The sequence below is a fragment of the Kordia antarctica genome, from assembly GCF_009901525.1.
Classification (GTDB): Bacteria; Bacteroidota; Bacteroidia; order Flavobacteriales; family Flavobacteriaceae; genus Kordia; species Kordia antarctica.
In genome coordinates, this window is record NZ_CP019288.1 from 1,942,844 (window position 1) to 2,173,529 (window position 230,686).

The window sequence follows — 230,686 nt, forward strand, 5'->3', positions numbered from 1 at the left end:
TCAAATACAAGAAACGGAAACCGATCTTTTCGTACTTGCGTATTTATATTCGCGGTAGCATATCCAACTAAATTTACAGGAAAAGTATCCGATTGATTTTTCAGTTTTACTTTTGTAGATAAGGCATATGTTTTTCGTAATGATTCCCTACTGATTCCAAATTGCCATCCGTCAAAAAGTCCGTAAACCAATTGAATTTTAGTGTTTGCGTTGTCAAATCCGAAAAAAGTTGATAATCCATCATCTAATGTTCCAAATCTGTGTGAAACATACAAATAAAAATCACCTTTTGATGCTACTTTTGTCGATTGTAAATTTCCAATTTTCATGGCTTTAAACGCAGGAGATACAAACGTTTCTGGCGTTGCTTCGTCTTCTAATTCATTTAATAAATCATCTTGCGCATGCAATCCTATACTGAATAAACAGAGTACTGTGTATATGTAATAGTGCTTCATTTATATTATTTTTTGACAATGATTGCTTTATCGAGTTTTAATTCTTCCATCAAATCATCATATCCAATAATTCTACCTATGATTTTTATTTTTTGATTTTCCGCTAAGTCATCTGTAGCTGTTCCTTCCGCCAATTGAAAATAGATACTTTCGTTTAGTGAAATTCCTTTTTCGTCTTTTGCAGTAATTTTCCCTGTAAGTTCCACTACTTTCTCACCTTGTGTCCACTCTTCTGCGTTTTCTTTTATTTTTTCTAAAAAGTCTTCTGCAGAACCTTTAAATGCAACTTCCATATCAGCAATAGCAGTATGTGGTTGGTATGCATAACTATACCCAATATATGCGCCCATTGCAATAATTAGGACGAATATCATGAGGAATTTACTTCTTTTCGATAAGCTCATAATTCAGTGTTACGTTAATTTCTTTTGCGATTTTGTTTCGTACAATACTTGGAATATCAATATCAAAGTCTTGTGGTTTTACTGTGAATACGGCTTGCACAACAATTTTGTCTCCATCTTTGGAAACCTTAGCCGTTGTTTCAATTTCTTTTGCTTTCCCACGAACCGTTAATGTTCCTGATAAGTTGTATTCTTTTGCTGTGCTTGACAAATCGGACATATCAAAATCTTTCAATTTCCCTCTAAATGTTGCTTTCGGAAACTTATCCGAATCCATATAATTTTCATTGAAATGTTCTTCCATCAATGCCACTTTAAAGTGAAATGATTTCATGAATAATAGCGCAGCCAAATCGCCAGTATCAACTTTTAAAATTGCCGTTGTACTGTTGCTTTTAGCTTCAACAGGTTCAAAAGCATCTACGGAAGCTTTAAAGTCTGTTTCTCCTGTTTTAGTGAAATATTTTTGCGCGGAAATAGTTCCAACTACAAAAAACATACACAATAATAGCATTTTTTTCATATGATATTTTTTAGATTTAATTTTCAAGATAGCCGTCTGCAACCCATTGGTCAATGATTTGGCGTGTTTCTGGTGGCAACAATCCACTTTGCGGCATTGGATTTGTGGCATTATTGATCCGATTTAAAAGGTTGCCTTGTTCCGCAGCTGCTTTTACATTTAAGTAACTTGTGAGTTGCAAACCTGCATTCGCATTGGGTCCACTATGACAGCTTATACAATTTGTTGTAATAATTGCTTCCACATCGTCATCATACGTGATTGTTTCTACAATTGGCGGTAAATCCGCTACATCGCCTTCGTCAATAGTGTTTGTTGTACAATTATAAAAGATGGTCAACACACATATACAAGCGAAGCCTATGTATATTTTTTTCTGCATTTTTTAGATTTTAGTTGGTTATTTTTCTTTTTCAATTTTGCATGAATATAATCTATTTTAAAGACATTTTCAGGTATTCTATCTTTTTGAAGTTATTAAAAATTGCATATTATTTTCAGATTTATCTTTGAAAGATATCAAAAATAAATACAATTATCTGTTTTTCAGTATTTTAACTCTATTTTTAAAATTTCATTATTTTTGTGTGAATATTTAAAAAAGGTATGATTTGTAAAATTGCATTTGGTGGCGGTTGCCATTGGTGTACAGAAGCGGTTTTTCAATCGTTAATTGGTGTTGAAAATGTAGCACAAGGTTGGATTCAATCTACGGAAGAAAATGATACGTTTTCAGAAGCCGTTATTGTACAGTTTGATGCAACACTAATTCCATTGAAGGTTCTCATAGAGATTCATCTGCGGACGCATAAATCAACCGTGCAACATTCCATGCGCACAAAATATCGTTCGGCTATTTATTATTTTGATTCCATTCAAAAAGAAACTATTGAAGAAATTTTGACCAATCTTCAAAAAAGTTTTACAAAAAAAATCATCACGCAAGTGTTACCGTTTAACGGATTTAAACCTTCGCGAGAAGCAATTACCAATTATTATTATTCGAATCCTAGCAAGCCTTTTTGCGAACAGTTTATCAATCCGAAATTGAAATTGTTGTTGACGAAGTTTTCGCAATTTACTGTAAAAGAAAAACTAGACCATTTGGATTTTTAGACTTCTTGGGCTTTGTTAGATTGTTGAAAACTTCAATATTCGTTATTCGTTATTCGTTATTCGTTATTCGAAACAAAAACTTTTACATTTAAAATTTTACATTTAGTATTTGTTATTTCTTTCCACTTTTAACTTGGATATTCCTTATTCGATATTCTATATTCCTTAATAAATATTAAATATTTTCCGCTGCGTCATGCTGAACTTGATTCAGTATCTATTCAGCATCACACAAGCAACTTTATGTGACCTTGAATCAAGTTCAAGGTGACGTAAATTATACTTCAAAAAACCTCTTTATTCAAAATAAGCTAAGTATCAATCCATCACAAACTTAAATCCAGCAGAAATAATATTTGCATCCAATCCGTCACTTCGTGTGTAATAATTGTAACGTATATCTACACTTTTTAATCCAAATTTGAATATTTTAAATTTCGCAAAAATATCATTATACTTAAATCCAGCACCATATTGATGACTTTCAAATTTTGACAAATCGTAATCCGACGTATAAAATTCAGATGTTGACAAGTGTTCTTCAAAAGGCGCAAAATAATCTGCCGCCGTTTGTGTATAATATCGATATGTTGGATACAATGTAAATTTCCCTTCCGCAAATTTAATCGGAACTTCAATACTTGCCGTATGTGCATTAATTCCCCAATCGTCAAAATAATAGCGATAATACGTTCGTAAGGCTACGGATTCGTTTATGTAATAATTGAATCGCGCTCCAATTGGCACTTTAAATCGTGTATCTGGCAATCGTTCCACATCATCACCTAATTGAAAGTTTTGCACAAAAAAATCGGCAACATCTGCAAAATACACACGTTGATGCGGCGTAGAGAGCAATCCATCTTGCTGTACAAGGTCTAAAAATATAGAAGCTTGCGCATTTTTACTCAGAATTTGTGAAAAACTCAACGATAGTGAATACGTATTTCTTCCTTCATTGGCAAATTGTTCAAATGAATTTGAATATACGCCAGTTCCAACAATATCAGGACGTGAAAAGCCATCTCTAAATTCTATCGGATATTGCGGATTCCAAGTGTCCAAGAATATATTTGCTTTTACGCCAATTTCTGTATTTTTTTCATTGAAGAGTTTTGTATAGCTTCCGCCAAAACCAATAGAAAAATAATCATATTCCGAAGCAACATTTACATTTGCGGTCCAAATATCGTTTCTGTCGTCTGATGAATGTGAATAATTTACGTTCAAATTTCCCCAAATATCACTTTGAGAAGCGCCAGAAGATGCCGTAAAAGGATCAGCAGGTTTATCGCCATCAAATGGATTTATATTACTTGACGAAGCCGAAGTGTACGCAGAAATTCCTGCATCAATGGTTAACACATCGTCATCATTTAAGGGAATTGCGATCACAAACGTTGGTGTAATATCCGTGAGTTCTTCGGTTCCTTTTCCGCCTGTAACCGCTGCGTGCGTTCCGTCTTGTGTGTAATAACTCATGATAAAATCGACTTCTGTCGTTTCTAACACACGCTTTTTATACGTTGTCAAAGAATCTTGTTGTTGTTCCTGTGCGTACAATGCCGAGCACGATACGAACAATACTATCAATAGAAAGGTATATTTCATTAAATTTAATCAGTCATTTTGAGATTTATTTGGTATTAGTTACAACCGCAACCGCCGCCAGTTTTTCCACCGTTTGCACCAGAAGCCGCTTCTCGATAGATTTGAAAGTTGGTTTCAAAACGCTCAATGGAACTTGCAGATAATTTCATATCTGGATCGTTCAGGTTTACTTTTTCGTATTCTTTTACTGCAACGCACGAAGTGAGCGAAGCAATGCAAAAACCGATGAATAAGATTTTTTTATAGTTCATATTTGTTGTGATTAATTTTTTAATTTATTTTGAATATCTATATTTTTTGAATGTGCAATTTTTCCTTTATCATCAACGATAATGCATTCAATTCCATTGAGTTGATTAATGAAATTGAGTCCAACATCTTTTCCCATAACAAAGATGGAAGTTGCCAAAGCATCTGCTAATTCTGCGCTTGGCGCAAATACACTCACACTGACAATTCCGCTACTTGGATATCCAGTTCTTGGATCAATAATGTGTGAATAGCGCTTTCCGTTGAGCATGATAAATTTTTCATAATTACCAGAAGTCACGACTGCTTTTCCTGAAATTGGCAACAACGCAAATACATTATTTTTATTTAATGGATTCGTGATTCCGACGTTCCAATCGTCGCCGTTGGTTTGTTTTCCCCACGTATTCATATCGCCCGAAGCATTGATAATTCCTGCTTTTACGCCTTTTGTTTGAAGCAATTGTTTTGCTTTGTCTGCCGCATATCCTTTTCCAATAGCACCAAAGCCAATTTTCATTCCTTCAAGTTTCAAGAAAACAGTTTGATTCTCTTTGTTCAAAACGATATTCTGATAGCCAACTTTTGCGACAGAAGCTTTGATAACGCTTTCTTTTGGCATTTCGGTAACGCTTCCGTCAAATTTCCAAATACGATCCATGGAAGCGTAACTTATGTCAAAAGCGCCATCCGTGAGTTTAGAAATATGAATTGCTCTTTCGATTAAATCATACAATTCTTTGTCAACTTTTACAGGTTTTATGCCCGCATTTCTATTGATTTCGGAAGTTTGCGAGTTTGAATCCCAAGACGAAATGAGGTTTTCAATCCGAGTAATTTCCGCCACAGCGATATCTATATATGTATTTGCTTCCTTTTCCGTTGCTGCAATCACCGTGATATCAAAACGAGAACCCATTAATTTTAGCGTTCGCTTGTGTGTTTTTTGCGCATTTAGAGTGAATGTAAATACGATTGTGATAATGAGTAAAAAGTATTTCAATTTGTTTATTTTTGTTTCTGTGTTTTATGATAATTTAAAACCTATTTATATTCAGAACTTTAAAGAATATTTCATGTTCTTTTCTTTGTTTGTCCAAAGAAAATGAACCAAAAGAAAAGACCCTTTTCTGAGGAGTTTTTAGTTCTTTTTTAATGAAAGAACTAAAACCGTACTACAAACACTAAATTTTTTCCAAGGCTTCAAAAATTTTTAACGTGTTTATATTACTACTCTGCATAAAAGACAAACTCCGAGAATCAATTTGTTATAGTAAAACCTTTTGTACTATTAATAGCACAACTGTTTATCAAATAGTTAACATCAAGTCTTGGTTCTTTGTTCTAAAAGCATAGCGATCTTTCATCTTTTACCGACACTACTAATTCTATTTAGTGAAAGATGCTAATACCGAAATATAATCTTCAGGTGTTGTATTTTTATATCCAGTTTTGCCCAATACTTTTCCTTCCGCATTCAAAACCACTACCAACGGAAAGTAGCCGTTTGGATTGTACATTGCGGCTAATTCATTGTTCTGTTCTTGTTGTGAATCTGATAGTTTATTCTTTTTCCTTTTGGGAAAATCGGCTCTGACCAAAATATAATCAGTCGCCGAAAATGTTTTAAATGCTTCCGATTGAAAGATGGATTGTTCTAGTTTGATGCAAGGTGCGCACCAATCTGAACCCGAAAAAACCAAAATGATATTTTTACTTTCTTTGGCAGCTTTTGCTGTTGCTTCTTGAAAGTTTGTATTCCAATTTTGAGCGTTAACTGTGGTTGTGATCGCCAAAAGAATAAATATGCTTGATAGGGTTTTTTTCATCTGATTATTTTATACTAATTTATATATTAAACGAGATTTTTAACTAAATCTTACATTGATATTTATCAACTTTTGAATGAGCCCTTTTTTTGATCAAGTGAGCTTAATTTAAAAGTAACCTTCGAAAATTTTAATATTCTTTTGGTTAAAAAACTTACTTTTTTAGCTTTTTATTTTCTTTCTCTTTGCTCGCACAAAGAAAAGAAATAAAAGAAAGTGCGCTTTTCCCAGAGGTATTTTTAGCCGAAAAGGCTAAAACCGTATCAGTTTTTCTGAATTTTGGTTCACTAAGCTCTATTCTCTGCAAAGGAGTTTATAATTTATATTTCAACAAAAATTTGAAAATTTTTAACGAAAAACGGCTACTATACTGCGGAAAAAGAAAACAGTGCATCAAACTAACTTTCACACACTATTCGAAACTTTTAATAAACCTTCATAATCTTTGATAAAGATGCTTCTGCCATTGGTTGAAATCAATTTTTCGTCTTTAAAATCTTTTAGCATGCGAACCAACGATTCTTTTGCCGTGCCAACCATATTTGACAAATCATCTCGATTGATTTTTATTTCGACTTCAACTTCGGAAGCTAATCGAAATTTATCTTCCAAAATTAAAAGATTTAAGGCAGAACGTTCTCTCACAGTATATTTTGCCAATAATTTTGTAGCATTTATGAATACACCAAATTCATGACTCAGACTTCTTAACAAGCGTTGCGATAACAAATGTGATGCATCAATTGCTTTCAAAAAGTCTTTTTTTGGAATGTATTCAATTTCACTAGCTGTCAATGCTGTTGCGGTATCTGCGTATAATTCTTCGCTCAAAAGTGCATGATAGCCTAAATATTCGTCTTCTCTACAGATGTAAAATAAATGTTGTGTACCAAAATTAGTCGTCGTAAATTTTTTGACTTTTCCTTTTTTAACTCTAAATATGCCTGTGGGCGATTCTCCTTCTTGAAAGATTGTAGTTCCTGCTAAAAACTGAATCGTTTTCGTATTCGCTTCCAAAATAGTTACGATCGATTTTGGCAATCCTTGAATCAAATCTTGATTGCTAAAGCTGAATTTGTTATGTAACAATGAATGATCTGTCATATTTTCAAAGTTTATTCGCCCAATAAATTAAAAGCACCTTTGGTTAAAAATTGTGTGTTTGAAGTAAAAGCTTCTGAATTTTTAATAATTGAATATCCATTATAACTTGCATCAACAACAACTTCTTTTTGAATGAAATAATAGGTTTTACCTTCTTTCTTATCTAAAACTAACACATACGAAACTTCGTCTACCACCACAATTGCTTCACTCGGAATTGCTTTTGCCAACGTAGTATTTGTAATGATATTTGCATCTATAAACATTCCCGTAAGGAAATTGTGATTTTCATCATCTTCAATATGTCCATGCACTTTTATCGTTCGGTTTTGTTCAATGGAAGTTCCTACCAAATGTACTTCTGCTTTGAATATTTCTTTCGTTGCTTCAGGAATTTTAAAATCGATTTGTTGCCCTTTTTTGACATTCATAATATCTTTTTCAAACACCGAAAGTTCTAAGTGAATATGATCATTATCAATAATTTCTAAAATTGACATTGCCGGAGAAACATACGTTCCTTTCGTCACATTTACTTTGGTAATACTTCCAGAAATTGGTGCGTAAATTGTTGCTACAGAAACCATCGTTCCTTTTTCAACAGTTGCAGGCGAAATGTTCAGCATACGCAATTGTTGTCGCAAACCATTATACGTTGCAACGGCAGTTTTGTAATCACTTTCAGCTTTCAAAAAACTTTTTTGTGAGGTAATTTTTTCTGCAACCATTGTTTTTTGTCGCTCAAATTCTGACTTCAAATACGTCAATTGTGCGTTCACTTCCATGTATTCTTGTTGTAAAGTCACAAACTCAGGATTTTCAATCGTTGCTAACAGTTGTCCTTTTTTAATTTTATCGCCAACAAGCAACGGCATATTTTTAATATATCCGCCCATAGTTGCACTCACAACAGCTTTATTTTCTGGCGGAACATCAATCATTCCGTTGACATTTATAATAGTTGGAAACTGTTTTTCTTCCAGATTTCCTAAAGTCATTTTATTTTGTTCAAATTGTGCCTGAGAAATTTTAATGAAATTATTCGCAGTTTCTTGCACTTCATTTTGAGTAGTTTGACTTTCTTTATTTCCACAATTATACAGTGAAAAAAGAAGGCTTAAAAAGGTAATTTTATATAATATACGTTGCATAACGTTCGGTTTATAAGGTTAAATAATTAATTGCAATTACGGTTTGATTGTATTGATCGAGCTTGTCTAAATAGTCTAATTTTATTTCATATGCGCTTTCCAAACTCTGAATGTATTGATAGAAATCAATTTCGCCATTTTTGAAACTTCCGTTGGCTGTTTTTAGAATTTCGTCAGAAAGTGCCGCGCCTTCTTTTTCATAATACGTCAAGGTTTTTTGTAGTTGTGCAACTTGTATTTGAAGCGCATCAAATTTTGCTTTTAGTTGAATTTCATATTCGTCAGATTCAGCAATTGCAACTTCTTCTGCCATTTTCGCCGCTTTTATCTTTGAAGATTGTCCGCCAAAAAGTATCGGGATTTTTAAACCTATTTGATATCCGTATAAATTTGTATTGAGTTGTGAATTAGATCCTTGAAAATAATTTAGACTAATATCTGGCAATAATTGTTGTTTTTCAAAACGACGTTCCGCTTGAAACAACGCAATTCTTTTTTGATAATAATCAACCTCAGCTGTATTTTTTATCGCTAACGCGCGAATGTTTACTTTGAGTAATGATTTTTTTATGATCAAAAACGTGTCTTTTAGTTGCACAAGATTCAATAATTCATGATGCGCCAAGTTTACATTTTTCTTAGCTTCTTCGTAATTAAGCTGAATCTGTTTTTGTTTGGAAGCGGCTGTTATTTTTTCCAGATAATTGGTTTCGCCCAATTCAAAACGCCTTTTTGCAATGCTGGAAAAATCTGTGTATAAACTATCTAACCGTTTGTAAAGTGTTGCTTTTTCGCTTGCGATTTGATATTCGTAAAAACGAGTCGTTACTTTTCGTTCCATACCTTTTTTCTGAATTTCGAATGTGCTTGAAGCGATTTCATTTTGTGCTTGGTATACTTTTTTCTGAGAAAAATAAACCGTCGGAAAACGAAAATCTTGTTGAATTCCAAATACGCGCAACGGTTCATTATTTACGGCTAAATTATTCTGATCAAACTCATAATAAATCTGTGTTTTATCAAACGAAAAAGCACTGTTGATGGTTTCTGCCGATTGTTCCACTTGTAATTCATTGGCTTTTAATCCTGCATTATTTTCTATCGCCATCGAAATAAGATCATCCAATGTGGCTTCTTTTGATGTTTGCCCAAAAACACTCATCGAACAAAATAATAGCAACACACCGATTATCTTTTTAGAATTTCCACTTTCTGACTTCCTTTGAGTCACTTCCGAACGATTGAAAATAGCGTACAATACTGGCAAAACGATCAATGTTAATAACGTCGCTGTGAACAATCCGCCAATAACAACTGTTGCTAACGGACGTTGTACTTCTGCACCTGCATTCGTGGAAATCGCCATTGGTAAAAATCCTAAAGCTGCCGCAGAAGCTGTCAATAATACGGCTCGTAATCTGTCTTTTGTGCCTTGTTTTATCAATGCTTCCATAGTTTCAAAACCTTCCTTTTTTAATTCTTTAAAATGTTCTATTAATACAATTCCGTTCAATACTGCAATCCCGAAAAGGGCAATAAATCCAACACCTGCCGAAATACTAAACGGTAAATCGCGCATCCAAAGTAATAATACGCCGCCAACTGCCGCTAACGGAATGGCTGAATAGATGATTAATGCTTCTTTTACGGATTTGAAAGCAAAATACAATAGCACAAATATTAAAATAAGTGCAATTGGTACCGCAATCATAAGTCTCGATTTGGCACTTTGTAAGTTTTCAAATTGACCGCCGTACGTTATGGAATAGCCAACAGGTAATTTGATGTTTTCATTGATGAGTTTTTGCACGTCATCTACAACCGATTGTAAATCTCGATTCCGCACATTGATTCCTACTACAATTCTACGCCGCGTATCGTCGCGAGATATTTTCGCAGCACCTTTTTGATAGCTAATTTCAGCCAATTCGCTTAACGGAATTTTTCCGCCAGAAGGCAAATCGACATATAAATTTTTAAGATCGTCAATGTCTTTACGTTTCTGTTTATCCAATCGAACTACTAGATCGAATCGTTTTTCACCTTCAAAAACATTCCCAACCGTTTTTCCTGCAAATCCCATGGAAACCATTTCGTTTAAATCTTGAATATTTAATCCGTAACGTGCAATTTTAGATCGATTGTATTGAATGTTCATTTCGGGCAATCCTGCAATTTTTTCTACCGAAATATCTGCCGCACCAGAAACATTTTGAATCAACTCGCCTATTTCGTTTCCTTTTTTAGTCAACATATCCAAATCTTCACCAAAAATTTTGATGGCAATATCTGCACGAACTCCTGTAATTAATTCGTTGAATCGCATTTCGATAGGTTGTGTAAATTCGACTTCCATTCCTGAAATTACGGTTAATGCTTCTTTAAACTTATCAGCCAATTCATCTTTAGAACTTGCAGATGTCCATTCGCCTTTGGGTTTCAACACAATAATTACATCACTTTCTTCCATCGACATTGGATCTGTTGGAACTTCCGCAGCACCAATTCTTGTGACCACTTGTTTGACTTCTGGAAATTGTTTTAATAGAATTTTCTCGATTTCGGTCGTGATTTCAACCGTTTTACTGAGTGAAGTTCCCGTTTTTAGAATTGGCTGAATTACAAAATCGCCTTCATCTAATGTTGGGACAAATTCGCCGCCCATTGTACTGTATAAATACACGGAAAACGTTAACAATGCAATTGCAATTCCTAAGACTAATTTTTTACTTTGCAATGCCCAATGTATTACAGGTTCATACATTCTGTTAAGCCATTTCATTAAGCGAATCGAAATGTTTTTATCTGTTGCTTTTGATGGTTTTAAGAACATTGAAGCCACTACAGGAACATACGTAAAACAGAGTAACATTGCGCCAATGAGCGCAAAATTAAACGTTAATGCCATTGGTTTGAACATTTTGCCTTCTACGCCGCTTAGTGATAAGATTGGAATGAAAACGATTAGAATAATCAATTGTCCAAAAATGGCTGAATTCATCATTTTGGATGCGCCCATAAACGTAATTTTGTCTTTGAAAGCTTGTTGTTCGTTTTTAGCTAACGCTAGAATTTCATCTTTTTTCTGCGTGATTTGAAACGCAATGAATTCGACAATTATCACAGCGCCATCAATGATAATTCCGAAATCAATAGCGCCTAAACTCATTAAATTCGCGTCTACTCCAAAAATGTACATTAAGGACAATGCAAATAGTAGACATAACGGAATTACAGAAGCAACCACTAATCCTGAACGGAAGTTTCCTAGGAGCAATACGACCACAAAAATAACAATCAGGCAACCTAATATTAAGTTTTCCGTGACTGTAAACGTCGTTTTTGCGATGAGTTCACTTCGATCGAGAAAAGCATTGATATACACTCCTTTTGGCAACGATTTTGAGATGGAAGCGACACGTTCTTTTACCGCATCAATTACTTTTTTGGAATTCGCGTCTTTCAGCATCATGACTTGTCCCATTACTTTTTCGCCTTCGCCATTTCCTGTGATTGCGCCAAAACGCATTGCATTTCCAAAACCTACAGTTGCAACATCTTTTATGTAGATAGGAATTCCATCTTCATTTTTAACCACAATATTTTTGATGTCTTCCATAGAAGCAATCAATCCTTCACCACGAATAAAAAATGCTTGATTGACTTTTTCTATGTAACCGCCGCCAGAAACACTATTGTTCATTTCTAATGCCGTAAAAACATCGCGCGCCGTAATATTCATAGCGTTTAGTTTTTCAGTATTGATAGCGACTTCATATTGTTTTAAAAATCCGCCCCAAGTATTTACTTCTACAACTCCAGGAATTCCAGAAAGTTGTCGTTTTACTATCCAATCTTGAATGGTTCGTAAATCTTGTGCGGTATAGTTGTCTTTGTATTCGGGTTTTACATCGAGAATGTATTGGTAAATCTCACCCAAACCAGTTGTAATCGGCCCCATTTCGGGCGTTCCAAAGCCTTTTGGAATTTTTTCGGAAGCTGATTTTATTTTTTCCGCAATGAGTTGTCGTGGCAAATACGTTCCCATGTTGTCATCAAAGACAATCGTGACGACTGATAAACCAAATTTAGAAACGGAACGTATTTCTTGTACGCCAGGCAAGTTTGCCATTTCTAATTCTACAGGATATGTGATGAATTGCTCCATATCTTGTGTAGAAAGATTCCGAGATGTGGTGATGACTTGTACTTGATTGTTAGTCACATCGGGAACTGCTCCAATAGGAATTTGCGATAGTGAATACAACCCAAATCCGATGATAAAGGTCGTAAATAGTAAAACAATGAATTTGTTCTTTATACTGAAATTGATGATTTGTGATAGCATTTTGTTATAAAATAATCATGGTGAGTGTACCTATACCAGATAAACTTTAAAATAACTGATTAAATTCGTTTCTATTTCCTTTATATATTCAATATAAAACAGAACCGTAACTAAGGCTATGCTTATGTTTTCTATTTCATCTAAAGAAAATATAATTCAAATTTTGTATCAATCATTTTAAAATTCATTTGGTATTATCTCACGAAAGTGAAACAGCACAAAAAAATTTAAAAAGTCTGATTGTTTATGAAAGCCGTGGTGGCTGAAAAAGTCCTTCCGAATGTAGTGAAGAAGAAAGTGCTTTGTAATAAAAGTTAGCTTTGTTGAATTCAGAAAATTCAACGGTACTTTCTATTGTTTCTGTTGTTTGTAATGTGAAAACTAATGAAGTTCCACTATTTGAAACCTGTTGAAAAGGAAGTTGTTCATGTTCTTCTTTTTCTTCTTGATGTTCTTCGTCGTGCGCAGCTTTTAATTCCCCATAATGCTTAGAAATGAATACTAAAACATTGTCTCCATATTGCTCGCTGTGAAATTGCGCATGCTCCATAAACTCATCGAGTTGAATAATATCAACAGAGTCAAATCCAAGACTTTGCAGCAGGACAATGAGTGAGATTAGTATGGAAAATAACTTTTGCATCTAGTGTAAAGATACATAAGTTATTTTTTAGTTTTTAAAATTTTCTTCTGTTGAATCGATATTTAGATTGCATCTAGATTGTAGTCGCTTGAAGTTTTCAGTTGTGAGTTATGAGTTGTCTGTTATCGGTTATCGGTTGTCAGTTATTTCATAATTAAATAAAGTTGCTTGTGTGATGCTTAATCAAGTTCAGCATGACGTGAAAATAGATTCCTGCCTTCACTTCGATAAATTCAGCGACCACGCAGGAATGACAAACTAATATTCAAATGTTCCATACATACTAGAAATCGTCAATTTTTTACTGTCTGAAGCTTCTACTCTACCAACAATTTGTGCGTCTACATTGTACGATTTTGAAATGGAAATGATGTCTTCAGCAATTGCTGGAGAAACGTAAATTTCCATACGATGTCCGCAGTTGAATACTTGATACATTTCTTTCCAATCGGTGTTAGATTGCTCTTGAATTAGCTTGAAAAGCGGCGGAATTTCAAACATATTGTCTTTAATAATATGTAGATTTTCCACGAAGTGTAATATTTTGGTTTGTGCGCCACCACTACAATGCACCATTCCGTGAATGTCTTCTGAAGTATATTTATCTAAAATATTTTTAATGATTGGTGCGTACGTCCGCGTTGGTGATAACACTAACTTTCCAGCATCAATTGGGGCATCTGCAACAGCATCAGTCAACTTCATTTTTCCAGAATATACCAACTCACTCGGAACTGCATTGTCAAAACTTTCAGGGTATTTTTCGGCTAAGTATTTGTCAAAAACATCATGTCGCGCAGACGTTAATCCGTTACTTCCCATTCCACCATTATACGATTTTTCGTAAGTTGCCTGACCAAAAGAAGCCAAACCAACAATGACATCGCCCGCTTTTATGTTTGCATTGTCAATTACGTCTTTTCGTTTCATACGAGCCGTTACCGTAGAATCTACAATAATTGTTCGAACTAAATCGCCAACATCAGCCGTTTCTCCACCTGTGGAATGAATCGTTACGCCAAATCCTTTTAATTCTTTGATGAGTTCTTCACTTCCGTTGATAATTGCCGAAATGACTTCACCTGGAATCGCGTTTTTATTTCTTCCAATCGTAGATGACAACATAATATTATCCGTTGCGCCAACACATAATAAGTCGTCAATATTCATGATTAGTGCATCTTGCGCAATTCCTTTCCAAACCGACAAATCGCCAGTTTCTTTCCAGTACATATACGCTAACGACGATTTTGTTCCTGCGCCATCTGCATGCATGATCAAGCAATAATCTTCATCATTTGTGAGATAATCAGGGACAATTTTACAGAAAGCTTGCGGAAATAAACCTTTATCAATGTTTTTGATCGCGTTGTGTACATCTTCTTTCGATGCCGAAACGCCTCGCATTGCATATCGTTTTGATACTTCTTGACTCATAGTTGTGTTGTTGTGCTGCAAAGATAATTTTTTCGCCTAAACACAAGAATTTATCATCAACTAAAAATACGCAATTTGTCGTATTTGCTAATTCATATTTATTTGATTAATTTGTTATACACTGAAAAACAATCATATGAAACGTTTTCTACTCCTATTCTTTGGCTTTTTAACAATGCATGCTTCTTCACAAGAAGTGAAAACTCAAAAAGAAATTTTAGACATTCCAAATACAGATTTGGTCAAGGATCTTAATTTGAAAGTTGGAAGCGGAAACGTTGTTCCTGTAAGCGTTTCAAAAGCAACTTATAAAGATATTGGCTTTTCTTTTGTTGGACATAAGTTTCAGTATATGAAAGATGATTATAGCCTAGAAACACGCACGTTTAAAGATAAAAAACTGGTTCAAAGCAAAACCAAATATAATTACGGAAACTTCATGAAACCGAAAGGATTTACGTTTAACTATATCTATGATTCTGATGGAAATCTTTCAAAAAGAACAAGTACATCTTCTGATAGTGATTATGTTGATGAAACATTTTATACCTATTCCAACAATAAAATTAAACAAGTAAGAGAAACTGGCACATTTTCCGATGGAAAAAAGTATGATAAAATCAAAGATTATGTTCGTAATGGAACTCGTATTTCCTATGATTTTGAGAATGGAACAAAAGAGTTTGAACTACAAAATGGATTGATTCACACAGAAAAAACATTCAATAAAAGCGCTAATAAAACGTATTTGTATACATATAAATATAATCCGAATGATTTTTTGATCGATCAAGATAGAGAATCATATCAAGCTTCTTATACATTGAATGACAATAATTTGATTGAAAAAGAAGTGAATAAAACGTATACACAAACATTCAAATATGTATATGACAAACATGGAAATTGGGTGATTGCGTATCCGTTATCAACAAGTAACAATAAATTATATGGTTCGCAATTTTCTTATTATATCAGAGAGATAAAATATAGCAATGGCGATGTTACAGGAAGCGTAAACCCTGATAGTGACGTTGTAAAAACCCACGTTATAAAATTTCGTAATGAACTGTATAATAGTTTAGTAGAAGCGAATGTGAGTTTTCAAAAAACGGCAAATTCTAGTTATTTGTTTCAGATAAATAGTCAGCAAGAAGCTAGGAATACTTCTTCTGTTTTTATGGGAAGAAGTTTATTGGTATTTCACAAACCAACTACACAATTATATATTCTTGAAGATTTTGAAGATAAACCAGTAGGAAAAGATTTTAAAGCAAAAAAAGCTTCGATTGATATTAAAAATGGTTATTGGTATAAAACTCAAAAAGGTGGCGTTCATGTGTTTCGAAACGACGGAACGTATATTGATAAAATAGCTGTGTATGAGTTTGCTCCAAATAATATAGATGCTATTTTTCAGGGAGAAAACGAACCTGGGAAAGTCGTATTAGAAGATTACAAAAATGTAAAAATTAATACTCCATATCCTGTAACATTACATCGTGATTATAAACCAAACGGATCAGATACGATGACTGAGAACGCTAAAAAATTAGCCAAAAGTTTGGATGCATATTCCGAAGCTTTGAAAGGCGATTGTGTCAACGGAGATTGTAAAGATGGTTATGGAGAACAAGAATATAAAGATGGAAAGAAGGCAGATGGTTTTTTTAAGGCCGGAAAACCTTATGGTCCAATTCATACTTCGGAGAAAAAAACCGGTAAAAGTTTGCTTACTATTTATAAAGGTTCGTATCGGGATCAAGAAGGTTTCTCGTATGAATATAATGGTTCTAATTTGATGACTTTTACAGATGCATCTAAAAATATTGGTTTTTACAACGATTATAAAACGAAGAAAACCTACAAACTGAATTATAGCAATGGAAAAATAATTTCTAAAAAAGAGCTTCCATATAACAATTCAACTACGTGCGTCGTTGGAAATTGTAGCAACGGTATTGGAATTTATGAATATAGCAATTCTACCTACATGGGAACATTCAAAAACGGCAAAAGAGATGGTTTTGGAATGTTATTTTTTAAAAGTGGCGGCGATTATGTTGGCGAATTTTCTAATGGAAATTATCACGGATTAGGCACGTATACAATTTCTGAATATGATTATTATATGGGTTTTTATGAAAATGGAAAAGCCAACGGACAAGGCGTTCGGTATTATGCAAAAGATAATTACGAAGCTGGAAATTGGATTGATGGAACATTAGAAGGAAAGACGACAACTTCAAATTCATCTTCAAGTTCGAGTTCGAGTTCGAGTTCAACTTCAACTTCAACCTCAACTTCAAGTTCAAGTTCAAGTTCAACTTCAATCATTTTTTCTGATTCGCAAAAAAGCAGAATTTTAGCATGTAAAGATAATACAGAATGTATTTCAAGATATATTACAGAATTATATGTGGAAGAACGTAAAAATATATCTGGAGACGCATTAATTAAAAAAACAACCGATTATTTTCACAGTTTATACATCATGAATCCGAAGTTAGCTTTTGATACATTATTTAAGATGGATATTACGCTGATTGATATTAAAATGTTACCACAAACGGTTCAAACCGATTTAAAAGCGAGAGCACAAAAAGTTTCGGATGGTTATGAAGAGTTTAAGAAATCGAATGGGAATTAATGGATTTTTGTTGATTTGACTTTTTGTTGATTTGTTTGCTCGTTGTTTGTTGATTTGTTTTTTGTCAATTTGTTCCTCACTTCGATAGCTTCATTTACAACCATTTCTCAAAACAAACACTTTCAGCAACACCAATATATTGATCGTAATTTGGAATGCGTTGATAGTTATTTTTTTCGTAGAAACGAATCGCTTCTGGTAACATTGTTCCAGTTTCTAAGATACAACGTGTATTTCCGAGTTCGGTTGCCCAAATTTCTAACGCTTCTAAAATCACAATTCCAAGATTTTTCCCTTGGTATTTTTGACTTATATACATGCGTTTTATCTCAACAGTTTCTGCATCGTATTTTTTAATTGCGCCGCAACCAATTGGTTTTTCTTCCAAATAAATTAGAATGACATTTTCCAAATTTTCCAATCCATTGAATTGACTAAAAAAGTCATCACTTTCTCCGTTTCTAATGGTTAGAAAAGCATCTAGTTGTTTGACCAAGTTTATGAAATCTGGATTGTTGGAATTGGTTCTTTTGGTTTGAATGTTTTTTGCTGATTTGTTGATTTGTTCTTTTGTTTATTTGGTTTTTCGTTTGTTTGTTGATTTGTTCGTTTGTTATTCGTCTTTGCGAGGTGAAACCGAAGCAATCTGTTTCAAAGAGAACACTGAGCTCAATCAGAAGCAGACTACCACTTCGCATACTCCTCGTAGTGACGTATGTTTTTAGTTGAAAGGTTTATGAGTTTATTCCATTGTGTAAATAATTCACATACCAACACTTCGACTCTGCTCAGTGTCCGCATTCTAATTCCAACCCCAAAGTTTCTAAAGTCGAACTTTTTGATAACTGATTTAAAAGCTATCAACTTATTACAAAAGAACATACGGACTTGCACATTATGTCTTAAAATCAAAAAACAGTGTCGATACACAACCTTGAATCATTGAATTTTTAAATCATTGAATTGAGCGAAGCGATACTAAGAGCGACAGCGAGTCTATCTCGTAAATAATAATTCTCTATATTTTACTAATGGCCAAATGTTGTCATCCACCAATAATTCTAGTTTGTCACAGTGGTAGCGAATTTCTTCAAAATACGGTCGCACGTTATTGCAATAGGCTTCTGCTGCTTTTTGACCTTTCAAATGGTTTGCTTTTTTGCGTTCCTCAGTCATCGCATTCACTTTTGAGTTGATTCCTGCAATATGCTCAGAAATTTTCTCGATTAAGTCAATTTGCTCTGCTGCTAATTTTTTGAAATCATCTCCAAAAATATTTTTCAATCCACTTACATTTTCAATTAATGTGTTTTGATAGCGAATTGCCGTTGGAATTACATGATTTCGAGCAATATCGCCTAAAACTCGTCCTTCAATTTGAATCCGCAACATATATTCATCCAATTCAATTTCATGACGCGCTTCTACTTCTACTTTGCTCATTACGTCCATTTCTTCATATAAGTCAAACGCTTTTTTAGAAATTTGAGCTTTTAAAGCTTCTGGCGTATTTTTATTATTACTTAATCCTCTTTTTTTAGCTTCTTTTTCCCAAGCTTCTCCATATCCATTTCCTTCGAAACGAATTTTTTTAGAATCCTTGATATATTCACGTAAGATATTAAAAACGGCTTCGTCTTTCTTTAAATCTTTTTCTGCAATTAAAACATCAACCTCAACTTTAAAATCTTTTAATTGTTTTGCAATGATCGTATTTAAAACCGTCATTGGACCTGCGCAATTTGCTATAGATCCTACTGCGCGTAATTCAAATTTGTTTCCTGTAAAGGCAAATGGCGACGTTCTGTTTCTATCCGTATTGTCTAATAAGATTTCAGGAATTTTACCAACAATGTTTAGTTTTAAGTCTGTTTTTTCTTCTGGAGATAATTTTCCTTTGGTTACGTTTTCTAATTCATCTAAAACTGCAGATAATTGCGATCCGATGAATACCGAAATTATTGCTGGCGGCGCTTCGTTTGCTCCTAAACGGTGATCGTTGCTAGCACTGGCAAAAGCGGCTCTGATCAATTCTTCATTGTCATGAACTGCTTTAATTGTGTTTACGAAGAACGTTAAGAATTGTAAGTTCTTCATCGGAGTTTTTCCAGGACTTAGTAAGTTAACACCTGTATTTGTTGCCAATGACCAGTTGTTATGTTTTCCAGAACCGTTGATTCCTGCAAATGGTTTTTCATGGAATAATACTTTAAATTGGTGACGCTGTGCCACTTTTTCCATCACATCCATTAATAAGGAGTTGTGGTCTACGGCTAAGTTTGCTTCTTCAAAAATTGGTGCTAATTCAAACTGGTTTGGTGCAACTTCATTGTGGCGCGTTTTTACAGGAATTCCCAATAACATACATTCGTTTTCTAAGTCGCGCATGTAACTCATTACTCTGTTTGGAATTGATCCAAAATAATGATCGTCTAATTGTTGTCCTTTTGCAGGAGAATGTCCTAATAAGGTTCTTCCTGTTAAGGTAATATCTGGTCGTGCTGCTGCTAATGCAGAATCAATTAAGAAATATTCTTGTTCCCATCCTAAAGATGCGTTTACTTTTGAAACATTCTTGTCGAAGTATTTACAAACTGCTGTTGCTGCATTGTCTACGGCTTGTAACGCTCTTAATAATGGTGCTTTATTGTCTAACGCTTCTCCTGTATAAGCTACAAAAATAGTTGGAATACATAAGGTTGTTCCGTATACAAATGCTGGCGATGTTGGATCCCAAGCGGTATAACCTCTGGCTTCAAATGTGTTCCGAATTCCTCCGTTTGGAAAACTTGACGCATCAGGCTCTTGTTGCACTAATTGTCCGCCACCAAATTTTTCCATCGCGCGTCCGTTGCCAATCGTTTCAAAAAACGCATCATGCTTTTCTGCAGTTGCGCCTGTTAATGGCTGAAACCAATGTGTGTAATGCGTTGCTCCTTTACTAATTGCCCATGCTTTCATTCCTGTAGAAATATGATCTGCAATTTTTCTATCGATTTTAGATCCAAATTCTATTGCGTTCATTACACTCTTGTATGCATCTTTTGTAAGATGTTGCAACATTGCGTGTTCATTGAATACATTTTTGCCAAATAGTTCCGAACGAAGCCCTTTTTCTTCAATTTCAAGAGGTTTTCTGTTTAATGTTTCTTTTAATGCATTAAATCTCAGCGTAGACATATTTATTATTTTTTACAAATATATCAATTTTAGCATGGTTTTTTTGCATAAAAATAATTATACCCTAAAAAAATAGGGGTTGTTAATAATTATTTGATAATTTACATAAATTTAACCTTCGATTTGAGCGGGTAGATTTAAAATTAATTTATATTTGCCTCCATAATTATTAATATCAATAGCACTATTATGAGTAAAATTAAACTTGAATACATTTGGCTAGACGGTTATAGGCCAACTCAAAATTTGAGAAGTAAAACTAAAGTTGAAGAACATGAAGATTTTCAAGGAACTATAGAAGAGCTTGGTAATTGGTCTTTTGATGGTTCATCTACTCAGCAAGCTTCTGGAGGCGCATCAGATTGTTTATTAAAACCTGTTGCTATTTATCCAGATCCTGCAAGAGTGGACGGATATTTAGTTATGACGGAAGTTTTAAATGCAGATGGAACTGCACATAAATCTAACGGAAGAGCTGCTATTGAAGATGAAGATAACGACTTCTGGTTCGGTTTTGAGCAAGAGTATTTTATTATGGATACAGCAACTCAATTACCACTTGGATTCCCAATTGGTGGATATCCAGGACCACAAGGAATGTATTATTGCTCGGTAGGTGGAAGAAATACACATGGTAGAGATTTTGTGGAAGAACATGCAGATTTATGTATTGATGCAGGATTAAATTTTGAAGGAATTAACCAAGAGGTTGCTTCTGGACAATGGGAATTTCAATTATTTGCACAAGGAGCAAAAAAGGCTGGAGATGAAATTTGGATTGCTCGTTATTTATTAGACCGTTTAACTGAAAAGTACGGATATTATATTGAGTATCATCCAAAACCAGTAAAAGGTGATTGGAATGGTTCAGGAATGCATGCTAATTTCTCAAATACTGTTCTAAGAACTTGTGGTTCTCAAGAAACGTATGAGAAAATTTGTGAAGCATTCAGACCAGTTGTAAAAGAACATATTGCAGTTTATGGTGAGTTTAACGATCAACGTTTAACTGGAGATCATGAAACTGCTTCTATAGATGACTTTAGTTACGGTGTTTCTGATAGAGGTGCTTCTATTCGTATTCCTATTATTACTGTAGAGAAAGGTTGGAAAGGTTGGTTAGAAGATAGAAGACCAGCATCAAATGGTGATCCTTATAAGATTGCTGGAAGAATTATAAAGACTGTAAAATCGGCTAATATTAGCTAGTTTCGATTTTATTAAACATACTAAAAAGAGCTTGCACAAAATGCAAGCTCTTTTTTTATACTATAGTTTTAATAACTAACCGTAATTCACTAGTTATTACAATGAAGTGCGGAATGATCTTGTAAATAACATAGCTGTCTGTGACGTGTTTTTGGATCAGGAAGCGGACTATGAGGTTTCCCTGGAACTCCTCCATTTACTTCTTGATAATTAACGCTTGAAATAGCTTTTTTGTTTAGGGCTAATAACTTAAGATTTCGTTTTTTCATTATGAAAATTTTTATGATTTATATCTATATGGGTTTAAATCAAAAAAACATTACCCAAAAAAAGTCAAATAATAATAAAAAGATATAAGACCGCTATGCTCTTAGAGTCAGGAATAAAGGCTTTATACGCACTATTTGATAAAATAATAATTTTCTTGTTTAAAAAACGAGATAGATAAATAACACATAACTCAAAAATAACAATACACCTTCATAGCGTTCAATTCCAAACTTCTTCGGAATAAACGCCAACGGATATAGTATAAAGGCAAAACCTAACATCCAAAAAATATCTCTGGAAAGAATGGAAACTTCTACTACAGGAATGTCCGTAATAACAGCTGTTATACCTAATACAGAAGCAATATTGAATATGTTAGAACCGATTAAGTTTCCGAGCGAGATTGCTTTTTCATTTTTCATTGCAGCAATGACGGAAGCTGCTAATTCTGGTACACTCGTTCCGATAGCAATCATAGTAATTGCAATAACTCCTTCTTTTACGCCCATTTCTATTGCAAATGCTTTTGCGCCTGCTACCAAAAATTCGGAACCAAAGTATAATGCTACGCCACCAATGGCTAACCAAGTGAATATTTTTAAGTATGATATTGTAGCAGCGACAGCGTCAATTTCTTCAATATCAACATCATCTTTGTTGTTTCTTGCGGAGCGAATGAGTACAACTAAGAATACAATCAAGCAAATTAATAGAATAATTCCTTCTAAACGAGTTAATACATCATCGTTCCATAAAAAATAATAAATTAATAAGGAGAACGCCATTAATACTGGCCAGGTGAGCTTATAAAAAGTATTGTTGACTGCAATAGGTCCAATAATCGCTGTGATTCCTAATACGAGACCAAGATTGGCAATGTTAGAACCAATAACATTATTAATGGCAATTGCAGGCGAATCATTTAACGCAGCATTTACACTCACCAATAATTCGGGCGCAGATGTTGCAAACGAAACTACTGTAAGACCGATGACCATTTTAGATATGTTCAATTTAAAAGACAATCCTACCGAAGCTCTTACTAGAAATTCTCCTCCAGCAACTAACAGAATTAATCCTATAATTACATATGCTATGTTTTCCATTGCTAATTTTTTTTGCGAAGATACTATTTCCTATTAGATGTTAAATAAACTATAAAATTCGTTGTTTAACTATTTTTATAGTTTAATAACTATTTTTTTAGTTATATTTGTGTTGAATTTATTTAAACTATGCAAAAATTAACAAACAAAGAAGAAGAAATAATGCACATCATTTGGCAGCTTGAAAAGGCTTTTGTGAAAGATGTACTAGCAGAAATTACTACGAAGAAGCCTCATTATAATACCTTATCCACAATTGTTCGGAATTTAGAAGAAAAAGGATATGTAAGTCACAATGCATACGGAAATACACATCAATATTATCCTGTGGTGACCAAAGAAGCATATCGTAAAAAGTATATGGATTCTGCAATTCAGCATTATTTTAATGATTCGTATAAGAATGTTGTTTCGTTTTTTGCGAAAGAAGAAAAAATCAGTGTAGACGATTTAAAAGAGATTATTAACCTTATTGAAAAAGAAAAATAATGGACGAACTATTTATATTTTTCGCAAAAAGTGCTGGAATATTGCTACTGTTTCTAGGTGCCTATTTTTTATGGTTACGAAAAGAAACGTTCTTTAGCGGAAATCGTTTTTTCTTGTTAGCCGGAATGATCATTTCCTTAGTATTGCCTTTTTTGGTAATTACGAAATACGTTGAGATTCCAACATTGACAACTGCCGCGAATAACCTATTTGTGAATGCAGAAATTACTGTTGCGCAAGAAACTTCAATTTCTTGGATAGCTATTTTATTATTTGTATATATTACAGGTGTTTTATTTTTCTTTGTCAAATTTTTGATAGAACTCACTTCGTTATGCAAATTACTTTGGACATCTACTATTTCACGAAGAGATGAACAGTTTATATATATTGAAACTACATCCACTTTTTCGCCGTTTTCATTTTTCAATTACATCGTATACAATCCTGCGTTGTATTCTGAAACTGAGTTGGCCGCGATTTTAAAACATGAACAAGCGCACAGTCGACAATTACATTCCGTAGATGTTTTTGTGGCAAAGTTGTATTGCATCTTTATGTGGTTCAATCCGTTAGCGTGGTTTTACAAAAAGTTTATTTTACAAAATTTAGAATTTTTGGCAGATAGTTCAGCCATCAAACAAATACCTTCAAAAAAAGAATATCAACGTACATTATTGAAAGTTTCAGGTCATACGTATTGCCCTGCATTCACCAATAATTTTTATAATTCATTAATCAAAAAACGAATCGTTATGTTACAAAAAACACAATCAAAACATCTGAATCGATGGAAACAACTTCTTATTTTACCGTTGCTTATTGCATTTGTATTTCTGTTTAATACAGAAGTCATCGCAAAAGAAATTAGTTCTACAATTCCAACTGCCGAAAAAGCTACTATTGAAGAAGTTGCTATGGGCGATTTAGTCGTAGTAATTACAAAAAACACTTCTATTGAAGAGTTGAAAGCGTATAAAAAAATGTTCTCTAAACAGGATATTAAAATGACATATAGTGATGTTGATTTTAATTCGAAAGGAGAAATTAGCCAAATTTCGTTAATCTTAACTTCCAAAAACATGGAAGCTGCTAATGGCAAATTTAAAGCTGCCAAAGACAAAGCTATTACTGAAATTCAGTTGGGAAAACGCGGCAATGAATTGTTCATTAAATCAAGTGCATTTGAAAATATGGGCAAAGGAACTTACACATATAAAGTAACTTCTGAATATATTGAAGGTGATGATGAGGATCAAAAAATCATTATAAAATCGTCAGACGGAAGCAATGTAAAAGTAAATACATGGACGCACAAAGGTGACGTAAAAACGATTGATGTAAAGAAAGAAGGCGGAAAAGAAGTTATCATTGTCAATGGAAAAAATATAGCTGCAGACAAAATCATTGAAGAGGAAATTGAGATTAAAAACGGTGATGGAAACAGCTTTATTTTTGTTGGAACTTCAAACGATACAAAAGATAAAGACGTTGAAATAGAAATTATTAAAGAAGAAGATAATAAGATTGTCTTTAACAATTCTAACAATAAAAAGCCTCTAATTATAGTTGACGGAAAAATAGTTGATGAAAGTAAGATGAAGAATTTGGATACTGACAAAATTGAAAGTGTTTCTGTCTTAAAAGGAAAATCTGCTACCGAAAAATACGGAGACAAAGGGAAAGATGGTGTGATTATTATTAAAACGAAGAAAAAGAAATAAATTTTTTCATCACAAGATTCAACAAAGGCAAGTTTTAGTTAACTTGCCTTTTATTTTTTTATCAATTGGTATTTAGTATCTTTAATTTTAAATTAAGATCATTTCGTCATGAAAAAAAAGATGTTCACAATACTAGCGAAGTTGAACAAAATACTATTGCCTTCTTTCTCCAAAAAACAATTGGATTTGGGAAAGGCAACAAAATTTCAATTAGCAATTATTGGCTGGCGTTATTACGTCACAACCAAAGCATTAGGTTAAAAACAACATTTTTTATGCAAATGACTTATTGGACGTAATCAAAAATAAGTTTAAAAAAGATTCACTTTTTACACTTTATTGTTTGTAATTACTATAAAAATAAATATATTTGCACCCACAAAAAAAGGCCTCGTGGCGCAACTGAATAGCGCACTTGATTACGGCTCAAGAGGTTACTGGTTTGAATCCAGTCGAGGTCACAATGAATCAAAAAAAGATTCAATATGAAGCGAGTTTCAAAAATGAAGCTCGCTTCTTTTTTTGGAATGAAGTGTAGTATTGATTTTTTGATTCTCAAAGCGGAGCTTTATCTGAAAAGTGTTGAAAACATCATTCTGAACTTGATTCAGAATCTCATTATATTGATTTTCAATGATTATGGGAAACCGAATCAAGTTCGGTTTGACGAAAATTCGACTTTTTAGACGACCTCTTTTTATTTTAGTAAGTTTTTCGTTTTCAAAGCTGCTCTCTTTATCTGGATCATAAAATAAACCAGTCAAGTTCAGAATGACGTTTTTACTTCTTCCGCAACAACGTCAATATTTCTTTTTCGCCAGATCTACTCATAACAAATTGCAACGTATCTGTATTCAAAGTAGTAATCTCTACTCCTATTTCTAATTTCCCTTTTGGAGTAGAATATAACAATCCGTTTGCTATTTTATAAGTTCCAGACTCTTCTTGTCCTCCTATTTTAGAATCATATGTTTTATCGCCTTTAAAGTTAAAATACACATTATCTCTGCATCTATCTGCTCCCGTAGATTCCGTTATCCATGTTGTACAATTCCATTCTCCAGCAATTTTTTCATATTCCTCAGAATTACTACATGAAATTAATAACAATCCAAAAATTAATCCAAGCGCTTTTTTCATACTATTTTTTGTTTAAAGCTAGTGTTTCTATTTCTAAATTTGGCAAATGAATTGGCTTGTTTAGAAAATTATCTATATTTTTTGAGATGAAATAAGTATTTCGAAGAATTTAGGAAAGATATTCTCAGAAATCTGTTCTTTTCATTAATGAATGAACTAATTCATCTTAATCGTTTCTGTTTTCAGTGTAAAATCCTTGTGTCCTGTTTGCCAAAAAGCGAATGATAAAATATCTTGACGTTCCGCTTTTCGTTTCTCGGCGCTTGCGTCAAAACCGTGTCCACTATTAAAATCGACATTAAATAATATTGGTTTATCGGAAGCATTTGCTTTCAGCATTCGTGCAGCAAACTTTCCAGGTTGCCACGCCGGAACTCTAGTATCATTCATTCCTGCGGTTAGTAAAACTGCTGGATATTTCTCGCCATCTTTTATATGATGATACGCGTCCATTTCTAGCAAATATTCAAATTCGGAAGCATCTTTTACAGTTCCGTATTCTTTAATTCCGTTGAGTCCATTTGGCGTGTTTTCAGAACGTAATGTGTTCAGTTTTCCAACGCGAATAATAGCTGCTGCATACAAATCTGGACGTTCTGTAATAGCGCGACCAAGCAAAATTCCGCCTGCGCTAGAACTCCACGCCGCAATTTTACTCGGATTTGTGTACTTTTTATCAATCAAATATTCGGTACACGCAATAAAATCTTTCCACGTATTGGGTTTTGTCTTTTTAAATCCTGCTTTGTGCCACGTATCACCTTTTTCGCCGCCGCCACGAACGTGTGTTACAGCGTAAATTCCGCCTTTAGCAATCCATTCCATCATCATCGTTTCTAATTCAGGTTTCAAGGAAATACCATACGTTCCATAACCTCTCATCAATACATGATTATTGCCTGTTTTTTGAATGTTTTTATGATAGATTAACGACATAGGAATCAACGTTCCATCATGCGACGCAACTTCTACTTCTTCCACTATAATATCATCATATGTAGCTTTTTTGCTTTTAGGATCTAAACTTTCTTCGGTAAATTTTTTTTGGTTTGAATCATATTTGTAGCGAACTTCATTTGTGGTCCAACCATTAATTTCTATCCATAAATCATCATACGTTGCGCCTTTTGCAATTAAATAGATTGCTCCTGCAGGTTTTGGAATCGGGATTTCTTCAATCAAACCCGATTTTAAACAATATAATTTAGAAGAAACACCATTTTTAGTCTTCACAAAAAAGAGCCCTTCTTTTGTAATCGTAAAATCTGAAATCGTTGCATTTGGATCTTCTGCTACCAAAACTTCCGCGTTTCTCACATCTGGGTTTTTCAACGATGTTTTACAAATCTTAAAGTTTGACGCTTCTCGCGCTGTCACAAAATACATGTCATCGCCATCAATAAAGAAATATGGAATTTTATCTTCTTGTTTAAATAATGGTTTCCAGTGTATTTTCTGATTGTATAAATTTTCATATTCCGTAAAATAATATTCATAATATGGACTTGCGCCAGATACGTTACTGAATATATATTTGTCATGTTGATTCTGTACAATTACTTCTGGAAAATCGCCCGAATTCATTTGTATTTCAGGATTATTTTCTTTGGAAAAAATAACGTTTCTCTTTTTCGGATCGCTTCCTAATGTGTATAAAACGGTTTCTACATTCTTTAAATATTCTTCAGCATCACTATTGGTTTCAGGAATGTATTCGTAAAAAAATCCGCTATCATCCGATAACCAACGAACGCCGCCTAAAGCAGTTGGCCAAGAATTGTAAATAATTTGCGAATATTTTTTTTTGGTTTTCACATCTAAAATGATCATTTCAGATATTTCTTCGTCGTCTTTAGAGAGACTAATTACTATTTTAGTATTATCCCAACTTGGGTTAAAATAGTTAATATAATAGTTGTTTTTTGATTGAATTTTATAAGTTTCAGGGTCAAAAACTAAGATTTCTTCTCCTGCTATTTCATGCCTGCTGTACAGTTTTTTTGATTCCTCTATTGGATTTTTCTTCAAGTAATAATAATGATCGTCGTTTGTAAATGTTAGTTCTGATATTTCTGCGGAAGCATTCGTTGTATTTGTTTGAAACGATTCTCGGCCTGAGATGTTTTGCAATATATTTTGTGCAAATAATGTTTCTTTTTGATACCAATCGAGAATCATAGAATCCTTGATATTTTCGAGCGGTCGGTAGGTATCTATAATCTCTTTACCATGATATAGTTCGGAAGTATTACTTTCTATATGGCTTGGTATTCCTCTTTCAAATTGTTTCTCTTTGGAGCAACTTATAAAAATAATACACAAAATAAACAGCACTTTTTTACACATAATTTTCTGGGATTAATGAAGCGTACAAGCCTTTGGAATGACTTGTACACTTAGCTACTCTAATGTAATTTTATTACTTCACAAATACATCGTGTGCTTGAACCTGCACATGCATTCTAGTGTCTCCTGTTTTTGAGTTACCTTCTCTTGTTCTTCGGCCACCTCCAGAAATCATTTCTCGTTCGTTTACTTTTGCTATTCTAACTTTAGATAATAGCAATTTGTCTAGGTATTTGGTCTTGTTTCTCATATTTAATTGTTTTAATGTTATACTAAATGTATGAGATAATTACTATCAAATCCAAATGAAGTTATGAACTATTTATAAATTTTAAATGACAGATTTGATTCTAAAATACTGAATATCAATTATTTGAATTTTTTATTTTGCTTTTTAGCTGTCGTATAAAGAATGATGGTTTTATGCCCGTTTTCTTGTAAAAAGCTGCCGAAAACGACTGTTGCGTCTTAAATCCGCTATCTTCTGCAATGGCTTTTATGGTATATTCTCGGAATCGGGAATCGGTTGTAATACGCTCAATGGAATATTCAATTCGAAGTTGATTCAAGTAGTTTGCAAAGTTTACTTGTTTGATTTCATTAATTACTTTTGACAAATAAGTGCCGTTCGTATTGAGTTCTCTTGCCAATTGTGGTAAGGTGTATCTTTTCTTGACAAACTTATCGGTAGCTTCAAACTTTTCGAGTTTTGCCAAAATATCATTCACTAAATCTTCGGGTAATTCCTTTAGATTGTTTTCAATAATCGTGACTTCTTCTTTTATCGCGGCTGCCTTTTTAGATTGCTTTTCTTGTTGTGCTGCTAATAATTTATGGAAACGCTTTTTGTGAATGACTTGTTTTCGGAAAAAATAATAAATCGCGCCAGCAAACGTTAATAATAAGGACAGTAATATAATAATTGTAGTATCGGACGTTTTATTTTTTTTATTTAATTCTTTAATAATTTTATCTTTTATTTTAATCAATATTTCATTATCATAATCCTTTAAATTTAGGATTAAGTCTTCATAGCTTGCAGTATAAATGTCATTAAATTTTATTTCTTGCTTCAAATAGTGAAGATGTTTTTCCTCATCTTTAACTAATTCATAATGTTTTCGTAAATATTTATAGGCATCTAAGAATTCTGGCAGCACATCTTTTGTAATCTCTAAGATTGAATCAACACTTCTAAAATGTTTCCTAGCCAACTTAGGATTATTCATTGTCAGGTTATTTTTTCCAAGATATAAATGCGCAAAGGCTAACGAAGGTCTTTCGGTAGTGTCATTCAAAAATAGTTTTTTTGCTTTGGTTAAACTATCAATCGATGTTTCATATTCTTTTTTGAAATACGAGTTAATTCCTGAATTCAATACAAAGTAATTATAAGCATGATGATCTTCTATATCGATAGAACTTTTCATTCCTTTAGCTATGTACTGTGTAGCAGAATCTAATTGTCCCGTATACGTGAGCGAATGTGAAAGTGCATATAATCCTAAATTGTATTTTTCAACTAGTTTTTTATTTTTAGATCCTTCTAAAAAATTGACATATTGCTTAAATACTTTTTTGGCTTCCTCATGTCGCTTCGTTGTATTTTTTATTAAAGCAATATTAAAATTAATGGTTTCATAAAGCAGCGTGTTTTCTTTGGCTAAATGCAATGCGTCTACATAATATTTGAACGCCGTATTGTACTTTCCTTTTCTATAATAATACCTTCCTTTTAGATGATACCCAAGAGCTGGAAATTTCTCATTGTTTTTTAAATTTTTTGTAATAAAGAGAATACTATCACTGTATGCTAAACTGAGTTTGTTTAAAGGTTTAAGGTAAAATTCGGAGTATTCATCGTACGCATTTGCTATCCCTAATGTATCCTTACTTTGTTTTGCTTTTTGCAATGCAATTTCTAATGTATCCTTACTTTGTTTTGCTATTTGCAATTTTTCTTCAAATGTAGTAAGATTTACAGAATCAATTTTAATAGTTTCTGTTTGTAGTTTGGTAGAATCAACACTATGTATTGTAATAGTATTTTGCGCAACCAAAAACGCACTAAAAAGCTGTAAAGCCATTATGAACGCTAGGGTTTTGAAAACTTTTTTTGTATAAATCATGGGATATTAATGTAAGCTATATAAGTCATTTTTAAGGTAAGACTTTTAATACTTTCAAGTTAGTGAATTTTTGTAAGTATTTGTGAAAGATTTATAAATCGTGAATAGCTTCTCTTGTTTTTAGGTAAACTTTCCACTTACATTTACAGCAATGAAAAGTATAACGATTCAAAAAAGATAGAAGTTTTTTTGGTTATTTAAAACTTCTATAAATGATCTAAATTGTTTGCTTCTGCCACTTGAGCTAGAGTTTTAACCGATTTCTTTACGCGACGGCAGCTTGTAAATATTTAAATCGAAAAAATACTTTTTTAAGTATGGTTGTTGATTAACGTGCTACTAGTTGTATTACCAAAACAGCTAGTAGCCATCAACAAAATTGTAAGGTATTAAAGATGATTTCACTTTTTGTTCAATCTTAAACATTCAAAATTTATGAAATTTAATTCGATTATATATGTTTTGATACTGGCGATTTTAATTTTAGCCTTTGGAATTATTTACCAAGTAATTCTATCGCTCACGATTGACGAAAATTCAGAAAAATTTACTAAAAGACATCAACTACGAAAACAATGGTTTTTAAACATTTTGAAACCCGATCATAAAACCATTGGATACAGCTTTATATTAGGATTATGTATTGCAATTTTAGGAATGAGCATTGCGGTGTTTGCACAACAATTAATCGATCAGATATTGCCCTCTAAAAACACCAATATGCTCATTTTTAGTATCGTTATCGTCTCCGTATTATTATTAGTAAAAGTGTTTTTTACGACGCTGCGCGATAATTTTCTGATTTCACAAAGCAAAGATTTAAACAATCGAATTATTGATCGATTTTACACATCATTGTTGCGATTGCCAAAACCGTTTTTTGACACGCGAAAGATTGGCGAATTGGTGGCAAGATTCAACGATACACAACGAATTCAAAATGTGATCAAAGTAATTATAGGAAATGTTGTTATTCATACATTAATTTCTATTGTTTCATTAGCATTTCTATTTTATTATTCATGGAAAATTGGCTTGATTGCAGCTATAAGTTTGCCATTTTATTTTCTATTTATATATGGTTTCAATACAAAAATCATTGTAGCACAAAAGGAAATCATGCGAAGTTCTACAGATAATGAGAGCAATTATATCAACTCGATTCAAAATATTTCAACCATAAAAAACACAAAAAGACTAAGTGTTTTCCAGAAAATGAATCAACGTATGTATGGAAATTTTCAAGATAAGATATTTCAATTAGGGAAAATAAATGTGCGTTTGTCGCTATTTTCAAGTGTATTTGGCGTGTTATTCCTAATGGGCGTTTTAATGTACGCGGCGTTTGAAGTTTATAGCGGATTTATGTTGATTGGCGAACTGACAGCCGTTTTGTGCATTGCAAGTTCGTTGCTTCCTTCTGTGGCAAGTTTGGCTTTAGTCGCAATTCCGATCAATGAAGCGCAAGTTGCTTTTGACAGAATGCACGAATTGATTGCTTTGGAAGAAGAATCCTCAGAAAAAACACTAATTACACAGTTTGAATCATTAACTATTACAGATGTTTCTTTTGCCTTTTCACGCAGAAAACAAATTTTAAATAAGATAAATATTCAGGTTTCTAAAAATCAATGTATTGCCATTGTTGGCGAAAGTGATTGCGGAAAAACTACGCTGAGTCAACTAATTCAAAAAAAATACACACATACCAATGGAGAAATTTTAGTGAATGAAAAAATTCCGTTACAACAAATTTCAACCAAAGATTGGCACACTATGATTGGCGTTATTCCGCAAGAAATTATCATTTTTCCAGGCACTTTATTTGACAATATTGTCTTAGGCAAAAAAGATTCGCTTCAAAATGTGGACGCGTTTATTACGGAATATAGTTTTGAAGATTTTATTCAAAGTTTACCAAAAGGCTACGCAACTTTGTTAGGAAAAGACGGCATAAATTTATCTGACGGACAAAAACAGATATTGGCATTAATTCGAGTTTTATACAAAAAGCCACAAGTGCTCATTTTGGATGAATTCACGGCAACGATGGACAGAAATACTGCAATGTTCGTTTTTAAAGTATTAAAACAATTAAAATCAAAAATTACCATCATTATTATTTCCCATCATTTACAGTATTTAAAGTTAGTTGTCGATGAAATTTATATAATTCAAGAAGGAGAAACAAAAGTACATGGAAGTCATAGAACATTATTAAAGACACAAAATTTTTATAGTGATTTTTGGGAAAAGCTACTAAAAACATCTGAAATAGTTAGTTGGATTTCATAAAAAAGTGATTGCTTTTAGTAGCTCCAAAAATTTATAATGATATAAGAGACCAACACATGAAGCGCAATTTTTTTTTATTAAGTTTTTAAGTTTTTGCGCTTAGTTAACTGGGAATTCTAAGCATCTGCAACATGTGTATTGGTCTCTTTTTTAAGTTGATAAGCCTTTATATTATTTACTTTAGGCAGGCAAAGCGGCTTGGTTTCACAACCGCCGCTTTGCTATTTTTAATACTTTATATCATTAAAATGACACAAGAAAAATTACTCTTTTTAAAAGGTTTTATCATAGGATTTCTATGCGCAATTGCGGGAATTATCGCTTTTGTAATGATTGCTTTGTTTGTGATGGAACGTTAAATACTTAAAGATAATATTGACTGATAAAACTCTCGTATTTCCCTTCTGATTCGTAAAAATAAATACCAATCATCAACGTACTGTTTTCAGGAATTTTATCTTGAATTCCATTGTCAAAACTACTCCAAGAGCTGGTTTTTAAAATTTCTACTAACTTATCGTCAACAGGGTTATTAAAACTATCAATCATTTTTACCAATTTCACTTTTACATCAGATGTAAATGTAAGTTCAAAAAAGGCGTACGTTTTTTTGAGTTTAATGCCTTTAAACTGCACCAATTGTTTGTGTAATTTTCCTTTTTCGCGATAGTGAATTTTATTTGTATGATTAATTTTCTTTTTCTTGAAAAGATCCAAAATAGCAAGTTCCCGACGTTGCTGCTTCATTGCGCGTGCTGTTTTTCGTCGTTTCTTCCGATAAATACCTGAATAGTCTATATATAGCAAACCCGAACACATACCAATTGTATATTTCCCATCTTTAGTACGAGATGCGTAAGCTATTAAAGTTGTGTTTTTTTCGATAAAAATGCTACAAGATGATCCAATACCGCCATTATTTCCTACTACATAAATTGAAGTTATTTTTTCACCTTTATACAAAGTATTCGTTTTAATATCGGCTTTGTATAATTCTTGATCTTTTTCGTTTGGATAAATTTTTACGAGCGTCACATTTGCAACAAAATCAGAATTTATATATTTTTCGGTAATGCTTGGCGGATCACAAGTGCATGCTGAAACGTGTACAACACATAACATGGCTATTATTTGAATTATTTTTTTCATACACTTTATTTATTTCATTTTACTACTTAAACGTTTTCAGTTTTTCTTCAAACTCTGCGATAATTTCGTAAAATACAGGATTTTGATGATTTTTAAATTCGTCAATCATGCGTTGTAAGGTTTCTGGCGATTCTTCTTCCTTCGAAGGAAAAAAGCTTTCTTTTGGTGCCAGCGAGAAAAATAATTCATCCGACCAATCGTTTCTAATACAATCAATTACCAAATGAACGCGATGTGTAGTTCCGTTATTTTCTACGCCATGTGGCAAATTTATATTTGTATACCAAGCTTCACCGGAACGCATTTGCAAACGTTCATCATTCAAAATAAAGAAAACTTCATCATTTGTAATCACTGGAATGTGAACTCTGAAAATTCCATCTTCATAACCGCCATTGTAATCAATATGTGTATTGACAATTTTTCCCGCTGGGAGATTCATCAATCGAACAGCTTCTTTGTCGCATAAAAAAGAATTGATCACTTCGTCAAAATATGGACATTCATCCAATACAACTGTATTTTTGAATCTACTTGCTTGATTTTCAGTAGCAACAGCAGAATCTAAAGTTCCATCAACAGAACGAAGTGGCAAAATATAGTCTTTTCCAGCATAATTAGTTGGCACATAATTTTCCAAAAAGTTAAACTTCATACAGGTTGCTAAATCTACTTGCAAAGCTTTCACATCAAACGTAAAAGGAAATAGCAAATATCCAGTTTTGGGCGTGTTTTGTTCCATGTATTCATACTTTTTGATTAGTTCTTTGCTAAAAGTATACATAATTTTGAAATCTACCATTTTGATATTAATTTATCCGCAAGAAAAGATATTATTAAAATTTATAACCTAGATTCAATCTGTATCCATATTTTTATGCTGAAATTTACATTCTAAATTAATTTACATCATGAAAAATATCCTATTGTCGTGCCTATTTTTAGTTTTCTCTTTTGTAAGTATTGCGCAAGAAAATTTATTACAATCTGGACCAATGGTTGGATATTCAGATTTTAGAGAAGCATTAATTTGGGTTCAAACTACGAAACCAGCAAACGTGAAAATCGGCTATTTTGCTTCTGATGAAAATGAAAAATTCACAAAAAACATTCAAACTACTTTAGAAAATGACTTGATAGCGAAGTTAACGCCAAACGAAGTTGACTACGGAAAAACATATAGATATAAACTGTATATCAATGACATATACGTTCCAAGAGCTTATAAATTAGAGTTTCAGACACAAACTTTATGGCAGTACAGAACTGATCCGCCAGATTTTAAAATTGCGTTAGGTTCGTGTAGTTTTATTAATGAAACTAAAGATGACCGACCGAATCCGTATGGTGGAAAGTATCAAATATTTGATGCTATTCTTGCAAAAAATCCAGATTTAATGTTATGGGTTGGCGATAATATGTATTTGCGAACGCCCGATTTTATGACTGAAACTGGAATTCGCCATCGATTCAGACATACGCGCGCAACTCCAGAATTGCAAGCATTACTAGGAAGTGTACATCATTATGCAACTTGGGACGATCATGATTATGGACCAAATGATGGAGATCGTAGTTATGTGAATAAAAAAATTACGGAGAATACTTTTAATAAATATTGGGGAAATTTGAATACAAATGCTGCCGGAAATGGCGGCGTAACACAACATTTTGCGTGGAATGATGTAGAAGTTTTTATGTTGGATGATCGATATCACAGAGCGCCAAATAGAGATCCGAATGATGACAGAGCGTATTTAGGCAAACAACAATTGGATTGGCTGATTGATGCGTTAACGAATAGCAGCGCGACGTTTAAAATCATCGTAAATGGCGGACAAGTGATCAGTGATGTCGCAAAGTTTGAAAACTACGCAATGTATCCAACGGAGCGCGCAAAGTTGTTACAACGCTTGCATGACTCCAAAATAGAAGGCGTATTTTTTATTAGTGGCGACAGACATCATACAGAGATTTCCAGATTGGAGCGTGAAGACGCATATCCGTTGATTGATATTACGTGTTCTCCGCTTACCGCTGGAACTCATAAAGCAAGAGACGAAGGCAATACGCTTCAAGTGAAAGACAAAACATTTTACAATCGTAACTTTGGAATTATTGACGTTTCTGGCAAACGAAAAGAACGCACGTTGCTTCTAACTATTTATGATTCCGACGGAAAAAAAGCCATTGATTACACGATTAAAGCGCAAGATTTACGGTATCCGAGAAAGTAAAATTTAAAAATCACTTTTTATAAATTATTCAAACCGTCAACTAACAATTGGCGGTTTTCTTTTTTAAATTTTACAGCTTTCGCGATATTTCTCAGATACAATTACAAAAACAGAAGTAGCGTAATTAAAAAACTATTTTTAAACTATAAATCAAATAGTTACAAAAAAGTAATTATTTCTTATTTAAGGCTTCATTAGAAGATTTTCCGTAACTTCCTTTCAGTTTACTTCAAAATAACGTCATAAATCAAGTATTTATACGCTAGTATATGATCTCATTTTTTATGAAATTTGAAGTTACAAATTACACCTTTAAACCAACCAATTAATCTCAAAATAAAATGAAAAACCAATCCTTATTAAAAACTGTGATGTTGCTATGTGTGGCACTATTATTTTTACACTCTTGTGAAGAGAAGAAAAAAGACAAACAAGATGATGATGCCATAACCGATGTGAAAACTGAAAGTAGTTATGACTTAGCAGATGCAGAAACAACAAGTACTTGCAATTGCGAGTCAGATTGGTTTCCGCATACACAAACTAAAGCACCAGCAGAAGGCGCTAACAGTCCTTTTGCGGCAAGCGAAACAGCCAATTGTATTTTTCATCAATGGTCATGGCAAAAGTTTCTGTGGTTAACAGTACCTGATGCTACAGCTAGCAAAACACCATTATTTTTAAGAGATGCTAGTATTACACAAGTCGATCCATATATGAAACCAGTTACCATTCCAAGCGGCGTTTTACTTGCATTATCAACAAAAGATGCAGAACAAGCAGGATCATCCGCTATTTTAGAATCAAATCCTAACTTTAATACCAATGGTGTCGCAGGAACTGTGTTTTATGCAATCTACATGAACAACACAATGAATACTGCCGCAAAAGGATTTGCTAAAGGTTTACATAATGGAACAATAAAACCTTCAAACTCAAAAGCATTTCCAGTAGGATCGTTTGAATTAAAAACGTCTTGGATTCCAACTTCTGTGATTCCAGCAGCAGATTTAGCAAATTATTACACTACAAATGCAAGTATTGATGGTAAAACTGTTGAAGTTGCTATGTTAGGGATGCATGTTGTAGGTGTTGTAGAAAATCATCCTGAATTTATTTGGGCAACATTTGAACACAACAACCTTGCACCTGCTTTTAATTGGACAGAAGGAACTGCTAGTGCCGATACTGAAAAATTATTATTTAAAAAAGGAAGTGTTTCTACTATTGATGGAATTAAATGGACAGGTACCTCTATGAGTGAAGCGTATTCGCTTTTTGAATATGGTGTTCCAAGAGTTAAAGGTGGTACGCCAACAACAAATTTCATGACGACAAGTCAGTCAGAGCCAGAAAATTATAATAATATCAAAAATATTGATGCTAGTGTTGCTGAAAAACTAACAGATGTTTGGAACAACTATGCATATACTGGTTCTATTTGGATTAATACTGATGGTTTAACACCTGCAGAACAAATAGCATTAATAATAAAAGAAGGAAGTTCAATTGGAAGTGCAACACCTGGTTCAGTTGCAAGAGGTTCTTTAAACTCTGCCAATATTACTATGGAAACCTATACACAAACATTCAATTCAAGTTTAGCGAGCATCAATGTTAGCAACTTAACAAACTGCTTTTCATGCCACAGCGCGCAGAGTTTTAGTAGCGGAACTCCAAAATCTCCTATATACATCAGTCACGTATTTGATGGGTATTTACAAAGTCAAAAAGGAGCGTCTGAGACTGAAATTGATATAATGAAAGTAAAAGAGTTTCAACAGATTTTTATAGAAAAGAATAAAAAATAATCACACAATAAAAAACCGCTTAAAAAAAAAGAGAATCCTCAGGGCAAAGGATTCTCTTTTTATTTTTAATACAATTTATCAGATTGTTAACACTTAAAATACTAAATATTTATACTGTAAATATAGTCTAGTATATAATTCACACCTTACAAAGTCGATGAAAATATAATTTTATACAGATAAACGGTCTATTTATATCGATAAACGACCATTAAATTCTATTTTTATATACTTTGAAATTTTCTTAAACAAAAAAAAGAACTTTTTGGGGGCACAAAAAGTTCTTTATTTCTTTACAATTTACCAGATTGTAATTATCGTAATACTAAATAGTATGCAGCAAATATAAGGTTAGAAAGATAATTGATCCGCAAAAGTCGATCAGTTAGTAGTAGTGTATAGACGAATGACAATATATTGACGATTAATGCTATCGTGATCTTTTTACACAGGTACTCAGGCAGTTAATTAAAATATAGCCAATTTTATACAACAAACTATTGACTGTATTTTACAAATAATTCTTTTTCCATTCGATAACAAGTCTATTTTATTAAAATTTTTCGAATGCTTTAAAAGATTGAAAATTTAGGAACTCCAATTTAGAAAACTCTTTTTAAAACACTATAAAGCATAAAAAATCTCATCAAAAAAATAGCTGTATAAAAAGCAAAAGGAGTGTTCCCCAACACTCCTTTCTAATTGTAGAATAATAAACCTCAATAAAAATATTCATTGAAACTTAATCTAAATTAGTAAATGTTGAACTCGTAATTTGGTTTTTTTTGTGAGCGTAGAGAAAAGTTAATAAGCGTTGCGTTTTTAGTAGAAAAATAAAAAAGGAGTGTCCCCCAACACTCCTTTTTTCATAAGAAATATATTCTTCAATTTTCGAACTTAATAATTTAAGTCTGTAAATTTATAGTAAAGAATAAATAACCTAAAAAACCTGAGACAAACTTAGGCAAAGTATAAGCGTCATAAAAGAAACACTACACGTAATTTATAAATTACGTACAAATAAAATTGGTGTTAAAAATTTGATTTACAATGAGTAACCCTACAAGAATTAGCAAACTTTGTAGCTATTAAATAATTGAATTCAAATATGGTTTTTGTATGATTTTTTGAGTTATCAATCCTAAAAACTGCTATTTCGGATCATCGAAATATTGAAAATAAGCAAATCATATAAGCGAATTCTGGATATTTTTAATGGAATCATTACAATTTACAATAATTCGTTTTCTTCCAAACTGTCTTTGATGGTATTGCGAACTATGCGATACGTTTTGCGCTGTACAAACAATCTAAATACAAACGTATAAAAACGATTTTTAGTAAAGCTTTGCACAATTTTACGAATCCGTTTCTGAATTGGCTTTTTATAAGTTTGATCAAACGTTTCCATATCAAAGGTTGGATATTTCGGATACGCTAATTCTGCATCAATTCCATATGTATTTGTATCATATTTTCTTTCTATTGCGCGCAACACACGCATGTCAGGAATGATAGGAAAGTATTTCGGAACTTTATTGAGATCATCTTTATTGCCATAACAAAAACGATCTTGTGATGCTGCAGTTACTTGCTTGCCAAATCGTTTCACTATGTTTCTATTTTCAATAGCAAAATAATACCGTAAAAACGATTGGCAATTTTTTCGCCCTAATTGAAAATCGTGCTCTCGGAACGATTCATCTAAAAAACCGCCAAATCCACTTAATGGCGCTGATGCTAAATCACTTTTGGAACGAACCAATCCTGTTGCCGAATGTTGCTTTCTTTTTGGTTCTACCAGAAATTTTGTACGATTGCTTAACGACAACGCTTCAAAAATTCCATCTTGATTAAACATTACTTGATTTCGCAATGCTTTAAACATTCCTTTGGCAATAGAAATAATATCTCTTTTTGAGTCGTACGCATCTTCACTATTATCTTGATTTGGAAAAGGATCCACCATGATAATGGCGTAATTATCTTTTTCTTTTATCGCTGGATTTTTCTCCAAAAGTACTTTCATTCCAATACCAAACGGTTCATTGTTAATGAGTCCGCCATCGACAGAATTAAACGTATACATATCATCTTTTTGTAAATCGACACGAATACCTTCACTCCTATCAAACAAATATTTTGGATAGCGCGCTACATATTCTTGCGCAATTGTAATCTCTCTCGATTTCAATCCAATCGGAAATGCAGACGTACTCAATGTTGCTTCTTTCAAGTAATTAACGTGTGTTGAATTTTCCAAATCCAATACAAAATATAACGACTCTTCATCTGTTGGAATTCCAGGTTTAAAAGCTTCATTAGAAATTTTATATCGAAAAAAACCACCGTGATTCGTAATTACACTTTCACTATCTTTAAAATCGATATTAAAATTTAATCCGCGTAAATTTGTAGTTGTCAATACCAAATCCAAACTTTTAGAAACATACTTAGGAAACGCCACATTATCATTGGTTTGCAAAGCTTTGTCAGCAATAATATCAATTGCATCCGAATTTAACAACGATTCTGGATATTCGCCATCTTTCAAATCATCAACATTCAATAACTTCAACAACGATTTTTCTGTATCAGTATCTGCCATTTTCACCCAAGATTGGTAAAACACATTGTCTTCGCCTGTTGGATTGTCTCTATTGACAAATTTATGTTCCTTATTTAACAGACTTAAAACAGTCAACGTTCCTGTAATTCCTCCAGCGGAAGCGCCACTTAACACTTCCAACTCCACATCATGCATCGGAATCGAATGATCGTACTCAACATGATTTTCTCCTACTATTTTATTATGTTTTTTTGCCTTTTCCCATAAATGTAACGATTCTAACAAATAATCAATAACGCCAGCTGTGTAAGCTCCGGCAGAAACTGCGCCTGCCATTGTAATGCATATTTTAAACTTTTCTGATGACATATTTTGTGTAAATTTCTGCATAAATATAGTGTTTTATGACGCTGAATATTGCACTTTTAGTATTAATCTAAGTACAATTTTTAACAAACAAATACAATGCGAGCATAACATTTACAATTATAATGTTTGCTATCTTTGTCCTGTAAATTATGAAATTATGAAGATTGAACAAATATACACAGGTTGCCTAGCGCAAGGTGCTTATTATATAGAATCAAACGGTGAAGCGGCAATCATTGATCCGTTACGGGAAACGAAATCATATATTGATAAAGCAAACGCTAATGGCGTGAAAATTAAGTATGTTTTTGAAACGCATTTTCATGCAGATTTTGTTTCTGGTCATTTAGATTTAGCAAAAGCAACTGGCGCTACAATTGTTTTTGGACCAAATGCAACTACTGATTACGAAATATACAGTGCAAAAGATGAAGAAGTATTTACCATCGGAAATATAAAAATAAAAACACTCCACACACCAGGACATACACTTGAATCTACTACGTACTTATTGATCGATGAAGCTGGGAAAGATCATGCTATTTTTTCAGGTGATACGTTGTTTTTGGGCGATGTTGGAAGACCAGATTTGGCAATTAAGTCTGACTTAACAAAAGAAGATTTGGCTGGAATGTTGTTTGATTCATTACGAAACAAAATTATGCCGTTGGCAGATGATGTTATTGTATATCCTGCGCATGGAGCTGGATCGGCATGTGGGAAAAATTTAAGCAAAGAAACGGTTGGATTACTTGGCGAACAGAAAAAGACGAATTATGCGTTGCGCGCAGCTATGACAAAAGATGAATTTGTAAAGGAAGTTTTGGACGGAATTGCGCCGCCACCACAATATTTTTCTAAAAATGCGATGTTGAACAAATCTGGGTATGCAACTTTTGAAACTGTTTTGGAAAAAGGAAATGTTCCGTTAACGCCAACAGCTTTTGAAGTTTTAGCGAATGAAGAAAATGCGTTGGTTTTAGATGTTCGTCCTCAAAAAGATTTCTTAGCAGCACATATTCCAAATAGTATTTTTATTGGACTTAACGGAAGTTTTGCTCCTTGGGTTGGCGCATTGATCACAGATTTGAAGCAACCAATTTTATTAATTGTACCAGAAGGTAAATCTGCGGAAGCTGTAACACGACTTTCCCGTGTTGGATACGATAATACACTTGGCTATTTAGAAGGCGGAATTAACGCATGGAAAATGGCTAAAAAAGACACCGCAAGTATTACTTCTATTTCTGCAGAAGAATTTGCAAATCGTTTTAAAAATAATAAACTGAATGTATTAGATGTTCGTAAAGACGGCGAATACCAAGCGAAACATATAGAAGGCATACAACATTTTGCACTAGATTTTATTGATAAAAACATGAACGAAATTGACGCAAACAAAGCCTATCACATTCATTGTGCTGGCGGATATCGCTCTGTCATTGCGGCTTCTATTTTAAAAGCACGTGGTTTTCATAAAGTAACTGATGTTGCTGGCGGATTTGGTGCAATCAAAAAAACTGACTTACCATTTACAGAATTTGTATGTCCATCTACACTTTCTAAAGAAGAAGAAAAATAATCTCAAACATTTATAAATAGCAAAAAGACGCTGGTTAGGCGTCTTTTCTATGTTAAAAATCACTCGCGGTGTTATTTTATTAATACGATAATTTATCTATTTAATTAGTACATGTATCTTAATGCAGTGACATCATTTCCATTAAATTCTCCATCTTCAGAAGAACTGAAACAAGCATTCATTAATGAAGTTGAATCATATCCTGTTGGTGTTCCTGGAATATGGATTGCTCCAACTCCAGCAGTTCCTTCATTTGAATTTTGACCACAACTTTGTCTGCTGAAGTAATCTGAATGACGGAATCCTATTGAGTGACCTATTTCGTGTCCAATAACATGCTCGTGAACATTGTTACTGTAACCTGCCATTCCTGAGTTAATTTTAACCCACTTGTATGGGTTTCCTCCTGAAGGGAAACCTGCAGATCCACCTGCGCCTCCAGACACTTGGTACACTACCATATCTTTACTTTGATAGTTAGTACCAAATGATAAACTGAAACTAATGTCTAAGTTTAATGCGTTATAGTTATCAACTGCCCAACGAAGTCCTGTTTGCATTGCAGTTGTTAATCCATTAGAGTTATTTCCTGTGTATCCAATGATAGTAATTACTCCATCAGATACTAAATTATTTGTACGATATTGCTTGCTAGTAATGTCTCCACCAAGTTCCATATTCATCAATTGGTCGCGTGTCATTATAATGTCATCTTCAAGTAAATATGCAGGCTCCAATTTTCCATTTGGCTTTTCAAGCATCGTTTCCTGCATGTCAAATGTGTTGAAGTGAAGAGATCTTGCTTTTTCAAGAACGTCTTGTGGAATTCCAATTGCTGAGTCTTCTTGCTCATCTACTACTGAAGTATCTTTACTACAAGATACAACTGTGATTCCTAAAGATAAGGCTAATAATAAGGTTAAGTTTTTAAATTTTTTCATATTTAAAGTTTTACTGGTTAATGTTAATTAAAGTTTGGAGCGATTTTTAACATGTTTCAAATGTAATAATAAGATTGAGAAAATGCTAATGAAATGTTAAAAAAACTGAGAATACTTAAAAAATTAACACTTTATATGCATATTGTTAAATATTTGACAAAAAAATAAGCGCTCTTGTGGAGCGCTTATGTATGCTAATATATTTAAAATCTTCTAGTTACTAAATAATTTCTGCCGAAAGTCCAGCTTCTAACAATTTACTGCATCTTGGTTTTAATTCTTCATATTGTCCAGTTTTAACCGTACATTTTCCTTTGTAATGAACAATTATGGAACATTGTTCGGCTTGTTCAGCACTATGATCACATGCAAAAATTAATGTTTCAATAACATGATCAAACGTGTTTACCTCATCATTATACAATACAATTTCATTGTTTTTTTGTACATCTTCTAAGGTTTCTACTTGTTCCTCAACTTTTTCTTGTGTACTCATCGTCAATATTTTAAGGCAAAATTACAAATTTTAACGCAACCCAATTGTTTTTTTCAAGCTTACGCTCGAATTTTAACTTGTTTTTAGCACATTCATCCGTTATGATCGGAATATCTTCCGTGTAAAATCCGCTTAGAAACAATATTCCATCAGAATTTAAACATGTTGCGTATTGATGAATGTCTTCTAAGAGTATGTTTCTATTAATGTTTGCTATAATGATATCGTACTTTTTACCTTCTAATAGCGAAACATCGCCTTCATATACAGAAATGTGTTTGCAATTGTTGCGTTCAACATTTTCTAATGAATTTAAGTAACACCAATTGTCAATATCAATTGCGTCTAGTGGTTTTGCGCCTTTCATTTCAGCCATAATTGCCAAAACGCCAGTTCCGCAACCCATATCCAACACTTTTTTATCTGTAACATCTGTGTGCAAAATATGTTGCAACATCATATGTGTTGTTTCATGATGTCCAGTTCCAAAGCTCATTTTTGGTTCTATAACAATATCATATTGGGCATTTGTTTTTTCATGAAATGGCGCGCGAACAGCACATTTTCCATCAACTTCAATAGGTTGAAAGTTTTTTTCCCATTCTTCATTCCAATTCACTTGCTCTATGACTTCTTCTTCATAACTAATTTGAAACTCGTCACTGCTTAGTATTTGAATGTCTTCTAAAATGTTTTCATGCCAATCTCCTTTTTGAATGTACGCATTGACACCTTTTTCATTTTCCACAAAACTTTCAAAGCCAGCAAAACCCAATTGTGCAATTAAAATTTCAGTTCCAGTTTGCACAGGAGTTACTTTAAATATGTATCCTATATATGTTGTAGACATTTATAATGCGTTTATGATAGCTACAAAATCTGCCGCTTTTAAAGCCGCGCCACCAATTAATCCTCCGTCAACATCTTCTTTTGCAAATATTTCGGCTGCATTTGCAGGTTTTACGCTTCCTCCATATAAGATAGAAACTTCATTTCCTACTTCACTTCCAAATTTTTCTGAAACCGTTTTTCGAATAAAAGCGTGCATTTCTTGCGCTTGTTCTGGCGAAGCTGTTTCTCCAGTTCCTATTGCCCAAACTGGCTCATACGCTAATACAATACCTTTCCAGTCTTCTGTATTCAGATGAAATAATGCGTTGCTTAATTGACTTTTAACCAAAGAAAAATGATTTCCTGCTTTACGATCTTCCAATTCTTCTCCAAAACAAAATACAATTTCCATATCATTTGCTAAGGCAGTATTTACTTTTTTGGCTAACAATTCGTCTGTTTCGCCAAAATATGCTCTGCGTTCGCTGTGCCCAAGAATAACCGTTTTAACTCCAACACTTTTCAACATTTGCGCTGAAATTTCGCCTGTATACGCACCATTTGCTTCTTGATGCATATTTTGTGCAACAACTTCAATATCGTGTCCTTTTAATACTGTAAACGCTTGAAAAAGGTTTACATATGCTGGCGCAACCATGACACTAACATGTGTATTTGATACTTGTGCTATTAAATCATTTAATAAAGCTTCCGTTTCCGAAAGATCATTGTTCATTTTCCAGTTTCCTGCAACTATTTTACGTCTCATTTTTTTACTTTTTTATTGTTTAATTGCTTCTCGCAATGCTTCATCAGTTGTTTTTACGGCTTCGTATAGTTTGATACTTCCGTCAGGATTGATAATCATGTATCTAGGAATCCAATCGACATCAATGGCTTTTGCAAACGCACTTTTAAAACCTTTCGGTAGAAAATAATGTTCTCCAATTAAGTTGTGCTTTTCGATTCCTACTTTCCAGCTTGATTCTTTTCGATCCAAAGATAAAAATAGGTATGTGAATTGCGGATTATTTTTTTGAATTTCTTTTACGCTTGGAATTCCTTTCAGACAATCGCCACACCAAGAAGCCCAAATGTCAATGAAAATGGTTTCTCCTTTATGTTTGGCTAAAATTTCTTCAACCTTTATCTTTTTTCCATCAATAGTACGCATCGTGTCTTGCAATGCTTCTTTTGGAAATTCTTTTAAGATTTCCTTTTGGCAACTTATTGAAAAGACTGTGATAAAAAGTATGCTTATAATATATTTCATTTTTGAATCGTAATTTGTGTCTGTTTTGTAATATACGGATAGATTTCGTTGACGTCTTTATTCTTCATCGAAATGCAACCCAATGTCCAATTTCGTTTCGCATCAATCATGTTGTCCATTCCGTCAGGAACGCCGTGAATTCCAACTTCGCCGCCAATAGTTTCGCCGTCTTTTATGACTCCTTTTGCTTTTCGCGATTTAAATTTTTTCCAAGATGTTTCATTCGGATAATCAATCCAAATAAATTTTGACCAATTGCGATGCGGATATTTGTCTCGGACACCAAAAACACCTTCTGGCGTACACTTATCGCCTTCTTTGTGTTTATCATCAATAGGATTTCCGCCAAAAACTACGTCGTATTGTTTTACCAACGTATCTGATGTAAATACTGAAAGTGTATAGTCGCTTTTATCTATTAAAACACGAATTTTAGTTTCCTTTGGCAGCAATTGTTTCAGCGTTGCTTCTGGAGTTTCCGAAGTTTTTTTGTTTTTATTGGATGATTTAGTATTGCAAGAAATCATCAAACAACATATCAGAACATAGACGAAATATAATTGTGTATTCTTCATTTATTGTAATCTAATTTTAGGATCGAGCCAACCATAAATGATGTCAACTAGAATATTTATAACGATAAACATGCTCGCAATTATCAATACAGAACCCATTATTATTGGCAAATCCTGACTGTTTAATGCATCAACAATTTCTTTTCCGAGTCCATTCCAACCAAAAATATATTCCACAAAAACAGCTCCAGCTAACATGGAAGCAAACCAACCTGAAATTGCAGTAATTACAGGATTTAACGCGTTTTTTACCGCATGTTTTTTTACGACCTGAAACTCGCTTAATCCTTTAGCTCTTGCCGTTCGAATATAATCTTGATTGAAGACTTCCAACAGCGAATTTCGCATGAGTTGTATGACAACTGCCAACGGACGAATCCCTAAAACAATGGCTGGCAAGATGAGATTTTTCCAGCGAATGCTGACTGATTCACCAAAATCATCAACTTCATATAAACTTCCTGTCATGTTTAAGTTTGTGAATTCATGCAATAGAAATCCAAAAATCCATGCAAATAATATTGCACTAAAAAACGACGGAACGCTCATTCCTAATGTACTTATGATTTGAATTGTTTTGTCGATAAATGTGTCTTTATATAACGCCGAAATGATTCCGAAAATGATTCCGAGTAACATCGCAATACTTATTGCCGCAACTGCTAAAACAATTGTGTTTGGCAAGGTTTCCTTGATGACTTGCGAAACACTTTTTCCAGATTTCTGAAACGATTCACGCAAGTACGGAAATTTTAAAACTGTTGTTGTGTTTCCTATCGTAAATAGTTTGGTGGCGCTGTATTTATTTTTGGATAAATAGGTGTAATCTTCTTCCGTTGTAGAATGAAATGAGAGTGGAAATAAATCGTTTAAATAGTATGCATACTGCGTTAACAGCGGTTTATCAAAACCATATTTCTTTTTTACGATTGCCACTTGTTCTTCCGTTTGATTTTGCCCAAGCATCATTTTTGCAGGATCGCCAGGTAAAATATTAAACAAGAAAAAGATCACCGTAACAACTCCGAAAAGTGTTAGAAATGCATAGCCAATTTTATATATAATGTATTTTCCCAAAGAGAATTTTCTATAGTTTTATATTGTCAAAATCATTGTAATGCGCTTTGTCGATAATTGTTCCTTTTTCTAGTTTTAAGATTCCAGGATTTGATCGGATGATGGTTTTTAAAGCCGTTTCATCCGTTAAATAGAAGTCAAAATTATAGTGCATTATGTCTCCTAAGTCTTTCATATCTTGCGGATCTGAAGATGATACTCCAATTACTTTGTATCCTTTTTCAAGTGCTTTATCTGTAAACGCTTTCACTTTTAAAAGTCCAGCATCTTCCGATTTATCCAAATTATACATCACAACTACGATGAGTTTTTCTTCTTCTAACATCATTTCGGTTACATCGCCATCTTCCATACTTTCTATAGAGAAATCGTGAATTGGTGGTTCGTATCCTTCTTCTAATATTTCACTTTTTACGCTTACGTATGTTCCGCCTTCTACAACTGGATATTCTGTACTTTGCGTGGTTATTTCTTGCATTTTTCCGTTTACATCAAATGTCCAAATGTATTCAAAAACGGGTCTGGGCGCATCTGGCGGAACCGACATTCCGTCTGTAATATTTGCGCCAATTTTATAAGGTCTGAAATCGAATGTTGGCAAATGATTTAATACGTGTCTTCCAAAGAAAATACACGCTAGTAAGCTTACAATTGTAATTCCGATGTTTATTTTTTTAGAAAATATAGATTTGATATTATCCACACCTAAAAATAAAATGATGATAAAGAATAGTAATAAAATATCTTTCTTGAAACTTTCCCAAGGCGTGAGTTTCCAGAAATCTCCAAAACAACCGCAATCGGTTACTTTGTTGAAATATGCGGAGTAAAACGTTAGGAATGTGAAGAAGATAATTAACCCAAGTAAACACCACAAAACAGGCTTTTTGTATAGACTTAAGAGAATCATTACGCCAAGAATTACTTCTAGAATTACGACAAATACGGCAATCCAAAGTGCGTATGGCGATAAAAATTCAAGATTTAGTACATCTTCTGCGAAATAATCTGTCAATTTAAACGAAAAACCAACAGGATCATTTAATTTGATAAATCCTGAAAAGATAAATAATCCTCCAACGAAAAGTTGCGAAAATATCGTTAGAATTCTTCCGGATGTAGAATCGAATTTCTTTTGTAAATAGCGGTACACTGGACTAAAAAAATTCAATATTTTTAATATTATCACTCCAATTCTAGCTATAATTTCCATTGCTTATTTCGTTTTTTGTGTTACTGTTGTCGTAAAATCACTTTTCAATTTTACGTAATGCGTTAGATTTTATGTAAATTTCGTCCAAAATTACCAATTTATAAAAAGAAACGGATATAATACCATTTATATATGCAATTTATAAACTGTAAAGGTCAATTGATTTCGTTGGATTCGCCAAAAGTAATGGGGATTTTGAATGTAACGCCTGATTCTTTTTTTGATGGCGGAAAATATAAAGATGAAATCGCCATTGTAACGCAAGTAGAAAAGATGCTACTCGCTGGCGCAACTTTTATAGATATTGGCGCGTATAGTTCGCGACCAAATGCGCCGCATGTTTCCGAAATTGAAGAGAAACAACGCTTGCTTCCGATTGTAGAATTATTAGTAAAGCAGTTTCCTGAGATTTTAATTTCGGTTGATACTTTCCGGAGTGAAGTTGCGAAAGAAGCGATAAAAATTGGTGCAGCACTTGTGAATGATATTTCTGCTGGAAATTTAGACGCTAAAATGATGGAAACAGTTGGTAAACTTGGCGTTCCATATATGATGATGCATATGCAAGGAACGCCGAAAACGATGCAGCAAAATCCTAGTTATGAAAGTATTGTGAAAGAAATTTTAGAGTATTTTTCGAGTAAAATCGCGAAAGCGAAATCACACAAAATTAATGATATTATTGTGGATCCAGGTTTTGGATTTGGAAAAACGATTGCACATAATTATACGATTTTAAAGCAATTGGAATTGTTCAAAATTCTCGATTATCCAATATTGGCAGGTGTTTCCAGAAAGTCCATGATTTATAACGTGTTGGAAACTTCGGCGCAAGAAGCATTGAATGGAACTTCTGTGTTGCATACAATTGCATTGCAAAATGGTGCCTCTATTTTGCGTGTTCATGATGTGAAAGAGGCGATGGAATGTGTGAAGTTGGTAGGAATGATTTCTGATTAACTTGGACATCTTAAAAGTTTGGTACTGATTTCTTTGTGATTTTTAATATAAGTTGCTTATATTTAGTATCTTAATTTAGTAATATTTTTTACTGATTCTCGGTAAAAGTATTTTATTTAATACCATAAAAATGAAGCCTTTTAAATTATTATTAATTTGTTTGTTCGTTATTCTCTATAGTTGTAATAGTGATGAAGATGTAGGTATTATTCCTTCTAATATAGAGTTTGATATTATTGGTTGTGACGAATTAGCTACTGGCATGGTTGTAGGAACTATTACTTCTAATATTAGCACTCCTATTACTTTTTCTTTAGAATTAGGAGATGATGAAAATACTTTTAATATTGATCCAGTTACGGGAGAAGTTTCGGTGTCAACAACATTAAATGTCTCAATTAGTGACTTAGAAGGAACTTATAATTATACATTTTCTACCTTAGATTCCAATGGTGCACCACTGGAAACTTTCTTAGTTACAATAAATGTTTCAACTGAAGTAAGTGATATTTCTTCTGGATTATTAGGCTATTACCCATTTTCAGGAAATTCGCTGGATGAAAGTGGCAATAACAATGATGGTACTGTATTTGGAGCTACTTTAACTAGTGACGGTTCAGGAGCGGAAAATAATGCTTATCATTTTTCTCAGGGCAATTACATAAGCATAGAAAATGTAGATGCATTTGATGACTTAGCCACTTTTACGCTTTCCGCTTGGGTAAATCCAGATTTTTTAAGCCTTCATAATAGTATAATTTCTAAGGTAACTCCGAATAGGGATTTCAATTTACAACTTACAAATATAGGCGTAGATGCGCAATTTGCATATCTTAATGGAGCTATTTATTATAGAGCATGGTTTGATGATTATGCGCTAGACTTGAATGTTTGGACGCATGTACTTTCTACTTGGGATGGCACAAATTGGAGAATTTATCTGAATGGAGAGTTGGTCAAAATTTCTCCAGACTATGTTGATATCGAACCATTATGGACTGGAGGATATATGACTATTGGGAATTTGAGTCCTCAATTTGCTAGTACCTCAGAGAATTTTTATGGCAAAATAGATGAAGTTAGAATTTACAATCGTGTCTTAACATCTTGCGAAGTAAATTATTTATATGAACAATATCCTATCAACTAAAAACTCAGAAAAATAGCCCCTTTTTAAAAATATACAAACGGAAACATTGATTCCTAATTAGGTTTAATAATTATAGAAAAGCTGCCTGAAAAATGAATTTTAGATATTAAACTTCCCTTTATTAGCTGACGTTTCATGAAAGCCCATGATTTATAACGTGTTGAAAACTTCGGCAAAAGAAGCACTAAATGGAACTTCTGTGTTGCATACAATTGCGTTGCAAAATGGTGTCTCTATTTTGCGTGTTCATGATGTGAAAGAAGCGATGGAATGTGTGAAGTTGGTAGGAATGATTGGTTGTTGAGAGTTTTTTGTTATTCGTTCTTTGTTCTTTGTTCTTTGTTCTTCGTTTAATAAAAAAAGTTACCTAAAATGATTTTCAAGCAACTTTTTTAAATATGTTTTATTACTTTTTATAGAATTACAGACAATAACAGCATTCTGCTTCTGCACAATGATGTCCACAACTTGTACAAGTGCCGCCGTTAAAACATTTTGCGCGTCCGCCGTTGATTTTATGTTGTTGACTTTTTTTGATTTCTGCTACTCCTTGTAAGTTTAAAATTTTTGCTAACATGATTAAATTATTTTTAGGTTAATACTCATGTAAAGTAATCAATCTAATAATCAACCTATTACGGTTTTACCATAGAAATTTTACATTGCTTTGTAATTTTAATATAAAACCTACTTAGAGTTTCTGTTAAAAAAAAACGGCTTTTACTTTAACCTTGTATACTATACCTAATAAACTTTAAAATAACAGTTTAAAATCGTTTCTATTTCCTTTCTGTTTCAATATAAAACAGAATCGTAGCTAAGGCTATGCTTGGGTTTTCTATCTCACATAAAAAAAATATAATTCAATTTTTATCAATCATTTTAAAATTCATTTGGTATAATTTGTTATTTTTACTCCAACCGTATAGCAAAACTCATCTTGGATTTCATTGGCTTTTTAAATTTCGGATTATTAGACTTCATCGAAATCATTCTCGTTGCAGTGCTTTTATATTATGTATATAAGCTTGTAAAAGGAACAGCCGCGATTAATATTTTTATTGGAATCGTTATTATTTTTATTGCTTGGAAAGCTACAGAAGCACTAGAAATGAAAGTGTTGAGTAATATTTTTGGCGGATTTATTAATGTTGGAATTATTGCGTTGTTTATTGTTTTTCAACAAGAAATTAGAAAGTTTTTGCTAATGGTTGGTTCTACCAATTTTGCTACGAAGCGTAGTTTTGTAAAGCACTTTCGATTTTTGAAACAAGATGCCAATACAGAAACTGATATTGAATCAATTGTGGAAGCTTGCGCAAAAATGGCAACGACAAAAACGGGCGCTATTATTGTGATTGAACGCAATAATTCCTTAGATTTTGTAAAAGATTCTGGCGATACTATGGGAATGGATGTGAATATTCCGACCTTAGAAAGTATCTTTTTTAAAAATAGTCCGCTACACGATGGTGCTATTATTATTGAAGGAAATCGGGTGACTGCCACACGCGTTATTTTGCCTGTTTCTAAAGAAACTACCATTCCGCAACGTTTTGGTTTGCGTCACAGAGCTGCCGTAGGAATTACCGAAAAGACAGATGCTTTGGTCTTAGTTGTTTCAGAAGAAACTGGACAGATTTCTTATATCCGCGATGGCGAATTTGTCTTGTATGAAGATCTTACCATACTTCAAGATATGCTTAAAAATGATTTGAATTAAGTATATTTTAGATCGCATTTTTATATAATCGAAGCTTATAGAACCTAAAACAGATTCCTCGTAAATACTAATTATATGCAATGCAAAAACTGTGAATATAAACTAGAAACTTCTACTAAATTCTGTGCAAATTGTGGTGCAAAAGTCATTCATAAACGATTGACATTAAGAAATTTGAGCAGTGAGTTTTCGGAGCGTTTTTTGAATTACGATAATACCTTGCTAAAAACCGTGCGACATATGTTTACACAACCCGAAGTTGTGATTGACGGTTTTATAAATGGAACGCGGAAGAAATATTTGAATCCTTTTAATTTCTTTTTAGTGAGTTTAGCAATTACTGGATTGTACAATTTCTTGTATAAATCATTTTTATTGGAAGAGACAATTGCTTTCTATGAGAATTCATTTATGAGCTTTAATTTAGATGATACTGCTTCTGCCAATAGCATGAATGGTTTTAACTTTTTCTTGGAATACTTTAATTTATTTGCGTTTGCCGCGATACCAATTATTGCGCTAGTTACAAAAATTACGTTTTGGAATTATAAAAAACACAACTTCACCGAGCATATAATTATTAATCTGTATGCTGTTTCTCAGTATCAACTCGTCGTTTATACAGTATCAATTCCATTGTTGTTTTTATCTGTAGAAGCGCAAACAATGATAGGTTTTTTGTTTTTAGTAAGCTTTGTGTTTTATTTTTTCTATCTGTTTGTTAGAATGTATAAACTTACTGGAAAGCAGTTAGTATTTAAGATGATTAGATTTTTTTGTATTGGACTCGTGTTTCTAATTTTATTTTTTATTGTAGCTATACTAATTGGCTTTTTATCTAAAGTATATGGTTGAATCTAGCTGAAAAAAAGTTAAGCCGTTTCCTGCTGAATGAATTGTACTTCGTACAGATTTCTGTAATATCCTTTTTCTATTTGAAGTAATTCGGTATGCGAACCTTGCTCTACAATGTTTCCTGCGTCCATTACGATAATTGTATCTGCTTTTTTGATGGTTGCCAATCTGTGTGCAATGACAATAGAAGTTCGCCCTTTTGTAATGGTATCTGTTGCGTTTTGAATGAGTTGTTCCGAATACGAATCTACCGAAGAAGTTGCTTCATCCAAAATTAAAATTCTAGGATTTGTCACGTATGCACGTAAAAACGAAATTAATTGTCGTTGTCCCGAAGAAAGCATTCCGCCACGTTCTTTTACGTTGTAATCGTAATTATTTGGCAAACTCATGATGAAGTCATGCACACCAATTTGCTTTGCTGCTTTTATGACAGTTTCACGCGTAATCGCAGGATTTTCTAGTGTTATATTGTTGAGAATTGTATCAGCAAACATAAATACATCTTGTAATACGACTGCTATTTTAGCACGCAATGCCGCTAGTTTTACTTCTTCAATATTAATATCATCAATATAAATTGTCCCTGAGTCAATTTCGTAGAAACGATTTAATAAGTTTATAATCGTAGATTTCCCTGCGCCAGTTGCGCCAACAATTGCCACAGTTTGACCTTGTTTTACTTCAAAAGAAATTCCGTGCAATACTTCTTCATCTTCCACATACGAGAAATGCACATCTTTAAATGTTATATTCCCTTTGATATCGATGGACGATAATTTTCCATCGTCTTCAATCTTACTTTCTGTATCCAGAATTGAAAATACGCGTCCTGCAGCAACCATTCCCATTTGCAAGGTGTTGAATTTGTCTGCAATTTGACGTAATGGTCTGAATAACATTCCAATCATCATAATGAATGCTAAAATTTCTCCAACATCTACAGTGTCACTTGTCGCAGCCATTAATCCGCCATACCAAACTACCAAACCAACAGCTACCGCATTTGCCAATTCTGGAATCGGGAAAAATATAGAATTATACCAAACCGTTTTTAACCAACCTTGCTTGTGCTTTTCGTTGATACTTTTGAAGTTCTTATATTCGGTTTCTTCTCTTGAGAATAATTGTACAATTTTCATTCCTGTGACACGTTCTTGCACAAAGGAATTTAGATTTGAAATTTGCGCGCGTACTTCTTCAAACGCAGATTTCATTGCTTTTTGGAATACACGCGTCGCATAGATTATCAACGGAAGTATCGCAAAAACAATTAACGATAATTTCCAACTCATCCACAACATAACGCCCATTACGACGAGCATTTTTAGTAAATCGGCAATGATAACAAATAATCCTTGACTGAAGATACTTGCAATGGTTTCAATGTCACTTACAGCTCTAGTAACCAAACGTCCAACTGAAGATTTATCATAATATGCCATTTTAAAATTTAGCATATGATTGAATAGTTTTTGTCTAATATCTTTGATAATACTTTGCCCAAGCCAGTTTGCATAGAATACAAATAGAAACTGAAATATTACTTCTAAGATTAAAAATCCTAGCATGAATAACACGTAAATTAAGAGTCCGTGTTTGTCTTTGGTTAAGATGTAATCGTCTACTGTGATTTTTAGTAAAATTGGGCGTGCAATTGCAAATACAGACAATAATATTGCTGCAATTGCTACAAAATATAAGGTAAGTTTGTACGGGTTTGTATAGAACAGTAATCTTTTAAAAAGACTGACATCGAATACTTTTCCAGTTACTTTAGCCATGTGTTGTAAATATTTCTGCAGGATAGGTTACAGCCGTTAAATATAACGCTTTTCCTGGCACCGAAGTTCCTGCCTTGTTTCGATCTCTCGATTCTATTATTTGTTTAAATTCTTCTATGGATTTTTTCTTCAATCCTACTTCTAGCAATGTTCCAACGATGGCTCTGACCATATTTCTGAGAAAACGATCGGCTGTAATTGTGAATATTAATACTTCATTTTGTTGTTCCCAAATTGCTTTTTCTATTTGACAGATATATGTTTTGACATCTGTATGCGTTTTGGAGAAACTCTTGAAATCTTCGTATTCAAAGAGTGTTTTTGCCGCAGCATTCATCAAATTGACATCTAGTTTTTTATAGATTAAATGTGCTGATTGATTGTGAAACGGGTTTTTCTCGGTGACAATCCAATATTCGTACGTTCTTCCAGTTGCGTGAAATCGTGCATGTGCGTCTTCTTTTACAGAGTGAATTCCGCAAATAGCGATATCATTCGGCAAAAACGAATTGAGTTTTCCTGTTATTTCTGAAGCATTAAATTGTAATTCTGTGTCAAAATGCGCATACATTTGTTTTGCATGAACGCCAGCATCTGTTCGTCCTGCGCCTAAAACCGATATTTTTGATCGCAATAACGTAGTTAATGCTTTTTCGAGAACTTCTTGTACCGAAATAGCGTTTGGCTGATTTTGCCAACCGTGATATTTTTCGCCATTATAAGAAAGTTCAATGAAGTATCTCAAGGTAATTTTGCTACTTTTGTTTCAGACTGACAAAGATAAGTTATAATTCAGTATTTTACTTGCATACAGCATTATTTAAGAAAGTTTTACTCGATAATCGAGATTTAAATATACTGAAGTTTGGTCCCGAATTTTAAAGGTGAATTTCTTATAAATAGTTCACAGGTTTATCAAAACGATTTTATGAAGAAAATTTTATTACTCTCAGATACACATAGTTATATTGACGATCAGATTTTGAAGCACGTACAAAATGCCGATGAAGTTTGGCATGCAGGCGATATTGGCGATTTGTCTGTGACAGATGCAATTCAGAAATTGAAACCTTTGCGCGGTGTTTATGGAAATATTGATAACGATAAAGCGCGGATGGAATTCCCAGAAAATAATCGGTTTATTTGTGAAGGTGTTGATGTTTGGATCACACATATTGGCGGTTATCCGAATAGATATAATGTGCGAATTCGCGAAGAAATTCGGCAAAATCCACCAAAGTTATTTATTTGCGGACATTCACATATTTTGAAAGTCATGTTTGATAAAAAACTAGATTTACTGCACATGAATCCTGGCGCATGCGGAAAACACGGTTTTCATAAAGTGCGGACGATGTTGCGCTTTGTGATTGATGGCGATAAAATTAAAGAGTTGGAGATTATTGAATTGGCGAATCGGCATTAATGGGTTTTGGGTTTTAAAATTTAGATCAAAAAAAGAAAATATTCCTAACAATTCAGTTAGTTATTAAGTTTATAGATAAAAAACTATCTTTGTTTACTATAAGTTAGGATTATGAATATAGAAGCCACAAAACTAGAATTAATGCATCTTTTACTGCAAACGCAAAAAGAGAGCCTTTTAAAGAAACTTAAATCTGTTTTTGAAGAAGAACATGTTGATTGGTGGAATGAAATGTCTGAAAAGGAGCAAGAAGAAATCAAAACAGGTTTAACACAAGCAGATGAAGGTAATTATATAGTCAATGAAACTGTACTGAAACGTTTTGATAAATGGCATTAAAAATTGTTTGGACGCCACAAGCTGAAAATGGATTAAATAAGGTATTAGATTATTTAGAGGAAGAATGGACATTACAGGAAATTCTAAATTTAGAACAGAATTTAAATGATCTTTTAAATCGAATACGTAAATATCCTCAAATGTGTCCTCAAACTGGAAAATTCCAGCATGTTTACAAAGGTTTGGTAGATAAGAATAATTACATAATATATAGAATTAAACCTAAGAAACAATTGATCGAAATCATTAATTTCAGAGGAACAAAACAAAAACCTGTAGAATAGAGAATTGATATTTGAATTAAATTCAGAAAAGTCAAAAATATTGAGGATTAAACAACCGAATTTTGAAAACGCAAATGAATTTAAAATGGAACCTTTGACTTATAAAATAATATTTGAATAAAAAAGAACAATTGGCAACACCGTATTAAATTAGCTGCTTGTTTTATAGACTACTCACGAAAATTATCACGGGTTTTCTATTCGGTTTATATTCGCTAAATTACGTGCTTCACCACGCAACTAACTATACACAAAAACGTTAGCATGCATTACAAGAATGAGAGAAACTATAAAATATCTAAGTTTAATTAATGTCATAGGACTTTCAATTGTTTCTATCTCTTTGTTTTTATTCATATTGATAAAACCATTTGCCTGGGATGAATTATTAATTGGACTAAATCTCCTGATTAGTATCCCTTTTATAGTATCTGGAATAATAACTCTTAAGAATATTGAAAATCCGAATGAACGGAAAATTCAAAATACTCTAATCGCGGTTTTTCTTATTCTTTGGCTACCTAGTATAGGTCTTCCTTTTACTTATGAAATTGGAGGACTTTTAATCTGTTTAACGATATTTGGATTCGGGTTTTGGGGAATACTAAAAGTAAAGAACGTGATGAATAAGATGATTTTCATAAATATGGTTGGAATGTTCTTTTTAATTATGAACTCTTTAATTGTTTTCGGAATTATTAGTGGAAAAATATAAAAATTACACACCAACAACGTTCTAAATATTAGTAAAAAAAGAACTCATTTAAAAAAATAAAGTTTAAACTCTTTTTTTGTATTTTTGTTTAAAACAGAATATTATGCGCACTATACAGCTAAAAATTAACGATAAGGTTTATGATAAATTTATATGGTTATTAAGCAAATTCAATAAAGAAGAAATTGAAATTGTAAGTGATGCTTCTGATTTTACAGCGACACAAAATTATTTACATAACGAATTAAATGAAATTGAAAGTGGAAAAGCCAATTTCATATCTCAGCAGGATTTTGAAGATAGATTGAATGAAATAGTTTAAGTTTTTCCATGAAAATCATATATAAAGATACTTTTGTTGAAAGATTTGAAAAACAATTAAAATATATTGCAAAGAATAATCCAAAATCTGCAAGAAAGCTAAAGTCTGAGTTACTACAACGAATTAAAAGTATACCTGAAAACCCATATTTATTCCGAAAATCAATCTACTTTGAAAATGATTCAATAAGAGATTTAGTTCATAAAGGATATACAATAGTATTTAGAATACATGAAAATCAAATTGAACTTTTTGGATTCATTAGATTTCAAGAAAAACCAACTGACTAGAAAATTACTATTTTACAACTAAAATTAACGCTACAAAAGTCAATTAAAAGCATCGAGTTCATTTTATAAAACTATTTTAGATTTCTTATGATTAAATTAATTAAGAAAAATCAATTTCCTCCGCCATAATTCGCAAAACATCTGATCGGTTTACCATTGTTAAGACCTTTGTCATACTCGCTTTGAGTTGCTCGTGACTTTTAAACATTTCAAAAATTCCCATGATATACGTATTGAAATCTATATTGGCTTCATAGCGAATCATGCCTGCTTGTTTTGCCAATTGTAATAATTGCGCAACAATTTCTCGTGCTTGTTCTACTTTAAATTCTATAGGCTCTAAAACCGAATGCAACACACTTTGCGCTGGATATAATATGGTAGAAGCTACATATAATTGTTCTTTTCGTTTGGACGAATTTTTCTCAGAGGATAACAAAGGAGTCATGAGTTGACTCCTGAATCCTGCTATCTCTGAACATTGTGCGTAGTTGTATGTTTTTAAGAATTCTTCTGATTCTTGTAACCATTTTGTGAGTTCCGCAATGAAGTGCATATCTTTTTCTCCTAGTTTATCTGCTAATTTTGGAACTTGAAACAAAAGGTTTTTACATTTTTCTACGATATCTACTAAAGATTTGTTCATGGGTATTGTTTTACATTTTTTCTCTGAATGCTACTCTGGTGACAATGTTGATCTGCTTGTACCATCTTCGTTTTCAATAGTATGCCATTCCATACTTTCTTCTAGGACGGTCATTTTAATGAACACCATATTTTCTGTTTTCTGCTCTCTAAGTCTACTTGCTTCTACAATTACATTCGCGTTTTCAATGTTTCGTTGCATTTCTTTTGCTTTGACTTCTGGCTGTAATCGCGTTAAGATTTTCTGACTCATTGCATCTCTTGAAATAGTTGTCGCCTCTTTTGCTGCTTTCGCTTTTTTAGAGGTAGCTCCAGCCAATGTTGATGCTGATGCTGATGCCGATGTGGAAGTTGATGTTGACAGAGAAGGCGTTTTTATTTCAAGTGCTTGACCTGAAACTTTGTCTGAAAATTGTTGTAATGCAACTTGAATATTTTCACCTGCTTTTAAACGTGTTTCCAGTAAATCAGCCTCCATATATAACATTTTTCTTAGTTGAAGAGATGATGTTCTGTCAAAACTTCTTACTTGATATACGTTTGTTAGTTCGTCATACGCTTTCGACACAAAATCTTTATTATCAATTGGTTGATAATCTCTTGGCTCTGTGGTTTCCACGTGATCTATCGCCACAGGAATCGTAAATTCTACATTTTGCATTTTCATTCGAGGAATTGAAAAATGTTTTAATAAACGATGCTGTGCATATTGTTCAGCAATGTTGGCGGATTCAATATCCGCCAATACTCTTGCTTGATTTACACTAGCGACTAATGTCCCTAAATAATCTTGTAAATTTGCCATTGTTTTTTTTCCTATTAAATTAAGCTGCTGGTATTGCAGTTGGAGTTGAAACAATTGCATTTTCTAAAATTCCTAACAGTTTTTCCATTCCTGCCGGCATTTCATCTTGAACAGCTCTTACGTGTACTGCCATAGAATATGTTTTTTCTATGTTGAATCCTTGTTGCGATTTACGCTTATAGGATGCAGATACACTTAATTTTGCTGATCCGCCTGGCCAACGTTGTTTTACTGTTAAATCTCCTTTGATACCAAACTCAGTTTCTACATTTCTAGATTCTACTGAATTAATTTTCGCGTTGAAATCTACTGTAGTTTCATCAATACGAATAAAAGGAATTGGTAACATTGTTAAGATTGGCACTTCAATTCTCATTTCTTGAAATTGTGCTGCTTTTGCTTCTTCTGCTCCTACGGCAACAGTCGCTGTCGCTGTTGTTACACCTGTGTCTGCTGCATTTGGAGTAATCGCAATTGTTGTTCCTGTTGAAGGATAACCACTTCCAGGATTATCTACCTCAATACGATCAATTCCTCCAGAAGGAGTCAAATAAGCCGTTCCTGTAGATCCAGCTCCACCAGTACCAGAAATTGCAACAGTTGGCGCAACAGTATATCCGCTTCCCGCTGCTGTTACATTCACAGCAATAACTTGCCCTTCATTTCCTTCTCGGTACGGAGCTACTTGTTTTGGATATTTAAAAGACACATATATTGGTTCTTTGTCTTCTGTGAATCCTACTTTTTGGATAAAGTCTACGGAACTCATTGATGCTTGCGCTTGCGCGTTCACAACTGAGATTAATGGACCTCCAATCATAGATTCAAAATCGATACTCGCCAGTTCTTGTCCTGGGTTATATTTTGATAAACTCATAAAATTGTTTTTTGTTTCACCTACTCTATTCTAAAGGCTTTTCGGTTATCGCCTGTTCAGTTTCGAAATTGTACAAGACAAATTTGCCATTATTGAAAGAGAAGAATGCAAGGAAGTTAACTAGAATGGTACAGGAAAAACACTATTTAATTTTTAGTGTAAATCTTTAGGAATAAAAAACCTCTGTGTTTAACTGAGATTTGTATCGTTCAATATGTAGTACTTTTTGATTGAAAGATTAAAGAATTAAATGATTGAAATACTGAGTACTTATTTAGATTTTGTAAATGAAAGAAATATGAACCCAAGGAGGCTTGTCTAAAAAAGTTTAAATAAGGTCATTACGAGAAATTTTTAATTTCGAAGTAATCTTGTAAATCAATAACTTAAATCTGACTGATTGCTTCATTTCATTCGCAATGACTGCTTTTTAGACAACCTTTAGTTCGACTTACACTTTTAAATGCGTCTTAGATACTGAATCAAGTTCAGCACAAGCTTTTCAAAATTGAGTTTCACTAAAAACAAAAACTCCAAAGTTTTGACACTTTGAAGTTTTCTACGCACTAAGATGTTAGGTTTATCGTAATCGATCTACAGATTTTACAAGATCTTCATCCTTTTTAATTGCTCGGTTTGCGAGCACTAATAAAACGATAGAAATAATCGGAATAATGATCCCAATACCTTTCTCTGAGACTGCTGTCTCTCCAGATAACGTTAGCATTCGATATACAAAAACTCCTAATAAAATAAGGTTAAATATGATGTTGAACCGATTCAACACAAATTGTAATTTTCTATTTTTGAATAAAAAGATAGTGATGATGGCTAATATTGCTGACGCCATGAATAAACCAATATACAATGAATCGTCTTTTGCAAAAACTTCTACGCCACTTTCTAGTGTATACAAACTGAATATAAATGTTAAACCACCAGCTATTGCCGCGACTAATAACATGTATATACTTTGTATTCTTTGAATCATATCTTTGAATTGGTTGACAAAAATAATAGTTCTTTTCATAAAATACTATTTTGTTTATTAAAATAAATTTGTATTATTGCATAGATAATTCATAATCTATTGTTACTAAGTAGATTTACACACTTCATACGAGTACTTTATCACTCAATTTCTCAAAAAACAATTCTTTATAATCCAATAAATGTTAGAAATTTCAGAATTAAAAAGCAAAAAACTCCCCGAATTACAGGAAATAGCTAAAACTTTAGCTGTCCCGAAGTATAGGACTTTAAAAAAACTAGATTTAATTTATAAGATATTAGATCATCAAGCTATAAATCCTGAATCAGTAGCGCCTATTATAAAAGCTGAACCAAAAGCTACTGAAACTACGGATGCTGATTCAAGCAAAAGAAGGCGAATTAAGAGAGATCCTAATCCAAGAACTGAAAAGAAAGATACGGCTCCAAAGGCTATTCCAGCGAAAGCTGTTGCTCCAAAAGCTGTTGCTCCAAAGGTTGTTCCTTCGGAATCTAAGCCTGAAATAAAGAAGCCAGAAGCAAGAGATCCTGAAAAAGTAACTACTCCAGCTCCTAGAAAACTGAATAAACCAGTTCGTAAAGCTCCAGAAAAGAATTTGAATACACCTGTTCATCCTAAGAAAGAGGATTCAAAGAAGTCTGGAAATGAGCAATCAAACAGTAATAAGCAACAACCAAGTAGTCATAAACCAAAGAAAGATCATCTTCAGCAAAGTAATAAGCATACGAATAAGAAAGATCATTCACAGAAGAATAACGGAAATAAAGATCAGCGTAATCGCTACCGCGAGCCTGATTTTGAGTTTGACGGAATTATTGAAAGTGAAGGCGTTTTGGACATTATGCAAGATGGATATGGCTTTTTGAGATCATCTGATTATAATTATTTGTCATCTCCTGATGATATTTATGTATCTCAATCGCAAATTCGTTTGTTCGGATTGAAAACTGGAGATACTGTTTTAGGTATTGTTAGACCGCCGAAAGAAGGAGAAAAGTATTTTCCACTGATTAAGGTTAGTAAAATTAACGGACAAGATCCGCAAGTGGTAAGAGATCGTGTTGCTTTTGAGCATTTAACGCCATTATTTCCAGATGAGAAATTTAATTTAGCGGAACGCCAAAGCACAATTTCTACACGAATTATGGATTTATTCGCTCCTATTGGAAAAGGACAAAGAGGAATGATTGTATCGCAACCAAAAACTGGTAAAACCATGTTATTGAAAGATGTTGCCAATGCAATTGCTGCGAATCATCCTGAAGTTTATCAAATTGTTTTATTGATTGATGAACGTCCTGAGGAAGTAACCGACATGCAACGTAATGTAAAAGGAGAAGTAATTGCTTCAACTTTTGATAAAGAAGCTACAGATCACGTTAAAGTGGCTAATATTGTATTAGAAAAAGCAAAACGTTTGGTAGAATGTGGTCATGATGTAGTAATCTTGTTAGATTCTATCACAAGACTTGCTAGAGCTTATAACACCGTACAACCTGCTTCTGGAAAAATATTAAGTGGTGGTGTTGATGCAAATGCTTTACATAAACCAAAACGTTTCTTTGGAGCTGCCCGTAATATTGAAGGTGGCGGATCATTATCTATTATTGCAACTGCTTTAACAGAAACTGGTTCTAAGATGGATGAGGTTATTTTTGAAGAGTTTAAAGGAACTGGTAACATGGAACTTCAATTGGATCGTAAGATTTCTAATCGTAGAATTTTCCCTGCTATTGATCTTACTTCTTCAAGTACGCGAAGAGATGATTTATTATTAGATGAAAACACGATTCAACGTATGTGGGTAATGCGTAAGTATTTAGCTGACATGAATCCTGTAGAAGCTATGGAATTTATCAATCAACGAATTAAACAAACAAGAAATAACGAAGAGTTCTTGATTTCTATGAACACATAGAAGAGTTAGAGTTTTTTAAAAATAGTAAAAGCTGCTTACAAATTGTAAGCAGCTTTTTTAGTGTGATTTTTTCAGGTAACTATTAGGTACAAAAAAAACTCCAACCAAGTTGGAGTTATATATCATGAGTAAATTACTTTTTATTATAAAGTACTTACGTGCTTAGCAAGCTTAGATTTTAAGTTAGCAGCTTTATTATCATGGATAATATTACGCTTTGCTAGCTTATCAATCATTGATACTACATTTGAGAATAAAGCTTCAGCTTCTTTCTTATCTGTAATGTCTTTTAATTTCTTAATAGCATTACGCGTAGTTTTGTGCTGATATTTGTTTCTTAGACGCTTCGTCTCGTTACTTCTGATTCTCTTTAATGCTGACTTGTGATTTGCCATCTCTTTTTTTAATTATCTTTTTTTAAACTTAATGTTTAGTAGCCCGTAGGGGATTCGAACCCCTGTTACCAGGATGAAAACCTGGCGTCCTAACCCCTAGACGAACGGGCCATCATTTTTCAATGAGGATGCAAATTTAATTTATTAATTAAGATTTGCAAATAAAACTTACAGAAATATTAGTAGCCCGTAGGGGATTCGAACCCCTGTTACCAGGATGAAAACCTGGCGTCCTAACCCCTAGACGAACGGGCCATTATTTCTGTTAGCGGAGGCAAAAATACAACTATTTTTATACGCTCCAAGGATTTTTAAAAGTTTTTTCAACTTTTTTTAATATGCTTTTGCAAATAACACTCTCTTAGTTGATTTCTGTCCCGAATATACACATTTCCCTTCTTCTTCCAAAGCATCTAGAGGAATACAACGAATAGTTGCTTTTGTTAATTCTTTTATTTTATTTTCTGTTTCCGCTGTACCATCCCAATGTGCTAAAACAAATCCGCCTTTCTTTTCTATTACATTTTTGAATTCTTCAAATGTATCTACTGTTGTAGTATGTTCATCTCTGTAATTTTTTGCTTTGGAGAATAAGTTTTCTTGAATTTTCTCTAAGAGATTTAAAACAGTTTCTACGACTTCGTCTTGTGCTACTGATTGTTTTTCAAATGTATCTCTACGAGCAATTTCTAGCGTACCATTTTCTAGATCACGTGCGCCTATGGCAATTCGTAATGGAACTCCTTTTAATTCCCATTCAGCAAATTTGGCGCCTGGTCGTAGCGTATCTCTTTTATCAAACTTGAAAGAAACTCCTTTTGCTTTTAATTGATCGGTTATTTCTGTTACTTTTTCAGCAATTGCATCAAATTGCTCATCATTTTTATATATCGGTACAAATACAACTTGGATTGGCGCTAGTTTTGGTGGCAATACCAATCCTGCGTCGTCACTGTGTGTCATAATTAATCCGCCTACTAATCGCGTAGAAACTCCCCAAGAGGTTGCCCAAACTAATTCTTGTTTTCCTTCTTTGGTTACATATTTTACATCGAATGCTTCTGCAAAGTTTTGCCCTAAAAAGTGCGATGTTCCAGCTTGTAATGCTTTCCCATCTTGCATTAACGCTTCAATTGTATGGGTATCTACTGCTCCTGCAAAACGTTCGCTTTCAGTTTTTGCTCCTTTTATAACTGGCATTGCCATGAAATCTTCTGCAAATTCAGCATATACTTTTTGCATTAGTAGTGATTCCGTTATGGCTTCTGCTTTTGTTGCGTGTGCTGTGTGTCCTTCTTGCCATAAAAATTCGGCTGTTCTTAAGAATAAACGCGTACGCATTTCCCAACGCACAACATTTGCCCACTGATTGATTAAGATTGGTAAATCTCTGTATGATTGAATCCATTTTTTATAGGTGCTCCAAATAATTGCTTCACTTGTTGGACGCACAATTAGCTCTTCTTCTAGTTTTGCATTTGGGTCAACAATGAGTTTTCCTTCGTTATCTGGATCCGATTTTAATCGATAATGTGTTACGACTGCACACTCTTTTGCGAAGCCTTCTGCGTTTTTTTCTTCTGCTTCAAAGAGACTTTTTGGTACAAATAGTGGAAAATAGGCGTTTTCATGTCCAGTTTCTTTAAACATTTTATCTAATTGTGCCTGCATTTTTTCCCAAATTGCATAGCCATACGGTTTGATTACCATACAACCTCTAACGGCTGAGTTCTCAGCTAAATCAGCCTTTACGACCAATTCGTTATACCATTTTGAGTAATCCTCTGTTCTCTTTGTTAATTTCTTGCTCATCTTTAGTAGTTTGGCACAAATATTGTGAATATGTTAAATATAAAATAGTTTCGACAAAACTAACTATTTTTGTATTGTTCAACAATTAAATCTAGGAGATATGCGAGTAATTTACCATTTAAAAAACAACATAAGCGCTATACACGTTTTAGCCATCACTTTTTTAACGTTAACATCATGTGGTACGTATCAACAAGCTACGTATGATGATGGTATTTATAGTTCTGACCAAGAAAGAACACAAACTACTGAAGTTGTAAATACTGGCAATGACCCATATCAAAATTATTTTGAACAAAAATCACTTGAGGCAGATGATGTCTATGGAGATGTTTTTACAGATGTAGATTCATATTCTAGTCAAGAAAACGGTGACTCTGAAGTTAATGTTGACGCAATTGGATATACCGAAAGTTATTCTGCTTGGGGACAAACTACCGAAGATATTACTATTAATGTTTACAGCGGTGGCTTTGGTTTCTATTCTCCTTACAGATATGGATTATGGAACAGAGGTTTTTGGGGTTGGAACAACGGTTGGAATAACGGCTGGAACAATTGGGGCTGGAATGCAGGACTTTGTGGGTACGGAGGATATTACGGATCGTATGGATATTATGGCGGTTACGGAGGATATTACGGATCAAACTGGGGTAATCCATATTACAGAAATGGTTACAACGGATACGCATATAATAGAGGAAGAAGAAATTACGCAAGTAGAGCTTCAGCAAATAGAAGAGCTAATTACTACTCAAGAACTACAAATAGAAACAGTATTAGTAGATATTCAAATACTCGTTCTTCAATAAGAAATAGTAATAGTACTATTAGATCAACTAGAAATACTCGTAATAACAATAATACCATAAGATCAACTAGAAATACTCGCAATAACAATAATACCGTAAGATCAACTAGAAATACAAGAAACACAAACACTAGAGCTACAAGAAACACGAGAAATACTAATACCAATACGAGAGCTACTAGAAACAATAGTCAAACAAGATCTACGCGGTCTTCTAGCAGTCGTCCATCTGTAAGATCATCATCAAGCAGAAGCTCTTCTTCATCTACAAGATCATCAGGAAGTAGTTCTTCTAGCAGAAGTTCATCAAAAAGAGGTGGAAGAAACTAATCACACACATTAATATATTATCCTAAAGAAATACTAAAAAAATTATGAAAAAAGTATTTATACTATTCATAGGTGTGCTTACTATGTCTGTAAGTAATTCCCAAAATATAAGCGATGTTGTTCGGTATTCTACTGAAAACTTAAACGGAACAGCGCGTTTTAAAGCAATGAGCGGAGCTTTTGGAGCTCTTGGAGGTGATTTCACTGCATTTTCAATAAACCCTGCAGGATCGGCTGTTTTCACCAATAGTGAGGTTGCAGTTTCATTGAGTAATTATAACAATGATAATGATGTTTCTTATTTTGGAACAGTTACTAATAGAAATGAATCCGAATTTGATTTGAATCAGGCCGGAATCGTTTTTGTTTTCAACAATATGGGCGATAGCGATTGGAAAAAAATATCGCTAGGTGTAAATGTTCAAAATAATAACAATTTTTACAATACTATTTTCGCCACTGGACGAAATCAGTCTAGAGGTATTGGAGATTATTTTACATTTTTTGCCAACGGACAAGAGTTAGGCGTAATTGCCCAACAACCTGGCGAAAGTGACACAGATACGTATTTGATACTTGGAGAAGATTATGGTTTTGCAGCACAACAAGCTTTTTTAGGATATGAAGGATTTGCCATTAATCCAAATGTCGATGATGATGCAAATACTTCTTACAGTCCGAATGCAAATTATGCTTCTGGAGCAGATCATGATTACATCTTACAAACTTCTGGTTTCAACAGAAAATATACATTTAATGTAGCCGCGCAATATAGAGATAATTTATATTTAGGATTAAACATAAACTCACACGATGTAGATTACAGAGAACGTAAAGTATTGATTGAAACACCTGTTGATGCTACTTCAGGTTTACAATATGCCGAATTTTCTAACGAATTATACACCTACGGAACAGGTATTTCTTTTCAAGTTGGAGCAATTTTAAAATTGAAAGATGTTCGTTTAGGAGCTTCGTATCAGTCGCCAACTTGGTATAGCTTAAATGATGAATTGATTCAAAGTTTCAGCACTGATTTTAGAGATCCAAACAATCCAAGTGACATTCTGAGAAGAGACATTTTCCCTAATGTTGTAAATGCATATAAACAACACAGAATCGTTACTCCAGGAAATATTACAGGAAGTTTTGCTTACATTTTTGGCAAACAAGGATTGATTAGTTTTGACTATTCTTTGAAAGATTACACACATGCAAAAATCCGTCCTACCAACGATTTCATTACAACTAATAGTAATATTGAAAATCGACTACAAACGGCTTCTACCTATAGAATTGGTGGTGAATACAGAATAAAACAATTCAGTTTACGTGGCGGATATCGCTTTGAGGAAAGTCCATACAAAAACGGAACAACTATTGGTGATTTAGATGGCTACTCTTTAGGATTAGGATATAATTTTGGAAGTATGTCTGTTGATGTTGCTTATGACAGAAGCGAGCAAGCTAAAAACCCACAACTTTTTCAAGCTGGTTTAACTGATGTTGCAAACATTAATAATATAAATTCAAACGTTACTGTATCACTTTCGTTTAAATTATAATATATCATCACAACCGATTGATTTAAAAACCTTTACTAAAACCTCATTTGTAATAAAATGAGGTTTTTTTATGCTTTATTTTTTTAAATTTACTCTGATTCAGTCGGAAATAGTAATTTCAAATTTATGTAATGTATCAAACATATTTTTAAACTCACTTTGGGTTGAATACTATCGTACGATTCTGTAACTAAATGCAATACTTCTTCCAAATTATCAAAAGTGTCATTGTATGAAATTTGAATCAAAAGTTTTTCTGGATTACTACAATATCTATCTAGTTTCCCTTTGTTTAAATAATTTCGTTGCATAATATTTTTTAGACTATCTAATGTATATGGTACAGAAAATTTATAAACACTATCATTATGAATTTTAATTATATTTTTTTGCTTGTGTAAAATTCTTTCAAGACTTTCTGGAGAACTATTATGTAGATTAATAACTTTTTGAATATTCTCTTTTTTGATTGAAATTTGTGGAATACTATCACTATAAGTCAAATTATCAATACGATTCAATAACATTTCATACTGTTTGAAGCTACTCAAAGTTAATAACACTTCCCTATTTTCTTTTCCTGTTTGATAATTCCCGTATTTTTTAACTACTTTTTGTTTTTGATCTCTACCACATGCGACAAAGAAAATCAGCATAATTATTACAATAAAACGTATGACTTGATTGAGTTTCATAATCTAAAATAAGCATAAAAAAACCGAAGAATTTTAGATCCTTCGGTTTTTCTACTATTTTATTTTTCTGTTTAATTTATCTCTTCAGCGTAAAGTGATTGATAAATTCTTTTGGCGATCCGTTAAATGGATCTACATATTCTACTTTGAACCAATAATCAGCCGATGGCATTGGCGTTCCGTTGTACGTTCCGTCCCAACCTTGTCCTGCTGGACTTATTTGTTTTAGCAATTTTCCATATCTGTCAAAAATGTAAATTCTAGCACCTGGCTGATTACGAAGTCCAATAATATTCCATGTCGGATGGTATTCATCTCCGTTTGGAGTGAAGAATTGCATAAAGTCGATTAACTCAAAAGTTCTTACAAGTTCTCCACAACCGTTGGTGTCTCTAACAGTTACGGTATGTTCACCTGGCTGAAGGTCTAAGAATGTTCCATCTACTTGCCAATCTCCATCATCTAATTGATATTCGTAACTACCTGATCCGCCACTTGCTGTTGCAACCACATTGTGCGTATCTGCAAAAGCTGGTGTGGTCACTTGTATGTCTAAAATACTTGGCGACGAAGATGCCTCGTACGTTACACTATCATCAAAAGTACAATTGGTTGCATTGTTTCCGTCGGTTACAATTACGCTGTACGTTCCTGCCATATCAACCGTAACTGTTGCGTTTGTCGATGTTCCGTTTGGTGTTGTCCACTGATACGTATATCCTGCGCCAAAGTCTGAACCAATAGTTCTGATGTCTGTTGCTATTCCTGTATCTGCATTTACACACAGAATATCATCTGCTGGCAAGCTAAATACTGGCAATGGATTTACTTGTAACATCACGATTACTGGATCTGATAAACAACCAGTAATGGTTTGACGAACTCTCGCAAATAATGTTTGCGGATTTGAGGTGTTTGTATAACTCGTTGCATTTGCAATTGCGTTGATATCTGCATCGGCATCTGCCATGTTTTCATAATACGCTACTGCCATGTCCATTTGCCCGTTTATGATAGTTGCATCAAGCGTTGTTAAATCAAATACGGCGGTATTTTGATCTGCCTGATCTGTTGCGCAAAGTTCATACGTTGGTGGCGCAGTTGCTGTTGGAATTGGTTCTACACTGAGTTCCAAACTTGCAATGTTGTTGGTATTTACACATCCTGTTGTATCGTTTACTACTCTAATAAATACCGTTTGTGGATCGGTTGTGTTTTCAAATCCGTTGGCTAATGCGCCTGTTCCAGCTAAAGCATCTGCCACAGTTGGATGATACGTTACTGTAAAGTCTGCTACATCTTGCGGAGTTGTTAATAAATCTAGCGAAGCTGTGACAACATCCCAATCAAATTGACCTACATTGTCATTGTCATATTCACAAAATACATAGGTAAAAGCAATATCTGTTAGCACAGGAAGTGGATTTACCACAACTGGTAATTCTACAATTTTATAACATGGAAGCATGTTGCTATCAATCTGAATGTCGCTTTCTACTCGCACATAGATAATGACTTGTCCGTTTGCATTGGCGTTTGCCATGTCAACGTTATACATCGTTGGATCAATAATTGGATTGATATCATCATCTGCGTCCATTTGTGTAGTATGATAACTTACGCTCACATTACTTTCATTGTCTACAATTTCATCTTCTGATTGAGTTAAATCGAAAATCAGCATTCCGTTAGTTGCATCTCCATCGCTGTCGTCATCACACGCTTCTAAGATTGTTGGCGTTGTGTTTGGTGTTGGAATTGGAAGTACACGAAGTGTCATGGTAATATCTGTAGTACATCCTGCTGGATTAGTTGCTTGAATGTAAATCACTTGCGGATTCGTTACGTTTTGATACGCTGTTGGATCAACAATTGGAGTATCACTGTTTAAGTCTGCTTGATTTGCGTAATAAGTCAATGTTAAACTCGTATTTCCACCTGTGATTTCGATGTATTTTTCAGTAAGATCGAAGGTTGAAATTTCATCACTTTCATCGCCACTTTCGAGGTCATCACAAAGTGAAAATGCTGTTGGTTGCACAAGTACTGGCGGACCAACTACAATGATATCAAAGTCTTCAATTGCGTAACAATCCGTTGCGTTATCTTCTAATCGCACCCAAATTGTTTGTTGATTGATTGTAGTATTTGTATAGTTTGTAAGATTTACAATTGGTGAAACATCATCAATCGCATCTTGTTCAGTTTCGTGATAGCTTAGCGTGAAGTTTCCTGGCGTTTGTGTTCCGTAGATTTCTGTTTGCGTTTCAGTCAAATCAAACATTGCAAAACCATCTAAACTGTTTGCATCATCACATTCTTCTAAGTCTGTAATATTTAATGGCAATACCGGAATTGGAATTACATTTAATTGCAATGGAGTTACCGTGAAACAGCCAGTAACGGTATTTGTAGCAAGCACATAAATCGTTTGACTGTCCATGACAATGTTTGTATATGGACTCGGTAAAACGTTTAAGTTATTGTTCGCGTCAGCTTCTGTTTCATGAAAAGTATATACAACATCTGGCTCGTTGTTGATAATATCACTGATTAGCGCATCTAAATCAAAAGCAGTAAAACCGTCATTGTCATCATCACAGGTTTCTGCGTCAAGCATTCCACTTGGATTTAATGTTGGACTTGGCAGTGGATTTACTCTAAGATCGAAAGTAATTGTGTTTTCACAGCCTGTAGTATCGTTCGTTGCTTTTACAAAAATGGTTTGTACACCAATTTCTGTATTGCTATACATTGTTGGAGTTGCGATTGGTGTATCACTTGTCAAATCAGCCATGTTTGCATAGTATTGCAAGCTGATTCCTGGAACGTTGTTTAGTAATTGTTCTGCTAATGAAGTTAAATCAAAAACTTCAATTCCGTTGTTTAAAGAAATCGCATCACACGTTTCTAATCCTGCAAGTTGCGTCAGTACTGGAAGCTGGTTTACAATCAGTGTTAAGTTCGTAATACTGAAACAATCTGTTGCCATATCTTCCACACGAACCCAAATCACTTGTGGACTTGGCGGAATGTTGCTGTAAGCGTTTGTATTGTTGATTTCTCCTGTGTTTGTTCCCGCAATAGCGTTTGCTTGCGTATTGTAATACCGAACTGTATGCGTTGTTGGATCTTCTCCGTTTAGAATGTCTGTTTCACTTTGCGTGAGATCGAACTGAGCAATATCATCTGCGGAAGCGTCATCACATTCTGCTAAACTTACCGCATCTAACCCAGCAATTTCTGGAGAATCATGCACGATTAAAGCAAGTGGAACTACATTGAAACAACCTGTAATTACATTTTCCACACGAACATAAATTGTTTGATTGTATGCGTTGATATTTGTATATGTATCAGCAAGTGGATTCACATCATTGTCTGCATCTTCTGGAGTTTCGTGGTAAGTAACTGTTACCTGACCTGGAATGACGCCGCCTGTAACTTCACTTTCTGTACTTCGAATGTTAAAGATTCCGAAACCATCGTTGTCTGTGTCGCAGTATTCTAAAGGTGTTGCTGGAAAAACCGCAGGCGTATCATTGATGTTTACGGTAAGTTGTGTGGTATTATGACAACCAGTATTTATATCTTCTACACGAACAAAAACCGTATATGTAGTTGGTGTAGCTGTATTTTCATAAGGCATTACAAGCGCATTGACATCGCCATCTGCATCGCCTTGCGTTAAGTGATAGGATACATTTAAGTCTGGATTAGAAGCTGTAATTTCATCATTTTTAACTGATAAATCTGTTGGTGCTACTCCGTCTGCTGTTTCATCGTCACATACATCTAGCGGCGTTGGAACATCAAAAACAGGAAGTGGTCGTACTAGCAATTGAAAGCTTCCTACTTGCACACATCCAAGTGAGTTTGTTGCACGAACCCAAATAAAATCTTCATGAGTACCATTTACATTGGTAACAGCACCCATATTTGTATCTGCGTCTATTTCTGTCAAATGATACGTAATGGTTAAGCCAACTTGTCCGTTTTCCACAGTAGTGGTATGCATCGTTAAATCAAACATTTCCATCATGTCACCTGGATTGTTAAAATCACACGCAATCATTGGTGGAATGTTATCTAGGTTTGGAAGTGGATCTACAATAAGTGTTACTTCTACAACATCAAAACAACCTGTTATATTATCTTCTACACGTGCATAAATAATTTGTAATGAAGGAGTTGTTGTTGTGTATAAACCTACTATTTCTGTTCCTGCAACGCCAGCTTGCGCTACTGTCTCATCTTCGTAATACGTTACCGTAGCAGTTCCTGCCAAAGCACCTAATATTTCAGCATCTTTGGTTGACAAGTCAAAAGTTCCAAGTCCATTGGTATCATTTCCGTCAGAATCATCACATACGCTATACGGTGTTGGTGTGTTAGCCGTGATACTTGGATTTACTTGTAAATCTAAAGTAGACGTGTTTACACAACCTGTAACTGTATTTACGATACGAATATGCACCGTTTGCATAAACGCAGTTGTATTGGTATACGGAGAAGTAAGTGCTGTTCCGACTCCAGTTTGTGCTTCGCCTGGCGTTTCGTAATAAGTAATTGCCATTGCGTCCGTAGAAGTTTGTCCCGCTAGGATTTCTGCATCAGCATCTGTTAATGTAAAAGGAAAGAAACCATCAGTATCATCATCACATTCTTGCAACATCGTTGGCGTTACTGCAACTGGCAATGGATTGACCGCCAACGTAAAACTTGTCGTGGCGAAACAATCGTTTCCTACTTCTGTGCTTTCAATTCGAACAAAGATTACTTCTGAATCGCTTCCTGCATACGTTGTAGGCAATGGATTCATATCATCGTTAGCATCAGTTTGACTGGAATGAAAAGTAATATTGAAATCGGCAGGATTTTGTGTATCTAATATTGAAGGTTCTTGTAATGTAAAGTCAAAATCTTCAAAAGTATCTCCATTATCATCACAAGCTGCAATGTTTGAAGGCTGATTCGCGATAGGCTGTGTATTGAGTTGAATGTCAAATTGAGTTGTATCATTACAATTTGTATTGTCATTATTTTCTATCCTCACATATATTGTTTGAGGATTTGTAGTGTTTGTAAATGCTATTGGTAATGGACTTACATTGTTCAGCGCATCATCCATTGATGCATGATAGGTTATTGTAAACTGAGTAGGATCTTGTGTCCCCAATACTTGAACATCATAGTCAGTAAGTGTAAAGTTTGCGACATCATCATTCGTATCATCATCACATATAATTACATCTGCAACAGGGTTTGCAACAGCTAACGTGTATACTTCTAAGTCAAAATTTGTAGTTGCAAAACACATTCCTGATGAATCTTCTATTCTCACAAATACAGTTTCAGGATTTCCTGCGTTCGTGTATAGTGTTGGCAATGGATTTATGTCCATTTCTGCATCGTCAAGTGTATTGTAGTATGAGATATTGAACATTGTTGAATCTTGCGTAAGTAACACATCATTATTCACTAACGACAAGTCGAATTCAACATTCGTAACACCATCTGGAGCACATTCTAGCAGGTTATTGGGTTGATTTGCAATAGGCACAGGAGCATATTCTATGACAACACTGTCATCTATACTACAGTTTGTAGAAACTGCAACATTTACCGAATATATAGCTGATGTTGTGATATCTAGTGTTGGCCCTGTTTCTCCTACAAGTTCAACAGTATCCATAAACCATGTATATGTTGCTGTAGTTACAGGCGATTCTGCATTTAAAGTGATTGTTTCTCCTTCACAAACTGGGTTTCCTGCTGTGATTAATCTATCTAAACCTAAATCTAAAGCTCCAATATCAAAACTTCCTCCTTCAAGAAATACTGCGGAGTCAAATGAAGAATCTATATAGTCAGATATTACTAATTTTATGGTGTATGTTTCTCCTGGAATTACCTCAGATTGGGCTACTAAAGAAACGGTTTGCCCATCAAATTCAGTCGATCCATTATTACTTCCAGCTGTATCGTAATATTCTGGAAAGGCAAATTGTCCAAGTCCAGGACCACAAGTAAACGTATGAATGTTTGTTATACTTGCTGGAATATTTGAGTTTGGAAGTAATGCAATATTTTTTCCTCCTAAATCTAAGTTAAGTTCAGCTGTTGCTGGATTTGCATCGTGATCGTAAAGGTTAGAATTTGAAATTCCAGGACCACTTAATATAAACGCAAATGTATCGGCAAAATCACACGGATAATTTGCACTAGTTGTGTATTCTTCTGATGCTAATATATACCTAAAACTAATTCGATCCGATAAAGGAACAAATTCAAATTCAATAGCAGTAGCATTAAAAACATTACTACCACCACCAATAAGTACTTGTAAATCCGGATCACCTGCCCAACTTGTTCCCCCAAAACTTAAGTTTGCACCGCTATTGTCAGCAATAGGAAGTAAACTAGAACTACTTAATATGATTCCTTCTGAGAATGGAAAAGCTGCAGTTCCTGAATTGAAATAACCATAACTCTCAAAACCCAAGTTAGCACCATTTTGTTCGCCTGCTAAATTATCTGCTCCACTATGGTTTGTTACTCTAATATTTCCAGGCTCATTTCCACAAACATCCTGAAATAAAACGCCTACGACTAACTGCTCAGGAGTGTACGTATTGTCTACGGTAATTGACTGCGAGTATGCTTGCAGCCCTATAAATAACAGTAAAATAAGTAGTATTTTAGCCCTCATAAAGTGTGGTTTATGGTTAGTTCTTAGGTATAATTGTGTCAAATATATTAATAAGGATATTAATCTTGTGTTTTTTAACAGAAAACATAAGAGAACTCCTCTTTATTGTTGCTGAATTTTATAATATTTTTACAAAAAACTGAAGAATTTTATATCTTTCGGTTTTTGTATTTCTAAGTTGTTTAATAATTTACCTCTTCAAACTAAAATGATTAATAAATTCTTTTAGCGTTCCACTAAATGGATCTACATATTCTACTTTAAACCAATAATCCGCTGATGGCATTGGCGTTCCGTTGTAGGTTCCGTCCCAACCTTGTCCTGCTGGACTTATTTGTTTGAGAAGTTTTCCATATCTGTCAAAGATGTAAATTCGTGCACCTGGCTGATTACGAAGTCCGATAATATTCCATGTCGGATGGTATTCATCTCCGTTTGGAGTGAAGAATTGCATAAAGTCGATTAACTCAAAAGTTCTTACAAGTTCTCCACAACCGTTGGTGTCTCTAACAGTTACGGTATGTTCACCTGGCTGAAGGTCTAAGAATGTTCCATCTACTTGCCAATCTCCATCATCCAACTGATATTCGTAACTTCCTGAACCGCCACTTGCGGTTGCTACTACATTATGCGTATCTGCAAAAGCTGGTGTTGTAACTTGTATGTCTAAAATACTTGGCGACGATGATGCTTGATAACTTACACTATCATCAAAAGTACAATTGGTTGCATTGTTTCCATCGGTCACAATTACGCTATACGTTCCTGCTTGATCTACGGTAACGGTTGCGTTTGTCGATGTTCCACTTGGTGTTGTCCACTGATAGGTGAATCCTGCGCCAAAGTCTGAACCAATAGTTCTGATGTCTGTTGCGATTCCTGTATCTGCATTGACACACAGAATATCATCTGCTGGCAAGCTAAATACTGGCAATGGATTTACTTGTAACATCACGATTACTGGATCTGATAAACAACCAGTAATGGTTTGACGAACTCTCGCAAATAATGTTTGCGGGTTTGAAGTGTTTGTATAACTCGTTGCATTTGCAATTGCGTTGCTGTCTGCATCGGCATCTGCCATGTTTTCATAATACGCTACTGCCATGTCCATTTGCCCGTTTATGATTGTAGCATCAAGCGAAGTTAAATCAAATACGGCTGTATCTTGATCTGCCTGATCTGTCGCACATAATTCATACGTTGGTGGCGCAGTTGCTGTCGGAATTGGTTCTACACTGAGTTCCAAACTTGCAATGTTATTGGTGTTTACACAACCTGTGGTATCGTTTACTACTCGGATAAATACCGTTTGTGGATCGGTTGTGTTTTCAAATCCGTTGGCTAAAGCCGCTGTTCCAGCTAATGCATCTGTCACAGTTGGATGATAGGTTACTGTAAAATCAGCTACATCTTGTGGAGTTGTTAGTAAATCTAGCGAAGCTGTCACAACATCCCAATCAAATTGACCTACATTATCATTGTCATATTCACAAAATACATAGGTAAAAGCAATATCTGTTAGCACTGGAAGTGGATTTACCACAACTGGTAATTCTACCACTTTATAACATGGAAGCATGTTGCTATCAATCTGAATATCACTTTCTACTCGCACATAGATAATGACTTGTCCGTTTGCATTGGCTGTTGCCATGTCCACATTGTACATCATTGGATTAGCAATTGGATTGATGTCATCATTCGCATCTTCAACCGTTGTGTGGTAACTTACGCTCACATTACTTTCATTGTCTACAATTTCATCTTCTGATTGAGTTAAATCGAAAATAAGCATTCCGTTAGTTGCATCTCCATCGCTGTCGTCATCACACGCTTCTAAGATTGTTGGCGTTGTGTTTGGTGTTGGAATTGGAAGTACACGAAGTGTCATTGTAATATCTGTGGTACATCCTGCGGCGTTTGTTGCACGGATATAAATCACTTGCGGATTCACAACGTTTTGATACGCTGTTGGATCTGTTATTGGCGTATTACTGTTTAAGTCTGCTTGGTTTGCGTAATAGGTAAGTGTTAAACTCGTATTTCCACCTGTGATTTCAATATATTTTTCAGTAAGATCGAAGGTTGAAATTTCATCACTTTCATCGCCGCTTAACTCATCATCACAAAGTGAAAATGCTGTTGGTTGCACAAGTACTGGAGGACCAACTACAATGATATCGAAGTCTTCAATGGCGTAACAATCCGTTGCATTGTCTTCTAATCGTACCCAAATTGTTTGTTGATTGATTGTGGTATTTGTGTAATTGGTAAGATTTACAATTGGCGAAACATCATCAATGGCATCTTGTTCAGTTTCGTGATAGCTTAGCGTGAAGTTCCCTGGCGTTTGTGTTCCGTAGATTTCTGTTTGAGTTTCGGTAAGATCGAACATTGCAAAACCATCTAAATTGTCTGCATCGTCACATTCTTCTAAGTCTGTAATATTTAATGGCAATACTGGAATTGGAATGACATTTAATTGCAATGGAGTTACCGTGAAACAGCCAGTAACGGTATTAGTCGCCAAGACATAAATCGTTTGACTATCCATGACAATGTTTGTATATGGACTCGGTAAAACGTTTAAGTTATTGTTCGCGTCAGCTTCTGTTTCATGAAAAGTGTACACCACATCTGGTTCGTTGTTGATAATGTCATTGATTAATGCATCTAAATCAAAAGCAGTAAAACCATCATTGTCATCATCACACGTTTCTGCGTCTAGCATTCCACTTGGATTTAGTGTTGGACTTGGTAATGGATTCACTCTAAGATCAAAAGTAATTGTGTTTTCACAGCCTGTAGTGTCGTTCGTTGCTTTTACAAAAATGGTTTGTACGCCAATTTCTGTATTGCTATACATTGTTGGGTCGGCTATTGGTGTATCGCTTGTCAAGTCAGCCATGTTTGCATAGTATTGCAAGCTGATTCCTGGAACGTTGTTTAGTAATTGTTCTGCTAATGAAGTTAAATCAAAAACTTCAATTCCGTTGTTTAAAGAAATCGCATCACACGTTTCTAATCCTGCGAGTTGCGTCAGTACAGGAAGTTCGTTTACAATTAAAGTCAAATTCGTAATACTGAAACAATCTGTTGCCATATCTTCCACACGAACCCAAATGATTTGTGGACTTGGTGGAATGTTGCTGTAAGCATTTGTATTGTTAATTTCTCCTGCGACAGTTCCCGCAATAGCGTTTGCTTGGGTATTGTAATAGCGAACTGTATGCGTTGTTGGATCTTCTCCGTTTAGAATGTCTGTTTCACTTTGGGTGAGATCGAACTGCGCAATATCATCTGCGGAAGCGTCATCACATTCTGAAAGACTTACCGCGTCTAACCCAGCAATTTCTGGAGAATCATGCACGATTAAAGCAAGTGGAACTACATTGAAACATCCCGTAAGGACATTCTCTACACGCACATAAATCGTTTGATTGTAAGCGTTGATATTGGTGTACGTATCTGGTAATGAGTTTACATTGTTGTCTGCATCTTCTGGTGTTTCGTGGTAGGTGACAGCAATGTCCATTTGCATTCCGCCAGTAATTTCATTTTCAGAATCTCTAATATTGAAAATTCCGAAGCCGTCGTTGTCTGTGTCGCAGTATTCTAAAGGCGTTGCAGGAAAAACTGTTGGCGCATCTGTAACTGAGAGGTTTAAGGTCGTAGTTTCGTAACAGCCTGAGTTTCCAGTTTCAACGCGCACAAATACCGTTTGCGGATTACTCGTGTTTGTGTATGGAACAGCCAATGGATTCGTGTCATTTTCGGCGTCAGCCAAAGTCAAATAATATTGAACAGAAAATCCAGGTTGATTGTTTACAATTTCAGCACTTCTTACATTTAAATCAATTGCCGTAAAACCATCTGAAGTTTCATCGTCACAGACAATTAAATCACTAGGCATATTTACAACCGGAGGATTATCAAATAATAAATCAAAAGAAGTTGTAGCACTACACGTGTTTCCAGTTTCTGTACTTTCGATTCGAACAAACATTGTTTCTCCATTTGAACCATTATACATAGTAGCCAACGGATTTACATCATTGCTAGCATCCATTTGATTGGCATGAAAAGTAATGTTCAAATCGGCAGGATTTTGTGTATCAAGTATTGTGGATTCTTGCGTAGACAAGTCGAAAATTTCCATTCCGTTATTATCAAAGTCGCATGCAAACATATCATCTGGTTGATTTGCAATTGGCTGATTATTCACACAGATTTCAAAATTTGTAGTGTCGTAACATGTTGTGTTTGAATTGTTTTCAACTCGAACAAATATTTGCTCACATTGCGCTGTGTTTGTATATGGAAAAGTTAATGCGTTTATGTCAGCATCAGCATTTGTTTGACTTACATGATAGGTTACCATAAACATTGTGGGATCTTGCGTTCCTAAAACCGTAGCGTCTAAAGTTGTGAAATCAAACATTTCTATTCCATCATTTGAAGCATCATCACAAACAGAAAAATCAGCAATTGTATTTGCTATTGGTGACGCTTCAAAGAGTATTTGAAAAGACGTAATTGCAAAACAATCATTGTTAGTTAGTGTACTTTCGATTCGAACAAAAATTGTTTCCCCATTATTTCCCGTGTACATTGTTGGCAACGGATTTATATCATTGGTAGCATCTGTATTGCTTGCATGAAATGTGATGTTGAAATCGGCAGCATTTTGTGCTCCAAGTATGTCTGAAAGTTGTGTTGTAAAGTCATATTCTTCCGTTCCATTTCCATCTGAATCGCAAGAATTCATATCATTTGGTTGGTTCGCAATTGGTTGATAGTTTACACAGATTTCAAAATTTGTAGTGTCGTAACATGTTGTGTTTGAATTGTTTTCTATTCGAACAAATATTTGCTCGCATTGCGCGGTATTCGTATACGGAAAAGTTAACGCGTTTATGCCAGCATCAGCATTTGTTTGGCTTAAATGATACGTTACCGTAAACATTGTGGGATCTTGCGTTCCTAAAACCGTTGCATCTAAGGTTGTAAAATCAAACATTTCTGTTCCATCATTTGAAATGTCATCACAGACAGAAAAATCAGCAATTGTATTTGCTATTGGTGACGCTTCAAAGAGTATTTGAAAAGACGTAATTGCAAAACAATCATTGTTAGTTAGTGTACTTTCGATTCGAACAAAAATCGTTTCTCCATTAGTTCCCGTATACATTGTTGGCAACGGATTCATATCATTGGTAGCATCTGTATTATTTGCATGAAAAGTGATGTTGAAATCGGCAGCATTTTGTGTTCCGAGTATGTCTGAAAGTTGTGTTGTAAAGTCGTAATCTTCCGTTCCATTTCCATCTGAATCGCAAGAATTCATGTCATTTGGTTGGTTCGCAATTGGCTGATTGTTTATACATATTTCAAAATTTGTAGTGTCGTAACATGTTGTGTTTGAATTGTTTTCAACTCGAACAAATATTTGCTCACATTGCGCTGTGTTTGTATATGGAAAAGTTAATGCGTTTATGTCAGCATCAGCATTTGTTTGACTTACATGATAGGTTACCGTAAACATTGTGGGATCTTGTGTTCCTAAAACCGTTGCGTCTAAAGTTGTAAAATCAAACATTTCTATTCCATCATTTGAAGCATCATCACAAACAGAAAAATCAGCAATTGTATTTGCCGTAGGTATTGGATTGACTGTAATAGTGAAACTTTCCTGTATGATTTCGGCACAACTATTCGCAATGTTTACTGTGTATGTCGTTGTTGTAGTAGGTGTAAATGTTGGATTTGGAATTATTGGATTACTAACTCCTGTAACTGGAATCCAAGTGTATGACGTAGCGCCTGTAATTGTAGCATCGATTGTGTTAACAGTTTCGCCTTCGCAGATTGATTGATCGTCAAGAGATAATATATTTGCAAAAGAAACATAATCAAAACAAACACGTTGTAAATTTGTTGAGCCGCCAGTAGATCCTGTAAATCCGAAGAATGCATTTGTATTTCCAGAAAAAAGAGTATTTACAATATCTCCTGAATAGGAAAGGCGTAGTGCACAATCAAAATATACATCTATGGTAGTTGTTAAAGCTGTCCATTCTATTCGAATGATATGTTCTGCGCCATCTTCAATATTTCCTGATGTCGCTGAAGCTTGAATTGGTCCTGCTAAGTTTGTTCCTAAATTATGATTATTATTACCGTTGCTTACAATAGCAAGATGATCCAAAAACGGATCGCCTAAATCATTGTTTTGCCAAGTATCAAATTCGACAGCTAATGAGTTATTAATACCTTCGTAGCCCATTCCTCCACCAGGATTCCCAATTTCGGGTGTTGCTGTATTTTTTAGAATGAATGTAATTCCGTCTGCTCCATTTGCATCATTTGTACCGAAAAAACCTCTGAATTCAATGATGAAATCATTCGTCATATCAATTGGTGCACCATACCAAACGGCTCCAGACTGAAAGTTTACATTTTCTGTAATTTCAAAGCAATCACCTCCAATATCATTTGCACTTCCAATCAAAGTTGGCATTAGTTGTGCATTTAGTTGAAAGCAAAATAGGGCAAAGAATATTGATATAAAATTACTTGTCCTATTTATGTTTTTTGTTAAAATCATTGTCTTACGATTATATAAAACAAATATGCTAAATTATCTCTTCAATGTAAAATGATTGATGAATTCTTTTGGCGAACCATCAAACGGATCTACATATTCTACTTTGAACCAATAATCAGCTGATGGCATTGGTGTTCCGTTGTACGTTCCGTCCCAACCTTGTCCTGCTGGACTTATTTGCTTGAGAAGTTTTCCATATCTGTCAAAGATGTAAATCCTCGCACCTGGTTGATTTCTGAGTCCAATTATATTCCATGTCGGATGGTATTCATCTCCGTTTGGTGTAAAGAATTGCATAAAGTCGATTAGCTCGAATGTTCTTACAAGTTCGCCACAACCGTTATTGTCTCTAACTGTTACGGTATGTTCGCCTGGTTGTAAGTCTAGGAATGTTCCATCTAGTTGCCAATCGCCGTCATCTAATTGATATTCGTAACTACCTGATCCGCCACTAGCGGTTGCAACAACATTGTGTGTATCTGCAAAAGCTGGTGTGGTAACTTGTATGTCTAGTATACTTGGTGCTGATGACGCCTGATACGTTACACTATCATCAAAAGTACAATTGGTTGCGTTGTTTCCGTCAGTTACAATTACGCTATACGTTCCTGCTTGATCTACAGTAACTGTTGCGTTTGCGGAAGTCCCACTTGGTGTTGTCCACTGATACGTGAATCCTGCGCCAAAGTCTGAACCTATTGTTCTGATTTCTGTTGCCAATCCTGTAGTTGCATCTACACACAGAATATCATCTGCTGGCAAGCTAAATACTGGTAATGGATTTACTTGTAACATTACTAGTATTGGATCGGATAAACAACCAGTAATCGTTTGTCTCACTCTCGCAAATAGTGTTTGCGGATTTGAAGTGTTTGTATAACTCGTTGCATTTGCAATTGCATTGATATCTGCGTCTGCATCTACCATATTTTCATAATACGCTACTGCCATGTCCATTTGCCCGTTTATGATTGTAGCATCAAGCGAAGTTAAATCAAATACGGCGGTATCTTGATCTGCCTGATCTGTTGCACAAAGTTCATAGGTTGGTGGCGCAGTTGCCGTTGGAATTGGTTCTACACTGAGCTCCAAACTTGCAATGTTATTGGTGTTTACACATCCTGTAGTTGTATTTACTACGCGAATGAAAACCGTTTGTGGATCGGTTGTGTTTTCAAATCCGTTGGCTAATGCGCCTGTTCCAGCTAAAGCATCTGCCACAGTTGGATGATAGGTTACTGTAAAGTCTGCTACATCTTGCGGAGTTGTTAATAAATCTAGCGAAGCTGTAACAACATCCCAATCAAATTGACCTACATTATCATTGTCATATTCACAAAATACATAGGTAAAAGCAATATCTGTTAGCACTGGAAGTGGATTTACCACAACTGGTAATTCTACCACTTTATAACATGGAAGCATGTTGCTATCAATCTGAATATCACTTTCTACTCGCACATAGATAATGACTTGTCCGTTTGCATTGGCTGTTGCCATGTCCACATTGTACATCATTGGATTAGCAATTGGATTGATGTCATCATTCGCATCTTCAACCGTTGTGTGGTAACTTACGCTCACATTACTTTCATTGTCTACAATTTCATCTTCTGATTGAGTTAAATCGAAAATAAGCATTCCGTTAGTTGCATCTCCATCGCTGTCGTCATCACACGCTTCTAAGATTGTTGGCGTTGTGTTTGGCGTTGGAATTGGAAGTACACGAAGTGTCATGGTAATATCTGTGGTACATCCTGCCGAATTGGCTGCTTGAATGTAAATCACTTGCGGATTCGTTACGTTTTGATACGCTGTTGGATCTGCAATTGGTGTATCACTGTTTAAGTCTGCTTGATTTGCATAATAGGTAAGAGTTAAACTCGTATTACCACCTGTGATTTCGATGTATTTTTCAGTAAGATCGAAGGTTGAAATTTCATCACTTTCATCGCCGCTTAATTCATCATCACACAATGAAAAAGCTGTTGGTTGTACAAGTACTGGAGGACCAACTACAATGATATCAAAACTTTCAATTGCGTAACAATCCGTTGCATTGTCTTCTAATCGTACCCAAATGGTTTGTTGATTGACTACTGTGTTTGTATAGTTTGTAAGGTTTACAATTGGTGAAACATCATCAATGGCATCTTGTTCAGTTTCGTGATAGCTTAGCGTGAAGTTTCCTGGCGTTTGTGTTCCGTAGATTTCTGTTTGAGTTTCGGTAAGATCGAACATTGCAAAACCATCTAAACTGTTTGCATCATCACATTCTTCTAAGTCTGTAATATTTAATGGCAATACCGGAATTGGAATTACATTTAATTGCAATGGAGTTACCGTGAAACAGCCAGTAACGGTATTAGTCGCCAAGACATAAATCGTTTGACTATCCATGACAATGTTTGTATATGGACTCGGTAAAACGTTTAAGTTATTGTTCGCGTCAGCTTCTGTTTCATGAAAAGTGTACACCACATCTGGTTCGTTGTTGATAATGTCATTGATTAATGCATCTAAATCAAAAGCAGTAAAACCATCATTGTCATCATCACACGTTTCTGCGTCTAGCATTCCACTTGGATTTAGTGTTGGACTTGGCAGTGGATTTACTCTAAGATCAAAAGTAATTGTGTTTTCACAGCCTGTAGTATCGTTCGTCGCTTTTACAAAAATGGTTTGTACGCCAATTTCTGTATTGCTATACATGGTTGGCGTAGCAATTGGCGCATCGTTGGTTAAATCAGCCATGTTTGCATAGTATTGCAAGCTGATTCCAGGAACGTTGTTGAGTAATTGTTCTGCTAATGAAGTTAAATCAAAAACTTCAATTCCGTTGTTTAAAGAAATCGCATCACACGTTTCTAATCCTGCAAGTTGCGTCAGTACTGGAAGCTCGTTTACAATCAGTGTTAGATTTGTAATACTAAAACAATCTGTCGCCATATCTTCCACACGAACCCAAATGATTTGTGGACTTGGTGGAATGTTGCTGTAAGCGTTTGTGTTGTTAATTTCTCCTGCGACAGTTCCCGCAATAGCGTTTGCTTGGGTATTATAATAGCGAACCGTATGCGTTGTTGGATCTTCTCCATTTAGAATGTCTGTTTCACTTTGGGTGAGGTCGAACTGCGCAATATCATCTGCGGAAGCGTCATCACATTCTGATAAACTTACCGCGTCTAACCCAGCAATTTCTGGAGAATCATGCACGATTAAAGCAAGTGGAACTACATTGAAACAACCTGTAATTACATTTTCTACACGAACATAAATTGTTTGATTGTATGCGTTGATATTTGTATATGTATCAGCAAGTGGATTCACATCATTGTCTGCATCTTCTGGAGTTTCGTGGTAAGTAACTGTTACCTGACCTGGAATGACGCCGCCTGTAACTTCACTTTCTGTACTTCGAATGTTAAAGATTCCGAAACCATCGTTGTCTGTGTCGCAGTATTCTAAAGGTGTTGCTGGAAAAACCGCAGGCGTATCATTGATGTTTACGGTAAGTTGTGTGGTATTATGACAACCAGTATTGATATCTTCTACACGAACAAAAACAGTATATGTAGTTGGTGTAGCTGTATTTTCATAAGGCATTACAAGCGCATTGACATCGCCATCTGCATCGCCTTGCGTTAAGTGATAGGATACATTTAAGTCTGGATTAGAAGCTGTAATTTCATCATTTTTAACCGTCAAATCTGTTGGTGCTATTCCGTCTGCTGTTTCATCGTCACACGCTTCTAACGTAGTAGGTGTTACTACTACTGGCAACGGCGGAACTTGCAATTCAAAGTTTCCTACTTGCACACATCCAAGTGGATTTACCGCGCGAACCCAAATAAGTTGCCCGTCTGTACCATTTACATTGGTAACAGCACCCATATTTGTATCTGCGTCTATTTCTGTCAAATGATACGTAATGGTTAAGCCAACTTGTCCGTTTTCCACAGTAGTGGTATGCATCGTTAAATCAAACATTTCCATCATGTCGCCTGGATTGTTAAAATCACACGCAATCATTGGTGGAATGTTATCTAGGTTTGGAAGTGGATCTACAATAAGTGTTACTTCTACAACATCAAAACAACCTGTTATATTATCTTCTACACGTGCATAAATAATTTGTAATGAAGGTGTTGTTGTTGTGTATAAACCTACTATTTCTGTTCCTGCAACGCCAGCTTGCGCTACTGTCTCATCTTCATAATAGGTTACCGTAGCAGTTCCTGCCAAAGCTCCTAATATTTCAGCATCTTTGGTTGACAAGTCAAAAGTTCCAAGTCCATTGGTATCATTTCCGTCAGAATCATCACATACGCTATACGGTGTTGGTGTGTTAGCCGTGATACTTGGATTTACTTGCAAGTCTAAAGTAGAAGTATTGGCACAACCTGTAACCGTATTTACGATACGAATATGCACCGTTTGCATGTTTATCGTTGTATTGGTATACGGAGAAGCAAGTGCTGTTCCGACTCCAGTTTGTGCTTCGCCTGGCGTTTCGTAATAGGTAATTGCCATTGCATCCGTAGAAGTTTGTCCCGCTAGGATTTCTGCATCAGCATCTGTTAATGTAAAAGGAGCAAATCCGTCGCCATCATCATCACATTCTTGTAACATTGTTGGTATTACCGGAATTGGTAATGGATTGACAGTTATTTGGAAACTCGTTGTTGCAGCACATATATTTGTTGCATCGGAACTTGTAACGCTTACATATATTGTTTCTGTTGGATTCGTATTTGTATACGTTGTTGGTAATGGATTTGTGTTTGTATCTGCATCTGCTTGTGTAGCATGGAAGTTTACATCTATCAGCAAAGGATCTTGTGCTCCACTGATTGCTGGAATTTGCATTGTGAAATCAAATGTTTCAGTTCCGTCATTAGAAGCATCATCACACACAATCATATCTGCGGGTTGCGCAGCAGTTGGTTGATAATCTACACAGATTTCGAAATTCGTAGTATCAAAACATGTAGCATTTGTAGTGTTTGCTATACGTACATAAATTTGTTCACAAGGATTTGTATTTGAGTATGGAACTGCTAAAGGGTTTGCTCCTGAATCAGCATCTGCTTGTGAAGCGTGATATGTAATTGTATATAAGGCAGCATTTTGTGTTCCTAATACTGCAGTTTCTTGTGCTACAAAGTCAAATATTGCTGTTCCGTCATTAGTATCATCATCACAAACGGTAATATCCGCAACCACATTTGCTATTGGCAACACGTCAACTACTACGTTAAATTGCGTTGTAGACACACAACTTGTTGCATTATTTTGTACTCTCACTACAATTAGGTCCGAAGGACTCATATTCGGGTACATTGAAGGTAAAGGATTTGCATTTGCGTTTGCGTCTGCAGTACTTCCGTGATAACTTATGGTAAAGTCAGCAGGATTTTGCGCTCCTAATATAGTGGGAAGTTGTGAATCTAAATCAAATGTTTCTACGCCATCATTAGAAGCATCATCACAAACAACCATATCTGGTGCTGTAGTTAGTGTTGGCTCAGGATTTAAGATTAAGTCAAAAGATGTTACCGCAAAACAGGTAGCACTGTTGTTATCTTGAACTCTGATATAAATATCATCAATTGGTGCTGTTGTATTTGTATGTAAACATGGAAGTGGATTCAGGTTTGCATCTGCATCAGCTTGTGTATCATGATATGAAACCGTATAGTCAGCAGGATCTTGTGTTCCTAATGCTAAAGCAGATTGCGAACATAAGTCAAATTCTTCTAAACCATCATTTCCAATGTCACATGCTACTAAATCTGGCACTACATTCGCCGTTGTATTTCCTATGTTTAATGTGAACGATTCTGTTTGAAAACAATCAACAGCAGTTGTTCCTGTGTAAGATATTCTTATAAAAATAACTTCTCCATTAGTTCCCGAATATGCTTGTGCTTGTGCAAGTGTTAAAGCTCCTGTTCCTGCATCTGCATCCGCTTGCGATAGATGATAGGTAACTTCCATATCAGTAGTATCTGCAATTGGTGCTAATACTTGTGCTGTATTTACAGTTAAATCAAATATTTCTGTAGCATTGTTAGAACATACAGATAAGTTTGAAGCTGGTGCATTGTTAATTTCTAGAGCTACATCAATACAAACTGTTTCTGTGTATGTACATCCTAAATCATCTACTGCTTCATATGTGTAACAGTGTTGCCCTGGCGTTGTTGGTTGCACTGTAATTACGTTTCCTGTTGTATCTGTAATAGATGCATCTGGTAGCCACATTTCTGAATCAATTACAGGTGTAAATGATTCATCTGCTGGTAAAATAGAAGGATCAAAATCTAATCCCCAACTAAAAATATAGCCGTTATCAATACCTATATTATCTGTAACTCTTATTGTCCAACTTCCATTTAATGGACTTCCAATAAGATCATCAAAACCATTTCCATCTATTGGCAAATATGTTCCTGGCTGCCATGAATTTCCTGGAGGATTTGATCCTGCAGTAACTGTAGGTGCGCCTGCGGCAAGTACTTGAGTTCCTGCTAATGAAAAACAATAATCTGCTCCTACTCCTGGAGCTGTACCATTATCATCATTAGCACCACCAAAATAAGTTCCACTACCCGATTGTAAAAATAAATCTGCTTCTTGCCCATTTGGACTTATAATAATAATATCTAAATCTCCAGAGTATGAATGCTCAATGTTTAAACATATTCGAAATAATTCAGCTCCTGCTGTTAACGTTTGTCCTGAATCAAAACAATCTACCACAACTGATGTTTCATACGAAACTCCGTTTCCATCTGGTAAAAAAGTCTGTCCACTTACTGGAGGTGTACATTGTACAATATATGGTGTCGGTGTTACGACTCCTGAAATTGTTGTATTATCACCAAAACAAATAAAATCATCCGTTGCTTGAGTTCCAGCAAAACTTGGTGTTGTCGAAACTCGTACTATTTGATTTATAAGGTTATCATTGGTACAATTGTTTGTATCTGTAATATTTAAGTTTACAATGTATGCTCCTGCATCTGGATATGTGTGTGTTACTACTTGTCCCATTTCAGATGTACCATCGCCAAAATCCCATTGATATTGTGCGCCTGTACCATCTGATGTAAAAGTACCACTTCCGTTAAAAGTAACGGAATCTCCTTGACATAGTTCAATGATATCATTTGTGTCTGCCGCAGGAATTGAAGAATCTATTTGTGAATTAATTGTTTGACAAGGCGTCACACATGAAATATCTGCCGCCCAACCAATGTTTACACCTGCTGCATCCGAAATAAATTCTATAGTAATACAACCTGAAGTGTTTGAATTTGTTGCAATTACAGTTCCCGGACTTACTGTTCCAGTAAATGCTCCAAATTGCGGTGCCGTGGTATCATCGCCGTCGTAGATATTCATGAAGTCACTCATGTCTTGCAATCCAAATGATGTAAATACCAATTGAACCTTATCTCCTGCATTATCAGGACATATGGTCATTACAAAGTTTTCGTCGTTTGAATATTGTCCTGCGCCGCCGCCGCCAGTATCTAAAAATGTACCTTGACATATATTAAAGGTACCATTTTCAATGATGACATTTTGTGCGAAACAAAATAGTGGTGCTATAAGAAGTAAGAGAACTAATTTTTTCATCTCTATGTTTTAGTTTTGAAGTTTAGGTTGTGGTTGTATGATCAAAATATAGTCTGTATTATCAATTTGATAAATTCTAACAGAAGCTATATCAAAAAATGCTAACTTATATTTTAAAGGATTGAAATTGTTAATGTTAAAAGCAGCATCGTGTCGCAATGCACTATTATATGTGTTTAACATTCCTTGATCTGTAATTTTTGGAACTTTTTTTCCTTGAATTTCGGACTGTTTTACGATTTTCATTCGTTGAAGAATTAACTTTTTGAAAGCCTCGTAAAGATTTTTATTGGAAAAGATTACTTTCTGAGCCTGATCGCCATACACTTCGTTGATAAAAGTATCGACTTGCTGCTCTTTAAAATTGTAGTGATCATTCTTAGTTTGTGCATTTATACACAATCCTAAAAATAAGAACGTCATACATACATAGATTTTACGCATAATTGTAATGATTGAATTCTAACGTTATTAATTTAAAATGAAGTGGTTACGATATTGGTAAAAACACTCCATCTTCTTTACATTATATATAACAACAACACCTATGAAAACCCGACATTGTGTTAAAAAATTTATTTTGAGTTGCGGGAAATTAAGAAAATTTTATGATATATATAATTCTTTAACACATTTATTTACGGCACGTTCCGCCAAATCATATTCAATAATTAATTATCTTTGTTGTCTTGTTAAATTTTGAAAAAAAATGTGCAATGAACCTTTCATATTGCAAAGTTTCAAATCTTATATATTATTGATTACTTGTACTACATTTTTTATACGTAAAGAAATACTGAATAGATGAAAATAGATAAAGCGCTTGAAGAAGAAATACAAGCCATAGGAGACGATCATATCATGACTTCTTACGATACTCCATTACGCAAAGACGCTTTTGATTTGAGTGACAAAGAAAAAATAGTGAGCATCAAAAAAGATGTAGCGCATATTATGCAAACACTAGGCTTAGACATGACTGACGACAGCCTCAAAGGAACGCCAAACAGAGTTGCTAAAATGTTTGTAGAAGAAATTTTTGGCGGATTGCGTCCAGATAAAAAACCAAAAGCATCCACTTTTGAGAATAAATATAAGTACAATGAAATGTTGGTGGAGAAAAACATTACCGTCTACTCTACTTGTGAACACCATTTGCTTCCAATTGTAGGAAGAGCACACATTGGATATATTTCAAAAGGTACTGTTGTAGGACTCTCTAAAATGAATCGTGTGGTTGACTATTTCGCAAAACGTCCGCAAGTACAAGAACGTTTAACGATTCAAATAGTAAGAGAATTGCAAAAAGTACTTGGAACAGAAGATGTTGCTTGTGTAATTGATGCAAAACATTTGTGTGTAAACTCACGAGGAATCAGAGATATAGAAAGCAGCACAGTAACTGCTGAATTTGGTGGAAAATTTAAAAATGAGAAAACGCGCTTAGAATTCCTAGATTATATTAAATTAGATACCAAATTTTAATCAACCAAATTTTTCATCAATAACCATGAAATTATATCAAGAACAAGAACTAAAAATATACAATTCCCTCACAAACCAAAAAGAAGTTTTTAAACCTATTAATGAAGGTCATGTCGGAATGTATGTGTGCGGCCCCACAGTTTACAGCAATGTTCACTTAGGAAACGTACGTACGTTTATGTCTTTTGATATGATTTTTAGATATCTAACACATTTAGGCTATAAAGTACGCTATGTACGAAATATTACAGATGTTGGACATTTAGAGAATGATGCAGACGAAGGCGAAGACAGAATTGCTAAAAAAGCACGTTTGGAAGAACTGGAACCTATGGAAATTGTGCAACGCTATACCGTTGACTTTCATGAAATTCTACAAAAATTTAATTTCCACCCGCCAAGTATTGAACCAACTGCAACAGGACACATTATTCAGCAAATCGAAATTGTAAAAACGATTCTTGAAAAAGGATATGCTTACGAAGTAAATGGTTCTGTCTATTTTGACGTATTAAAGTTTAATGAAACTCACGAATACGGTAAACTTAGCAATCGAAAAGTAGAAGACTTAGTTCACAATACAAGAGCTTTAGATGGTCAGAGTGATAAAAAAAATCCACAAGATTTTGCACTCTGGAAAAAAGCAGAAGAAAAACACATCATGCATTGGCCTTCTCCTTGGAGTGAAGGTTTTCCGGGTTGGCACTTGGAATGTACTGCAATGAGTACAAAATATTTAGGCGATAAATTTGATATTCACGGTGGCGGAATGGACTTGAAATTTCCACATCACGAATGTGAAATTGCTCAAAATGAAGCTTCAAAAGGAACTTCGCCTGTAAATTACTGGATGCACGCAAATATGTTGACGCTGAATGGTAAGAAAATGGCGAAATCTACTGGAAATAATATTCTTCCTGGAGAAATTTTCTCTGGAAAGAATAAGAACTTAACCAAAGGATTTGCCGCAAGTGTGGCTCGTTTTTTTATGATGCAAGCCAATTATAGAAGTATTCTTGATTTTAGTAATGATGCTTTATTGGCTTCCGAAAAAGGATTCAACAAGTTAATGGAAGCTATAAAAACGCTATACGGTTTGAAACCTGTTGGCGACAAAACTACTTTTAATTTATCAGTTTGGAAACGTGGTTGCTATGACGCATTAAATGACGATTTTAATACACCGATTTTAATTGCCGATTTGTTTGAAGCAGTACGGTTTATCAATCTGTTGAAAGATGGAAAAGAAACTATTTTAGCAGAAGATTTAGCTTCTCTAAAAGAAAGCATGCATGCGTTTGTGTTTGATATCTTAGGATTAGAGCAACAAAGCGGTTCCGATGATGATGGCGATGCACTTTCTGGCGTTGTAGAATTGTTAATCAATTTGCGAAACGAAGCACGCGCTAACAAAGATTTTGCTACTTCAGACAAAATTCGTGATGAACTATTAGCATTAGGAATTCAACTGAAAGATGGAAAAGATGGCACTTCTTTTTCAGTTGAATAACAACTAATTTAAACACAAAAATACATGAGTGACATTGGTATTGTTGCACTAATTGTTGGTGGAATTATCGTTTTGATAAATATTGTCATTCAATTTTCCAATCTGGTAGGAATTATACAATACGCCTTTGCTACAAATTCATTATCCAATTATTGGAAGTATTTTTTCAAAGGAAATTTTAGTGCTCGCGCGTTGATTTCTTCGTTAATCGGATTGGTAATTGCAATTTTTATTTTCTTCCTCATTGCGCCTTTTGTTTTATACAGAAAGTACATCCTGAAAAGAAACGCATAACACCTCAAACTAAATTATTATTAAAAAGATCCTTATATATCCTTTTCTATTAATCATCCGTTTTTACCAAGCGGCAATTTCTCCGTTTACACCTTCGGTATGTCGGTATACGCCAACATGTTCACATTACACCGCAGAAGCATTACAGAAACACGGGTTATTTCGCGGTGGAAAATTAGCCATAAAACGTATTTTTAGTTGCAATCCTTTCGGCGGAAGCGGATACGATCCTGTGCCAGACAAGCTTCATAAAAAGAAGAATTAAATTTCCAATCAGACACCAAATTCAAAGAATTGATCAAGGGTTATATACTAAATTTGGAATCTCGTTATGCAACGAGATTAGTCCAATCAACAACTTTGAATACGTCTTAGATACTGAATCAAGTTCAGCACAAGCTTTTCAAAATTGAGTTTCACTAAAATAACATTCCTTTACGATTTGCTTTCGTTGATTTTCGTTTCGTTTCCCTATATTTACACCTTATAAACAACTCCATATGCACTTTTTAAGTATCCCTTGGAATCCTAGTGAAGTTTTATTTAGCTTGGGTCCAATTCAAATTAGATATTACAGCTTAATGTTCATCATTGCATTCAGTTTAGGATATTACATCTTGAAAAAAATGTATGAACATGCTAATGTTAAGTTAGAATATTTGGATTCATTGTTCATGTATTCCGTAATTGCAACCTTACTTGGCGCACGTTTAGGCGCTGTTATCTTTTATGATTGGCATTATTACCAAGATCATTTAATAGAAATTTTACTCCCAATAAAAGAAGATCCGAATGCAGCTTTATTTGGGTTTATTAATGGCTATAAATTTACAGGATTTGCAGGTTTGGCAAGTCATGGAGGAGCCATCGGAGTTATTTTCGCCATGTATTTACACAGACGAAAACATCAATATAAAAGCTTATTATGGATTTTAGATAGAATTGTAGTTCCTGTAGCCATTGGCGGCGCTTTTGTACGCTTAGGAAACTTCTTTAATTCTGAAATTGTCGGAACGTATACAAACTCTGATTTTGGTGTAATTTTTAAAGCGAATGGAGATACATTACCTCGTCATCCTGCACAATTATATGAAGCAATTTGCTACGTGATTCTGTTTGTTATTTTATGGTTTTTATATTGGAAAACCGATAAGAAAGAAAAACCAGGCTATCTTTTTGGATTGTTTTTAGTGCTGTTATGGACAATACGTTTCTTTGTAGAGTTTGTGAAGAAAGCGCAAGTTGATACACGTGAAGACTGGTTGTTAAGTACAGGACAATGGTTGAGTATTCCATTTGTAATTGTTGGACTTTACTTTATGCTTAGAAAAACGAACAATACAACTCCAGAAACTGCCAAGTCATGAGAAAATTTTTGATCCTTCTTTGTTTCACAATTGCGTTTGTTTCTTGTGATTCAAATCAAAATAAAAAAATAAAAACGGTTGAAATTACGTTTCAAAAAGAAGGTCGATTGACACTTTCTAAAGCTAGTGGAAAAGATATTATTACACTTGACGTTGAACTTGCAGAAACCGATTATGAACGCGAAACAGGCTTAATGCATCGTGCTTCGATGAAAGATACGCAAGGAATGCTTTTTATATTTCCGACCGAGTTTCCTAGAAGTTTTTTTATGAAGAATACGCTGATTCCTTTAGATATTATTTATTTAGATGCGAAGATGAAGATTGTAAGTTTTCAAGAGAATGCAATACCTTTAGACGAAACCGGATTGCCTTCTGAAATTCCTGCCATGTACGTATTAGAAGTGAATGCAGGTTTGGCTGAGAAATGGTTGCTAGAAATTGGTGATGGCATTACACTTTTAAAAAATTAAACTATACTTCTGAAAGTACTTAATATATTTTTTGGCATTGCGTTAGCACTTGGTATTCCGTTTTTTGGCATGCTGATTACTTCAACATTCAATCATGTTCTGCCAGTAGTAGTTTCTTTAATCGCTGTTCCTATTATTGCCATTTATCTTACCCGAATTCCTAAGTATAAAATTATTGGAACTGGCATGCTCATTGGGCTAATTCCGTTGAGTATTCTCGTAGTTACAATTATTACATTGAGTAGACTTCATTAATAAAAAAATACAAGTTCATTTCTTTTTAACATGAGTTCGACATAAGTTTACTCAAATAAAATTCTGAACACATTTTCGCAATAAGTAATAAGTATGTCATTTTCATATCATTATTTTCGTTTTCTTTGCTCGCACAAAGAATACTGAATCAAGTTCAGCACAGGCTTCAACAAAAGAAAGTGCGCTTTTCCAGAGGTATTTTTAGTTTTTCTTTTAGGGAAAAACTAAAACCGCATGAATTTTTCTAAATTTTCTCCAAGGATTCGAAAATTCTTAACGAAAAACCCCTGCTATACTGCGGAAAAGACAAAAAAACACCCTGAAATTTTAGATCGAACTCAGGTTTTTAGTATATTTAGAAAACTTAAATTCACAATTATATGAGCATTTTCCATTATTTATCTTCGGCAGTATTAAAGAAAATAAAAAAGAATCCAGTTTCTGATTCTTCAAAAATACTCGGAGGCGCAACAAATTCTGAAGCTGAACAAAATCATGTAGATTCATATTACCACTCATAATTTTTGTTCTTATCCGTTTGTATACTCACTAAAAACGAAGCGTCTAATATAAAATCTTGTCTAGATTCTGTAAAAGAAATCGCAGACGAAATTATTATATTGGACTCTTTTTCTACGGATGATACAATAGCTATTGCTGAAAATTACACTTCAAAAATTTATTTTAAAGAATGGATTGATGATTTCTCTTTTTCAAGAAATTTCGCAATATCGAAAGCTAATGGCGATTGGATCTTAATTATTGATGCTGATGAAAGGTTTGTATTTGAAACTAATTTCATAGCTAGATTAAAAGCTACAAAAACCAACGCTTTTTCTATTATTAGAAAAGAGATGTACAGACAGCAACATGACTTGAAACAAGTAAAATATCCTGTTACCATCATCCGATTGTTTAAACGAGAAACGAATGCTACGTTTGAATATCCAATTCATGAAAGATTAGACGATTTTTTTACGAAAGAAGGAATCCAAGTTGCATTAAATCAAGATTGTTATTTAGAACATCACATTAGTTTAGACATTGAACATGTTCACTCAAAACAAGAGAACTATTTAGCATTGATAGCTAATTATCTACAGAAAAATCCAACTGATGATTGGTTAACGTATCAAAAAATTAAAACTTTAAAGTACTTCAAGAAAAACGAACAGGTTTTTGATCTGATTAAAACGTTTAAAACCAAAAATCTAAAAATTAGAACTGCCACAACCATTATATTAAGTCAACTATATATGGAAAGTGGAAAATTAGACGATGCAATCAGCACATTAAGAAGTTTGCCAAAACCTAATAATAGTACGATAGTACATATGCTATTGGGAGATTGTTACTTTAAAAAAAAAAGCCTCTTCACGCTTTAAAATATTATCTCAGATTAAAAACTTCAAGCAAATCTATTGACTTTGAGCAAGCAATGTATATCCTTAGCTACTGCGAAAAAGAGGACAAAGTATACAAAATTGCAAGTGTTTTATACACTCTGAAATCATACTTTTTATGTATTCTTTATTTAGATGTAAACAAAAAATACTTACAAGCAGATTCACTACTATTATATGCTTTGATTTTCTTAAAAAAGGATGATAAAAAGCAAGCTTTGAAGTTTATAAGAAAAGCTAGAGAAAAGGATCAATATTGGAAAAAATTGATTGAATTAGAGAATCTATATACATAAATAGTTTCTGAAAGTATTCAACATCCAAAATTAAAAAGGATAGCCAATTGCAAAATTAAAAATTCCGTTACTAGCATCAAATGTATATTTTGTAGTTTCATTTTGTACAGGCGCATGCACTGGCGCTGCCCAATCTAACCTCACAACAAAACCTTGAATATCTACACGCACACCTAAACCAGCACCAATGGCAAGTTCATTTATAAAGTTTGACGTAAACTTTCCGCCTGGCAATTCTGAATTTTCATTGCGCAACCATACATTACCTGCATCTACAAAAAGTGCGCCTTTGAAATACGCATATAACGGAAAACGATACTCTACATTTGCTTCTAATTTTATATCTCCAGAACGATCAAAGTAAGAATTCGTGTCTGTACTTTCTGGCGCATACGTTCCTGGACCAATAGATCGTGTTCTAAACGCACGAATACTGTATGGACCGCCTGAGAAAAATTGTCTAGAAAATGGCAGCACTTCCGAATTCCCATAGGCATATCCAAAACCTCCAGATAGTCTGGTGACTAAAGTTTGCTCATTCCCTAAGTTAAAGTAAAAACGTGCGTCTGCATCAATTTTTGCATATTGCGCAAACTCTACACCTAAGATGGTTTTTTTGCCTGAATCATTTTTTGAACTGAATAAACTTAAAGAGTTTCCAGCGATATCTATGTTTGAACTAAAGTAAAAAGGATTTTTTTTGTTTACATTACTTAATTCATTATACGTGAAATTATATGTTAATCCAGAAATTAATTGTTGTTCAAAACTGTTTTTTAGAAAAGGGTTATCATTTAAAATAGTTTCAAACTCGGGCGTAGTATTTGTCAATTTTATAAAATTCGTACTAATTGGGTTTATGGTATGATATGTAGAAGCGTTTGCATTCCATTGGTATCCAAAACTCGTATTGAAACTACTTAAACTGTATAGTTTGCTTCGGTTCAAATATTCAATGCCTGCACTAATTCTGGTTTTAGGAATATTATATTTAAACTGACCAGACACATCCATTGGGAATAGTAATCTAGGAAAAACAAGATCTGCCGTTAAACCTAGTTGTGTACTGCTCAAACCTGTATTGTTTGCTTTCCCACCTAATTGCGCTTCATACCCAAATTTCCCTGTTATTTTTAATACTTCTCCACCTTTAAAAAGATTTCTATCGGTATAACTCAATGCTAATGCTGGTCCACTAAAGCCATTAGATTTGGCATTTGCTTGCAATTCTGCACTTAATGCGCGTTTATTTAAAGGTGATAAATACACACTGGTGTTTAAATAGCCAATGGTATCATTTTCTGAAATAGGTTTTTCTTCGAACTGAACATTTACAAACTTGTACGTGCCAATGGAAGATAATCGCCTGCTGGTGGCTTTAAATTTCTTTGGGTCATAGAACTGTCCTTTTTCAAAGAGCACAAATGGACGCAATCGTTCTGGTTTAAAAAACAGCGTATCTTGTATAAAATTTACACCTGCAATAGTTGTCGTATCTGCTTGTTGGTAATTGTTAGTTACAGTTGTATTTGGATATACATTTATGGTATTTAATTTGTACGCTACCAATGCTTTTTTGGGAACATTCTTTTTTAAGCGCAGATATAAATCAAAACGTTTGTTTTTGTATTGATTCGTATCAATTTCAAAAATTAAAAAGTCGGCATTAAAGTTATAATACCCTTGTGATTTAAGATTGAAATCTATTCGTTCACGTTCAATTTTAAACTTTGCCAGATTAAAACGTTCTCCTTTTTTAATGAAAGATTCGGGTAAGGTTTTTTGTATTTCCTTGTGAATAGAAAGCGTATCAGTTTCTAATTGATACGTTTCCATGACATAAGGTTGCTTGAGTTCTATAGTATAAATAACTTCACTTTTTTTGCTTCCCTTTTTAATTTCAGAAGTTACTTTACTGTAGAAGAAACCTAAGTTTTCTAGTCTATTGAGAATAAAATTCTCCGTTTTTTTTATGTCTACATCAGATTGATATACAGGATCTTCTCCTAGTTTTTTATTTATGAATCGGTAGATGAATCCTGGGTTACCGTTTTCCACTTTATAGTGTGCTAATAAACCTAACTTTGAGGTATTTGGTTGCGGTCTCAATATAGCTTGAAGCTCCTCTTCTATGATTTTTTGATCTTTTATTTTTTCTTCGGAATCAATTTTGAAAGTCGCACCTTTGTATAACGTTTCATTTTCTGGTATAAAACGTTTTACACTACAAGAATATAGTATAACTGCAAAAAATAACAGTATAAAATAGTTTAGTTTCATTGTTTCGATGTGTCTTTTTTAGTCTTTTCTGCTTCTTTTGTTTTTGCAACTTCTTCTTTGACTTTTTTCGCAAAAAGCTCTTCAAATTTATTGAATTCTTGATTGAATATTAAAGAAATTCCTGTGAGTATAATTTGTCCATCAATAACATTTTCAAAATCATTTTTACGATACGCTTTCAATCGCCATCTTCCATTATCATCAAAAAGATATTGAATGTTTACAGTTCCAACCAAAGGCGTAGTTTGTCCTGCATTTTGCGAATTTTCTTGAATATCAACGCCACTTCCAACTTCTACAATCAGTTTATCATTGAGCAATCGTTTTCTAGCATTTACATCTAATTGTGTTTTATTAGATGGTGCATTTCCTTGGTAATCTGTATAACTATTTAAACCAAAATCCAGTTCAATTCCTGAATTTCCTAGTAATTTATTTGAAAAATTATTCAGTTGGTTGGAGAGTACATTATTTGCATTGTCTCTCGCAATTGACAATGAGCCACCAGAACTTCCATCGTTTGTAGCAGAAGGAAAAAATTGATTTAATACTAATAACGAAAATACTTGTTTGTTAAGTTCGTCTTCTTGTGTATTGAGTTGTTGAACTTGCGCATAAACTGCGCCACCAAGTTCTCCTTGATTATCTTTTGGAATATCAAGATTAAAGGAAATTTCAGGTTTTAGCAATTGCCCTTTTAAATTAAGATACACTAGAAACGGAAGTTTTTGGCGATATTTACTCGTAATATTAGCACTTTCGCTTGTAAGTTTGGTTGCCATTAGGCCAGATGCAGCAGCTTCTATTTTATAAATAGCTCTAATATCCATGTCAGCTTCTAACGGATTTCCACGCCAAATAATACTACTACCTTGCGCAATATCAAAATGTCTTTTTACTAAATTATAGAGACTTACTTCGTAATGTCCACTATCTACTTCGTATTTTCCAGAGAGTGACATATCGCCATTTTCAGAAATACCAAACTTAAAGTTTCCAGTTCCAGATACTTTTAAATTATCGCCAGAACGCTCATCCACAATAATATTAAAAACAGCTTTTTTTGAAACGGTCAATTGTGCATCTATATCATATCCTCTTAATACTGCCGTTGATGACACATCATCTTTTTGATTTGTTAGAATATCATCTGGATTTTTTTTATTTACAAAAATGACAATGCCTTCTTTCTCAACAAGATTCACTTCATCTTCAGGAATGACATACGTAAAATCTGAAGTTTTATTTACCATTAAACTACCACGTACTTTAGGAAGTTTCAATGTGCCATTTATAGAAACATCTGCATCGAGATTGACTTTTCCGTAGAACAAATCATTAGCTTCTTTTGTGGAGTTTAGTACTTCAATATTTTTAGCTTTTAGCGTTAATGCAAATGATGAATTTGATAGGTTTTTTGTAGAAATTTTTCCATCTAAAACAAAAGGATTTTGATTGATGTCCAACATCGTAAATTTATCAAAATAAATACCTGCTTCATCTAGTTTTATAGATTCTTTTGGAAGTGTAAAAGATGCATTAAACGCATTAATTGTTAAACCAGCGTCATTAAATTTTAAAGCACCTAAAAGTTTTGGTTCATTTGTGGAGCCAGTTAGTTTGACGTTCCCTGAAAGATTCCCAGATGTTTTTGACAAATACTTTCCTGCAAATTGGTCTAATGCTTTTAGTTCGAAATTTTTTAAATCGATATCAAAATTAAGTATTGCATCATCTTCATTCGCTATATAATCACCAATAATGGCTACGTTTAAATTGTCTCCTAAGATTGCTAAATTAAGATCGTATTTAGAAGCATCTACTGATTTCGCATCAAGGTTCAACCTACCGAGTGGCACTTCCACAACTTCCAAATTAGTTATATTGGCATTGGCTGTTATTCCAGTATCTCCAAAAGGATATTCTACTACAATTTCTCCATTTAGTTTCCCTGAAGCTAGTATTTTTTCTTGATTAAATAAACTGGTAATGGTACTTAATTCAAAATTTTTAAAATTAAAACCTACATGTTCAATGGTTTTTCCAGGCAACGTATTGCTAACGGTAATTTGTTGCTCGTTTTGGCTCAACTTAAAATCTTTGAATCCTAAATAATTTGTAGTATACGTAATCTTATTATCTGAAAGAATAGACCAGTTTTGTTTGTTAAGAATGAACCCTTTTGGATTGATATGAAAGCTTATACTATCTTTTTGTTTGGTAATTTCAGAAGCAATTTGAATCAAGGTTTCGTCAGCGTCTTTCGCAATAAAATCCGTGTATACTATTTGATCTTTCACGTTTCCTTTTAGACTTATTTTTTGAATTGCCAGCGCTCCAGTTTTTAACGAACCAAGTTTGAAATCGAAATCTAACGTTTCCTTTTCTGCATTTAGTGAAAAATTAAGACTATCAATAATATTTCCGTTATAGGTTATTTTTGACGCAGTTGCATTCGCGATAAGCGAGTTGTTTTCAGCATTAAAATCTACAGTAATCGCTATCGGATTTAAAGATTCTAATTTGGGTAAGAATAAGTCTTTAAGAATAGGAGCTTGTTTTACCGTAGCATTAAATTTCATAGTAATATTTGATGCAACATCAGTTTCGGTAGTTGTAACATCATCCTTAAAATACGTATTAAATTGCTTTTGTAGTTCCGCAATAAGATTTACCACATCGGTGTTTGAAACCAACGAAGCATTTACAGGATTACTTTCAATCTCAAAAGCAGTCGTTTTGTCTGTAAGTTTTGCATAAACAATAATATCGCCCAATAAATAAGGTCTATTGTTCCGAACAGAAATTGCATCTTTGATAATTCCGCTAAATGCTAGGTTACTTGTTGAATTACCTACAATATCTGCTTCCAGCTTAAATTTTGCACGTACATCTTCTTCGGCAAGTCCAAGTGTTTGAAAGTTGACACCTTTTAAATTTAAAATCGTTTGAATTTTGGAAGCAACCGTATCTAACTGAATCAAGTTTACCATTTCAAAATCTAAATTTTCATCTTTGAAGTTTAGGTTCAGATTTCCATTACCATTCGTAATTTTTCCATCTAGTTGCAGTTTTGAAAAATCGTAGTTATTATAGGATAGTTTTTTAAAATCGGTCTTCAATGTTGCATCTAACGTATTGAGACTGTTTCCTTCGCCATTTATTGTAGTTGTAAATGAATAGACGCCTAGTTTTTCATTTTTAAGAATTTTGCCAAGTGCTAAATTATCAACAGCAACACTTCCATTAAAAGCAATGGCTTTCTTGTTTTTAAAATTCCCTTTTATAACAACAGTTCCATCGGAAGTTTTAAGTGTCGCATTCGTTTTAAAATTGGTTAAATTTCCATTAACACTACCTTTTAACTGAAATGTTTCGGGAACTTCAATAGTCAGTATTTCAGGATCAATAAATGTAAAGGCGTCTTTTTTGTTTGATGTGATATTGAAGTTCTTAAAGTCTAGATGTAATGTATTAATATCTAGTGTATTTTTAACGCTTCCTTGGATATTCATCTTTGTATTCGTTCCCCAATTTAATGTCGTTTTAGGTATATTTAGGTTGCTTAAAGTACCATTTAGCTTTAGCGAACCTATTATTTGCTTCTTTGAAAGTTTCGTTATATAGTTATTATTTTTTAGTTCAGGTAGGAAGAAAAAAGCATCTTTTGGGTTTACACTCAAACTCGGAATCGTTGCAGATAATCGACTTAAATCTGGATCTTTAATAAAAGTATTTATTGAGTTATAATTGACAGAAACATTACCAGAAATACTATTATTATTTGTGCGAACAGAAAGATTTTTTAAGATTGTTGACGTGTTATTTAATGCTAACTGCGCACCAAAATTTTTCAATTGAAATCCACTTCGATCTGTAAACGAAATATTTTCTAAAGATGCGCTTGCGTTTCCTGGTTTGTATTCAAATGAATTGGCTTTGAAGTTGAAATCTTCCAATTGAATATTTTCTGCGTTAAAGACGTTTCTAACGGAAGTTGTATTTCCAGTTTTTGCTGTAATTTCAGTATTCAATAGTTCAATATCGTTAGCCATTATTGTCCAATTTGGCCATTCAAAATTTGCAGGTTTTACAACAGTTGTTCCAACAATAGGATTTGATTGTTCAAATGTGATAATTGAATTTTTTAGATTGAAATTAGTTAGGTTGACCGTTTGTGTTTCCAAATCGAATACAGGTATTTTCGAGATTAATTCATCTATCGAAAGATTCATATCTAGGTATTCAGGAACCGAATTATAGGAGATTTGCGTATTTTTTACATCAAGATTTTGGATAGCTATAAATGGCAACTTGATTACTTCTGCAGTAGGATCGACAGGAAATGGTTTCGTTTGTCGGTATTTTATAACGCCATCTTTCAACTGAACACTATTGATGTCAAAATGCATTTGTTCCAAATCGATCGAATTAGTTTCAAGTTTTGCAGTATTTAATTTTACCGCACTTTCAATTCCTAAAATGGCATCAGTATACGTTAGTTCGATGTTTTTGAAATTTAGCTTTCCTAGTGTAATTTTTAATGCTTCTCCAGATGTTTGAGCAATAGAATCTTTCGTGGTGAACGTATCAATTAGAAAATCATAATTAAATTTTGAAATACTATCTTTTCTGTAAATATTCGCTTTTAATCCGTCCGATTCCAACGATTTTAAATTAAATCCATTGCCTTTTATAAGTGGCATTAAAGCGATGGAAGCTTCTAAGCTTTTAGAATATACGAGCGTATCTCCTTTTTTATCTTCTAAATAGAGATCTTCAATTATTAAGTTACCAGAAAAAGTAAGATAGAGTTTTTTAATTTCTACTTTCGTATTGGTTTTGTTTGATATGTAATTAGTTACTTTAGTTACAATAATGCTTTGTCCCCAAGGACTTCTTATGAATAGTATAAGCGCAATAAAAAGGATAAAAAGAGTTAGAATTGTTCTTTTTACGATTTTCCAAAACAACGCTTTTTTTGTTTTTTTTTGCTGCTCCATTAATATGTTATAAAATAAATAGCATTCGTTTTTTGGTTCGATTTAATTTCATCAAAAACAACTATCTTAAAACTTAATCAGTCCACTATTACAAGTAAAGATAATTCTCTGCAAAAATAACACAAAACATTCTTAAACTTTGGAATCATATGTATCAACATTTCTTTCTAGACTAAAATAAATTCTACGGTTTTACCTTATCAACCTTTAGAGTTTGATTTTTAACTTTAGTACTAACTTAAAATTTACAATAGTATGAAAACTAAAAACTTAAACAATTTATCATTAAACAAAAAATCAATTGCAACCTTTACACTAACTGGCGGAAGAGCGCAACCAATAACAAATGTGACAAATATTACTTGTGTTGGAATTTGCGAAAATTCTAAAATTATATGCGATCAAGAATGATCAATACATAGATTTTATTTTTATTTATGAAATGAAAAAGCGTCACTCAAATAAATGAGTGACGCTTTTTGTATATAATTGAATTTATATAATACCGAGATTATTAATCTTCAACTTCTACTAATCCTTTGTTGATGTCACCTTTTTTGATAGTATCAAACATTACTGGTGTTGCAATGAACATAGATGAATATGTACCTACAATTACACCTACGATTAATGCAAACATGAATCCTCTAATAGATTCTCCACCGAAAATAAAGATTGCTAATAATACAACCAATGTAGTTAATGACGTATTCAACGTTCTACTTAACGTACTGTTTAAGGCTGCATTTACAACTTTACGTAATTTCCAGTCTGGACGTTCGTTCATAAACTCACGAATTCTATCAAATACAACTACGGTATCATTCAGCGAGTATCCAATTACGGTCAGGATGGCGGCAATGAATGCTTGGTTAATTTCCATTGTAAATGGCACATATTTCCACGCAATTGAGAAGATACCTAATACAATTAATACATCATGGAATACCGCAATTACAGCTCCTAATGAGAATTGCCATCTGCGGAAACGTAATAAGATGTACAAGAATACAACTACTAACGAACCTAATACTGCCCAGAATGAATCTCTTTTGATATCATCGGCAATTGTTGGTCCAACTTTTACTGATTGCATGATTCCTATTTGCTTATCTTCTGCTCCATCAACGAATCTGTCGTACGTCATGTCTGCAGGTAAGAATTTATTTAATCCTTTTAATAACATCTTCTTGATTTCATCATCAACTTCAGTTCCTGTTTCATCAACTTTATATTTCGTTGTAATTTTTAACTGATTGTCTCCACCAAATGTTTTTACTTCTGGAGAGTTTTCAGCACCAAATTCAACTGTCAATTCTTTCTTTACATCTTGCGAGCTTACATTTTCTGCAAAACGTACTTGATATGAACGCCCTCCAACAAAGTCAACACCTTGATTTAATCCGCTTCCAAAAGTGATCGATCCTAAACCAATTAAGATAACAATTCCTGAAATAACATATGCAATTTTACGCTTCTTTAAAAATTCAACGGTATTGTTTCTGAATAAGTTTTTCGTTGCTCCTGTAGAGAAATCTAAATTATTTCCTTTAGCAACATACCAATCAACTAATAAACGAGTGATAAAGATTGCAGTAAATAATGAAGTTCCAATACCTATTAATAAGGTAGTTGCGAAACCTTTTATTGGTCCTGTTCCGAATAAGAATAAGATCAATGCTGTTAATCCTGTGGTAATGTTTGCATCAAAAATTGAAGACATTGCACCTTTCCAGCTAAACGCATGCGTAATTGATTCTTGCAGCGTTCTACCTTTGGCTAGTTCTTCTCTAACTCTTTCAAATAAAAGTACGTTTGCATCCACGGACATACCAATGGTTAATACAATACCAGCAATTCCAGGTAACGTTAATACCGCTCCTAAGTTTGCTAATACTCCAAATATTAATAAGATGTTGAATGCTAATGCTACATCTGCAAAAAGACCTGCTTTTCCGTAATAGAATACCATCCAAATTAATACTAATATTAAAGCAATCATGAACGACATTAAACCACTATCAATAGCTTCTTGTCCTAATGATGGACCAACTACTTCCGATTGTAAAATATCTGCCGTTGCTGGTAATTTACCTGCTCTTAGTACGTTTGCTAAATCCTGCGCTTCTTCAACCGTAAAATTACCTGAGATTTCAGAGTTTCCACCAGAAATTTTTCCAGTAGTTACGCTTGGAGCAGAATATACAATGTTGTCTAAAACAATAGCAATATTACCTCGTTCATTGTGTACTTTTTCTGTTAGTTTTTCCCATTGTTTTGCACCAATACCGTTCATTTGCATGTTTACGTTTGGTCTACCATTACTTGCGTATGATTGTGCTGCATCATCAATTACATCACCTTTCATTTGCGGCTCTACACCTTTTCCTTTACGTTCACCTGCTAATGCGTAGATACTAAATCTATTTGTTAACGGATCTGGTTGTTTTCCAATAGCAAATCGTACGTAACGTAATTCTGCTGGTGTTACTTGCTTTAAAATATCGTTTGATAATAATGCCATTACTTCCGCACTATCTTCTTCTTTTACGGTAGCTATGATTCCACCACCATTATTTACAAGTTGAATTTTGTCAAATAATGGGTTTACTACGCTTAATGTATCTTCTGTTGAAGTTAACAACGCTTCTTGCTCGTCACTTTCAGCATCGTCAGTATCTTCATCTCCTTCTTGCGCGTCGTCAGCTTTTTGTACATCTGTTGAAGCATATGCAGGAAGTTCTTTTAACTTCTCGTTTGCCGTAGCTATGAACGATGCAAGCTTTGCATTGTCGTTGTAAGTTGTCCAGAATTCAAGTTGTGCTGTTGTTTGTACTAACTTTTCAATACGAATTACATCTTTCGCACCTGGCAATTCAATTAAAATACGTCCAGAAGTTCCTAAACGCTGAATGTTTGGTTGTGTAACTCCAAATTGGTCAATACGTTTGTTTAATACTTCTTTCGCAGAAATAATTGACTGATCAATTTTCTTTCTAATTACATTTTGCACCACACGGTCGGAGGTTTCCATTCCATCTTCCAAATCTTGCTCTAATGCTTGCGTAAAAAATAAATCTGGATTTGCTAATGTTAATCCTTCTGGCTTCAATTCGTCAAACGCTCTAAAGAAAGACTCTACGTAATCTTCTTGTGCTTCCGCTTGTAATACATCAGCTCTTGCCAACGCTTTAACAAACGTTTCATTTTCTTTATTACTTACCAATCCTGCTAAGATATCTTTTACAGAAATTTGAAGAATTACGTTGATTCCACCTTTAAGGTCTAATCCTTTGTTTAATTCTTTTTCCTTTGCTTCGCTGTATGAAAACGTAGTAAATCCGTAATTGATCGGCTCATTTTGATCAATAGAATCTAAATATCGCTTTTCAATAAGCTCTCTTTTATCTGTGTTCTCTTTAGAGTCTGCCACATCACCTGCTGGTCTTGGCAATTGTGAAACCGCGTAGACTTTTGCGTCGTTTTCAATTTTATTCGTGACAAACGTAAACGATAATTGATAAATACTTACCAATCCGAATAAAATCGCAAATAATTTTACTAATCCTTTATTTTGCATTATTCAATATTTTTTGGTCAAATTTTTAAAACGTGCAAATATATAATTTACCGCTTGATTTGACAATTATTTTTATGTGATTTGATTGTAATATGAATAGCTTTCGTAATCATACCGAAAAGCCATATGTTGCCTGCTTTAAACCGTGATTTTTTTCTCGATTTAAAACATTTTTTCGGGAAGATGCTTTCGTAAATGTATTGTAAACTAAAATTCCAATGATTTATGAATGCATTGCAGCAAAAGGTCCTGCGCGAACATCTGGAATTTCGTATGAAGTGTTTTCTATGTGAATAGCCGTATAACTAGATTCCGTATACGCTAACGCAATAGTGATATTAATTTCTCCTGTGTGGAACGAATTTGCATTGGCAAACGGATTCGGATTTGGAGATTTGTCGGAGTCTTTTTGTAATGATAGAATGTATTTTCCGTGAGTTCCTACATACGGATTGAAATCTGTTTGCAACTCATAAACAGCTATTTTATAGCTATCTGCATTTTCGTACTCGTGAAACTGTAGTGCGTTTTTACTTGGGATTTCTTGCGATTTGCTATTTGAGGCAAATCCTTCTTCGGAAAGAATTTTCTTGATTTCAGTAATCTTTTCAGTACTGAAATAGGCAATTTTAAGTGTTCCGCCTTGTTGTTTAACTTGAATGTTTTCAACACCTAACGCTTCTAATTGCTTTTTGATTGCCAAAATCACTTCTTCAGTTTCCTCAAAAAGAGCTGCTTGGTCTGTAAATTGAAGCTCAATCTGCTGATTTGGCGCAGGTATTTGCTTCTGGTAGAAACCAAGTAACGTGATAAAGATTATTAAAGCACTAAAATACTTTTTTGCAATCATGCGTCAAATATAAAAATAAAGACTACAACTGTGTAGCGTTTCGGGAATTAATTTTGTTTTAAGGTGTTGAATAGTATTGTACTAGTTTTGAATTTATTTCGATTGAGATGTTTCTTTCAAAGCTCCCATTTTGATAATTTTTAGTTTCGGAAGTTCTCCTGAACCAATAATACTTGCCATCATGGTAGCCTCATCTCTTGTGAAATTTCCTGATACTTGAGACCTTCCACCTGAAATTTTCCCATTACTTACACTTGGTGCTGAATATACAACATTATCAATAACAATGGCTATATTTCCTCCTTCTCGATATACTTCATCGGTTAATTGTTCCCAAATAAGAGCGCCTTCCTTATTCATTAGCAAATCAATTACATACCTGTTTTCAGTATAGCCAGTAACTGCTTTTGATTGTGTTATGTAACTTCCATCTAATGGAGCTTCATTCGTTGAACTTACAAATACTGCGTATAGAGGCAATCTACCTTGCTGATATTCATCTGGTTTTCCAAATGAGAATTTTATTTTTCCTCCAAGAGATTTGATAAAAACAGGTTCTTTGTCAATTAATAATTCCTCAACACGTGCTTTATTTTCTTTGGTTACGTATGCCAAATAAAAATCTCCAGAGTTGAAATTGATAATGTCTAAAATATTTTCAATATTCGTTTTTTCAGATATTTCAGAAGTGCTCTCAGCTATTGTATCCATTTTTTGAAAATGATCAATAATGAGGTTTTTCTCTTGACATACTTTAAAAAACTCTAGCTTTCCAGTAGTTTGAAAACTTTGCCAAGTCAGTATTGAATCAGCTCCTTTTTCATAATTTGCAATTATATTTTTCTGCGTTGTTGTAATTTCAATATTTCTAGCACCTAAAGATTGTAATCGTTTTTGAATTACGAGTTTCGCATTTTCTTTTTGATTTTCATCAAAGTTATCTTCCAAAATTTCAAATTGAATTTGCGCTTTTGATCCAGAAAATAATCCATCACAAGCTATTAAACAAAATATTGAAAAAAGCACACAACTTAGTAAGTATCTCTTTTTCATAAGAATATATAGTTTTTTAAACAACAAAGGCTACAATTCTCATTATAGCCTTTGTAAATATAAGATATTTATATGTTATTGTTCTTTCATGTTTTTGTAACCTTCTGGCGGCGTAGTATCAAATAAATCTTTAGAAACTTTTTCTTTTTCAATTTTAGTTACTTCTGTTGTGATCAGCATGTCCATTCCCATTTGGTTCATTTTGATAATCGTATATAAAGGAAATCCTTTCATTTTATCTCCTAACGCAGTAGCTTGCTGTGATACTACCGGAATTGCTTCCGTAGTATAAATTTCCATTTCCATCTTCACTCCGTCTTTATTAATCGTGACCTTATATTGCTTGCACTCGTATCCTAAAACCGTTTTTGTTTTATCGCCTTCAACAACCGTAATATTTTTTAGATCCTCTTCATTTACAAGATTTTTTTGCAATGTGTACATTTTACCAAGCGCAGGATTATCCATCAACATTAACATTTCGTTTTTGTCAGCGTTGATAATCGTTGTAATATCACCTGACATTGGGTTTGTCAATTCTGATCTTGAACTTTTTCCATTAAAGAACGTAATGGTTTCCATTTTCCCCATCATTTCCAATTGAGCCTGCATTTGCTCATTGTCTGTAGTCATGGTTTGCTTTGACGTAATTTTCCCTTCTGTGATTTTTTCTTGAGCAAAAGCCATTACACTGAATGCTAACGTTAGAAATAGAACTATTTTTTTCATGATTTTTGTTTTTAATTTGGTTGTAAAAAAACCTCAAAGCTATATAGCGATGAGGTTTTAAATGTGTTTATTTTGAACTTATAATTTTTATAATTCTAACAATCCGTTTGTTTTCTTTACACCTTCAGCACTTTCTGCCATATGTGCTTTTTCGGCATCGCTTAATTTGATTTCAACAATACTTTCTATTCCGTTTTTCCCTAAAATTACAGGAACTCCGATACATAAATCGTTTAATCCGTATTCTCCTTCTAATAAAACAGAACAAGGAAACATTTTCTTTTGATCGCAAGCAATTGCCTGTACCAATCCAGAAACTGCTGCTCCTGGCGCATACCAAGCTGAAGTTCCTAATAATTTGGTAAGAGTTGCTCCACCAACTTTGGTATCTTCTTTTACTTGGTTTAAACGGTCTTCTGATAAAAATTCAGAAACTTTTACACTGTTACGAGTTGCGTGTGCCGTTAAAGGAACCATTCCTTTGTCGCTGTGTCCACCAATTACCATTCCGTCTACATCAGAAATTGGTGCTTCTAATGCTTCTGCTAATCTGTATTTGAAACGAGCACTATCTAAAGCGCCGCCCATTCCAATAATTCTACTTTTTGGCAATCCTGTAGTTTTGTGTACCAAATATGTCATTGTATCCATTGGATTACTTACTACAATGATAATTGTATTTGGAGAATGCTCAATTAAACTTGAAGAAACTGTTTTTACAATTCCTGCGTTGATTCCGATTAATTCTTCACGTGTCATTCCCGGTTTACGAGGAATTCCTGAAGTAATTACACAAATATTACTTCCAGCTGTTTTAGAATAGTCATTTGTACTTCCCGTAATTTTAGTATCAAAACCATTTAATGAAGCTGTTTGCATCAAATCCATAGCTTTTCCTTCTGCATATCCTTCTTTGATATCTAATAAAACGACTTCCGAAGCAAAGTTTTTAATGGCAATATATTCTGCACAACTAGCACCTACGGCTCCTGCTCCTACAACTGTAACTTTCATATTTTTTGGTTTTTTAATGTATTGTTTCTAAGCGGCAAAAGTACGAATTAATCTCCTTTTAATGAAATTAGTAAGGCTTAAAATATTCTTAAAATGAAAAGTTCAATCCAAGACTTGCACTGTCAAACTCACCAAGAGAATAATCAGCATTTATACTAAAAAAACCTAGTTTTAGATTTGCGCCAATTGTACCACGAACTCCTGAAATATCTTGTTCTATGGAGAATGGATTTGTGATAGTTTCTGAGAATAATACACCATCTGTTACGGTATATGTTCCTAATAAGTCTGTGGTTGAGTCGCCTTTTAAGTATCCTAAACCTCCGTAGAAGTTGATGATTTTGAATTTTGTCCCAACAATTAACTGAAATAGAAAGGTATTTACTTCCGTTGCTACTTGCTGATTGTTTCCATTAACATTACTAGATTCAGTAAAATCATAATTTGCATCTAAATGTGTATACGCAATCAGACCAGAAATAGCGACTGGAATTGCTTTTTCGGCTGGCAACCATGAAGTAAATTCTTGTTGAATTCCAAAACCATACGTACTTAAATCAACATCTTCTGAATCTACTTTTGGAAAGAAACGTGCTTTGACTTGTGTTCCTTTAAATGGTGAGAAACTAGCTTGAACATAAGCTGTTGGTATAATGTCTACATTTTCTGAACCGATTCCTGTTGGTAATGTAATTTCAACTTCTTGACTCCCAAAAACTGGATCATCATAGGTAACTATTACCGTAACATCAGGTTCATTGTGACCTAAAGCTGTTGCAACCGTTTTTGACGGACTGTTGTCTGGAAATCGAATATTTTCATAATCTGCAACGTTCAGTTGAAATTCTTTTTTCTCATCTTTTATAAGAGATATATTTCCAACTATTGAAATTTCAAAACCGAAACGTTTTGGTGCCTTTGCACTATTAAACCAACCTGTGTTAATTCCGTAAGCCAAACCTTCTGATGCCGGCGCAATGTAATCTGTCGTAAATCTTTTTGCATCATCAATACCTGCAGCAAGTAATTCGTTAATATTTTCTTGGGCATTTACATGTGATATTGCTAAAAAAGCAATGAATAGGAGTTGTAATTTTTTCATAATTCGTTAGGTTAAATTTAAAGCGATAAAAATAATGAATACGTACTACAATACATACAGGAAATTGCCCCTTTTTTACATTTTTAAAGAAAAAGAAAGGCAACTACATACTTAAATACGTAATTGCCTTTGATATGGTTTTCTAAAAAAAATATTATTTACGCATCAATACGTGCAAACACTGCATTTTTCTCAATAAATATTATTCGTATCTTTATGTAAAAATTTTGCGACATGAAAAAAATTACTTTATTAATATGTGCATTCATTTGTTTTTCTTTTGGATTTGCACAACAAGATTTAATTGGAGGCGGAAACATGTGGACATTACATTATATGGTAATTGACGGGAATACTATTAATGTGACACAACCGCATCCATCAAACCAAGGTTACCATCCAGGAATTCAGTTCGTTGAATCATCACCTAATAATTATGATTTTTATGCGAACGGAGGTGATATCAATTATGCTTTCAATTCATCATCATCACTTACCATCAATCCAGATACATTTATAGTTCAAGATTTAGCTGTAAGCCTAGGATTATGTTTTTTCTATTGTACACTCGAAGCTCAATACTTAGATACTATAATTGTTGGAAATTATAATTCGCCAAGAACCTTTGATTATGAGATTATTGATGAAGGTAATGGTAATAAAACATTAATAATTGACACGCCTGAAGGAAATAGAGCTGTACATGGAAACTATATACTTTCACTTGAAAAGTTTCGTAAAAAAAGCATTGTGATGTATCCCAATCCCGTAAAAAAGAAATTATATTTTAATTTCAAAGGGTTTTCGGTAGAAAAAATAGAAATACTCTCATTAGTAGGTTCAACTATTTTTGAAACAAAAATTTCACATCAAGAAAATTCCTTAGACGTATCATTTTTGTCACCTGGAATTTATTTTATAAAAACTATTTATAAAGATGGAGACACGCATATTTCTCGATTAATCAAAGAATGATTCGTTTTTTTTAGCATCACTTTAATGCACAAAAAAATGCCCCATAAAAGAGGCATTTTTTTGTTTTTATGAAATATGATTATTACGCATCAATATTTGCATAGACTGCATTTTTTTCAATAAACTCTCTACGTGGCGGCACTTCGTCTCCCATTAACATGGAGAATACTCTGTCTGCTTCTGCTCCACTATCAATTACTATTTTACGTAATGTTCTGAATTCTGGATTCATGGTTGTGTCCCACAATTGTTCTGCGTTCATTTCCCCAAGACCTTTGTAGCGTTGAATTCCTGCTCCTCCGCCAAACTCTTCAACAATAACATCACGTTCTTGATCGTTCCAAGCATATTTACGTTTTGCTCCTTTTTTAACCAAATATAATGGTGGCGCAGCAATGTAAATGTGTCCGTTTTCAATCAATTCTTTCATGTAACGGAAAAAGAATGTTAGGATTAATGTAGAAATATGCGATCCATCGACATCGGCATCACACATAATCACTACTTTATGATATCTTAATTTTGAAAGGTTTAATGCTTGACTATCTTCTTCGGTTCCGATAGTTACACCAAGCGCTGTAAAGATATTTTTGATTTCTTCGTTTTCAAAAACTTTGTGCTTCATTGCTTTCTCTACGTTCAAGATTTTTCCACGTAATGGTAAAATTGCTTGAAACATACGGTCACGACCTTGTTTTGCCGTTCCACCTGCCGAATCTCCCTCGACAAGAAATACTTCACATTTTGCAGGATCTTGCTCAGAGCAGTCACTCAGTTTCCCAGGCAAACCTCCAATACTCATCACCGTTTTACGCTGTACCATTTCACGCGCTTTTTGTGCGGCATGACGCGCTTGCGCAGCTAACACTACTTTTTGCACAATAGTTTTAGCGTCGTCTGGATGTTCTTCTAAGTAATCCGTTAGCATTTCTGATACTGCCTGACTTACAGATGCAGATACTTCACGGTTTCCTAATTTTGTTTTGGTTTGTCCTTCAAATTGTGGCTCTTGGACTTTTACAGAAATAATTGCGGTTAGTCCTTCGCGGAAATCATCTCCAGCAATGTCAAACTTTAATTTGTCTAATAATCCTGTTCCTTCTGCATATTTTTTCAGCGTATGCGTTAAACCTCTTCTAAATCCTGATAAGTGTGTTCCACCTTCGTGTGTATTGATATTGTTTACATATGAATGTAAATTTTCAGAATACGAAGTGTTATACGTCATTGCAACCTCAACTGGAATTCCGTTTTTCTCTCCTTCAAAAGCAATTACATCGCTAATGATTTGTACACGGTTTCCGTCTAAATATCTTATAAATTCTTTTAATCCTTCGGTAGAATGAAAAACTTCATGGACAAATTCTCCTTTTTCGTCTTTGTTACGTTTATCCGTAAGTGTGATTGTGATTCCTTTGTTAAGGTATGACAATTCGCGCATACGATTTGCGATGGTTTCGTAGTTGTATTCTAAAGTTTGTGTAAATATAGACGCATCTGGTCTAAACATTACTACCGTACCAGTTTTATCAGAATCTCCAACTGCTTTTGTTGGATATAAAGGTTTTCCGCGTTCATATTCTTGTTCCCAAACTTTTCCTTCTCTAAAAACTGTTGCTTTTAAGTGAGTAGAAAGGGCATTTACAACCGATACACCAACTCCGTGCAATCCACCAGATACTTTATAGGAATCTTTATCAAATTTTCCACCAGCACCAATTTTCGTCATTACAACTTCTAATGCCGAAACACCTTCTTTTTTGTGAATCCCAATTGGAATACCACGCCCATTATCTTCAGTCGTAATGGAGTTATCTTCATTGATTACAACGCTTATAACGTCGCAATGACCTGCTAGTGCTTCATCAATAGAATTATCGACAACTTCATATACTAAATGATGTAATCCGCGTGTACCAACATCTCCAATATACATGGAAGGACGCATACGTACATGCTCCATTCCTTCTAATGCCTGTATACTATCAGCAGAATATTGATCTTTCTTTTCTTCGCTCATATATGTTTTGCTTAAATTTTTATAGTTTTAGAACTGCGTAAAACGTTCTTATTCATTCTGTTGTTAAACAAACAAATATAAGACTTCATAAATTCATTTTTAAACACTTTTAAGCTGCTTTTTAAATAGTTATTAACATTTGACCTTTTTGCAGAAAACTGCTTAAAATGTCTTAAAACAGCTTTTACGCTATTTTGAAACCGTTTTTTTCTTCCTGTATGAAAGAGAAATAAACCAAGCCCGTAGAAGCGATATTTTGACGTTCGTTTTTTAAGTAAAAACACCTGTAAATCCCTTTTTATCAACAGAAAAATGCATTTTTTCACATGCATACCTATTGTTTTTAGTAATTTTACGTCACTAACAACTATTCTACTAAATATTAATCAATGAAAACAAAATTACTATTGCTTGCATCACTATTCGGTTATGCTTGCTTTTCTCAAACGATTTCAACATTTACGAGTGATCCAAATTCTGATTTTACCATCGTTAATCCTACTATGCCAGTTGATCAAACACCAACAGGCGCTAATGCCGTTTGGGATTTTAGTGGACCAACTCCTTCCGGAACAAATATTGATACGTATGCAGCTCCAACTGCTGGTCAATTAACTACGTATCCTGGCACAACACAAGTTTTATCTATTACATCACAAGGTGGAACGCCAACGGTAAGTGAATTTTTCTTGAAAGAAGATGGAAGCGGAACTTCTATCACAGGAGTTTCACAAGGAGATATTACGTTAAATTACAGTGGCACAAATGCTTTTATTGGATTGTTTCCATTAAGTTTTGGAGCAAATAATTCGGGAGCTGTTTCAGGTACATTTTCATATCAAGGTACCAACGGAACTTTTACAGGAACTTTAACCGCAACCGTTGATGCGTATGGAACATTAACTATGAACGACCTTCTTTGTTGTGGAGGCTATACTGGAAATGTAACACGTTTGCGTATTGACCAAAACTTAAATTTTAGTGTCCCACCATTTAATAATATAGGAACGTTGACACAAACAACATATTACTATTATGATAATACTGCCGATAATTTAGCATACAGATATAATAATGCACATATTGTTTCTGCGCTTTTAGGCGTTGATGAAACCACAGAAACCTATGAACGTAATACAGCCATCACACTTTCTAGAAATACGATTGAAGCTTCTCGTTTTAAGTTATATCCGAATCCTACTAAAGATTTTATAAGGATTGATTCAGAAGACAATCAAGTTATAAAAACAGTGAAAATTGTAGATATTCAAGGAAGAACTGTTTTTACTACAAATCAACATACAGAAAATATTTCAGTAAGCAATTTACAAAAAGGAATGTATTTTATGACGCTTGAAACGGAAGCTGGACAATCTGCAACCAAAAAATTTATCAAGCAATAACGAAGTATTTTTATATAAAAAAACGCTCAATATTTATTATAATAGATGTTGAGCGTTTTTAGTTTATTAGTTTAACGCTAGTTCGATATAAAAACTAGGAGTGTGTTTTTTGTCTTTTCCGCAGTATAGCAGGGATTTTTCGTTAAAAATTTTTGAATCCTTGGAGAAAATTTAGAAAAATTCATGCGGTTTTAGTTTTTCCCAAAAAGAAAAACTAAAAATACCTCTGGAAAAGCGCACTTTCTTTTCTTTGTGCGCACAAAGAAAACGAAACTAAAAATATGACAATCAGATACTTATTACTTCTTTTTAAAATATGTTCAAAATTTTATTTGAGTAGATTTATATTGAACTCACATTAGTTTATTAAAAAACATATGAAATTTTGGGGACAAGTGCCAAACCACCAATATTTTCCCGTACTGCGCCTTCTACTTTGTACGGAGCATAATTTACACTAACTCCTATGACAAATTTATTTCCTTCGCTAAATTTATATTGATATTCCAATCCTGGACTGAATAAAACTGCGCTTACGGTTTCGTATTTTTCTTCGCCTTCGTCTCCGCTGTAAAATGGATTTCGGGCATCAGTAGTAATTGCAGAAACACCTAAACCTAGTTTTAATTCAAGGTTTCCTTTTGCTGTTGTGTGCAAACTTTTTTTGAAATTTACCGTAAAATTAAGCATCATTGTACTTTTTGCTTGAATTGTGTCAATTGTTCTTCGATACAAAAAATCATCTTTCTGATTTGGCACAACTACTTGCAACGTTAAGCTAATCGCTCTTTTTCTGCGCAACGGAAAGTTTCCGCTAATTTCTAAAAATGGAGCTGTGCCAAAGTAATTACTTAATTGTCCTTGTGGCATAAAAATTCCGCCGCCAATGGCAAATGTTGCATTGTCAAACGAATCAAAAATAGAGGAATCGTTTTGCGCTGTTGCGAAACTAAGACTTAAAAATACTGTTACGAGAATTGAAATTACATGTTTCATAGTGAATACGTTTTAAATTCAATTCAAAAGTATTGTGATTTACACAGAATAAATGACTGTAATCACGAATGAAAATTTTATTTTTTGTGATTTTCGCAAATTAAATATAATGTTAATAATGGAATACTATTTGATGATTAGATGCACAAACCATTTATTATGAAAAAATCACTTCTACTTCTCGTATTAATTTTTGGACTTCAAAAAGCTGGCGCTGATTGTATGGGAAGCGGTATGACTTTTTATCCTTTAGAGAAAGAAATTAATCGCAATTCAATGTTTATTATTGAAGGATATGCAATGAGCAAAAAAACCATTAAATCCTTTCATAACAGAAAAGTATATTTACAAAGTGGAACTGGCGAACTTGTAGAATTGAAGCTTCAAGAAATTTTATACAGTTCTTTTAGTTTAGCACAAGCTATTTTTATTCCTTCAAAAACATTGCAACCAAACACGAAGTATTCTTTGAAATATGAAAATCAGACGGATAGCGAAACCATTGAACTTCAGCATCGCTTTTATGGAGGCAAAAAACCTTTATATTGGATCACTACGAATCAAAAATATAGCACAAAACTAAGAACTTCAATTACTACAACGTACAAAGAATCAATTGTAGAACAATATGGTTGCGGTCCAGCAGTATATGCTGTGTTTGATGTTAAAAATGATCCAAATAAGCAAGCTTGGTATAAAACTGAATTATTAGACGTTTCTACGAATACTACAAAAGTTTATTATATTAAATCCAATAACAATAAACTTAGTGTCGGTCACGGAATGTGTTCCGGAGCTTTTAGTTTTAGCCGAAAGGGAGATTATAAAGTTCGTTTTACGCCTGTAAATTCTGATGGAAAAACTTCTAAAGCTACAGATTGGATTCCATTTAAAAGTCCATTTATGGAATCTATAAATAAAAATGGCTTTTAACCCTTATTTATAGTTGAAGTGCTGCTCCTGAACCATTTCCGTCAGCAAATAAAATTTTACCATTATTGAACGTAACTCCTTTTGCAATATCGCTTTGTAATAACAGCGCGCCATCTGCGTCAATGTAATCTAACAACGATGCAAGTTGCGCCAAATTTGAAATTCCTATAGAAGATTCTGTCATGCAACCTACCATGATTTTGAGTTGTTTCGCTTTCGCGATTTGAATCATTTGCAATGCAGACGTAATTCCGCCACATTTCATCAACTTGATATTGATTCCGTGAAAAACTTCTGCACATTTTGAAACATCTTCTAACTTTAAACAACTTTCGTCGGCAATAATTGGCAATACACTTTTCTCTTTCAAAATTTTCATGCCGTTCCAATTGTCAGCTTTTAGTGGTTGCTCTATAAACTCTACATTTAATTCTTTAAGAATCTTTGCATTTTCTAGAGTTTCGTCTACTGTCCAAGCACAATTGGCATCAACTCTAAAAACTGAATCCGTAATTTTACGAAGTTCCCGTATAATTTCAAGATCGTTTTTTGTGCCTAGTTTTATTTTATAGATTGGCCAAGGCGTTTCTTCAATCTTTGATTTCATGACGTCAATCGAATCGATTCCAATGGTAAAATTCGTTTTCGGCAGATTTTCATCATTCTCACTCCAAAACCTACGCAATGGTTTTTGTTGTTGTTTTGCGTACAAATCCCAATATGCAGTATCAATCGCGCACAATGCAAAATAATTATCTTCTAATTTTGGTTGTAATCGTTTCCAGAGTTCGGCAGGATGTAAATTTTCTTCAATATCATTAAATATATACTTTACACTTTCTGCGGAAGCCTTCAAACTTTCAATCGTACTATTGTAATATGGATTCACCGTTGATTCTCCATATCCAACAAAATTTCCATCAGAAATAGAAACCACCACCGTTTTTTGAATCGTAACCGTATACCGAGAAATGGTAAACGGATTTTTCAGCGGAAGCTCAAAACTTTGTACAGTCAGTTGTAATTTCATGTTTTAAAGATACAGATTTCATAATTATTTATAAGACAGAAAAAAGCGCCATAGTAAATATATGACGCTTTTCTTTATTCGAAATTATTTGTTTTAATAATGTAACTTAAATGTTTCAATCATTCAATTTTTGAATCTTTGAATCCTTGAATCCTTGAACCTTAAACTCTAATACGCCTCATCATGCACACTTGCAACTGCTCTACCAGAAGGATCATTCATGTTTTTGAAAGATTCATCCCATTCCAAAGCTGTTACCGAACTACACGCTACTGAAGGAACCGATGGAACCGTTAAAGCAGCAGTTTCCGATGGAAAATGTTCTTCAAAAATAGTACGATAGTAATATTCTTCTTTGGCTCTTGGTGTTTGAACTGGAAATCTGTACGCAGCGTTTGCCAATTGTTCGTCTGATACTTCGCTATTTACTAATTCTTTTAGTGTGTCAATCCAGTTGTAACCAACGCCATCACTGAATTGTTCTTTTTGTCGCCACGCAACACTTTCTGGTAAATATGATTCAAATGCTTTACGCAAAACCCACTTTTCCATGCGTTCACCGTTGATCATTTTATCTTGCGGATTGATGCGCATGGCAACATCCATAAATTCTTTGTCAAGGAAAGGCACACGGCCTTCAATTCCCCAAGCGGCTAACGATTTGTTGGCACGCAAACAATCGTATTGATACAATTTTTCAAGTTTACGAACGGTTTCTTTGTGTAATTCTTCTGCGCTTGGTGCTTTGTGGAAATATAAATATCCTCCGAAAATTTCGTCTGCACCTTCACCAGATAAGACCATTTTAATTCCCATCGATTTGATAACTCTTGCCAATAAATACATTGGAGTTGACGCACGAATTGTCGTAATATCATAGGTTTCTAAATGATAAATAACATCTTTAATTGCGTCTAAACCTTCTTGAATGGTAAATTTCACTTCGTGATGAACCGTTCCAATATGATCTGCAACTTTTTGGGCAGCAGCCAAATCTGGAGAACCATCTAATCCAATGGAGAATGAATGTAATTGTGGCCACCAAGCTTCACTTGTATCGTCGGTTTCTATACGTTTTTGCGCATATTTTTTCGCCACAGCAGAAGTAATGGAAGAATCCAATCCGCCAGAAAGTAACACTCCATAGGGCACATCTGACATTAATTGTCTGTGAATTGACGCTTCTAAGGCATCACGCAATTCGTCAATACTTGTTTGGTTATCTTTTACAGCTTCATAGTCCATCCAATCGCGTTGGTACCATTGTTTTAATTCTCCTTCTTTACTATCTAAATAGTGTCCTGGAGGAAATACTTCTATTTTACTACAAACACCTTCTAATGCTTTTAACTCAGAAGCAACGTAAAATGTTCCGTTTTTGTCCCAACCTATATATAATGGAATAATTCCCATGTGATCTCTGGCAACTAAGTACGAATCTTGTTGTACATCGTAAATTGCAAATCCGAAGATTCCGTTGAGTTCGTCCAAGAATGTATTTCCTTTTTCTTTATATAATGCTAGAATGACTTCACAATCGGATTGCGTTTGAAATTTATAAGTGTCTTTAAATTGCTTACGTAATTCTCTATGATTGTATATTTCACCATTTGCAGCCAATATTAATTGCTTGTCTTCGCTGAATAATGGTTGTTTTCCAGAAGCTGGATCTACAATTGCCAAACGTTCATGCGATAAGATTGCATTATCATTACTATAAATTCCGCTCCAATCCGGTCCACGATGACGAATTTTTTTCGACATTTCTAAAAGTTGAGGTCGTAATACTTCTGCTTTTTCTTTTAGATCAAAAGCGCATACAATTCCACACATAGTTTTAATTTTTTCTGTTATAATTACAATGCAAATATGAACTTAAACTTTCAATTTAAAAACATGTTGTTGATTTATACTTACACATTATAACTAAAAAAGATAACTTTAATAACATTCTTAACTTTTTTATTAAAAAAAGGCTTACAAACTTTCAACCTATAAAAAAAGAGTTTATTCTTTATGATTCACTTCAGATTATATCACTACTAAAGTATGTATTATTTGGCTCCCCAAGAACATTCGAGATTTTCACGTGTTTCGCAAACATCTACACAAGATTCACCAGTTTCATTTTTGATTCCACCATTAATTGTTTGACGATTTACAAAGCTTACAATAGTTGCTCTTTTTAGGCGTAATACGTTTTTTAAGGATTGTTTTTTCATAATTTTAGTTTTTGTGAATTTTTTAAGTTTCCTAATATTTTAAATTTACGGCAATTATTTAGGAAAGAAATACGGCTTCACCTTACTTATTTCCATGCAAACTTCTTGTTCGTACGCAACTTTAACATCTCAAACGAAAGTTTAACATTATGCTAAGAATAACTTTTAGTAAATTTATATCGAAAAATAAGCACCATGAAAAAGCGATTTTTAGCTACAGGACTTCTTATAGTCACTTTATTACTCAGTATCAATGTTTCTGCTCAGAAATTTAGTGATATTGACAAAAGCCCACACGACATTAGTTATTTTAAAGCGATGCGAAATGCGCCGCCCGTAATTAAAGTTTTGTACGGAAGACCTCAAAAGAAAGGAAGAACTGTTTTTGGAAACTTGGTTCCTTATGATAAAATTTGGCGAACAGGTGCAAATGAAGCAACCGAAATTACTTTTTTCAAAGATGTAAAACTAGGAGAAAAAGAAATTAAAGCCGGAACCTATACATTGTTAACAATTCCAGGTAAAAAATCTTGGACAATTATTTTAAATTCAGACACGGACGTTTGGGGATCTTATTATTATGATAAAGATAAAGATGTTGCCCGCATTGACGTTCCTGTTAATAATACTGATGCGATAGAATATTTTTCTATTGCATTCACAAAAGAAACTGATGGTGCCAACATGATATTAGCATGGGACAATATTATGGTTGCTGTACCGTTTAGTTTTTAATTATTCTTTATTTATTGTTATTATTGGTTATTTGAAAAACTCAGAAGTTATATACTTCTGAGTTTTTTGTTTTATGAGGAGTTTATTTGAAACGTCTTTGCGAGAATTTTGGAAAAATTTGCGGCAATCTGCTCCTCAATAAACAGATTACTTCACTAGCGTTCGTAATGACGCTCTGTACGTTAAATGATACACAGCTTTTATCTAAAAGCGCATCAGCGCGATCTAATATCTACATTTCGACTCCGCTCAATGCTCCTATTTTTGAAAATCTAAGCAGTCTAATAAGTCCAACTATCCAAGAAGTCTATTTCACCTTTTTTCCAGCCAAATACGTTTCCTCAACAGTTGTACTCAAAATTTCATCTTCAGGAATTTCCATAATGTTTTTGTCTAAAATGATGAAATCTGCGAATTTACCAACTTCAATGCTCCCTTTTTCGTTTTCTTCGAAGTTACTATATGCTGCCCAAATGGTCATTCCTTTGAGAGTTTCTTCACGCGAAAGCGCATTTTCTATTTGATAACCATCTTTTGGATAGTACTCTGAGTCTTTTCTAGCGACAGCGGCATAAAACGTTTTAAATGTACTTACATATTCTACAGGAAAGTCAGTTCCTAAAGCAATTTTACCAGATAGATTCAGAAGTTTTTTATACGCATATGCACCTTTTACACGTTCATTTCCTAAACGTTCGCCTGCCCAATACATATCACTTGTTGCGTGCGTTGGTTGCACTGACGGAATGATGTTTTTATTTGTGAATAGATCAAAATCTGTTTCATCAATAACTTGTGCGTGTTCTACTTTCCAACGACGATTTGTTTGTCCTTTTAGCGCATTTGCATAGGTTTTTAAGACTTGATAGTTTGCAGAATCGCCAATCGCATGCGTATTCATTTGATACTCAGTTTTAGCAATTTTTATAGCTAGTTTTTCCAATTCTTCTGGACTAATTACCATAGCCCCAAAATGATTTTCCTTGTCGGAATAGGATTCTTTTAAGACTGCGCCACGAGAACCTAATGCGCCATCGCCATATACTTTGAACGAACGCACATTTAAATAATCCGTTTTGTATGGCTTTTTGTCAATGTAATGTGCAACGTTTTCTGGCGTATTGCTAATCATTGCATATACACGCATGTGAAGCGCATCCGCTTTTTGCAAACTGTCTATTAGATTGATGGTGTTTTTGTTTAATCCTGCGTCGTTTACGGTTGTTAAACCATATGAGAAACATTCCTTTTCAGCATCTTGCAATGCTTGAATTTGCTGCATGCGATTTGGTTGCGGAATGATTTTATCTATCAGATCCATTGGATTGTCGATGATAATTCCTGTGAGTTTTCCGTTTAATAATTGAATTTCTCCACCAAAAATTTTTGTTTTCGAAGTAATTCCTGCCATATCCAACGCTTTTTGATTTACTAAATATGCATGTCCATCAACACGTGTCAGCGCAACTGGTGTGTTTGGAAATAGTTTATCTAAACGTTCTTTTGTTGGAAACTCTTTCACTTCCCAATCGTTTTGATCCCAACCTCTTCCTGTGATAAATGGCGCATTTTTTTCTTTTTGAAACGCTTCAAGTTTTGTTATGATTTCGTCAAAACTTTTAGTTCCAACCAAATTGACACTTTGTTTATTTAAACCCAATCCGTAAAAGTGACAATGCGCATCGATGAATCCTGGCAATACAGCTTTTCCATTCGCATCTAGTGTTTCTGTTGCTTGGTATTTTTCTTGAATTTCTTCAGAAGTTCCAACCGCTACAAATTTCCCATCTTTTATTGCGAATGCTTCTGCATTTGAAAATTCAGTATCTACTGTATAGATTTTTGCATTGGAAACAATTAAATCTACTTGTTCTTTTTCTTTATCAGAACAGGAAATTGTGATTATTGATAATAGTATGAGTAGTAATGTTTTGTTCATTTGGTTATTTTTTATGTTGGTTAAACATATTCAGTTTTAAAAAAGTAGTTCTATAAATTCATTAATTTTAAATAAGTCAATTTTGAGCTGATAATTTTCATTTTATTTGCTCGCAGAAAGAAAACAGAGCCATCAGAGAATCCGTAAGATTTTAAATGTACACACAGAACAATCTATTAAATTTACTAATCTTCTTGTGCTTAGCTTTTATTTCCGCTTAATTGTTACCCAAGATTTGTCAAATCCGATCGTTTCGAGTATTTTTTCCTTGTTTAGTTTTTCGGGTTGCTTAATATTAAGAATTAAAGTTTGTTCAGGTACACCTTCGTGAATTGTAAATTGAGAACCATGTGGTTGCCAAGTAAACCTTTTAGTTTTTGTTCCTTTCTCGAAGCCTTCAAGATTACCTCTTAGATTCCAAATAAAATCGTAAAAATCTGAATCGTATCTAATAGTATCAAATTCGAACACAGCAACTTGAGAAAGGTCATTGGATTTAACAAGGACAACAGTTCTTAAATTTTTAAATTTCTCTCTAATTGCAGAAACGCGTTCATTCCAAATTTCCAAAACTTGCTCTCCAATTAAGTTTGGATTAGCAGAAGTATCAATTGTTGCTCCATAAGAATAAACAGGTGAATTGCGCCCAGAAATCAAACGTATTTTTTTTAAATCTTTGAAATCTTTAACATTAGATTTTACAGTTTTCGCTCCCCAAGCAGTATTTCCCATTACAACATCATCTAAGCCAACATTAGATGGTTTCCAATCTGCTCCAATACATATGGCAAATATTTGTTCCCATTCAGAACCTTCTAAATCTGCTCTTCCTTTACTTGCTAACAAGTAAACAATTTCTTGTCCAAGTGTATATGGAAATTCAGAGCTAAATTGATTTAATGGATAAGCTGCAACTGACTTGTTTACAGTTCTTAATTTAGGTGATTGACGTTTTTTTGACATTAACTTGCATTAAGTTGTAAATCATATTCTTTTAAAACCTCAGTTTGATCAAGGCTAGCATCTACATATGGCAGTAATTTATCAATTACTGCTTTAATCATGTTTACTGGAACAGCATTTCCAGCTTGTTTCTTTGCTTGTGCATCACTAACTATAATTTTATATTTATCAGGAAAACCTTGAAGCCTAAACATTTCCCTTGGTGTCAATCGTCTTTCTCCATTAACTAATAAATAATTATGAGAAGCTCCAGAACGAAGAGCACAAGAATATGGATAGGAACAAATATTACCAGATTTGTTCTCATGCCAAATAGAAGGATAGTAAGATGATTTATGTTTTTCTAGTCTTTTATTTCTAATATGTTCTGAAGCGAAATATTTATCATCAATCTTTTTTTCTAAAATTTTAGCCAATGATTTATAAGGCTTTTCTGGATTTGGAAAAGTAAACATAATTGGTTCTTTGTGTCCAACGATAACAACACGTTCACGTTTTTGTGGCAATCCATAATCTAAAGCATTTAAGACGCTATATTGAACATGGTAATCTAAATCTTTTAGAGATTGAACTATTACCTTTAATGTTTTACCTTTATCATGTCCAACAAGTTGCTTTACATTTTCTAAAACAAAAGCTTTTGGTTGTTTCTCTTTTAGAATACGGGCAATATCAAAAAAAAGAGTTCCTCTAGTATCATTCATTCCTTTCATTTGTCCAATTATACTAAAAGGTTGGCACGGAAATCCTGCAAAAAGAATATCATGATTTGGAATGCTTTTTTCATCAATTTTTGTGATATCTCCAGAAGGTCTTTCTCCAAAATTTGCTTCGTAACTATCTTGTGCATATTTATCAATGTCAGACGAAAATACGCATTCAGATTTCACATCATTTTCTTTACAAGCTTTTTCAAAAGCTACTCTAAAACCTCCAATTCCACAGAAGAGATCTATGAATTTTAATTTTTCTTGATACATCTTTCAAAGATAACATTCTATTTTAAAATTTTTAGTTTTACGAAAAAATTTAATGAACAAAGAGATGTTAATCAAATTAAACCAAATAATCTTTTAAATGTTTCATTAGATTGTTTTTTACTTCGTAAAGAAAATTCACAAAAAAAAAGCGTTCAAAATGAATTGAACGCTTTTCGTATGTTTTGTATGTTTTCTTTTTTTTAGAAATCGAACTTATACGTTGCTCCTGCCATGATTTGAAATTGTTGTACAGGAAAGTTTGCCCAACGTTGATAGTCTTGATTTGCAATGTTGTTTGCTTTTACAAACGCTGATAGTCTGTCATTGAAACGATACCCAACATGAGCATTTACATCAAAGAAACTGTCTAACGCAATTATTGTTCCTTCTATATCAACAAGTGGATCGGTAAATTTATCCTTACGTTCGCCAATGTAAAAGATATTTGCACCTGCAAACCATTTTTCCGTGATTTGATAATCTGCAAAAATGGAAGCTTCTAAGTCTGGTAAGTTCCAAGCTTCTTCTTGCTGATCTGTGCTGTAATTGAAATATTCTGCTTTGACTCCAAATTTGAAATTGCTTGTAATATCTACATTCAATTCTCCAAACACAGATATTGTACTTACATCATCATACACAACATTAAACGAGTTTCCGTATGTGTAACCATTGTCTGGACTCGGATTGAATTCGTTTAGTTTGAATAACGATTTGTTGTTTTCTGAAATGTACGAACCTCTAAGATTGTAACTTACGTTAGATGTTAATTTTCCTTTAATTCCTAAGTATCCGTTGTATTGTTGGTCTGTTGGGGCAATTGCTAATGTTGGCGACACGAAATAGTTTGTCTGTACAAAGTCGTAATACGAATTTTGCTTTAAATCTCCTTCCAATCCCGCGTAAGCGATAATGTTATCTCCATTTAATCTGTATTGTGCCGTAATTCTTGGATAGACAAAGATGTCGTTCGTACTGTTTTCTGCATCTAAACCATAGTAAATTGCTGCGCCTAAATTCACTGTCAAATCATCTCTTAAAATTACCAAACTCGGCGAGATTCCTGCTTTTAGAATGCTATAATCAATACTTCCTGTTCCGAAATAATTATTTTTGAATGTTCCACCAACATAATCTACATCAACGATGGTTTTGATGAGTTCGCCAGCAATTTCTACTTCAAATTCTGGTTGTAAAATCAATCGATTTTCTCCTGAACTAGCTGCATCAAACATTCTTCTGTATTGCACTTTTCCTCCGTTAAAGAACGAATCGTCCATTTTTACATCGCCACCTAAGTATATATTGTGATACGTTTGTTGTTCGTCAATCGTACCAATTTGTGATGGCGTTAGAAATCCTTCTGGCAAACCATACCAATTATAAACTTGATGCTGATAACCCGCTTTTGCTTTCCATGATAAGTCTCGACTGCGATTTATATATGCCAAATCTAGTTTTGTATCAAAGAATTTATCATCCAATTCTACACCGTCAATTCCGCCTTGCGACGAATGATGACGCAACGAAATATCAAACGTTTCATCTCTGCTAATTGCTCTACTTGTGTAAAAATCGAGCGCGGCTGTGTTGTAGTTTCCTAAACCGAGCGAAATATATGTATTGTATAATTTTTCACGTTTCGCTTTCTTTAAACCTTCTGCTTTTCCTTTTGCTGGTGTAAATGTTGACGCAACTGGAAACGAAAATATAGCATATTTGATTTCCTTTTTTGTTGCCGTTTCCTTGTCGTTCAACGAAGGTGTTTGCTTTATTTTGAAAGCATCAGAGACAGAAGGCGTATACGGTTTTACAACGTTTACAACTTCCGTTCCAATCGTTTCCTTGTCTTTGTCTTTATCCTTGTCTTGAGCACTCGCCAAATTAGCCATAAAGAATATCGCTACTATAAAACTTGATTTTAATAGTTGGTTTCGCATATGTTGCTTGCTTTGTATGTTTGTGTTTGATTTCAAATTGTCGCTTTGGTATTAGTTTCCATCTTCTGTTTTGGTTGGTGTTACCGATGAATTACGCTTTGCTTCAGCAGTTTTTATTTTTGCCAATTCTGCTTCCGCTTTCGCAACTTCGTCTGGATATTTTGTGAAGTTTTTAATCACACTTTCCAAAATGTACGTTGCTTGGAACGAATCTTTTAGCGCATAGAAATTTTTAGCCATAACAATTAATCCTTTTGCGCCAAATTGTTTGTAGCTCGAATAGTCTTTGACTAATTTCTGCACAACTTTGTTTGAACCTTCATAATCGTTTTCTTTGTTTTTGAAATACGCATCGTAATACAATGCTTCTGCCGCTAATTTTCCTGTTGCAATTTTTTGCACTTCTGCATACGCTGCTTTTGCTTTGTCTTCATTGTTTGTTTCAATTGCCGAACGCGCAATAATTACATGTGCATCACTTTTAATTCGATTGTCTACTTTGTCATTTGCCAATACTTTTTCAGCATAGTTTACTGCAGCTGCATATTTCTTTAATTCGTAATTCGCTTTCATTAAGTTTGATTGCGCAAAGGTTACGTTTTGCGGAAAATCAGCACTTTCTTCCAATCGTTTTAATACAGGAATTGCTTTGACGTAATTGTCTGTTTCTAGTAATACTTGCGCCAATCGAGCCAATGCTTGTTCTGTATATTCGTTACGTTCGTTTTGTAAAACATATTCGTAATACGGAATAGTTTTTTGCGTTTCTCCTTTGCTGAAGTATGATTGTGCTAAGTAGAAATTTGCTTTGATTGAACTTAAGCCATTTGGAAATTGCTGAATGTACTTTTCAAATCCTTCAATAGCTTTATTTGTATTGTTTTGGATGAATTGTTTTTCGGCAGATTCATACGTAGCTTTATCCAATTCGGCATCTGTAACATCTACAAAGTCAAGATTTTTTACCCAATTTGCATACACTTCTACTTGTCCTAATTCGATATAAATCAATTTTGCAGTTGCAACCGCTTGAATCGCTTCTTCCGTATTTGGAAATTTCGCTACAACCGATCTGAATTTCGTCAACGCAACTTGATTTTTTCCTTCATTATAATTGATTAATCCTTGTTTCAACATCGTTTTTGAAACGTACGAACTTTTAGGATACTCAGCAATCATTTGTGCATACGCGTCTAATCCTTTTGCTGTGTTTTCTGCGTTGATATAGGTATTTCCTAATTCGTATAAAGCATCATCACGCAACGATGAATTTGTATATTTCTTTGTGAAATTGTCTAATTCACTAATTTTTGTGTTTGTTTTTCCTGTAAATCCATAACTAATTGCTTTTTGAAAATATGCATAATCTTCATCAACGCCTTTCATTGCAATTGCTTTGTCATACGCTTTAATGGCGTCTGCATATTCACTCGTTACAAAATGACTATCTCCTAAACGTAAATAACTATCATTCACGCGTCCTTTATCGTCAGCGTTGTTTGTAACGAATTTTTCAAAACTAGCAATTGCATTCGCGTATTCTTTTTGTTTAAAATATGTATACGCCAAGTTATAATCAATAGTTTGTGCTTCTTCTGTGTCAGTAATATTCGCGTTTGCAAACGATTTAAAACCTTCCAAAGCGACATCATAATTATCTAATGTGTAATTTGTTTCCGCTTTCCAAAAAGTTGCTCGCGCAGTATATTCCGAAGATTCGTTTTCTTTCAGTGATTTTTCAAAATAACTTAATGCTTCTTGATATTTACTATCGTTAAACAATTCGATAGCTCTGTAAAACGCTACTTTTTGGTAGGTTGCTTTGTCGCTGTATTTTTTGCTCGCTTCTAATAAATTTAAAGCTGCTTCATAATCTTTAGACGTAATATATGAACTCACCAATAATTCTTCCAATTCTGCTTGATGTTCCGTTTCCGGATATTTCTTTAAATAAGATGTTAAAACAGAAGGTACACTTTCGTAAGGATTCCCGATTTCATAACTCAATCGTGCATAATTTAATCCTGCATCTTCTTGAATCTTTAAATCAAAATCCATTTGAGAAGCATTTCGAAAGGCATTTAATGCTTCCTGCTTTTTGTCTGTATGTAAGTAACATTCACCTAAGTGATAATATGCATTTTGCGCTACAAAATTACTTCCATCTACAATTTTATTGAATTGACTTATAGCGTTTTCATATTCCTGTTGTTTGTAATACGCATATCCCAATTGATAGAAATCGGTGTTATTCCAACGTCCTTTTTTTCCTTTATATGCTTTTAAATGTGGAATTGCTTCTGCATATTTTTCTAGATTGAAATAACTTTCTCCTATGATTTTATTAAGTTCCGAAATTTCTTTTCGGTCTGCATTTGGCAATTCTTTTTCAGATAAATCAATTGCTTTTTGAAAATTCCCAAGCTTAAAATTCATGTCTGCTTTAAAATACGATAGCTTTTCATTGTATTCGTCTTCTTCAGAAACACCTTCAAAATATTCGTTGGCTTGTTTGTAATCATCTTCTTGATACGCAATATATCCTGTATAATATTTTGCTTGCGAACCGTATTTTGGCGAATCTAATAATTTTTGAAAATATGTTTTCGCCTGATCGTACTTTTTAGAAGTAAAATACGCGTATCCTTTTTTGAAATTGTATTCTTCCCGTTGCGAATTGGTCAAACTGCTTTCACCTGATTTGTCATACCATTTCAACGCGCGCGCATACTTTCCATTCTCAAAATAATAATTGGCAACGTCAATATAAGCAGAATTCCGCTTGGTACTTGTTGGATATTTTTCTACAAAATCTTCCATCATTTTGTCTGCGCCAAGTTGATTCAATCGGACGGCACAATTGGCAATATAATAGACACAATTTGCTTCAGTTTCATAATCGGAAGTTCCGCCTTTCACTCTGTCAAAAAGTGCTTGCGAAGCTTGATATTGTTTACTATTGTACAAATGTAGTGCTTCGTTATAATCCTTTAAATCGTGTGTATACACTTTGGTTTTTTGTGCATAAGAGAGATTAAAACATAATAGCACGAAACATAGAATAAATTGAAGATTTTTTTTGCTCATGAATCTTGTTGTTTTATGAGTTTTGCAATGAATTGCGATTGTATTTTTATTCCTTACAAACTTACGCAAAAATATGTGTTTCGCTAACTTTCTAAGCTAGCATTTATCGTAAGAAATACATTTTACACATAGAGATAACGTGTCTTTTTGTGGATAATTATACCAATGTAGTTTAAATACTAATTTCAACGGTTTATTTAGTATTTTCTTAACAATTCTTAAAGACAAAAAATCTTACCAATTGTAATGATGTGAATCATTTTCGCTTCCTTTTTTTATCAGAAATTTTAAATATCTTCTTTTCTTCACTTTAGTTTTTTGTATTGCAGTTTAATTGTTTACTTTGTGTATTCGATTTAAAATCACACACAATTCAAATTCATGGAGCAAATTCTCAACCTTAGAGGCGTTTCTATTTTTCAACGTGAAAATCTTATTCTTTCAGAAGTCAATCTTACGATAAATAAAGGCGATTTTGTATACCTTATCGGGAAAACTGGTTCGGGAAAAAGTAGTTTTATGAAAACTTTGTATGGCGATTTGCCACTTACAAATGGCGAAGGAAGTATTGTAGATTTTAATTTGAAAACCCTAAAAGAGAAAGAGATTCCTTTTTTACGCAGAAAACTTGGCATTGTTTTTCAAGATTTCCAATTGTTACAAGATCGTACAGTTGCTGATAATTTACTATTTGTATTGAAAGCGACTGGCTGGAAAGACAAAGAAAAAATGCAGGCAAAGATTGATGAGGTTTTGGATAAAGTTGACATGAAAACGAAAAATTTCAAATTTCCGTATCAACTTTCTGGTGGCGAACAACAACGAATTGCAATTGCGCGCGCACTTTTAAATGATCCTGAACTGATTCTTGCTGATGAACCAACTGGAAATTTAGATCCGCAAACCAGTATTGAGGTTATGCAAGTATTGCAAGAAATTAATAAAAACGGACGTACTATTTTAATGGCGACACATGATTATGCGTTGCTTCTAAAATATCCTTCCAAAACTTTAAAATGCGACGAAGGGAAAGTCTTTGAAGTTGTTCAAAAAAATGCCTAATTCGTTTAAAATTCAACTAAAAACTGTACATTACAAACCCGATGAATAAGATATATATGTTGAATTTTCATCTCCCGAAACCGTTTTAATTGCAACCAACTAATGCTTTCAATTCTCATTCCGACATACGATTACGATATTTCCACTTTGGTGGAAGAAATACATTCGCAGTTACTGAAAACGGAAGCTGTTTTTGAAATTTTGTGTTTGGACGATCATTCAACCAACTTGGAAACCGTCAAACAAAATGAACGTATCAATTCTTTTTCGAATGCTTCTTATACTGTATTACCAGAAAATATCGGTCGCAGCCGAATTCGAAATTTATTAGCACAAAAAGCAAGTTATAATTGGTTATTATTTTTAGATGCAGATGTGATTCCTGTAAAAAAAGATTTCATCACAAAATATATAGAAGCAATTTCGGATGAAAAAGAAGTGATTTATGGTGGAATTTTATATCAAGAAGAAAAACCGAAACAGGAAAATGTATTGCGTTGGATTTATGGAAAAGAACGTGAAGCATTAAATGTAAAACAACGTGAAGAAGCTATCTATTTACGATTTTTAACGTTGAGTTTCTTGATTAAGAAAAGTGTATTTCACAAAGTAAAATTTAACGAAGATATTCCGAATGCGCGTCATGAAGATACGTTGTTTGCCAACGATTTGAAACATGCCGAAATTCATATGACACATATTCAAAATCCTGTGTATCATTTAGGTTTGGACACAAGTGCCGATTTTATTCGAAAATCAATGGAATCTGTTGAAGTGTTGGTAATTTTCTTAAAAAACAACTTGATTGAACACGATGATATTTTGATTACCAAAGTGTTTACACGCATGAAAAAATTTAGTTTAAATCATGTATTGTCAAGTATGTATTCATGGTTTGGAAATCGCTTTGAGAAAAATTTGCTTTCCAACAATCCGTCCATGTTTATTTTTGACTTATACAGATTAACGTATCTTTGTCACTTAGATAAGCACCAATAATGCCACTATTTTCCGTAATCATTCCGCTTTATAACAAAGAAAATTACATTCAACAAACGATTGAAAGTGTGTTGCAGCAAACTGTTGCTGATTTTGAATTGTTGGTCGTAAATGATGCGAGTACGGATAAAAGTGTTTCTGTTGTTTCTCAAATTTTAGATCCGAGAATTAAGCTGATAGAAAACTCGAAAAACTTAGGTCTTTCTGCTACAAGAAATCACGGAATTACGAATGCTTCAGGCGAAATTATTGCATTGTTAGATGCAGATGATTTGTGGCTTCCAACCTTTTTGGAAGCTATTAAAAACCTACATGAAACTTTTCCAGAAGCATCTGTTTATGGAACAGATTATGCCGAAATGTACGAATCGCAAGAAGATTTATCGCCAAAAAAAAACATTCCAATTTCCCGAAAAGGAACTTCATTCTTAATGCCCGATTTTTTTGAAGCCAGCATGTTTCAACCAATATTCTCGCAAAGTAGCGTCGCGTTTAAAAAAGAAATTTGCAAAGAAAAAACTGTTTTTAATCCAGAAATTACGTTTGCAGAAGATATAGATTTTTATATAAATTACGGTTCAAAGTACAAAATTGCGTATCAGTATGAAATGCTTTCTAAAGTACGATTCGATGTGCCAAATCAGATGAGTCGCGCTGGAATTGCTTCTAAAGTATTGCCCGATTTAGACAGTTATGAAACATTAGCAAAAGAGAATCCGTCACTAAAAAAATACTTGGATTTGTATCGTTATATTTTTGCGTCTATGTATACTTTTGAAAACGCAATTCCACAACGAAATGCAATGCTGAAACAGTTGGATTATAACAATTTGACTTTTAAACAACGATTGTTATTAAAAAGTCCTCGATTTGTAATATTGCTTTTGAAAAAGGTTAAAGGTTTTTTGTTGAAGCGAAATGTCAGAGTGACTTCTTTTTAGGTCGCTTTGCTCCTTTGTTTTTGTTGATTTGTTGTTCGTTAATTCGTTGTTTTGAAGAAGTAATTTTTCATTTAAAATTCAACATTCATAATTTAAAACCTCAATACTATTTAGACAGTTTCACGTTTTCCTTAGTAATTACGTAATCCTGAAAATCACGGATATAATCGTCTTCGGAAAATTCGCCAGAAGCAAATACCAAACAAACTGCTCCTGAAGAAAAGTTTTCCAATTCGCGCCAAATTGCGTGTGGAATAAGGCAACCTTCATTGGGTTTGTTCAATAAAATACGTCTATTATTTGTGCCATCTTTAAAAATTACTTCAAAACTTCCGCTTAACGCAATCAAAACTTCATGCTGTTCTACATGCGCATGTCCACCTCTTTTTGCGCCACTAGGAATGTCGTATAAATAGTATACACGTTTGCATTTAAAAGGAATTGTAGTGCCTTCTATAACAGAGATATTTCCTCTAAAGTCTTCAATTTTTGGGATTTCAATAAGTTGTATATCAGCAACAGTTGTAGACATATATTAGATATTTATAAGTTGAATCCATTGCTGGATCACAGGTTTTTCAGTGAATTTTAATATGGAAGATACTGTATTTTGTTTACAATTGGCATACAAAGCTGAATTTTCGATTAAGAGTAACATTGCATCTTTTAACTCCGCAAAGTTTTGATCTTCAACTAGCAAACCGTTGATTTTGTGCTGTATAATTTCACTCGGACCAGATTTGCAATCAAATGCAATTACAGGCGTTTTTTGCTGTAAAGCTTCTAATAAAACCATCGGAAATCCTTCTACTTTACTTGATAAAACTAAAAATTTTGCATTTCGAATATATTCAGCTACATTTTCAACAAATCCTAAGAGTTTTACATCAACTTCTAATTGTAATGTTGAAATGAGTTTTTCGAGTGATTCTTTGTCTTCTCCATCGCCACAAATAAATAATTTTATATTTTTCTCCGCTAAGTTTGAAGCTTTGTAGGTTTCAATCAAACGATCAAATTGTTTGATATCATTTTGCAAACGTCCGACTGCAATAATGTAATCTTCCGTAGTTTCTGAAGTTGTTTCTGTTTCAGTTTCTATAATATAATTTGGAATGTGAAGTAGGTTTTCAAAATCATATTCGATTCCTAATTTTTCTTCTATCGCTTCCGAAACTCCCACAACTGCGTGCAACTCGTTGTATATTTTTTTGAATAGTTTCCCTTTCGGAATATGCCATTGAATGTGATAACTATGCACAATCATAATCATTTTTTCGGCTTCAAATATGAATTTGTGAAGCAAATATTCTAGCACAAACCTACTTCGCGTTCGAAAGTCAATATACATATCTGCATTGCAGGTTTCGTATGCTTTTTTGAATGCAAAAAATTTTTGAAATTGCTTGCTAATTTTTATCGAAGATTCATTCTCACCCAAATTATACAAAGTTCCTTTATAATCGTACGTAATTTGATCTTTCAAAGAAATTATAGAAACCTCAAATCCTTCTTTATATAAGGATTTGGAAAAGTTTGCCGCTTGCTTTTCTGCGCCGCCGCCACTTAAACAATCGACAATTATACAGATTTTCTTTTTAGAATTTTGCAGCATAAAGTTTTCCTACTATCTTTCACGCAAATATACTGTTTATGCGAATATTATTGGTAGGTGAATACAGTAGATTTCATAATTCGCTCAAAGAAGGTCTGCAAAAATTACAGCATGATGTTACGTTAATTGGTCGCGCTGATAGCTTTAAAAACTACCCAATTGATATTTCGCTTGAAGCTACTTTTTTTCAGAAAAAAATTCCAAATCTATTTCGTCAACTACTATTTAAAGTTTCTAAGATTGATATTGCTTTTTTAGAAATTACATATCGTTTTTACAAAAATCGAAAATCGTTTCAAGGTTATGATGCTGTCCAATTAATCAATGAATTTCCAATTGCAACGATTCCTTTTGTAGAACGAAAATTGTTGAAATATATTTTTAAACATAATAAAAATGTCTATTTATCTTCTTGCGGCGATGATTTTCATTATATGAATTATATTTTGAATGAAAAGCTGCCGTATCACATGTTAACGCCATATGTGAAGGACAAAAATGCTCGAAAGAGTTTTAAATATTCACTTCAATATTTATCAAAATCGCACGAAAAACTACATCATTTTGTGGTTGAAAATGTGAAAGGAATCATTCCTGCAAATTTTGATTACGAAATGGCATATCGGAAACATCCAAAAGCATTGCCGTTAATTCCGTTTCCTATTAATGTAGATTTACTTTCGTTTAAACCACTGAAAATTACTGAAAAAATACTTATTTTTCACGGCGTGAATGAGGTAAATTATTTGAAAAAAGGAAACGATTTGATGCAGAAAGCATTAGAAATTATTGCGAAAAAATATCCTGATCGTGTTTCGGTGAAAACTGCGTATAGTTTGCCATATGATGAGTATATTAAAACGTATGACGAAGCACATATTATTATGGACCAAGTGTACAGTTACGATCAAGGGTATAATGCTTTAGAAGCAATGGCAAAAGGAAAAGTGGTGTTTTCTGGTGCCGAAACTGCGTTTCAAGAGTTTTATAAACTTGATAAGAAAGTATTGATGAATGCAACTCCAAATGTGGATGATTTGGTTGAAAAATTAAGCCATTTGATTGAAAATCCTGATGAGATTATTCAGATTGGAAAGAACGCACGCGCTTTTGTGGAAGAGTTTCATGAGTATGAACGTGTTGCGGAATTGTATTTGGAGAGCTGGCGCTTCGACTCCGCTCAGCGCACTTAGATGGTGATTATTTTTAAGTCGCTTTGCTTCTTTGTTAATTTGTTGATTCGTTGTTCGTCATTACGAGGAAGTATGACGAAGTAATCTGTTTATTGAAAAACCGCTTTTGTTTCAAAGCACTTCTCGATACAAATTTGTTGCACAAATTTACTCGAAGTGACAATTCGTTTTATATTTCAACTTACGTCTATTCGATTTTTTGTTGATTTGTTTTTTCGGTTATTCGTTGTTCGTCATTACGAGGAAGTATGACGAAGTAATCTGTTTATCGAAAAACCACTTTTATTTCAAAGCACTTCTCGATACAAATTTGTTGCACAAATTTACTCGAAGTGACGATTACTTTTACATTTAAAATTTAACATTCATAATTTAAAATTAAAATTTTAATCTTCTAATTCCTTCAAAAACTACAATTGCAACTGCGTTTGCTAAGTTTAAGCTTCTAATGTGTTCGCTAAACATTGGAATTGTATACAAATCTTCTGGATATTTGTCTGTGATATTTTTGGATAAACCAACAGATTCTTTCCCAAAAATTATGAATAAATCATCTTCAAACGGAATTTCGTCATAGGTTTTATTGCCGTGACTTGATAAATACACCATTTTTTTGTCTGAATTTTTCACGTAAAATTCTTCTATGTTTTCATAGATATGAACCGATAAATGTTGCCAATAATCCAAACCTGCACGTTTGAGTCGCGCATCTGTGATTTCAAAACCAAACGGTTTTACTAAGTGTAAGTTGGAACCTGAAGCCAAACTTAATCTACCAATATTACCTGTATTCGTTGGAATTTCAGGTTCTATAAGCACAATATTGTATGCCATTATTTAAACTTTATATAATCGATTTCTATTTTAAATTTCCCAGCTCTTTTTTCATTTGTGATAAATCCAATGCGTAGTATTTCCTTTAACTCTTCTTGTGTCGGCGTTCCATCTTTTCTGCGTCCGATGTGGAAACGCACAAATTCTGAGAATGCAATTTCTTCTTCAACCCATTTCCAATCGGTTGGCTTCAAAGATACTTTGTAATACGGAACAAACCAACGTTTGTCCATTTCTAAGGTAAATCCAATAGTGTACTCTTTAGAGCGATAACGAATGATGACTTTTGTAAAGGAAGAAAGGTCAATTTTTTGAAATCTGCTTCTGTACGATGAAAATCCGCCATTGTTTTCCAGCGAAACAGTTCCGTCAAATACAACGCCATCATCTGAGAATCGATAATCGCCTTTGGAAAGTCCGCCCATAACACCATCATTAGTGATTTCCCAGCTTTTACCATCTTTGTATTTTCCAAAATCAATTTCTGATTGTTGTGCGAATGCAAATTGTGCAATTATGAGGAAACTTAACACATATATTTTTTTCATACTTTTTTAGCTAAAGATACTAATATCCGTGTAATTTTAAAAGAATGGTAAATTTCACCACGAGACACTTCTCATGTAAATGTCAACAAAATTATCACCTGCTTTTTTATCAATACTTTTTATGACACTATTTTCACATATTGTGATATTTTTGCCGCGTAGAAACCTTTTTGATTTTATTTTTATATCTTAGTTTTTTCAACTGTTATTCATCAATTTCCCGATTATTTTATGGAGTCTAATTTTATCTCAGAGAAAGCCACAATTGGTAAAAATGTTACTATTGGCAAGTTTTGCATTATTGAAGATAATGTTGTTATTGGCGATAATACAGTGATTAAAAATTACGTGGAATTGCGCTCAGGCACTGTGATTGGAAACAACTGCTATATTGATTCTAGAGTGAGTTCATCAGGTGATTGTGTCGTTAAAAATAATGTTACAATTCGCTATGATTCTATTTTGGCAAGAGGACTTTATATTGATGATAACGTGTATATTTCTCCAAAAGTAATGACCAATAATTTGAATACTGATAAACAACAAATTGGCGGAGCACATATTAGTAAAAACGTTTTTATTGGCACCAATTGTATTTTACATCACGGAATTACGATTGGAAAAAATAGTGTTATTGGCGCTTTGTCATTTGCAAATAAAGATATTCCTGAGAATGAAGTTTGGTTTGGAAATCCTGCTAGTTTTAAGAAGAAAGTTTTGTAAAATACTGATTACCAAATAATTTTAAATTTTTTAAGCATTTCCTTTTCGCTTTCCCAATCGCGATTGTAATTTCTTTTAATGAGTTTCGCTGGAACGCCACCAATAAGTATATTATTTCCTAAATCTGTATAATCTTTATTGACAACCGAGTTGGAAGCAACGACGCAATTTTCTGGTGTTTTTGTTCCTGGCATAATCGAAATTCTGTTTGAAAACGCATTGTGAGAAGCTAAAAATATTGGACTCGTCATCGGATATTGCTCACCAGTTTCCGTGTTCATCATAGGATGAAAATTTGAATCTGTAAGTTGCGATTCGTACCCAATTCCAACCCAATTACTTAAAATTACTTTTTCTTTACAGATGAGTTTTACATTCGAACCCAAACACGACATATAGCCGAATTCGCAATACGCATTCTCGCCAACGTGTAAAAAACAATCAATTCCAATATGTGCGTTTCCTTTGAAAACCAATTTTCCAAGTATGGAAATTTCGGCTATTCTTTTAGATCGTGTTAACATTTCAAACTTCTGTCCAAAACCAATCATTCCTTTCTTTATTTCGGGCGCATCAATGATAATTTCACCAGAAATATTTGAAAACTTAACAGATCCGTAGAAGAATATTGGTAGTTTTTTGGCAATGTGAAATGGAAATTTTTTAAAATTGAAATAAATTGTTTTGATCCAATTTACTGCAAGATAAAACTTCAGTACACTTCGTATTTTATTAAAAATCCGTCTCATGATCTTTTTGAAAGCTTATCTTTTATCAATTGTTTGATATTCATCTTTTTCTGCAATTGCGAATATGTAAAGATATAAGAAAGTAGCATTACTACAATCATTCCGCCATATTTCAAATAAGTTCCTTCCACAAAAGTGAATAGAAACGCTATTGCGCATAACATAACACATTGTGTAAATAAACCGTAAAAAGCACTATTAAATTGCAATCCGTAGAAGATTTTTGTGATAATGAGTAAACTTATAAAGTGAATAATATAGTATGCTAAAATACTGATTCCCAAGCCTGTAAGTCCGCCATAATAATAACCTGCGATGTTCATTCCTAATGACACTAAATTAAAAATGATGGCTGTTTTTACAAATATTTTTGAATCGCCTTTGGCTAAAATAACATATCCAACCGACCAAGAAACCGCTTTGAAAACCATACCCAAAACTCCCCAACTTATCAAACCAAGAATCACTAAAAATTCTTTTGAATACAATATATTCACAACTAATGGCGCGGCAATAAAAAATGTAGTTATAATCGGAGTTATCAATAAAATAGCAATTGTAGCTTGATTTCTGACAGCAACTTGCACTTTCGTATTGTCCGTATGAATGGCAGATAATCTGGGAAAATAATCAGTTCCCATTGCGTTAAAAATCATTCCAACATACGCGTTTATGATTAAAAATCCTGCGGTGAGATATCCAACTTCGTCCAATCCGCCTTCGTATCTAATATAAATTTGAAGCGCATATGTAGCTGATAATGTGATGATTCCCGTAATACTCAACGCCAATCCTAAGCGCAACATTTCTTTTCCTTTGAAGAAAGCGTCTTTTACGCTTAATGAAATTGTTTTGATTTTGAGTGAATTCGCAAAGTACCAAAAGAAGCCATAAATGATAATTGCCGTGATAATAATTGCCGGAACAATTGCCTGATTTCCGTATATATAATATAATGGAATTGTTACGATTAAACCAACTGTGCTTCCTAGTAAATTTGCCACTGCAAGCTTTTTGAGCGATTGTGTTCCTTGCAAAATGGCAACTTTTCCATTGACCAATTGCATGAAGAAAATCGCAATTGCCAACCAAATAAATTCGTAGGTATACTCAGTATTTCCAAACGTAAGCAAACTCAATCTTGAAGAAAATACGATGGTGAAAATTGCGCCTAGGATTGCTGTAATCCAAATGAATTTTTCTAAAATCGTGACCGTTTCTGCGATTGTTTTTTCATCTTTTGATGAATTTGCATGCGCCAATTCTTTCACAGCACTTGTATCCAAACCAAGTTTTGCAATTTCGCTTACAACTTGAATTGTAGAATTTAACAAACCAATAATTCCCATGCCGACACTTCCTAAAAGAATGGCGACGATTTTCACACGAATAATCGAAATTAAAATCTTAAACACCTGAACGCCACCAAAAAGAGAGGTTGCTTTTAAGATATGTGTATATGAAAATTGTTGCTTGTCAGCCATAAGCTCAACAGAATTGTTACTGGTTTTTATAGGTATTTAGTACTGAAATTATAGTCGTTATTTCTTCTGTTTTTAATATTGGATTGATTGGCAAACTTACACATTCATGATGAATTTTTTCCGTAATCGGGAATTCTAACCGATTCCACTCTTGATACGCTTCTTGTTTGTGTGGCGGAATTTCGTAATGAATCAACGTTCCAATTTCATTTTCGGTTAAATATGCTAGTAAATTTGTTCTGTTCTCGGTTCTAATTACAAACTGATGAAAGACATGCGATTCGTCATTTTTACAAGTTGGCAAGATCAATAATGGATTCTTGATTTCACTCAAATAGCGGTTTGCAATGTTTCTTCTAATTTCGTTGTCAGCGTCTAAATGTGGCAATTTTACATTTAAAAAAGCTGCCTGAATTTCATCCAACCGATTGTTGACACCTTTGTACTGATTTACATATTTTGACGAACTTCCATAATTGCGTAATTTTGCAATGATTTCTGCTAGTTTTTCATCGTTTGTAGTGACTGCGCCAGCTTCGCCCAATGCACCTAAATTTTTCGTTGGATAGAAACTAAAACCTGCCGCATCACTTAGATTTCCTGCCTTTTTTCCGTCTGCGTTTTTCGCGCCATGTGCTTGTGCGGCATCTTCCATGACCAACAAATTGTGTTTTTTTGCAATGCCTTGGATGTTACTCATTTCTACCAATTGACCGTATAAATGAACAACTAAAATTCCTTTCGTTTTTGGCGTAATTGCCGCTTCAATTTTGATTGAATCAAGGTTGAATGTTTCCAAATCAGGTTCTACTAATACTGGTTTCAATCCAGCTTTAGTGATTCCTAAAATACTGGCAATGTATGTATTTGCAGGAACGATAATTTCGTCGCCTTCTTCTAGTTTTCCTAATATTTTATACGCTTCTAAAATCAAAATTAACGCATCTAATCCATTACTAACGCCAATACAAAACTGAGTTCCGCAATAATCTGCATATGATTTTTCAAAAGCTGTTACATTTTTGCCTAATACGTAATAACCTGAATCCAGAAACTTTTTGAATTCCTGTTGAAATTCAGTTTCAAATCGTGCATTGAGTTTGTGTAAGTCTAGAAATTGTATCATAAAAATATGGTTTCAAGTTTATGACTATTTTGTACGTCTATTTCGTAAAATTCTTGTGTAATTGTTCGTGCGCCAAAACCTTCTTTCCAGTTGTGCAATCCTTGATTTATATTTTTCCCTTGGTTTTCGTTGGAAGTTCCAAAATCAAAATACATTTTATCTTTAAATACTTCATCCAATAAATATAAGTGTAAAAAATCTAAACTTCCTAAGGTGTTTTTTTCTTCATTTCCAGAGATATATTGCGAATGCGCCACCTGTTTCGTTTCAAAAATAGTTGTTCCAGCAACAATCACATCATCTTTATACACATTAAATTGTCTGATATTTTTAGGAAATATTTTCTTTAGTTTCTGAATTTCGGCTAACGAATGTACAGGTTTTACACCGAATTTTTCTTGTAAATTTGGAATGAGAATTGTGTTCCAGAAATCATCCAATTCATTGACTTCTTTAACGACTAGATTGTGTTTGAATGCTCTTCTTTTTCCTTCCATTCTGTTTTTAGACACTTTCGGTCTCTGTTTCAAATTGATTGTAGAAAACACATCTGTACGCAACAATTTTGCTTCTAAAATAAATAATAAATATTTCAGTTCGTCGTTTGGAAACGGACTGTACATAGAAGGCAATAATTTTATATTTAGTTTTTGAAAGTTATTTTCTTTAAAATACTCCAACACCAGTTTTAAACACGTTGCAAACGCATGCAACTTTAGTGATTCGTTGACAAGCAAACCGCCATACGTAAGTCCTTGATGCGAATGTAGTGTGTTTTCCACAGCATTTGCAGGCAATAACGCAACTACTTTTTCATTTTTAAATATGAGCAACGAATGATCTTCAAATCGGTCTTTGTGATATTCCATAAAATCCCGATAGAACAGAAACGTACTATTTTTTGCTGTTGCGATAAAGGAATCCCAAAGCGTTTTGTGCGCACTCGTGTATTTGGTTAGTGTATAAATTTTAGGTTTGTTTTAGAAATAGTGAATTTACTAATTTTAATGTGAGTTGGATATATATGTGTTGAAAATATTTTTAGCTTAGGATTTTACAAACTATTAAGTTAAAATAAATTGTACATATTGTATAATTTTCATATCTTTGAATTATACGAGTTTACAAATGAACGCTAAAATAATAGAGGTAATTACTAAATCTGAGATTAAATCCAAAATCTCGCTAATTACTAAAAACAAAAATAAATTACCTTCAATAAATGATGGCTGGAGATTTAATTTTAGCAAACATTCCAAAGGAAAAAACTACGAAACTTATACGCTTACAACAAATACAACTCCAGAAATAATTGAAGGTTGCTTAATCATAAATATTAAAACTCCACATCAAGTTTATATGGCGTTTGTTGAAATTGCTCCACGTAACAAAGGAGATAAAAAGAAGTATGATAACGTTGCTGGTTGTTTAATTGCTTTTGCATGTAGGCAAAGTTTTATCAATGACAGAGAAGGCTATTTAGCTTTTGATGTATTAGAAGAAAAAAAGGAAGATGAACTAAAGCTGATGAAAATGTATAGTCAAAAATACAACGCAGTTAGACTTGACAATTCAACAACAATGATTATTCTACCGAAAGGAAGTGAAGCACTCATAAATAAGTTTTTAAAATAAATTATTATGAACAAAACAGAGATAACACCTAATGATATTTGGAACGTTAAAAAAGTGAATAGCGTCAATGAATTCATCAAAAATCATTCAGATAATCAAACAAAAGAGAGAAAAATTAGAAATAAACTTCTTTCAATTCAATATAAATTAGAGGATTATATAGAAAAAGATGATATAAAAGAAAGTGAAGTTCTTGATATATTAGACTTTGTAAAAATGTATTTAAAAGTATTTGATATCACAAAAAAAGATTTAGCTAAATATTTTGAGATGAGAGATAGCAATCTACATAAATATTTAACTGGTCAGCGGAAATTAAATCCAGAAATTGTATTAAAAATAAGTTCTTTCTCTCGCACAAATCCTGAATATTGGTATAGAATACAGGTGAAAAATGAAATCGTGAAATTGAAAAAAGAGAAAATAAAAGATTATGAAAAATATGATTATGAAAAGTTATTGTCTTCATAAATACTAAACATCAATATGATTACAACAGATAGCGATTTTGTAGTATTATATTTTATGTATGGAATCGTTTTAACGCTAATTTTATTTTGTTTGTTTTTTGGAAATAAAAAAGAATATCTAATACATCTAGTTATTTATTTGCTGTACACGATTTTCATGATATCAATTTTTACAGATAAAGAAAATTTTAGTAGCGGAGGTTCTTTAGTTGTTGTTTTTTACGGTTTAGTTTTTCCTATTTTACATATAATTGGTTATGGCATTACAAAGTTTATAAAATTTATTAGAAAAAATTAAACCTCACTTCTCAACCTTCCTAAAAACAACATTTCCATCCGAATCAATGTATTCATATACGCCGCTTGGTGCATTTTTTTTGATGATGGAATGACTTGTATCAGGTTGTAAGTGTTGCAATAAAGCTTCGTTATCACTTAAATATGTAAACAATGTTCTGAAAAGATTGACAGCCGATTTTAGTTTTGTATCGTATAATGGCGCATCATTGTTTGGCCATTTAATTGCCAACGCTGATGAAAATGCAGAATAAATTAGTTTTTTATCCGTTTGTTTTTCAAAGAGTTCTCTTGTGTAGTTTAACCCAACATAACCGCCGTGGTCTGCCGCAATAACAATCAAACTGTTAGGATCATTTTTGATAATTACCTGCGTGATATCTCGAAGCCATTTGTTCGCTATTTCCACTTGCGTGAGATAGTTTTTGCGTTCTGTTTCAAATCCTTGTGCTTGATTTTCAAACGTCGTAATATGTCCTGGTGCAATTTTTTCGATAAAGTAAAAGTTTCGCTTTTCACGATTGTTTCGAATGGTTTCTTCTAACGGATCGATCAGTTTTTTACGGTGTGCAAACGCGCCAATTCCAAACCAAGGAACTTCTTCCATAGAAAAGTTACACGAATCGTATGCAATTGTTGGGCGATTTAGTAATACATACGGGTTTTCGATAAATAGAAACGTTTGATAGTCATTATTTTTCAAGGTTTCAATCACAGGATTGTTTCCTGCAATGACTTCACGTGCGCCAAATAATTGTTCGCCATTGTAATGGTGTTTCATCCCAAACATGGAACTATTCGACAAAATTGTAGATGTATAATTGCTTCTAAAGTCTTTGTACAGTTTGAATTCTTTTGCTTCTAAATACGATTCGAATTCGCCATTTTCAAAGTTGTACGGATCTTTTTCGAGTTCTGAAAAATTCACATAACCATCTGGCTGAATGATATATATGTTTGGAAATTTGTTGAATTTCGTTTGAACAATTGCATCTGGTTGTTTTTGCCATTCGTCCGAATCAAATAGTGCTCTCGATAAAATTGGTGTCAAGCCTAAAAATGCTACAATCGCCATGATGAACTGTAAAACCACTATTTTTTTGTAGTGTTTTCTGAGTAAAATCGCGAGAAGCGTAAAACCAATTAAATACGCCAATATGATTTTTCGTTCATGAAAACCATAAATTCTTCCAATAAAGTAGAACCCAAAAAATACTGCGTTTAAGATTGGTAATAGATAATGTTGGAATTTACTTAGAAATTTTAGTCGCTTTACAATTTCCCAAGAAATCACAAAAACAATAATCGGTAATAAAATATACGCACAGAAAATAATGACAAATTGAAACGCCGAATTGACCAACATAAAGTTGGAATGATAGACATAAATGAACGAATATAAACCTGCCGCAATCGCAAACACAATTGGATATTCTTTGCTGCTTGCAACAAAATCTTCTATGTATTTTCGGAGTTTAGCCAACATTTTTTTTCTTGAATAAGTATAGAATTCGTTCCGAATCTGTGATTATTTTTTTATCGATAAGCTCGAAATATTCCGAATAGGTTTTTTCAAAATTTTCCAGATTGTAATGTCCAAACTGATCTTTAAATTCTGCTTTTGCATTGAGCAAACGTGTTGCATATGAATCGTTTCGTTTTGGAAATTCGATGATTAAATTTTCTGAAAAAGACGCAAAAAACGCTGCCGAATTTTCAAATGGCACGTTTCCTGTCAACGATAAGTGATGAATTAACGCCAATGCTAATGTTGCTTCTGGCTTGAATTCTTGCACACGTTGTATAAACGAAAAACGTTCTGTGTTTTGAAAACCTATTGCCGCTGACGGATTGAGCAAATCAATCACAAATGGCAACATGTTTTTTTCTTTGTTTTTTTTAACTGAATAATGATTTTGATCTACGGCATTGTTATCAATGTCACCAACTAAAGCTAAGTCAATTTCAGACGTAATTTGACGTACAAATGTTCCATCATTTCCACCAACATCAATTATTTTTTTTGCGTTTAGTGTTTGAATCCAATCGTTTATAATGGTAGATTTCTGCGTAAATGCTTTGTCAGAATAGTTTGTTTTTTGGTAATAGTTTCCCCATTCCGATTGCTCCTTCAACTGCAACTTTTTGATGTAATTGTATAAATTATCAATGATATTGAACAATCCTTTTTTCGACAACGAAGCTTGTTTTGAAACCTGCACATCTTCTTCTTGATGCTTGTTTTCATATTTTGCCAATAAGTGAATGTTGGTATATAAAAACGGATTTAGTTTTGTGGTTTTTGGCAATAAGGAAGCAATCATTTTTATCGGAATTCCGTCAATGAAATTCGACATGGTTTTTAGAAATTCTGCGCCGTGATATTTTGCCAAAACCAACGGTCCTAAAAAGTGAGTTACAAATTGTTTATATGCACGCCAAGGTGTATTTTCCTGATAGAAATCTAGCGAAAGCGTATCTATAAAAATAGCCTTTCCGTTGTGAAAAGCGATGTTATACGCCGTTGCATCTTTTAATGAAAAATCGTTTTGCAAGGCGTATTTCTGTAATTTTAAAGTGTGTAAAGCCGCTTCTTTGTATTGCTGAAAACTCCATTCGTACGGATATGTAATAAATTGAATTTGAGTTGGTTGAATACAGATTTGAGTTTCCGAATTTTGAGTTTCTTCATGCGGAATTAACAGCTTATGCTGAAATGCTTTTTCAAAGAAACCTGAGTTTTTTAGTGCTTCGTATTGCGGAAAGTAGCTTGGAAATATAATTCGTTTGATCACATTATTTTCTACATAAATGTGTCCGCTTGGATCACGATATGAAGAAGCATGTCGGGAATTAGTTGTCATCCTTTGGTGCGTTTTCTATCTTAGAATCATCTATATTAATATCGTCAAACACTTCGTTTTCAGTTGTGTTTTTGTCCATTCCAAGCATTGATCTTACTTTATACTTTATACTTTTGTAAAACAAGGCGATTCCAGCTACAGCTGCAACTATTGCCTGAATTAACATGGCTCCTAATCCAGCGTCAAAATAAAGAAAGTGCATAGTTTGATATTTTTGTAAAGATAGAAAAATTTACTTTTTACGCGCGGTCAAGTGATAGATATTAATTCCTAAGATCGCGAAGTTGGTAATGATGATTGGTAAACCGATACGTAATGTTGGCATTAGAAAACCATATGTAACAAATAGCAAACATCCTATTGAATTGATCATTCGTAAGTTTTTTAGGTCTTTCATGGTGAATGAAATTAATACTGCGAACGACGCTAAGTAGCCAATCCATTCTGTTCCTGTGATTCCTAGTATTTCCATAGTTTCTTTATTTAAAGATTGAATAATTAAATAATTCAAAGATTCAAAAATTTAATGTTCAAGGTTTTTTTAGTCGCTTTGCTCCTTTTGTTGATTTGTTTATTTGGTTGTTCGTTATTCGTTGTTCGAAAATAACTTCTTAAATCAAAAATCAACATTCGTTAATCGAAAATCCTTGTTTGGTTTTAGCTTGTTTGTGGGCACAAGTTGCAAACTTGCGCTAGCCTTTCGGGTATGAATATCGCTCATAAACTTTTCAACTTATAAACTTCTTAAATCAAAAATCGTTAATCTACAATCGTTAATCGGTTGTTTGTTGTTTGTTGTTTGTTGAGAATATCACTTATAAACCAATAAACTTTTCAACTTATAAACTTCTCAAATCAAAAATCGTAAATCGTAAATCGTAAATCAAAAAAAAAGCTTCACTGCATAACAATGAAACCTTTTTTTCGATGTGAATCTTATTTTTTATATGATTTTGTTACGTTTTCTGTCCGTTTCTTTTAAGTGAACTTTTCGTAAACGTAAGAAGTTTGGTGTTACTTCTACATATTCATCTTTTTGAATGTATTCTAATGCTTCTTCTAGAGAGAATTTGATTGCAGGAACAATTTTCGCCTTGTCATCTGCTCCTGAAGAACGTACATTACTTTGCTTTTTAGCTTTTGTAATGTTGATCGTCATATCATCTTGACGCGAGTTCTCACCAATTACTTGTCCTTCGTATATTTTTTCTCCTGGTTCTACGAAAAACTTTCCTCTATCTTGTAATTTGTCAATTGAATAAGGAATTGAAGTTCCGTTTTCCATAGATACTAATGATCCTGAAATACGTCCTGGAATATTTCCTTTTAGTGGCTGATATTCTTTAAAACGGTGCGACATAATTGCTTCACCAGCAGTTGCAGTTAATAATTGATTACGTAATCCGATAATTCCTCTTGATGGAATCATGAATTCACAAATCATACGTTCACCTTTTGCTTCCATTGATAACATTTCTCCTTTACGAAGCGTTACAAATTCAACAGCTCTACCAGATACAGTTTCTGGAAGGTCAATAGTTAATTCTTCAATTGGCTCACATTTTACACCATCAATTTCTTTGATAATTACTTGTGGCTGACCAATTTGCAATTCGTATCCTTCTCTACGCATTGTTTCAATTAGTACAGATAAGTGTAAAACTCCTCTACCAAATACTAAGAATTTGTCTGCGCTTCCAGTTTCTCCTAAACGAAGTGCTAAGTTTTTCTCTAATTCTTTTTCTAAACGATCTTTAATGTGGCGCGATGTTACAAATTTTCCATCTTTTCCGAAGAAAGGTGAATCGTTAATTGTAAACAACATACTCATTGTTGGCTCGTCTATTGCGATTGTTTTTAATCCTTCCGGATTTTCTAAATCAGCAATTGTATCACCAATTTCGAATCCTTCTAAACCTACAATTGCACAAATATCTCCAACTTGAATTTCAGTAGCTCTTTTTCTACCAAGTCCTTCAAATGTATATAATTCTTTAATTCTTGATTTGATGATCGATTTGTCGCTCTTTACTAAAGCAATTTGCATTCCTTCTTTTAGTGTTCCTCTTTGTAAACGTCCGATTGCGATACGTCCTGTAAATGAAGAGAAATCTAAAGATGTAATTAACATTTGTGTTGTTCCATCTGGAAAATCTGGTGATGGAACGTGTTCCATAACCATGTCTAATAAAGGTTCAATATTATCAGTTTCATCTTTCCAATCGTCTGACATCCAATTGTTCTTTGCAGAACCGTATACTGTTGGGAAATCTAATTGCCATTCTTCCGCACCTAATTCGAACATTAAGTCGAATACTTTTTCGTGTACTTCGTCTGGCGTACAGTTTTCTTTATCTACTTTATTGATAACCACACATGGTTTTAATCCTAAGTCAATCGCTTTTTGCAATACAAAACGCGTTTGTGGCATTGGACCTTCAAAAGCATCTACTAATAGTAAAACGCCATCTGCCATGTTTAATACACGCTCTACTTCTCCTCCAAAATCGGCGTGACCTGGTGTATCAATGATGTTAATTTTTGTTCCTTTGTAGTTTACAGAAACGTTTTTAGAGGTAATCGTAATTCCACGCTCACGTTCTAAATCGTTGTTATCGAGAATTAAATCTCCTGTATTCTGGTTTTCACGAAATAGTTGACAGTGATACATAATTTTATCTACCAATGTTGTTTTCCCGTGATCTACGTGTGCAATAATTGCAATATTTTTTATTGAAGCCATTTTACCTCTTTATTTTAAGCGTGCAAATGTACTGTTTATTTATTAGAGAATACGACTTTCATAATTATTTCATTAATATTCTGTGAATTAATGAATTACACTAGATTTCTTTCCGTAATCTTTACAATTATTTTACACTAAAAATCACTTATCATGCTTTTTTCTTACCAAAAGTAAGGTTTTACCGTATTTAATTGAAAGCGAATTATATTATATTGGATAATTATTAATTTAAAATATACTCATCATGTTAAAAAAGATATTAAATATCAACGGAACAAAAGAATTGAACAAGAAACAACAAACACAAGTCATCGGCGGAAATAGTTGTGACACTTATAATGGTCCAGGATGTTACGGTCCAATTGCAGGCTGTGCTAGTTGTGCCAGATGGCAAGCATTACCAGCACATCATAAAAATTGTGCTTTTGTACATATTGATTGTGCATCATAAGATATCAGAAACTAATTTTTAAACGAACTTCGGTTCGTTTTTTTTATACACATTATTCTGTAACATTTCTATTCTTTCAGCTACTTACTTATGTATCAGTTGTGAAAACCGACATTCTTTATTGCATTTTATTGTGTAAAAAAGTTAGATATTGTTAGTTTTGCATTCCTCCACAGATCGCCAAAAAAAAATATTGTAAACCCATTTATCATTTTATTTAGACATGAGAAAAATTTTATGCGTACTCACAATTGCTGTTTTGATAGTAAGTTGTGGAAAAAAGAGTACTGAATCGTATTATATTCCTAAAGATGCCATTGGCGTTATGTATGTAAATCTTGAATCGCTTTCTAAGAAAAGTAGTGATGTTGATTTTAAAGATTTAGCCATTAACAAAATGATTGAAGATCGCGCTCCAAAGGAAGTGCAAGACTTTATGAATGAGTATTTGACTGCCGAAAATATAGACGCAACATTTCGTAAAGAATTTATTTTAGGATTTGTTTCCGTAGATCGCATGTCTGGTTTAGGCGGACTTATTTTGCCTATTAAGGATGGAAAGTCTTTTGAAAACTTGATTCAACCAATGTTGAAAAAAATGCCACAACTTCAAAAAGAAGAAAACGTAGGGAAGAATGATTCTTTTACCGTGTATTCAACAGATCAAATTGCAATTGGTTGGAATAATGAAACTGCTTTAATTATTGGCGCAAAAAGTTATGCAGGAACTGAATTGGCGGATTTAACAGAGTTAGACGAAGCGAAAACTATTTATGCTACAGACTATTATAAAGATTTCTTTGACACCAGTAAAGACATGGGAATGCACATTACATCTACGCCACTTGGCACCGTAATGAATTCTTTATTTACAATGGTTGCCGGAATGGATGTTGATTTAGAAAACAACAATATTACCTATTATGGTAGCTTTGAAGACGATCATATTCATACAGAAACAAAATTAAAATTGAACAACGATTTTCAATCTTTATTAGGTTATAAGTCTTGGATGACAACTGATTATGATAGTGATTTATTAAACGCTATTCCAGAAAATCCATCAATTCTAATGAAAGTATCTATTGATCCTGTTGCTTTTTACAAGCATATTGAAGGTTTACAAGATAACAAAGTATTACCAACAGAAGCAAGAGAAGAATTAAAGAACAATATTCGTAGAATGAATCGTGAAATGAAGCGAGAAATTGGTATGACAGGCGAAGATTTAGCTGGAGTTTTCGGAGGTTCTATGTTAGTAGCGCTGAAAGAAGGAGAAGTTGTAAAAGATACTGTATACAATAGATATAGTTTTTATTCTGAATCGAATGAGGCTGAATACGAAATTGTAGATAAAAAAACTCCATTTGTATATACTGCCATTTCTATAAAAGATCAATCGAAGTTTGAAACGTTGATGAGCATTATCATTGAGAAAGATGCGCCAATGAAAACTAAAGGAAAGAATTATTATCAAATAGATAAAGATTTCTTTGTAGTTGTTACTGATGGCGTACTTTTTATGACGAACGATGAAACGAAAGCTGACGAACTTCATGCAAATGGAAAGTTGGCTGCAAATCTTTCTAATTTTGAACACAAATCAAATTTATCACATTCCGCATATGTGTATATGAATCCGAATTTCTCGGAAATATCTACTGATCTTATGTCTGGACTTTCTAGTATTGGAAATCCTTACAGTAGTGTTCCTATGTTTACCGATTTCTCTAAAGATGCCAATAAATTATACACTGAATATTTTGGTGAAAATCACTATTTTATGGATGTTGACGGAATGGAAACATTTACATACACAAAAGGAGAAGGAAATTCTTTGGTTCGCATGATTATGTATTCTGATGCAATGGTAAAAGAAATTGCCAAGATGTCTGAGCAATAGAATTAACTACCAAAAACGAGCAACATATTTCTGTGAATATTAATATCACATCAATAAACCCAACATACTTTACTCCAGCTTCTTCGGAAGTTTGGAGTAAAGATTTTGCATTTTTACCAAATGAAAAGTACTTGATAAAAGCCGCTTCTGGAAGTGGAAAAAGTTCTTTCTTTAATTTTTTATTTGGGTTGAATGATAAGTATTCTGGAACCATTCTGTTTAATGAAACTCCTATTTCTTCCTTTACAGAAACCGATTGGACAACAATGAGACGCGAAAAAATTTCAATTGTATTTCAAGGGTTGCGATTGTTTCCAGAGTTGACCGCATTCGAAAATATTCAACTAAAAAATCAATTGACAAATTACAAAACAGAAGCTGAAATTTTAATGTACATGAATCGCTTGAATGTTGCTGAACTCGCACACAAAAAAGCGGAAACATTATCGTACGGACAACAACAACGCATCGCGATTATCAGAGCGTTATGTCAGCCATTTGAATTGTTATTGCTAGATGAACCTTTTAGTCACATGGACGATATTTTGATTGCAACTGCAACACAATTAATCACTGAAGAAGTTTCCAAACGACAAGCTACGTTATTGATTGCGAGTTTGGGAAACAGTTACAATATTGACTATACTAAAACACTTTTACTGTGATTCGGAGTTTACTAAATAAACAGATTCACTTTTCGCAATTATTATTTTTTGCGCTAACTTCTAGTCTAGGATTGGGGATTTTATTGATTGCATTTCAACTTTTTGTAGATACACAATCACTTTTTAGTTCGTCGAATGATTTATTGGGCAACCAAAATCTTATTATTTATAAAGACTTAGGTCGAAACAACGCGTTTACTTCCGAAGAAATTTCAAAAATAGAAAAACAAGATTTCGTTAAAAAAGTTGGCGGTTTTACACACGGAACGTATAGAGTTGTAGCAAGTGTTTCGTTGGCAAACTACAACGGAATTTCCACAGAAATGTTTCTGGAAGCTGTTCCTGATACTTTTATTGATGTTGAAAGTAGCGATTGGAAATGGAAACCTGGCGATAAAGAAGTACCAATTATTATTCCTAAAAATTACATCAATCTGTATAATTTCGGATACGCCGCAAGCACAGGAATGCCGCAAATTAATGAAACGATTATTCGTGAAATTCCGATTGAACTTTCTTTGTATGGTTCATCTCAACAAAAAAAATACAACGCTTATATTTTGGATGCTTCCGAAAAGATAAATTCTATTTTGGTACCAGAATCGTTTTTGAAATATACAAACCAAACCTTGAGTCCTGAGAAAGTTTCCAAGGTTTCTCGAATCATTTTAGAAGTTAAGAATCCTTCTGATCCAAAAGTATTGGAATTTTTGACTTCCAACAATTACAAATATTTACAAAATGATGTGCAAACTTCCCGAATCAGTTACTTTTTACAATTAATTTTAATGATTGTTTTAGGCATTGGAATTTTGATTACTGTTTTATCAATTACACTCGTGATTACAAATATTAACTTGTTGATTTTAAAGAATAAACAAACCATTTGCCAATTGCATTTCTTAGGATTTTCACGTGCGCAAATTGCAAAAGTTTATCATCAATTATCGTATAAAATTTTAGGCATTTCTATCTTAATTGCATTGACATTAACAGTAATTTGTAAATTTATATTTGCGCCGTATTTAGCTATTTTACAATCTGAAAGCAGTTTGTTTTCGTTAGTTTATGTCTTTATTGCAGCTATCGTATTATTTGTGGTGTTAGCCATTTATTACACCAAACATACTAACAAAAAAATTCAGCAACTAACAGCTATAAATACAAGCTTATTAACTTCTGAAATTTAGCTTATCTTTGTTCAAAATTTACAACATATGCAACTCAGTTCTATCCCAAAAATAAAACATACCAATTCTAATAATTTCTTTTTACTTGCAGGTCCATGCGCTATTGAAGGCGAAGATATGGCATTGCGAATTGCTGAAAAAGTGCTTAAAATTACGGACGCTTTAGAGATTCCATATATTTTTAAAGGAAGCTTTAAGAAAGCGAATCGAAGCAGAATTGATAGTTTTACTGGAATCGGTGATGAGAATGCTTTAAAAATCCTTAGAAAGGTTTCTGAGACGTTTGATATACCAACTGTAACGGACATTCACGAAGTTTCGGATGCTGCAAAAGCTGCGGAATATGTTGATGTGTTACAGATTCCTGCTTTTTTAGTGCGTCAAACAGATTTAGTTGTGGCTGCTGCCGAAACAGGAAAAGTAGTCAATTTGAAAAAAGGACAGTTTATGAGTCCTGAGAGTATGCAACATGCCGTAAAAAAAGTACACGATTCTGGAAATCAAAATGCTTGGATTACCGATCGCGGAACGATGTTTGGCTACCAAGATATGATTGTTGATTTTCGTGGAATTCCAACGATGAGACAATATGCACCAACCATTTTAGATGTAACACATTCGTTACAACAACCAAATCAATCTAGTGGCGTTACTGGCGGAAGACCTGATATGATTGAAACCATTGCACGCGCTGGAATTGTGAATAATGTAGACGGACTGTTTATTGAAACACATTTTGATCCTTCAAATGCAAAAAGTGATGGCGCTAATATGCTTCATTTGGATCATTTGGAACGTTTGTTAACGAATTTGGTGAAGATTCGTAAAACGGTTAATCAGTTGTGAGTTTGTGAGTTTGTGAGTTTGTGAGTTTGTGAGTTTGTGAGTTTGTGAGTTTGTGAGTTTGTGAGTTTGTGAGTTTAAAATTAATTTTTTCGTAAGTAAACGCAATGTATTTTCAATCAAAATGTATTTTGATCTCAATAATGATCAATGTGATAATTGTTCCACTTTTAAATTTAAAATTAAACATTTAAAATTCAAAATAACTAATACAAACTAGCAGCTTCTTTTAAAACTTCAATTAAAATATCGTTGTCAATATCTTCAATTGTTTTGTAACGTAACGAAGCCATTATTTTTCTTTTTTCAGTGACTAAATATTCTGTGTGAATTTGGAGTTGCTTACCTTTTACAATCCCGACATCTACAAATTGTTTTTTATGACTTGCGTTGAAGTAACAAAATGGTTTCCCTTTTAGATAGTAAAACGGAATTCGGTATTTATATTTTAATTCAATTTCTGGAAACAGATGCTCAAAGACAACTTGCAATTGTAGCAAGATAGATTTGTACGGTTCAGGTTGTTTTAGGATATATTCTTCGGCTGGATTCATATTTCAATATATAATAACCTAAGATACTTTTTATTTTTAAATGAGCGTGCATAAAAAAAGAGCTTACAAAATGCAAGCTCTTATTTGAATATGGTATTATACCAAATAAACTATTTTAACATACTAATAAGCTTGCGCCACAATCCAATCGTGTGTCGCCTACAGTTCCTCCGCAAAAATCACTAGCTCCTGTACGAGTTGTAGGGCGCGGGCATTGAATATCCACAGAAGTTACTGGATCAGTTTGACTTGCTGTACAAACAACTCCCGTAATACACAAGAATCCATCTTCTGATAATACTTGCGTGTCTACATTTTGTAATGCTCCACCTTTGAGGTTTGTCATAGCATTAAATGATACAACTGTTGTTTTTTGGAATTGCAATTTAGAGGTAAAATTCTTTTTCTTCATAAGAGGTGCTTTAATTAAGTTCTTCTCAAATATAAATCCACAAATGATATTTCTAACAAAAAGTATCTAGAGATTCATAAATTTCGAGAACAAAAAATACTACTCAATATTCTGACTGTCAAGGTTTTTTACGAAGTATGATGGATATAAACCTGTCTTGTTTTTAAAGGCTCTAGAAAACGACTCAGAACGGTTAAAACCGATTTCTTGAGCAATTGAATCAATTGTATATGAACGAAATTTTTTATCATTCTTTAAACGTTTGATTGCATAATTGACACGTAAATCTGTAATGTAAGCTGTGAATGATTTCCCTTTGTGCGTGTTTACTAATTTTGATAAATACGATGTATTTGTTTTTAATTTTTTGGCAACTTCATTCAAACTACTGTGTTTGCTTAAGTACAATTCTTTTGCTTCAAAGCTTTTTAATTTTTTCAATAATCGTTCTTTCGTTTCATCAATAATTTCAATTTCCTTCGTTTCAGTTTCTTTGACTTCTATGGTTTTTATTTGATCGACTTCTTTGACAATTATTTTTTCAACTTCAAGATCTTTTTCTACAATTTCTTCTTCAAGACTTTTTAGAATAGCTTCAAATTTACGTTGGTTATTTCTTTCTCTCTTTCGATAGAAAACAATTAAAGATAGAATCATTGCTACTGTTAGAAAGACACCTATATAGAGAATGTATTTTGTCCTTTTGGAATTTTCTTGAGATTCATCTAACTCTTCTTTTAATGTTCTTAAATCATACTTTTTAATGATATCAACAGATATGCTTTCTTGTCTTTTATCATTTTCTTTATAGATTTTGTTTGCCTTTTCGTAGTATTTTAAACTGTATTCTATGTTATTTATTTCTTTATATGATTTTGCTAAAAGCGCATAGATTTCTTCTAAATCAATAAAATCTGTACTATTTAGTTTTTGTGTCTTTTCAATTGCTAGTAATATTTGTATAGTTACCTCATATTTTTTTTGAGAATAATACGTTTTGGCTCTATCTAGTTTAATAAATGGGAGTTGTGCTTGTGTGCTTCCAATTCTTTCTACAATTTCTTCTGCTCTGTCTAAAACTTCGTGTGCCTTTTCATAATTACCATTTGCATTAGCAATTTCTCCTAAAAAATTATAAAAATATACTTTGGCTCCTTCATCATTATATTTTTCACTTAACTCAATTCCTTTATAACAATACTTGGCTGCTTGTTTATAATCTTCAATTCCAATATATGCTTTTGCTAAAGCTATATAAATATTAACATGTATGAAACTAAAATCTCTAACCTTTTCATTTTCAACTATTTTCAAAGATTCTTCTAATAATTCAATAGCACCTTTTCTATCATTCACTTCGATTTTTAATAAAGCTATATTTTGCATTACTGCAAGTTGTCGCCCTTTTAAATCACTTTGTTTTGCAATTTTCAATACTTCCAAGTAATACTCCATTGCTTCCTTGTAAAATCCAAAATCATAGTAATAAATTCCTTTATTCATTAATGAAGATATAATCATATCGTCATTATTGATGCTTTTAGCAATAGTAAGTGCCACATCCAAATGAGTTATGGACGCTTTTAAATTCATTTTATTTCGTTCCCATTTAGCCAAGCAAAAATATCCCCAAAACTGTGCTTCTAAATTTTTAGAAGTAATCATGGATTTTTTTGCATATTCAATATAACTTTGGGCTTTTACAGCGTCTTTTTCATGCTCTTGCGTAAATAAACGCGCAAATTCTTTAGGTGATAATTCTTTTAAAGATGCTTGAAATATTTCTTTGTCAAATGTTGGAATAGAGTCTTGCAAACTATTTTTTGCAAAAGATGACTTATGAAGAAAGAAACAGAGAATAAACAGCACTATTGCTGTACATTTTTGGAGGCGCATATACAGTTTTCTTTGTATTAGTATTTTTTTGAGTAGGTAATAGTCCAAAAATAACGGTTTTCCTGTAATCTAAGTATAGTTTAACCCGCTATTTTCAACAAGTAGTCATTAACTTACATAAAAATTATAAAAAACGAAATGCTTGTTTGAGAAGCGCATAAAAAAAACTCCTAAGAAGTTATTAGGAGTTTTTTACATTATTTTTTTTAATGTGTTAACATCTATCCAATGTACCTAAAGCGGTTATGTAAGTTTTGCAATCTCCATCCATATCTGTATCACAAAGAGTCGTAAGTTCGCAAAGAACAACTGATCCAATTGTTACAGCTGGATCGCCTCCACCGCTAATATTATTCAATTTTGAAATACTTACTTTGTTCACTTCCAATTTCAATTTTCTTTCTTTTTTCATATGTGCTTTTTTTAATTGTTGCATTTAGGTTTTATGTAGCTTGTATAAAATCATATTTTACTATCAACATGCGTGCTATACATATACAGGCTACAACAACCTAAATTTTATTTGTTTTTAATGTTGTTTCAAAGATAGTAGAAAATGAAGTTGAGTGTTAAAATAGCTTGTCGCTATTTATAAATTACGACTGTTTTGCATTATTAACTTACTGTCTTTCAACCTCTTTTATGAAATAAGAAGGATACAAACCTGTTTTTACCTTGAATGCTTTTGAAAATGATTCTGATCTTTTGAAGCCAATTTCTTGCGCAATAGCACCAATTGTAAAAGATCTAAATTTACGATCGTGTGATAATCGCTCTATGGCATAATCGACACGTAAATCAGTAATGTATGCTGTAAACGATTTTTCTTTGTGTGTATTTATTACTTTAGATAAGTACGTTGTGTTTGTCTGTATTTTTTTAGCAACTTCAATCAAGGTACTTTCATTGCTTAAAAATTGTTCTTTTTCTTCAAATTCAATTAGCTTCTCAAGAATCTCTGCATCTTTACTATCAATTTCAATAGGTTCTATATTGGTTTCGGTATGTAAACTTTCCTCAATATCTTCTGTTTTTTTAGAAGTTGCTTCTTGAATAGCTGGAGGCTTTTTTTCTTGTCGTCGTTTTTCTTCTAATTGACTCATTAGGGTTGTAAAACGCACTTTGTTTTTGTGTTGTTGTTTCTTATAATATAAAATCAGGCCAATAATTACAAAAAACAAAAACGTTATTCCTATGGCATATATATATTTAGTTCGTTTCGATTTTTTCTGTAAAGCATCAATCTGTCCTTTGAGATTGCGCAATGCCTCTTGTGTAATTCGAGAATTTAAAATTGCTCTCTTTTTATCATTCTTAACATCTATATCGTTTGCTTTTTCGAAATATTTAGTACTTTCTTTAATATTTTCAAGTGCTAAGTATGATTTTGCCAAATTCACATATAATTCTTGAATACTTAAAAAATCAGTATTATTCGCTTCTAATAACTGTTCGCATTTAAGAAATTCGTCAATAGCTTCTTGGTGTTTATTTTCCAGAGCATATGTTTTTCCAAAATATAATTTTAAAAATATATCCAGCACTTTGTCTCCACCAGCTTTCGCTACCAATTCTTCTGCTTTATTAAATAATTCATGTGCTTCTTTATAACGACCTCTATTAGAAGCAATTTCACCAAGAAAAACACGAAAATACCCTTGAAAATCTATAGCGTTTATTTGTTCACTCAATTCCAAGCCAAGATTACAATACAAAGTAGCATCTTCATAGTTAAATAAATTGATGTGCGCCTTGACCAAACCAAAGTAAATTTGAAGTTTCGTCTCATTCAAGGTCTCATCATTGAAACTTTCGATTATTTTTAAATTATCAAGAAATGCGGCTATAGCACCTAAATTATCATCTACTTGAATATTAATAAGTATAATATTATTAGAAGTAACTAGCTGCCTATTTAAATTATTTGTTTGCTTGGCAATTGCTAAGGCTACAAAAAAATTATCTAACGCTTTTCCGTTGTCTCCAGTTTTAAAAAAGTAGCTTGCTTTTTTATTATAACTTTGATATAGTAAATTTTTATTATCTAATTTAGTGGCTTTTGCTATTGCAATATCCAAATTAACCATTGCTAATTTTAGACTATCATTTTTTTCTTGCCAAGTTGCAATTGTAAGATATGATTCAGCAACTTCATTTTCATCATTTGAATTTAAAAAATGTCTTTTTAGATATCCAATAATAGTAGCTGCTTTTGCAGAGTCTAATTCTTTATTAGCATAAAAATCATTAAGCAAATCATCATATGACTTATTTTTTAATGACTTTTCAAAGGTAATTGCGTCTGTTTGTATTGATGAATTTTGATGTTGGGTAAACCCTGTGGCCGTAAAAAAATACATGAATATACATACGATAAGAATATTGCATTTTTTAAAACTAGGTATTGACATATATTTTTTGTTGAAATTGTATCGTGGGAATACTCAAAAATAGCGGTTTTAAATTTTAAAACATACATTCATACATACAAATATGCAATCCATTCTGTCATAAGTCCGTATATTTGAATGAATCCTTTTATATAAAAATTTTGCGCATGTTGTTGAAAGTTAACGTATCATTCCTCTTATTTTTTTGTTGTCATTTCTTAATGATTGCACAAAACTATCAACATGTTGATAAAGTAGTCGACACATACCCGAAGTCATTTCTGTCCATTGAAGCTTTTGGCAATCGCATTGAAAAAGATTTTACAGAAGATGCCGATAAAGTTCGCGCCGCGTATTATTGGATTTCAAATAATATTGAATACAACTATAAAGAGCTAACAACTGGTAAAAGTAATTTCCCTAAGATTGTTATCAATAAATTTACGGGTGATACAGATTATTATAATCAATGGAATAAAATATATGCAACACATACGTTAACTTATAAAACCAGTGTTTGCGAAGGTTATGCGCAATTATTGTTTTTTGTGTGTGAACATATGAATATCAATGCAAAAGTTATTGACGGAAATGCAAAAAACTCCATTCATGATATTGGTGTCATTGCAAGAAATGTTAACCACGCATGGAACGCTATCTATTTTAATGAACAATGGAATTTAATTGATGCAACTTGGTCTACAGGAAATGAAGATACTAAACCTAATTACTTCGATTTTGATGATTCATATTACTGTGTTTCGCCTGAAAAAATAATTATGAGTCATTTTCCAAAAAATCCAGAATGGCAATTGTTGACAAAAAAAGTAAGCAAAAAAAAGTTTTATATACAACCTTTAATTTATGTAAAATATATAGGTTTAAATCTTTCTTTAGATCCTACAATAAGAGGAACAATTAGAACTAAAGTCAATGGTTTTATTGAACTGCGATTTAATATAATTGATACTACAAAAGTATATTACTATGCTTATGAAAAAGACACACATTCTACGGAATTAGAACTTATCAAAGTAGGAGAAAAATATGTAGCAAAAATTCCATTTAAAGGAAAAAAGAGAGATTATTTGAGTTTATTCAGTGGTACTGAAGCATTTTTATCATTTAAAATTATTCCAACGCGTTAATTATATCGGAATCGTAAATACAAATGTTGCGCCATTTCCTGCAGAACTTTCTATATGAATTTCTCCATTATTGCGTTCAATGATTTTCTTTACCAATGCCAATCCAATTCCGATAGAATCTACTTCTGAGTTTACTTCAAGTTTTTGGAATAATTCAAATATTTTTGTATGATATTTCTTGTCAATTCCAGGACCATTATCGGTAATTGAAAATTGATGATCCGTTTTTGTTTTTTGATAACCAATATGAATTTCTACGGATTCTTTATCAGTATGTTTAATGGCATTCTGAATTAAATTCTGGAATACTTGCAACAATTGCGATTCATTAAATAAGATACTTGGCAAGCGTTCTTCTAATTTTATGGAAACCGTTTCACTAGAATTTACGGCAATAATTCGTTTTACCAATGCTTGCGCATCAACTAAACTTACTGGTTTATCTTTATCTATTTGCAAAGAATAATGCAAAATTCCTTCAACTAGCAAATCCATTTGTATCACTTGTTCTTTGATGAGTTGCAAACTTTGATTGGCTTCTTTGTTAAATTCGTATTCATCTTCATCCGTTAACCAATCTGTTAAAGTATAAATATTACGCAACGGACGTTTTAAATCGTGCGAAACGACATAAGCAAACTCTTCTAAGTCTTTGTTTTTTTGAAGTAACTCTTTAGCTCTGTTTTCCAAATCGAGTGTACGTTGATGTATGCGTTCTTCCAATTCCACATTTACCGCCTCAAGCTTCTTTCTGTATCGAATCAAACCATTCATCACCAAAAAAGAAAAGATAAAAATTGTAGTCATAGAGACCAAAATGGCACTTTCCGACATTCTATCTAAGTCAGAATAATACACTCTATAAGCCAAATGAATCAACTGTGAAGCACTAAAAATAATGACCAGCAAACGATTGCTTAATAATAAAACAGCTCCGAAAATAAATACATAAGTAACCAACAAATAATCTAACGAAAAGTCATTAAGAGCCGTTGTGTAGGTTAAATAATATTGAAAAATTAGTAGCGTCAAAAACGTAATCCAACCATAAATTTCATTCAGAAATTTATTTTTAAAATACGGTACCAAACCTACAAGTATAAATAATAACGTAAACACAATTTCGCCATCATACGGAATAATGAGATCAGGATTGTAATACAACATGATCATCACATAAATGTAGGTACTAGGGCCAGCAAGTATAAACGTAAAACTACTATTCTTGATTTCTAAAGGTTCTAACTGTCCAATATCTTGAAGATATTTTAAAACTTTATTCAAGTAATTTATTTTAGGTTAAGGGTTTAAAGTTATGGAAATGATTCTAAATAATAGAATTTCAAGTAAAATTAAATTTACATAACGTGTAGTCGTAAAAACATTATAAATAAAATTCTTATCTTTTTTATTTAATTTTTGATTCAGAAACTCATAAACTTTTGATTTCCTTGCTTGCCAGCATTTCGATTTGAATTATTTTTTTTTGTTGAATTTTGCAGTGACGACACTTATTTTACAACATTTTTAATCAATTCTGTTATTTCATCCGCTTTTTTAAACACACAAATATGACTGCCATTTTCAATAGTGAAATCTGGTTTGTAAACCAATTTATAAGGCAGCGTTTTATCATTCGTGCCATGAATATGTATAATTTCTGTTTGATTGGTAATTTTTACACCTTTCCAAGAAGATAATTCTCGCAATGCCCATTGCAAATAGTTATTTGATTGTTTTCCAATCATGTTTTTAAAAAGTTCTTTCTCGCTATCCGTTTCAAAACCGTGACTTTTCCCCCAGAATTTTATCGTTTTGACACAAATTCCTTTAGTGAAAAAAATATCCAATCGTAAAGGTTTGACAAGTTTGAACCACAACGATAATTCCTTTCTAGATTTTATACTTGAGAGTAATATTATTTTTTCGATTTGATGCACACTTGCAATTTCCTGTGAAACGATTCCGCCTAAAGAATGCCCAATTAGAATTGTTTTTTCAGTTGATTTTTTAACGTTAGAAAACAAACGTTGCGAATACTCATGAATTTTTTCGCCTTTTTTAGGTTCTATCCAATTGAGATATTCCACCTCAAAACCTGTCAAATCTAAGTTTTGAAAAATTTGATGATCGTAACCGAGTCCTGGAATTAAAATGATTCTCATTTGGGTTTTTAGATTGTGATTTTCCAGTTGCTTATTTTTTGCTTCATACTTTCTTTATTTGATTCAAACTGTTTAAATCTATGACCATTCGCGCCAGAAGGATGTGGAAATCCATAAAGAATCAAATTTTCATTTAACATTTTTTCAGATTGTAATTTTCTTAAAGTCTCTTCGACGCTTTTACCCAAAGGTATAATTAAAGCATCTGTAAAATTATTGATTTCTGGTACGAATTCTTTTTCAACTTGTTTCCATAATATATCAGTATTTATTACTGAAGGAGAAGAACCTCTGTAATTTTCACCTTTATTAAAAACAGGATATTTTATTATTGAAGTAGTATGTAATGAGTTGTTAGTAAGATTGAATAATTCATTCGTAGATTCAAGCTTTAAAGTTTTATTTAATTCAAGCTCGTCTAACATTTTGACTAAATTTTTTCTCATTGAACCTGCGAAACTTGATTCTGATTTTACAGTTTTTAATGCAGAATCCAAACTTTTATTTAATTGAAGTTCTCTAATTACAGTTCGAAAAGATTTTTCCATTTGTGACCAACCAGGAGTTATTCCAACTATAATAACGGACGCTTTTTTGTTAATATATTCAAATGGAGCATAATATATTTTTATTTGACTTTCTGAATCTATCAAATATTCATCCTTTAGTAATTCCTCTTTAGAATACTTTTCTTTTAAAATCTCCTTTTTAATTTTTTCTAAAAACATTTATCTCTAATTTCTGTTTGTTTGTAAATAACAAGAATTCCTGTTATTTCTTTTATGGCTAAACCATATTAAATCTAGCTATCGTTAAAACTAGATGAATCTCAACTCAAATCAAAATCATCAAGAAACTTTCTTAAACAATTATAAAATCATTTTTCCCTTGCACAATTGCTAATTTTTATTTTACTTTGTATTTCAAAGTACTTTACTATGACATCATCAGACTATCTAAATGACATTAAAGAGATCAAAGATCTCATGAATAAATCGTCTCGGTTTATTTCTTTAAGCGGACTTTCAGGCATTATGGCTGGAGTTTATGCACTTATTGGCGCTTGGTTTGCACGCCAAGAATTATTGAAAGTGTATGAAACAAAAACGCGACTGTACGAAAGCGGACAGTATACAGGTTCAAATGATATTACTTTTAAATTATTAGCAATTGCCGCAATTGTGTTAGTCCTAGCCATTGTAACAGGAATTATTTTGACACAACGGAAAGCGCGAAAAAATGACGAGCAACTATTTGATAAAACTGCGCTCAAACTATTGATTAACTTTTTAATTCCGTTAGCAACTGGTGGAATTTTCGCTTTAATTATTTTACAAAAAGGATTCGTCGGATTGGTTGCGCCAATCACACTTATTTTTTACGGACTTGCTTGTGTCAACGCAAGTAAATTCACATTCGGACATGTAAAGTATTTAGGTCTTGCCAATATAATTTTAGGATTAATTGCCACACAATATATAGGTTATGGATTGTATTTTTGGGCACTAGGTTTCGGTGTATTTCACATCATTTATGGAGGATTAATGTATATTTTCATTGAACGAACAGCAAAATAATCGTGAGTATTATAACGAACATAAATAAAGCTTTTGATCACCGAATTCGTTTGGGCATTATGTCGATTCTGATGGTGAACGAATATGCAGATTTTAAAATGCTGAAAGAACTCTTGTCAGTAACCGATGGAAATTTGGCTAGTCACGCGAAAGCGTTGGAAAAAGTCGAATATATTAAAGTAGAAAAGCAATTTATCGGGCGAAAGCCAAATACACGATATAGCGCAACGAAACTTGGTAAAATTGAATTTAAAAAACATATTGAAGCATTGGAACAACTAATTAGAAAAAGCGAATAATATCATTTCAACAACGCATACTAATTCAACACAGACACTTACTAAATGAACATAGTAATCATCATAAAAAACACATTACTTTACACAAACAAAACAGCTAGACTTCACTCCTAGCATTTTATAAACACTATTTTTTTACCTATTTACTTTGAATTTCAAAGTACTTTAAAACTAACATAATGGAAGCACATCAAACAGAAAAAAAGAACAGCAACAACAAGTTTCTCACTTGGTTCAAAACGTCAATTACAGCGCGATTATTAGTCATGGGCGCATTGGTTTTATTACTCATGATTCCACTTACGCTGATTCAGGAATTGATTAAAGAACGTGAACAACGACAACAAAGCGTTGTAAATGAACTGAATGACAAATGGGGAAATGAAATTTTATTGTACGGACCCATTTTGAAAGTTCCGTATAAAACGTATGAAGAAACCGTAAAATACGATGAGGAAACGAAAAAGACATTTAAAGAACAACGCACCATTCTAAAATATGGCTATTTTTTTCCCAATACTTTAGATATTACTGCGGATGTAAAAACGTCTAAGAAGAAGCGAAATAACTTTGATACTGCTGTGTTTACTTCCGAAATTGCCGCTTCTGGAAGTTTTGAAACGCCCGATTTTTTATCAAAATCAATTGCTGATGAAGACATTGTTTGGGAAAAAGCAACGTTGTTAATTAAAACCACAAATTTGAAAGGTTTGAAAAGTGAAGTGAAGCTAAATTTGAACGGAAATGTATATGGTTTTGAGACGAATTTCAATGCGCAACACAATTCGTATCCGCAGTTGGATGAACTTGAAAGTACGCATATTGCATTGGCTGATGTTCCAAAAACTTCCGCGCAAGCTTTTGATTTTAAATTGATGTATAATGGTAGTAAAAGCATTAAGTTTATTCCGATTGGGAAAGTAACAAATGTGCAAATGACGTCCGATTGGAAAGATCCAAGTCACACCGGAAATTTTATTACGCAAAGCGAACGCGTTACTGAAAATGGCGGATTTGAAGCAAATTGGAAACTTTTGAATACGAATCGTTCGTTTTCACAACAGTTTTTTCAAACCTTACCAAATTTGAATCAATATGCATTTGGAACAAAATTCATAATTCCGCTGGACGAATATCAAAAGAGTGAACGCTCGGCAAAATATGGCTTTTTAGTCATTGGATTAACGTTTTTAGTCTTCTTCCTCATTCAAACATTAAGCAAAATTTCCATACATCCATTTCAGTATTTAATGATCGGAATTGCGCTTGTCATGTTTTATACGTTGCTAATTTCAATTTCGGAACATAGTAGTTTCTTAAAAGCATATCTCATTGCAGGAATCGCTGTTATTGTAATGATAACATTGTATTCAAAATCGATTTTGAAAAACTGGAAATTTCCGTTATTTATCGGAACTTCATTAACAGCTTTGTACGGTTTTATTTTCGTAATTATACAACTAGAAAACTACGCATTATTGGTAGGAAGCATCGGATTGTTCTTAATTCTCGGAATTGTAATGTTTGTATCTCGAAAGATTGATTGGGGCTTCGACTCCGCTCAGCCCGCGAATTTGAACTCACAACTTGCAACAAACTCATAACTCATAACCGAGAACTCACAACTCATAACTCATAACTGAAAACTCATAACTCAAGAAAGTTAGTTTGGTGAGAAAACGATTCCTGGCTTTCTGGAATTCGAGTGCTAAAAAGCTCAGGTTTCGTTTTCATTTTCTAATTTCGTTTTCGTTTTCATTTTCATTTTCATTTTCATTTTCATTTTCAACTTCAACGTTATCATGAACAAAGTATATCAAAAAATAGGTTTTACACTTGGATTAATTTTATCCTTAAAAGCCATGTACAGCGTTGCAACACTAGCCGTTTTGAAATGGTTTATGTATCCGATGATTCCGTTGATTTCATTTTTCACGAAGACTTCTTTTGAGTGGATTCCTGATGTTGGATTTAGTTCGCCAACCGGAATTGTGATTGAAAAATCATGCGCAGGCGGAAATTTCTTCATCATTTGTTTCGCTTTTCTATGTTTCAAATTGTGCACGTTTCAAACTATAAAAAATACAGTTTTACGTATCATTTTCTTAGGAATTTGCAGTTATTTCATTATGATTTTTGCAAATACTGCACGAATTATTAGTGCTATGAAATTAGCCGAATGGAATTGGACACACGAATTTATCGATCCTAAAAATGCACATTTAGCACTCGGAAGCATTTTATACATTTTCATTTTACTTACTATTAATCATCTTATCTCATCAAAATATGTTACCATTCAAACTACATAAATCACTCGGATATATTCTGTCTTTACTTTTGCCACAAATTTTCCTTGCTTGGTTGTTATACAGCGCGTTTGATTCGCCCGAAGGAAACGCATTTCAATTTACAGGTTTAACGACGTATTGGAGTTGTTTAATTTTTCTTTTTTTAGGATTGATTTTACTCGAAATTAAACAAAAAATTAGCAATTGGATTTTACCGTGCGCAATAATAATAGGCTATACTATTTTCCTTTTTTGGTTGTATGAATCGAATCTTTTTATTGAGATTCCTCGTGTAAAATCAACAAGTATTAATTACGAAATTATTCCACTGTACTTGACAGTTCCTGCAATTTTTCATGCATTGCTCGATATTATTTTTAAATATTTTCGCCCAAAAGGAACACTTTCATCAAACTTAAAAAATTTAGGTTTTTCCATACTTGTTCCTTTTAGCATGTACATTTTTACAATGCTTTTTATTCCAATTTTTGGAAGACAGAATACAGGAAATTTTCAACTTCAATTATTCGCTACAAAAATAATTATATGCGTTGCTATTGCTGGTTTTCTGTTTTTCTTTTTACGTTTTATCTTAGGAAATATGGTTGGAAAAAACCTGAATGCAAAGTATCCAATTATGATTATTCTTTTCGGGTTTCTATTTCCACTTATCGGATTACTTTTAAACTTAAATTTTGAGCTGTTTGGAGACTTTAATCATCCTATAATCTATAGTGCATTTTCCATTAATGCAATCGGATTAACATTGCTAGTTACGGATTCCGTAACTGCAAAATTCATCGGTTTTTTATGTGCATCTTTTGGTGTACCAATTGTGTTTTACTTCTTCTTGATCTTCTTACCATTTGTACCACTTTCGTTTATTGCATTGATCGTTTTTGGCGCAGGAATTTTAATGTTGACACCAATTGTATTGCTATTATTACAGTATCAAATCATGTCAAAACAATTCGCCCTAATTCTAAAAAAATACAGCAAAAAGAAAGTGATTATTTTAAGTGGATTCTGCATGTTGCTATTACCAATTATTTTTATTGGATTTTGCTCAAATCATAAAAATTACCTCAACGAATTAATCGCAGAAACCAATCAATTTGACGCTTCCAACACAACATATACAGATTATAATGTTGAAAAGATTGAATATATTTTCAGTGAAATGCACAAAGGAAACCGTAGACTTTCTATTGAAAATCCTGAGCAACGTTTGCCATTATTGTCACTTTTTTACGATTGGTATGTGTTTGATAATTTGCAAGTATCTGAACAAAAAACACATGAGATTCAAAATTTATTTTTAGGACAGCGAACATTTGCTTGGTCAGGATATCAACCGCCAGAACGATTAAACGCAAGTGTAAATTATACGCACGAAACTGAATATGTTGCCAAAGGCGATTTTTATAAAACACAAATTCATCTAGCCATTACGAATTTGGATAGTGTTGGAATGCGTGAGTTTCGAAGCGAATTTACTTTGCCAAAAGATGTGTTTATTTCTGATTATTATTTAGATATTGAAGATCGCAGAACGTTTGGGATTTTAGCTGAAAAGAAAGCTGCCAATTGGATTTATGAACAGATTACTAATCAACGCCGCGATCCTGGAATTTTGCAATATTTGTATGATGATGTGATATCTTTGAAGATTTTTCCTTTTCAGAAAGATGAAACACGTACGTCAGGTTTTACGCTGTATCACAGAACGCCTGTTAATTTTGAAATTAATCATATACCAATTACAATTGATGTTGAGCCTTTAGCACAAACTGTTGCGGAGTTGAGTCCGAATACGTTTTATGTTCCGAGTACTATCAAACAAAATTTACCAAAAGTGCAATCGCCAGTAAGCTATTATTTTTTAGTGGATAATACGACAAAAGGAGAAGAATTTAGGAAGCAATTTCGTGAAGATTTTGAAGCTTTATCGGCTGATGTGAAACAGAAAGCACAGATTTTGTATGTGGATGCAGACGTAAATTGGGGAAGACAAACATCGCCTAAAGAATCAGGGTTTAATTATAGAAAAGCAATTGCTCAGATTGAGTTTGCGCATCGCGATCAAAAAAGTATTCCGTATGTGGTTGTGTACGCATCAATGAGTAATCGCTTTACAGGAAAATATAGTTCTTGGGAGACGGAAAGTGCATTTCCATATCATAATTTGATTGAACATTCTCATTGGAAAAAGAAGCTTCCTGAAACGATTGAATTGGTAGAATTTTCCAGAAATGGACAATCAATTTTTCTTAGAAATGACGATCAACCTTCTTTAGTAAGTTTTGATAATACTGCAACTTTAGCTGCTGATTTTTCTGGAAATCCGTATTTGAATGCGTTGCAATTACGCTTGTTTCATGATTTGAACGATTTGAATCCGACACGTAAAAAAGACAATTGGTTGCGCGCTTTACGCGAGAGTTTTTCTCAGAATATTTTGACTCATAGTACTACTTATATTTCACTAGAAACAAAAGTACAAGAAGCACGTTTGTTGCGAAAACAAGAAGAAATTATGAGCGCAGATTATTCTGAAAAAGCTGGTTTGGAAACACGTCGTATGAGCGAACCGTATTTTTGGATGTTGCTGTTATTTTTTATGATTTACATCGTGCGCCAGCAGTTTTTAAAACATCAAACTCAAAAAACATGATTACGAACACTTTTAAATTGAATTTAGACAATAAAAAAAAGCATCTCGTAGTTGAGATGCTTTTGATGATTTATATTTTTTTAAATTAACAACCTGGATCTACAATAAGGTCAATAGCTCCCGTATCGTAACATCCTCCACGCATATGTCGCACTCTGAAAAACATAGTTCGTGACGTAGTTAGATATAAGTCATGAAATATTATATTGGTATTATTTTCTGCATCAGCTAGCGTTGCGTGATAACTTACTACTACTAAGTTTCCACCGTTTTGAATAATTTGCGCATCTAATTGTTGAAGACTAAAGATTGCTAAACCATCTCCGTTTCCATCGCATTCAGTTAAACTAAGTCCTGATATAGCCATTGGCGTTGTATATACTTCACAATATAATGTTGATATTTGGATGTTGCCTGTTGAAGCAACAATACGAACAAATAATGTAATACCATCTGTTGAAGTATAAGGAGATGTTAACGCATTCATTCCTGCATCTGCGTCTGCTTGTGTTTGATGATAACTTATCGTTCCATTATTTCCATTCAGATAATGAGTATCCATAGAGTTAAGGTCAAATACACCTAACCCATTTCCATCACCACATACTCCTATGATTCCAGATTGCGGAGAATTTCCGTTGCTGTCATTGTCTTCAATAGTTATATAGAATTCTACAATTGGATTTGTAACCGCTCCTGAGATTACAGTCGCTGTAATTAAAATGGCTTCATTAGCTTCAAAATCTGTATCATCAATGATATCAATTTGTATTGGCCATGGTGTTCCTGATATATTTCCTGCGAGAATAGTAACCGTTGTATTTATTGGAGTATAATCATCTGGAGCAACCGCACTTACATTAGAAGAAGCTATATTAATTACCGTATTTTGACTACTTGCCGAATTTAACGATACAAGAAGATCAATGGTTCCTGCGCTTTCTGACAATGTATTACCACCAAATGGACCACCAAATGTCATCGTTGTATCTGTTGGTTGTTGGTTTGGATCATTTTGATCGTTTGGATCACTTGTTCCGCTTGGAATTGAAGGTGTATTTGGATTGTCTATACTTGTTGTTTCTTCACAATCGGTTAATCCGTCATTGTCACTATCTACTAATGAACTAGATTCTATTGGATCACATGGATCATTTGGATCTGATATTCCATTTGGTGTTGGTTGTGTGTTTGGATTGTCGTTTCCTGTGGTTTCTTCTGCGTCTGTAAGTCCGTCACCATCCGTGTCTGTGAAATCTACAGGATCGTTTGAATCGTTCGGGTCACTTATTCCGCTTGGCACAGAAACGGTATCTGGATCGTCTATTCCTGTGGTTTCTTCACAATCCGTTAATCCATCATTATCTGAGTCTTCATTTACAACAAATAAATATATATTTCCAACAGCAGTTGCGTTGGTTATTGTGTTAGTTCCTTTTACATAGATATTTGAACCATCTGTAAAATTAATAAATGCTACTTCGTATGTTGACGTTAATACGTTTGTTTCTGCAGCAGCATCTGCTTCAGTTTCATAGAAAGCATAACTCATGTTTGTGTTTACATACTGCGTTGCTATTGCATCTAAATTAAAGATTAATGGGTTGCAACCATCTGCAATGATTTCTGAATCAAAGATATTTACATCAACTGCATCTAAATAATCTGGAATTTGATCGCCATCGGTATCGTCATTTGTTGGATCGTTATCGCCATCGTAGTTTTCGTCTGCGGTGTTGATTCCGTCACCATCATCATCAATATCTAAATAGTTTGGAGTACCATCTTGGTCTGTATCATCATTCGTTAAATCGTTGTCGCCATTTATATCTTCAAAGGTATCAAAAACGCCATCTCCATCCGTATCTACAAATCCTGTACATGAACTGAGCGCGCCAACATCTACGGTAGCACTTCCATTTAATGTTCCTGTTATAATGTTTGTGATTTGATTGCTCGTGATATCAATTCCTTTTAGAGAAAAATCTAATGTGTTACAGTAAACAACTGTATAACTTATAGATCCATTGGTTACTGGAATTACTTGTGAGTTTCCGTTGATAAATAGTTGAATGTACCCATCTGTAACGTTGTTTCCATCACAGTTTACAAAAGTTCCTGTGAGTTCGGTTGTACTTAAATTTGACGGAACTGTAATCGTAATGTTTGCGTCGGATGTAAATGGTCCAATCGTTGTTGTAAATGGCGCATTGTTGCAATGTAATGTTGCAATTGTCACTGTGAGTTGTTCTCCAGCTGGAATCCAACCACATTCTGTTCCTGCTGCATTTGTAAATCCGTACGTTCCTGTTGCATTTAGTAATGCTGAATAAAGATCTAAACTCGTGTATGGCAATGGTCTTCCGCCATCATCAACTAATGTGATACATAAATATACTGAGGGATATGGAAAGTCATAATTCCAAAATGAAAAGTGAGATACTTCGCCAACATAGTTGTTTCCTTGTAGTGTTGCTACGCCTTCTTCTTTCCAATAACCTACTTCTTCATCAAAATACCATAATGGAATTGTTGCTGGCGGATTGTTTGAGCTTGTTGCTACAGGTATGGAGATTTGTGAAATGCTACCTTCGGCTAGTTGTAATTCTTCTCCAGAACTACTTCTGAGTTCTACAGCAATCATTCCATACGTTTCTAACGCAACTGCATCGCCACTTGCATTTTGTGCAAATAACATTCCTGGCATCATTGCGTCCATGTTTTCATCATCAGGGCTTAGATGTTTGATAATCACATCAACTTGTCCGTTGTATGGTGTTCCATTTTCTCTGGTAAAGTTTCCATTGAACGAAACTTCTGTTCCGTTTGGTAAATTTACCGTTGCTGTTACTCCAGAAGTAATTGTGGCAATTACATCTTCTTTGAGTAACATGATTTCTACATTATTTACTTCTGTACTTGATGGTGTCAAAGTTCTTGAGCCATTGATATATCCGTCTTTTTCAACTTTGATATAGGCAAATTTTTCAAATGCTGTTGCATCTGACACAGAGAAGATTCCGAAGATATCTGTACTTGTTACTGTATTTCCTATTTGAATGGTTGCGCCTTGAACTGGATCATTTTGCTCATCTAGCACACGACCTAAAAAACGAGCTGTGACCGTTGTTCCAAAGTTTTCTTCAAAGTTTATGGGAATTACAGGAACTTCTTCTTCTGAGGTAATTTCGGGTCCAAGAAGCTCATTGTCACAAGCGAAAACACATAGAATTAGTAAACAAGATAGAAATAAAGGGAATTTTTTCATTGGTTTTGTGTATAATAATGATCTTAATACTTACAAGATACTATTTTTTTTTAAAAAGCACCTAGAGTAAAATCAAAGTGCTTTTTTAATTTTAGTTATTCGATATTGAATTAACAGCCAGAATCTACAATAAGGTCAATAGCTCCAGTGTTAAAACATCCAGTTTGAAAATCTTCTATACGGTAATATATTGTCTGTTGATTTGTTATAATATTTGTATAAATAGCTTGTATTGGGTTTACATTGTTAACGGCATCTTCCGGAGTTTCATGATACGTAATATTAAAATTTGCACTTGGCTGTGTTTGTAATATTTGAGTATTCAATTGCGAAAGATCAAAAGTTGCAAAGCCGTCTGAATTTCCGTCGCAAGTTGTTAAACTCAAGCCTCCTACTGCTGTTGGTGTTTCATTTATGATACAGTTTAGTATTGATACAGCTGCATCAGCACTTGGAGTTATATGCGGATTCCAAACTGCTGCATATATCATCGTATTTTGTGATGTTATTAATGGACCTTGTACTGTACCTGAATTTGAAAACGCACGTGCATCTTGTTCTGTGTAATAATAGTTAAATACTAAAAGACCCGATTGTAAGTCACTTAGAGAAACAAAATTTGGGATCATACTTTGAATATCAAAAGTAGCCGTTCCTGTGGTTGGATTTCTACATGCTGGGAAATCGGTTATTGATGGAGCTACATCATCATCTATGATTTCAAGCTCTACTAATGCACTTGCATTTGTTGTATTTCCAGAAATGACTGTTGCTTGTAAAAAGAAATTCTCAGTACCTTCAACTTCTGTGTCATTAATTATTGGTATAAGATTAGCTAGATTCATTGATACATCTCCTGCCGGAATAGTTACCGTAACATTCACGGCTGAATAATCTAGTGGTGCTGTTGCAGTGCCATCAACAGTTTGTACATTCACTGAAATAGCTTCTGTACTTGCGTGGCTTAAGCTTAGTATTGCCCACTCATTTAATCCATCACCTTCATAAATAACAACTCCAGACCCAGCTATTTGAAGCGTAGGTGCTTGGTTTGGGTCACTTGAATCATTTGGATCACTTGTTCCAGCTGGTATTAAAGGTGTATGTATATTATCTGTCCCAGTAGTTTCCTCACAATCGGTAAGTCCATCATTATCACTATCTATTAAAGAGCTTGTTTCTATTGGATCGCACGCATCATTTGGATTTGTGATTCCAGTTGGAACTAAAGGTGTATTTGGATCATCAACACCTGTAGTTTCTTCACAATCTGTCAATCCGTCGTTATCTGTATCTGGAAATCCATAAAATAAGTATACATACGCTATATCAGATTGTCCCGTAATTGTACTTGTTCCTTTGATATGTATTACAGCTCCGTTATTAACTAAATCTGCCAAAGACACTTGATATATTGACGTTGTTATGGGATTTGTTTCTGCAATAGCATCTGCTTCGTTTTCATAAAATACATACGTCATATTTGCAGTTCCTTGTCCACTGTAATGATTCGTAATAATGTCATCTAAATTGTATGTTATAGGATCACAACCTTCTCCAGCAACATCAGTTGAGTAAACGACAACATCTTGATTGTCTAGATAGTTTGGAATTTGATCTCCATCTGTATCATCATTCGTTGGATCATTGTCACCATCATAATCTTCATCTGCGGTGTTAATTCCGTCGCCATCATCATCTGCATCTTGATAATTTGGAATTCCATCATTATCTGTATCGTCATTGGTAAGGTCGTTGTCACCATTTAAATCTTCAAATGAATCAAAAATACCATCGCCATCTGTGTCTACAAATCCTGTGCATGAACTTAAGACTCCTAAATCTACCGTAGCACTTCCGTTTAACGTTCCCGTTGTAACGCTAGTAACTTGATTGTTGGTTACATCTATTCCTTTGATAGAATAGTCTAACGTACCACAATAAGATACAGCATAGTTAATTGTTCCGTCCGTTACCGGAATTATTTCTGATGTTCCATTGATGAATAGTTGCATATATCCGTTTGTTACATTATTTCCATCACAAGTAATAAATGTTCCAGTCAAGGTTGTTGTGTTTTGATTTGTTGCAATTACAGGTATTGTTATATTCGTATCCGAAGTAAAAGGACCAATAGTTGTTGTAAATGGTTGATTAGCACAAGAAACTCCTGGAACTATTACTGTAAATTCTTCTCCCGAAGGAACCAATCCACATTCTACTCCATTGCTATTTGTATATCCATACGTTCCTGTTGAGTTTAGTAATGTAGAGTGTAAATCTAACGCTGTATACGGCATTGGATTTCCGTTTTCATCTTCTAGCTGAATACATAAAACGATTGACGGATATGGAAAATCATAATTCCAAAATGAAAAGTGAGCTACATCACCAACATATTTGTTTCCTTGTAAAGTTGCTTCTCCTTCTTCAATCCAATACCCTAGTGTTTCATCAAAATGCCATAATGGAATTGTTGCTGGCGGATTGAGTGTATTTGCAGCTAACGGCATTGAAATTTGCGAACTGCTTCCTGTTGCTAGTTGTAATTCTTCTCCTGAATTGCTTCTGAGTTCTACAACCAACATTCCATACGTTTCTAAAGCAACCGCATCGCCACTTGCATCTTGTGCAAATAACATTCCTGGCATCATTGCGTCCATGTTTTCATCATCAGGACTTAGATGTTTTAGAATTACTTTTACTTCGCCACTATATGCCGAGCCATCTTCTTTTGTAAAATTTCCATCAAATGTAACTTCTGTTCCGTTGGATAGATTTACGGTAGCTTGCTGACCAGAATTGATCGTTGCAATTACATCTTCTTTCAGTAACATGATTTCTACCCTATTCACTTCTGATGCAGAAGGAACTAATGCTCTTGAACCAATAATGTATCCATCTTTCGTTGCAGTAACGTATGCGAATTTTTCATATGCAGCAGCATCTGACATTGAAAATATTCCGAAAAGATCGGTAGAAGTTACGGAGTTTCCTATTTGAATCGTTGCGCCTTGTATTGGCTCATTTTGTTCATTTACTACACGACCAAGAAAGCGTGCGGTAATAGTTGTTCCAAAGTTTTCTTCAAAGTTTATTGGAATGATTGGCTCTTCTTCTGAGATAATTGGAGCAACTGTGTTGTCATCTTTCTCACAAGAAAAAATACATAGAATTAGTATACAGGATAGGAATAAGGTGATTTTTTTCATTGGTTGGTTTTTGATTGCTTTATAAATATAACAATCTCATCACAAATATCCCTACATCCACATACAAAAAATGTAAGTTAATACATAAAATTACTTCCCATCTACATAGTCTTGTAAGTACGAATACCGTTCTGTAAGCTTACCATTTTCAGTCATTTTAGCTCTTGCTAATACGCCATCTTTGTCATTGTTGAAGAAAGCTGGAATTACATGTTCTAAAAACATTTCTCCAAAACCTTCACTTGCATCTTTTGGCAATTCGCATGGTAAATTGTCGACTGCCATCACTGTAATTGCTCCTTTTGTATTGAAAGCTACTTCTTTTTCTGTTTTTGGGTCATATCCATAAAAAGGATCTGCAATGGTTGAAGGACGAATGGTACTTGCCACAGGTCCATCAATGTCGCAAGATACATCGGCAACTAGATTGATTTTGAAATCAGGATGTTTTGCATCATCCCTAGTAAATAAAAACGGTGCGCCATCTCCATAGAAATGTCCTGCAATAAAGAAATCGGTCATTTTTGCATATGGCATAAAGTTACTTTCATAACCACTTGGATCGTTATAAAATTTGAACTTATCTCCTACTTTCCCATCGGTGCGTTTGCTATATTCCATAACATCAACCATGCAATATACAGGTTCCGTAAAGTTTGATGTAAGGTATAATGCATCTGAAATTTCTTTGATTCCTAAGTGATCTAAAATTTCTTTTGCTCCAAATGCTACTTTTCCAGTTCCTGAGAGTAGAATTTTAATATTTGGAAGTTTTATTTTGTCTAATTCTTTTTTGACGGCGTCTAAGTCTGAAAGGTTTTCAACTTTTGGTAATTCAAACAATCCATCTCGCAAACCTAACGCTCTAAAACCATTGTATGCGCCAACTAAACCTGCATAACGCCCAAAACCGATCAAGCGTCCGCCATTGTCTTTGGTAATTACTTCATGATCGTACATTTCAATATTTTTGGCTAATATTGCTTGTAATAACTCACGATTGTACGGTTGTTTTTTGATGGTATGAGAAAAGAAAAAGTATTTTTTATTTGGAATTAAATTTTCAAGCGGAACTTCTTTTACGCCAATCATTACATCACAATGAGAAACATCTTCTAAGACATCAAACCCTTTATCTGCGTACGCTTTATCAGAAAATACACGAATATCTGAAGCTTCTACTTTAAATGTGGCTTCTGAAAATTGTGCTTTTGCTTCTGCTAATTTTTCTGGAGAGAATACCACACGCCTGTCTGGCGGATTTTTACGTTCTTTTATGATGGCAAATTTCATAGCTTATTTTATTAAGTTCATCAGTACTGACAAAGACTGACATTGTTATGTTTGGTACAATTTTTGCCCTAAATTAGTAGTATTTAGCACAAAAACACAAAACTATTAAAAATTGTGTTACTTTTGTTCTCCTTTTTGAACTAAAAGGAAAAGTTCTTAAATATTTTGGGGTCGACTGGTATTGACAGCGAGTCGAATTGAAGTGTAAGCACGCCGAGCGCTGAGAAATAGCTCGTTAATCTCATGTTTCACATTTTTTAAATGGCGAGAATAACTACGCTTTAGCTGCATAATCTGAATTATAGTAGGATTGGCCTCAGTTTCTGTTAGACAGAAAAGCTGAATGTCTCATGATAGCCCTTGTTGCCGGCGATCATAATTGAGACACCATAAAAGACAACATCGAGACTACGTTACTTTGCCGTAGTTTTTACAACTAAGAAGTTAAGCTATTAGTGGGCGGTTTTTGGTCAGCTAGTAGTCGAAAATTAAACAAGAACTAAGCGCGTAGAAGGCATTTTAATTGCTTGTTTGGACGAGAGTTCGATTCTCTCCGACTCCACTTGAAGAGAATTATCATAGAAATTATGGTAATTCTCTTTTTTATTTCCACTTAAATCACTTGATATACTTACGATTGCAGAGAAAATTGAATTGATTCGAAAAGTTCGAAATCGATGATTTTTGAAATCATACCCAATTCCATCAGGAAACAGCATATATTGAATTGTTCGTTTTACCTCCACATTCCCAGAAGTCCATAATGACGGTAGATTGAGTGCAAATTCTATTGCTTTATCAATCGCTTTTTTAAGGTTCGAACTATTAAATTTACTTTTTAAAGAAAGCTTCTCCAATTCTCTTTTTTCTACTAATAATTTTTCATTAAACTTGTCGTATTGAGTTTTGCTTATTTCTTCGAATACAAAACGTTCTTCTATACGATCAATTTTTCGTTGCAAAGCATTTAATTGATTTTTTGCATTTTTGACATCTTCTATTTTTTCAGCATTGAGTTCTATAAACTTCTCTTCTATGATTTCTTTCAGTGGTTCAACATATTTACTATCTGATAATTGAAAGTTCTTTAAAAGCTCTAAAAATGTCTGATGCATTTTTTTAGCACTTCTATTTTCCTTACTTCCTTTTCTTCTATTCTTATAATAATACAACCGTTTTGATCTTACAATATATCCCGTATAAGGCGTATCACACTCTACAGAGCGTACAAACGCTTTTAAAGGGAGGTTTTCATCTTCTGAATTGTATTTCCTTATATCTTTTCTGGATTGTAAAAGGTTATTGATTTTTAAGAATATGTCTCTTGAAACAAGTGGTTCTTGTTTTCCTTCAATAATTTCGTCTGGAAGTAACGGACTTACAATAATTCCACAATAGAATGGATTACGAAGATATTTGCTCAAATACTTTTCTGTTATTTTTAACCCCTTTTTTCTAAGCGTATCGGCTATTTCAACATTAGCCATATTTTTTCCTGATTTTAATAAAAATGCTTTTCGTAAAAGCTTCCCTTGATCGTTTATGACATATTCAGGAGTTTTTCCATTTCCTGGGTTTAGATTCGTATAGCCAAATGGTATTGGTCCAATATAATATCCTTTTCTAATCTTTTCTCTCATTCCTGAAACACACTTATCTCTTCTCAATTCATTATCAAACTGAGAGAACATATAATATAAATTCTGTTGGAATGATCCTGCGCTTGTACTAGTATCTACTTCTTGTGTTGCTGAAATCGTTACAATTCCTTGTTTTTTAAGTTGATCGCTAATATATGCTCCATTAGCTCCAGTACGAGAAAATCGATCATAAGAATATACAATAATGTAACCAACATCTTTTTTTCGGTTTACATAAGCAAGCATTTTTTTAAACTCTTTACGTTCATCACTTTTAGCAGATTCATACGTACCTCCAAAACATTCCAATACTTCAACTCCTTTCTTTTCTGCTAATAGTTTACAATACTTTAGTTGTGTTTCCAAACTAGCATTATTTTCAGCTTGCTCTTTTGTAGAAACTCTTGTGTATATAACTGCTTTTCCATCCAATCGTAAAAGATTCGTGTTTTTTACTTTTTGAAAACTCTTGAAAATGGATAAATCGTTCATACTATTTTGAATTTTGGACATGCTTGCAAACTATTGCTGCTAAATGTTCTAGTTTTTTGATAACTTCTTTAGCTTCTTGATTACTGAATTTTTCAAACCCTTTGAAACTCCGTAAACGATCAGCAGTCATTTTTTGATTTCTATTAAGTACTTTTTTTATAGTACTTACTTTTAATTTTGACATATTGGCACGATAACCGTGATTACTTAATGAAAGTTATCACGTAGATTATACAATACAAGGGCTTACTTTTTTAATGACCTTGTTCTCTTTTTCGTGCCACGACAAGATGACTACTATTAAGTAGTACTATTTAAAGAGTCTTGCGCTCTTATTCTTTTGATCGCTTTTCTCTAAAGCGATTGTATTAACGTTAGAAATCATCTTTTCAATATTACAAAGAATGAAGACTAATTCCAATGATTCTAAATAATATTAACAGTTAAAATCTTACAACTTTGGATTAAGAAATGTTATTGTATGTTTTATTTATTATAATGATCACTTCACGATAAAGTGATTATCTCTTACTATTGTATGTTTAAATTGTTATTGATTCTATTATGTTTTAAATTTCTGGAATGATTTATTTGATAGATGCTTTATTGGTTTATAATTTTTACATATTGTTTCTTTTTAAGATTACTGACTATTTTTTAGGTATTCAAAGTCTTTAAACTTTGAAGCAATATTTAATTCAAGAGGTCTCTAAACCGTCATAGAATACAAATATATAATGAATTGATTAAATATCATTTGTTCAGTTTTGGTACTCGGTACGTAAAAACTGTAAGTCATTGATTTTATATGATTCTTTGAAAAGCGGTACAATTAGTTTTCTCCGAAAAATTAATTTTATTAGTTAGTAATGATGGTACCATTTTAAAGCTTGCATAAATTCTTTATGTCTTTATGATTACAAAGATTCTATATAAAACTGAAATATCATTTGTAAAATTTTGGTTCCGTACCAAAGACTCGAAAGGGAAGGCTATGACTAAGAAAATGGTTAAAAAAGCACATATAATTACTAATTTTTTTATTTCTTTTTTTAAGGTTAAACATTCGTTTTAATTACGCCAACTCATTTTTTATGATCGTTATATTTATATGACAATTCCTTAAATACAGTTTGATGCGTTTGTGAGTACAAAGATTTAAAACAAAACTGAGATATCATTTGTACGCATTTTGTATCATACAAATGCCTTTAAAGGCAATACTATTGCTTAGAAAATGGTTGAAAAAACACATATAATTACTGATTTTTTCATTTGTTTTAAATATGCCAACTCATTCTTTTATGATTGTTATGCTTATATGACAATTTCTTAAATACAGTTTAATGCGTTTGTGAGTACAAAGATTTAAAATAAAAATGAGATATCATTTGTAAAATTTGGGTACAATATCAATGGCTTTTAAAAGCGTAAAAATTTTAAGAAAATAGCTTGAAAATTGTAAGCCTTCGGTAAACTGCATATTGCAGAGAATCTTTGAGTGGATTATTTTAGTCAGATGAAAAACTCCAAGAAACAAGAGCGTATGTTTGCCTTGATAGAGATGATGTACTTAGAGGATATCGATCAGAAAGATTTTTGTGAGCGTGAAGATATCAAGCTGGCTACTTTAAAATATTGGCTGAAACACTATCATCTTGAAAAGAAATTAGATCAAGCGGAAATTCATCCTAGAGAAGAACCATCTTGGAGTAAATTTATTCCTATTGAAGTTGATATGCCCATGGCTAACTCCGATTCATCAATTAGGATTGAATATCCAAATGGTGTTCGTCTACATTTAGATACCTGTTTATTAAATCAAAAGACTCTTTGCTCATTAACTCAACTTATATCATGTTTGGACTAGGAATTTCACACCATTATCATTTATATAGTCACCCGACCGATATGCGTAAGAGTTTTGATGGTCTAGCAGGTATTATTCAAAAAGAACTCAACGGCTCTGCTCTTGATGGAACTGCATATATATTTATCAACAAATCACGTGATAAAGTAAAAATATTACATTGGGAAGATGGTGGTTTTGTGTTGTATTATAAACGCTTGGAATCTGGTCGCTTTGAGTTGCCTGTATATGATGCTTCTGTGATGGGTATTACTCTTAGTTATTCGCAATTAGTGTTACTTATCGATGGTATTTCAATCTCTCATATTCGTAGAAAAAAACGATATCAAATACCTGCATAAATTGTTGTAAAACATTGTTTTTTCTAAGGAGTATTTGTATTTTTAACATGTGAAAACATCCTTATCTACCGTGGTTATCGATCAAGATTATGTTCAGATTCCTAAATCAGAATATGAACAGTTACTCTCTAACTATCAAAATTTAGAATTACAGTTATCTGAATTAAAACGCCTTATTTTTGGTAGTAAAAGCGAACGATTTGTTCCTAACACAGATGCACTTCAATTAGGACTATTTACAGAAGAAACTTCTGAGCAAACAGAGGTAGTACAACAGCAGATTAGTTACAATCGGTCAAAAACAAAAAAGCATCCTATTCGTTTACCATTAGCTTCGCATTTACCAAGAGTTGAACAAATAATAGAACCTGTGCATATTGCTCAAGGTAGCATTAAAATAGGTGAAGAAATTACAGAAGTATTGGAGTATACGCCTTCTAGGGTCTATGTTCGTAAAATTATTCGTCCAAAATATGCATTACCTAATGATGCAGGAATCGTTATTGCTTCACTTCCTAGCATGATCTTGCCTAAATCCAATGTTGGAGCTGGATTATTAGCCCATATTTGTGTCAGCAAGTTCGTGGATCATCTTCCTTTTTATCGTCAGATACAAATTTTAAAAAGAGAAGGCGTTGTTGTAGCAATGTCATCAATGACAGGTTGGTTTTCTAAAGGAGTAACACAGTTGGAGGTATTATATGAAGTCCTACAAAAAGCAGTATTACAAAGTCAGTACCTCCAAGGGGACGAGTCGCCAATCAAAGTTCAAGACAATCATAAAAACGGAAGCTTGCACACAGGATATCATTGGGTATTCCATGCACCAGTGGAACGATTAGTATTATTTAAGTACGATCCTAGCAGGTCAGCAAAAGTTCCAAAAGATTTTTTACAACAGTTTAGCGGAACATTGCAAACTGATGGATATAGAGCATACCAAAATCTAAGTACCAAACATCCGATAAAGCTCTTGGCTTGCATGGCACATGCCAGGCGCTATTTTGAAAAAGCACTTGATAATGACAACGCAAGAGCCAGTTATGCTATGGGGCAAATCCAAAAACTATATGCCATAGAGCGAAAAATAAAAGAGCGTACTACAAATACACAGACCATAAAACGCTATAGAGAATTATGTGCGAAGCCTATTTTAGAAAAGCTTCATACTTGGATGCAACAAGAGTACGGTAAAGTATTGCCTAAAAGCGCTATTGGAAAGGCTTTTGCGTATAGTTTAAACTTGTGGGATAAGCTAAGCGCTTACACACAAGATGGAAAGTATCTGATTGATAACAACCTAATAGAAAATGCAATTAGACCACTCGCATTAGGGCGCAAAAATTATCTCTTCGCAGGCTCTCACAAGGCTGCACAACATGCAGCTATCATGTATTCTTTCTTTGCTACTTGTAAAATCAATGATGTAAATCCGTATCTGTGGTTACATGATGTCTTTAAAAGATTACCTGAGCATAAAGCCAATAAATTAGAAGAATTACTACCACAAAATTGGAAAAATCCAGCAGTAGTTTAAATTGTTAAAGAAATAACATTTTCTTAGCAAAATCTCTCCAATACTAAGAATAGCTTAAAATCAGACACCTATCTAAGAAGTACAAACACTTAGATTTCTACTTGTCAGTAAATTACAATAGTACATAACTCCTTTTATGTAAAATACAGTCTTACAAAATCATCCTGAAATATGCAATACGGGTTTTACCGAGTGCTTACTTTTTATTGGTCTTTTTTCAAAGATAACAATTTAATAAAAAAACTTACTAGTTCTATAATTTATTAAAACGAAGAGCAAGTATTTAGGTAAAATTAATATATAGTTGCATAAAACAATATTTATCAAGTTTAAAGTATAAACTTGATAAGGAACAATTTACTTATTACTCACTTAAAGTCAACAAGTTATTCTTGTTCAGCAAAATAAAATGAAATTTTTGTGCAAGTTATTATAGCCTTTCCTATTGAAATTCTCTATTAATATGACTTAAAAAAAGGTTTTAACTTTATTTACATAAATAATCATATTCGATACGGGAAACCGTAAACAGGTGTAGATTAAACAATCTAACTTTATTCTTTATTTGTCAAAGTATTGAAATTTTCATCTAACAAAAGAAAACTTACACATTAGTAAAATTCAAAAACTTAGAGTATTTAACAATTGATTTTAGAAAACTTTCTTAAATACTTTATTTAATTTTATTACTATCTAATTATTTGCTCATACATACTGAACTGTGAATCACATAAACAAATTTGAAATTACTCAATCACTAAAAAAATTCAATGATATTGTCCAACTGTATTTAGCTGAAGACAAACTTGGAAAAATAGTTGAAATACTTCTCATAAAGACTCCTCAAAATCAAAAAAAATATGTTGATCGTGTTTTAAGGTACGAGATTGATCCTATTTGTAATGAAATAAACCCATTAGTGCAAAGAATCATTCAGTATGGTTACGATGAAGAAAATGAAGTACATTTTATTGCCTACGAATATAATACTAATGAAGAAAAAGATGAGTTCACAGTAAATGATTTAATTAAGGTGCTAAAAACATTAAATCATCTAAAAAATCAAAACAGATATGGTTTCTATATTTCTCCATTAACTATTGCAATATATGATGACCAACCTGAGATTAAGTTTTTAGGTCTGTTAAAAGTCTTCGCTCTATTTGATGCGATAGACACTGATTGTCTTGCTCCAGAATTCAAAAAGAATTATGTTCAATCATTTCAATCAGATATGTATGCTGTTTTTAATCGTTTTAAAGATATACTGAATCATAGCGACAATAACACTCTACATGAAATTTTTGAAAAAGCATTGGCTTTGAATAAAATTGATCGGTATAATAGTTATAAAGATGTCATAGATGTACTGGGAAAATACCAAAAAACAACCATTCAAAGTGTCAGTTATAGTAAAACAGTTACAGTGAGTGTAAAATCCGAGCTAATGACAAACTTTCAAACTGTCATGGATGAAATGAATGAGGAATCTTTTTTGTTGGTCTCTGAAGAAAAATCAAAAGAACACAATAATGTTCAAGGTCAATTTTCAACTGAAAACTATAGTGGGAATTTTTTTGCAAATTCTGATAATTCAATTTTTATTTTAGCAGATAGAATTAAAAACTATACTAATAAGTACGTAAACAACAATGGTTTTGTATCGGAATATAAGTTTGGCTATGAATCATTTAATAGTTTTAATATATCCCAATACTTTGAGAATAAATGGAAAGAAGCAAATGATCTCGGTAAACTACACAAAAAAGAAACAGCGTTAATTACTAAATGGAAAACGCTTCCACAAAAAGAACAAGAATTTATTGAGGAAAAAGCATTTAAAGCTATATATACTAGTTGTAGCGCAACCAAAAAAAAGTCTAATAATCTTATTTTCCAACTTTCAAAAAAATTTAGGGATTGGTATTTTATTCGGGAGCTTAGAAAAAATAATATAAAGCTAGCTATAGATGATAAAGTAGTAGGAATAATTCATAAGTACAATCAAAAAGACTATCAACTTATTATACAAGACGCTGAAATAACTATTGATGATATTCCAAAATCAGGGAAACTGATAGAAGATGTTACTATAGAAATAAGTCAGTTTAAAAAGCAGGTATATGCTTGCACCAATTTTTCAAAAAGAGAGGTAGTCAATCCAGAATTATGTACAAAACTGATTAAACCAGAGCATCTGATTATAGAAACTCCTCCAAATTTAGATTATGTTGCTTTTGAAAATACAATAATTAATGAGCGCTTAAAAAATGATGAATCGCAACTAGAGTCTGTTTTGGAAGCACTACACAGAAAACCATTATACTTAATTCAAGGTCCGCCAGGAACAGGAAAGACAACAGTTATAGTTGAATTAGTAGAACAAATGGTTCTAGAAAATAAAAATGTAAAAATTCTAATTACGTCTCAGTCAAATTTAGCAGTAGATAATGTTTTGGAGCGCTTACCAGATACTATTTTATTTATGCGATTGGCTTCTGATGAAGATAGAATTACAGCATCTATTAAAATGCATTCTTTTACAAATAAACTTTCAGATTGGGTAGAAAAAACAAAAAAAGCTTCAAAAGATTATCTAGATTCAAAACTAAGAAATAGTAAAACGGACAATGAAATTTTAAAATTTAAAACTGCACTTAAAAATTCTGGAAATGACAAAAAATTCACAGATTTCCAGAATTATCTCTATTATCAAAATAATTATATCAAAAGAAAATTTGAAAAAGTAAAAAGCCTAGCAGAAGTCGATCTGATTTTTGATAAGCATCTTGATCTAAAAGTTTCAAAATTGAGAGCTATTCAACGAGATTGGTTTAGCTTTTTAAGTAATGCAGACACAGACAAAGGAAAGCAAAAAGTTTCCATGTTACATACTGGAACTACTGAAATAGATTTAAAAACTGCTTTGCTTCAATCTACAAATGTCATTGGAGCTACTTGTATTCACATTGCTAGTGGACAATATCAAAATATAGATTTTAAGTTTGATTATGTCATTATGGATGAAAGCAGTAAAGCAACACCCGCAGAAAGCTTGGTTCCGATCAACATGGCAAAAAATGTGATTATGATAGGAGATCACAAACAGTTACCTCCTGTAGTCACAAGAGAAAAAGCTGTGAAAGAAAAAATTAAAGAAGAATTAGAAGATAATGGTTTAGACATTCAGAAAGAGTTTGGAGAAAGTTTGTTTGAAAAACTAATTACTACATTTGAAAACAATGATAAGTTATCTCATTATTATAAAATGCTAAGCACTCAATATAGAATGCCTAGACAGTTAGGGAACTTGATTTCAACATATTTTTACAAAGAAAACCCATTAAGAAATCCTTCTAAAGAAATAATTTCTGATTATGATATTAAAAAATCTCATGGGTTACAATTCAAGAAACCATTGACAAAAATAATGGATCTTATTACCAAAAAAATCATCGAAGTTCCAACATCTGTTGTTATGATAAGTACTTCAGATAGCGATAATCCTTATGACAATGGTGACAAGAAAAAAAGAGCCAATGAATGTAATCGAAGTGTTATTAATGAGATTTTAGTTGAATTAAATAAACAGTATCAAGGAAATGCTGAAAAGGAATATCCTTTTACTATTGGGATTATAGCTGGTTACAGAGGTCAAGTAGAGTTACTGAAAAGTACAATAAAGACAGACCGCTATAAAAATTTTAAAATACTACATAAAGATAAAAATGATACTTCATTAATTGATATTAATACAGTAGATAAATTTCAAGGTGCGGAACGTGACATTATTATATATGATATTGTAAAAAGTAGTGAAGCAGTTTCGAGCATTGGTTTTTTAGATGATTATAGAAGAATTAACGTAGCGTTTTCAAGAGCTAAAAAATTATTAATCATTGTAGGAGATCATGAATATATTTTAAAAAGAGCGCACTTACATGAAAAAAGTGAATTTAAAGATTTTAAGCTAAAAGAAATTGTACGACAACTTGAAGAACAAGGTGTAATTGTCCACAATTTTAAAAATATCTTACAATGAAAACAGATTTTCTAATCAAATACGAAAAGCAATATGACATGTTCAAAGATCATCGTGAAAATTTTGAGCTTGTCAATATTTTTGAAATGTATATTCCGTTTTGGAAATGTATGCAAAAAGTTGTTGCTGAAAAGAGCGTTGCTATTGATCGATTTAGTAAAGTCATTTTAGAAACTGTAATTATTGGAATCAATAGTCATGAAGAAATCTGTGCTTTTTTGGGGATTGTTGAAGATGCCTTTGTTACGGTTCAATTTCATTATTTAGTTAAAAATGGATTAATAAAAGAAGTATATACTGACGATATTAAGTTGCTATATGAAATTACTCCTAAAGGTTATAGTTTCCTCGAAAAAAAGCATACTGTAAAACAACTAGAAATAGTTGAATTCCATTTTTTATACAATGATTTATTACAAACATTTTTCGATGATAAAATCACGATTGATTCTATAGATAATAAACAACAAAAGCCAATTCATTACAAGCTCTTGGCAAATCGTCATTTGAAAGAAGGTGTGAAGGTTCAGTACAAACATAGACCAAAAAAACTTCCTTCGTTAGAATTTGCCACATACTTCAATCGTAAAATGAACGGTTATCAATTCTATGATCTTGATGATTCCAATGTAAGAACGTACGAACGCAGTATTTCCTTTTTAGCATTTGAATATATTTCTAAGGATAATTCTAAACATTATGATATACGTAGACATAAAAAATCAATACAAAAATTTAAGTTATATACACTTGAAGAAGAGTTATCATTAGCTGTAACTGATTATTTCAACAAATATCAAACTGACCGATCATAAAGTTCATAATTTTTATTAAAACGGGCTTTAAAGTGAAAATTTAACACAAAGTAAACATCCTTCTTGATTGTAAGAAATTATTTTAAATTGCGTAATTAAAATTTATACTTTCTTACATCATATCGACTAAATATTTAAAATGCATTTATCAAATGAGAATTAGAAGAATAAAAATTAAAAACTTTCGACTATTAAAAAATTTCACGATTGATTTAGAAGATCAACTTTCCTTAATAATAGGAAAAAATAATACAGGTAAAACATCACTATTGTCAATAATAGAGAAATTTCTAACTGAAAAGAGTACTTTTTCTATAAATGATTTTAACCTTGATGAACAAGAAAAACTGAAAGCATTAGAAACTAAGAATTCTATAGTTATTCCTGATGACTTTGAATTTTGTATTCAACTTCTTTTTGAGATAGAATATAATGATTCAGATAACCTACGAAATGTATCTTCACTAATATTAAATCTTGAATCTGATAATATTGTAGTATTAGGTTTTGAATATTTTTTAAACCAATTACAGTTTACATATCTGAAAACAGATTTTGAAACATTTAAAAAAGAAAATAAAACAAAGAATATTATTGATTTTTTACGCTTATCATCAAGTTCTAAATATTTCAAGACAGAGATAAAAACTTATGAATACATTGATGATGATAATTTAGGAAAACAGGAATTAATTACGGATAAAAAACTGATTTCTAAAATAATTAATATCCAAAGTATTAAAGCTAAGAGAGAAGTTAATAACTCTGATTCTAATAGACCAAATAAAACCCTTTCCAGATTATCATCAGATTATTATGAAAGCCTTGAGAATACTTTAGAAGAAGAGATTACTATCAAAGAATTAAATAAAAAATTGGAGGATACCGATAAAGAACTTGATAAAGTGTATCCTAAAGTTTTTAAAGAAGTAATAGAAAAAATAGGGCTTTTTGGAGGAAAGAATAAAGGAGAATCATTAATTAAAGTAGTTTCCTCCCTCCAAGGTAAAAATATTTTAAAGGAAAACACCTCGGTTGTTTATGAGTTTGCTAAAACATTATTACCTGAAGATTATAATGGTTTGGGATATTTAAACCTATTCTCAATCATCTTTGATCTGGAAATAAGATTCAGAGAAATTAGAAAAGAACGAGAGTTAAAAGAAGATCAAATACCTGCTGATATAAACATACTCTTTATTGAAGAACCAGAAGCTCATACACATCCACAAATGCAACATGTATTCATAAAAAATATTAATAAAATTTTAGAAAAAGAGCAGAATGGACTTAATATTAAAGGCAAAAGAGATTCAAAAAAAACTAAATTCAACTTACAAAGTATAATAACTACGCATTCCTCACATATAGTCGCTGAAAGTGATTTTGATAATGTTAAATATTTTTATAAAAATCAAAAAGAAAATAAGGTTAGTTCTCGAAATCTAAAAGATTTAAAAGAGACATATGAAAATAAAACAAATCAATATCAGTTTCTAAAGCAATACCTAACTCTAAACAGAGCTGAGTTATTTTTTGCTGATAAAGCCATTTTAATTGAAGGCGATACAGAAAGAATTTTACTTTCAGCTATGATGGATAAAATAGATACTGAAAATGATTTTGAAATTCCGTTGCTTTCACAAAATATTTCAACTGTTGAAGTTGGTGCTTACGCCCATATATTTGAAAAATTTATTGATTTTATAGGTATTAAGTCACTCTTAATTACTGATATTGATACATATAAACTAGTTAATACTCCAGAGAAGAATAAAAAAGGGGAAAATAAAACAGTAGAAAAGTCATGTTCTCCTGACGACATAGCTGTTAAAGGAATAAAAAATTCTTCATTAAAACATTTTATAAAAAAAGACTTTAGAGAATTAATCAAATCTTCTCAAAATATTTTGATTAAAGAAAATAATTTATGTGTAGCGTTTCAGCATAAAGAAAATGGTTTTCATGCGAGAAGTTTTGAAGATGCATTTATTCATATCAATGAAACCTTCATTAAGACGAATAAGGATAATTTTAATGGATTAAAAAACAAAGGTCATTTTGACCTAGAAGGAGATAAAAAAAAGGATGCATACGAACTTGCTAGTAATTGTATAAAAAAGAAAACCCATTTTGCATTAGATGTTATCTACCACAGTGACGAGCATTATAGTAATTGGGAAATTCCATCATATATTAAAGAAGGATTACTATGGCTTCAGAAGTAGATCAAATTATTAAAACAATGCAGTCAGGTAACCATTTTCTATTAAGTGGTGGGGCAGGAAGTGGAAAAACACATACTTTAATTGATTTAATTCAAAGGATTAATGAAGAAGAACCTAAATCAAAAATTGCATGTATTACTTACACTAATGTTGCTGCGGATGAAATTACCGATAGAGTAAAATCTTCATCTTTAAAAGCTTCTACAATTCATGATTTTTTATGGGATAATATAAAAGGATTTCAAGCTAATCTTAAAGATGCTATTATTGAACTAAATGATGATGTATCTACAGAAGATTTATCAAATGATATAGAGATTCAATATCGAGAATATAAGAGTTTAAAAAAAGGAGTCATTTCGCATAATGAAGTTATTCAAATTGCGAAGTATCTTTTTGAAGAACATCCTCTTTTGTGTAAAATATTAGGTGATAAGTTAGATTATATTTTTGTAGATGAGTATCAAGATACATCTACAGAGGTTATAGAAATTCTATTTAAAAATCTTAATCTAAAAAGCATTGATTTGAGAATTGGACTTTTTGGAGATAGCATGCAATCAATTTATGATAAAGGAATAGGTAAGCTAAACATTAATCAGTTAATAAATAATGATTTTCAACGAAAACTAACAAAAGTTGAAAAAATATTAAATAGAAGAAATCCTCAATCGATTATTGATTTAGCTAATGAATTGAGAGACGATGATTTGAAACAAGATCCTTCAAAAAATACTGATGCTCCAAATATTAATAAAGATGGAACTATTAAAAAAGGAAATATTACCTTTTTATATTCTTCTTTAGGAGATAAAGCACTAAAAGATATAACTACAAGTAAGTATTGTTCTGATTGGAATTTTCTAGATTTTGATAAGAAAGGAAAACCTTTATCAAAGGTCTTATTTATTAGAAATCGTACTATAGCTAAACATGCAGAATTCAACACCTTATTCGAGATTTACACAAAAGATAAGATTGTTGGAAAAGGAGGATATATTAAACGTATTAAAGATTATTTGAAAACAGTAGATATTGAGTATGATACAGATTCATTTTCACTTTTAGAGCTTTTAAATAAATTAATCAAAGAATTCGATCAAGGGTTAGACTTCAAAAAAGCTATTGATTTAATTAAAAAGGAAGAACCAAATTTCGATACAATTCAAAAAGCTATCAATTCTGTAAAAAGAATGCACCCAGGAATTGAAAAAATTCTACCCACAGGTGCAATGTATACTCACATTATTGATAATAGCGATTTATTTGATATGGCTTTATCTATGCCATTCAAAGATTTAACAAAAATATATCTAGATAAGGAAAAACTTATTGGAAATAAAAAGAGTAAAAATTCTGAATCAAATACAAGAAATGATGAAAAAGATGCACTAATTAAATATTTATTTAAAGTTCAAGAAATCATATCACTTTATCAGGATAAAAACATAAATACCTTGCTAAAAAAAGTAGATTTTAAAATTCGCGTAGGGAAAGACAAAACAGTTTTAAAAAGCAAAATGGATGAATTATGTTCGCTCACTACTTTGAAGATTAAATATGTTTTAGAATATGCAGAAAGCTCTGGTATTTTAGAATTTGATTCAAAAGTTTCTGATTTCATTACTAGTAATGATTATCTACTTGAAAGAGTAAATAGAGTTGATTATTTAGAACTTATAAACCTTTACAATTATACTGAGGGTTTAAGTTCATATTCAACTCAACATGGAGTAAAAGGAGAAGAATTTGATAATGTTTTAGTTGTTATAAATAATGATAAAATCCATCAACTTTCTATTTGTTATGAATATCTATTTGAAGGAAAATCTGACGATGAAAAATATTTTAATAGAACATTAAATCTTTTTTATGTTGCTTGCACACGTCCTAAAGAAGATTTGATTGTATTTTATGAAGGAGAATGTTCTCAAAAAACTATCTTGAAAGCAAATGAATGGTTTGAAAATGTAATTGACTTGAATCAAATTAATCAATGATTCAATAAATCATTAGTTAGAATATAGAGTTAGTGACAACTATAAATTATTGAAAAAGTTAATAACATACCCGTGAGGAATTTTTTCCTGCTCAAGTCTTAAATTTTCAGCCTTTAGCCTATTATATAAAAGCCCCTCTTCTTTAGTTAGATTCAATTCGTTTTTCACTAAAGAAATTGTTCCTAAATCATTTTCATAAAATTTAGTAAAAGTATTAGTATCCATTAAAACACTTTGAACTTGTGGATAGTAACTTCGGACTTGTGAAAGTATTTCAAAACCTTGTGCGTCAATATCTCCCCAATAAAGAATTTCTTTATCGTTGAACCATTCTATATTTTTGAGGTTGGAAACCGAATATCCTTTTCCAAAAATAACAATTGTATTTTCTGTATTAGGTAACGTAAGTATGTTATATAAATTAACTTTATTTTCTACAATGATGATTCTCTTGATTTTAAGTTTTAAGCTTCTAAACTGAGAAACAGGTATAGAAAGATCACTAATTCCTGAAAAGACTTTTTCCGATATTTTAGAATCTAATACTCTAAATCTTATTAAAGGTTCTGAAAATTTCAAATTAAATCGTTCCTCAAACTTTGAAGCATCAAAATTCACATAATCTTCTATAAGTATATCTAGTAAATCCTTGATAATTCCTTTATGGCGCTCAATAAATTTTGTATGTACTTGAATCGGCAATTCTCTTACATACAAATTTGGTATAGGATTCTTTTTGAAGTATCGACAAACTTTAAGTATGGCATCCCAGTTTTCTTTATTGGAAATTATTTTTTTTGGATATTTTAGCATCCATGTTTTTAGTTCAGAAAATTCAGTAAATGTCTCTTTTTTTATCTCTCTAAATAAAGCTACTTCTTTGGTCTTATTTAAAAATTTGAGATAATCAATTTCAGATTCAAATGAAAATTTACTCGGAAAACTCTGAGTTCCTAAAATTTTTGACTTTCTTGTTTCATAAGCTATTGTAAAACCATATCCTTTTTGTTCTTTTGAATTTGATAGAAGTTCTCTAATTTCTCTATCAAATTCTTTGGTAGATTTGCTAGGTTTTTTATTTCCTGAAATAATAAGAGGAAATATATTTTCATTATTTACAACAGATTCTAAAAACGTAGTATATTTACTTAAAGCCTTCTTTTTTATTTCTTCTACACCAATCATTAGCTATTAAGGTATTTATCTCTTTCTTGTCTAAATTGATCGATTGGCATATCATACAACCAACTATTACGATCATTTTTTCTCGTTACAAAATGTACAAAAGAAATATGATCTTCCACGATGTCAATATTATCACTTGGAGTCACAACCAATAATTGTAAATGTAATTGCTTACACAGATTGATTAAGTAATTAGCTTTTTTAGCATCTTGTGCTTTGAATGCTTCGTCAATAGCAATAAATCGAAAAGAATCGCTTTCTGTACCAGTTTTAGTTAATCCAAATTGATATGCAATAGCTGAACCAAGTACAGTATATGTTAGCTGCGCTTTTTCTCCACCTGATAATTGCCCCATACCTTCATAAGTATTCTTTTTAGAATTATCCTCTCTGTAAAATTCTTCAATTTTATATTCATACCATGTTCTTACATCCATTACTTTTTCTCTCCATTTTTCATCACGAAGTTTTTTAATAAATGGTTCAATTGCATTTTCAAAATGTATTTTTTCTTCACCTATTTTACTACGAATTTCTTTAAAGTTTGGAATCGCTTTTCGAAGATATTCTTTGAATTCATCAACAAGATCATTCTTTTTCGCTTTATCTTTTAATTGTATATACGTAGTTTGTGGAGTTGATGCAAAATCAATTCCTTCTAAAGATTTATTCAATGACTTTATATTCTCTTTTATTTCCTCAGACCAACTATCAAAAAACTCTTTAAACTCACCAACTTTATTTGTTAAGGTTTCTTCTAAATAGTCATCAAATTTTTTCTGAAATTTTGGAAGATCATTCTCTTTTAATTCATTATATTTTTCTTGGTATGCAGAGATCAATTCTATTTCTAATGAGAGATGACTCACATCTGACATCCAAGTTGGAAAATCTTTTTTTATCTTCTCAGTAGGATATCTAAATTGTCTTATTTTGTCATTAATATCTTTTTCTAATTTTCTTAAAGCCGCTTCAAGTTTAGAAATTTCAACGTTGTTTTTGTTTTGAAAAGTGTTTCGGGTTAGTTCAAAATTAGCATATACTATATTTTCTAAATCAGTATTTCCGACACCAAAATTGGAAAGATCAATAGTATCAGCTTGAATTGAATTTAACAATGCAGCATTTTCATTGTATAATTTTTCAGCCGTTGTTAGCTGAGGTTTTAAATCAGCTCTTTCATCTACAATACCTTCTCTTTCCTTCTCTTTTTCAATTAACTTTCCATTAAGTAATTCTTTCTCTTTTTCTAAAGCTTTTATTCGATGATTCGTTTCTTTTAGCTCTCTTATTCGTTTTTCTAACGCTTCAAATTCTTTCGCAGAAGAAGCCCAATCAATTATATTAAAGGTTGGATATCCTATAATTAAATGATTCAAATTATTCTTTTGGTCATCTATTTCTTTTAAAGTACTTTCTAGAGAATTAAACTCAGCTTTTAAAATTTTCACTTCTTCTCTTAATTCTTGAACTTGGTTACGCCAATAGTTAATTTTAGAAGAATTATCCCAACCCAAAACGTAACGCTCTTTTGATAAAGATTGCTTCCTGTCATCTTTTTCGTGTCTTCCTTTTCCAAACTTAGTGAGTCCTTTTTTTGTAATTGCCTTGTCTGCTTTTGAAAACGCTGACATATTTTCCGCACATAAAAAATTGAAGCGACTTGTCACATTTTGCTCCACCCATTCTGAATATTTACTTGTTGCTTTGAATTGTAATTTATTTACTAGATAATTTTCATTGTCATTTTCTCTATTTGAGAATGAACGCATCGAAAATGAATCACGAAAACGCTCGTATGTTATTTTCCCTCTTAAGTTCGTTTGATTGACATATTTATTTACCTCATCATAATATGCTTCAGGAACTATTAATTTGAGTCCAAAGTTATGCAATGCCTTTTCAATTGCTAATTCCCATATAACTTCAGTATCTTTTATAGAAATGAGTTCACCGATAAAAGGAATTTCTTCTTTCGTCGCTCCGACTGCATTGATAATTTCATTTCTTATTTGTGCAACTCGTCCAGTAATATTATTTCCGCTTTGCAATAAAGTTTCGACAGTATTTACTGCTTCTTTAATCAGAACTTCTTTTTCTTCAATTTTAGTTTTTAAATTGTAATAAGCTTCTTCTTTTTTTGGTCGCGTTACTTTAATATTTTTAATTTCCTCATTTGCTCTTCGTAAAGATTCTTCAAATATTTTTCTGGAGGGATTTTTTGGGAATGATACAGAACCTACCTTTATGTTATATTTTTGAAGTGCATTTTTTCTATCGGAAGTTTTTACTTCTTCGTTTGACTTTTGTGTTTTTAATTTTTCTATTTGTTGACCAACTTCATCTTTTTCAATTTGAACAGCTACTTCAGCTATTTCCTTTTTTAATTCGCCTTCTCCTACTTTCAGAATTTTTATTCTCTTATTTTTAGTATCAATTTCATTTGCTAATCTTGATTTTTCGGATTCACAAAGTTCTTTCCCTTTTTTTGCAAACCAATACAAAGCAGTATCTCTATTAAATTTTAGACTTTCTAATTTTTCTTGGTTATCTTCCAATTGTTCAGCTAAAGTATTTATTGGTTCTAGTTGCTTAATCTGTTCTTTTGCTTTCTTTATATTATTTTGGGCATCCATTAAGTTCACAAAACTATTTTCTAAAGCCTTGTATTCTTCTTCAGCATCTTTTGACTCTAACATTTCATTTCGTATGAATCTATCCAAGTCACCTAAAACTTTTATTCCAACTAGCTTATTGAATAAATCTAACGCCTTCAGTGAACGCATTCCAAATAGCTTTATAATACGGTTGGCATATTGTGTTGGTCCATCAAAAAATTCTAGTTTTCGTCGTGTACTGTTTGAGTTGTATTTTTTATCCAAAAGCTTTTTCCAAAGCCCTTTCCCATCAAAATTTTGAAAATCAGCTGCTATACCTAATGGTATATACCCAATTCCAAAACTTCTTTTCATTTCGTTCCCTGAAAACCAACGTACTTGAAATAGTGTGACTGATTTCCCATCAGTATTTTCAAAATTTGCAAGTAAGATTGAGTAACAACTGGTATCTCTGAGTCTTTGAGATGTAGTTTTACTTTGGTCTTCTCTTTGAATGTCTCCATAATGACCTAATACATAACTTTTCTCAGACCGATCTCCTTTTTTTTCCGAACCAGAAGATTGATTGTAAAAACGACTGTTTTTTAAAGGAACAATTAATGTTAATAATGCATCGACAAATGTTGTTTTTCCTGAACCGTTTACACCTGTTAGTAATGAATTATTTCCTTTAGGTTCTATACGGTAAATTTCTTCATCGAAAGTTCCCCAATTTAGGATTTCCATATATTGAAGTCGAAAACCTGCTTCACTTGATACTGTACTAAATAGACTTGACATACGCTTCTAACTGATTTTTGAAATCATTTAATGTATCAAGAGAAACCTTGTCTTTAATGATTTTATGAATTATATATTTTGGATTTTCATCTTCTCCACTTACTTTTTTTAAGTATCCATAATCAATGATTTTATTTATGTAGGTATCTAAATCTTTTAAAAATTGGACAGTATTGTATTTTTGTGGAAGAAAACGTTCTATTTCGTCTTTTAAATCTTCCAAAAGAATATATTTTATAGTTCCTTGAAATTCTATTGGATTGTTTTCAAACTCTTCTAATATTTGTCTTAATATGACCAACACAACTGAAACTTCAAATCCAATAGCACGACGACTCACCAAGCCAAGTGTATTGTTATCTTCATCAATTATAAATTGTTTTACAAAAGCATATCCATCGTCTTCACGCACAATTAATTCTAATCCTAGTAAGCTTATGTATTCAGCTATTTCTTTTCTATAGAAAAGTACATCATCCCAAACATTATCATTTCTGTTGACAGTACCTTTCAGTAGTTTCACTACCGATTTGGAATAGGGTTTTATATGTTCTTTTAAATTCATTTGGTTATGATTATTTCTGGCACTTGTATTGATTTATTATTTTCTTCATCAAAAAATACAGTATCAATTTGTTGACCATTGAATTCATGTTGAAAATCCTGTAACACATCAAAATACCCAAATAGTTCAGGCAAACCCTCTGAAATTCCACCACTTTCTTTGATTACTTTTATAAGTGTTGTTTGATTTTGATGTTTTAAGATCGTATTGATGTTTGACTTGAGTTTCGCTTTATTTATTATTTTACGTGCAATGATTTCTTTAAAATCTTCTACTTGCGAAAAATCATTATTAGCTATTTTAGGTTTACTACTATATGTATGATTTTCTTTTTTTTCGTATGTTAACTTTTTTTCAAAAGGTATATTCAAATCAATCGCTATTTCTAATTCCATAGATATACTTGGGCGCATATTGTTCTGACCTATTACTGCTAAGTTCTTCTTTATATCAGTAATCAATCTTTTAATTAAATCTCTATCAATAGAATTCCCTTCTCTTATGATTCTACTCAGCTTTTCTGCCATTTTATCATTAGCGTAAGATACTTTCTTTCCTAATTTGAATAAATAGCTTTTAATACCTCTTAAAAATGTGTCTTCATTTTGTATACCTTTTTCTTCTAATTTGCTGTAGAGTTCGTCCGTAAGTTCTATCCATTGGTTTTGTAATGAACTATCCATTAAAAATTCCCAAAAGGCATAAAAACTCTTTCCTTGATGGCTTTCTTTCAATCGATTTAACGAATCAAAAGTATAATCGAGCACATCACTTTTTGACAATGATTGGTCGAGATGTTTTTGATAGATTTGATTTGTGATTTTTTTAAAATTATCTTCTACTTCTTTAAAATCAGTGAGCAATTCTTTTGCCGTAGCATTTAATCTATCGAATCGGGGTATGATTTCAAAATTATCTAGGGTTTCAACTTCTTTCCCCATTTTCAAATCTTGAATTTGCTCGTCAAGTTCAGCTTTTCTTCGTTCAAGATTTTTTATTCGTTTCTCTTTATCTTCATCTGTACGTTCTACCAGTTCTTGAAGTTGATTAAAAATATCTTTAAACTTAGATTCTGTTCCTATAAACTCTTTCTTTTTTAAAGAAGCTAACCAATTGAATACTTTTATAGTATACGAGGAAAGTTGATAAATAATATCTCCATTTTCGTTATAGTAGTTGCTCAGAAACCCACTATCAGTCCACTTTTTTATATATGCTTTAGATTTGATTTCATCAGTCTCAAAAAGTTTATCACCATGGTCTTCATCAGAAACATCTGCTTCTGAATAGTTCAAGAAGTCTTCTAGTCTTCTGTATAAATCATCTGACGCAATAGCACTTTGATTCTCACCAAATACAGAATTCAGAAATGAGATAATGAAAACCACATTTCTAGATTTTAGCAAATTGATACTTGGAGAATCGATTAAAATTTTTCTTACATCTTCAATTTCTGACATTCAAGCTGTTTATAATGTTATATGATTTCTACTTACATAAAATATAATCTGAAAAGATAAAATTAAAAATAATTTTACTTATAATGGTCATATAAAACTCTTATTTTGTCAGACAATTAAGTAACTCTCTATAACGAGAACTAAAATTTAGAAATTATTTCAATTCCCTATGAAACAAGAAGTACATATCAACAGACCTTTAAACTTTAATAGTTTACCCGCTAGAGAATTTGAAGAAATGGTATATCATTATTTCAAAGACCGAATTGAAAAAGGTTTTTATAAGAATGTTTATGACAATGCAGTATTATCATCAGGTGTTGGTGAAAAAGGAACAGATTCCATATTATTTCTTAATGGAAAGGTTAAAGCTATAGTTCAATGCAAGAGGCTTCAAAAAAATATTGGAATTAATCTTGTCCTATCAGAAGTCTTAAAATTTTTATTATATCATATTCTTGAAGTTAAACAAAATAACAAAACATCTTCTTCATTGATTTATGATATAGAAGATTTTACATACTTCATAGTTGCTTCAAAAGACTTTACTCAAAAGGCTAAAATCTTCTTAGCTGATTTCAAAAATAAATGGCAAACACAAGATGTGCAAAAACTATTAAAAAAGGAGTTAACTGCCAAATCATTTAAAAGTCTAAAGATTGAAAACATTCTTCCTTCTATTGAAGAACTTTTGAATAAACTAAATATAAAAATGATAAGTGCTGTTGATTTAGATATGCGAATTCGATCAAATACCGATATTATGAGTCGCTATTTCACAGAAATAAAATTCAGTCCTACAATCGTTGAAAAGAAAAACACTTTATCTGATGAACAACTCATATCTAAAGCTAAATTTATTTCGAACGATATCACAAGAGTAAAGGCATATTTCGGAAAGGATGAAACACTCAATATTATAAGACCCGTAAGAAACTCAATTATTAATTGGGTTTTAAAAGATCTCAATGAAAACGAAATGAATATCGCTGTTGTTTCTGGAAATGCTGGTATGGGAAAAACTGTTGTAATTTCACAGGTTTATGATAAATTGATTGAAGACAATATTCCTGTTTTATCGCTTAAAGCTGATAGATTAACGTTTACTACGATCAAGGAGTTAGAAGATAAACTAGATATAGAAACTAGTTTCCTAGATTTCTTTACTAAATTTATTGGCGAGCACAAAACAGGCGTTCTTCTTATTGATCAAATTGATGCGCTATCGCAAGCGCTGTCTTCTAATATGAAACCACTTCGTTTTTACGATAATTTGATTCAAAAATTTATTGGGAATCCAAAAGTAAAAATCATACTATCTACAAGAATCTATGATTTAAATTACGATCCGATTATTTCTAATTATAAAGGAAAGAAAGAGTTTATAATTAAAGAATTGGATAAAAATACGCTTTTAGAAATTTTAGAAAAGTCTGATATTAAGAATATTAGTCAATTCTCTGATTCATTCTTAAAATTGCTAGCTGTTCCGCTTCATTTAGATGTTTTTCTTAAGATATATTCGGCAGAATTAAAATTAGATGAAATTAAAAGTTTGCAAGACTTATATAATCAACTATGGAAATATAAAATTCTTTTAAAAAATGGCGCAAAGCATACTCATCTCAAATCTTCTAGAATTACAAAATTGATATATGAGATTGCTGTAAAAATGTACGATACGCAACAAATAAATATACCTGAATTGTACTTTGAAGATTCCTATTATGATGAACTAAATTATCTGAAATCCGAAGGGATTATTAAAGGAGAAGATAAAATAGAGTTTTTCCACCAATCATTTTTTGATTATTCATTTGCTCGAAATTTCGTGAATAATGATATCAATCTCACGGAAGATATTACATCAAGACATCAAGGTTTATTTATACGCTCAAAAGTAAAACAAATCATTAATTATATTAGAAATGTTGATCCTGATAAATACAGCGTGAATGTTATTGAGCTTTTGGAAAATAAAAGTATTAGGTTTCACTTAAAGCTCCTAGTGATACAACAAATAGCTTTTCAAGATGAGCCAAATATTCTAGAACAAAATATCGTAAAAGAAATTATTCTAAAAGAAAAACTATTAAAAGATGCTTTTTTGTCTTCTTACTTAGGTAAAGGTTGGCTTACCTTCTTTATAAAAAATGAAATATTCCGAACAGAAATAGAAGCAGGCATTGAGATTTCTAAAGATCAAATTATTGATGTTTTCAAGCGATTCATTTTTACAGACCAAAATGATATTTTACTAGAATATTACCAATCATTGAAAAATTCTGATATTAAAGATGAACTTATAATTGATTATTTATGGAGAATAATAGAGGTAAAGAATCCTTTGGCAATTGAATTGATTGAAAATGTATTTAAAAGAAATCTTGATTTTCATAAAGAATATTGGTTTCATTCTATTTTGGAAAATGCGGTTAAAAACTTTCCTGAATGGGTAAAAAATCAAGTCATTTCAAATACCAAAATAAAAAAAGGAACTTCTTATAAAGATCGAGAAGATTATTTCTTTTCAAAAAATCACGGTAGTCAGCTTTACGAAACATTTTGGAAAACACACTCTGATATTGCTTACAATCTTGTTAAAACAATCATTGGAGAGATTATAACTAAAAGAAGTTATGAACTTCAAGGAATAATATTTTATGACCAAGCATTTGAATCATATAATGGAAAAAATGATAGTTTTCATCCTCATTATGAGCAGTTGAATGAACTAGTAGATTATTTAAAAGAAACTTTCCTAAATAATACTGATTTTGTCAAAAATGAAGTTAACTATTATTTAAATTCAAACTACAATACTCATATTATCATTGCTCTTAGTATTATTAATGAATTTCCTGAATTTCTTATAGAAGAAGCTTATTCTTATTTTTCTGATTTAAAAAAATTCACAGTGTCGTTCCGCTTTGATGAGTATCTAAATTATTTACTTTTGGATACATTCGGTAAGGCGTATCATTTGTTTACAGATTCACAAAGAAATTATTTAAATAGCCATATAATTCCTAACTTTTATAAAGATTATGAAGTTAGACTCATCATCAGAGATAATGGAGAAAAAGTTAAAAATAAATTTTATGGCTATACAAAATATGAGTTATTAGTAAGTATTAAAAATAATGGCAACATTCATAACAAGAGACTTTTAAAAAAATATCAAGAACTACAACGAAAATTTGGAGAAATTGAAATAAAAGAGCCTAAAGAGACACTTGTTTTTGTTAATCGTGATGTATTGGAAGATGCTAATTACAATAGTTTCAGTGATGAAAACTGGAAAGCAAGCTTCAAAAAGTATACTCATAAAAATAAAAGCTTCAATAATTGGAAACATCCTTCTGAATTTGAACATGAAAGAAAATTTTCAGCTTATGTATCTGAGAATCCGAAAAAATACTTATCTCTTATTGAAGAAATCATATTTGATGATTCTATTTCCACTACTTATGTAATTAGTGGCTTGGAAGGCTTAAAAAATGGACAAATAGAAGTTGATAAATTATTTGATTTGTTTTTAAAAACTATTACTCAAAGAGATATTAATAATGACTATGATAAGTCATCTCTAATTAGGTTAGTTAGTTATTTTCCAAAACATAAAAAGATTTACCTTGAAGTATTAGAGTTTTTAAAAGAAAATGCTTTACATGGAGACGAAGGAAAAATAAATACTGAAAATATTTTTAATACTGGGATTAGTTCAGTCAGAGGTGCTGCGGCGAACGCACTTATTGACTATTCTTTTTCAGAAGATACTTTTGATTTTATATGTTCAACTTTAGAACTTTTAGTTGATAATATACGTCCGTCAACAAGAGCTGCTATAATCTATGAGTTACAATATTTAATTCGTCATGACAAAGACAGAATCTTAAACCTATTCCTTAATTTATCAAAAGATTTTCATTCTGGAATTCTAAAGGTTTCCATAAACCCATTACAATATTTAATTCATCACGGTTTTTCTCAGTTAATTGTTTTTTTTGAGCAAGCATTGAAAGTTAAAGAAGCTGATAATGAAATAGGATTATTAATTACCATTGGATTTTGCAATAACTATAAAGGCTCAGAGCAATTATTGAATGATTTTATTATTCATAACAAACCAAATAGCTGTGTAAAAACTGCTTTAGAGTTTATTGAAAAAGAATCAAAAATTAGTGGAGCATTAAAGATTGTTAATCGATTTTTAGATATAGATGATGAAGAACTTGGAGGAATTTACAATCGAGCTTTTTATCATATGAATCCCAAAATCTTTACAGATATTGAAGAGTTTCTTGAAAATTATGTTATTTCTGAAGTAGGTAGATATAGAGAATATCCTTTCTATGATTTTCTACAAAAATCTACTAACGATTATCCTCATAAGTGTATTGCACTGGCTGGGAAATATAAAACACACTTAGCACCTGATATTACAAAACGTCATGTGCAAAATGAACCTTTAAAAGTTATTATAAATGCCTATAATGCTATACGAGAATATGATAAAAAGAATAGATCTTTAGAAAATGCAATGGATATTTTTGATGATATTTTACAGAATGATAAATACAGAGATTCATCAGCGTTTGAAGTGTTGCGGGATATTGATTCTTATTGATGTTCTCTTCAATAAGTTTTTATATGATTTATGCACTAGATAGCAAGAAAAGCTTTAAAAGCTATTAAGTTTCAGAAAAACTATAATCAGATTCTGTAAAAACAACTTTCTTATATGCATTATTCCATTGACTATTGAAATGTTGGTTTATCTGTTTGAAGAACTCTGTTTCTTTACCATTTCTTATTTTCTCAATTTTGAGCTGAAGAGAGCGAGTTGCTATCCTTTCATGCAAATATAATCCCATTACAAAATAATCTTTGAAGCCTATTAAGGACGCGGATATGAAGTCGTCATGCACTTTTACCATCAAGTTATCTTTATTTTTTATTTTTTTCCATACACTATGTATATAATTTAAATTTGCATGAATACTCATTTGGAAATATTTTTGTGAGTAATTCAATGTTCTAACTCTTTTTTCTATTGCTTCACTTGATTTTGGATCAAATAAAATTATTTTAAACTTACAATTTCTATTATCAATAGCATCGATAAAAAGATTGGGTTCGATTGCTTCATCTAAGAAAGGAATCCAAATTTTTAAAATCTTTATTTCTGCATCTTGTGCTTCTATAATTCTGTCTCTAAGATGTTCTGGATCTAAATAAGGAAAAGCATCTGAGATACCATTACTCAAAATATTATCATAAGATTTAGGAAGAGATTTTCTGACTATATTAGCTACTTCTTCCTTGATTCCTATTTTGTTTATTACTCTTTCAACCTCATGAGACATTTCATGAACAAATAACCTTCTCAGAGCTAATTCATAAACAAATAAAATAGGTGTAATTGTAATACATAAAACACCTATCTCATGAACAATTTTGGCACATGTCTTAAAATTAGAGTTAAAAGAAGAAATATTAGATATAGCTAATAAAACAATACCCACTAATAGTATAATCAATAAAGCTTTCCATAAAATAGGGTTCATTCTTAGTAAACTTCTGATACCTTTCTTAGATTCCATATTATTATAAATTAAATTATCATCAAATTACAACATTTTTAGAAAACGATTTTACGGTTTTCCTTAATGAGGTCTTGAAAAAACATCACCAATTTTCAGCTAATTTTTTTAGATTTAAATAAATCTGTGATAAAAATGGAATTGCGTTTTTATCCCAGTTCGTAGAATTTTTCCTGATAATTTTGGAACATTTATTTAATGATCTTGAGATTTCTTTGCAATTTATTACAAGGTGTTTATTCCCAATATTAAATATTTCTGGTAAATTCTTATAATATTCAACTTTTTCCTTTATAAATCCTTTAAATTCCTCTGCTAATTTTAAACTTTCTCCATTTTGAACTTTTTTAAAATAAATATTTAAATATTCTAAGTCTTTATTCACAACCCTTTTCGTATACTCAATAAATATCTTGTAATCATTTTGTAGCAGCTCTATTTGCTGAAGAACCCATTTAGAATCTTTTGCTCTTGGATTTAATTGTAAATATTTTTTAAACATCTCTATTGCATGGATAAAATAGTTATTTGCCTCATACATCAATGCTAAATTGAATATTATATTGTAATCATTTGTATAAACAATTGACAATTCTTTGAAAACATCTTTTGCTTCTCTATAATTTTCCTTGTTAACACTTTCAATTCCTTCATTAAATCTCGTATATTGTTTTTTACTTAAATCTATTGATATTGGTGTTTTCTTTGGAGTATACTGTTTAAAAAATCGTTGAAATGCTCTTGTTAATTCTAATTCATTTTTAGCATTTAGATATTTCCCTCCTGATCTTTCTGCTAAATATTGTAAATCACGTTCAGCTTCAGATCCTGGTTTAATATCAAAGCCAATAGTATAATATCTAACTATAATTTGTTTTTTGAAAAATGTGTTTTTTGAAAAATATGAAGCACCTTTTGCATATACATTAGATGGTCGTATTTTACTGCATGATGATACTCCATCGCTCAATACAATTAATTTAGCGACGCTATTACTTCCTTTTTGTGTTACATAATTCTGAAATCTTTGCGTGGCTGCATCAATGGCTTCTTTTAAGGGAGTACCTCCATTAGGATTAGAAATTGTATTGATAGAGTTTTGCACAAATTGTATGTTACTACTAAAACCTAGTGATTGATTTGCTGTTGGATCACTAATACAACCTCCTGAAAAAGTTAGAAACCCCACTTCTTGAACAATTTCCTGATTATTTTGCATTGAATTTAAGCTATGAATGGCAGCTTCTTTTGCTTCTTGTATTTTTGGTTTTCCGCTTATTCCTCTTTTTGCCATACTTCCAGAGCGGTCTATTAGAAATAGAGTATAAGAAATATCTTTATCAAATTTTTCGCAAGGGTTTTCTAAACAAGGATAATCCGTATCTAGAATGTTATAATTATTACCCCATGCGATATCTCCATGGGGTTGTATATCAAAAAAACTATGCTCAGATTGGGGAAATATACTCATAAGGCTTGTTTGGCCAAAATTATAAGTGCCTCCTTTTTTGGTTATACTCGGATCAATAATATTACAACCTCGTAAGGTATCAGACTGAACACTTATTACTTCTATAATACCCGCACTGCTTAGTATTCGTTTTTTTTCACCTTCGCATAGATATATTCTTCTTATTGTTTCGTATTCTCCCCCTTTCTTAACTTTATGGAGGAACTTAGCGTTTTGCGCGGGATTATGATAAATATTAGCTATTTGATTTTGCAATTCCCACTCCATCCCATCCTCGTCAATAAATATGCTGCCCGATTTTCTAATAAGCATACCTTTTGCAACTTTATTATATTTATTCCTATTCAGGTGAGATTCTTTATTGAGAACGAAAATTGAACCAGATATTTCTATGTCTTGATCTGTATTTACATTGAGATACATTTTGTATTCTCCACTTTCTCCTTGAAATTGATCACGAAGATCGTTTACAACATAAGTAACGTTATTTTTTTCTAGTACAAAAACTATCTTTTTGTAAACTATCGGATATTTTTTTGGAAGTAAGATGTATGCTGGTAGAGCATAAATATTTCCGTATATATAGTTGAATCCATTTATTTTTATCTTTTTAACACTAATATCAAATCGATCTCCATGCTCTAAATTCACAGTCATGCCATTAGTAAGAGAATCAATTAGTTCTGCATGAGGTTGACTATATGTAACAAATGATATTAGTAAACTATAAAATACGATTATCGATCTCATCTTAGTTTCCTTTAAGTTTTCCTAAATACTTATCAAACTCTTCTTTCCCTATACTATATTGCTCATAATCCAAATCATTATATATTCTTGATAAAAGCTGTTGTATACTACCTAAGCGCTTTACTGATAACGGATGTGAGGTGTAAATAGTTTCTAAAATCTGTTTTGCTAACATATTCATTCCTTCATTACTCGCATTTTTTAACATGTCTCCATCTACATTCCCATCTAATGATTCTAGCAAATCCAAGGCGTTAGTTGTCACTTTATTAAGAAATTTTTCATCTTTAGTCTTATTAACCATAATTTGCCAAAACTTTTTAGCCTCTCTCACATCATAACCTGCATTATACATATAAAGTAGACCAACTCTATCGGATTGTATTTCCTTTTTTTTATCGAATATGTTTATGATATTTTTAGGTGTTGTATATTCTAATACCTGCTCTGATATAGATCCCAAAATACTATTCTCGTCTATGTTAGCTTTTTTCTTGACCTTCTTTTTTAGCCAGCTGATTCCTTTTTTTACAATTTTACTTTCAGAATACTTACTCACTTTGTACCTATCTGCTCCATGCTCATAAGTCACATGACTAATTTCATGCCCTAATACTGCTGCTAATTGCGCCTCATTTTCAATAAGTTTTAAAAGTCCTGTGTTAATGAAAATCATACCGTTAGGAAAAGCTAATGCATTTGGGATATCATTATCAATAACATAAAAGCGAAAAAGTATATTATGTTTTTCAGTATAGCTTTCTTCTTTAGCATATTGAGGAAGAATTCTATTTCCGACTAGATTTATATATCCTTGAATTTCTATATTATCCAGTATCTTATAATTTACTTCTCCTATTTTGATATTACCTTTGTGAAGTCCATAAGAAGGATTAAATGATCCTTTGGGGATGAACGTTACACGATTCAAATTAGATGCATCAAAGCTCTTAGAAACTTCTTGCATCAATTGTTTATCGTTACTTGTATATATATTTTGACATACCGTTATTTTTGAAGCTTCAAATATTCCATCCTCTTTTTGTTCACCAGTAACACTTAAGAAGCTTCCAATTGGAATTTCTGCAAAACTTAAGAAACTTCTACCTTTACTACAATTACATTGTTTACTTCCTTTGCACTTAATCTTAGCGTTATCAGACAAACTGACTTTTCTACCATCTATATACGCAATATCTTCTTCTAGTATTTCAAATACACCATCAAAATTATCGTCATTCTCTTCACTTTTCGGAATTTTCATCTTAGTTAAGATACGTTCTCCATTTTCTATGTAAAATGTTATATCCACTGTACTTCCAATGAAAACATCTTCTTTTTTTATAGATTTCCTTTTTCCTTCTACCAACTTAGTTTTATCATTGACTAAAAGACTAAGTTTATCATTATCTACATTAATTATCATAGTTTCATAAGGAGAAGAAAATTCCAAAATGATAACATCTTTCAGCGTTTCTTTTTTTTGACTATGAACCAGCGTACATATCAATAAAAACATGATTAGTAAGCTATATTTAGTAAAAGTGTTAAAGAGTATATTATTTTTCATGGGTTAAAATATTTAGATTTAAATTTTTGTGTTTTAATGACAATTCAAAATTATTCTTGGTTATCGTTAAAAAAGAATTTTGTAATGTGATTGTTACCTCACTATCTTGTTCAAGTAATATTGTACATTCTTTTATTGAGTTTGATATATTTTTATTTTGCATGATATTACTTTCATTTATATAATTATTTTAGCTTCTCAATTTTATAGATTATATCTATAAATAACAATAGGGGAATTCCCTGATATTTTGTTATTCACATGATTATTAACGAATTATTGACTAATTTAGAAGAGTGGTTACTTTCTGTTACATAAACGATATGAGTAGAGGAGTCAAAATATTAATATTTTGTATTTTCTTGTCGAATTACCAACTCAATGCGCAGAATAATCAAATTAAAAACCTATTTAAAGTTGGAGATAGTCTAGTTAGAGAATCAAAGTTAGATAAAGCCAAAGAAATTTATATAGATGCATTAGTATTAGCTAAACGACAAAAGAATGAAACTGGTATTCTAAATTCATATAAAAAATTAGGCACTCTATTTTGGTTAAAAAAAGAGTATTTAATTTCAGAAAAATACTATAAAAAGAGTCTTGAAATAGATTCGACATCCTTAATATCTGCTTATTGCTTCAATGCTATTGCATTATTAAAAAGGAAACAACATTTAACGGATAGTACTAACTATTATTTGGAGAAAGCATTGATTTTATATGAAAATCAACAAACGAAAGAGGCATATAATGTTTTTTTAAACGCAGGAATTATTTATAAAAATCAGCAAAGTTTCCAAAAAGCATTGAATGCATTACTTAAAGCATATAATGGATATAATGAAACGCAAAACTTTAAAAGATTAGCTACGGTTAGTAATGCGATTGCACAAATACAAAAAGATTTAGGTAATAATACAAAAGCTTTAAAATACTACTTTGAAGCTTTATCCTATAGAGAAAAAATTAGTGACACACTAGGTATGTTAATGAGTCATAACAATATAGCTAATGCATATAAAACTCAAAAAGAATATGATGTAGCGTTAGTTCATTATAATAAAGCACTTCAATTCAGTAAGAAGAAAAACAACAAATTAGCATCGATATTATATAATATAGGAACTGTCTATTATTTAAAAAAAGATTTAATTAATGCCAAATCATATTATATAAAAGCATTAGAGTTGAATACAAAAAATAATAATTTACAATCAATGTTTTATAACAGTAATGAGTTAGCTCTTTTATGTATAGAATCTAATGATTTACTACTTGCTAAGAAATACTTAAGTAAAGCAAATTCACTTATTGATAAAATTGAAAATAATGCTGTGATTAACCGTAATCATGAAATAAATGCCAAATACAATCTAAAAATAGGTAACTATAAAAAAGCTTATGACTTTCAAAAAAAATATTCTGATAATTATAAGTCGACTTTCAACGCTAAACAAACGAAGATAGTACAGGAACTACAAGAAAGGTTTGATAGCGAAAAAAAGCAAAATGAAAACCTTAGATTATCTATGCTTAATCAGCGTAATGATTCTCTTATTAATGAGCAAAATAGTAATATCAAAATTAAAAACCTTTTACTCATTATGTCATTGCTAGCACTTCTACTATTGTTTATAGCATATCTATTTTTAGTGCAGCGTCAAAAAAATTTAAAACAGAAACGAGCAGTTGAAAAATTAAAAGCTAATTATAATGGGCAAGAATTAATAAAAAAAATTATTAGTAAGGACTTACATGATATAATCGCTACAAACTTAGATGGAATACGGTTGAAAGTTGAAACTTTAAATTATATAAACGATTCTAAAAAAAGTGAAGCAATAAATGAGATTACAAATAATATCAATGATATTAACCATCAAACACGTTTAATATCACACCGATTGTCTCCTTTACAAGATAAACTAAAAAAGTTTAATTTGTTAGAGATTATTATTAATCAGTTATCAGAATTCCAAATATACAGAGGGATTCAGATACATATAAAAGATACAATTCCAAATGTATTGAATGATATGACACTTGATGCACAAACAAATTTTTATGGCATCTTACTAGAAATCTTAAATAATATAGAGCAGCATTCAAATGCTACATCAGTAACTATTTCTAACAATCTTAACTCTCTTAATGTGTTTAATTTTCATATTATTGATAATGGTATTGGTTATAAAGAATCCAAAACTGATGGAATAGGAATCATTAATATACAACAGCGAGCAAAATTACTTGGAGGCTATTGTGTCATTCAACCTAGTAAAGTTGGGACTGAATTCAAATTAAGTTTTCCTTTAAACAAACATCTTTATGAAAAGTAGTTTAACAATCATGATCATTGACGATTCAATTCTTTTTTCTGAAGGCTTGGAACAGCTTTTAATGTACAATTCATTAGTAAAAAATGTAATATCATGTCATAATTACGAACAAGCAGCTAAAAACCTCGAGAATTCGATTGTAGATATTATATTATTAGACTTAAATTTTGAAACAAACGAGTACGATGGTTTTTCAATTGCGAAATTAATAAGAGAAAGATATCCTAAAATAAAAATAATCATACTCACGCAACATGCAAAAGTAGACTACTATGAAACTCTAATTGAAGACTACAACTTAGATGGATATGTAGACAAGCAATTATCTGCAAAAAATGTCTTTGATGCAATACAAGAAGTATTTAAAGGAAATAAATATGTAGATAAAAATATAACTAAAATGCTGCTTTTAGGAAAATGGTTAAAGCTTTCTAAAAGAGAGAATGAAGTAATAGAATTAATTAGTAAAGGAATCACTCAAAAAGAAACAGCTTTAGAGTTATATATTTCTCCTAAGACTGTAGAGTCCCACCTAAAGAATCTTTGTGAAAGGTTTAATGTGAAAAATAGTGTCGAGTTGATAAATACATATACAAATTATAAAAAATCTAATAGAGAAAATTATGAAAAAACAACAGCTCCATTTCAGCAGAGAAAAATAGAATAATGCTCGTCTGCAGACGAGCATTACAGTAAGTATACTTTTATTCTCTATATAGAATTAACATGAACTAGTCTTCACAAGGTTCAAGTTCTGGGTCTACACATGGCTCTGGTTCTAATTCTTGATCTGGCGGATCAGAAATATTACCATTTGATTGAGTTTGCGTTTGATTTGTTTCCTCTTGATTAATATCATCATCTATAGTACAAGAATTTAAGGTGATACTAAAAATTAAAGAAACGATTAAAAGTCTAAAATTTGTTTTCATTTGACGTGAATTTTTAATGTTAATTTTTAAATTCACGTCTTGCGCAAGACGTTTGCGAAAGCCTATTAATCCGGAGAGGCTTTCTAATCTCAGGACAAACATAGGCTTCAAATCATATTAATTTTTGTCCATGGAACTTCGTGGTTATCCATGGACAAAGACATTGGCAGAATTTGTCAATTATTTTGAAATATTTTAAATAGTTAAAAATGAGTAAGAAGAAACCAAGGTATAATAGAGAGGAAGTGACTGAGTTACTTTTTTTATCCCATAAGATTAAGGAGAAATACAAAAAAGAGGGTGTTATAAAAACTCTAGAAATAATAATATATATATCTGATAATTTTAATGATCTACAAAAGAATGAATGTAGTAAATCAACAATCAAAAGAATTCTTGATTTTGAAAATCTCCCTGTCAATTTAACTGAAGTATCTATTAGTCATCTAGTAAAAAGTATCTGGGGGAAAAGTTTAGGCGGTTTTATAAATGGAGTATACTTAGACCTAGAAGAATTTAAGAAAAGTGAAAAATATGATCGCTTTTTTTTGAAATGGGATAATACAAAATATCATATAAAGGAGAACGAGTACAATTTCCCTGTTGCTGAAATGGAATCTTCTCAAAATAATCAATCAACTTTAAACTCAGGGGAAACTCAACTTTCAAACTCCAATATTTTATTCTTAGAAAGATTAAAGTTTAAAATAGAAAAAGAAAAAATAGAAAAAATATTAGATAAAGAGTATTATTATGAAATTAAAGAATATATAAACTTATTCAGAGACAAGAGGCTAAAGCCAATATTAAGAAATATTATTCTTGATAAAGTAGAAGAGTTGAAAATAGCATTACAAAAACATGAAGAGTCAAATAGTTTTCTAGATAAATTAAATAAGCCATTCAGGAAGTCACAGACGGAACGAACCATAATGAAATCAATACAGAAAGAGTTTAAAGTTAAATTACAAAAATTATACAAAGAAGAATATAAATGATGTTCTTCTTTATCTCCAATCACCAGTTAAGGAAAACATAGCCCAATGACAAAAATGTGATTTCCCTGATATTTCCATAAGTGCAAGCATTGCTTGTTGCATTGCTATGACTTTAGGAAAACCTTCTAAGAGTTTTTTATAAAAAATGGAAAAGAACTCTTTTGCATCTGCATCATCAACTTCCCATAATCCAGTCATTACTGTATTTACTCCGCTTGCAATAAAGGCAGAAGTCAATCCAACTAATTCTTCCCCTGAATGATTTTTCTGTCTTCCAACATCACAAGAAGCTAATGTAACAAAGTTTGTATTCGCACGTTGATTCATTATCTCTTTTGCTGTAAGTACTCCGTCATTTAACTTTAAGCCCGATAAAAACCCATGACCTTTATCTAAATCTCCATGACCAGCAAAATGAATGAAGTCATCTGCTTTTAAAGCTTTGAGAAAAGTCTTTTTGGTAACGTTTTTCCCAAATAAAGCCTCTTTCTTAAAAAGTCTTACTAGCGATAAGACTTCCTCCTCCGCATTTTCTAGATTGTATTCAGGATTTCCAAACAACCCAACGGATTTAAAATTACTGAATATTGTGTTCTTAAATTGTATATATTGCCAAGTAGACAAACTAATATTATAAAACACAGGATTCCGATAAATTAACGGCTTGCCATCAATATGAAGCGAATGCAGTGGAAGGTTTTGCAATTTCCCATAAGGTACGATGCATATAATATCGTCAGGTTGAGTCCACTCTTTCAAAGGAGCTATTAAATCACTAAAACGAGTCCAAAATGTTTCTCCAGGATTATAATCTTTTGTTTTTGATAAATTTATATTTAGATAAAAAGTAGACAAATAATCTTCAAGGTCGGATGTCTTTATGGGAACTTTTGAAAATAAAATTTTTTCTACTTGAGAGCTTATACCATATACATAAATATTATCTTTTTCTATGAAATAGTAGAGGAAGAATAGTTTTTGACCATCTAGTTTTTTTTCGTTATTTCTAATAGACTCTTTCAGATTTGTGATAGATAGTTTTGTTAGTCGCTTTATAGCAGCATATTCATTTGTAATCTTATCATTCAACATCTTTTGATATAACTTATCTAAATCATTTTGAGAATATTCTTGAAACTCATTTAAGTTCTCCTCATATAAATGAGAGATTATATTGTTTTCCTGTAGTAAAAGTGGATGTTTTTTCAGTTCATCATTATTTAACTTATAATTTGTCATACTTATGAGCAGAGATCTTGTTCGCATCTTCTCCAACCATTCTATTGCTTTTGTATAATTCCCTCTTGATTGAAAAAAATGTGTTCCAGAAGAAATAATTTGTCTAGTATCATCTTTGAAAGTAATTGTTGCTTCCAAATTTTCAGAGGAATTAGTTTGATTCGCTTTATGAATCATTCCATCTAAATAAAATGCTATTTGATCCAAGCATTTCTCACCATTTTTCACATATAACAAAACATCATTTGGACTGACTAATTTTCTTGCTAATGGTTCGATATAAGTCAACGCATAGATAAATTGCAATCTCCAAATAAAGTTATTAAGCTTTGATTTTTTTGAAATCGAAATTCCCTCAGATAAAACCTTATTCCCTTTTTCATAATCATTTATATTTTGATTTTTTCTACCTAATTCTAAATATATTGAACCTAGACGATGTGTATTCAGCGCAAATGAATTCAAATGATTTGCTTTCAAATACAAATTAGAAGCTGCTTCAAAACTCTCAATGGCTATTTCAAACTGTTTAATGTATAGCGACAAATTACCTGAGACTTGACATAAATTTCCTTGTAAAGAATATCTGTTTTTAATCCAATGATCAGCATCAAAAAAAGAAATTATTTTTTTTAAATCTTTAGGGACTCCATCAATCGTCGACAACTTTTTATTTTCATTGAATTCTATTAACTTTTGATTGATGTAATTTTGATATTGTTCTAAACTTTCTTGAATCATTCCTAAATTCTCATACATTTTACCAGAATTAATGAAATATTTCTTCGATTGCTTTTTGTCAAGCATTGCCATGAAAGCATAAAGTTGTGCGATTAGAAATGTTTTCCCTACCTCATTTAAATCTTTAATTTTTGAATCAATAATTTTAATTTCTTTTATATTTTTTATGCTACGCTGAGATGTATTATTCACCAAAGTTCCAATAAATAAAACCTGAAAAGTTTCATTCTCAATATTAGATATAATTTTTTCTAAAGTTTCTCCTGCATTATAATAGTCTCCAGAAATATGGAAATCATGAGATTTGTGTAACATCTCTAACTCCGCTTCTAATATAGTTTTATTAACTTTTTTAGGTAAATTTATTTTTTGACTAAATTCTTTCAACAGTTTACCCTGACCTCTATCTTGCATCCATCTTAAAGCATTATTGTAATCATTACGAGCTTCTTGATGATATCCTAACTGCCATAACTTCAATATATTATTTTCTAAGAATTCTATTCCCTCAATAAGTTCTAAATCTAATAAATGATTCCCATATACACTTTCTATTATTTCTGTAGCTGGTAAATATTTATTCTCTTCTAGAAATGATAAAATTTCTTTTATTTCATTAGGAAGCTCTATAGGGTTTCTTATCTCTAAATAGTACTTAGTTCTTAATAGAAACCTAGCTTTCTTTAGGTAAAAAGAAATTTTATTGTAATTTTTGATAGAATTATCTTGAATTATTTTTTCGATAATTTCTAATCCAAATTTTAAATCAGGTATTGGATGTTTCCCTATATAATCAACTAGTATTTCAAGGAAAGAAAGTGACTCACATTGATTAATTTCTTTATATTTCTCATATAAGTTTAATCCATCCTCTATGACTTTTCTTTTTTCTTCTGCATTTAATAAACCTTGATGTAAAAGAATCAAACGCGTTTTTATTTGAATCTTTTTAGCATAAAATACTAAATCGCTATCAGTGCTATTACTGATTACTCTAAAACATTTTTCTAAAATAATTTCACTTTCTTTCCTATTCAGTTTTTTCCTTACAAAATCGTAAAACTCATAGCATAGTTTAGATTTTTCAACTGACTGAATGTTTACAGACTTTTTTAATTGTATTAAGATATCTTCTATATCTAGCCATTCGCTTGCGCTCCTTGCTAGTTTTATCGCTAAAAGTAGGACTTCGTCATCTAAAGGTTTTTCTAAAGCTTTATAAAGCGTATAAAAACTTATATAATCACCTTTTTTGTATAATTCTTGAAGTTTTTCAAAACTATTCATCATCGTCATCTTGAGTGATAAAAAGTTTTGGATTCCCTAGTAATCCTTTTAATTTATCTACTTTTTTATTAAAATCTTCCATTGAAAGGTCAAATCTTAATTTCACTCTTATGGATGGAAATTCAATGATAATTAAACCTTTAGGCTTTTCTTCTTTGAATTGATTTATTATAAGCTTAACCATTGGAATAATGAAATCCTTGGTAATGTATAAAGAACTAGCTACTAACAATACTGGATGAATATCATTTCGAACTTTTTCTTCTCTAGATATCAATTCCGTTTTTATATCAATATTCTTTAATGTAACTTCAAGTTCTTCATAAGATAGATAATCACTGGCTATCAAAACTTTTTGTGTTTCAGAAGTATTCTTTGTTGTCATATTTAGATTCTCTTAAGTGTTAAAAATTCTAATTAGCAAATAAAGGGGAATCACAAACTTTTACTTCATTGACAAGTACGTAAATTAAAATTAGAATGTTTTACGGAAATCCTCAAAAACAATTGTTTTTTTCAATTATGCTTACTTAGGTCGCTTTTTTCTAAACACCGGTTAATGGAAGTAACATCTTAATTTTTAAAATTTTAATTTGTACGCCAAATCAAATGTAGCAATTTCAGCATACGCTCCATGTATTTTTTCCTTTTTTGACATCAATAAAACTCAAAACCATTGTATATAAAATAGCTTCTCTCTTGGCTCTATTGAGTACTATTTCGTTACTTATAATCTATGTCATATCACTCGTTATCGACGCTAAATGAGGTTTTTTAGTCTCAAGATCTGTCTACTATATACTAATTTATTGAACCCTTTCTTTATGAAAAACAAGTGGGTTTATGATAGAATAAATTCTATTCCAATCATCTGTACTCTCTAGACTAGATAAAATGAAATCTGCTAGCTGACTATCTGATAAATTACTTAGGTTAGTTTTTACTAGACGTGGAATTCGAGAAGGGTCACTAGCTATCTCTAATATTTTTTTAATATTATCTACTAGTCCCAAATGAATAACTTGTGGTTTTATATTCTTGTTGTTTTGTTCCCAAACCATTTTTATATTTCCATCTATAAATAGAAGTGCTTTATATCTATAGTTTTCTCCTAAGTTTTGAGTGGATTGAATGTATGCTTTATTCTTTTTGTGTTCTAGTAAAGGTTCTAAAATTAAATCAAAAAATTTGCTGCTATTACTAACATCAGAAGCTACCTTTTCAATTGAGTAAGAAGAATTAAATTTCCTGCTCAAATATAATTGAGGAGTAAAACTTTTATCTTCATATTCTTTTCTCAGATTTTTATATAAAGTATAATTTACCTTATCAGATATAGATATTAAACTGTATTTGTAAAAATCCTCTTCAACACTTATTAACTCTCCAATTATTACTTCATCTGCTTCTATTTTCAAGTACACTTTATTTGATGGATTCCCAAAGTCTTTTACTATCGCGTTATTTTTAATAGACTCATTTTCTATTAGCTTATAAATAAAGTGATTAAAATATAATGAATTATTCGTTTCAAGTTCTTTTTTTACTGTTTCAAGATTAGAGGTGTTCACACCTAACTTATCTGCTATATCAGATTTCTTTTGAAAATAAGAAAAAGAAGTAGGGTTTAGATTGATATCCCCAATAGCAACATTTTCAGTAATAAAAAAGTCAATTGCTTCTTTATTATTCCATAGTTGTAACTCAATCTTAGGTTTTGAAATTTGGGCGTTTATAAAATATGGAGTCCCCCCAGATTGAATCATTTCATTTAAATATATCTGTAAACGCCTGTATACATTGTATTTATTGATATCCTTTTTAACCTTAGTAAGAAATTCAGCATCACTTATATCAGCAGAGTAAACGTCTTTAAATGATAGTTTGAGATTTGTTATATTAATTTTTTCAAAAACTACACCTGTTGATTTAGAGATAAGACTTCCGTATTCTTTTTGAGTAGCTTTATCAATATTGCTTTTATCTTCAAACTCGACAAAGAAATTTGAATTCTGATTTGGTACATATGTTATAGCATTCTTCTCAAAAATCAAGTAACCAGAATTAAAATTATTATTAGCAATTTTATCTATAATATTTTGAGCCGAATTCTTTATCAGAATGTTTTTGTCAATGCTTTTCTTTTTATATTTCAATTCAGGAAAGAGATTAGTATCAATATTGTCTACAACTGAATTTATATATCGATTTTGAATAAATTTTTTATAGCTACTTAAATCATTTTTAGAATTTATTTTTGCGATTTTCACATCTAAGGAATCGAAATGTTTAATATTATAATTCGTTTCAGAAACGAATACGAGATGGCTATTATCTGGCGTTTGACTTATTTCTCTTTTAATACTTTTTTCATCACCTACACTGGATTTGTACTTTTCATTTTCCCCTAAAGCTTTTACTGCAGTATTCTCGTCTTTGAAAGGTTTTATTATTGAAACCTCATAAGTGATAATGTTTTTAGCTACTATTGAGAGTTTTTTATTTGCTAAGTTTAAATCATTCAAACCTTTATTTTTGAATTTAGAGAGTATTTTTGATCTAACAAAATCATCCTCATTGTTCAATTTTTTAATGATATTATTCTTCACAAAGCTTTTAAGTTTTTCTGGGTCAACGCTCAAGAATGCGTAAGCATCAGAATTTTTATAAATAATATTAATATTATAAATATTTGGGTTAATTTTTTCCGTTTCTAAAGATGAAAAATTGCTTTCAAGTTTATTACTTGTGGGAACATCCTTTTTTGAAAAAGATAGAATGTTAATTTTATAATGAAACAGCTTATTTAGTAATAAGCTGTCTGAGTAAATCACACTATACCCTTTATCCACTAATTTATCTATACGACTTACTTGAAAAATATTATTTATGTGTTGATTTATAGGTGCTGTTAATCCTTCTATTTTATATCCAGTGGAACTTACTCTTGTTCTTGTGTCATAGATACAGCTATAGTTTCCAAAATCTTCAGGTAAGTTGTTTCCATAAACTCTAAGCCAATTACTTGTTTTAAATAATTCTTCTCTAATAGTTCTGTACTTTGTTCGGCATTTAATCTTAAACGGTCCTATTTTCCAGCAATCACTATATTTTTTTTGTCTAGCTATAATGGTCTGAATATGTTTTAAGTCTATTTGTTTTTCTTTTGAATTCTGTATCTTAAGAATAGAATTATTAACATTATTGTCTCCATTATCTAACTCGGTAATCTCAAACGCTTTTTTTTCATTATCACCATTACCTTCTTTACCTCCATCATCCTCTCCACTCATATCAAGATTAATCTTTACTTCTAAAGAGGGCTTATCAAACCCAATATTTAATCCTGAGAAGTCTAATTTAATTTTTGAAGCATCAATTTTGGCTTTTAGCGATAAGTCAAAATCCAAGAGACCTAAGATAAGATCTTTAATATCATCTCCATCTAAACCATAGGGAGAGGGAATATTTATCCCTAAATTAATTCCTAATAACTCAATGTTTACTTTAGTATTTTTGGGTTTTACTTTCATTATAATAGCTCCAGTGTTAAAGTCTACACCTAGTATTTCAAATTTAGATTTCAAATTCAAGCCTAACTCAGCATTATTTAGTGCTGAAAGCGGATTTATTGGTTTCATTTTAGTTTTTCCTTCAACACCAAAATCTCCAATTGGAAGATTACATTTAGCTTCAAACTCCAACGCTAAAAAATCTTTCTTTGAATAGTTACATAATAGTCTTGCATCAGCAGAAATCACATTGAGCAAATCAACTTTCCCATTTGCACGCAAAATTCTGTTTTTTCCATCAAATTCGACACTAGCATTAAATTCTAAAATCTCACGCATTTTCCCAACAGTACTTTGATCCATTTTAAAGTATAAATTCTTTAAACTTCCTTCGCTAACACCTTGCATAACTGGCATAAAATTTAGAAGAACAAGCTCAGAGTTTGATCTAAAATCTCCTACGTTTTTGTATGAGAAACCTATCTCTCCGTATAATTTTACAAGCTTAGCAGTTTCTCTAGCTGATTCAGATACCCCAACAGTCATAAAGGCATTAGTACTTATTTCAGATTGCTTAAAATCTAATTTAAATGTAGGGTCTAAAATTACAAGCGGACCAGCTTGAAAAGCTCCTTTAATTTCAATTTCGGGATCGAAAGTGAAGTCAAATTTATCCTTTGTAAGGGTAAAATTAATAGGTGGAATAGGCAATGCATCAATGTTGAATTTTATATTTCCTTCAAATCTGATTGGATTAAATTTTAATATTCCATTAATTTTATCTGTATTAATATCTGGAAGAAAAGAGAGCAGCATTTTTTCATCATATTTTATATTCTTAAACTCAGGAATAAATTTTCCTGATTCCTTAAGGCTTACTTCACATTTAAATTTAATATTCTTATGTAAGTTTACTTCTGCAGAAAAAAGAAGTTCTACTCCTTCTTTTAGTTTAAGATCTTCGAGTTTAGTAAGTTTGATACCTCGTTGATCTCCAAAATTAATATCAAAAGGCAAAAAACCTTTTGTTTTGTTAATACCCTCTTTTAGTTTGTCTTCAATAATTCCAGAGAGTTCTAATCCTTCTATTGAGGGTGGTTTACCAGAAAATGGATCAATTTTTATTAATGATACTTTTTCATTTATCTTCAAAGTTGGAATGGTAAGCCATAAATCTATTATAAAATTTCCATCTTCAATTTTAGGGTTTTTAAGTTTATAGTACTCTCCTTTAGGCAGTATCTTTTTGATTCTGGATATTAATAATTTCTCAACCTCTTTCTTTGGATAGTCTATAAGCTTTAACTTGTTGTTTTTTAAACCAAACTTAAATTTAAGATGCTCATACCCTTTCTGAGTGACAACTGCATCTATTACTGGGTTTTTCAAATCACAATCACTCTCTATTTTAATAGGTAAACCAAATAAACTATCTAACGAATTCTTTAAAGATTCACAATCTATATTTTTACTTATTTCTTCTAACAGAAAATTTTTAGCATATGACTCTAAATACTTTTTATTTAGTTTAATGTCTAAACCTTCTTGATTGATAATAGCCGTGCCAAGGTTGCCAATATTAATTATTGATACATCAAATTTAATGTACTTTTTAACTAAATCAACATTCGCATTTGTTATCGACACTTTATTCTGTATCCCTAAGGCAGTATTCTTTAGTTCCTCCTCTGTCTTAAATTCTAAACTATTTATAGTAGTAGAAATCAAAGAATCAATTTTAGGCTTTAAAAAAACCGATATATCAATTTTATCAATATTTACTTTTAAAAATGCTTTATCATTTTTAAACCCTGTATTAAATTCAAGTTTTGTTTTGTATACATCTTTTACCTCAGGAAATTTTGAAACAAATATCTCGTAACCCACAGGTTTAATGATAAAAGAGCCTGAAATACCTTCTCCGATTTCATCGGAGCTAACAGATATTGATTCAATAGCCTCAATTGGAAGGTAATTGTTAATTGAAGACCTTGGCTTTTCGTATATTTTTAAATGCATTTCTACTTTTTGAGCTATACTATTTGCTATTGATTTTTGTAATTGTTTTTTAAAATCAATAGTATCCTCAACTTTGATTTTATTTATGTCTATCACAATGGTTTTAGTAGAGTCGATATCATTTAAAATGGTTTTTAAAAAATCTTGAGGTTGCCATTTAAAGAATAATTTGGCTTGCAGGGTACTATCCAGGCTGACATCTGATAACGTAATACCTAAGGATTTTGAAAGTTGAAGTTTATTTACAAATTCTTGAGCTATTTTGATATCAGTATTGAACTTAGGCCAAATAGTACTTGAAGTAATCGTAGGTTTATTTATACTAATATATTCAACTGTTCCACCGTGATTAGTTTTAAATTTATAATTACCATTCTTATTTGTTTTAAGCTTTATGTCCTTTACAGTTAAACCAGTTGGTATTTCTACTTGAAAATTCTGAAGAGCTGTTTCTAAAAGAAATTTATTATTTTCTATTTGATTTTTTAATAAGACTCTAAGTGATTTAATTGAATCATTTTTTTGTTTTTGTGTAAGTTTATTATCAATATTTACTAATTTGATTTTTTCTTTAGTTACTTCATTAAGTAGTTTTTCTGCATCCGAGAAAATATTAATTTTTCTATTTATTGAATTATTCTTACTAGATATATTTGGTTTATATACTATACTAACCATTCCATCGGCTATTATTGACTCTTTAGAATTTAAAAGGTTTGGAGCTATTTGTGTGCTAAATCGAATTCTTGTCCATACAGTGTTATTATTATCTTTAATATCAACAAATTCTGAGCTTAACCCTTTTTTAGGTTGATTAAAAAAATTAATTCCTTTTTTTAATTGCTTGTTAAACTTTAGATTAATAGAGTCTAAATAAGTCCCATGTTCACTAGCGTTTTTATTGATTAATTCTCTGCTAAATTTATTTATTATTCCCTCTATCTTATTTTGATTTTCTTTTAATTGCTTAATTACATTATTACAGTCTGTTTTACCCTTAGATCTGAGACATTCTTTTAACCTTCTGTTTTCTACTAATAGTTCTTTTAAATTTTCAGGGTAAGGAATATTAAATTTTAAAAGAAGTTTTGACTCTGAAACCTCTTCAAATAATTTGATAAGCCTATTTAAGCTTTTGATTTTAACGTAAGCTTTACAGAATAATTCAATATTATCAGAATCTGAATTGAATTTCCAGTTATCCATTAAAGAAGGGATTTCTGAATGAATTTCATGTAGAACTAATAATACTATATTATACTCTCCACCTATATTTTTTATTTCTTTTCCAGATTGCTCATTTAAAATTTTTAAGTCTTCCTCATAATTTTTTCTTATACCATCTTTTGATGTTAAATATTTTGCTAGTTTTACATCTCCATTTAAAAACATTTTTTTTGAGGCTTTCCAGTTTGAATGAAGACCATCTAATGAACTTACCACATATTGAACAAGTGAAGTACTGTTAATTTCATTCAGTAATGTATTGAAAATTGGGTCTGTTTGATTAGTGAAATTATCCTTTTCATTACTTAAACTACTATCCAAGTTAACTAGAGAATACTTTAAGCGTTCCTGAAAAAGATATAAAGCTTGAAATTCTTTAATATTTGTAATTGGTTTAAACTCTAATAGTGCCTCTTTTGATTGCAGGTTTTTAACTCCCAAATTTTGATTGATAGGGAAAATGAAAAAAATAATTAATAAGAGAATATTACTTTTCATCGATTATGTCTTTAAGTCGCCTTTGACTATGCTCTCCAATTTTTAGAATATTTATTTTACTGGATATTTTGTTATCAATATCTAATGTCTTTAGCTTATGGGTTATTGAAATGGAATTAACATCTATTTCTTTCGTCAATTCCTCTTTACTATTTGAATAATTATTTAAACCTAATTTATTGGTATTATAATACAAAACACCCACTGTATAATCATTAAGTGATTCTCCATGAGTAGGAACATAAATCGTATAAGTATCAATTAAATTATTTTCAAAAACTTTCTGAGGACCTAAAACATAAACACTGTAATTAGGTTCTGTTTCAAATTCGATTAATCCAGTTTCTTTACTTCTTACAATCCCTTGTCCATCATTCTTTGTATATATCACAGCGTTTGAATTGTTAATATAAAACTTCAATTCAGCACCATTTAATATTTGAATATTCTGAGCGCTCACTTCTATAGTATATTCAAAGAAGTTTCTAGGATATGCCTGACCTTTAGAACTTTTATCTTGACTATATGCTATAATTACCATTAATACAGCAGAAGAACATAGAAAAGCTGTTAGCATATCTAGAAAACCAATCCTTAAAGTTTTAGTATTGCTCATTTACAATCAATAAAAGGTTTTTTTGTTACAAGTTCATTTTGATCTTTAATATTGAATTCTACTCTTATACTTTCACTAGTACAAGTGAAATTCTCGTTGTACGCTTTATATCCATTGAATTTATCTTTTTTGTTGGTTAATAATGAAGATGCTTCAATAATTGCGGTTCTAATAACTCCATTTTGGAATACTGGATCTGTTAATTTGAATTCTATATTATTCTGATCATTGATGTGATATCCTAGGAATTGAATTTTATTTTTAAAAAATATTACTCTCTGATCTTTTTTATCATCTATGTTCGTCCATTCGAAGCCCTGATTATTTTTTCTGAATTTTTCTTTGTAATTATTTAATTCTTTCGTTGATAGTTCCGCTATTTCAACAATCTTTATGGATGTCATTTTTCCTTTAATCTTTTCGGAGGGAATAGGAAGATTAATATCATTACCCGCACTACTGTTAATCCCAATTTCATCAACATCAGAGTTTGCTAGAGATTTTCCTCCGACTTTTAATGAGAAAATTATAAAAAGTAGAATACAAGCAACAGCTGAATTAAAAAGAAGATCCTGAAACCCTATTTTAGCACTTTCATTCATCTTTGAGCAGTTTTGTATTCTTTATAAGAAATGGATTAAACATTTTGAATAAACTCAAAATCATACCTAGAACAAATGCCATAAGTGTAGTTGTAAAAGCAATGCTTAATGCATTTGTTATATCAGATATAGATAAGGCAGCATTAACGCTACCATTTGCTAGAGGTATTTTATATGCATCACCCAATGCCTTCATTAATCCTAGAATAGTACCAATAAAACCAAAAATAGGAAGAGAGTCTTCTCCCCAAGAGTAAATCAAAGCATACTTATATTTGCTATTATTTTCTGGTTTGTAAGTCAAAATGATATTTAAGCAAAATGTAAATACGATTATCATAATCAATTGCATAATACCATTAAAGACCATTACCCAATCTCTTGCTTTAGACACATTAGAATCATTGCTAATAGCAATTAATAATTTTGAGTAGAAATCCTTAATTTGCTGATATTGCTCTAGACTTTTACCATCAGAAATGGATTCGTATTTATTCTTAATATCGGTATGATTAAACATAATTGAAGTAGTCTCTTCTAACGAGGTGTTTCGCCCCCACAAAGAGGGAAATAAATCTTTTGGAAAAGAGTAAATGAAAATATTTGTTGGGTTCAGCTTAGCATCATTATTAACGTCTTTGCGAGCGTCTTCTAGAAGCTGAACGTACTTTTCGAAGGAACCAGGGCTTCTAGCTAAACTTTTAATTAAAGCTTTCTTTACTTCATTGTCATTATTTTTCAATAATGGATTTGCAGGAGTATTTCCAAAATCTTTATTAAGCTCAAGCAGAGTAGTTATTCCACTATCTTGATTTTTATCATTAAAAACCGAACAAATTGTTGAGGATGCCTTTTTAAAAACATTATCATTTTCGAAATTAGCAAATGATTTATCTTTTGATAAAACCCCAATGTTCTGCAGAATTCTCCAAGTGAGTTTCATTTCAGAAACAGAGTTAAAATAATCATTTTGATTATTGCCTGTCAATAAAACACCTTTTAAAGCAGGGTCTCCATCAAATAAATATTCTTTAAATGTTGCTTCTTCAATAGCGGATTCTAAATTTTCAAATGAAGCCCAAACCAGAGCCCCATAAATAAACCAACCAATTAATAAACTAAGTGATACTTTTTTTATCAATCTAACATTTCGTTTTAAAATTTCAATAATCTTCATAAATGCTCAATTCAATTATTAATTATTCAACTTTTCAATTGCTTTATAAATATAGTAAGGGGTAGAATCTGATTCTCTAATTGGAATTTGAAGATTTATTTTTTGTAATACTACGAGAACAAATGATATACAATCATTTTTATTAATGCCATATTGCATTGTACTATTTTCCCAGCTAAAAACAACATCTTTTATTTTATCATATTGAGATTTATTAATTTCAATTTTAAAAGAAGCTTTGACATCTTCAGGATCTTCACTCATAAGTTCACCTTGAACTATTTTTCCACTTAACCATTGTGGAGTTCCATACTTAATACCTTCCTTAGGAGCAAAACCTCTATATTGAGGAGCTTTGAATACTTTATTACTTTTCATTTCATAGCCAATGAAAATATGACCCAGACTTATTCCAGATATCCCACTTGAAAGATCTCTAGCTCCAATCGTCAAATAGTATTTATCATTTTTTTGAGCAAAAAGAGACAATGAAATCAATAAGAGTATTAGTGTTAAGTTATTTTTAAAATTTAAAGTGTTCTTCATTTTTAAAATTTTAGCATAAAATCTATATAGACTTGATTTTCAATATTCAAGCACATAAATTTAATGAATTAAAAACTAATATTTTATACCTTATAATGGGTATATTTTAAAATGGTTTTTAGGAAAGGTTTTTCATTTAGTTAATTTATAAAAATGGAAATTATTAAAACACTCTGAATTCAGATTGTTTTGAAGGTGGATTCTATTAATGACAAGGCACTAACGAATTAACAATCAACTCCAAATCCTCCTCCAAAAAGTTCGAACTCCTTCTCTCCGACTCCACAAAAACCCTTATAATCAATCGATTATGAGGGTTTTTATTATTATTTAACATTTAGTATTGTTAATTTCTATCTGAAGTAAATAATAACCAACCTACTGTATATTAAATTATTGAGTTAGTCATTTAACTTCCGTATCTTGTTATCAATAAAAACGGAGTTTATGGAAGCATTTAAAGGACAAAATATACTGAGCTTTATAAAAGAATTGCCAGATGATGAAGCCTGTAAGGCTTATTTGGCTAAAATAAAATGGCAAGATGGTTTTAAATGTATGAAATGTGGTCATACAAAAGGTTGTGAAAAATCTGGATATAGGTATCATTGTTATAGTTGTAATCATGTGGAAAGTGCTACAGCAAATACGTTATTTCATAAGGTGAAGTTTGGATTACAAAAAGCATTTTGTGTAGTATTTGAAATGAGTACAAGTAGTAAAAGTGTATCAAGTATTCAGATGGGTAAGCGCTTCAATATTCGACAAGGTACCGCTTGGTTTTTTATGCAAAAAGTTAGAAAAACAATGAAGAGTAGCCAACAATATCCTTTATCAGAATTAGTTCATGTAGATGAATTTACGGTAGGTGGAAAAGAAGAAGGTAAACAAGGTAGAAGCTATGATTCTAAAAAGAAAAAGGCAGTAATAGCAGTAGAACTGAGCAAGAAACATCAAATTAAGCGAGTATATGTAAGGTCTATTGATGATTACTCAGCCAAATCTTTAACACCAATATTTGAAGAACACATAAGTACAACGGCACAAATAGTGACCGATAAATGGAGAGGATATTCACCTTTAAAAAAGGATTATAAAATTGAACAAAAATTTAGTAACAATGGTAAGAATTTTAAGGAATTGCATATTGTAATCATGCAATTGAAATCTTGGTTAAGAGCCATCCCAACTCATGTTAGTAAATGGCATGTCCAAGCTTACTTTGATGAGTTTTGTTTTAGAATTAATCGTTCTCAATTTAAAGAAACTATTTTTCATAAAACTATAGAAAGAATGGTTATTGCAAAACCTATTTATCATAAAAACATTAAAC

170 protein-coding genes, 3 tRNA genes, 1 other RNA gene and 2 pseudogenes (2 of these 176 cut by a window edge) are annotated in these 230,686 nt (G+C 32.5%); 70 read left to right on the forward strand and 106 right to left on the reverse strand.

What is annotated here, in order from left to right; genetic code table 11:
• The 4 genes in view from IMCC3317_RS07790 to IMCC3317_RS07805 are tightly spaced (at most 16 nt apart) and all read right to left on the reverse strand, a layout consistent with a single transcriptional unit that may run on beyond the window.
• Positions 1-458 carry the 5' portion of a DUF5777 family beta-barrel protein gene (locus IMCC3317_RS07790; protein WP_160128968.1) on the reverse strand. It extends 394 nt beyond the left edge of the window, so only the first 458 of its 852 coding nucleotides appear in the window; it begins with the start codon at positions 456-458; its stop codon lies beyond the left edge, outside the window.
• Positions 459-463: 5 nt separating this feature from the next.
• A complete protein-coding gene (locus IMCC3317_RS07795) occupies positions 464-832 on the reverse strand; it encodes a hypothetical protein (protein WP_160128969.1) in 369 nt (122 codons plus the stop codon).
• A gap of 7 nt (positions 833-839) precedes the next feature.
• Entirely contained in the window at positions 840-1,385 is a 546-nt protein-coding gene (locus tag IMCC3317_RS07800) for a YceI family protein (protein WP_228054989.1), read from the reverse strand.
• Positions 1,386-1,401: 16 nt separating this feature from the next.
• Entirely contained in the window at positions 1,402-1,767 is a 366-nt protein-coding gene (locus IMCC3317_RS07805; protein ID WP_160128970.1) for a hypothetical protein, read from the reverse strand.
• 224 nt (positions 1,768-1,991) lie between these two features.
• Between IMCC3317_RS07805 and IMCC3317_RS07810 the strand changes: the two genes are divergently transcribed.
• Positions 1,992-2,501 carry a peptide-methionine (S)-S-oxide reductase gene (locus IMCC3317_RS07810; protein ID WP_160128971.1) on the forward strand — a complete coding sequence of 170 codons (510 nt, stop codon included), beginning with the start codon at positions 1,992-1,994 and terminating at the stop codon, positions 2,499-2,501.
• Positions 2,502-2,819: 318 nt separating this feature from the next.
• Here the strand turns inward: IMCC3317_RS07810 and IMCC3317_RS07815 are convergent, their stop codons facing one another.
• The 9 genes from IMCC3317_RS07815 to IMCC3317_RS07855 form a co-directional block, all read right to left on the reverse strand.
• Positions 2,820-4,112, reverse strand: a complete 1,293-nt coding sequence (locus tag IMCC3317_RS07815; RefSeq protein ID WP_160128972.1) for a DUF3570 domain-containing protein — start codon at positions 4,110-4,112, stop codon at positions 2,820-2,822.
• A gap of 35 nt (positions 4,113-4,147) precedes the next feature.
• Positions 4,148-4,363, reverse strand: a complete 216-nt coding sequence (locus IMCC3317_RS07820) for a DUF4266 domain-containing protein (protein WP_160128973.1) — start codon at positions 4,361-4,363, stop codon at positions 4,148-4,150.
• A gap of 11 nt (positions 4,364-4,374) precedes the next feature.
• Positions 4,375-5,364 (reverse strand): FAD:protein FMN transferase, encoded by a 990-nt coding sequence (locus IMCC3317_RS07825; protein ID WP_228054990.1) that lies wholly within the window; start codon positions 5,362-5,364, stop codon positions 4,375-4,377.
• 385 nt (positions 5,365-5,749) lie between these two features.
• Positions 5,750-6,190, reverse strand: a complete 441-nt coding sequence (locus IMCC3317_RS07830; protein WP_160128974.1) for a thioredoxin family protein — start codon at positions 6,188-6,190, stop codon at positions 5,750-5,752.
• Positions 6,191-6,595: 405 nt separating this feature from the next.
• A complete protein-coding gene (locus IMCC3317_RS07835) occupies positions 6,596-7,294 on the reverse strand; it encodes a Crp/Fnr family transcriptional regulator (RefSeq protein ID WP_160128975.1) in 699 nt (232 codons plus the stop codon).
• An 11-nt stretch (positions 7,295-7,305) separates the two neighbouring features.
• On the reverse strand, positions 7,306-8,445 hold the full coding sequence (locus tag IMCC3317_RS07840) for an efflux RND transporter periplasmic adaptor subunit (RefSeq protein ID WP_160128976.1): 1,140 nt from the start codon (positions 8,443-8,445) through the stop codon (positions 7,306-7,308).
• A gap of 10 nt (positions 8,446-8,455) precedes the next feature.
• Positions 8,456-12,793 (reverse strand): CusA/CzcA family heavy metal efflux RND transporter, encoded by a 4,338-nt coding sequence (locus IMCC3317_RS07845; RefSeq protein ID WP_160128977.1) that lies wholly within the window; start codon positions 12,791-12,793, stop codon positions 8,456-8,458.
• A gap of 244 nt (positions 12,794-13,037) precedes the next feature.
• Complete coding sequence (locus IMCC3317_RS07850; RefSeq protein WP_160128978.1) at positions 13,038-13,436, reverse strand: hypothetical protein; 399 nt, start codon at positions 13,434-13,436, stop codon at positions 13,038-13,040.
• A 258-nt stretch (positions 13,437-13,694) separates the two neighbouring features.
• Positions 13,695-14,873 carry an AIR synthase related protein gene (locus IMCC3317_RS07855; protein ID WP_160128979.1) on the reverse strand — a complete coding sequence of 393 codons (1,179 nt, stop codon included), beginning with the start codon at positions 14,871-14,873 and terminating at the stop codon, positions 13,695-13,697.
• Between the two features lie 136 nt (positions 14,874-15,009).
• Between IMCC3317_RS07855 and IMCC3317_RS07860 the strand changes: the two genes are divergently transcribed.
• On the forward strand, positions 15,010-17,523 hold the full coding sequence (locus IMCC3317_RS07860; protein WP_160128980.1) for an MORN repeat-containing protein: 2,514 nt from the start codon (positions 15,010-15,012) through the stop codon (positions 17,521-17,523).
• Positions 17,524-17,617: 94 nt separating this feature from the next.
• Here IMCC3317_RS07860 and IMCC3317_RS07865 read toward each other — a convergent pair whose 3' ends face one another.
• Both IMCC3317_RS07865 and IMCC3317_RS07870 read right to left on the reverse strand, forming a co-directional pair.
• Positions 17,618-18,019, reverse strand: a complete 402-nt coding sequence (locus tag IMCC3317_RS07865) for a GNAT family N-acetyltransferase (RefSeq protein WP_228054992.1) — start codon at positions 18,017-18,019, stop codon at positions 17,618-17,620.
• A gap of 500 nt (positions 18,020-18,519) precedes the next feature.
• Complete coding sequence (locus tag IMCC3317_RS07870) at positions 18,520-20,703, reverse strand: glutamine synthetase III family protein (protein WP_160128981.1); 2,184 nt, start codon at positions 20,701-20,703, stop codon at positions 18,520-18,522.
• 189 nt (positions 20,704-20,892) lie between these two features.
• On the opposite strand from IMCC3317_RS07870, the gene IMCC3317_RS07875 reads away from it, so the two are divergent.
• Positions 20,893-21,912, forward strand: coding sequence for a glutamine synthetase beta-grasp domain-containing protein (locus IMCC3317_RS07875; protein ID WP_160128982.1), 1,020 nt, complete (start codon positions 20,893-20,895; stop codon positions 21,910-21,912).
• 428 nt (positions 21,913-22,340) lie between these two features.
• Here the strand turns inward: IMCC3317_RS07875 and IMCC3317_RS07880 are convergent, their stop codons facing one another.
• Positions 22,341-23,288: a calcium/sodium antiporter gene (locus IMCC3317_RS07880; RefSeq protein WP_160128983.1), complete on the reverse strand. Its 948-nt coding sequence runs from the start codon at positions 23,286-23,288 to the stop codon at positions 22,341-22,343.
• 129 nt (positions 23,289-23,417) lie between these two features.
• Here IMCC3317_RS07880 and IMCC3317_RS07885 point away from each other — a divergent pair, with 129 nt between their 5' ends.
• From IMCC3317_RS07885 to IMCC3317_RS07900, 4 genes are all read left to right on the forward strand, one after another.
• Positions 23,418-23,777 (forward strand): BlaI/MecI/CopY family transcriptional regulator, encoded by a 360-nt coding sequence (locus IMCC3317_RS07885; protein ID WP_160128984.1) that lies wholly within the window; start codon positions 23,418-23,420, stop codon positions 23,775-23,777.
• On the forward strand, positions 23,777-25,501 hold the full coding sequence (locus tag IMCC3317_RS07890; RefSeq protein ID WP_160128985.1) for a M56 family metallopeptidase: 1,725 nt from the start codon (positions 23,777-23,779) through the stop codon (positions 25,499-25,501). Before IMCC3317_RS07885 ends, IMCC3317_RS07890 begins: the two co-directional genes overlap by 1 nt.
• Positions 25,502-25,609: 108 nt before the next feature.
• Entirely contained in the window at positions 25,610-25,762 is a 153-nt protein-coding gene (locus IMCC3317_RS07895; RefSeq protein WP_160128986.1) for an SsrA-binding protein, read from the forward strand.
• A gap of 126 nt (positions 25,763-25,888) precedes the next feature.
• Positions 25,889-25,962 (forward strand) — tRNA-Arg (locus tag IMCC3317_RS07900).
• A gap of 319 nt (positions 25,963-26,281) precedes the next feature.
• Here IMCC3317_RS07900 and IMCC3317_RS07905 read toward each other — a convergent pair.
• From IMCC3317_RS07905 to IMCC3317_RS07920, 4 genes are all read right to left on the reverse strand, one after another.
• Positions 26,282-26,641: a lipocalin-like domain-containing protein gene (locus tag IMCC3317_RS07905; protein WP_160128987.1), complete on the reverse strand. Its 360-nt coding sequence runs from the start codon at positions 26,639-26,641 to the stop codon at positions 26,282-26,284.
• A 156-nt stretch (positions 26,642-26,797) separates the two neighbouring features.
• Positions 26,798-28,987, reverse strand: a complete 2,190-nt coding sequence (locus tag IMCC3317_RS07910; protein ID WP_160128988.1) for a prolyl oligopeptidase family serine peptidase — start codon at positions 28,985-28,987, stop codon at positions 26,798-26,800.
• A gap of 73 nt (positions 28,988-29,060) precedes the next feature.
• Complete coding sequence (locus tag IMCC3317_RS07915) at positions 29,061-29,237, reverse strand: hypothetical protein (protein ID WP_160128989.1); 177 nt, start codon at positions 29,235-29,237, stop codon at positions 29,061-29,063.
• Positions 29,238-29,352: 115 nt separating this feature from the next.
• On the reverse strand, positions 29,353-31,074 hold the full coding sequence (locus IMCC3317_RS07920; RefSeq protein ID WP_160128990.1) for a helix-turn-helix domain-containing protein: 1,722 nt from the start codon (positions 31,072-31,074) through the stop codon (positions 29,353-29,355).
• A gap of 477 nt (positions 31,075-31,551) precedes the next feature.
• Here IMCC3317_RS07920 and IMCC3317_RS07925 point away from each other — a divergent pair, with 477 nt between their 5' ends.
• The gene (locus IMCC3317_RS07925) at positions 31,552-33,411 is read left to right on the forward strand and encodes a peptidase domain-containing ABC transporter (protein ID WP_160128991.1); all 1,860 of its coding nucleotides are present in this window, start codon (positions 31,552-31,554) and stop codon (positions 33,409-33,411) included.
• Between the two features lie 363 nt (positions 33,412-33,774).
• Here the strand turns inward: IMCC3317_RS07925 and IMCC3317_RS07930 are convergent, their stop codons facing one another.
• Both IMCC3317_RS07930 and IMCC3317_RS07935 read right to left on the reverse strand, forming a co-directional pair.
• Positions 33,775-34,560: a hypothetical protein gene (locus tag IMCC3317_RS07930; RefSeq protein WP_160128992.1), complete on the reverse strand. Its 786-nt coding sequence runs from the start codon at positions 34,558-34,560 to the stop codon at positions 33,775-33,777.
• Positions 34,561-34,582: 22 nt separating this feature from the next.
• A complete protein-coding gene (locus IMCC3317_RS07935; protein ID WP_160128993.1) occupies positions 34,583-35,362 on the reverse strand; it encodes an aspartyl/asparaginyl beta-hydroxylase domain-containing protein in 780 nt (259 codons plus the stop codon).
• Between the two features lie 109 nt (positions 35,363-35,471).
• On the opposite strand from IMCC3317_RS07935, the gene IMCC3317_RS07940 reads away from it, so the two are divergent.
• Both IMCC3317_RS07940 and IMCC3317_RS07945 read left to right on the forward strand, forming a co-directional pair.
• The gene (locus tag IMCC3317_RS07940) at positions 35,472-36,797 is read left to right on the forward strand and encodes an alkaline phosphatase D family protein (RefSeq protein WP_160128994.1); all 1,326 of its coding nucleotides are present in this window, start codon (positions 35,472-35,474) and stop codon (positions 36,795-36,797) included.
• 341 nt (positions 36,798-37,138) lie between these two features.
• Complete coding sequence (locus IMCC3317_RS07945) at positions 37,139-38,608, forward strand: hypothetical protein (RefSeq protein WP_160128995.1); 1,470 nt, start codon at positions 37,139-37,141, stop codon at positions 38,606-38,608.
• Positions 38,609-39,839: 1,231 nt separating this feature from the next.
• Here the strand turns inward: IMCC3317_RS07945 and IMCC3317_RS07950 are convergent.
• Positions 39,840-41,567, reverse strand: a complete 1,728-nt coding sequence (locus tag IMCC3317_RS07950) for a patatin-like phospholipase family protein (protein ID WP_160128996.1) — start codon at positions 41,565-41,567, stop codon at positions 39,840-39,842.
• A 136-nt stretch (positions 41,568-41,703) separates the two neighbouring features.
• Between IMCC3317_RS07950 and IMCC3317_RS07955 the strand changes: the two genes are divergently transcribed.
• Entirely contained in the window at positions 41,704-43,128 is a 1,425-nt protein-coding gene (locus tag IMCC3317_RS07955; RefSeq protein WP_160128997.1) for an MBL fold metallo-hydrolase, read from the forward strand.
• A gap of 104 nt (positions 43,129-43,232) precedes the next feature.
• Here IMCC3317_RS07955 and IMCC3317_RS07960 read toward each other — a convergent pair whose 3' ends face one another.
• The 8 genes from IMCC3317_RS07960 to IMCC3317_RS07995 all read right to left on the reverse strand — a co-directional run bounded on the left by IMCC3317_RS07960 (position 43,233) and on the right by IMCC3317_RS07995 (position 49,534).
• A complete protein-coding gene (locus IMCC3317_RS07960; RefSeq protein WP_160128998.1) occupies positions 43,233-44,069 on the reverse strand; it encodes a M57 family metalloprotease in 837 nt (278 codons plus the stop codon).
• A 220-nt stretch (positions 44,070-44,289) separates the two neighbouring features.
• The gene (locus IMCC3317_RS07965) at positions 44,290-44,565 is read right to left on the reverse strand and encodes an ATP-dependent Clp protease adaptor ClpS (protein ID WP_160128999.1); all 276 of its coding nucleotides are present in this window, start codon (positions 44,563-44,565) and stop codon (positions 44,290-44,292) included.
• 10 nt (positions 44,566-44,575) lie between these two features.
• Positions 44,576-45,415: a 50S ribosomal protein L11 methyltransferase gene (prmA, locus tag IMCC3317_RS07970; RefSeq protein WP_160129000.1), complete on the reverse strand. Its 840-nt coding sequence runs from the start codon at positions 45,413-45,415 to the stop codon at positions 44,576-44,578.
• Positions 45,416-46,165, reverse strand: coding sequence for a triose-phosphate isomerase (gene tpiA / locus IMCC3317_RS07975; RefSeq protein ID WP_160129001.1), 750 nt, complete (start codon positions 46,163-46,165; stop codon positions 45,416-45,418).
• A 12-nt stretch (positions 46,166-46,177) separates the two neighbouring features.
• Positions 46,178-46,669, reverse strand: a complete 492-nt coding sequence (locus tag IMCC3317_RS07980) for a TlpA family protein disulfide reductase (protein WP_160129002.1) — start codon at positions 46,667-46,669, stop codon at positions 46,178-46,180.
• Positions 46,666-47,244: a L,D-transpeptidase family protein gene (locus tag IMCC3317_RS07985; RefSeq protein ID WP_160129003.1), complete on the reverse strand. Its 579-nt coding sequence runs from the start codon at positions 47,242-47,244 to the stop codon at positions 46,666-46,668. Before IMCC3317_RS07985 ends, IMCC3317_RS07980 begins: the two co-directional genes overlap by 4 nt.
• A complete protein-coding gene (locus tag IMCC3317_RS07990) occupies positions 47,245-48,321 on the reverse strand; it encodes an ABC transporter permease (RefSeq protein WP_160129004.1) in 1,077 nt (358 codons plus the stop codon).
• A gap of 10 nt (positions 48,322-48,331) precedes the next feature.
• Positions 48,332-49,534, reverse strand: a complete 1,203-nt coding sequence (locus IMCC3317_RS07995) for a BT_3928 family protein (RefSeq protein WP_228054994.1) — start codon at positions 49,532-49,534, stop codon at positions 48,332-48,334.
• A 132-nt stretch (positions 49,535-49,666) separates the two neighbouring features.
• Here IMCC3317_RS07995 and folP point away from each other — a divergent pair, with 132 nt between their 5' ends.
• The 3 genes and pseudogenes from folP to IMCC3317_RS08010 all read left to right on the forward strand — a co-directional run.
• Positions 49,667-50,494 (forward strand): dihydropteroate synthase, encoded by an 828-nt coding sequence (folP, locus tag IMCC3317_RS08000; protein ID WP_228054996.1) that lies wholly within the window; start codon positions 49,667-49,669, stop codon positions 50,492-50,494.
• Between the two features lie 160 nt (positions 50,495-50,654).
• Positions 50,655-51,644: a LamG-like jellyroll fold domain-containing protein gene (locus IMCC3317_RS08005; protein WP_160129005.1), complete on the forward strand. Its 990-nt coding sequence runs from the start codon at positions 50,655-50,657 to the stop codon at positions 51,642-51,644.
• 139 nt (positions 51,645-51,783) lie between these two features.
• Positions 51,784-51,948, forward strand: a pseudogene (locus IMCC3317_RS08010) (dihydropteroate synthase); the annotation flags it as partial.
• A 117-nt stretch (positions 51,949-52,065) separates the two neighbouring features.
• Here the strand turns inward: IMCC3317_RS08010 and IMCC3317_RS08015 are convergent.
• Positions 52,066-52,221 (reverse strand): hypothetical protein, encoded by a 156-nt coding sequence (locus IMCC3317_RS08015; protein WP_160129006.1) that lies wholly within the window; start codon positions 52,219-52,221, stop codon positions 52,066-52,068.
• Between the two features lie 363 nt (positions 52,222-52,584).
• Here IMCC3317_RS08015 and cdaA point away from each other — a divergent pair, with 363 nt between their 5' ends.
• Positions 52,585-53,367, forward strand: a complete 783-nt coding sequence (cdaA, locus tag IMCC3317_RS08020) for a diadenylate cyclase CdaA (protein WP_160129007.1) — start codon at positions 52,585-52,587, stop codon at positions 53,365-53,367.
• 75 nt (positions 53,368-53,442) lie between these two features.
• Entirely contained in the window at positions 53,443-54,222 is a 780-nt protein-coding gene (locus tag IMCC3317_RS08025) for a DUF3667 domain-containing protein (RefSeq protein ID WP_160129008.1), read from the forward strand.
• A gap of 17 nt (positions 54,223-54,239) precedes the next feature.
• On the opposite strand, the gene IMCC3317_RS08030 is transcribed toward IMCC3317_RS08025, so the two are convergent.
• Together IMCC3317_RS08030 and truA are read right to left on the reverse strand one after the other, a co-directional pair.
• Complete coding sequence (locus IMCC3317_RS08030) at positions 54,240-56,006, reverse strand: ABC transporter ATP-binding protein (protein ID WP_160129009.1); 1,767 nt, start codon at positions 56,004-56,006, stop codon at positions 54,240-54,242.
• Positions 55,999-56,751: a tRNA pseudouridine(38-40) synthase TruA gene (truA, locus tag IMCC3317_RS08035; protein ID WP_160129010.1), complete on the reverse strand. Its 753-nt coding sequence runs from the start codon at positions 56,749-56,751 to the stop codon at positions 55,999-56,001. Before truA ends, IMCC3317_RS08030 begins: the two co-directional genes overlap by 8 nt.
• Positions 56,752-56,934: 183 nt before the next feature.
• Between truA and IMCC3317_RS08040 the strand changes: the two genes are divergently transcribed.
• From IMCC3317_RS08040 to IMCC3317_RS08065, 6 genes are all read left to right on the forward strand, one after another.
• Positions 56,935-57,432 carry a metallophosphoesterase family protein gene (locus tag IMCC3317_RS08040; RefSeq protein ID WP_160129011.1) on the forward strand — a complete coding sequence of 166 codons (498 nt, stop codon included), beginning with the start codon at positions 56,935-56,937 and terminating at the stop codon, positions 57,430-57,432.
• 111 nt (positions 57,433-57,543) lie between these two features.
• A complete protein-coding gene (locus IMCC3317_RS08045; RefSeq protein ID WP_160129012.1) occupies positions 57,544-57,771 on the forward strand; it encodes a hypothetical protein in 228 nt (75 codons plus the stop codon).
• The gene (locus IMCC3317_RS08050) at positions 57,762-58,055 is read left to right on the forward strand and encodes a type II toxin-antitoxin system RelE/ParE family toxin (protein WP_160129013.1); all 294 of its coding nucleotides are present in this window, start codon (positions 57,762-57,764) and stop codon (positions 58,053-58,055) included. The genes IMCC3317_RS08045 and IMCC3317_RS08050 overlap by 10 nt, the downstream gene beginning before the upstream one ends.
• A 277-nt stretch (positions 58,056-58,332) precedes the next feature.
• Positions 58,333-58,770, forward strand: a complete 438-nt coding sequence (locus tag IMCC3317_RS08055) for a hypothetical protein (protein WP_160129014.1) — start codon at positions 58,333-58,335, stop codon at positions 58,768-58,770.
• 103 nt (positions 58,771-58,873) lie between these two features.
• A complete protein-coding gene (locus IMCC3317_RS08060) occupies positions 58,874-59,092 on the forward strand; it encodes a tRNA pseudouridine synthase A (protein ID WP_160129015.1) in 219 nt (72 codons plus the stop codon).
• An 8-nt stretch (positions 59,093-59,100) separates the two neighbouring features.
• Complete coding sequence (locus IMCC3317_RS08065) at positions 59,101-59,382, forward strand: type II toxin-antitoxin system RelE/ParE family toxin (protein WP_160129016.1); 282 nt, start codon at positions 59,101-59,103, stop codon at positions 59,380-59,382.
• Between the two features lie 100 nt (positions 59,383-59,482).
• Here IMCC3317_RS08065 and IMCC3317_RS08070 read toward each other — a convergent pair whose 3' ends face one another.
• From IMCC3317_RS08070 to IMCC3317_RS08085, 4 genes are all read right to left on the reverse strand, one after another.
• The gene (locus tag IMCC3317_RS08070) at positions 59,483-60,028 is read right to left on the reverse strand and encodes a hypothetical protein (protein WP_160129017.1); all 546 of its coding nucleotides are present in this window, start codon (positions 60,026-60,028) and stop codon (positions 59,483-59,485) included.
• A 30-nt stretch (positions 60,029-60,058) separates the two neighbouring features.
• Positions 60,059-60,832, reverse strand: coding sequence for a hypothetical protein (locus IMCC3317_RS08075; protein ID WP_160129018.1), 774 nt, complete (start codon positions 60,830-60,832; stop codon positions 60,059-60,061).
• A 19-nt stretch (positions 60,833-60,851) separates the two neighbouring features.
• Entirely contained in the window at positions 60,852-61,709 is an 858-nt protein-coding gene (locus IMCC3317_RS08080; protein WP_160129019.1) for a DUF2589 domain-containing protein, read from the reverse strand.
• Between the two features lie 580 nt (positions 61,710-62,289).
• Entirely contained in the window at positions 62,290-62,700 is a 411-nt protein-coding gene (locus tag IMCC3317_RS08085) for a DUF4293 domain-containing protein (protein WP_160131890.1), read from the reverse strand.
• A gap of 181 nt (positions 62,701-62,881) precedes the next feature.
• On the opposite strand from IMCC3317_RS08085, the gene rho reads away from it, so the two are divergent.
• Entirely contained in the window at positions 62,882-64,639 is a 1,758-nt protein-coding gene (rho, locus tag IMCC3317_RS08090; RefSeq protein ID WP_160129020.1) for a transcription termination factor Rho, read from the forward strand.
• Positions 64,640-64,782: 143 nt separating this feature from the next.
• On the opposite strand, the gene rpsT is transcribed toward rho, so the two are convergent.
• The 4 genes from rpsT to proS all read right to left on the reverse strand — a co-directional run bounded on the left by rpsT (position 64,783) and on the right by proS (position 66,846).
• A complete protein-coding gene (gene rpsT, locus IMCC3317_RS08095; RefSeq protein ID WP_160129021.1) occupies positions 64,783-65,034 on the reverse strand; it encodes a 30S ribosomal protein S20 in 252 nt (83 codons plus the stop codon).
• Between the two features lie 39 nt (positions 65,035-65,073).
• Positions 65,074-65,145, reverse strand: a tRNA-Glu gene (locus tag IMCC3317_RS08100).
• 72 nt (positions 65,146-65,217) lie between these two features.
• A tRNA-Glu gene (locus tag IMCC3317_RS08105) sits at positions 65,218-65,289 on the reverse strand.
• 78 nt (positions 65,290-65,367) lie between these two features.
• Complete coding sequence (gene proS / locus IMCC3317_RS08110) at positions 65,368-66,846, reverse strand: proline--tRNA ligase (protein ID WP_160129022.1); 1,479 nt, start codon at positions 66,844-66,846, stop codon at positions 65,368-65,370.
• A gap of 100 nt (positions 66,847-66,946) precedes the next feature.
• Here proS and IMCC3317_RS08115 point away from each other — a divergent pair, with 100 nt between their 5' ends.
• Together IMCC3317_RS08115 and IMCC3317_RS08120 are read left to right on the forward strand one after the other, a co-directional pair.
• On the forward strand, positions 66,947-67,987 hold the full coding sequence (locus IMCC3317_RS08115) for a hypothetical protein (protein WP_160129023.1): 1,041 nt from the start codon (positions 66,947-66,949) through the stop codon (positions 67,985-67,987).
• Between the two features lie 44 nt (positions 67,988-68,031).
• Positions 68,032-69,552 (forward strand): OmpP1/FadL family transporter, encoded by a 1,521-nt coding sequence (locus IMCC3317_RS08120; RefSeq protein WP_160129024.1) that lies wholly within the window; start codon positions 68,032-68,034, stop codon positions 69,550-69,552.
• An 89-nt stretch (positions 69,553-69,641) separates the two neighbouring features.
• Here the strand turns inward: IMCC3317_RS08120 and IMCC3317_RS08125 are convergent, their stop codons facing one another.
• The 5 genes from IMCC3317_RS08125 to IMCC3317_RS08145 form a co-directional block, all read right to left on the reverse strand.
• Positions 69,642-70,247, reverse strand: coding sequence for a hypothetical protein (locus IMCC3317_RS08125; protein WP_160129025.1), 606 nt, complete (start codon positions 70,245-70,247; stop codon positions 69,642-69,644).
• Between the two features lie 76 nt (positions 70,248-70,323).
• Positions 70,324-76,959, reverse strand: coding sequence for a T9SS type B sorting domain-containing protein (locus IMCC3317_RS08130; RefSeq protein WP_160129026.1), 6,636 nt, complete (start codon positions 76,957-76,959; stop codon positions 70,324-70,326).
• Positions 76,960-77,149: 190 nt separating this feature from the next.
• Positions 77,150-83,482: a lectin-like domain-containing protein gene (locus tag IMCC3317_RS08135; RefSeq protein WP_160129027.1), complete on the reverse strand. Its 6,333-nt coding sequence runs from the start codon at positions 83,480-83,482 to the stop codon at positions 77,150-77,152.
• A 120-nt stretch (positions 83,483-83,602) separates the two neighbouring features.
• Complete coding sequence (locus IMCC3317_RS08140; protein ID WP_170293843.1) at positions 83,603-91,216, reverse strand: T9SS type B sorting domain-containing protein; 7,614 nt, start codon at positions 91,214-91,216, stop codon at positions 83,603-83,605.
• Positions 91,217-91,225: 9 nt separating this feature from the next.
• A complete protein-coding gene (locus IMCC3317_RS08145; RefSeq protein ID WP_160129028.1) occupies positions 91,226-91,639 on the reverse strand; it encodes a hypothetical protein in 414 nt (137 codons plus the stop codon).
• 381 nt (positions 91,640-92,020) lie between these two features.
• On the opposite strand from IMCC3317_RS08145, the gene folE reads away from it, so the two are divergent.
• The 9 genes from folE (at position 92,021) to IMCC3317_RS08190 (ending at position 97,985) form a co-directional block, all read left to right on the forward strand.
• Positions 92,021-92,701 (forward strand): GTP cyclohydrolase I FolE, encoded by a 681-nt coding sequence (gene folE, locus IMCC3317_RS08150; RefSeq protein ID WP_160129029.1) that lies wholly within the window; start codon positions 92,021-92,023, stop codon positions 92,699-92,701.
• A gap of 25 nt (positions 92,702-92,726) precedes the next feature.
• Entirely contained in the window at positions 92,727-94,211 is a 1,485-nt protein-coding gene (gene cysS / locus IMCC3317_RS08155; protein ID WP_160129030.1) for a cysteine--tRNA ligase, read from the forward strand.
• Positions 94,212-94,235: 24 nt separating this feature from the next.
• The gene (locus tag IMCC3317_RS08160) at positions 94,236-94,505 is read left to right on the forward strand and encodes a hypothetical protein (RefSeq protein ID WP_160129031.1); all 270 of its coding nucleotides are present in this window, start codon (positions 94,236-94,238) and stop codon (positions 94,503-94,505) included.
• A gap of 16 nt (positions 94,506-94,521) precedes the next feature.
• Entirely contained in the window at positions 94,522-94,770 is a 249-nt protein-coding gene (gene yidD, locus IMCC3317_RS08165; RefSeq protein ID WP_170293874.1) for a membrane protein insertion efficiency factor YidD, read from the forward strand.
• 235 nt (positions 94,771-95,005) lie between these two features.
• Positions 95,006-95,872 carry a prolipoprotein diacylglyceryl transferase gene (gene lgt, locus IMCC3317_RS08170; protein WP_160129032.1) on the forward strand — a complete coding sequence of 289 codons (867 nt, stop codon included), beginning with the start codon at positions 95,006-95,008 and terminating at the stop codon, positions 95,870-95,872.
• Positions 95,869-96,345, forward strand: a complete 477-nt coding sequence (locus tag IMCC3317_RS08175; RefSeq protein ID WP_160129033.1) for a DUF192 domain-containing protein — start codon at positions 95,869-95,871, stop codon at positions 96,343-96,345. The genes lgt and IMCC3317_RS08175 overlap by 4 nt, the downstream gene beginning before the upstream one ends.
• A gap of 69 nt (positions 96,346-96,414) precedes the next feature.
• On the forward strand, positions 96,415-96,600 hold the full coding sequence (locus IMCC3317_RS08180) for a hypothetical protein (RefSeq protein ID WP_160129034.1): 186 nt from the start codon (positions 96,415-96,417) through the stop codon (positions 96,598-96,600).
• Between the two features lie 380 nt (positions 96,601-96,980).
• Positions 96,981-97,121 (forward strand): hypothetical protein, encoded by a 141-nt coding sequence (locus tag IMCC3317_RS08185; protein WP_160129035.1) that lies wholly within the window; start codon positions 96,981-96,983, stop codon positions 97,119-97,121.
• 3 nt (positions 97,122-97,124) lie between these two features.
• Entirely contained in the window at positions 97,125-97,985 is an 861-nt protein-coding gene (locus IMCC3317_RS08190) for a glycosyltransferase family 2 protein (RefSeq protein ID WP_160129036.1), read from the forward strand.
• A 344-nt stretch (positions 97,986-98,329) separates the two neighbouring features.
• Here IMCC3317_RS08190 and tamL read toward each other — a convergent pair whose 3' ends face one another.
• Together tamL and IMCC3317_RS08200 are read right to left on the reverse strand one after the other, a co-directional pair.
• Positions 98,330-100,579, reverse strand: a complete 2,250-nt coding sequence (tamL, locus tag IMCC3317_RS08195) for a translocation and assembly module lipoprotein TamL (protein ID WP_160129037.1) — start codon at positions 100,577-100,579, stop codon at positions 98,330-98,332.
• Complete coding sequence (locus IMCC3317_RS08200; protein WP_160129038.1) at positions 100,576-105,582, reverse strand: translocation/assembly module TamB domain-containing protein; 5,007 nt, start codon at positions 105,580-105,582, stop codon at positions 100,576-100,578. The genes tamL and IMCC3317_RS08200 overlap by 4 nt, the downstream gene beginning before the upstream one ends.
• Positions 105,583-105,837: 255 nt before the next feature.
• Here IMCC3317_RS08200 and IMCC3317_RS08205 point away from each other — a divergent pair, with 255 nt between their 5' ends.
• Positions 105,838-105,993, forward strand: coding sequence for a hypothetical protein (locus tag IMCC3317_RS08205; RefSeq protein ID WP_160129039.1), 156 nt, complete (start codon positions 105,838-105,840; stop codon positions 105,991-105,993).
• A gap of 103 nt (positions 105,994-106,096) precedes the next feature.
• Here IMCC3317_RS08205 and secDF read toward each other — a convergent pair whose 3' ends face one another.
• From secDF to IMCC3317_RS08235, 6 genes are all read right to left on the reverse strand, one after another.
• Complete coding sequence (secDF, locus tag IMCC3317_RS08210; RefSeq protein ID WP_160129040.1) at positions 106,097-109,162, reverse strand: protein translocase subunit SecDF; 3,066 nt, start codon at positions 109,160-109,162, stop codon at positions 106,097-106,099.
• A gap of 223 nt (positions 109,163-109,385) precedes the next feature.
• Complete coding sequence (locus IMCC3317_RS08215; protein ID WP_160129041.1) at positions 109,386-110,012, reverse strand: hypothetical protein; 627 nt, start codon at positions 110,010-110,012, stop codon at positions 109,386-109,388.
• Positions 110,013-110,105: 93 nt separating this feature from the next.
• Complete coding sequence (locus IMCC3317_RS08220; protein WP_160129042.1) at positions 110,106-111,065, reverse strand: SecDF P1 head subdomain-containing protein; 960 nt, start codon at positions 111,063-111,065, stop codon at positions 110,106-110,108.
• Between the two features lie 75 nt (positions 111,066-111,140).
• Entirely contained in the window at positions 111,141-111,794 is a 654-nt protein-coding gene (locus tag IMCC3317_RS08225; RefSeq protein ID WP_160129043.1) for a DUF4412 domain-containing protein, read from the reverse strand.
• A gap of 87 nt (positions 111,795-111,881) precedes the next feature.
• On the reverse strand, positions 111,882-112,808 hold the full coding sequence (gene mdh, locus IMCC3317_RS08230) for a malate dehydrogenase (protein WP_160129044.1): 927 nt from the start codon (positions 112,806-112,808) through the stop codon (positions 111,882-111,884).
• A gap of 88 nt (positions 112,809-112,896) precedes the next feature.
• Positions 112,897-113,910 carry a DUF6588 family protein gene (locus tag IMCC3317_RS08235; RefSeq protein WP_160129045.1) on the reverse strand — a complete coding sequence of 338 codons (1,014 nt, stop codon included), beginning with the start codon at positions 113,908-113,910 and terminating at the stop codon, positions 112,897-112,899.
• A 234-nt stretch (positions 113,911-114,144) separates the two neighbouring features.
• On the opposite strand from IMCC3317_RS08235, the gene IMCC3317_RS08240 reads away from it, so the two are divergent.
• Entirely contained in the window at positions 114,145-114,885 is a 741-nt protein-coding gene (locus tag IMCC3317_RS08240; RefSeq protein WP_160129046.1) for a T9SS type A sorting domain-containing protein, read from the forward strand.
• A gap of 82 nt (positions 114,886-114,967) precedes the next feature.
• On the opposite strand, the gene gyrB is transcribed toward IMCC3317_RS08240, so the two are convergent.
• Positions 114,968-116,905, reverse strand: coding sequence for a DNA topoisomerase (ATP-hydrolyzing) subunit B (gene gyrB, locus IMCC3317_RS08245; protein WP_160129047.1), 1,938 nt, complete (start codon positions 116,903-116,905; stop codon positions 114,968-114,970).
• A gap of 389 nt (positions 116,906-117,294) precedes the next feature.
• Here gyrB and IMCC3317_RS08250 point away from each other — a divergent pair, with 389 nt between their 5' ends.
• Positions 117,295-118,308 (forward strand): T9SS type A sorting domain-containing protein, encoded by a 1,014-nt coding sequence (locus IMCC3317_RS08250; RefSeq protein WP_160129048.1) that lies wholly within the window; start codon positions 117,295-117,297, stop codon positions 118,306-118,308.
• Between the two features lie 366 nt (positions 118,309-118,674).
• Here the strand turns inward: IMCC3317_RS08250 and IMCC3317_RS08255 are convergent, their stop codons facing one another.
• Positions 118,675-119,304 carry a hypothetical protein gene (locus tag IMCC3317_RS08255; RefSeq protein ID WP_160129049.1) on the reverse strand — a complete coding sequence of 210 codons (630 nt, stop codon included), beginning with the start codon at positions 119,302-119,304 and terminating at the stop codon, positions 118,675-118,677.
• 159 nt (positions 119,305-119,463) lie between these two features.
• Between IMCC3317_RS08255 and IMCC3317_RS08260 the strand changes: the two genes are divergently transcribed.
• Positions 119,464-120,237: a hypothetical protein gene (locus IMCC3317_RS08260; protein ID WP_160129050.1), complete on the forward strand. Its 774-nt coding sequence runs from the start codon at positions 119,464-119,466 to the stop codon at positions 120,235-120,237.
• A 7-nt stretch (positions 120,238-120,244) separates the two neighbouring features.
• Here IMCC3317_RS08260 and IMCC3317_RS08265 read toward each other — a convergent pair whose 3' ends face one another.
• The 3 genes from IMCC3317_RS08265 to IMCC3317_RS08275 form a co-directional block, all read right to left on the reverse strand.
• Positions 120,245-121,267: a dipeptide epimerase gene (locus IMCC3317_RS08265; RefSeq protein ID WP_160129051.1), complete on the reverse strand. Its 1,023-nt coding sequence runs from the start codon at positions 121,265-121,267 to the stop codon at positions 120,245-120,247.
• Positions 121,268-121,435: 168 nt separating this feature from the next.
• Complete coding sequence (gene asnB, locus IMCC3317_RS08270) at positions 121,436-123,100, reverse strand: asparagine synthase B (protein ID WP_160129052.1); 1,665 nt, start codon at positions 123,098-123,100, stop codon at positions 121,436-121,438.
• A 221-nt stretch (positions 123,101-123,321) separates the two neighbouring features.
• Positions 123,322-123,489 carry a hypothetical protein gene (locus IMCC3317_RS08275; RefSeq protein WP_160129053.1) on the reverse strand — a complete coding sequence of 56 codons (168 nt, stop codon included), beginning with the start codon at positions 123,487-123,489 and terminating at the stop codon, positions 123,322-123,324.
• Between the two features lie 195 nt (positions 123,490-123,684).
• On the opposite strand from IMCC3317_RS08275, the gene IMCC3317_RS08280 reads away from it, so the two are divergent.
• A complete protein-coding gene (locus IMCC3317_RS08280) occupies positions 123,685-124,224 on the forward strand; it encodes a DUF2911 domain-containing protein (protein WP_160129054.1) in 540 nt (179 codons plus the stop codon).
• A 307-nt stretch (positions 124,225-124,531) separates the two neighbouring features.
• Here the strand turns inward: IMCC3317_RS08280 and IMCC3317_RS08285 are convergent, their stop codons facing one another.
• The 5 genes from IMCC3317_RS08285 to IMCC3317_RS08305 all read right to left on the reverse strand — a co-directional run bounded on the left by IMCC3317_RS08285 (position 124,532) and on the right by IMCC3317_RS08305 (position 133,133).
• Positions 124,532-126,163: an amidohydrolase gene (locus tag IMCC3317_RS08285; RefSeq protein WP_160129055.1), complete on the reverse strand. Its 1,632-nt coding sequence runs from the start codon at positions 126,161-126,163 to the stop codon at positions 124,532-124,534.
• Positions 126,164-126,370: 207 nt separating this feature from the next.
• Positions 126,371-127,126, reverse strand: coding sequence for a hypothetical protein (locus IMCC3317_RS08290; RefSeq protein WP_160129056.1), 756 nt, complete (start codon positions 127,124-127,126; stop codon positions 126,371-126,373).
• Positions 127,126-128,106: a DNA cytosine methyltransferase gene (locus tag IMCC3317_RS08295; protein WP_160129057.1), complete on the reverse strand. Its 981-nt coding sequence runs from the start codon at positions 128,104-128,106 to the stop codon at positions 127,126-127,128. Before IMCC3317_RS08295 ends, IMCC3317_RS08290 begins: the two co-directional genes overlap by 1 nt.
• 200 nt (positions 128,107-128,306) lie before the next feature.
• Positions 128,307-130,046: a TonB-dependent receptor gene (locus IMCC3317_RS08300; RefSeq protein ID WP_160129058.1), complete on the reverse strand. Its 1,740-nt coding sequence runs from the start codon at positions 130,044-130,046 to the stop codon at positions 128,307-128,309.
• Positions 130,047-130,097: 51 nt separating this feature from the next.
• The gene (locus IMCC3317_RS08305) at positions 130,098-133,133 is read right to left on the reverse strand and encodes a tetratricopeptide repeat protein (RefSeq protein WP_160129059.1); all 3,036 of its coding nucleotides are present in this window, start codon (positions 133,131-133,133) and stop codon (positions 130,098-130,100) included.
• A gap of 381 nt (positions 133,134-133,514) precedes the next feature.
• On the opposite strand from IMCC3317_RS08305, the gene IMCC3317_RS08310 reads away from it, so the two are divergent.
• The 3 genes from IMCC3317_RS08310 (at position 133,515) to IMCC3317_RS08320 (ending at position 136,135) form a co-directional block, all read left to right on the forward strand.
• Positions 133,515-134,195, forward strand: coding sequence for a cell division ATP-binding protein FtsE (locus tag IMCC3317_RS08310; RefSeq protein ID WP_160129060.1), 681 nt, complete (start codon positions 133,515-133,517; stop codon positions 134,193-134,195).
• 102 nt (positions 134,196-134,297) lie between these two features.
• Positions 134,298-135,194 (forward strand): glycosyltransferase family 2 protein, encoded by an 897-nt coding sequence (locus IMCC3317_RS08315; protein ID WP_160129061.1) that lies wholly within the window; start codon positions 134,298-134,300, stop codon positions 135,192-135,194.
• On the forward strand, positions 135,194-136,135 hold the full coding sequence (locus tag IMCC3317_RS08320; protein ID WP_160129062.1) for a glycosyltransferase family 2 protein: 942 nt from the start codon (positions 135,194-135,196) through the stop codon (positions 136,133-136,135). The genes IMCC3317_RS08315 and IMCC3317_RS08320 overlap by 1 nt, the downstream gene beginning before the upstream one ends.
• A 106-nt stretch (positions 136,136-136,241) precedes the next feature.
• Here IMCC3317_RS08320 and IMCC3317_RS08325 read toward each other — a convergent pair whose 3' ends face one another.
• Positions 136,242-136,667, reverse strand: coding sequence for a sugar 3,4-ketoisomerase (locus tag IMCC3317_RS08325; protein WP_160129063.1), 426 nt, complete (start codon positions 136,665-136,667; stop codon positions 136,242-136,244).
• Positions 136,668-136,670: 3 nt separating this feature from the next.
• Positions 136,671-137,750 (reverse strand): glycosyltransferase family 4 protein, encoded by a 1,080-nt coding sequence (locus IMCC3317_RS08330; RefSeq protein WP_160129064.1) that lies wholly within the window; start codon positions 137,748-137,750, stop codon positions 136,671-136,673.
• A 38-nt stretch (positions 137,751-137,788) separates the two neighbouring features.
• On the opposite strand from IMCC3317_RS08330, the gene IMCC3317_RS08335 reads away from it, so the two are divergent.
• Positions 137,789-138,943 (forward strand): glycosyltransferase, encoded by a 1,155-nt coding sequence (locus IMCC3317_RS08335; RefSeq protein ID WP_160129065.1) that lies wholly within the window; start codon positions 137,789-137,791, stop codon positions 138,941-138,943.
• Between the two features lie 378 nt (positions 138,944-139,321).
• On the opposite strand, the gene IMCC3317_RS08340 is transcribed toward IMCC3317_RS08335, so the two are convergent.
• A complete protein-coding gene (locus tag IMCC3317_RS08340) occupies positions 139,322-139,777 on the reverse strand; it encodes a tRNA (cytidine(34)-2'-O)-methyltransferase (protein WP_160129066.1) in 456 nt (151 codons plus the stop codon).
• The gene (locus IMCC3317_RS08345; protein WP_160129067.1) at positions 139,777-140,325 is read right to left on the reverse strand and encodes a CIA30 family protein; all 549 of its coding nucleotides are present in this window, start codon (positions 140,323-140,325) and stop codon (positions 139,777-139,779) included. The genes IMCC3317_RS08340 and IMCC3317_RS08345 overlap by 1 nt, the downstream gene beginning before the upstream one ends.
• A gap of 231 nt (positions 140,326-140,556) precedes the next feature.
• Here IMCC3317_RS08345 and IMCC3317_RS08350 point away from each other — a divergent pair, with 231 nt between their 5' ends.
• Positions 140,557-141,048, forward strand: coding sequence for an acyltransferase (locus IMCC3317_RS08350; protein WP_160129068.1), 492 nt, complete (start codon positions 140,557-140,559; stop codon positions 141,046-141,048).
• Positions 141,049-141,056: 8 nt separating this feature from the next.
• Here IMCC3317_RS08350 and IMCC3317_RS08355 read toward each other — a convergent pair whose 3' ends face one another.
• The 4 genes from IMCC3317_RS08355 to IMCC3317_RS08370 are packed head-to-tail and all read right to left on the reverse strand — an operon-like array spanning position 141,057 to position 145,276.
• Positions 141,057-141,797, reverse strand: coding sequence for an acyltransferase (locus tag IMCC3317_RS08355; protein ID WP_228054998.1), 741 nt, complete (start codon positions 141,795-141,797; stop codon positions 141,057-141,059).
• The gene (locus IMCC3317_RS08360; RefSeq protein WP_160129069.1) at positions 141,794-143,281 is read right to left on the reverse strand and encodes an oligosaccharide flippase family protein; all 1,488 of its coding nucleotides are present in this window, start codon (positions 143,279-143,281) and stop codon (positions 141,794-141,796) included. The genes IMCC3317_RS08355 and IMCC3317_RS08360 overlap by 4 nt, the downstream gene beginning before the upstream one ends.
• A gap of 16 nt (positions 143,282-143,297) precedes the next feature.
• Positions 143,298-144,407 (reverse strand): DegT/DnrJ/EryC1/StrS family aminotransferase, encoded by a 1,110-nt coding sequence (locus IMCC3317_RS08365; RefSeq protein WP_160129070.1) that lies wholly within the window; start codon positions 144,405-144,407, stop codon positions 143,298-143,300.
• On the reverse strand, positions 144,404-145,276 hold the full coding sequence (locus tag IMCC3317_RS08370) for a GNAT family N-acetyltransferase (protein ID WP_160129071.1): 873 nt from the start codon (positions 145,274-145,276) through the stop codon (positions 144,404-144,406). The genes IMCC3317_RS08365 and IMCC3317_RS08370 overlap by 4 nt, the downstream gene beginning before the upstream one ends.
• Positions 145,277-145,535: 259 nt before the next feature.
• On the opposite strand from IMCC3317_RS08370, the gene IMCC3317_RS08375 reads away from it, so the two are divergent.
• Both IMCC3317_RS08375 and IMCC3317_RS08380 read left to right on the forward strand, forming a co-directional pair.
• On the forward strand, positions 145,536-146,042 hold the full coding sequence (locus IMCC3317_RS08375; RefSeq protein WP_160129072.1) for a hypothetical protein: 507 nt from the start codon (positions 145,536-145,538) through the stop codon (positions 146,040-146,042).
• Positions 146,043-146,048: 6 nt separating this feature from the next.
• The gene (locus tag IMCC3317_RS08380) at positions 146,049-146,513 is read left to right on the forward strand and encodes a helix-turn-helix transcriptional regulator (protein WP_160129073.1); all 465 of its coding nucleotides are present in this window, start codon (positions 146,049-146,051) and stop codon (positions 146,511-146,513) included.
• 300 nt (positions 146,514-146,813) lie between these two features.
• On the opposite strand, the gene IMCC3317_RS08385 is transcribed toward IMCC3317_RS08380, so the two are convergent.
• From IMCC3317_RS08385 to typA, 5 genes are all read right to left on the reverse strand, one after another.
• Complete coding sequence (locus IMCC3317_RS08385; protein ID WP_160129074.1) at positions 146,814-148,295, reverse strand: hypothetical protein; 1,482 nt, start codon at positions 148,293-148,295, stop codon at positions 146,814-146,816.
• Positions 148,285-149,673 carry a class I SAM-dependent methyltransferase gene (locus tag IMCC3317_RS08390; protein WP_160129075.1) on the reverse strand — a complete coding sequence of 463 codons (1,389 nt, stop codon included), beginning with the start codon at positions 149,671-149,673 and terminating at the stop codon, positions 148,285-148,287. The genes IMCC3317_RS08385 and IMCC3317_RS08390 overlap by 11 nt, the downstream gene beginning before the upstream one ends.
• Positions 149,663-149,875 carry a hypothetical protein gene (locus IMCC3317_RS08395; RefSeq protein ID WP_160129076.1) on the reverse strand — a complete coding sequence of 71 codons (213 nt, stop codon included), beginning with the start codon at positions 149,873-149,875 and terminating at the stop codon, positions 149,663-149,665. Before IMCC3317_RS08395 ends, IMCC3317_RS08390 begins: the two co-directional genes overlap by 11 nt.
• Before the next feature lie 30 nt (positions 149,876-149,905).
• The gene (locus IMCC3317_RS08400) at positions 149,906-150,145 is read right to left on the reverse strand and encodes a uroporphyrinogen decarboxylase (protein WP_160129077.1); all 240 of its coding nucleotides are present in this window, start codon (positions 150,143-150,145) and stop codon (positions 149,906-149,908) included.
• Positions 150,146-150,616: 471 nt separating this feature from the next.
• Positions 150,617-152,416, reverse strand: coding sequence for a translational GTPase TypA (gene typA, locus IMCC3317_RS08405; RefSeq protein WP_160129078.1), 1,800 nt, complete (start codon positions 152,414-152,416; stop codon positions 150,617-150,619).
• Between the two features lie 247 nt (positions 152,417-152,663).
• Between typA and IMCC3317_RS08410 the strand changes: the two genes are divergently transcribed.
• The 5 genes from IMCC3317_RS08410 to kdsA all read left to right on the forward strand — a co-directional run bounded on the left by IMCC3317_RS08410 (position 152,664) and on the right by kdsA (position 157,474).
• Positions 152,664-152,870 carry a hypothetical protein gene (locus IMCC3317_RS08410; RefSeq protein ID WP_160129079.1) on the forward strand — a complete coding sequence of 69 codons (207 nt, stop codon included), beginning with the start codon at positions 152,664-152,666 and terminating at the stop codon, positions 152,868-152,870.
• A 223-nt stretch (positions 152,871-153,093) separates the two neighbouring features.
• A complete protein-coding gene (locus tag IMCC3317_RS08415) occupies positions 153,094-154,773 on the forward strand; it encodes a DUF4836 family protein (protein WP_160129080.1) in 1,680 nt (559 codons plus the stop codon).
• 32 nt (positions 154,774-154,805) lie between these two features.
• Positions 154,806-155,438, forward strand: coding sequence for an ATP-binding cassette domain-containing protein (locus tag IMCC3317_RS08420; protein WP_160129081.1), 633 nt, complete (start codon positions 154,806-154,808; stop codon positions 155,436-155,438).
• Positions 155,435-156,628 carry a hypothetical protein gene (locus IMCC3317_RS08425; RefSeq protein WP_160129082.1) on the forward strand — a complete coding sequence of 398 codons (1,194 nt, stop codon included), beginning with the start codon at positions 155,435-155,437 and terminating at the stop codon, positions 156,626-156,628. Before IMCC3317_RS08420 ends, IMCC3317_RS08425 begins: the two co-directional genes overlap by 4 nt.
• 27 nt (positions 156,629-156,655) lie before the next feature.
• Positions 156,656-157,474, forward strand: a complete 819-nt coding sequence (gene kdsA, locus IMCC3317_RS08430) for a 3-deoxy-8-phosphooctulonate synthase (RefSeq protein ID WP_160129083.1) — start codon at positions 156,656-156,658, stop codon at positions 157,472-157,474.
• Between the two features lie 203 nt (positions 157,475-157,677).
• On the opposite strand, the gene IMCC3317_RS08435 is transcribed toward kdsA, so the two are convergent.
• The 5 genes from IMCC3317_RS08435 to IMCC3317_RS08455 form a co-directional block, all read right to left on the reverse strand.
• Positions 157,678-158,025 carry a DUF1801 domain-containing protein gene (locus IMCC3317_RS08435; protein ID WP_160129084.1) on the reverse strand — a complete coding sequence of 116 codons (348 nt, stop codon included), beginning with the start codon at positions 158,023-158,025 and terminating at the stop codon, positions 157,678-157,680.
• Between the two features lie 115 nt (positions 158,026-158,140).
• Positions 158,141-158,437 carry a class I lanthipeptide gene (locus IMCC3317_RS08440; RefSeq protein ID WP_160129085.1) on the reverse strand — a complete coding sequence of 99 codons (297 nt, stop codon included), beginning with the start codon at positions 158,435-158,437 and terminating at the stop codon, positions 158,141-158,143.
• Positions 158,438-158,536: 99 nt separating this feature from the next.
• Positions 158,537-160,333, reverse strand: a complete 1,797-nt coding sequence (locus tag IMCC3317_RS08445; protein ID WP_160129086.1) for a tetratricopeptide repeat protein — start codon at positions 160,331-160,333, stop codon at positions 158,537-158,539.
• A gap of 214 nt (positions 160,334-160,547) precedes the next feature.
• A complete protein-coding gene (locus IMCC3317_RS08450) occupies positions 160,548-160,745 on the reverse strand; it encodes a hypothetical protein (RefSeq protein ID WP_160129087.1) in 198 nt (65 codons plus the stop codon).
• 208 nt (positions 160,746-160,953) lie between these two features.
• Complete coding sequence (locus IMCC3317_RS08455; RefSeq protein WP_160129088.1) at positions 160,954-162,693, reverse strand: AraC family transcriptional regulator; 1,740 nt, start codon at positions 162,691-162,693, stop codon at positions 160,954-160,956.
• A gap of 197 nt (positions 162,694-162,890) precedes the next feature.
• Between IMCC3317_RS08455 and IMCC3317_RS08460 the strand changes: the two genes are divergently transcribed.
• Positions 162,891-163,871 carry a transglutaminase domain-containing protein gene (locus IMCC3317_RS08460; RefSeq protein ID WP_160129089.1) on the forward strand — a complete coding sequence of 327 codons (981 nt, stop codon included), beginning with the start codon at positions 162,891-162,893 and terminating at the stop codon, positions 163,869-163,871.
• Here the strand turns inward: IMCC3317_RS08460 and IMCC3317_RS08465 are convergent, their stop codons facing one another.
• The 3 genes from IMCC3317_RS08465 to IMCC3317_RS08475 all read right to left on the reverse strand — a co-directional run bounded on the left by IMCC3317_RS08465 (position 163,872) and on the right by IMCC3317_RS08475 (position 166,764).
• Complete coding sequence (locus IMCC3317_RS08465) at positions 163,872-165,155, reverse strand: sensor histidine kinase (protein ID WP_160129090.1); 1,284 nt, start codon at positions 165,153-165,155, stop codon at positions 163,872-163,874.
• A gap of 227 nt (positions 165,156-165,382) precedes the next feature.
• Positions 165,383-166,036 carry an alpha/beta hydrolase family protein gene (locus tag IMCC3317_RS08470; protein WP_160129091.1) on the reverse strand — a complete coding sequence of 218 codons (654 nt, stop codon included), beginning with the start codon at positions 166,034-166,036 and terminating at the stop codon, positions 165,383-165,385.
• A gap of 8 nt (positions 166,037-166,044) precedes the next feature.
• The gene (locus IMCC3317_RS08475) at positions 166,045-166,764 is read right to left on the reverse strand and encodes a hypothetical protein (protein ID WP_160129092.1); all 720 of its coding nucleotides are present in this window, start codon (positions 166,762-166,764) and stop codon (positions 166,045-166,047) included.
• A 210-nt stretch (positions 166,765-166,974) separates the two neighbouring features.
• On the opposite strand from IMCC3317_RS08475, the gene IMCC3317_RS08480 reads away from it, so the two are divergent.
• The 5 genes from IMCC3317_RS08480 (at position 166,975) to IMCC3317_RS08500 (ending at position 172,877) form a co-directional block, all read left to right on the forward strand.
• Positions 166,975-167,613 (forward strand): hypothetical protein, encoded by a 639-nt coding sequence (locus IMCC3317_RS08480; protein WP_170293844.1) that lies wholly within the window; start codon positions 166,975-166,977, stop codon positions 167,611-167,613.
• 2 nt (positions 167,614-167,615) lie between these two features.
• Complete coding sequence (locus IMCC3317_RS08485; protein ID WP_160129093.1) at positions 167,616-167,912, forward strand: winged helix-turn-helix domain-containing protein; 297 nt, start codon at positions 167,616-167,618, stop codon at positions 167,910-167,912.
• A gap of 179 nt (positions 167,913-168,091) precedes the next feature.
• A complete protein-coding gene (gene creD, locus IMCC3317_RS08490; protein WP_160129094.1) occupies positions 168,092-169,516 on the forward strand; it encodes a cell envelope integrity protein CreD in 1,425 nt (474 codons plus the stop codon).
• 198 nt (positions 169,517-169,714) lie between these two features.
• Complete coding sequence (xrtK, locus tag IMCC3317_RS08495; RefSeq protein ID WP_160129095.1) at positions 169,715-170,224, forward strand: exosortase K; 510 nt, start codon at positions 169,715-169,717, stop codon at positions 170,222-170,224.
• Positions 170,202-172,877 carry an MSEP-CTERM sorting domain-containing protein gene (locus tag IMCC3317_RS08500; protein WP_160129096.1) on the forward strand — a complete coding sequence of 892 codons (2,676 nt, stop codon included), beginning with the start codon at positions 170,202-170,204 and terminating at the stop codon, positions 172,875-172,877. Before xrtK ends, IMCC3317_RS08500 begins: the two co-directional genes overlap by 23 nt.
• Positions 172,878-172,962: 85 nt before the next feature.
• Here IMCC3317_RS08500 and IMCC3317_RS08505 read toward each other — a convergent pair whose 3' ends face one another.
• From IMCC3317_RS08505 to IMCC3317_RS08515, 3 genes are all read right to left on the reverse strand, one after another.
• On the reverse strand, positions 172,963-176,145 hold the full coding sequence (locus tag IMCC3317_RS08505; RefSeq protein ID WP_160129097.1) for a Calx-beta domain-containing protein: 3,183 nt from the start codon (positions 176,143-176,145) through the stop codon (positions 172,963-172,965).
• Between the two features lie 110 nt (positions 176,146-176,255).
• Positions 176,256-179,357, reverse strand: coding sequence for a Calx-beta domain-containing protein (locus IMCC3317_RS08510; RefSeq protein WP_160129098.1), 3,102 nt, complete (start codon positions 179,355-179,357; stop codon positions 176,256-176,258).
• Between the two features lie 90 nt (positions 179,358-179,447).
• The gene (locus IMCC3317_RS08515; RefSeq protein WP_160129099.1) at positions 179,448-180,650 is read right to left on the reverse strand and encodes an NAD(P)-dependent oxidoreductase; all 1,203 of its coding nucleotides are present in this window, start codon (positions 180,648-180,650) and stop codon (positions 179,448-179,450) included.
• 167 nt (positions 180,651-180,817) lie between these two features.
• Between IMCC3317_RS08515 and ssrA the strand changes: the two genes are divergently transcribed.
• Positions 180,818-181,215, forward strand: a transfer-messenger RNA (tmRNA) gene (gene ssrA / locus IMCC3317_RS08520).
• Between the two features lie 778 nt (positions 181,216-181,993).
• Here the strand turns inward: ssrA and IMCC3317_RS23665 are convergent.
• Both IMCC3317_RS23665 and IMCC3317_RS08530 read right to left on the reverse strand, forming a co-directional pair.
• Positions 181,994-182,803: pseudogene (locus IMCC3317_RS23665) on the reverse strand (recombinase family protein); the annotation flags it as partial.
• A complete protein-coding gene (locus IMCC3317_RS08530; protein WP_160129100.1) occupies positions 182,784-182,966 on the reverse strand; it encodes a hypothetical protein in 183 nt (60 codons plus the stop codon). The gene IMCC3317_RS08530 and the pseudogene IMCC3317_RS23665, both read right to left, overlap by 20 nt.
• A 1,335-nt stretch (positions 182,967-184,301) precedes the next feature.
• Between IMCC3317_RS08530 and tnpA the strand changes: the two genes are divergently transcribed.
• The 7 genes from tnpA to IMCC3317_RS08565 all read left to right on the forward strand — a co-directional run bounded on the left by tnpA (position 184,302) and on the right by IMCC3317_RS08565 (position 195,615).
• On the forward strand, positions 184,302-184,652 hold the full coding sequence (gene tnpA, locus IMCC3317_RS08535; RefSeq protein WP_160129101.1) for an IS66 family insertion sequence element accessory protein TnpA: 351 nt from the start codon (positions 184,302-184,304) through the stop codon (positions 184,650-184,652).
• On the forward strand, positions 184,640-184,993 hold the full coding sequence (gene tnpB / locus IMCC3317_RS08540; protein WP_228055000.1) for an IS66 family insertion sequence element accessory protein TnpB: 354 nt from the start codon (positions 184,640-184,642) through the stop codon (positions 184,991-184,993). Before tnpA ends, tnpB begins: the two co-directional genes overlap by 13 nt.
• Positions 184,994-185,042: 49 nt before the next feature.
• Entirely contained in the window at positions 185,043-186,530 is a 1,488-nt protein-coding gene (gene tnpC / locus IMCC3317_RS08545; RefSeq protein WP_228055002.1) for an IS66 family transposase, read from the forward strand.
• A gap of 721 nt (positions 186,531-187,251) precedes the next feature.
• Positions 187,252-190,572 carry an AAA domain-containing protein gene (locus tag IMCC3317_RS08550; protein WP_160129102.1) on the forward strand — a complete coding sequence of 1,107 codons (3,321 nt, stop codon included), beginning with the start codon at positions 187,252-187,254 and terminating at the stop codon, positions 190,570-190,572.
• Positions 190,569-191,387 carry a hypothetical protein gene (locus tag IMCC3317_RS08555; protein WP_160129103.1) on the forward strand — a complete coding sequence of 273 codons (819 nt, stop codon included), beginning with the start codon at positions 190,569-190,571 and terminating at the stop codon, positions 191,385-191,387. The genes IMCC3317_RS08550 and IMCC3317_RS08555 overlap by 4 nt, the downstream gene beginning before the upstream one ends.
• Before the next feature lie 152 nt (positions 191,388-191,539).
• A complete protein-coding gene (locus IMCC3317_RS08560) occupies positions 191,540-193,615 on the forward strand; it encodes an AAA family ATPase (RefSeq protein ID WP_160129104.1) in 2,076 nt (691 codons plus the stop codon).
• Positions 193,600-195,615 (forward strand): UvrD-helicase domain-containing protein, encoded by a 2,016-nt coding sequence (locus IMCC3317_RS08565; RefSeq protein WP_160129105.1) that lies wholly within the window; start codon positions 193,600-193,602, stop codon positions 195,613-195,615. The genes IMCC3317_RS08560 and IMCC3317_RS08565 overlap by 16 nt, the downstream gene beginning before the upstream one ends.
• Positions 195,616-195,654: 39 nt before the next feature.
• Here IMCC3317_RS08565 and IMCC3317_RS08570 read toward each other — a convergent pair whose 3' ends face one another.
• Genes IMCC3317_RS08570 through IMCC3317_RS08585 form a run of 4 tightly spaced genes read right to left on the reverse strand, consistent with a single transcriptional unit; the run spans position 195,655 to position 202,223 of the window.
• The gene (locus tag IMCC3317_RS08570) at positions 195,655-196,800 is read right to left on the reverse strand and encodes a Wadjet anti-phage system protein JetD domain-containing protein (RefSeq protein ID WP_160129106.1); all 1,146 of its coding nucleotides are present in this window, start codon (positions 196,798-196,800) and stop codon (positions 195,655-195,657) included.
• A complete protein-coding gene (locus IMCC3317_RS08575) occupies positions 196,800-200,198 on the reverse strand; it encodes an ATP-binding protein (protein WP_160129107.1) in 3,399 nt (1,132 codons plus the stop codon). Before IMCC3317_RS08575 ends, IMCC3317_RS08570 begins: the two co-directional genes overlap by 1 nt.
• A complete protein-coding gene (locus IMCC3317_RS08580; RefSeq protein ID WP_160129108.1) occupies positions 200,182-200,763 on the reverse strand; it encodes a DUF4194 domain-containing protein in 582 nt (193 codons plus the stop codon). The genes IMCC3317_RS08575 and IMCC3317_RS08580 overlap by 17 nt, the downstream gene beginning before the upstream one ends.
• Positions 200,760-202,223, reverse strand: coding sequence for a DUF3375 domain-containing protein (locus IMCC3317_RS08585; protein WP_160129109.1), 1,464 nt, complete (start codon positions 202,221-202,223; stop codon positions 200,760-200,762). The genes IMCC3317_RS08580 and IMCC3317_RS08585 overlap by 4 nt, the downstream gene beginning before the upstream one ends.
• Positions 202,224-202,392: 169 nt before the next feature.
• Between IMCC3317_RS08585 and IMCC3317_RS08590 the strand changes: the two genes are divergently transcribed.
• Positions 202,393-206,853 carry an ATP-binding protein gene (locus IMCC3317_RS08590; protein WP_160129110.1) on the forward strand — a complete coding sequence of 1,487 codons (4,461 nt, stop codon included), beginning with the start codon at positions 202,393-202,395 and terminating at the stop codon, positions 206,851-206,853.
• Positions 206,854-206,917: 64 nt separating this feature from the next.
• Here the strand turns inward: IMCC3317_RS08590 and IMCC3317_RS08595 are convergent, their stop codons facing one another.
• From IMCC3317_RS08595 to IMCC3317_RS08605, 3 genes are all read right to left on the reverse strand, one after another.
• The gene (locus IMCC3317_RS08595) at positions 206,918-207,829 is read right to left on the reverse strand and encodes a hypothetical protein (protein ID WP_160129111.1); all 912 of its coding nucleotides are present in this window, start codon (positions 207,827-207,829) and stop codon (positions 206,918-206,920) included.
• 85 nt (positions 207,830-207,914) lie between these two features.
• On the reverse strand, positions 207,915-210,050 hold the full coding sequence (locus tag IMCC3317_RS08600; protein WP_160129112.1) for a VWA domain-containing protein: 2,136 nt from the start codon (positions 210,048-210,050) through the stop codon (positions 207,915-207,917).
• A gap of 1 nt (position 210,051) precedes the next feature.
• Positions 210,052-211,620: a M48 family metalloprotease gene (locus tag IMCC3317_RS08605; protein WP_160129113.1), complete on the reverse strand. Its 1,569-nt coding sequence runs from the start codon at positions 211,618-211,620 to the stop codon at positions 210,052-210,054.
• A 323-nt stretch (positions 211,621-211,943) separates the two neighbouring features.
• Between IMCC3317_RS08605 and IMCC3317_RS08610 the strand changes: the two genes are divergently transcribed.
• Both IMCC3317_RS08610 and IMCC3317_RS08615 read left to right on the forward strand, forming a co-directional pair.
• Positions 211,944-213,959 (forward strand): tetratricopeptide repeat-containing sensor histidine kinase, encoded by a 2,016-nt coding sequence (locus IMCC3317_RS08610; protein WP_160129114.1) that lies wholly within the window; start codon positions 211,944-211,946, stop codon positions 213,957-213,959.
• Positions 213,949-214,626 carry a response regulator gene (locus tag IMCC3317_RS08615; RefSeq protein ID WP_160129115.1) on the forward strand — a complete coding sequence of 226 codons (678 nt, stop codon included), beginning with the start codon at positions 213,949-213,951 and terminating at the stop codon, positions 214,624-214,626. Before IMCC3317_RS08610 ends, IMCC3317_RS08615 begins: the two co-directional genes overlap by 11 nt.
• Before the next feature lie 64 nt (positions 214,627-214,690).
• On the opposite strand, the gene IMCC3317_RS08620 is transcribed toward IMCC3317_RS08615, so the two are convergent.
• Positions 214,691-214,891 (reverse strand): hypothetical protein, encoded by a 201-nt coding sequence (locus IMCC3317_RS08620; protein ID WP_160129116.1) that lies wholly within the window; start codon positions 214,889-214,891, stop codon positions 214,691-214,693.
• Positions 214,892-215,100: 209 nt separating this feature from the next.
• Between IMCC3317_RS08620 and IMCC3317_RS08625 the strand changes: the two genes are divergently transcribed.
• Entirely contained in the window at positions 215,101-215,889 is a 789-nt protein-coding gene (locus IMCC3317_RS08625; RefSeq protein WP_160129117.1) for a hypothetical protein, read from the forward strand.
• 9 nt (positions 215,890-215,898) lie between these two features.
• On the opposite strand, the gene IMCC3317_RS08630 is transcribed toward IMCC3317_RS08625, so the two are convergent.
• The 7 genes from IMCC3317_RS08630 to IMCC3317_RS08660 form a co-directional block, all read right to left on the reverse strand.
• Positions 215,899-219,156: a CHAT domain-containing protein gene (locus IMCC3317_RS08630; RefSeq protein WP_160129118.1), complete on the reverse strand. Its 3,258-nt coding sequence runs from the start codon at positions 219,154-219,156 to the stop codon at positions 215,899-215,901.
• Positions 219,149-219,541: a hypothetical protein gene (locus tag IMCC3317_RS08635; RefSeq protein WP_160129119.1), complete on the reverse strand. Its 393-nt coding sequence runs from the start codon at positions 219,539-219,541 to the stop codon at positions 219,149-219,151. Before IMCC3317_RS08635 ends, IMCC3317_RS08630 begins: the two co-directional genes overlap by 8 nt.
• A 421-nt stretch (positions 219,542-219,962) precedes the next feature.
• On the reverse strand, positions 219,963-226,412 hold the full coding sequence (locus IMCC3317_RS08640; RefSeq protein WP_160129120.1) for a hypothetical protein: 6,450 nt from the start codon (positions 226,410-226,412) through the stop codon (positions 219,963-219,965).
• Positions 226,402-227,028 carry a hypothetical protein gene (locus tag IMCC3317_RS08645; RefSeq protein WP_160129121.1) on the reverse strand — a complete coding sequence of 209 codons (627 nt, stop codon included), beginning with the start codon at positions 227,026-227,028 and terminating at the stop codon, positions 226,402-226,404. Before IMCC3317_RS08645 ends, IMCC3317_RS08640 begins: the two co-directional genes overlap by 11 nt.
• Positions 227,025-227,630 (reverse strand): hypothetical protein, encoded by a 606-nt coding sequence (locus IMCC3317_RS08650; protein WP_160129122.1) that lies wholly within the window; start codon positions 227,628-227,630, stop codon positions 227,025-227,027. Before IMCC3317_RS08650 ends, IMCC3317_RS08645 begins: the two co-directional genes overlap by 4 nt.
• Positions 227,623-228,807, reverse strand: coding sequence for a MotA/TolQ/ExbB proton channel family protein (locus IMCC3317_RS08655; protein ID WP_160129123.1), 1,185 nt, complete (start codon positions 228,805-228,807; stop codon positions 227,623-227,625). The genes IMCC3317_RS08650 and IMCC3317_RS08655 overlap by 8 nt, the downstream gene beginning before the upstream one ends.
• An 18-nt stretch (positions 228,808-228,825) precedes the next feature.
• Complete coding sequence (locus tag IMCC3317_RS08660; RefSeq protein WP_160129124.1) at positions 228,826-229,353, reverse strand: hypothetical protein; 528 nt, start codon at positions 229,351-229,353, stop codon at positions 228,826-228,828.
• Positions 229,354-229,800: 447 nt separating this feature from the next.
• Between IMCC3317_RS08660 and IMCC3317_RS08665 the strand changes: the two genes are divergently transcribed.
• Positions 229,801-230,686, forward strand: partial view of an IS1595 family transposase gene (locus IMCC3317_RS08665; protein WP_160128951.1) — the 5' portion only. 17 nt of this gene lie beyond the right edge of the window; 886 of the gene's 903 nt are visible here — the first part of the coding sequence; it begins with the start codon at positions 229,801-229,803; its stop codon lies beyond the right edge, outside the window.

Bases quoted from the DNA above. Each gene is read 5' to 3' on its own strand.
- IMCC3317_RS07795 (WP_160128969.1), bottom strand. From the start codon at position 832: ATGATATTCGTCCTAATTATTGCAATGGGCGCATATATTGGGTATAGT.
- IMCC3317_RS07800 (WP_228054989.1), bottom strand. From the start codon at position 1,385: ATGAAAAAAATGCTATTATTGTGTATGTTTTTTGTAGTTGGAACTATT.
- IMCC3317_RS07805 (WP_160128970.1), bottom strand. From the start codon at position 1,767: ATGCAGAAAAAAATATACATAGGCTTCGCTTGTATATGTGTGTTGACC.
- IMCC3317_RS07810 (WP_160128971.1), top strand. From the start codon at position 1,992: ATGATTTGTAAAATTGCATTTGGTGGCGGTTGCCATTGGTGTACAGAA.
- IMCC3317_RS07815 (WP_160128972.1), bottom strand. From the start codon at position 4,112: ATGAAATATACCTTTCTATTGATAGTATTGTTCGTATCGTGCTCGGCA.
- IMCC3317_RS07820 (WP_160128973.1), bottom strand. From the start codon at position 4,363: ATGAACTATAAAAAAATCTTATTCATCGGTTTTTGCATTGCTTCGCTC.
- IMCC3317_RS07830 (WP_160128974.1), bottom strand. From the start codon at position 6,190: ATGAAAAAAACCCTATCAAGCATATTTATTCTTTTGGCGATCACAACC.
- IMCC3317_RS07835 (WP_160128975.1), bottom strand. From the start codon at position 7,294: ATGACAGATCATTCATTGTTACATAACAAATTCAGCTTTAGCAATCAA.
- IMCC3317_RS07840 (WP_160128976.1), bottom strand. From the start codon at position 8,445: ATGCAACGTATATTATATAAAATTACCTTTTTAAGCCTTCTTTTTTCA.
- IMCC3317_RS07845 (WP_160128977.1), bottom strand. From the start codon at position 12,793: ATGCTATCACAAATCATCAATTTCAGTATAAAGAACAAATTCATTGTT.
- IMCC3317_RS07850 (WP_160128978.1), bottom strand. From the start codon at position 13,436: ATGCAAAAGTTATTTTCCATACTAATCTCACTCATTGTCCTGCTGCAA.
- IMCC3317_RS07855 (WP_160128979.1), bottom strand. From the start codon at position 14,873: ATGAGTCAAGAAGTATCAAAACGATATGCAATGCGAGGCGTTTCGGCA.
- IMCC3317_RS07860 (WP_160128980.1), top strand. From the start codon at position 15,010: ATGAAACGTTTTCTACTCCTATTCTTTGGCTTTTTAACAATGCATGCT.
- IMCC3317_RS07870 (WP_160128981.1), bottom strand. From the start codon at position 20,703: ATGTCTACGCTGAGATTTAATGCATTAAAAGAAACATTAAACAGAAAA.
- IMCC3317_RS07875 (WP_160128982.1), top strand. From the start codon at position 20,893: ATGAGTAAAATTAAACTTGAATACATTTGGCTAGACGGTTATAGGCCA.
- IMCC3317_RS07880 (WP_160128983.1), bottom strand. From the start codon at position 23,288: ATGGAAAACATAGCATATGTAATTATAGGATTAATTCTGTTAGTTGCT.
- IMCC3317_RS07885 (WP_160128984.1), top strand. From the start codon at position 23,418: ATGCAAAAATTAACAAACAAAGAAGAAGAAATAATGCACATCATTTGG.
- IMCC3317_RS07890 (WP_160128985.1), top strand. From the start codon at position 23,777: ATGGACGAACTATTTATATTTTTCGCAAAAAGTGCTGGAATATTGCTA.
- IMCC3317_RS07895 (WP_160128986.1), top strand. From the start codon at position 25,610: ATGAAAAAAAAGATGTTCACAATACTAGCGAAGTTGAACAAAATACTA.
- IMCC3317_RS07905 (WP_160128987.1), bottom strand. From the start codon at position 26,641: ATGAAAAAAGCGCTTGGATTAATTTTTGGATTGTTATTAATTTCATGT.
- IMCC3317_RS07910 (WP_160128988.1), bottom strand. From the start codon at position 28,987: ATGTGTAAAAAAGTGCTGTTTATTTTGTGTATTATTTTTATAAGTTGC.
- IMCC3317_RS07915 (WP_160128989.1), bottom strand. From the start codon at position 29,237: ATGAGAAACAAGACCAAATACCTAGACAAATTGCTATTATCTAAAGTT.
- IMCC3317_RS07920 (WP_160128990.1), bottom strand. From the start codon at position 31,074: ATGGCTTTACAGCTTTTTAGTGCGTTTTTGGTTGCGCAAAATACTATT.
- IMCC3317_RS07925 (WP_160128991.1), top strand. From the start codon at position 31,552: ATGAAATTTAATTCGATTATATATGTTTTGATACTGGCGATTTTAATT.
- IMCC3317_RS07930 (WP_160128992.1), bottom strand. From the start codon at position 34,560: ATGAAAAAAATAATTCAAATAATAGCCATGTTATGTGTTGTACACGTT.
- IMCC3317_RS07935 (WP_160128993.1), bottom strand. From the start codon at position 35,362: ATGGTAGATTTCAAAATTATGTATACTTTTAGCAAAGAACTAATCAAA.
- IMCC3317_RS07940 (WP_160128994.1), top strand. From the start codon at position 35,472: ATGAAAAATATCCTATTGTCGTGCCTATTTTTAGTTTTCTCTTTTGTA.
- IMCC3317_RS07945 (WP_160128995.1), top strand. From the start codon at position 37,139: ATGAAAAACCAATCCTTATTAAAAACTGTGATGTTGCTATGTGTGGCA.
- IMCC3317_RS07950 (WP_160128996.1), bottom strand. From the start codon at position 41,567: ATGCAGAAATTTACACAAAATATGTCATCAGAAAAGTTTAAAATATGC.
- IMCC3317_RS07955 (WP_160128997.1), top strand. From the start codon at position 41,704: ATGAAGATTGAACAAATATACACAGGTTGCCTAGCGCAAGGTGCTTAT.
- IMCC3317_RS07960 (WP_160128998.1), bottom strand. From the start codon at position 44,069: ATGAAAAAATTTAAAAACTTAACCTTATTATTAGCCTTATCTTTAGGA.
- IMCC3317_RS07965 (WP_160128999.1), bottom strand. From the start codon at position 44,565: ATGAGTACACAAGAAAAAGTTGAGGAACAAGTAGAAACCTTAGAAGAT.
- prmA (WP_160129000.1), bottom strand. From the start codon at position 45,415: ATGTCTACAACATATATAGGATACATATTTAAAGTAACTCCTGTGCAA.
- tpiA (WP_160129001.1), bottom strand. From the start codon at position 46,165: ATGAGACGTAAAATAGTTGCAGGAAACTGGAAAATGAACAATGATCTT.
- IMCC3317_RS07980 (WP_160129002.1), bottom strand. From the start codon at position 46,669: ATGAAATATATTATAAGCATACTTTTTATCACAGTCTTTTCAATAAGT.
- IMCC3317_RS07985 (WP_160129003.1), bottom strand. From the start codon at position 47,244: ATGAAGAATACACAATTATATTTCGTCTATGTTCTGATATGTTGTTTG.
- IMCC3317_RS07995 (WP_228054994.1), bottom strand. From the start codon at position 49,534: ATGGAAATTATAGCTAGAATTGGAGTGATAATATTAAAAATATTGAAT.
- folP (WP_228054996.1), top strand. From the start codon at position 49,667: ATGCAATTTATAAACTGTAAAGGTCAATTGATTTCGTTGGATTCGCCA.
- IMCC3317_RS08015 (WP_160129006.1), bottom strand. From the start codon at position 52,221: ATGTTAGCAAAAATTTTAAACTTACAAGGAGTAGCAGAAATCAAAAAA.
- IMCC3317_RS08025 (WP_160129008.1), top strand. From the start codon at position 53,443: ATGCAATGCAAAAACTGTGAATATAAACTAGAAACTTCTACTAAATTC.
- IMCC3317_RS08030 (WP_160129009.1), bottom strand. From the start codon at position 56,006: ATGGCTAAAGTAACTGGAAAAGTATTCGATGTCAGTCTTTTTAAAAGA.
- IMCC3317_RS08040 (WP_160129011.1), top strand. From the start codon at position 56,935: ATGAAGAAAATTTTATTACTCTCAGATACACATAGTTATATTGACGAT.
- IMCC3317_RS08045 (WP_160129012.1), top strand. From the start codon at position 57,544: ATGAATATAGAAGCCACAAAACTAGAATTAATGCATCTTTTACTGCAA.
- IMCC3317_RS08050 (WP_160129013.1), top strand. From the start codon at position 57,762: ATGGCATTAAAAATTGTTTGGACGCCACAAGCTGAAAATGGATTAAAT.
- IMCC3317_RS08055 (WP_160129014.1), top strand. From the start codon at position 58,333: ATGAGAGAAACTATAAAATATCTAAGTTTAATTAATGTCATAGGACTT.
- IMCC3317_RS08060 (WP_160129015.1), top strand. From the start codon at position 58,874: ATGCGCACTATACAGCTAAAAATTAACGATAAGGTTTATGATAAATTT.
- IMCC3317_RS08065 (WP_160129016.1), top strand. From the start codon at position 59,101: ATGAAAATCATATATAAAGATACTTTTGTTGAAAGATTTGAAAAACAA.
- IMCC3317_RS08070 (WP_160129017.1), bottom strand. From the start codon at position 60,028: ATGAACAAATCTTTAGTAGATATCGTAGAAAAATGTAAAAACCTTTTG.
- IMCC3317_RS08075 (WP_160129018.1), bottom strand. From the start codon at position 60,832: ATGGCAAATTTACAAGATTATTTAGGGACATTAGTCGCTAGTGTAAAT.
- IMCC3317_RS08080 (WP_160129019.1), bottom strand. From the start codon at position 61,709: ATGAGTTTATCAAAATATAACCCAGGACAAGAACTGGCGAGTATCGAT.
- IMCC3317_RS08085 (WP_160131890.1), bottom strand. From the start codon at position 62,700: ATGATTCAAAGAATACAAAGTATATACATGTTATTAGTCGCGGCAATA.
- rho (WP_160129020.1), top strand. From the start codon at position 62,882: ATGTTAGAAATTTCAGAATTAAAAAGCAAAAAACTCCCCGAATTACAG.
- rpsT (WP_160129021.1), bottom strand. From the start codon at position 65,034: ATGGCAAATCACAAGTCAGCATTAAAGAGAATCAGAAGTAACGAGACG.
- proS (WP_160129022.1), bottom strand. From the start codon at position 66,846: ATGAGCAAGAAATTAACAAAGAGAACAGAGGATTACTCAAAATGGTAT.
- IMCC3317_RS08115 (WP_160129023.1), top strand. From the start codon at position 66,947: ATGCGAGTAATTTACCATTTAAAAAACAACATAAGCGCTATACACGTT.
- IMCC3317_RS08120 (WP_160129024.1), top strand. From the start codon at position 68,032: ATGAAAAAAGTATTTATACTATTCATAGGTGTGCTTACTATGTCTGTA.
- IMCC3317_RS08125 (WP_160129025.1), bottom strand. From the start codon at position 70,247: ATGAAACTCAATCAAGTCATACGTTTTATTGTAATAATTATGCTGATT.
- IMCC3317_RS08130 (WP_160129026.1), bottom strand. From the start codon at position 76,959: ATGAGGGCTAAAATACTACTTATTTTACTGTTATTTATAGGGCTGCAA.
- IMCC3317_RS08135 (WP_160129027.1), bottom strand. From the start codon at position 83,482: ATGCCAACTTTGATTGGAAGTGCAAATGATATTGGAGGTGATTGCTTT.
- IMCC3317_RS08140 (WP_170293843.1), bottom strand. From the start codon at position 91,216: ATGAAAAAATTAGTTCTCTTACTTCTTATAGCACCACTATTTTGTTTC.
- IMCC3317_RS08145 (WP_160129028.1), bottom strand. From the start codon at position 91,639: ATGACGTTCTTATTTTTAGGATTGTGTATAAATGCACAAACTAAGAAT.
- folE (WP_160129029.1), top strand. From the start codon at position 92,021: ATGAAAATAGATAAAGCGCTTGAAGAAGAAATACAAGCCATAGGAGAC.
- cysS (WP_160129030.1), top strand. From the start codon at position 92,727: ATGAAATTATATCAAGAACAAGAACTAAAAATATACAATTCCCTCACA.
- IMCC3317_RS08160 (WP_160129031.1), top strand. From the start codon at position 94,236: ATGAGTGACATTGGTATTGTTGCACTAATTGTTGGTGGAATTATCGTT.
- lgt (WP_160129032.1), top strand. From the start codon at position 95,006: ATGCACTTTTTAAGTATCCCTTGGAATCCTAGTGAAGTTTTATTTAGC.
- IMCC3317_RS08175 (WP_160129033.1), top strand. From the start codon at position 95,869: ATGAGAAAATTTTTGATCCTTCTTTGTTTCACAATTGCGTTTGTTTCT.
- IMCC3317_RS08180 (WP_160129034.1), top strand. From the start codon at position 96,415: ATGCTGATTACTTCAACATTCAATCATGTTCTGCCAGTAGTAGTTTCT.
- IMCC3317_RS08185 (WP_160129035.1), top strand. From the start codon at position 96,981: ATGAGCATTTTCCATTATTTATCTTCGGCAGTATTAAAGAAAATAAAA.
- tamL (WP_160129037.1), bottom strand. From the start codon at position 100,579: ATGAAACTAAACTATTTTATACTGTTATTTTTTGCAGTTATACTATAT.
- IMCC3317_RS08200 (WP_160129038.1), bottom strand. From the start codon at position 105,582: ATGGAGCAGCAAAAAAAAACAAAAAAAGCGTTGTTTTGGAAAATCGTA.
- IMCC3317_RS08205 (WP_160129039.1), top strand. From the start codon at position 105,838: ATGAAAACTAAAAACTTAAACAATTTATCATTAAACAAAAAATCAATT.
- secDF (WP_160129040.1), bottom strand. From the start codon at position 109,162: ATGCAAAATAAAGGATTAGTAAAATTATTTGCGATTTTATTCGGATTG.
- IMCC3317_RS08215 (WP_160129041.1), bottom strand. From the start codon at position 110,012: ATGATTGCAAAAAAGTATTTTAGTGCTTTAATAATCTTTATCACGTTA.
- IMCC3317_RS08220 (WP_160129042.1), bottom strand. From the start codon at position 111,065: ATGAAAAAGAGATACTTACTAAGTTGTGTGCTTTTTTCAATATTTTGT.
- IMCC3317_RS08225 (WP_160129043.1), bottom strand. From the start codon at position 111,794: ATGAAAAAAATAGTTCTATTTCTAACGTTAGCATTCAGTGTAATGGCT.
- mdh (WP_160129044.1), bottom strand. From the start codon at position 112,808: ATGAAAGTTACAGTTGTAGGAGCAGGAGCCGTAGGTGCTAGTTGTGCA.
- IMCC3317_RS08235 (WP_160129045.1), bottom strand. From the start codon at position 113,910: ATGAAAAAATTACAACTCCTATTCATTGCTTTTTTAGCAATATCACAT.
- IMCC3317_RS08240 (WP_160129046.1), top strand. From the start codon at position 114,145: ATGAAAAAAATTACTTTATTAATATGTGCATTCATTTGTTTTTCTTTT.
- gyrB (WP_160129047.1), bottom strand. From the start codon at position 116,905: ATGAGCGAAGAAAAGAAAGATCAATATTCTGCTGATAGTATACAGGCA.
- IMCC3317_RS08250 (WP_160129048.1), top strand. From the start codon at position 117,295: ATGAAAACAAAATTACTATTGCTTGCATCACTATTCGGTTATGCTTGC.
- IMCC3317_RS08255 (WP_160129049.1), bottom strand. From the start codon at position 119,304: ATGAAACATGTAATTTCAATTCTCGTAACAGTATTTTTAAGTCTTAGT.
- IMCC3317_RS08260 (WP_160129050.1), top strand. From the start codon at position 119,464: ATGAAAAAATCACTTCTACTTCTCGTATTAATTTTTGGACTTCAAAAA.
- IMCC3317_RS08265 (WP_160129051.1), bottom strand. From the start codon at position 121,267: ATGAAATTACAACTGACTGTACAAAGTTTTGAGCTTCCGCTGAAAAAT.
- asnB (WP_160129052.1), bottom strand. From the start codon at position 123,100: ATGTGTGGAATTGTATGCGCTTTTGATCTAAAAGAAAAAGCAGAAGTA.
- IMCC3317_RS08275 (WP_160129053.1), bottom strand. From the start codon at position 123,489: ATGAAAAAACAATCCTTAAAAAACGTATTACGCCTAAAAAGAGCAACT.
- IMCC3317_RS08280 (WP_160129054.1), top strand. From the start codon at position 123,685: ATGAAAAAGCGATTTTTAGCTACAGGACTTCTTATAGTCACTTTATTA.
- IMCC3317_RS08285 (WP_160129055.1), bottom strand. From the start codon at position 126,163: ATGAACAAAACATTACTACTCATACTATTATCAATAATCACAATTTCC.
- IMCC3317_RS08290 (WP_160129056.1), bottom strand. From the start codon at position 127,126: ATGTCAAAAAAACGTCAATCACCTAAATTAAGAACTGTAAACAAGTCA.
- IMCC3317_RS08295 (WP_160129057.1), bottom strand. From the start codon at position 128,106: ATGTATCAAGAAAAATTAAAATTCATAGATCTCTTCTGTGGAATTGGA.
- IMCC3317_RS08300 (WP_160129058.1), bottom strand. From the start codon at position 130,046: ATGCGAAACCAACTATTAAAATCAAGTTTTATAGTAGCGATATTCTTT.
- IMCC3317_RS08305 (WP_160129059.1), bottom strand. From the start codon at position 133,133: ATGAGCAAAAAAAATCTTCAATTTATTCTATGTTTCGTGCTATTATGT.
- IMCC3317_RS08310 (WP_160129060.1), top strand. From the start codon at position 133,515: ATGGAGCAAATTCTCAACCTTAGAGGCGTTTCTATTTTTCAACGTGAA.
- IMCC3317_RS08315 (WP_160129061.1), top strand. From the start codon at position 134,298: ATGCTTTCAATTCTCATTCCGACATACGATTACGATATTTCCACTTTG.
- IMCC3317_RS08320 (WP_160129062.1), top strand. From the start codon at position 135,194: ATGCCACTATTTTCCGTAATCATTCCGCTTTATAACAAAGAAAATTAC.
- IMCC3317_RS08325 (WP_160129063.1), bottom strand. From the start codon at position 136,667: ATGTCTACAACTGTTGCTGATATACAACTTATTGAAATCCCAAAAATT.
- IMCC3317_RS08330 (WP_160129064.1), bottom strand. From the start codon at position 137,750: ATGCTGCAAAATTCTAAAAAGAAAATCTGTATAATTGTCGATTGTTTA.
- IMCC3317_RS08335 (WP_160129065.1), top strand. From the start codon at position 137,789: ATGCGAATATTATTGGTAGGTGAATACAGTAGATTTCATAATTCGCTC.
- IMCC3317_RS08340 (WP_160129066.1), bottom strand. From the start codon at position 139,777: ATGGCATACAATATTGTGCTTATAGAACCTGAAATTCCAACGAATACA.
- IMCC3317_RS08345 (WP_160129067.1), bottom strand. From the start codon at position 140,325: ATGAAAAAAATATATGTGTTAAGTTTCCTCATAATTGCACAATTTGCA.
- IMCC3317_RS08350 (WP_160129068.1), top strand. From the start codon at position 140,557: ATGGAGTCTAATTTTATCTCAGAGAAAGCCACAATTGGTAAAAATGTT.
- IMCC3317_RS08355 (WP_228054998.1), bottom strand. From the start codon at position 141,797: ATGAGACGGATTTTTAATAAAATACGAAGTGTACTGAAGTTTTATCTT.
- IMCC3317_RS08360 (WP_160129069.1), bottom strand. From the start codon at position 143,281: ATGGCTGACAAGCAACAATTTTCATATACACATATCTTAAAAGCAACC.
- IMCC3317_RS08365 (WP_160129070.1), bottom strand. From the start codon at position 144,407: ATGATACAATTTCTAGACTTACACAAACTCAATGCACGATTTGAAACT.
- IMCC3317_RS08370 (WP_160129071.1), bottom strand. From the start codon at position 145,276: ATGGAATATCACAAAGACCGATTTGAAGATCATTCGTTGCTCATATTT.
- IMCC3317_RS08375 (WP_160129072.1), top strand. From the start codon at position 145,536: ATGAACGCTAAAATAATAGAGGTAATTACTAAATCTGAGATTAAATCC.
- IMCC3317_RS08380 (WP_160129073.1), top strand. From the start codon at position 146,049: ATGAACAAAACAGAGATAACACCTAATGATATTTGGAACGTTAAAAAA.
- IMCC3317_RS08385 (WP_160129074.1), bottom strand. From the start codon at position 148,295: ATGTTGGCTAAACTCCGAAAATACATAGAAGATTTTGTTGCAAGCAGC.
- IMCC3317_RS08390 (WP_160129075.1), bottom strand. From the start codon at position 149,673: ATGACAACTAATTCCCGACATGCTTCTTCATATCGTGATCCAAGCGGA.
- IMCC3317_RS08395 (WP_160129076.1), bottom strand. From the start codon at position 149,875: ATGCACTTTCTTTATTTTGACGCTGGATTAGGAGCCATGTTAATTCAG.
- IMCC3317_RS08400 (WP_160129077.1), bottom strand. From the start codon at position 150,145: ATGGAAATACTAGGAATCACAGGAACAGAATGGATTGGCTACTTAGCG.
- typA (WP_160129078.1), bottom strand. From the start codon at position 152,416: ATGGCTTCAATAAAAAATATTGCAATTATTGCACACGTAGATCACGGG.
- IMCC3317_RS08410 (WP_160129079.1), top strand. From the start codon at position 152,664: ATGTTAAAAAAGATATTAAATATCAACGGAACAAAAGAATTGAACAAG.
- IMCC3317_RS08415 (WP_160129080.1), top strand. From the start codon at position 153,094: ATGAGAAAAATTTTATGCGTACTCACAATTGCTGTTTTGATAGTAAGT.
- kdsA (WP_160129083.1), top strand. From the start codon at position 156,656: ATGCAACTCAGTTCTATCCCAAAAATAAAACATACCAATTCTAATAAT.
- IMCC3317_RS08435 (WP_160129084.1), bottom strand. From the start codon at position 158,025: ATGAATCCAGCCGAAGAATATATCCTAAAACAACCTGAACCGTACAAA.
- IMCC3317_RS08440 (WP_160129085.1), bottom strand. From the start codon at position 158,437: ATGAAGAAAAAGAATTTTACCTCTAAATTGCAATTCCAAAAAACAACA.
- IMCC3317_RS08445 (WP_160129086.1), bottom strand. From the start codon at position 160,333: ATGCGCCTCCAAAAATGTACAGCAATAGTGCTGTTTATTCTCTGTTTC.
- IMCC3317_RS08450 (WP_160129087.1), bottom strand. From the start codon at position 160,745: ATGAAAAAAGAAAGAAAATTGAAATTGGAAGTGAACAAAGTAAGTATT.
- IMCC3317_RS08455 (WP_160129088.1), bottom strand. From the start codon at position 162,693: ATGTATTTTTTTACGGCCACAGGGTTTACCCAACATCAAAATTCATCA.
- IMCC3317_RS08460 (WP_160129089.1), top strand. From the start codon at position 162,891: ATGTTGTTGAAAGTTAACGTATCATTCCTCTTATTTTTTTGTTGTCAT.
- IMCC3317_RS08470 (WP_160129091.1), bottom strand. From the start codon at position 166,036: ATGAGAATCATTTTAATTCCAGGACTCGGTTACGATCATCAAATTTTT.
- IMCC3317_RS08475 (WP_160129092.1), bottom strand. From the start codon at position 166,764: ATGTTTTTAGAAAAAATTAAAAAGGAGATTTTAAAAGAAAAGTATTCT.
- IMCC3317_RS08480 (WP_170293844.1), top strand. From the start codon at position 166,975: ATGACATCATCAGACTATCTAAATGACATTAAAGAGATCAAAGATCTC.
- creD (WP_160129094.1), top strand. From the start codon at position 168,092: ATGGAAGCACATCAAACAGAAAAAAAGAACAGCAACAACAAGTTTCTC.
- xrtK (WP_160129095.1), top strand. From the start codon at position 169,715: ATGAACAAAGTATATCAAAAAATAGGTTTTACACTTGGATTAATTTTA.
- IMCC3317_RS08500 (WP_160129096.1), top strand. From the start codon at position 170,202: ATGTTACCATTCAAACTACATAAATCACTCGGATATATTCTGTCTTTA.
- IMCC3317_RS08505 (WP_160129097.1), bottom strand. From the start codon at position 176,145: ATGAAAAAATTCCCTTTATTTCTATCTTGTTTACTAATTCTATGTGTT.
- IMCC3317_RS08510 (WP_160129098.1), bottom strand. From the start codon at position 179,357: ATGAAAAAAATCACCTTATTCCTATCCTGTATACTAATTCTATGTATT.
- IMCC3317_RS08515 (WP_160129099.1), bottom strand. From the start codon at position 180,650: ATGAAATTTGCCATCATAAAAGAACGTAAAAATCCGCCAGACAGGCGT.
- IMCC3317_RS08530 (WP_160129100.1), bottom strand. From the start codon at position 182,966: ATGTCAAAATTAAAAGTAAGTACTATAAAAAAAGTACTTAATAGAAAT.
- tnpA (WP_160129101.1), top strand. From the start codon at position 184,302: ATGAAAAACTCCAAGAAACAAGAGCGTATGTTTGCCTTGATAGAGATG.
- tnpB (WP_228055000.1), top strand. From the start codon at position 184,640: ATGTTTGGACTAGGAATTTCACACCATTATCATTTATATAGTCACCCG.
- IMCC3317_RS08555 (WP_160129103.1), top strand. From the start codon at position 190,569: ATGAAAACAGATTTTCTAATCAAATACGAAAAGCAATATGACATGTTC.
- IMCC3317_RS08560 (WP_160129104.1), top strand. From the start codon at position 191,540: ATGAGAATTAGAAGAATAAAAATTAAAAACTTTCGACTATTAAAAAAT.
- IMCC3317_RS08565 (WP_160129105.1), top strand. From the start codon at position 193,600: ATGGCTTCAGAAGTAGATCAAATTATTAAAACAATGCAGTCAGGTAAC.
- IMCC3317_RS08570 (WP_160129106.1), bottom strand. From the start codon at position 196,800: ATGATTGGTGTAGAAGAAATAAAAAAGAAGGCTTTAAGTAAATATACT.
- IMCC3317_RS08575 (WP_160129107.1), bottom strand. From the start codon at position 200,198: ATGTCAAGTCTATTTAGTACAGTATCAAGTGAAGCAGGTTTTCGACTT.
- IMCC3317_RS08580 (WP_160129108.1), bottom strand. From the start codon at position 200,763: ATGAATTTAAAAGAACATATAAAACCCTATTCCAAATCGGTAGTGAAA.
- IMCC3317_RS08585 (WP_160129109.1), bottom strand. From the start codon at position 202,223: ATGTCAGAAATTGAAGATGTAAGAAAAATTTTAATCGATTCTCCAAGT.
- IMCC3317_RS08590 (WP_160129110.1), top strand. From the start codon at position 202,393: ATGAAACAAGAAGTACATATCAACAGACCTTTAAACTTTAATAGTTTA.
- IMCC3317_RS08595 (WP_160129111.1), bottom strand. From the start codon at position 207,829: ATGGAATCTAAGAAAGGTATCAGAAGTTTACTAAGAATGAACCCTATT.
- IMCC3317_RS08600 (WP_160129112.1), bottom strand. From the start codon at position 210,050: ATGAGATCGATAATCGTATTTTATAGTTTACTAATATCATTTGTTACA.
- IMCC3317_RS08605 (WP_160129113.1), bottom strand. From the start codon at position 211,620: ATGAAAAATAATATACTCTTTAACACTTTTACTAAATATAGCTTACTA.
- IMCC3317_RS08610 (WP_160129114.1), top strand. From the start codon at position 211,944: ATGAGTAGAGGAGTCAAAATATTAATATTTTGTATTTTCTTGTCGAAT.
- IMCC3317_RS08615 (WP_160129115.1), top strand. From the start codon at position 213,949: ATGAAAAGTAGTTTAACAATCATGATCATTGACGATTCAATTCTTTTT.
- IMCC3317_RS08620 (WP_160129116.1), bottom strand. From the start codon at position 214,891: ATGAAAACAAATTTTAGACTTTTAATCGTTTCTTTAATTTTTAGTATC.
- IMCC3317_RS08625 (WP_160129117.1), top strand. From the start codon at position 215,101: ATGAGTAAGAAGAAACCAAGGTATAATAGAGAGGAAGTGACTGAGTTA.
- IMCC3317_RS08630 (WP_160129118.1), bottom strand. From the start codon at position 219,156: ATGAATAGTTTTGAAAAACTTCAAGAATTATACAAAAAAGGTGATTAT.
- IMCC3317_RS08635 (WP_160129119.1), bottom strand. From the start codon at position 219,541: ATGACAACAAAGAATACTTCTGAAACACAAAAAGTTTTGATAGCCAGT.
- IMCC3317_RS08640 (WP_160129120.1), bottom strand. From the start codon at position 226,412: ATGAAAAGTAATATTCTCTTATTAATTATTTTTTTCATTTTCCCTATC.
- IMCC3317_RS08645 (WP_160129121.1), bottom strand. From the start codon at position 227,028: ATGAGCAATACTAAAACTTTAAGGATTGGTTTTCTAGATATGCTAACA.
- IMCC3317_RS08650 (WP_160129122.1), bottom strand. From the start codon at position 227,630: ATGAATGAAAGTGCTAAAATAGGGTTTCAGGATCTTCTTTTTAATTCA.
- IMCC3317_RS08655 (WP_160129123.1), bottom strand. From the start codon at position 228,807: ATGAAGATTATTGAAATTTTAAAACGAAATGTTAGATTGATAAAAAAA.
- IMCC3317_RS08660 (WP_160129124.1), bottom strand. From the start codon at position 229,353: ATGAAGAACACTTTAAATTTTAAAAATAACTTAACACTAATACTCTTA.